This window comes from Campylobacter sp. CCS1377 (genome assembly GCF_040008265.1).
Lineage (GTDB): Bacteria > Campylobacterota > Campylobacteria > Campylobacterales > Campylobacteraceae > Campylobacter_D.
Genome location: NZ_CP155620.1, coordinates 749,726 through 980,411, shown reverse-complemented (window position 1 = coordinate 980,411; position 230,686 = coordinate 749,726). Strand labels below are relative to the sequence as shown.

The window sequence follows — 230,686 nt, the reverse complement described above, 5'->3', positions numbered from 1 at the left end:
ATCGCCATCTAGCTTTTTGCCGATTTTACTCTTTTCATATGTTTTAAACTTAGCATAATCAGATCTTGCCTTAGTTAAAATTTCATTTGCAAGTTTAGGGTTGTTTGAGTTTTTAACCATAGAATTTAAAAGTTCATCTTTTACACTGTTTAAAAACTCTTTGTAATTATAAGATTTTTCGCCTTTTAGTTTATCGTTAATTGCACTGATTTCATCGTTGATTTCTTTAGCACTTTTGCCATTAAGTTCGCCATTATTTGCCCTTTTAAAAAAGTCCTTAATAATAGTCGGAGTTGCTTCGCTATAAATTCCAGCGTTATCTGCAATTTCATTTAAAGCCATAGTATCTATTTTTATGCCGTTTGGATTTAGCTTATCTATCTTATCTAAGCTCGTTCCAAATTCATCATAAGCCCTTGTTTTTCTTGCATCATACATATCATAAAGATTTTGAGCTTTTATATCTTTTTCAAGGCTTAGTTCTTTCAAAATGGCTTCATCTTGTTTTGCAAGTTGATTAAACAAAGTATTTGCAAGTTCGGGTTTTTCTCTTAAAACTTGTCCTAAAGTTTTTGCTAAATCTTTATCCATCATTGCCATATTTAAAAGCTCTTGTTGGACTTGTGTGGCTTGTTTTGAGCCTGTGTTTTTGCTGATAAAGTCCAAAGTGTCTGATATTTTTTGTGCTGTATTTTTAACGACTTGATATTTTGAATTATCGCCGTATTTTCGCACCAAATCTGATGATTTTTTAAATATTGCATTTTCTTGAGAAACTTCTAATGGGTTTAAATAGCTATCTTTTAGTGCTTGTTCATAAGCATTAATATCTTTTGAATTAATAATTTCTTTTGCTCTTTGTCTAGCCGTATCCACTCCGCCTGATGCATAATCGTTTATTAAATTTGGCATTGCATTTCTAAATTTATCGCCTATATTTTCTTTTAAATTCTCACCCCCAACACGCACTCCATCGTAAATCTCACTTGCTTTGTTAGCGGTGTTGCTAATCCCCTTATAAGCTCCCTTAAAAGCATTTGCACCCTTAGCAACACCACCTAATACCGCATCGCCAACTAAAGAAAGTCCTGCATTTTCGCCCATCAACATTAAAGCTTCTTGTAAATTTCTATCTTGATTGGTTAGCTCTGTGTTTAAATAATAATCTCCGCCAGCTCCAATTCCAGCTCCTAAAGCTCCACCACCAACCATTCCAACAGGTCCGCCAATTAATCCCCCGCCAATAGCACCAAGCGTTCCTAATGCTACGCTTCCGGCATTATCTTTAATCCCTCTGCCGATTTTTTTAAAAAAGCCTTCATCGACTTTTGCATAGTTACCTAAATTATCTTGCACCCAATAACTTCCATCATCATCTTGTATTAAACGACCTTGATTTGAATTTTTTAAATGAAAACCAAGCTCTTGCATAAAAGCTTTATTTTTCAAAGCCACTTCGTTGTCATCAGCAAAAAAAGGTTTTGAGGCATTAAATCTTGATTGTTTATCTAAAATAAAAGCACTTAAATCATTAGCATTCATAGTTTTATCGCTATAAAGTTCATCAGAAAGTTCTGATTTTTCATAAACGGTTGTGGTAGGTTTTGCTTGTATTGCACTTTGTGTTTGATTTGATACCTGCATATTATTCGCGTATGGCGAGTTGGTATAATAATCTTCAAAGCCCTTATAAATTCTCATTTTACCGCTCCTTGTCTTGCTAATTCATCGATGGTTGTCTCAACCACATCGCCATTTCCTAAATCAACATATATTTTGCCGTATATATTTGGTCTAGTGTAATAAATCTCTCGCCCATTAAGCATAGCACTTTCATAAGCCGGCAATGACATTCTATTTTGTCCTGTTGATATCATTTTATTGCCTTGTGGATTTTGGCTTAGAATGGGATTTTGGCTTAGAACAGCGTTTGAGTTATTGATAAAATTAGTTTTATTTGTAGGGGCATAATAAGTATTAAATTCTCCATTAATCCATTTCTCATATTCTTTATACTCATTTTCAATACTCTCTATCGTTGTATGATATTTTTTTACTTCGTTTTCTCTTAGTTCTGCATTGTTCCAAATTGTAGGTTTTGATAAGTTTTCCTCAGCTTTTTTATAAGCTTTTTGCCTTTTAATGTCTGCCATTTCTCTTTTTAGTTTTAAATTTTTTTCTAACGGTATTCTATCTCTAAAAATAGAGCTTTCAGGAAGTCCGTATATTTTTTGAATATCTTCCATTTGTTTATTTGTTACTTGTGAGCCGTATTTTTCTCTTGCTAGCTCAGACATTAAGCGGTTATGATTGTTATAAAACTGTTCACTATAGGTATTTCTGTTTTCATACAAAGACGCAAAAGCATCGCTAAAGGTATCTCCAACCCCAATCTCTTTTTTAGGATCTTTAATATTTTTCATCATTTTTCTAGTGCTATTATCAATAAGATAAAAATTATTTCCCCCGCCATTTAAAAGCTTATTGATATCTGTTGCACTGCCTCCGCCTTTTACCTCATTCTCCAACTTTTTAAGCTCTAACAAATTCTTTTTGTTTTGTATATCTTTTGCGTATTTATTATTGGCTAGAGTTTGCATTTTATAGTATCTATCAAGCTCATTGCTTTGTTGCCATTGATAGTCTTTGATTAAATCTCTTTGTGCGTTGTAGTCAAATTCTCTTTCTTTTTGTAAAAGCTGATTATTTTGTATTGCCTTGTTAAATTCAAGCTCATTTTGTTTTTGTTCAAATTCTCTTTGTGCATTAAAACGCTTTTCTTGTGCTTCATTATAGTTTTTAAAAGCATTATAAATTGTTCCGCCTAATGCTCCTGCGTTTTGAATAACCATATTATCAGGGTCAAAAACTACTCTTTGTGGATTATAAAATGCCATTTGTTAAACTCCTTGTATCTGTCTTAGATAAAGGATTTAAAGAAGTTTAAATTAAGTTGTGTATAATTTCAAAGGGTGGAATGCCAAAGGGTTGCCGCCCTTTAGCGTTTAATCTTCTCCCAGAAAGGCGGTGATTCAATGCACTAAATTATCTTTATAATTATACTCCTAATGTTTTGCTATGTCAAGGCATTTTAGAGTATCCCCGCATTTTTGCGGGTTTAAGATAATTTCCCTTTGGCTCACTTCTTAAATCCTTTTTGGCTTATTTCTAAGCAACTATTTACCCCAAACTTCTTTTAAATTATTTTCTCTATTAGCTCTGCGTCTTAATTCTTCATTAGCTAAATATTTATTGAAGTTATACGCATCTTTTTGGAGTTCGAAATTTTTGTCTGCCATTTTTTGCTGATTATAACCACTCCAAATATTAGCACCAAGCCCTCCAATATCAATCACATTATTTAAATTCGTTCTGCCATTACCTAAGTCTTTTCCTAGCCAATCAGTGAAAGTCCCCCATAAGTTTTTATTTTTGCTTGCGTTATTAGCTACGCTTGTTCCTACATTGCCAATATCTTTTATAAAATCTGTTTTTGGTATTAAATTTTTTGTAAAATCAAGCCCAGCAGTTAAATTACCCATTTGCCCTAAGCCATTAATACCCGCATCAACGGTTGGCTTTATAGCTCCGGCAAAGCCATTATTTAAAAAACTTGCAAAATCAATCATTTTAAACCTTTGCATTAAAATTTTTAAATTTATACCTTAAATCTTTAGACAAAACTAGGGAATTTGTCTAAATTTGAAAAAAAATTGAGTTTTTTTTGAGATTTTTTAAAAAGTAGAGTTAATTTTTATTGATTATAATTTTAAAAGGTGTGGTGCTAAGGGTCGCCACCCTTAGCACTAATTTACCGCCTAGATCGGAGGTGAGTTAATTGCTATTTAATTTCATAGTTGTGGTAATTATACTACTTTGCTTGTTAGCTGTCAAGGCTTATTAGCAAACCCCTTTTTTAAAGGGGGACTATGATAACCCTTTGAAGTTTAAAGTTACATCAAACTTAAAAGCTCCTTGCCTAAATCAATATTATCAACATTTCCTTCTTTTGATTTTTTAGAAAAATCACTCGCAACTTCGCTTTTTGTGCTACTCATATACTCATCAGCCTTTTTGGCATTTGCTCCTTTATTGATAATAGTAATAAGAGTTTTCCAACTATCAATATTTGCCTCACTTAAACCACTAAGCTTGGCTGCAATTTCACTTAAAGCCTTTAAATCTACATCAGGATAAGCTTTTTTGAGTTCGCTTTCAACATTAGCGTATTTACTCATTAAAGCGTCTTGTTCTTCTCTTTGCTTTTGTTTGATTTCAAATTCATCAAGCCTTTTTAATTTCTCGTTAATATCACTAAGCCCTAATTCTTTTAAATAACTCTCTCTTTGAAGCTCTTTTTCGCTTGGCTCTTTTGGTGGATTTTTTAAAGCCTTAAGCTCATCTTCTAAGCTTTTATATTTTGCTTCGCTTTCTTTTTTTAAGCTCTCATACATTGCCTTATAATCATCAGTTTTTGTATCATTTTTTGTATCTTTTGAGCCTTCATCAACTCCATCATCATTTTGCCCTTCATCTTGTATTCCTTCATCATTTGTTAAGATATCCATTAAATCATTTATTGCGTTTCTTTCTTCCATTTTTAATCCTTTAAATTTGTTATGATTTCATCTAAAAAAGCCATTGCATCCAATGCTTTTAACCTTTCTTTATCTTCTTTTGCATTTTTTGCTTTATAAAAAAGCTCTTCGTATTTGTTTTTTAAATAATAAATCAACTCCTTTCCTTTTTTTGTGCTAAAAAATTCTTTATTAATATCTTCAAAATTCATTTAAAAACCTTGTATTGTCATTTGTTCCTGCATTAATGATGTATGATTTTCATTTTGCATACTTAGTAAAGAATTTGCGTTTTTAATACCTAAAATTGGCAGTAATTCTTTAACCAAATTTTCATTAGCTTTGATGATGTTATAAGCACTTTGTGTATCACCTATGCTCATATACATTTGATAAAGTTGTGAAAAGACTTGCATACTTGCTTGAAGTCCAGCACGACGCACTTCTTTATTCATAGCACCTGTTCCTGTTTGGATTTTAAATCTAAAGCTTGGTATATCTATCCTTTGAAAACCACCAAAGAATTCATCACTAGCGTATTTAAATACTAGCATTGCAAACCTATCAAATAAAGGCTCGATAAATGTTTCGTTGTATTGTCTGATATAATCAGCACTTCTTCTTCCACCTTCTTGGGCTTTAATGCTAATTTCTGTCGCGGTTTCATTGTTTGCTGTTTGTGCTCCGTTATTTTGTGGGCTAACGCCTGTAACTTCTGTAAGTTCGCTCTCAAGTAGAGTTAAATTTGCGCTTGAAGAATTAATATTAGCTTGTGGTAAGATATTAATTGCACTTGGTTCATTTAAATAAAGTGGTTTTCCTATTGTTTCTATATCTTCTCTTGAAACTCCAGAACTTTTTGGTAAAGTTAATTTTGGCATTAAGTGCGTTCGCATGGCATCGATTAAAAGATTTCTTGTGATATTGATTTCACTTTGTAAAGATAAAGCCGCTCCCATAACACTTTCACCATAAGCACAAATATAATTTTCATCATCAAAACTTTTCATTTGTGGCAACATACTTCCCCAAATAAACGGCTGACCGTCAATGAGTTCTATATCTTTTCTGAGCAATTCTTCTTCAAATAAAGTGCAAACAACCCATACCCCATCAATCTTTTCATAAATATCATAAAGTCTTACTTTTTTATATTTTTCCTTCTCGTCCAAAAAATACTCGCTTAAATCTTTTTTCTCATAAAAGCCTTTATCCATGCGATTTAAAATCTCATCGTAATTTAAGTAAATTTCATTGACTATATAATTAACATCTTCATCATTACTCGCATTTGGATCAAAGAAAATCTCATCTAAATTCACTTTTTCAATTCTAGGACTATCCTTGTGCCAAGTCACTTTCGCAACGCTTGTTCCTAGTATGATTGCGTCTAAGAAAAGGGGTTGAAAAGTCTTAAAAAGATTAAGTTTTTGAGTGTAAAAATCAATAGCATCTTGCCACATTTTAATGATTGTTTCATCAGAATTGATATAGTTTTCAATGTCTGCCATGCGCTCAGAATTAAAATAAACATCATTTAATGAAGTGATTAAATACTTTGCCTTTGCATTTAGTTTTGGGATATAAAGATTACTCCTATTAGTTTTATTAAACTTTTCTCTTGCCAATTCATCGCCTTTTAAAAGATAAGCATTGATTAAATTCTCAAAATCACTCCTATAATTTTCAAAACCATTTTTTGCCTTTATAATAAGCTCATCTAGATAAGCCACCAGCTCGTCGCCTTCAATTTTTCTTTTAACCTTAGTTTTTGGCTTTTCGTAAAGTCCCATTAAATCATTTATTTGCATTTTCTCATCCTTTCTAAAGTTTTCTTACTAAGCTTTGTTAGTTTTAAAATTTCATCATCTTTTGCTCCTTTTTCTTCTAAAAACTCTGCAAATTCTCTTTTGTATTGCTTTCTTGAAATATTAAAACCCGCAACCAAATCTAAAAACTCATTTGCTAAACTAGCTTTAATCGCTTCATCACTCATAGTTGATATTTTTCTTATTTTATTAGCGTTGATATTTTCATAAATCATTAAAAACTCACCAGCCATCATAGCTCCAATCTTCGCTAATATCTTTTCTGCTATGAAGTTTCTCAAAAAAGGTCAAAGCCAAAGCATCGCTAACATCAGGACTTTTTCCGTATTCTTTTTTAATTTGTTCTTTTGAAATGATTTTTAATAAGCCTTTGTCGTTATACTCATACTCAATCATTCTCATATCTTTTTTAAGCTCTTCATCTTTGATGATTTGCATATGTTTTAAATTTTTTGCAAAAGTGAAATACATTTGTGCTCTTTTGTTTAAGTATTCATTGCTAGTTGCTGAGTTGGCTGAATTTGCTTCAAATACAGGCAAACCATAATCACTTAAAACATCAAATACTCCCACACCAAGCCCACAAGTATCAACAAAAATGCCTTTTGGTTTTATCTCACTTTGATTAAATTCAAAAAGCACTCTATTTGCAAGTTCTATGGTGCTAAGCTGTGAGTATTTTTTAATCTCATCAACCACAAAGCCTTTTCTTTTAGCCAATACGCTTTTATCATCACCAAATCTAGCCACATCTAAGCCCCAAATATGCTCGCCTTGCATTTTTTCAACACTAAAAGAAATGCTACTCATAGCCTTTTCAATTTCACTTAAAGAAAATAGCTCAGCACTTGCATTATCGATAAACTCGCCGTATATCTCTTGCTTTACCACTTCGCTATCTTCGCCACCCACTTCAGCGATAAGCTCCTTAATTTGCTCTTCTTTTAAAAATGGATTATCGTAGCTTGAAAATTGATAATGTTTCCAATTACAATCGTTTAATTCTTTTTTACAAAGCTCATAAAAAAGATTTTTGCCTTTAGGCACTCCACCAATTATCGCTCTTGAATTTGGATTATCTAAAAGCATAGGACGGATAGCATTAAACCAAAGATACTCTCCTTTGCTTCCTTTTAGGATAATTCCAGCTTCGTTTAAAATCACCAAATCATAGCCAAAGCCTTCAATATTCTCGGGTCTTTCGGCACTTCTCATATGTAAAACCGCTCCATTGATGATAAGCTTTTTATCTTGCACGCTCCAAGTATAAAACTCTTTTGGCAGTTTTTTAAGTTCAGGTATAAAATAAAGTTCGAAATAATTTTGCAAATTGCTTTGCACCGTATCCACCCAAAGCACATTTAATCCCATTAAAAGACTTTCTATAACATACTTAGCACTGCCTCTTGTAAAGCCTAAGCGTCTACCTTTTGCCACAGTGATAAAACGCGGATTATTTTCATCAAAAACCTTAAGCTGTGCAGGTGTATAAGAAAAATCAAGCTTTAAAGTCATTGTGCTTTTGTCCTTGAAATTTCAATGCGTTGCACATTATCGCTAGTGATTTCTTGTTTATCTACATAGCCGTGCTGATTTTTAAGCAAAAACATACTCACACTTGGCGTATAAGTGCCAATTAAAGAATGATTTAAAATATCCATTTCGCACCTTTGTTTTGCTTGTTTTACAATCTCGCCAAAGTCTTTATCTTTCTCCCATTCGTTTAAGGTATTAAGTATAATGCCTAAATGCACCGCTAAGCCCACTTTGGTTTTTGGTGCAAATACAATGCTTTCTTTGGTTTCTTTTAAAACCTTTCTTTCATTAAAATACTCTTCTATTTTTTGTATTAGCTCTTCTTTTGTTAAGCTCTTGCCATTAACCATCATACTCATTATTAAAGCCTTTCATTAAAATTAAATTCGCAAATCTCAAGTTCTAAAAAAGCCTTTTTAAAGCTCATTACTTCATAAACGCCCCTTAAAACACCCTTATCGTTTTTAAATAAAGCATCTAATACACATTTTACGATATTATCCGCATCACCGTGTTTTTTGTTTTTAAAGCCTATTTTTAAGTTATACTCATAAGTTTTATTCTTATCAAATGCTTCAAAATACGCCACTTTGTTTTGTCTTAAAAACTCAATTTGCAAAAGCTTTCTAAATTCTAAATATTTCATATAATCACTGCACACAAATTTCGCTCTTTGAGTAGTTCTTTTGTAAGGCACTGGATTTTCTTTTAACTCGATTTTTAAACTATATTTTTTCATCACTTACTTTCTTAATATAAACTTAAATTTTATTCTTTAAAGCATGTTTGATGATGAGTATAAATTTGTCTTTATTCTCATTGCAAAGCTTGTTTTGCTCTCTTTTAAACTCATTATAGCGCTCTTCATAGCCCAAAGAGTTATTAAGACTAATTTGTGGTTTATAAGAAAGTGTTAGATCCTTGCCAATTCTATGCTGATTTTTAAAAATATACTCAATCAAAGCCTCTTTAAATTCGCAATTTTCTATTAACTCCCCATCTTTGTAGCAAAACTCGCCAAATTGATTTAAACTAACCAACATCTCATTACAAGCTTGTTCCATCTTAAATGCTTTCCCAAAACCATCATAAGCATAGTATTCATAAGTAAAATCATTTTCGTTGATTTTAAAAAATAAACGCCCTTTGTAATTTTTTTTAAGCCAGTTTATAAACTCTACTTTGTCTTCAAAGCGTTTTTTAAACTCAAGTTCTGCAAATTCAAAAGCACTAGATATCTTAAAAAGCACATCGCCATAAATGTTGTTTTGATTGCAAACCTTGACATAAAATTTATAAAAGTCTTTTATTCTTTGCTCGCTAAAATCTCTAAAATATTCTAAATAAACAAGCTGTGCTCTTCTTTCATTTAAACCAAATAAATCAGAAACTAAATTAATTGCACTTTCCATAAAAACTCCTTAGTTAAAAACTTCCACATCGATAAATTTTTCTTCTACATGGTTTGATTTTTTAAGCTTATTTACCGCTTCTTCGCCATAAAGTGCATAAAGATAGTCTTGATTTTTATTTGTCTTTTCATTCTTCGGCTTTTGCCACTCTTTAGCATTCTTCATCCAAGTGTATAAACTCCCTGCCACACTATCCATTCTTTTGCCATTTCTTTTCCATTCTCTTGCACTCCAATACTCTATAAAATCATTAGCCAAGCTTTCTGTAAAATCAGTGCCGTGTTTTTGATTAAATGCCTTAATTTGTGCCATTAAATCATTGGCACTTGGTTCTTTAAAAGTTTTCTTTGCCATAGTCTTTAAATCCTTTTCATCAAGTTTGTTAAAATCCACGATAAAAGATGGCGTTTTGCTAGAAACGCAATTTTCTTTCTTTTCTTTTTGTTCTTCTTTATTTTCTAAATTTTTATTATTTAAATTTATAAATTTATTATTATTTATATTATTATTTATAAATTTATTATCGCGTGTATGCGTGTGCGTATCCTTATATAGCGAATTTTGATTTTTGATTTCATCAGTGGTTAATTTTCTGTCGATTGATAAAGCATTATTTTTAAGTGCTTTGCTTAAGTTTTCATCGCTATTTTTAAGCAAAGTTAAAGCTTTGTTAAAATGTCTTTTAATTTCGCCTTTTTCATCTTTTAAGATCCACTCATAGAAATTTAAAGAGCCATTTCTTTTTTTATTGATTTCAAGCAAATTAAGCTGGGTTAATTCCCTTTTTGCAGTTCTTAAACGGTTTAAACTTATCCTTTTATCGTCTTTGACTTTTATAAACTCTCTTAAGTATATTTCGCTTATAATGGTTTTTTCGCTAAGTTTTGCTAATTGTATATACAAAGCTAAAGCATCCACACTTAATCCACCATAAACGATAGTGTTTGAAAGCTTTAAATAGCCCCTTCTTTCTCTTAGTCTTTTCTTTGTGTAATTAGCCACATCAAAATCAGCCTTAAAATTTGGTAACATCAGAGTAACCCCCTTAATCTTTCTAAATTCTCTTTCAATTCAAACAATTCATCGCTTTCATCATTCTCCAAAAGCGCGTCGATAAGCTCTAAGCTATCATCAATGCTTAGCTCTATTTCTGCTATTTTTTCCCTTGCTAAAACACATAATTCTTTCATACTCATTTTTTATCCCTTATGTTATAATGTAAATTAAAAAGGTTTTTTATGGATTTATTCAATTCTTTAATGCAAATACTAGGCAAAAAACAAGCTATATTTATATATGGACTTATCATAGGTTTTTTGCTTGGTCGTTTTTTTACAAAAGCGCAAAATAAAGCTAAAATAGACACATTCAAAAGCACCTGTAACGCTATTTTAAGAGTTAAAATTCCTATTACTTTAGTGTATAAAGATGGAGTGGAACAAGCCCCAAAATGCGATTTTTTAAGAAAAGACGGCATTTGTAATAAAACAAAAGTCACTTGCCTTTACCTCCGAACTTTTGATTTAAATAATGAAGTAAAGAGTAAATAAAAACTCCCAACAAAAACCCTATGCTAAGTCCTGAAAGTAATTCAAACATTAAACTAACTCCATTGTTTTGTTAAAATTCTTTTGCCAAGTTAAGAAATACTTCATAAAGGATTTAGCCATGACAAAAGATGAAATTGCTTTAGAATTAACTAAATTTATACTCGATGCTTTTCCGCTAAAAGATGACGAAGACTTAAATTCTCGCGAAAAAGCCGCAGATGATTTGGCTAATATGTATAAAAAAATATTAGAAATCATCAACATTAAAAACTAGTCCTAGACAAAACACTATTTACTAAAGTATTTACAAGTTCTAAAATCTTAACTTGGTCTTTGTAATGATATTTTTTAATCAAACTTAGTATATCCCTTGTCACTTGAAGCATTTCATCGCAACCTTTAAAGTCTTTCATTTTCTCTTTTTCCACACTCACTTCTCGCTCCTTTTCTTTGATTTTCGCCCACGCTTTGGGATATTGGTTAAATTACTTCTCACATCAACCCAAAACTCAAACGGTATGCCATAAAGCTTTTTAAACTCGATTTGTTTTGAGAAGCCAACCCTACGACTATTTTCTCTAATATTTTTAATCATTGACATAGAATAATGTTTGTTCATTAAATCCGTAAATTTGTAAAAGTCTATTTTTTTCATAAACAAAAGAATACATTATGAATACTTATAAAAACTTTAAATATTATAGAAATGGAACACATTTTGCATTCTTATTTTTTGATAGAATTTCATTTTCAGAAAGGTAATGTAATGGAAAAAAATGTAAACACTGAAATATTGCAAGATTTAATATATTCTAAATTTTCAAATTATCAAGATTTTATTAATGCTTGTGCTTTACGAGGTTTTAAACCTGCGATGCCTACTGTTAAGTCTTGGTTTGGTAAAAACAAAGATGGAGCTAGAAGTCCATCGGTTAAAAATCTACCAATTATTGCTGAGGTTTTAGATGTTGATATGGAAGTTTTATTAACACACTCCAATATATCAAAAACAAGAGAAAAAATTTACAAAATCCCCATCTTAGAAATGCCAACAGGTTGTGGTGCTATGGGAGAATTTGACCCAAGCTTTGCAGTGGTTAAAGAAGTGGATATACCAAAAGTTTTTATCGAGCAAAGGTATCCAAGTCATAAACACTTAAGGATTTTTAAATGCTTTGGGGATAGTATGCAACCAAAATACAATAGTGGCGATTTTGTAATTGTGGATATGGTAGATGGTAGGAGTTTTATTAAAATAGATGGTATTTATGTTTTTAGACTGGATAAAGCGGTTTATATTAAAAGACTTACTTTTATGCCAAATAAAATAATGGCAAGAAGTATTAACCCTGATTATGAAAGCTTTGAGATAAGCGAAAATGAAATTGAAAGCGGTTTATTTGAAGTTTTAGGTAAAACTTGCGGAAGAATTGCGTTTGAAGATGGGTTATTGCTAGACAATCAAGGCATATATTAAAATTTTATAGAAGTGGTGGGATGAGAGCAAATATGAAAAAAGATAATGAACTAGAAAAATTAGATCTTAAAGATTTCAATGGTATTTTATATGCAAAAGAATTAAAGTATAATAAAATAAACGAAACTTATCAAATAACAAATTGTGAAATATTCACAAAAAATAAAAATGTTAAAAGTTGTTTTAAGTTAGAAGCGGATCAAATAATGCTTGAAAGCGAAGGAATAAAAATCAAAGAAGTTGATATGAAAAAAATAGAATATGAATTTTTTGCCCATTTACAAACTATTTTAGAGAGAAAAGAAAGGATTATTTATGTTTTTAAAGAAAATAACAATATAATATATAGTCCGATAGAAAATGATAATTATTTTATAAAGGAAAAAATATAAAACAATGAAAAATATTCTTAAATTACTTAACAAGAGAGAACAAAAAATATTTTTAGAAAATAAAAATCTTGCCAATAAGCTTTGGAAAATTATCCCAGAGTCAAACAAGCGACCAATGGGAGCAATGGAAGTCATTGATGCGGTAAAGAAGGAAAATTCCTTATTAGATATTAATTCTATATGTAAAAAATTTAACATTGTTTTAAAAAAAAATATGAAATTAAAGAAATATAATTCAAAATCAAATTTTGACGGAAATAACATTACAATAGAATATAAAGATGAGAAAGACATTCCTGAACAATTAGGACATATATTTCAAAATTTTTTAAGTAGTATTTATTTTCAGTATCCGCCAAAATACAATTTAAAAACAATTGATTTACATGAAAAAAAAGCTAAAAATTTTGCAAATCGCTTAAACTTATTGATTGCAAGATATGAATTGGCGTTTAACTTAAAAAAGCATTTTGAAATAATAAACAACTTAAAAAAGCATTTTGAAATAATAAACAACTTAAAAAAGCATTTTGAAATAATAAACAACTTAAAAAAGCATTTTGAAATAATAAACAACTTAAAAGAATATACAAATAAAAGGAATAATTTAATCAAAAAACAATATTCAGAAATTAATAAAATACAACAGGAAAATGTGAAATATAATAATGATTTTTATCAGGCAGCTTAGATATAAGGAGTTACAATGAGCAAAATAAAACAAGGTGCATTTCAAATTTCATCAATAGAGATAAAAAAATTCAATTTCGAACAAAACCCAGAAATTAAAGAAAGTGATATTGATAAATTTGAGTTTAACAAGACTATGGGTGCTATTGCGCAAAAAAAAGATGATAAAGAAAAAGATAAATTTTTAATTCAGTTGGATTTAAATATTAAAGCAAATAGTAGTGATAAAAATATTTATAAAATATCAACATCAATACTATCATTAATCCAGTTTGAGGTTAAAGATGAGCAAAATAAATTTTTACTAAATAATGCTGTAGCAATAATGTTTTCATATTTGAGACCTATTATAGCACAAATCACAATGCTATCTGGCTTTTCTCCTTATCATTTACAACCTGTTAGTTTTGAAGAATTTGAAGTTAAAATCATAAATGATAAGTAAAATATATGAAAAAACTCACGATATTATCTTTACTATCCCTTTGGCTTTTTGCATTTGACGCTTACGATGATGATTTAAATAATTACAACATTGATATCGATAGCGGTGGCGATGTTAGTGTGTATGATTATAAAAGCAATGAATTTAAAGATTATGAGTTAGAAAAGATTAAGCCAAATGGCGAGATAGAATTATTTGATTATAAAAACGGCGAGTTTAAAACACTATATAAGGACTAAATTGAATAAAATAATAATGCTTATTTTTTTAACCTCATCTTTATTTGCTGAGTATCACGAATACAAACCAAGTGAAGAGTTTGCCAAGTATTTTACTAAGCAAAATTGCTCACAAGTTTTAGATAAATTCTATTATATAAATTGTTATGATTATGGCTATAAAGGCACTAAAGCAGTAGCTTATAAATTAGAAGCGGAAAATTTAAAAGGCGAACAAATCAAAAAACGCCCACGCTTTGAAGATGATACGAATATCCCTAAAAAATACCGCACTACATGGAGTGATTATAAAAATAGTGGCTATGATAGGGGGCATACTCTTTCTAATGCTTCAATGAGAAAAACCGCTCAAGCCCAAAGAAGCACTTTTTTAATGAGTAATATCACTCCACAAAATCCGCAAATTAATCAAAGGGTTTGGAATAAAATAGAAAAAAGAGAAAGACAAATTGCTTTAAAACTTGGAAGTTTAGAAGTTTTAAATCTAGTTAATTATGATAACAATCCTAAAAGAATTAAAAATCAAATAGCTGTACCAAGTAGTTATATTAAGATTTTAAAAGGCGACAATTTTGAAGAATGCTATCAAGTGCCAAATAACGATGTAGAAAATGAGAGTATAAGAAATTATAAGGTTGATTGTGATATTATTAAATAATATGGAATATTTTTTGCTTAATTTTGTAAACTTTGGTTGTGTTAGTGTCGATATAATAGAAAATTAGGAGATTAAAATGGATAATTCAAAACTAGAAAATAGAAAAATAATAGATGTGTGTGATTTATTTGTAACTTTTAAAAATAATATAGAAAGTTTATTTTCTCTAATTCAAATAGATAGTGCAAGTCCGAAAATAGAAAGACTGCCTACTTTTAATATTCCGCAAGAAATTAAAGATCTAGAACCGAATTTAAGACATCAGCCTACTTATAGACTTAAATTTGAAAATATAGACACTAATATTTTTTTAGGTGATAATATCATAGGCTTTGATTTATTTAAAAAAGATAATAGTTTTATTTTTAAAGTTTTAGAATCTATTGGAAATGAAATTGAATCTATATCTAGAATAGGAACAAAAAGAGTATTTAATGTAGACTCTATTAAAGATTTTTTAACCATAAAAATTAAAGATAAAGATTGTTTAGATTTTCTTTCGAATATCAAATTAAGAGAAGAACATGACGATAATGTATGTTTTGTTACAATAATCAATAAAACATTTAATAAAACATTTGATAAAATAACATTAGATAAAGAGAAACAAGGTTATATTATGGAAATTATTGCAGCTTGTGAAAAAATAAGCAGTAGTGGTTATGATGATTCAATTTGTGAAAAAATTAATGAATTATATAAGTTGCAAGATAATAAAATGGACGAGATGAATTTATGAATAATATGAACAATTTAATTGCCTTAACTTCTGTGGTTTTAATTTTAACATATTCTTCTACTAGTGCGTATTTGTCAGATAATTCTATTTTATCACAAAAAACAAATACAATGGAAAATTATATTTTATTACAAAAAACAAATACAATGGAAAATTATATTTTATTACAAAAAACAAATACAATGGAAAATTCTATTTTATTACAAAAAACAAATACAATGGATAGTGAAGAAGGAAATGAAATCGATGTTAAAAATTATGAAATTCAATATTTAAGTAATCTAATAATCAAAGCAACTGGATATAACATTATGTCCATTGGTAAATTTGAAGATGATATAGAAAATAAAATCGGTCTTGTTTTTAATATGGATTTGACAAACGATATAGATGTAGATGAGCTAGAAGAGATAAATAAAAAAGCATATGAAGTATTTTCACAAAAAAAATATTTGTATATTGATTCATTAATGGTCTTATGATGAATTTTAAACATGAAGACACCCTTGACTATAAGTATAACAATCATCTTGAAATTGCCAAAGATTTGTTTCAATTTGCTGAAAAATGCTTAGAAAAAAACGATAATATTTCTTTTAGAATGGGTATTGGAAGATTATATTATGCCTTTTATCATAAAATATTACATGAAAATGAAGAAAAACTTAAATCAAAAGAGTCAAAACAGATGCACTGGCATTTGTTTAATAACAATGGATTGCCTGAACACTATCGAAAGAGTTTATTACTTTTGCAAAAAATGAGAAAGTGGGCAGATTATCAAACTGAAAGCCACGAAAAAGAAGTAAATATCAGAAATTTGTTAGCCATTTGTCAAAGAATATTTGAAATATCTATAAAAATTAAATAAATGTACAAACTGCAACTTTTCAATACCCCATCATTCTTTTATATCCATCGCAACCGTATTGATAACCACCATCACAAGCTAAGCCATAGTATTTTTTTGCTTGTTTAAAATCAACTCTTACGCCTTGTCCGTTTTCATAAAAACCACCCACAGCTCCACAACTTACACTATCTTTATATTTGTCGCATAAAAGTTTTAAATTTAAAAAAGCTTGTCTTATATTATCAGGTTCTAATAGCAAATAAGCAGAATTTTTTTTGCATAAGCACGGCATCTTTATCGTATCACTCTCTAATTTGCCATTAGAGTATGCTGGGCAACCATTTCCGTTAAGAAATATTGAAATAGTATTTCGTTTTTTAAGCGCTTTTAATTCTTCTATGATTTTCTTATCATTAGTTTTACTAAGTACATAGTCTATTACCTCTAAAGAGTTTTTAAAACTATTAAATGAAATTAAAGAATTAAGTTCTTTATTACTACTTGGTTGAGCGATTTCTATGATAATACCTACATTATTTAATATTTCAATTAAATTAAATATATTTTCCTCAAATTTAAAATTACCATCTATAATAAAGTTATTATAAATATATAAACAAGCTTTTTCATCTCTAGCATTACAATCAGCAACAGCTTTTTTATATTTTTCTTCTTCTGAAAGATTTAAATTTTTATTTTTATAAATATCTGCATATTTTTCTACATATAAAAATATTTCAGCTTCTTTTTGTTCGCAAACATCAGTGCCAAAAGCATAAATACCTATAAGTAAGGCTAGTAATATTCTCATTTAAAACCTTACATTAGTAACCATAAGTTCCATAATTATAATTATATTTTGGCGGTTCTACTGGCTTTGGGTTGTAAAAACCATTATTATCATTTCTATATCTAATATAAGGTTGCACCACTTCTCCATTTTCTTTTACATATCCATCTACAATCTCGCTTGTGTATGCAAAAGCTACTGTATTGAAAATAAATAGACAGCATAAAAATACTTTTTTCATTAAATAAGCTCCTTAATTTTCGTTTCAAAAATTATACCACAAAATAAAAATACATTTTGTATTCTTTTTTAATATTATTTTAAGCTTACAATTTGTATACTTACATCAACAAAAATAAATAAAACAAAACAAAAGGAATTAAAAATGAATAAAATCACTCAAAACCTATCATCAAACGCACACACGCCTTTAAATGGAGTATGTGACAAAATGGGTTTTATAAATATTTACGATGGTTTAGAGTATTACGCTCACGCTTTGGCTGATATGGTAAGAGGTGACACAGATGAAGGCAGAGATAACGAAGATATCATCAACGGCGAAACGCTTGAAAAATCAGCCCTTATAGCAAATATGATTTATGATTTTTTAGAGCAAAACAACCCTTATGAAAAACTCAATTTTAAATACGAAAGGGTTTAAAGGTTTAACAAGTCCTTTAAAAAGGACTTTCTTAAGCTTTTGACCGCTTGGAAATTAAGCTTTATTGCTAATGTTCTTTTCTTTGCTTTTGCTTTACCCACAAAGTGGGACGGGGGCTTTAGTAAAGCGGTTTTATACGAATTTATTTCGGATAAAACAATAGCAATAATTATAGCGGAAGGGTTAGCGAGTTATCCACAAACTTGGCTTAGAATTATTGTTTATAGTGCTATTTTTAAAAGTTTTCTTGCACTTTAAAAACGACAGAAAACACAAATTTCTTAAATGAGGCAATAGCAAACGCCATGCACTAAACTTAGTCTTATCCTTGATTAACATTCCTTTTGTTTAAAAAACTCCTATTGCCTCTTTTAAGAAATTTTAAAAGGAGTATCAATGAAAGGTTTGATTTTAAATGATGAAGTAAATATTAGCTTATCAAAGCAAGATTATAAAAAATTCATCAGCGACTACAAAAAAGTAAAACAAGAACTCAACAAATACAAAATGCGTTGCGAACTTTTAGAGATTGAAAGGCTTGATTATGAGAAAAAGAATACTTAAGCTCATCTCAAAATGGCTTTTAGCTTTAATGCTATTTATCATTTTTTTAGCCCCTTACATTGTTTTAGCGGCTTTAAATTTAAACTAGAAAGGTTAAAAATGGTTACTTCACAAAGTCAAAAAAGAAGAGTTTTAAACATACTTTTAAGTAAGGGTTGCGTGGATAATTTTTATTGTATCGACGCAAGGATAACAACAAGGCTAGGTGCTTATATATGCGATTTTAGAAAAGCAGGTTTTATCATCGAAACAGTTAGAAATAAAGAAAGTAGGAATACTTGGTATTACTTAAAGAAAAAACCAAAAGATTTTAAAAAGGCGGTTTAAAATGAATTACAAAATCATAAATTTAGAACAAGGTAGTGATGAGTGGTTAGAGTTTAGAAAGGATAAAATTTCAGCAAGTATAGTGCCTTTTTTACTAAAAGCTAAAGGTGCTTACAATCCTTTTTTGGAAGCAAATGACTTTACAAAAGAAAAAATGAAAAATGGCTTAGAATTAGAAAACTCAATAAGAGCAATAGCTGAATTTAAGTATTTTACAGATATTAAGCCTATGGTTATACAAAGCATTGATGAGCCTTTATTTATGGCTTCACTTGATGGCATAGATGAAAGCGGTGTGATTTATGAGTTTAAGTATTCTAATAGCGAATATAATCAGATCTTAGAATTTCAAAAACCAAGTGAAAAATATTATTTTCAAGTCCAGTTTCAACTCTTTGTAAGCGGTGCAAAATACGCTATTTTTGGCGCGATGAATGAAAGTGGAGAGTATGTAGACTGCAAAGTGTTATTAGATGAAAGCTTTGCAAAACATCAAGTGCCAAAATTAAAAGAATTAGCACCAAATATTGAAAAGATAGCCGAAAGTGAAAGAAAAAAGGCTAAAAAAGATGATTATAAAGAGCTAGAGATTGAAAAAGCTAGAAATTTGGCATTAGAAATTATCCGCTTAGAAGAAACGATTAAGCCTATTAAAGAAAAGCTTGAACTTACCAAAAAAGAATTTATAGACTTAGCAAATGGTGAAAAAATATCTTGCTTAGGTGTCAAAGTTTATCCACAAACTAGAACTAGCATTGATTATAAAGGCTTTTTAGAATTTAAAAAGCTAGAAATTCCACAAGAATACAAAAAACAAAGCGTAAGCTGGTGCGTTAAAGGAGCATAAAATGAGTAAAGAAATTGTGAGTTTAGAAACAAATACAGAACTAAGTAAAAATGAAAGCAATGTTAATTTTTTGCTAGATGAAAAGCTTGAGAATGAGTTAAGATTAATAAATGAGAAATTTAACACGCCTGATAATAAGGTTATGCAAGTTTTAAGAGATAATCAAACCGTATCTTTTTTAAAGATTAAAAATCTAGTAAATGCAGGACTTAGCACACTTAATAATGATTTTTATATCTATCCTATGGGGAATGATATAAACATAGTGCCAAGTTATATGGGGCTTGTAAAAGTAGCTATCAATGAAGCTTTAAAGCGTGGCTATGAAGTTATAGTTAAAAGTGATACTTTACCACAAAATGCAAAAATAACGCTTTTAACCGAAAATGAAATCGATAGCTTAAGCATAAGCAAAAATCCGCTTGATAATTCTATTAATGGGGCTTATGCTTTAATTTCTATTATTAAAAATGGGAATTTGCTTTATAGAAAAGCTGAAATTTTAAACAAAGAACAGCTTGAAATTATTAAAGGAAAAACCTTTTCAAAAGGTGGAGTTTATAAAGAATTCCCCGAAGAAATGGCTAGAAAATCGGCAATAAGAAGAGCGATAAAGCATATTAATTATTTTATCAAAAGTGATGTTTTGGATAATTTAATCAGCCTTGATAATGAAAATTATGATTTTTCAAATAAAAATCTTAACGCACTTGAAAGCAAAAAAAACCAAATTCAAAACAAAGCTAATGAATTAAAGCAAGATAAAGAAAGCTTGATGATTAAGCTTGAAAATTTAGGGCTTAAAAAAGATGAAATGAGAGAGTTTGCATCTTTTACAAAGCTAGATGAGAACAGAATCAAAGATTTTTTAAATGATGATGAGCTTTTAGAAAATGCCTTAAAGGGTTTTTTAGAGAATAAAAGTGCTTAAAATTTAAAGCACTTTTTGATAAAATTCAAAAATTTAAAGAAAGGAGTAATATGGCAGAAGAGAAAGAAAGTAAAGGAAGTTATAATTTACAGATTAAAATTCCAAATGAGCTAAAAGACAAACTAGAAAAAAAAGCTGAAAAAGCTGGAGTGTCTTTAAACCAGTATATAATGTATCTTTTTATTGATGATATTAAAAACGAACGGATTTAAAATCCGAGCGTTAATCTAATTTCAATGCTATATCATTATTATTTTTATGAAAAATAATTAAATAGTATTGACAAATCATTCTTAATATAATATTATTTCAATAATTAAACATTGAAAAAGGATTATATTATGAATGATTTAGTTTATTCTTTAAATGGCGGTTTAGTTACAGACCAAAATAAAATTTCTACAATATCTAAAGTAGATATAAATTCCATACAAAGACTTATAAGAAATTACAAGCAAGATTTAGAATGTTTTGGGGAACTAGGCTTTGAACTTCAAAAAATAGCAAAGACTAACAAAAAGATTTATTTCTTAAACGAACAACAAGCAACGCTACTTTTAACTTATATGAAAAATAGCGAAAGTGTAAGAAACGCTAAAAAAGTTTTAGTTTTTGCTTTTTATCAAATGAAAGAAAAGCTTAGAAGTCTAGAACAAGAAAAAGAAAAAGCGAGATTTAAAGCCTTATCCAGTGAAAATCAAAGACTAAATTCTTTAAACCATCACCAAAAAATCGGTTACAAATCTCAATTGGCACAGCAAAAGGAAAAATATGAGAATAAAATCAAAGCCCTTAAATACGACTTAGAAAAGAAAAAGCAGTTAAGTTTTAAAAGAAAGCTTAGCGTAGATGAGCTTATAGAACTTAGAAAAATCTTAGCTAAGGATTATGATATTGTTTGCTTTAGAAAATGGGAATATATGTTATTTGCTGAAAGTGTTTCAGTGAAAAATTACAAATTAGAAAAAGCAAATGATTTTTTTATTTACAAAGATATAAAAGATAAATTTAATTCTAAATTAGACTATTGGCAAAACCGCGATGAATACGAAGAAAAATGGAAAAAAATATTAAGGAGATAAATAATGTTACCAGCATTTAAAGCAAGTTATGATGTGGCTAATTATGCCCCAAGTGTAGAGTATTTAAACGAAGGTGGGCTTTATAGCGGAGTTTTCCGCAAAGCCTTTTTATATGAAAAAATGGCAAATGATGGTGGAATGAATACCTTTATTTGTTTTGAGTTTTTAACAAGAAAAGAAAACAAATTAGCCACTTTTAATCTTTTTGTCGCAAAGAATAATAATAGCAGTTATATTAACAAAAACGGCGAAAATGAAAACTATTTAGGCTTTAGACAATTAAACGCTATGATGATACTTTTAGGCGTTGAAGAGTTTAATTATAGTGATAAAGGAAGCGAGAATGTTTTTAATGATAAGCTAGAAGTAACTTATCTTAATGAGCTTGTTAATAAGCCTTTGATTTTAGGTTTTAGCACTGAGGAATATACAAACAAAAACGGCGAAATTCAAAATAAAATCTTTTTAGATAGGATTTTTAATATCAAAATGCAAAGTCTAGAAGAATTCAAAGAAAATAAAGAAGCCTCAAGCATACATTATTTTAAGCCAAAACATAAAGCTTTAGCGAACAATCAAACGCAAAAAATCACCCCAAAAGAAAAACAAAGTTATGACCCTTATTCTATAGAAAAAAAGGAAAGTAAATATATCGAAGTGAGCGAAGATGATGAAGAGTTGCCTTTCTAAAACAAGACTTAGTGCAATCGTCCCTTTTAGCGAAAGAAGGGCTGCTTTGATTAATTTTGCAAAGAAAAATGGCTTTGTTTTAAAAAAGTATAAATACGAAAGAGGACTTTGCTATTTTGTGAGCAAAAAAGAGCTTAAAGCTTTGCTTAGAGAATTTGAAAATAGCAATAAAAACAATTTTTATTTTAGTGGCTCATACCCACTTCAAAAAGCATTTGAAGAAGTGAAAGAATTTTTAAAGGATTTAAAATGAAATTAAAAGACTTTGATTTAAGGAAATTAAAATGGAATTAGATTTAAAAGAAATTACTGAATATTTAGTAAGTAATATTGAGAAAAGTTGTAATCATTTATTAGTTATGAGTAAACCTAAGTTTAAATCTACTAATCATTATGACTTCATAGTAGAAAGCTATATTAGTCCTACTAAGAAAGGAACATATAAAATAGAATGTTATATTTTAGACCATAATAAAGATGATACAACTTTTGTTATTAATGTAGATGAAAGTAAATTCATAGGTGGAGACTTCGAAGAGAATGCTTACTTTAGTTATCAATTAAATGATAATACAACTAAAGAAGATATCTTTAAATTCATAGATGGCCTAATAACAAACTACCCTTTCTTTGAAAGTGATGGGTTTTTTAAAATACTAGAAAAAAGAAAAGAATATTTATTAAAAAGACTTAGTAATTCTTTTAAAGATTTAAGATGGTTAGATAAAGAAGATTATTATCCACTAATAGACTCATTAAGTCCATTTATAGATAATAAACAAATAAAATATCTAATGGAATATACTAGATTTGTTAAATCTAAAGAGGATTATATTATTTATTTAGAAAAACAATTAGTAGAAAAAGAAAATAACAATCTAAAAAAGGATTAAGAATGACAAAAAAACAATTTAATGAAATTAAAGAACAATTAAAAGTATGGAGAGAAGAGAGACATTTAACTTATAAAAACCAACGAAAAGGTTTTCTAGGTAATGTTTTTGAAGAAATAAGCGAGTATTTCAGAGCTAAAGACGATTTAGAAAGAATTGATGCTTTGTGTGATATAGCAGTATTTTGTTTTAATGTAAATAATATTAAGTATTCTAATTATGAATGCTTTGTTAGATCAAATAAAGTCGAATTTGATGATTCTGAAATAATTTTAAAAATAAATTCTATTATTATTGGTAGAGTAAAATTTAATACAGATTTTGTTAGAATAGCATTAGATACTTTAATAGCATTATTATATAAAAAATGTGAAGAATTAAAATTTGACTTTTACAAATGTATGGAAGAAACCATCAAAGAGATTTCATCACGCACAGGCAAATATGATGAGAGTATAGGAAAGTTTGTTAAAGATGAAGGAGCTTATAGCATAGATGAAGCTATAAAAGAAGCAGTTAAAAAATTTGAAGTGTTAAATAATACTACTAATTGTGCTTTATTAAAAGAAAATAATAATTTTTGGTATATAAAATGCGAAGATGGTTATAAAGGTAGATACGAAGAAATTGCTATTAAAAAATGGCATAAAGCAGATTATGAAAGTTGTAGGGTTGAAAAATGAGATTTTTCTTATAAATAATTTTTTTATTTTTAATATTGTTTGCAATTTATAGTGATAAAGCAAATCAATTTTTTTGGTTTTCTTTGCTCATTGTATTTTTGGCTTATTTCATATTATTTGAAGCGTTAGACTTTTTAGAAAAAAGAAAATCAAACATTGTTATTATTAATGTTGAAGGTGATTTGTATGAAATGATAAAAAATAATAGAAAAAATTCGCAAGATGAGATTAAAAATGAAAGCAGATAAACAAGTCATAGAAAAATCAAATGAAATTATTTCAAATCTAAGATTTAAAGATTTATATTCTTTAGAAGATAGATTGAAAGAAAATGAAATATTTGACTACTTACTAAGTTATCACTATGAAATGGATACTAAAAGCAATATTTTAGCTCTTGTGAAGGATATTAAAAATTGCAATGAGTTTTTAAATATTGTTTTAAAAGATTTAATAAAGAAAAATAGGAGTTTGCATAATGCAAGATGATTTAGTTAATAACCCTAAACATTACAAAAATTTTGGATTTGAGAGCATTGATTTAATCGTTTGTGTGATTGAGTTAATGCCGATTAAAAATATGGCTTTTCATATAGGAAACGCTATTAAATACACACTTAGGAGCAAATTTAAAGGCAACGAGATACAAGACTTGTCTAAGGCGAGTTGGTATATCACGCACTGCAAAACTTGGGTGCAAGATAAAGAATTTTCAATTTTCGAGCAAATAGAAGTGATGAAGTATTTAAGTCTTGTTTCTAGGAAAGATTTTAAGCTTTATATTTTACTTGTAAATATAGTAACTTTCGCATTAAACCCAAGCCAAAGGAACTTTAATGCATTAGAAAAGAATATTAAAAGATATATTAAAGAGAAAGTTTAAAAAAAGGAAAACAAAATGAAAATACAAGACATATCAGGCAAAGTGATTTATGAAAATGAAAATATTCAGTCTTTAGAAAAGCTTTTAATAGAATGTGCAGAAAAAAGGATAAGTTTGCAAAATGCAGATTTTCGCAAGCAAAGATTTAACGCAATTATTTTTGAAAATTTAGATTTAAAAGGGGCTGATTTTTCAAACTCAAGCTTTGAGTGTTGCGATTTTATAAATTGTAATTTATACGAAGCTGATTTTAGTAATTGTATCTTAAAATTTGATATTTTCAAAAACAATCTTTGCACTAAAACTATTTTTGATAATATTAAGCTTGAGATGATTGACCCTTTAGAATTTCACAACACTTTTTATCAGTGTAGCTTTAAAAAGGCTGATTTTAATGATTGTGATTTTAGGTATTGCTCTTTTGAAGAATGCGATTTAAATGAGGTGATAATTTGCAATGTTTTAGGCGATATGAAGCAAATTTGCTCTTTGCAAGTTGATAGCTTTAAAATCGCTTTTACTAAAGACATTATCGCCATTGGTTGTAAAAACGAAAGCTTAGATTGGTGGAAAAAGGCAAGTGATGATTTAATCAAAGATGAAAGAAACAACTACTCGCAAACTTGGAATGCTTATAAAGATATTTTATTTAAAATTATTGACATTAAATTTGGAGGTTTAAGATGATAAAATTACAAATAGGGGATTTTTATACGAGAAAAGAACTAGCAAATATATTACAAGTTAGTCAGCCAACAGTCCATAAATATGCCAAACAAGGTAAATTCAGAGAATTTAAACAGCATAGAAATTGCACGGGCTTATATCCAAAAAAAGATATTGAAGAGTTTATAAAAAAATATTTTTCACTTGCTGATTTAAATTTGCAATCTCATTTAGATAATCACCCCACCACTGCATAAGAATAGCTTTCTCTTTTAAATTTAAAGCGTGATTATAAGCTGATTTTATTTTATTCTTTTCTACATGAGCTAAACACAATTCTATAATATCGCTACTCATTTTATGCTTTTCTCTATTTTCATGGGCTAGGGTGCTAAACATTGCGCGAAAACCATGTGGAGTAAAATCATCATTTGAGTAGCCCATTCTTCTAAACATTGAACGAATGGTATTATCGCTTATAATCTCACTTTTACTTCTTAAGCTATAAAACAAATATCCAGTATTGATGCTCATTTGTTTATATCTTTCGAGCATATAGACACATTGGGAATTTAAAGGTATGGTGTGAGCTTTTTTCATTTTCATATCTTCTTCTGGTATATACCAAAGCCCTTTTTCTAAGTCAATATCACTCCATTTTGCACTTCTTATACTAAAACTTCTTTGTGCAGTTAACAAAGACATCAAAGACGCTACTTTTACACTAATATAGCCATTATAATTAACTATATTATCTATTAATATTTTAATTTCTTTCGTTTCTAAAATAGTAGCATGATTTTTACTTGCTTTATTGATAAGCAAATCTTTTCTATTTAAATTTAACATGGGGTTTGTTTTTATATATTCTTTCATAACTGCATGGCGAAAAATCTCATTTAAAAGAGTAAAAAATTTATCTGCACCTTCTTTTATCTTCTCTTTTCTAAATTTTTCAAAGCTTTTTAAAATATCTTTTATTTGTAATTTATCTAATACAATATCTCCATAAATCCCAAAAGCAAATCTTTGCAAATAACTCATATAGCTTTTATAAGTTTTTTCACTTAATTCTAGTTTTTTAAACTCCATTTTTTCTAAAGCTAAGTCTTTAAATGTAATATCGCTTTTTTGATGTATGCTATCATTTTCTACTAAATTTACTTTTAAATCATCTCTTTGCTTTCTAGCGTTGGCAAGACTTAGAGTAGGGTATTCCCCTAGAGTTAGTCTTTTGTATTTTAAAGTTTTAGGGCATTTATAATTAAACATAAAAGTTTTTTTACCACTTGGATAAACACAAAGAAGTAAATTATCAAAATCGGCAATATAATATTTTTTATCTTTGGCTTTCAAAGCCTTTATTTTAGTATCATTTAGCATTTTTATTCCTTTAGGTCAATAAGGTCAATAGTAAAATTTATTGAAGTCAATAAAAAAGTCAATAAAAAATATTTGTAAGTATAGTCAATTAAAATAAATTAAAAATAATCTAAAATAACATAGTATCTAACAAAGCCTTATTTTATAGGTAAGTAAAAAGAGTTAAAATAAATTTAAAAGAATTAAAAATAAAATAAATGGTGCGGTTAGCGAGATTTGAACTCGCACACGCTGAGCGCACCACCCCCTCAAGATGGCGTGTCTACCAATTCCACCATAACCGCATTAAAAAGTAGCCCAAAAAAAGGGCTAAGAAATATTAAGCAAATTTTATAAAAGGATTTGCATAAAGCGCTATAAGAGCAATTACAAGTGCGTAAATTACTTGTGCTTCAATCATCGCAAGTGCAATAAACATAGTAGTCATTAATTTACCACCTAAACCCGGATTTCTTGCAGTTCCTGCGATAGTAGCCGCTGCAGTGTGTCCCATACCTATAGCGCCACCAAGTGCTGCAACACCAAGCCCTAATCCAGCTGCTAAAACTGAAAACGCTTTGATCCATACATTCATAGACTCTAATTCAGTTGGCTGTACATTATCAGCACCAAATGCCATAGCTGCTAAAGCTAATGTTAGAAATACAATTTTTTTCATTGTAAAATTCCTTAAAAATATTTATTTTTTGGTTCTTGAGTAAAATTCAGTTCGGCTTGCGTATCCCTACTTAAGAATCCTTACTAAAAATCAAAGTTGTTATTATAATATTTCTTAGCTTTATTTTTTTTGAAACAAATAAAATGTTTCAAGTGGTAAATTTTGCTTGATTATTTAAAAACTTTTAATGGGCTTTTCAAGTTTTTTTAGCTTAAATTTATATTTTGATTAAAATTAAAGGTTTTAAATTGACTTCAAAATTCTCAAAAATAGGTTTTGTCTTAGCTGTTGCAGGTAGTGCAGTAGGGCTTGGTAATGCTTGGAAATTTCCTACACTAGTGGGACAAAACGGCGGTTCAGCTTTTGTTCTTTTGTATTTGCTTTTAACTTTAGGCGTTGGTTTTGTTATATTTTTGGCTGAACTTAGCATTGGAAAACTCAGCGAAAAAGATCCAGTAAATGCTTATTATACCCTTGCGCCAAAAAATAAAAAAGCTTGGTCTTTGGTTGGTTTTTCAATGATAGGCGCAATTTTAATTGTTTCATTTTATAGTGTAATTATTGGTTGGATAGTTAAATATGTTTATTTAAGCTTTTTTACCTTACCTAGCGATATTGCTGGAGCTGGAGCTTTATTTGATGGGCTTTTAACTCAAGATGTTTTATCTCAATTTATATGTTTTACTTTTGTCTTTGCTGTGGTTTTTTTCGTAGTATCAAAAGGAGTAAAAAGTGGTATTGAAAAATTAAATGTCTGGATGATGCCAAGTTTGTTTATTTTACTCATTTTAATGCTTGGTTATTCTTTTAGCATGGATGGTTTTTCTAAGGCAAGTGACTTTTTATTTGCTCCTGATTTTTCAAAGCTTAATACAAGCTCTATTTTAAGTGCGCTAGGGCTTGCGTGTTTTAGTTTGTCTATAGGTGTTGGTTCTATTATAACTTATTCTGCTAGTTTGCCAGATCGGACAAATTTTATTGCAAGCAGTATTAATATTATTATTATTAATATTATTATAGGCATTATGATGGGGCTTATTGTTTTTACTTTTATATTTGAATTTGGAGGTAATCCAGCACAGCAAGGGCCAGGACTTATCTTTGTTTCTTTGATGAGTTTATTTTCTCATATTGAGCCTATTGGTTTTTTACCTTTAGGTAATATCTTAGCCATTGCCTTTTTTATCGCTTTATTTTTTGCTGGCATTACTTCAGCAATCTCTATGATAGAGCCTTTTGCATTTTATTTAATCAATTCTTATCAAATTTCTAGAAAAAAAGCTTTGATTTTAATAGGCATTGTGGTTTATATTTTGGGTTCTTTATGTATTTTATCAGGTATTGAAGGAAGTAAAGAATTGTTGACATTTTTTGGAGCGGGATTTTTTGATATTTTAGATTATATTGCTTCAAATTTCATGATGCCTTTAGGCGGACTTTTTGGGGCTATTTTTGTTGGTTTTGTGCTTAAAAAGCAAGCTTTGCAAACTTTGTTTAATCCTTATCTTAAAGGAATTTGGTTTGAAATTTGGTATTTCTTTTTAAGATTTATTGCGCCTTTAGCAGTAATTATCATTATGATACAAAAAATCTTTTTTTAAGGCTAAATTATGAAAGAAAAATTTTCAAAAATAGGTTTTGTCTTAGCTGTTGCAGGTAGTGCAGTAGGGCTTGGTAATGCTTGGAAATTTCCTACGCTGGTGGGACAAAATGGTGGCTCGGCTTTCGTTGTAGTGTATTTGCTTTTAACCTTAGGCGTAGCTTTGGTTATATTTTTGGCTGAACTTAGCATCGGGAAACTCAGCGAAAAAGATCCAGTAAATGCTTATTATACCCTTGCGCCAAAAAATAAAAAAGCTTGGTCTTATGCGGGATTTTTTATGATAGGGGCTATTATTTTAGTTTCTTTTTATAGCGTTGTGATAGGCTGGATAGTTAAATATGTTCATTTAAGCTTTTTTGCTTTACCGCAAGATGCTGATTTGGCTGCAAATGTTTTTAACAATCTTTTAAGCAATGATATTTTATCTCAATTCATATGTTTTACCTTTGTATTTGCTGTAGTTTTTTATGTGGTATCAAAAGGAGTAAAAAGTGGTATTGAAAAATTAAATGTTTGGATGATGCCAAGTTTGTTTATTTTGCTCATTTTAATGCTCGGTTATTCTTTTAGCATGGATGGTTTTTCTAAGGCAAGTGACTTTTTATTTGCTCCTGATTTTTCAAAGCTTAGTGTTAATTCTATCCTTGATGCTTTAGGGCTTGCATTTTTTAGTATGTCTTTAGGGGTTTGTGTTATTTTAACCTATGCAGCTAGCCTACCAGATCGCACAAATTTTATAGCCAGTGCATTTAATATTATTATCATTAATACTGTTGTGGGTTTAATGATGGGGCTTATTGTTTTTACTTTTATTTTCGAATTTGGTGCCGATCCTTCTCAGCAAGGTCCAGGGCTTATATTTATTTCTCTAGCAACACTTTTTGCAAAACTTGATTTTTTAGGCAATATCCTAGCCATTGCCTTTTTTATCGCTTTATTTTTTGCTGGCATTACTTCAGCAATTTCTATGATTGAGCCTTTTACATTTTATTTAATCAATCGTTTTGAAATGTCACGCAAAAAAGCTTTGATTTTAATAGGCATTGTGGTGTATTTTATCGGTTCTTTATCTATTTTTTCTTTTTATGCGGATACTAAAGAATTATTGACATTTTTTGGGGTGGAATTTTTTTATATTTTGGATAAATTTATACAGAATTTATGGATGCCAATTTCTGCTCTTGTGACGGCTTTTTTTGTAGGTTTTGTGATAAAAAAAGAAGGTTTAAGAATTCTTTTTGCTCCTTATATGAATGTATTCTTTTTTGAGCTTTGGTATTTCTTTTTAAGATTTATTGCACCTTTAGCAGTTGTTATCATTATGATACAAAAAATATTTTTTTAAGGCAGTAAGTGAGGGAAAAATTTTCAAAAATAGGTTTTGTTTTAGCAGTTGCAGGTGGTGCCGTAGGACTTGGTAATGCTTGGAAATTTCCAACTTTGAGTGCTGAAAATGGTGGTTTTGTATTTGTGCTTTTATATTTGCTTTTTACTTTAAGTATAGGTTTTAGTATATTTTTAGCCGAAATTGCTATGGGAAGACTCAGTAAAAGCGACTTGGCAAATGCTTATTCTACTTTAGCACTTAAATATTCAAAACAATGGCGTTTTGCAGGTATTTTTATGTTGGGTGGAATTTTTGTTCTTTCGTTTTATTTAGTCATTATGGGCTGGGTGCTAAAATACATGAGCACAAGCTTATTTTATTTGCCACATAATATACAAGAGGCTGCTAGTAATTTTGACCATCTTATAAAATACGATTTAAGTAGCTCAGTTGTATTTTTTAGTATTTCTTTTATTTTGACACTTGCTGTGGTTTCAAGAGGGCTAATTAAAGGTATAGAAAAGCTAAATATTATCATTATGCCCAGTTTATTTTTAATGCTTGTTTTTATGTTGCTTTATTGTATGAGTTTTGAGAATGGATTATCAAAGGCTTTTTTTTATCTTTTTTATCCTGATTTTTCAAATTTTAATCTAAGTTGTATTTTAGAAGCTTTGGGTCTTGCATGCTTTACACTTTGCTTGGGGATAGGTTGTATTGTTACTTATTCGGCAGCTTTAGATAAAAAAACCAATTTTATTAAAAGTTCAGTTTTTATCGTGTTTGTCAATATTTTTATTGCTTTAATGATGGGGCTTATTGTTTTTACTTTTATATTTGAATTTGGTGAATTAGATCCAAATGTGAAACAAGCCGGCATTGTTTTTATTTCTTTGATGAGCTTATTTAATGAGCTTGGAATTTGGGGAAATTTTTTGGCTTTTTATTTTTTCTTAGCTTTATTTTTCGCAGGTATTACTTCGGCTGTTTCTATGATAGAACCTTTGGTTTTTTATTTGATTAATAATTATAAATTTTCAAGATTTAAAGCTTTGTTTTTTATAGGATTTTTTGTTTTTTGCCTAGGAATGCTTTGTATTTTATCTTCAAATGCAAATTTTTCTTCTTTTTTTAGTATTTTTGGTTTTGATTTTTTTACAATTTTAGATAAACTTAGTTCGAATTTTTTATTGCCTTTAGGAGCGATAGCAAGCTCAATTTTTGTAGGATTTTTTGTAAGTCAGACAAGAATTTATAAAGTGTTTTCTAAATTTATGAGTCGTAAATTGTTTACACTTTGGATTTTTTTCATACGCTTTATTTCTCCTGTGGCTATTATTATTGTGATGTGTTATTATTTTTTTGTATAATTTTGTTTTTGGTATTGATTTTTGGATACAAACTTTAGAAAAGGAACATTATGGCTAAAAAATTTATAGATGTGATGGACACCACTTTTAGAGATGGTTTTCAGTCTGTTTATGGTGCAAGGGTTTTAATGGAGGATTTCTTTCCTGCAGTTGAAGCGGCGAAAGAAGCTGGAATTACACATTTTGAATTTGGTGGTGGTGCGAGATTTCAAAGTCTTTATTTTTATTTAAACGAAGATGCTTTTTTGATGATGGATAAATTCCGTTCTATTGTTGGAAAAGAAGCAAATTTACAAACTTTAGCAAGAGGCGTAAATACTGTAACTTTAGATACTGGCAGCAAAGAGCTTATCGATTTGCATGCGAAATTATTTGCAAAACATGGTACAACTACAATAAGAAATTTTGATGCTTTAAATGATGTAAATAATTTAAAATTCAGTGCCGAGTGTATTAAAAAACATGGTTTAAATCATGAAGTGGTTATTACTTTGATGGACTTACCGCCACATTGTAAAGGTGCGCATGATGTCCCTTTCTATGAAAGAATTCTCAAAGAAATTTTAGAAGCCAATATACCTTTTGATAGTATATGTTTTAAAGATGCTAGCGGAACTTCAAATCCAAACAAAATTTATGAAACCATTAAAATGGCAAGAAAAATTTTACCACAAGATACACACATAAGACTTCATACTCACGAAACCGCAGGGGTTAGTATAGCTTGCTATCTAGCTGCTTTAGAAGCTGGAGCTGATGGCATTGATTTGGCTGCAAGTCCTGTAAGTGGCGGAACTTCTCAGCCTGATATTTTAACGATGATGCATGCTGTTAAGGGAAAGGATTACGATTTAGGCGGACTTGAAGAAGAAAAAATTCTAAAATATGAAGAAGTTTTAAAAGAATGTTTAAGTGATTATTTCTTACCGCCTGAAGCAACTATGGTTAGTCCTTTAATTCCTTTTTCTCCTATGCCAGGAGGAGCCTTAACTGCTAATACTCAAATGATGAGAGATAATAATATTCTAGATAAATTCCCAGAAGTGATTAAGGCTATGCGTGAAGTTGTAGAAAAAGGTGGTTTTGGAACTTCTGTAACTCCAGTTTCTCAGTTTTACTTTCAACAAGCTTTTAATAATGTGATGTTTGGAAAATGGGAAAAAATAGCTGATGGATATGGCAAAATGGTACTTGGATATTTTGGTAAAACTCCGGTTAAACCTGATGAAGAAATTGTTAAACTCGCCGCAAAACAGCTTAACTTAGAACCTACAAATGAATTAGCTGTTGATATTGCAGATAAAGACGAAACTAAAAGCATAGCCTATACCAAAGCCTTGCTTGAAAAAGAAGGCATAGAAACAAGTGAAGAAAATATTTTCATTGCTGCTGCATGTAAAGAAAAGGGCATAGCGTTTTTAAAAGGTGAGGCTAAAGTAAATGTAAGAAAAGTCAGTCAAATGCCAAAAGCAATTAATGCTGATGAGAATAAATTTACCGTTTCGGTTAATGGTAATAAATACCATGTTGAAGTCAGTGCCGGTTTTGATAAGGCGGTGAATATTAAAAATGTAAAAAAAGCTTCAGGAGAAGTTGCTCAAGAAGAGAAAAAAATTCCTAGTCAAGAAAATGCAGATTGTATTGAAGCAAGTATGTCTGGGAATGTATTTAAAATTCTTGTCAATGAAAATGATAGTGTAAAAGCAGGGCAAGTTGTTTTTGTGCTTGAAGCTATGAAAATGGAAATAGAAGTCAATGCGCCAAAAGATGGTATTATTAAAGAAATTTGCGTAAAAACAGGCGATAGTGTCAGTGAAGGGCAAGCTTTGGCTTTATATTAATAATATAAATTAACAAGGAAGAGAATATGAAAGATTTTGATAAATTAGGTTTAGAAAATCCCAAGAATATATTTCATAACTTAAGTTATGATGAGCTTTTAAAACATGAAATTGACAATAAAGAAGGCGCATTAAGTGATAATGGAACTTTTGCAGTAGATACGGGGATTTTTACAGGTAGAAGTCCTAAAGATAAGTATTTTGTTAAACAAGATCCATCGCAAAAATATATGGCTTGGGGAAAGGTAAATCAAGCTATTAATGAGGAATTATTTGAAAAATTATTAGCAAAGGCCAAAAAACAGCTTAGTAATAGCGATATCTATATACAAGATGCGTATTGTGGTGCTAGTTTAAAAAGCAGAAAAGCGGTGCGTTTTGTAACTCAAGTTGCTTGGCAAGCACATTTTGTTAAAAATATGTTTATTCGTCCAAAAGATAGCGAACTAGATAGTTTTACTCCTGACTTTGTAGTATATAATGCTTGTAAATGTGTAAATGAAGATTATAAAGATGATGGATTAAACTCAGAAGTTTTTGTAATCTTTAATATAGAAAAAAATATAGCAGTAATTGGTGGAACTTGGTATGGTGGCGAGATGAAAAAAGGAATTTTTTCTATGATGAATTATTGGTTGCCACTTGAAAACAAACTTTCTATGCATTGTAGTGCAAATGTAGGAGAAAAAGGAGATGTTGCACTTTTCTTTGGTTTAAGTGGCACGGGTAAAACTACACTTTCAACTGACCCTAAAAGAAAACTTATAGGTGATGACGAGCATGGCTGGGATGAAGAAGGTGTTTTTAATTTTGAAGGTGGATGTTATGCAAAAACCATTAATTTAGATCCAAAAAACGAGCCTGAAATCTATGGTGCGATAAAACAGAATGCACTTTTAGAGAATGTAGTTTTAAGAGATGATAAAAGTGTGGATTATAGCGATGCTTCAAAAACCGAAAATACGAGAGTTTCGTATCCTATTGAGCATATAGAAAATCACGAACCAAGTTTAAAAGCAGGACATCCAAAAAATATTATTTTTCTAAGTGCTGATGCTTTTGGGGTTTTGCCTCCTGTAAGCAAGTTAAGTAAAGAACAAGCAATGTATTATTTTTTAAGTGGTTATACGGCTAAAGTGGCTGGAACAGAACGCGGTATTACAGAGCCTCAAGCAACTTTTTCGGCTTGTTTTGGAGAGCCTTTTATGCCACTTCATCCAACTGTTTATGCAAGATTGCTTGGAGAAAAAATTGATAAGCATGAAGTAGATGTTTATCTTGTAAATACCGGTTGGAGCGGTGGTGCTTATGGTGTCGGCAAAAGAATGAGTATCAAAGCGACTAGAGCTTGCATTGATGCAATATTGGATGGAAGTATTAAAAATTGCGAATTTGAAAATTATGATGTGTTCAATTTGGCTATTCCTAAGGCTTTGGAAGGTGTGGAAACTACTCTTTTAAATCCTATGAATACTTGGTTAGATAAAAATGATTTTATTGCAACAAGAAATAAATTAGCAAAAATGTTTAATGAAAATTTCAAACGCTATGAAGATGTAAAAGAAGGCGTAGAATACAGTAAATTTGGACCTAAAATTTAAGGCAATTAGATGAAAAATGAAATGTGGTCAGGCCGTTTTAGTGAAGCAAGTGACGAGCTCTTAAAAGAATTTAATGCAAGTTTAAATATAGATAAAGCTTTATTTGAAGAAGATATTAAAGGCTCCATTGCTCATGCTAGTATGCTTGAAAGCTGTGCAATTTTAACAAGCGATGAATTAAAAGCTATCATAAAAGGCTTAGAGCAAGTTAAAAGCGAGATAGAGCAGGGTAGATTTGTTTTTGATATTAAAGATGAAGATATCCATATGGCAGTGGAAAAACGCCTAAGCGAGATCATAGGAAGTGAGATAGGTGGAAGACTTCATACTGCAAGAAGCAGAAATGATCAGGTTGCGACGGATTTTAAACTTTTTGTGAAAAAATCCCATAGTGAGCTTATTTTGTTTTTAAAAGAACTCATCGCAACCATTATTTCTCATGCAAAAGAGCATAAAAATACTATTATGCCAAGCTTTACACATTTACAACATGCACAGCCAATCAGCTTTTCTTTTTATATTTTAGCTTATGCTTTTATGTTTATGCGTGATATAAAGCGTTTGCAAAATAGTTTAGAACTTGCTGATTTTTCTCCACTTGGATCGTGTGCATGTGCAGGGACTAGTTATGCGACAAATCGTGAATTTAGTGCTAAAATGCTTGACTTTAAAGATATTATGCCAAATGCTATGGATGGGGTGAGTGATAGAGATTTTGCTCTTGATTTGCTATATGATATAGCAGTGATTTTTACCCACACTTCAAGGCTTTGCGAGGAAATGATTTTATTTTCTAGTTCTGAATTTGGTTTTTTAACCATAAGTGACAGTTTTTCAACTGGAAGCTCCATTATGCCGCAGAAAAAAAATCCTGATGTTTGTGAGCTTATACGCGGAAAAACAGGACGAGTTTATGGAAATTTGATTTCGCTTTTAACCACAATGAAAGCCTTACCATTAGCATACAATAAAGATATGCAAGAAGATAAAGAAGGGCTTTTTGATAGTGTCAAAACCGCAAAAGATAGTTTGATTATCTTAAATGCCATGTTAAAAGAAATTCAAATTAATAAAAATAATATGTTAAATGCTTGTAAAAAAGGGCATTTATTAGCTACCGATTTAGCAGATTATTTGGTACGCGAGAAAAATATTCCTTTTAGAAGGGCGCATTTTATTGTAGGAAATGTAGTTGCCCAAGCTGAAAAGCAAGGTATTGATATAAGTGAAATTAAAGATTTGTCTAAAATCGATCCTATTTTTGATGAAAAAGCAATGAGACTTTTAAATTTTGAAAATTCCTTAAATTCAAAACAAAGCGAAGGTTCAAGTTCTGTAAAAAGCGTAGAAAAACAAATTCAAATTTTAGAAGATTTCTTGAAAAAAATTAGCCAATAAAACAAAATATTAGATTTTAATATTTTGTTTTATTTTTTAAATTTATTATTTTTATTTGCTTAAAATATTTTTCTTTTTGTTATAATTTTTGCTTGCTTATTTTCACTTAGGAGTTAAAAATGTTGTATATTTACACAAAAACCCCAAATGCACTTGTAAGAAGAGATGAATTTAACATCAAAGATGAATTACCAAAAAATATTTTATGGATGGATTTATTTAATCCAAGCTATGATGAAATTAAATTTATTGAATCAAAATTTAATCTTGAAATTCCTAATGAAGAAGAAAGAGAAGAAATAGAGCAAAGTGCGAAATATTGGGAAGATAATACAACAATTACCATCAATGCTCCTTTTTTAATTAAAGAGCAAGAATTTAAACTAAGCAAAGAAATTGTTACTTTTATGACAACGCAAAATATTTTATTTACAATACGCTTTAATGAATTTAGCACTTTTAGAGAGATCGAAAATCGCATTCTTGCAAGTCCTAAGAATTTTGAAGATGGTTATGATATAGTGGATAAAATTTTTGAAGTTCGCGTCGAAAAGGATGCGGATATTTTAGAATGGATAGATAAAGAAGCAAGGCGTTTAAGAAGTAACGTTTTAGAACAAAAAGATGTTCCAAGTTATGATGAAATGCTAAAAGGAATCTCAAGTCTCCAAGAGCTTAATATGAGAGTAAGGGATTCTTTGTTTGACAAGCGTCGCGCTATGACCTCGCTTTTGAAAAGCGATAAAATTGATATGGATATCAAAAGAAATTTAACCATAGTTTTAAAGGATTTAAATTCTTTGGTAGAATTTAATGTTTCGCAGCTTAATATTTTAGATAATATACAAACCATTTTGGCAAGTCAAATCAATATAGAACAAAATAAAATCATCAAACTCTTCACAGTTGCAACCGTAGCAATGATGCCTCCGACGCTTATAGGAACAATTTATGGAATGAATTTTGAATTTATGCCTGAATTAAAATGGGAATATGGTTATCCTATTGTAGTAATCATTATGCTTTTATCTATCATTGCACCTGTAATTTTCTTTAAGAAAAAAGGTTGGTTATAATGTTTAATATAGTTTTAGTTTGCCCAAGAATTCCGCAAAATACAGGCAGTATAGGCAGAATGTGTTATAACACTGGGTTTAAATTGCATATTATTAAGCCTTTAGTTTTTGACATTAATGAAAAAGCTTTAAAAAGAGCCGGACTTGATTATTGGCCAAAATTAGAACCCATTATTTGGGAAAATTTGGATGAATTTTTAGAACAAAATAAGCAACATTTGCAACGATTTTTCTTTGCAACTACAAAAAGTAAAAAGCCTTATTTTGATGCTTGTTTTCAAGAAGGAGATTTTTTATTTTTTGGAAGCGAAAGCTTTGGTTTACCACAAGATTTAATGCGGCTTAATTGGGATAATGCTATCACCATTCCTATGAAACAATGTGGCAGAAGTCTTAATCTTGCCACGAGCGTAGGGATTATTTCTTATGAGGCTTTAAGGCAAAATTATATGAATTTTAAGGCTTAATGATTTAAGACTTTATTTAAAAATTCTTTCAATCTTTCATTAGGTGGGTTATTGAAAGCAATTTGTGGAGTAGTATCAAGAGCGATTTCTCCTTTATCCATGAAAAATACTCTATTAGCAACATTTCTTGCAAAACCCATTTCATGCGTTACGACAAGCATGGTTAAACCTTCCATAGCCACTTCTTTCATGATATTTAACACCTCTCCTATCATCTCAGGATCAAGTGCTGAAGTAGGCTCATCAAATAAAATCACATCAGGACTCATCATCAAACTTCTAGCAATAGCAATACGTTGTTTTTGTCCGCCCGATAAATTATGAGGCATAACATCTTTTTTACTCTCAAGACCTACTTTTTGCAGTAATTTTAAAGCATTATTTTTCGCTTGCTGAGGAGTAAGAATTTTTGCCTTAATAGGAGCGAGGCATAAATTTTCAAGCACAGTTTTATTAGTAAAAAGATTAAAGTGCTGAAAGACCATACTCACCTTTTGTCTGATTTTGTTAATATCGGTTTTCTCATCCAGTATATTTTGATTTTTGATGAAAATTTCGCCACTGCTTGCAATTTCTAATTTATTAATACAGCGTAAAAAAGTGCTTTTGCCGCTTCCGCTCGGTCCAATAATGGCAATGATATCACCTTGATTGATATGAGTATTGATATTTTTTAAAACTTCTAAATTGCCATATTTTTTACTTAAATTTTTAATTTCAATCATTACTGCTAAGCCTTTTTTCAAGAATTTTAACGCCAAAGCTAAAAATTTTTACACTAATATAATAAACAAGGCCCGTAAAAATCACAGCTTTTGGACTATAATAAATTGCTTGCAAACTCTTGCTTTGCATTGTAATATCAATCACGCTAATAAAACCCACAACAGAAGTTTCTTTAAAAAGCGAGATAAATTCATTAGCTAAAGCAGGAAGTATGTTTTTAATGGCTTGTGGAAAAATGATTTCTTTCATTGAAGTAAAATAATCAAGCCCCATAGCCCTAGCAGCCTCCATTTGTCCTTTATCAACGCTATTAATCCCACTTCTTACAATTTCTGCAATATAGGCAGAGCTATTTAAACCAAGGGCGATAATGGCTACATAAAAATTATCTTTCCAAGTTACAAAAATTACAAAAGCAAAAATCAGCAACTGTAAAAGAACTGGAGTTCCTCTGATAATATCAATGTATTCATCGATGATAAAATTTAGAACTTTTATATGTAAAAATCTTAAAAAAGCTAATAAAAAGCCAATGACTATACCCAAAATGATACTGCCAAAAGTCAAACCAAGAGTGACAAAATAACTATTTACATAAGCTTTTGCATTGTCGGTATAAGCGTAAGTTATATTTGCATTTGCGTCTTTAATTTGTAAAATTTCTACAGGAAACGAAAAGTATCCCCATAGAAAAATAATCATAAAAAATACAAAAATTCTCATCTTACTTTCATTCAAATTTTTCAACCTTAATTTAAAATCAAAAGTTTAATTGTATAGTATTAATCTTGATTTTACTTTAAAAATTTGATGTTAAAACAAGTCACTAGTGTTGCTTTGCTCGTCTTTTGATTTTGGAAGTTCAAAGCCACCCAACATATGAAAATGCAAGTGAAAAACCTCTTGTCCACTGTTTTTACCGCAGTTTGTAATAAGTCTATAGCCACTTTTGTCTAAACCCAAAAGTGTGGCAAGTTCTTGAATGAAACTTGTCATTTTTGACATAAGTTCGGGTTTAAATTCTTGAAAATCTTTAAAATGTTCTTTGGGGATAATTAAAATATGAATTGGCGCCTTAGGATTTATGTCGTGAAATGCTAAAAAGTCATTATTTTCTAAGACTTTATTGCACGGAAGTTTTCCTTCAATGATAAGTTCAAAAACTGTTTTTTCTCTCATTTGTTATCCTTTTTTAAATATATTCATAAAATTATACCTTAAAGTGCTGATTTTATGCTAAGTTTAAATTATTTTAGATTAGAATAATCGTTTAAAATTTTATTTTTAAGGTAAGAACTTGCAACAGCTCATTAATCAAATTCATTTATGTAAAAATTTATCAGATTTAGAAAATTTAAAAATAAGTATATTGGGAAAAAAGGGAAGCTTGACGAGCGAATTCTCCAAATTAAAAGATTTAAAAGATGAAGAAAAAAAGGAATTTGCGGCAAAACTCAACGAGCAAAAAGAGCAGCTAACTCACGCTTTTAATCTAAAATTTAAAGAATTAAATGAAAAATTCTTAGATGAAAAAATGAAACAAGATGCGATGAATTTTTATTATTTTGATGAAAATTCTAAAGCAGGAGCTTTGCATCCTGTGATGAGTACTATGGATAAAATTATAGATTATTTTGTATCTTTAAATTTTAGCATTGAAAAAGGACCTTTAATTGAAGATGATTTTCATAATTTTGAAGCTTTAAATTTGCCAAAATCACATCCTGCAAGAGATATGCAAGACACTTTTTATTTCGAAGATAAAAGACTTTTAAGGACTCATACATCGCCAGTGCAAATTCGCACAATGTTGACTCAAAAACCGCCTATTCGTATGATTACTCCAGGTGCGGTTTTTAGAAGGGATTTTGATCTTACTCATACCCCTATGTTTCATCAGGTTGAAGGGCTTGTAGTGGAAGAGGGGCAAAAAGTAAGTTTTGCAAATTTAAAAAGCATTTTAGAAGATTTTTTGCGTTATATGTTTGGCAATGTCAAAGTGCGTTTTCGTCCAAGTTTTTTTCCTTTTACGGAGCCTTCTGCTGAAGTGGATATTTCTTGTGTATTTTGCAAGGGCTGCGGATGTAGGGTTTGTAAGCAAACAGGTTGGCTTGAAGTACTAGGATGTGGTATAGTAGATCCTAATGTTTATAAATTTGTAGGTTATAGTAATGTAAGTGGATATGCTTTTGGTCTTGGGGTAGAAAGATTTGCAATGCTTTTGCATCAAATTCCCGATTTGCGTTCTTTATTTGAAGGAGATTTAAGATTATTGGAGCAATTTAGATGATAATTACAAAAAATTGGTTAAAAGATTGGCTAGATATCGGTGATAAAACTTTAGAAGACTTAGTTAAAACTCTAAATTCTATAGGTTTAGAAGTTGATAAAGCTTATAGAATTAAAGCCCCTGATAATATTGTTTTGGGTTATGTAAAAGAAAAAATAAAACATGAAAACTCTGATAAGTTAAGTATTTGTCAAGTGGATGTTGGGGATAAAATTTTACAAATTGTTTGCGGTGCCGCCAATGTCGATGCTGGACAATTCGTTGCCGTTGCGCTTGAGGGCGCTATCATGCCAAATGGTATGGAGATTAAGGCAACTAAACTTAGAGGCGCTGAATCTTTTGGTATGCTTTGTTCTAGCACAGAACTTGGTTTTCCAAAAATCAATGATGGTATTATGATTTTAGATGATAGTATTGGAAAATTGGAGCTTGGTAAAGCTTTAAATTCTTATGAATTGTTTAATGATTGTTTTATCGAAGTGGAATTAACACCAAATCGCGGAGATTGCTTAAGTGTTTATGGAGTAGCTAGGGATTTGGCTGTAGCTTATGGGTTAAATTTAAAAGATCAAAATACCTTTAAAGAGCCTGAAAATACTTTAGGTATAGGTAGAATTTTGCGTTTGCAAAGTAATCAAAATCTTAATAGTTTTTTTAATTATAGAGCTATAGAACTTAAGAATAAGGTTGCATTAAATTTATCTATAAAATTAAGATTAGCTTATATTGATACATTGAAAGATAATAGCATAGAAAATTTATTAAATTATGCTACGCATTCTACAGGAGTGCTTTTCACTGCTTATGATTTTGATAAATTAAAAAGTGCGAATAATGATGTTTTAATCAATATACAAAAGCAAGAAAATGGCGAAAGTGCTGTTTTTTGTCAAAATAAATTGTTATCAGTTGGTGGGATTTACCAAGAAGATGAATTTAGAATCAACGATCATACTAAAATTGTCATTATAGAAGCAAATTATACTCATCCTGAAATTATCGCTGAAGCAAAAGAAAATTATAAAAAAATTAATAATGAAATGTTTTATAAAAGCTTTAGGGGTAGTGAGCCAAAATTAAATATCGGAACGGATTTTTTGTTTAAACAAATGAGCGCAATTTCTAACATTACTCTTTATAGTGGTTCTCAGCAAATTGCAGAACACAAAGAATCAAAAGTCATCAATTTTACCAGCGAAGATATCAATCAAATGATAGGTAAGAACATAGAAAAAAATCTTATTTTAAAGATTCTTAAACACATAGGTTTTGATATCACGCTTGTTACAGAAGAATTGATTAATGCTAAAGTCCCTTTGCATAGACCTGATATTAAAAATATTTCAGATCTTTGCGAGGAAGTTGTTCGCATTATAGGTATTGACAATATAGAATCCAAAGCCTTGGAATTTTTTGAGAAAAACCGCATAAATCAAACCTATAATAATTATAAATTTCTAAAAGATCTTAGAGTTAGAGCTGTAAATAATGGGTATTTTGAAAGTTTGCATTATGTTTTGGATTTTAAAGAAGAATTGCATAATTTAGGCTTTAAAACTACAAATTTAAAACTTGTTAATCCCATTACTTCAGAGCTTGATACTTTAAGAAGCACTTTGATTAATCATTTATTAAATGCAGCAAGTTTTAATATAAAAAATTCTAAAAAAATTGTTAAGCTTTTTGAAAATGGTATGGTTTTTGATGAGCAAAATAATGAATTACATAAAATTGCATTTTTAAGCTGTGGCTACAAGGATGAAGCTAAAATTGCCAATAAAGCTAAGCCTGAATTAGTTAATTTTTATGATTTTCTACTTGAGCTTAAAAATATCATAGGGGACTTTAATTTAGCAAATTCAAGTTATGTTTTTTTAAGTCCTTACGAGCAAGCTGATATCATAAAAGAAGGTATTAAAATCGGCTATGTGGGTAGGGTTCATTTGAAAATAGAAAACGAAAGAGATCTGTTTAAAACCTATGTTTGTGAGCTTCATTTAGATCTTTTAAAACCTGAATTTAAGACAGCTAAAATTTATTCGAAATTTCCAGCGATTAATAGAGATTTAAGTTTGCTTATACCTAAAGATTATCCTTATGAAAAAATTAAAACCTGCATTAATACTTTAAATATAAAGATTTTAGAAGGTTTTAGGATAGTGGATTTATATCACGATGAGAATTTAAAAGAGCAATTTAGCTTGACTGTAAATTTTACTTTTAAAGATAGTGAAAAAACTCTGGAAGATAACGAAGTTGCCGTTTGTATGGAGCAAATTATCAATACCTTGGATAAAGAACTAGGATTAAAGCTAAGATGAAAATTTATCCTTTAGCTCATTTTAATCAAGAATTTACACAAATTGCAGCTGATAAAAGCATTTCTCATCGTTTTGCGATTTTTTCTCTTTTAACACAAGGAGAAAATAGGGCGCAAAATTATCTTTTAGCCCAAGATACGCTAAATACTTTAAAAATAGTCCAAAATTTAGGCGCTAAAGTAGAAAGAAAAGACTCTAGTGTTAGCATTAAAGCACCTAGTGAAATTCTTTCGCCAAATTGCATTTTAGATTGTGGAAATTCAGGCACTGCTATGCGTTTGATGATGGGATTTTTAGCAGGAATTTCAGGCTTTTTTGTATTAAGTGGAGATAGGTATTTAAATAATCGCCCAATGAAACGACTCAGCGAGCCTTTAAGAGAAATTGGAGCAAAAATTTATGGCAGAATGGATGCAAATTTGGCGCCACTTTGCATAGAAGGACAAAATTTAAAAGCTTTTAAATACGAAAGTAAAATTTCTTCAGCCCAAGTAAAAACCGCTATGATTTTAGCAGGTTTTAGTGCAGATGGAGTGAGTAAATTTAGCGAAGTTTCACTCAGTAGAGATCATAGTGAAAATATGCTAAAAGCGATGGATGCTCCTTTAAAAATTTCTCAAGATAAGTTAAGTATGGAAATTCTTCCTTTAAAAGAACCTTTAAAACCCTTGGATATCACGATACCAAATGATCCTTCTTCGGCTTTTTATTTTGTTTTAGCTGCTTTGATTTTGCCAAATTCTAAAATTACCCTTAAAAATGTTTTACTCAATCCTACACGCATTGAAGCTTATAAAGTTTTACAAAAAATGGGCGCTAAGCTCGAGTTTAAATTTTATGAGAATAGCTTTGAAAGCGTGGGAGAAATTTATGCACAAAGTAGTTCTTTGCAAGCCGTTGAAGTGAGTGAGAATATCGCTTGGTTAATTGATGAAGCACCAGCTCTTGCAATAGCTTTTGCCTGTGCTAAAGGAGAAAGTATTTTAAGAAATGCCAAAGAATTGCGTGTTAAAGAAAGCGATAGAATTCATGCTATGGTTGAGAATTTACAAAAATGCGGCATTGAGGCAGAAGAGCTAGATGATGGTTTTAAAATCACAGGCGCTAAGGCAAAAAGTGCTAAAATCAAAAGCTATGGAGATCACCGCATTGCTATGAGTTTTGCGATTTTAGGTTTGCTTTATGGAATGGAAATTGATGAAACAGAGTGTATTAAAACTTCTTTTCCAAATTTTGAAAAATTGCTTTTAGAATTGGGGGCAAAAATTGATTATTGAGTTAGCGAAAAATTATGGTTTTTGTTTTGGTGTTAAAAGGGCAATTAAAAAAGCAGAGCAAATTAAAGATGCAGCAACTATAGGACCGCTCATTCATAATAATGAAGAAATTTCGCGTTTGCAAAAAGATTTTAATGTTAAAACTTTGGAAAATATAAGAGCTTTAAGCAACGAAAAAAAGGCGATTATCCGTACTCATGGGATCACAAAACAAGATTTGGAAGAATTGAAAAAAAAGGATATTGAAATTTTTGATGCCACTTGTCCTTTTGTAACGAAGCCTCAACAAATTTGCGAGAAAATGAGCAATGAAGGCTATGAAGTGGTGATTTTTGGTGATGAAAATCATCCAGAAGTCAAAGGCGTGAAAAGCTATGTAAGCACAAAAGCTTATGTGGTTTTAGATAAAAAAGAGCTTGAAAATATCAAATTTCCTAGCAAGATTGCCGTTGTAAGCCAGACAACTAAAAAGATCGAGCATTTTATGGAGATAGTGAATTTTTTAATGCTTAGAGTAAAGGAAGTAAGGGTTTTTAATACGATTTGTGATGCGACTTTTAAAAATCAAGATGCCATTAAAGAACTTTCTTTAAGAAGCGATGTGGTAGTGGTTGTGGGTGGTAAAAATTCTGCCAATACCAAGCAACTTTTTTTAATCGCTAAGGCAAATTGCGAGGATAGTTATTTGATAGAAAATGAGAGTGAAATCCAAAAAGAATGGTTTTTGGGTAAAAAATATTGTGGTATTAGTGCGGGTGCTAGTACTCCTGATTGGATTATACAAAGAGTGATTGGTAAAATAGAAAGTTTTAAAATTTAGTTTAAATTTATGGGGGGGGGTATAATAAAAATTTTTAATATTTTTGAAAGGTTTTACAAATGAATAAAAATGTAGTTTTACTAGGCGGAAGTAATTCTGTAATGGTAAATGGCTTACAAAAAAGGCCTAAGAGAAGGTATAGACAAATATAATGAAAATGCTCCGCGGAGGAGGGGGTATTAGAATTTTATAATTTTGCTTTAAAGTTTATATGAAATTATTAGGCATAAAGAAATTTTTTAAAATGCTGAATTTATCATAACCGAAAATAATATCAATAAACAATATTATTTTCATCCCTATCAAAAACTTCCGTATTTTTTAATATATCGTAATTTAATGTGGCTTCATAAGGAGCTTTGTTTTTTAAATAAAAAAGTATTAATTTTGGTTTTACCTTATCCTTGTGATAACTACAAAGTTATTGATAATATCTATACGCAAATTTTGTTCTTATTTTGGTTTCAATATAAAAATATTATAATGAAAATTCTTTGGTGGAATTTAGAAAAAGAACTGATGCTCATTATTAGCAAACTAGAATTATGTGTGAATTTGGCAAGAATATCATTAAAAATATTGACAGTTTTAAAAAACGAAAATAACTTAATACAAAAAAACGATAATTCTAAATTTAAATTTGCACTCCAAAAGATATGGAACTAATCAATGGAAATTTGCGAGAAATTCCTATAAAAATTCAATATTTGATGAAAAAACTTACAGACTTGATAAAAATGTTAAGCTTAAATTTCTAAATAGTTTGAAAAATATTTTTTAATAGGTGTTCATAATTAGAACAATAAAGAATATCATATACCTAGTTTTTATTCTAGTGTATTGATTAAAAATGAAAAGACAAATATTTCAAAAGAATTTAGACACACAAATTTATTAGAAGCGCAATAGATGCTCAAACTCAAGCTATGTTAAATTTTAACAATGTAAATTTTGGCGAATTTTATATTGAAGTTCAAACTTGGAATACAAATCGGAAACGATTAGATTTTTGCAACCTTATTTCTTCTTTGCTTCTCCTAATGAAAATTATCATAATCAAACAATAGATTTTGAAGTCTTAGCTAATAAAATATAGAAATTTTAAAAGTTTATGATTTTAACCATCACGATAAATTTAATCAGTGCTAATTCTGCCAAAGCGAGAATTTACTCTCATCTTTCATACAAATGGCTATTGCTATAGTTATAAAAATTTAAAACTAACTAAAGATAAACTTCCACCTTCAGAAAGCTATCCTGACTATAAAGAAGCTTTAAAATAAAAGGAATGTTTTACTTGTAAGCTTGACGAAGCATTTATTAAAGCTAACAAAAACTAGCATAAAGTGGATATTTGAAATTTTATTTTGTGGATGTAAGAAAGCTTAAAAGGGAGTTTGGGAAATGAATAAATGAGCAAAAATGATGAAATATGCTAAAAATTTATAAATATTAACACTAATTAAAGAAAAAATGATATATAATCAAGCTTTATTTTATTTTTAAAGGACCGCGATGACTGAGGTGAACAAAAAAGTTCAAAAAAATATGGAAGAATTTCCTGAAGATGAGGATTTTGAACAGCTTTTAGAGGCTTTTGATAAATCCAGAGAAGAAGCTGCAACTGAAGGTGTGATCGTTGAGATCAGAGATGATGAAGTTTATATTGATATAGGCAAAAAATCAGAAGGTATTTTGGCATTAAATGAAATTACTGATGAAGATACTAATTTATTATTTAAGGTTGGAGATACTATCAAAGTAGCAGTGATCGGTTCTCGTGGAGGCAGATCTTTACTTTCTTATAAAAAAGCGTTAAGAAAACAAAAAGTTCAGGAATTTATTGAAAATTATGTTGAAAACGATGAAGCTTTTGATGTGAAAATTATAGGAAAAAATAAAGGCGGATTTATAGCTATAGATGATGAAGGTGTTGAATTTTTTATGCCAAGATCTCAGTATGGATTTAAAGATGCAAATAATCTTATCGGTAAAACTTTCAAAGTAAAAATTGTAAAAATTGATAAAGATGAGCAAAGTATCGTTATTTCGAGAAAGAAAATTCTCAATGATGATAGAAAAAAACGTAAAGAGCTTATTAGTGGTATTGTAGAAAATGATGCAATTTTAGAGGGTGTTGTTAAGAAAATCACAACCTATGGAATGTTTGTTGATGTGGGTGGAATTGACGGGCTTGTTCATTATAGTGAAATTTCTTATAAAGGACCTGTAAATCCTAATGCACTTTATAAAGAGGGTGATAAAGTTCCTGTTAAAGTTATAAAATACGATAAAGATAAAAAGCATCTTTCTTTGTCTGTTAAAGCAGCTATTCCTGATCCTTGGAATGAGATCAAAGATAGCTTAGAAATCGGTGATACTATCAAGGTTGTAGTGTCTAATATTGAGCCTTATGGAGCTTTTGTAGATTTGGGTAATGATATTGAAGGATTTTTGCATGTCAGCGAAATTTCTTGGGATAAAAACATAAAGAATCCTAAAAATCACATCACAAAAGGTCAAGAAATTGATGTTGAAGTGATTGAGATTAATATCCCAGAAAGAAGATTGAGAGTATCTTTGAAAAATTTACTTTCAAAGCCTTTTGATGAATTTTTACAACAATATCAAATTGGCGATGTGGTAGATGGCGTGATAACTTCTATTACTAATTTTGGTGCTTTTGTTAAAATTGGAAATATTGAAGGTTTATTACACAATGAAGATTCCTCATGGGATAGAAATATAAAATGCAAAGATTTATTTAAGGTTAATGATAAAATAAAAGTAAAAATCATCAAAATAGATCAAGAAAACCAAAAAGTATCTCTTAGTGTTAAAGAGCTTACACAAAGTCCAGTTCAAGTTTATGCTTTGAAACACAATGTTGGCGATATAGTAAAGGGTAAAATAAGAGATATTAAGGATTTTGGTATTTTTGTAGAACTTGAAAATGGCGTTGATGCTTTGATTCATAAAGAAGATATTAGTAGTGCTGATTTTGAAAATTTGCAAATTGATTCCGAGATTGAAGCGGTAATAGTTTTTGTTGATGAAAAAAGAAATAGAATTCGTTTAAGCGTAAAAAATCTTCACAGAATGAAAGAACGAGAAGTTTTAAACGAAATCAACAATAATGATAAAGTAACATTAGGTGATATTATAAAAGATCAACTTTCTTAAATGAATTAAGTCTATGAAAAAATATACCCTATATGGTGTTTTATTCACTTTATTTTTAATTCTTTTTGTCTGCATTGTAGTTTTATTTTTCAGGTATGGCGAAATAAACGCTATGCCTGAAATTATCAAGGAAGTGGCTTATAAAATTAATACTCCCAAACAAGAAAATTCAAAAGAAGAAACATGGCAAGATAAGCTTTCGCAGCTTCCTAAAAAAAACTATGTTCCTGCGGTGCAATACTTTTCAATGTATTTTGAAGTAGATACAAGTGCCTTTGAACCAAAGCAACGATATTATCAACTTTTAATCAGTAAAAATGATGTGTATTCTATGTTTTGTTTAAAGCAAACGCTGAATTTATTTAATGTGCAGTATAGTTTGGTAAGCACCAAGGATAATACTCAAATTATTTTAGATACGGATGATAAAAACATATTAGAAGGTATTATTAAAAAATTAAAAACCTATGATATAGATACTCAAATAAAGGAGATGTGGTTATGAAAAAAAAGATCATAGTATGTGATGCGATTTTAGATAAGGGTGTTGAAATTTTACGCAATGCTGAAGATATAGAGCTTATCGAGGCTGCAAAAGTTCCAAAAGATCAGCTTTTATCTATGCTTGAAGATGTTGATGTGGCGATTACAAGAAGTTCGACTGATGTGGATGAAAAATTTTTAAGTCATGCAAAGAAGCTTAAAGCTTTAATCCGCGCTGGAGTTGGCGTGGATAATGTGGATATTGCTAATTCATCAAAACGCGGTGTGATTGTGATGAATGTCCCAACGGCCAATACTATCGCCGCAGTAGAGCTTACAATGGCACATCTTTTAACTTCAGCAAGGAGTTTTGTTAATGCTCATAATTTCTTAAAACAAGAAAGAAAATGGGAAAGAGAAAAATGGTACGGCGTAGAGTTAATGAATAAGACTTTAGGTGTGATAGGCTTTGGAAATATCGGCTCTCGCGTAGCTATTCGTGCTAAGGCATTTGGAATGAAAATTTTAGCTTACGATCCTTATATACCTACTTCAAAAATCACCGATCTTGGTATGGAAGCAGTAACAAATTTGGAAGATATTTTAACCCAAAGTGATTTTATTACTATACATACTCCAAAAACCAAAGAAACAGAAGGTATGATAGGCTTAAATGAGCTTGCTAAAATGAAAGATGGTATTCGTTTGATTAACTGTGCAAGAGGGGGTTTATATACGGAAGAGGCATTATGCGAAGGATTAAGAACCGGTAAAATAGCATGGCTTGGCATCGATGTATTTGTTAAAGAGCCAGCAACAAATAATCCTATTTTGGAATTTAATAACATTTCAGTCACCTCTCATCTTGGTGCAAATACCTTTGAAAGTCAAGAAAACATATCCATACAAGCTTGCGAACAAGCCTTAAATGCAGCTAGAGGTATATCATATCCCAATGCCTTAAATTTACCAATTAAAACTGAAGATTTGCCACCATTTGTAGAGCCTTATATAGAGCTTGTATCTAAAATGGGATTTTTATGTGCTCAGCTTGATAAAAATCCAGTAAAAAGCATAAGACTTGAAGCAGAAGGAAATATTGGCGAGTTTGCAAATTCTATGCTTACTTTTGCTTGTGTCGGTGTTTTGGGTGGAATTTTAGGCGATACGATTAATTATGTTAATGCTGAATTTGTGGCTAGAGATAAAGGCATAGAGCTTGGAAGCGAGGTTTTACCTAATAGTGGTTATAATAATAAGCTTACCATTAAAATTGTTACAGAGCAATCTAGCGTTAGTGTATCAGGGACTATCTTTAATGAAAATGAACAAAGAGTTGTCATGCTAAATGGATTTGCAACAGATTTTAAACCTAAAGGAAAAATGATAATCTTTAAAAATAAGGATATTCCAGGAGTTATTGCAAAAATCACCTCTATACTTGCTGAAAATAAAATCAATATTGCCGATTTCCGTTTAGGACGCGATGGTTTTGGTCATGCTTTGGCTGTAGTGTTGGTTGATGATAAAATCAATAAAGCTTTACTTGATAAGCTCAATGCATTTGATGCTTGTATTTTTGCACAATATGTTGAAATTTAAAGGCTAAGATGGCGCTAATAGATTTAATCAAAGCTTCTAAGAAATTTAGCGAGAAAATTGTTTTAAATGAAGCGAATTTTAGTGCCAATGATGGTGAAAAAATTGCCATTATTGGCAAAAATGGAGAAGGAAAATCTACATTTTTAAAAGTCATTTTGGGTATCCTTACTTTAGATAGCGGTAGAATTATAAGACAAAATGGAAAAAGCATAGCCATGCTTTCTCAAAGTGTGGATTTTGATACCAATTTAAGCGTCAAAGAACTTATTAAAAAAGAACTTGCTGAAATTTATCAAATTTTAGAAGATTATGAAAATTTACAAAGCAAGCTCAGTACAAACCCTCATAATGAATCTTTATTAAGACAAATAGATGATTTGATTTCTCTTATTGATAGCAAAGATGCTTGGAATATTGATGATAAGATCACAAGGATTTTAAAAGAATTTCAGTTATTAGAATACGAAAATAGGGCGGTTTGCACTTTAAGTGGTGGCGAGATTCGCCGTGTGGGGCTTTGTGTGCTTTTGCTTAAAAATCCAGATATTTTGTTACTTGATGAACCTACAAACCATTTGGATGTCTACATGAGCAGCTTTTTGGAAAATATGCTAAAAAATTCTAAAATGTGTGTGATTTTCATCTCGCATGATAGGTATTTTATTGATGCAATTGCAGATAAATGCGTGGAAATTGATGCAGGAAATTTAAGTGTTTTTAAAGGTGGATATGTAAATTATTTAGAAAAGAAAACTCAAATTCTGCAAAGTCTTGCCAAAAGCCATGAAACTCTTTTAAAGCATCTTAAAAGTGAAGAGGAATGGCTAAGGCGCGGAGTTAAAGCGAGATTAAAACGCAATGAAGGACGAAAAGAGCGCATCTTAAAAATGCGAGAAGAGGCTAAGAAAAATCCTAGCGCAATTCAGCGTTTGAAGCTTGAAATTTCAAGAGCAGCTTTAAATTTTAACGGAGAAAAAATTATAAATCGCAAGAAAATGCTTTTTGAGCTTAAAAATATAAGCAAAAGTATAGGAAATAAAATTCTTTTCAAAGACTTTTCAAGTCGTATTTTGCAAGGCGAGCGTATAGCCATAGTGGGGAAGAATGGTTGTGGAAAATCAACTTTTTTAAAAGTGCTTTTAGGTCAGCTTCATCAAGATAGTGGAGAAATAAAAAGAGGCGAGCTTAAAATAGGGTATTTTGATCAGGCTAGAAGTCTTGTAAATTCAGATAAAAGCTTACTTGAAATTTTTTGCCCTAATGGCGGTGATAGAGTGGAAGTGCGTGGTAAAAATATGCATGTTTATGGGTATTTGAAAAATTTTTTATTTCCAAAAGAATTTTTAGATAAAAAAGTATCGGTTTTAAGCGGTGGAGAAAAAAATCGCGTGGCTTTGGCTTTACTATTTACTAAGGAATATGATGTTTTGGTTTTGGATGAGCCTACAAATGATCTTGATATTGCGACTATTAATATTTTAGAAGAGTATTTGCTTAGTTTTGAAGGAGCAATTTTGCTTGTTTCGCATGATAGGTATTTTGTAGATAAAATCGCTACTAAAATTTACGCCTTTGAAAAAGATGGTTTTATTAATATAGAACATATACCTTATACGCAGTATTTAGAAACAGAAAAAGAGCTAAAAGAATTTGATGAATATCTTGCAAATTTAGAGTCAAATCAAAACAAAGAAATTATTTCAAAGGAAAAAAGTGGCAAGAAATTAAGCTATAAAGAAAATGAAATTTTAAAGCTTTATCCTGAAAAAATTCAAAGCTTAGAAGATGAAATTCAAAAACTCAATCAGCAGCTTTCAGATCCTAAATTTTATCAAGAAATTGGAATTGCAAAATTATATGAACAATTAGAAAATTTACAGCAAGAATTAGAAAAATTGGAAAATGCGTATTTTGAAGTATTGGAAAAAAGTCAAAATTTAAATTAGTAAATTTTAAACTAAGGCAAAACCTTAGTTTATTTTTTTAGATGAGCAATAACTTTATCAATTTTTTTACTCGCTTCAGTGTAATTTCCATCTTTTAATTCCTCTAAAGCTTCGATAGCAAAATCAAAATCTTCAAATTCATTTAAATAAGTCTCAATTGCTTCTCTTATAATGATAGATTTTGGTTTAGATAAATTTTTACTGATTTGATCTAAACGATTTTTTAATTTTGTTGGTAATTTTAGAGAGTAACTTTTGAATTCTTCTTTGCTTTTCATTACTTTCTCCTTAATGTTTTTTATAAAATTTTATAGGTTGTTTGCAAACTTTGCAAGTAAAATTAGCGCCTGAATTTTGAATTTTGTTGTGAATTCCATAAGGCACATCATGAACTTTACCTTTGCAATTGCAAGAATATAAATAAGTGCAAATTTCTTCTTCGTGAACTATATCTCTAACCTCTTCAAAACTTGCATCATCTCCTTCATCAGTGCTTAAGGAAGATTTTCTCCATTTTTCAACCTTCATATCTTCGTATAAGATATGACCCAATAGCCATTGTTTGGCTATAACATAAAGCTTTTCTTTAAGATCGTTTGTAGATCTAATGTCTTTAATTAAATCTATCATCATTTGTATGATTTCTTTGTGAATTTTTTTATGCTCTTCATAGTTTGGATAACCTATCATTTGCATATATTTTTCTTCGTCATTAAAATGATTTTTCATATATGTAAAAAATTCAGCAAGTAAATTTTTAACATCACTTTTACATACCGGACGATCTGAAATTCTTTCAACTTCAGCAGCTAATTCAAAGAGTTTTTTGTGTTGATCATCAATTCTAGCATTATGAACACTATAACTATTGTCCCACTTAGGTAACATCTTTTCACCTTTTTTACGAAGTAATTTTATACTTAGCAAAGATTATATCATAAAAAACAAAAATACAAATGATAAATTAAAATTTTTAATGTAAAATTCTTATATTCTCAACCAAAAAAGGAAAGCAATGGCAACTAAAATTCTTTTACTTGAAGATGATATGAGCTTAAGTGAAATTATTGATGAGTATTTAAGTGATATGGGCTATGAAATTAAAGTAGTAGATAATGCAGCTGACGCTCTTGATTTGGCTTATGAGCAAAAATTTGATCTTTGGATTTTGGATGTGAAAGTTCCTTTGGGCGATGGTTTTTCTTTATTAAAAGAATTAAGAAGTGCAGGAAAAGATACGCCCGCTATTTTTATGACTTCTTTAAATACCGTGCAAGATTTACAAAAGGGCTTTGGCGTGGGTTGTGATGATTATATACGAAAACCTTTTGAACTTGTAGAACTTTGCGTGCGTATAGAGTCTTTGCTTAAGCGTTCTTTTTCACATAAAAACGATGATTATGAAGATTTAGGGAATGGCTATAAATTTGCTTTGCGTTCTCAAATTTTGTACCATAATTCAGAGGCTTTATCTTTACCTAGTAAGGAAATCAAGCTTTTAAGTTTATTATTGCAAAATAAAAATAATTTTTTAAGTTTGGAGCGTATTTTTGAAGAATTGTGGGATTATAATGAAGAACCTAGCGAAATGAGTTTAAGGGTTTATGTGAAAAATTTAAGAAAAATTTTAGGAAAAGATAAAATTATCAATCAACGCGGAAGGGGATATTGTTATGTCCGAAGCTAAAAGCGTTATCAGACAAATTTTACTTATTTATCTTACAACAACAGGAGTATTTTTAAGTATTTTCTTTGGAATTTGGTATGAAAAACTTTATGAGGAGTTAATTTCTGAAAAAAGTATAAATTTAAAAGAATATCATCGAAATATTGTTATAGGTATCACAAATTCAAGATTTGTACCTTTAGAACAAAGTGCTGCTGATATTGCTAAAGATTCTGAGCTTAAATTTGCGATTTTTGATCGTAAAAAGGTATTTTTTAGTAATTTAGATTATAGGGTGGATGAAATCACTTTAAAATACAGAGGACAAGGCGGTAGAGATATTTATAAAAATACAGTTTTTTTTATAGCACCGCTTAGTTCATCTCATTATTATCTAAGACATTTTAAGAATTTTAATCCAATAAATGAAGAAAAAATAAATAAAAATGGTTTAAAAATACTGATACAGGGATTTGAAGTTAGCAAAGAATTGTTTTTAATCCGCTTGCAAGTATTTTTATCTGCCTTACTATCATTTGTGTTAATAGGAATTATCTCTTATTTTTTGGTGAAAATTGCTTTAAGACCTTTGGAAAATAAAATTCATACTTTAAATCGCTTCATTAAAGATTCAACCCATGAAATCAACACCCCTTTAAGTGTAATTTTAATGAGTGTTGAGCAGCTTGAGAGACAAGATCAAAATAATTCGCCAAAATTCAAACGCATTAAACTTGCAGCAAAAACTTTAAATCAAATTTATTCCGATTTGGTTTTTTATAATTTTCCCAATACTATTGCCCAAGATAAGGTTCATATTGATATGAAAAATTTAATCTTAGAGCGTTTGGAATATTTTAAATTATTTTTTGAACAAAAAAAAATCGAACTTGTTTTAAATTTAAACGATAACAATACACTTTTTGCAAATAAAAATCGTATTGCTAAAATGCTTGATAATCTTTTAAGTAATGCTATTAAATATAATAAAAAAAGTGGCAAAATTTATATTTCACTCAGTGAAAATATTTTAGAAATTAAAGATACAGGTTGTGGTATAGATAAACAAAATTTAAAAAATATCTTTGAGCGTTACGCAAGATTCAATCAAGATCAAGGGGGATTTGGCATAGGACTTGCTTTAGTAAAAAACATTGCCAAAGAGTATGAGATTAGCGTAGAATGCCAATCTGTTCCAAACGAAGGTAGTAGCTTTATTTTAAAATGGTGATTATTTTTTGATAAACCAAGTTAAATATGCGCAAAGTAAAGACAAAAATAAAGAAAAAAGCGCATAAAGATTAAATTCAATCAAGCTTAAAAAGGTTGAACTTAATAAAAATCCACCCATAGCACTATAAATGGCAATTTTATATAAAATGCCATTTTGTGCCATTTTTCTACAAGGACAAAATTTTATAAAACTTTTTTGTAAATTTTCTTCAGTAGGATATTTAAAATTAATTAAAACGGCAATTAAAGTAATAAAATTTAAAACAAGAAGATAAGAGAGCAATACAAACATATTTATTCACCTATATATCTTAACCAGTAAGGTAAATGCTCTTGTTCTGTCTTTAAGCTCGTTTGTTCACCATGTCCTGGCAAAAGAATAAAGTCATTCTTATAAGCCATAGCTTTTTTTAGACTTTGCTTCATTAAAGTGGCATCGGAATAAGGAAAATCCCACCTTCCTATGCTTCTATTAAATAAAAAATCTCCACTAAACATTATTTTCTCTCCAATAAGCTCTATCATACAACAACCTGGAGTATGTCCTGGAAAAAAATGAAATTTAAGCTTAAAATCAGCTATATTAAATTCATCTTCATTGTCGATTAAAATATCAGCTTTACTTGACTCAAAACCTTTGCTAAAAGGATCTTGAAGCATAAATTCATCATTTTTGTGGATGTAAATAGGGATATTAAATTCTTTTTTAACCTTGGCATTATCCCAAACATGATCATAATGTCCGTGAGTGTTTAAAATCGCCAAAGGATTTTTAGTATTTTTTTTGATAAAATCAAGCGCATCAACTCCTGGATCGATAATTAACTCTGCATTTTGTGAGCTTACAATGTAACAATTTGTTTGATAATCCCCGCAAGCTTGTTTTAAAATTTGCATTTTCTACCCTTTTTATTTTTGTGTATTATATAATTTTTATCAATTCTTTTGGACTAAAATTTAAAATATCTACGCATTTTAAAAGAAAAGCTATTATAATTATGCTTTTAAAGTTAAGGTAGTAAAAATGGATTATAAGCAAATTTTGCAAAACATTGATAAATTTATAAAAAATAAAATTCAACTTTCTAATACAAAAGGCGTTATCTTAGGACTTAGTGGAGGGATTGATTCTGCTTTGGTTGCAATGCTCTGTAAAAAAGCTTTAAATGAAAATGTTTTTGCACTCTTAATGCCTACAAGATTTTCCAATCAAGAGAATTTAAACGATGCTTTAATGCTTTGCAAAGAACTCAAACTAGAATATAAAATCTTAGAAATTCAAAATATCTTAGATACTTTTTTAGATAAAAGTGAAAATACCAATAAAATTCGCACGGGTAATTTTGCTGCACGCATTAGAATGAGCTTGCTTTATGATTATTCTGCTTTAAAAAATGCTTTGGTTGTTGGTACTTCAAATAAAAGCGAGTTACTTTTAGGCTATGGGACAATTTATGGGGATCTAGCTTGTGCTTTTAATCCTATAGGCGATCTTTATAAAAGCGAAATTTACGAGCTTGCAAAACATTTAAATTTACACGAAAATTTCATCAAAAAAGCCCCAAGCGCAGATCTTTGGGAGGAGCAAAGCGATGAAAAAGATTTAGGCTTTTCTTATGAGCTCATAGATAAAGGTTTGAAAGCGCTTGAAAATAACGATAAAAAAGCACTTGAAAAACTTGATCAAAATTTATTAAATATGCTAAATTCAAGATTAAAAAATAATGCTTTTAAAAGAGTAATGCCTGAGATTTTAAGCTTAAGAGTCTTTTGTAAATGAAAGAAAAAAACTACGAACTTTGGCTGGATAATTATTTTTTTAAGCCTAGTTTCTTACAAAAATGTCTTGCAATTTCACTTTTGCCTTTAAGTTTTATTTATACTATTTGTGCGGTTTTAAATAGTTTTTTTCGCAAAAAAATTGATTTTAAAAAACCCATTATAAGTGTGGGGAATTTGAGTTTTGGCGGTAATGGAAAAACGCCTATGTGTAAAGCTATAGCAAAAGAATTTGATGGTGTTTTTGTTGTACTTAGAGGCTATAAGAGAAAGAGCAAAGGTTTAATTGTCGTTAAAAGTCAAAATGGAATTTTATGTGAAGTAAGCAAAAGTGGCGATGAGGCAATGGAATACGCCTTTTGCGAAGAAATTTCTGGCGTGATAGTGAGTGAAGATAGGGTTAAAGGCATAGAAAAGGCCTTTGAATTAGGTGCTAAAATTGTTTTGCTTGATGATGCTTTTTCTAAATTTCATATTAAAAAATTTGATATTTTGCTTGAAAGTAAGATTAAGCCTTTTTTTAATTTTACCCTGCCAAGCGGAGCTTATCGTTTGCCTAAATTTTATGAAAAAAAAGCTGATTTTATTGCACTTGAAGGAAGGGATTTTGTGCGTTATTCTTATGTCAGTGAAAATCCAAAAGCCGTGCTTGTTAGCGCCATTGCCAAGCCTTTTAGGCTATATGAGCATTTTATTAAGGCTAGAGCTTGTTATTTTTTTAAAGATCATTATGAATTTAAAAAAGAAGAGCTTGAAAATTTGCTAAAAAAACATAATTGCGATACACTAATGCTTACTTTTAAAGATTTTGTAAAAGTGAAAGATTTTGGTTTTAAGTGTCAAATCATAGAATTAAATGTTGAATTAAAAGAAAATTTTAAACAAATTTTGCACGAATATGTAAGGAGTTTTGATGTTATTAGTTGAAAGCAGAAATGCTAGCGAAAAAAAAGATTTTAAAGATGCTATTATAAATCCAAATGCCCCGCAAGGTGGGCTTTACTCGCCCTTAATTTTACCTAAATTTGATGGCGAAAAATACACTAATTTACCTTATAAAGAATTTGCATTAAAGTTAATAGAAAGCTTTGAATTTGGTTATGAAGATTTGTTTGAAAAAGCTTTAAAAAGCTATGAAAAATTTGATGATAAAAACTCACCAATAAAACTTCAAAAAATTGCCGATAAAACCTATATTAACGAGCTTTGGCATGGACCTACAAGGGCTTTTAAAGATATGGCTCTGCAACCTTTTGGTGTGCTTTTGAGTGAATTTTCCAAAGATAAAAAGATTTTAATCATTTGCGCTACAAGTGGCGATACAGGACCTGCAACGCTTAAAAGTTTTGAAAATTTAGAAAATATCAAAGTTATTTGTATGTATCCAAAAGGCGGAACAAGCGCTTTACAAGAACTTCAAATGCGATCAATGGATAAGAATAATTTAAAAGTTTTAGCTATAAAAGGCGATTTTGATGATGCGCAACGCACTTTAAAAACCTTGCTTGGAAAACAAGAATTTAAAGATGAATTGCATGATTTAGACTATGAGCTTTGTGCGGCAAATTCGGTGAATTTTGGCAGAATTTTATTTCAAATCATTTATCATTATTATGCAAGTTTAAGGCTTTTTAATGAATTTAAAGAAGAAGTTCAAATCATCGTGCCAAGTGGAAATTTTGGCAATGCTTTAGGGGCTTTTTATGCCAAGTTAATGGGCGCTAAAATTTCAAAGATTAAAATTGCTTCAAATTCTAACAATATCCTAAGTGATTTTTTTCACAAAGGTGAATACGATCTTAAAAATAGGGTGCTTAAAAAGACGATTTCTCCAGCTATGGATATACTTATTTCTTCCAATGTTGAAAGATTATTATTTGCTAAATTTAAAGATAAAAGAACAAAAGAGCTAATGGAGCTACTTAAAACGCAAAAATATTTTAAGCTTGAAAAAGAAGAGTTAAAAAGTTTGCAAGAAGATTTTGAGGCTGATTTTTGCAGTGATGAAGAGTGTATGAAATTTATCAAAAATAGTAAAACTTTAATCGATCCACACACAGCAACTTGTTTTAAAATGCTTGACATATCAAAACCAAGCATCATCACTTCAACTGCTGAATGGACTAAATTTACCCCAAGCATGATAAAAGCACTTTTTGATAGAGAGTGCGAAGATGAAAAAGCAGATTTTAAGCTTCTAGCAAAAGAATTTAAAGTGGATATCAAAAAAGAACTTTTAGAGCTTTTCGATCTTAAAAATACCGATGAAAAGGTTTATGAAATAAGAGACATTGAAAATATAATTTTAGAATGGATTAAAAAATGATTATCATACCTACAAGGCTGGCTTCTACGCGTTTTCCTGAAAAAATTCTTTGTGATATAGGCGGTGTTCCGATGTTTATTGCTACAGCCAAGCAAGTTTCGAGCGTGGATGAAGTTTGTATTGCACTTGATGATGAAAGAGTGCAAGAGATCGCTAAGAAATACGGCTTTAAAGCGGTTTTAACAAGTAAAAACCACGAAAGTGGCACAGATAGGATAAATGAAGCTTGCGAAAAACTAGGACTTAAAGATGATGAAATTATCATCAATGTGCAAGCCGATGAGCCTTTTATCGAGTATGAAAATTTGCTTAAATTTAAAGAATTTGCCAAAGATTGTCTTAAAAAAGATGCTTTCATGGCAAGTTGTTATAAAAAAATCAACAAAGACGAAGCCAGTGATCCAAATTTAGTTAAAGTGCTTTGCGATAAAGACGGCTTTGCTTTGTATTTTTCAAGAGCAAAAATCCCTTATGAAAGAGCAGAGTATGAAGAGAGTTTTAAGGGACATTTAGGCATTTATGCTTATAGCGTTAAGGCTTTGCGCGAATTTTGTGCTTTAAAAAATTCTGCCCTTGAAAAGGCTGAAAAATTAGAGCAATTAAGGGCCATAGAAAATGGTAAAAAAATCAAAATGCTTGAAATTATCACAAATAGCATGGGAATTGACACTAAAGAAGACTACGAAAGGGCTTTGAAATTCATAAAAAGCTAATTTAAATTAGCTTTTATTTTTACTTTATAGCAAACACACTGTTTATCATAAATCTTTTTTCTCTTCGCATGCAGCTTTGGGTATGAAAAATTGTAAGCACAACTATAATAAGGCGGCATTCTCTTTGGATTTTCCTTCGCATATTAACTTTACTTTTTCGAAATAGTTTTTTATCATAGCATAATCTATCGTTAGTAAAAATTTGAGTGCTTAAAATAAAACCACAAACACTATCTTCTTTATCATTTTTTTCTCCTTTATAAAACTACAATTAAACATTTTATCAGCAAGCTCGAAAAAATTTTTTGCAAAACGACAAAGCCGCATTAATATCTAAAAACACTATAGAGGTATCAGAACTTACTCTTATGGGGTTTTATTTAAGCAGATGACTATAGCTTTTAACTATGTATTATAAATTTTCAATCGTGTATTGGCTATATAGCAAGGCTAAAAACGACTTTTTTTATCGGTATAAATTTCTTTGATAAAATAAGTGTATTTGTATATCTATAAGCCAAAAAAGCTTAATGCTTAATTGGCTTATTTAAAAGTATTTAGTTTAATATCCCCCCTAACGCCTTTTGTTGTTGTCTTATGGATTCTTCCATTAAACAACCTTGCCATAAATTAAATTTCATATTAGCTTCTCGGCAAGCTCCAAACCTATCGCCATTCATACCACTGCACCTACTAGCTACAGATTCATAATCACTTTCTTCAGACTGACAAACCGCCATAGCAATATCATAATAAAATCAAATCCAAAGCTATTAAAAACATTTTTTCATATTAAACCTTTCATTTCATTTCTAAGTATCTCGCCAAATACATCCTCTTGTTCTAAGTCAATGTTCCAAGATCTTAAATCTTGTTTAAAGCCAGACAGCGCAAACATGCAGTTGAAATTTTCACAATTTTTAACATTCCATTTATCAAGATTTTGATTAAATTTACTTGCAAACATAAAAGCAAGGGACATATCCTTTACCTTTGAGACATTTCATGAATTTATGTCTTGATTGAAAGACTTAGCGCAAAGGAAAATCGAGTCCATATTTTCAAGCGAGCTTGTATCCCATTTATTTAAGGGTTGATTAAAAGAAGTGCCCTTAAACATAGAGCTCATATTGCTTACATTATGCACGCGCCAATCATTGATATTCTCATTAAATACTTTACATAAGCAAACATTTCGCGCATATTTTTAACGCTTGAAGTATCCCAAGTGCCTATGCCGCTGAAATTTTTTCGCTTGCTGCCTTTAAAGACTTCGCTTAAATCATCAAGCTTGCTAATATCTAAAGATGATAAATCCAAATTCTCATCTTTCAACAACTCAAGCAAATGCTACTTGTTCTCAACAATTATTTGTTTCATGTTCTCCTTTCATTATAAGATAAGCAATTATTATATATATAAGTTTTCTCTTAAATGCTTTGAAAACAAATTTTTAATTAAGCCAAATGCTTCCTAATGCCAAAATAAGATAAAATCAGTATAATTTTTAGCCAATCAAACATAAAGGAAAAATATGAAAAAAATATTTTATTTTTTAACTTTGCTTTTTGCTCTAAATTTAGTGGCAAAAGATTTAGTTGTGGGTATGGAGCTTGCTTATCCTCCTTTTGAAATGAGTGATAAAAGTGGCAAAGCAAGTGGGATTAGCGTGGATTTTTTAGAAGCTTTTGCTGAGAAAAATGGCTATAAGCTTGTAGTTAAAAATATCGCTTGGGATGGGCTAATACCTGCTTTAAAAACTGGTAAAATCGATCTTATTATGTCTTCTATGACTATCACAGATGAGCGCAAAAAAACCGTTAGCTTTAGCATACCTTATGCACAAGCAAATTTGGCAATTTTAACCCCTTTAAACTCAAACATTCAAAGCATTAAAGATCTAAATCAAAAGGGTAAAATTCTGGCTTTAAAACGCGGATCTACTGGACATCTATATGCGAGTAAAAATCTTAAAAATGCCACTATACATTTATTTGATAAAGAAAATGCGGCGATTTTAGAAGTGATACAAGGCAAAGCAGATGGCTTTTTTTACGATCAGCTTAGCATTTATAGAACTTGGCAAAAACACCAAGATACGACAAGAGCTATCTTAGATCCCTTTCAAGAAGAGGCTGAATTTTGGGGTATAGCTGTGCAAAAAGAAAATGTGGAGCTTAAAAAAGAGCTTGATGAATTTATCATACAAAGTAAAAATGATGGATTTTTTGATAGCTTAGGAGAAAAATACCTTAAAAGCGTAAAAGATACTTTTAAAGAGAAAAATTTACAGTTTTTCTTTTAATGAAAAAGCCCAAAATAGGGCTTTTTATCAAGAATAAGATTTGACAAATTTAGCAATTCTTTCAATTCCTTTGATAATATTTTCTTCACTTGTCGCATAGGAAAGTCTAAAATAACCATCCATTCCAAAACCAATGCCTGGGACAACTGCAACTTTTTGATCTTCAAGTAATTTTTTGCAAAATTTCATCGAGTCTTTTTCTAATTTGCTAATATTAACAAAAAGGTAAAAAGCACCTTGTGGTTTATAAACGCTGATATTTGGAATTTCATTTAGCATTTTAAGTGCTGTGTTGCGTCGCTTTTCAAAAGCTTGTCTCATATTTTCTATATCTTTGTCAATTTCTCCATTTAAAGCAGGTATGGCAGCGTATTGGGTAATTGAGCATATATTAGAAGTGCTTTGTCCTTGAAGTCTTTTAACGGCCGAAACCAACTCTTTATTTTTACTTGCCATATAGCCAAAACGCCAACCTGGCATTGCGCTGCATTTGCTTAAGCCATTGATAGTAACTGTTCTTTTTAACGCATCTTCACTAACTCCTGCAAAAGCACAAAATTCAACCCCATCATAACAAAGTTTTTCATACATTTCATCGCTTAAAACAGTGATATTTGTGCCTTCTAAAACTTTGGCTATGCTGGTAAGTTCTTCTTTTGTATACATTGCACCAACGGGATTTGATGGAGAATTTAGGATTAATACTTTTGTTTTTGGTGTAATAGCTTGTTTTAATTGTTCAGCTGTGATTTTAAAACCATTTTCTTCTATACCTTCTATAAAAATAGGCTTTCCTTCTGCAAATTTAACCATTTCAGGGTAACTTACCCAGTAAGGACTAGGGATAATCACTTCATCGCCTGCCTCAACAAGACACTCAATGCAGTTAAAAAGTGAGTGTTTTGCACCAACATTAGTGATAATTTCGCTAAGCTCGTAGTCTAAATTATTATCTTTTTTGAGTTTTGTTTGGATAGCTTTTAAGGTATCTTTGATACCTGCAACGGCTGTATATTTTCCACAGCCTTTCTCTATAGCTTTAATTGCAGCATCTTTGACAATTTTTGGAGTATCAAAATCAGGCTCTCCTGCTGAAAAACTGATGATATCTTCACCTTTTACTTTAAGCTCATTTGCAAGAGCAGTGATTGCTAAAGTGATGGACTCTTCTAAAACTTGAGATCTTTTACTTAACATTTATCTATCCTTCAAAAAAATTTTGTAAATTCTAGCAAAAATATTTACATAAAATTTTAAAATCATAATAATTTTCCATTTAAGTCCGTTAAATATAATAAAATTGTTAATTTTTGTTAATTTTCACTAAGTTCTTTTGCAACTTGTGCGGCAAGTTTCAATTTGTCATTATCAAAATGAGTATAAATTCTTGAAGTATTTAAACTTGCATGTCCCAAAGCTTCTTGCACCAAAACCAAATCTTTTTGTTTTTTGTAAAGCAAGGTGGCAAAAGTATGCCTTAGCATATGTGCGCCATTTTTTTGTTTGCGAATTCCTGCTTTAAAAAGCAATTGTTCTACAATGCGCGAAATGTAAGATTGGGTAAGTGGCATACCTTTTTTATTGACAAAAAGTAGGGCATCTTTGCTTAAATAATTAATTTTGACATTTTTTAATAAAGAGGCTATAAGTTCTTTTTTAATCATCACAATGCGGTATTTATTACCTTTGGCTCGAATTCTTATAGTGTAAAGATCGTTTTCTTCGCTAATATCTTTTAGCTTGATGTTAATGGCTTCACTGACGCGAATACCTGTAAAAATGATGATTTTAATGATAAGTTTATTGCGTATGGTATTGCTTTTAAAGTCTGCATTTTCCACAGCATCAAGGAATTTTTTCAACTCTTCTTCGCTCATAAATTCAGGTAATTTCACTCCTTTTGCCCCTACAATGCCTGCCCAATTTTTTAAAGTGATCTCAAAAAGATGTGCTTTTTTATCTTCTTCATTTTGTTTATCCAAAAAATCAAAGAAATTAATCACAGCAATGCGGTAATTTTTCTTACTCGCATCAGAAAGCGATCCTGTAATGCTTGCTAGAATTTCTATGATTAAAGATTCGTCAATTTGCTTTAAAGAATAGAGTTTATAAAAAAGTAAATATTCAAAAAGCTTTTTTAGGGGATTAAAATAAGTATTTACGCCTCCAAGTCCAGCATTACGGGCTTTTTTAGCTAAAGCATCCAATTCTTCGATATTTTTAACACCCTTTGTGAGTAAATAATTTACTTCAGCTAGGGCTGCGGGGTTTTTTAGTTCTTTGTTTGAAAGCGAACTGAGTTTAAATTTTACATATTTAGCAAGCCAAAATAAAAAAGACTTTTCAAAATTTTCTTCGCAATCTAAGGGATATTTCATAATTATGTATTTCCTAAAATTAAACTTTTTTTGAAATTTATATTTTAATATGCACTTTGTAAAAAAAAGCTTTTTTTGCTTTGATTAAATAAAAATTGCTTAAATTTATGATTTATTTTTTTAATAAAAAATTAAAATAAAAATAAACTTAATTGATATGTAAAAAGATATGATAAAAGGTAAAAATACATAAAATTTTTATTTTTGTATTGAAAACTATAATTTTCAAACTTTTTTATATATCTACTCTATTTCATATATAAATTGTTCTAAAGCTATATTTTTAGGTATTTTGATGATTTTATATTTTGGATGATTTTAATTTATCCATAGAATTTAGTGTATTATTTTTTGAAAACTGTTTTGTAATTTTATACAAGTAAGATTGAAGTTAAATTTTTAATATATATGATTAAGCTTATTTTAATAATATTATTTTTATCAAAATTTATATTATTTTGATAATTTAATAAAATAATTGGATTTTCTATTTTATGAATTTATAAATTTGTAAAATATTTTTAAAGCATTTTCTACCCCACCCCATCAAAATATTATTTAAAAGCTACAAAAGTTTCAAAATTCACCCATTTAAAAATACTCTCAACCTTTTTAAATCCTGCATTTTTAAGCATGGTGATATTTTCACTTTCTGTATAAGGGATAAGCACATTTTCTAGTGCTTCTCTTTTGGTTGAAATTTCTATTTTGCTATAACCTTGCTCCTCTTTATAATTTTCGTAAATTTCTATCATTTTTTTAGAAATTTTAGCATCTTCATATAGGATTTTTTCACTGATGATAAAAATGCCATTTTCGTTTAAATACTCATAAATTTTATTTACAAGTTCTTGTCTTTTTGGTGGGCGGATAAATTGCAAAGTATAATTTGCGATAAAAATATCATTTTTAAAAAACTCAAATTCATCTAAATTTGCATTAAAAAATTGAAGTTTTATACCAAAAGCATTGCTTTTATTTTTAGCGATTTCAAGCATAGCGTCTGCATTATCAACACCACTTAAAATAAAATCCTTTCTTTTTTCACCCAAAGCAAGTAATAAATTCGCCGTAGAACAACCAAGATCACAAATTTTAGCATTTTGCTTAGCAAAAAGCGAGATGAAATCAACAATGAGTTTTAAATTTTTATCATAAAAGGGAATGGATCTTAGCACCATATCATCAAACACACTAGCCACGCTTTTATCAAATTCAAACTGCTTTTCCAAAGGTTTTTTAAAAATATCATCTTTCATTTTTTATCCTAATAGTTTTTTAGCTTTTTCTATGTCTTTTGCGATTTGCTCTTTTAAAAGTTTAAGGTCGTCAAATCTTTGATTTTGCCTTAAAAAATCCACAAAAAAAAGCTCGATTGCATCATCTGTTTTTACTTTTTCATCAAAATTTTCTATGATATGACTTTCTATGGCAAAGCTCTCATCGGTGCTTCTAATGCCTATAAAACTCACGCTTTTATAGCTTTTATTTTTGTATTTTGCAAAAGTAGCATAAACTCCATTTTTGGGCAAAAAATACTCATCGCATTTTAAATTTAAAGTCGCAAAAAGTTCCTTTTTTCCAAGCCCCTGCCCTTTGATAACTTTGCCTTTAATGCTATAAGTTCTGCCTAAAAAAAGATTAGCATTTTTTATATCGCCTTGCTCTAAAAATTCTTTTATTTTACTTGAATGAACGCCGATTTTATCAATGCTAAACTCATCTACGATAATGGTTTTTATCCCACTTAATTTCTCAATATCAACCGCCTTAAAAGCCCTATTTTTTCCAAAAGAAAAATCATAGCCCACGACAATTTTTTCTAAATTTATAAATTCTTTTTTTAAAATTTGCAAAAATTCTCTACCATCTAAATTTTTAATACTCTCAAAGTCAAGCTCTATAAGATTTTTATTTGCCAAAAATACTTTTTGCTCATTATCGCAAAGCTTTTTACCCTTAAATTTATCGATGATTAAAAGAACTCCAAAATCATCTAAATGCGAAATCAGTTTTTTGTGCCCCAAATGCACTCCATCAAAACAACCTATCGCAATAGAAGTGATTTTATCCTTTTGTGTAGTGGTAGAAGTATTCCACATTGCCTTCTTTTCCTTTAATTTTTGATTCTTCACTTGAGACTAAAATCCAGCCTAATTTCATGCAGGCTTTTTCAAATTCTTTTCTTGCTCCTTGCACGGCCTTTTCATCTTTTAAAACGCCTTTTTTGTCCCTTTTTGCTCTAAGCCCTACTTCAAATTGAGGTTTAAAAAGTAAAATAATATCTTTTAATGCTAGGTTATTAATATAAAAAAGCAAAAGATGTAAAGAAATAAAACTCACATCACAAGTGATAATATCAAATTTCTCATCGCTTTTAAATTCTCTTAAATCCGTGTTTTCAAGCACTTTTATTTTTTCATTATTTCTTAAACTTTGATGAAGTTGATTATTTCCCACATCTAGGGCTGTGATTTTTAGGGCCTTATTTTCGAGTAAAATTTGCACAAAACCACCCGTGCTAGAACCGATATCAAGGCAGTTTTTATTTTGGATTGTAATATTTTTATCCTTTAGAAAATTTTTGAGTTTAAAAGCGGCACGAGAAACATAAATTTCATTCAAAAGCTTTAAATTCAACTCTTCACAATACAAAATTTCATCATCATTTAAATCATTTTTAAGCAAATTTTTCACATCAAAAGAAGCCTTAAAAAGCCTAGAATTTAACACTATTTCTTCATTTTCTATAAGCTCTAAGGCTTTGTTTCTACTGATATTTAATTTTTTAGCGATAAATAAATCATATCTCATTGTAAATTCTCATTAAGTGTTTTTTGCAAATCTTCTTTTTCCTTAGAAAACCACCAAATTCCAAGTTCAAAGGTATTTTTATTTAAAAGTTCTTGCACTTGTTTTAGGTTTTTTTCTAAATTTTCTTTATCTTGTTTTAAAGAACTTAAATTTTGTTCTTTTAAAAATTTCAAATTTTCTCCCATTAAAATGATTTCTTTTTGCAAAGGTTTTAAGTTTTGATTTTTTGATTCTCCTAAGAAAAATACCCCAAAACTCATAATGATAGAAAGTGTAAAAATATAGAATTTTTTTCCGCCCTTAAAAGCAAAATTATAAATATAAGCCAAAGCCGAACACAATATAAAAAAATTAAAAAAATCCATAAAAAAATTAAAAATTTTAAACCAAAATTCACCCAAAGAGAGTAAAAAATACATCTTTAAAGCACTTAAGATATTTAAAATTTGTGAAATAAAATCAAAAATAAAAAAAGTGGAATTTTTATAATGTATGATTAAATCATTAAAATCATTTAAACTAAAATCATCAAAATTTACAAAAAATAAGCCAAAAAAAGCATAAGTTAAAGCGATGAAAAAACTAGCAATGATGATGATTCTAAAATCATTATAAGCATTATCTACAAATTGTAAATGTAGTTTTTTCTTTAAAAAAAACAAAACTAAAGGTAAAAGTAAAAACAAAAAAATAAAATCTTGTTTATCAAAGCTAATTAAATTCAAAAATAAAGATACAAATACAAAAACACTTACAAAAAAACTAATAATATAAATATAAAAATCACTGCTTAAATGATAAATAAGACTATTTTTTACAATAGTTGCTTCTTTGATGATATTTTTTCTAAGCTTTAAAAAAGCAAAAATCTCCCTAAATAAAGCATAAAAAAGAAAAAATAAAAAAATAAAAGCATAATTAAAATTTTGCCAAGTCGCAATAAAAGCAAAAAGTGCAAGCAAAATAATCATCGCAAAAGCTCGTAAAATTCGTTTTCATCTATACATTTTACACCAAGTTCCTTAGCCTTCTCAAGTTTTGATCCCGTTTCCTCGCCAAAAAGCACAAAATCTGTTTTTTTAGAAACCGAAGAATTTACCCTTGCTCCATGCTCTTCTATCATTGTCTTAAATTCATCTCTAGGGCGTGAAAGTGTGCCTGTGATGACAAAGGTTTTGCCTAAAATCGCGCTATTTTCTTTAATTTGAATTTGTGGCTCTTTTAAATTTAAAAGCTTGTAAAACTCATCAATTCTTGTGCTATTTACACGCGAAAACTCACACAAAGAAAGTGCCATTTGCTCGCCAAAACCTTCTAAATTTGCATAAGCATCCAAGCTTTGTTTGTGCCACTCTTTACCAAAACTTAAAGCGAGTTTTTTAGCTGCCACTTCTCCAATATGCTCAATACCTAAAGCTGTGATAAAACGGAAAAGTTCGCAATTTCTTGCTTCTTTAATGGCATTTAAAATATTGTTAATCTTTTTTTCTTTAAAGCCCTCAAGACCTTCAAAATCACTAAATTTAAGATGAAAAATACTTTCAAGTGTGGTGATTTTTTTCTCTTTAAATAAAAGCTCAACTATACTTTCACCAAGTCCGTCGATATTTAAGCATTTTTTGGAAACAAAATGGATGATGGAATTTACAAGGCGATCTTTACAATCGATATTTTGGCATTTTATCAAAGTACCTTCATCTAAAAGTTCGCTTTTGCAAGTGGGACAAAATTTAGGTCTAGTAATGTTAAGTTCTAAACCATCTCTGCGATCTTTAAAAACTTTAGTGATTTTTGGTATCACATCGCCACTTCTTATCACACTTACAAAATCATTAATTCTTGCATCAAGTCTTGCGATTTCATCAAAATTATGAAGTGTTGCAGATTTTACAACAACCCCATCTAAATTTACAGGCTCTAAAACCGCCACAGGAGTGATAACTCCACTTCTCCCTACTTGTAAATTTACCCCTATTAAACGCGTGGTTTTTTCCAAGGCTGGAAATTTAAAAGCCGCCATAAATTTTGGAAATTTCACAGTATAACCAAGCTCTTTACAAAGCGATAAATCATCAACCCTTACAACCATTCCATCCATCATCATAGGCTTTTCATCTCTTAAAGATAAAAGCTCATCATAAGCTTTTAAAACCTCTTCTAAATTCGCACAAACTTTTACAAAATCATCTTTTAAAAAGCCAAGCTCTCTTATAAAGCTCATAATTTCACTATGTTTACTAAAATTAAGTGAGTTTTGCCCTACTCCCCAAGGATAAAATTTCAAATTCCTTTCTCTTGTGATACTCGTATCAAGCTGTCTTAAACTCCCGCTTGCTGCGTTGCGTGGGTTTGCAAATAAGCTTTGATTTAAACTGGCTCTTTTTTCATTAATTTTTTCAAAATCATCTTTTAAAATCACTACTTCGCCACGAATTTCTATCTTTTCTTTATAAGCGATATTTTTAGGGATATTGTCAATTTCTTGCACATTTAGCGTGATATCTTCGCCTATTTCGCCGTCTCCTCTTGTCGCACCGCTTATTAATTTACCATTTTCATAAAGCAAATTTAAACTCGCGCCATCAAATTTTGGCTCGATGAAAAAATTCTCTTCACATCTTGTGCGTTTTGCCCAAGCTCTTAGCTCACTTTCATCAAAAACATCTTCCATTGACCACATACGACTTAAATGAGAAAGTTTTTTAAACTCGCTTTGTATGGTAGGTGCTATCTTTTGCGTAGGAGAGTTAGGCGAAATTTCATTTTCATTTTGCTCTTCATACTCTCTTAGCTCCCTAATTAAAGCATCATATTCTGCATCACTTGCTAATGGCTCATCTTTTTCATAATACGCCCTCATCCAAGAAGCAGCCAAAGCAACTTTTTCTAAATATTCTTTTTTTGTCATATTTCACATCTCTCATTAAAAATTCTTTGATATATAGGTAGAAAAGACTGTCTAGGATCGCATTTTATTTCAAATTTGTTTAAAAAATCATCTGCTTTCATAGCATATTCAATTTCATTTCCTATCTGACGTTTTTTATATATTTGAGAATTATTGCCATCTTTTATAACAAGATATAGGTAAATAATATAATTTTTAAAAGCTATATTATTTTCTTTAAAAAGTTTTTTAAGCAAAATAATACTATCTTTAAATTTCTGTATTATTTCTTGTTTATCCACATTACTTTGTTTTTGATTTTTAAATTCAACTAAAAAAACATTATTTGTTTGACAAAATAGGGCATCTACTTTCTTTACACCTTTATTGGTTTCAAGGCTTAAACTTAAATTTTCAAAATTTATAACCCTATTTTCTTTTAAACATAGATATTTATCATTTTCTTTATCATAACTAGTATTTTTTAAAGTGTCTTCATATTGATTATATTTATTTTTAAAAACGCTAAAATCGGCCATTTTTAATATCCAATTCATCAAAAGTTTGAAAAGGCTTGTTAAGTTTTTCAAAAATTAATTCCATAGTTTTTTCATTATTTCTAACCTGCTCTATTTTAAAATCTAAACTTACATGAAAATTTACTCTTGCCTTATAATGCATACCATATTTATAAATAGCTTCCACAACATACGGACTATGGGTATTTATAAGTATAGGAATATGTTTAGTTGATAATTCAACAAGTATTTTAGCAAACAAAATTTGCCAAGTTGGATGTAAGTGATTTTCTGGCTCATCAAAAATTAAAAAACCTTGAGGAGTAATACGATTATTATTGATCAAAGTCTGCAAAATACCAAATTGTTTAATACCTGTCGCAACATTCTCTACAGAAATTTCCTTATTATTTCTATAAAATTTATAAGCTTCTTTATTGTTTTGTAAAAAATGGCCGTTGATAATGTCTACTATTTCTTCCTTAAGATCTTTAAAATCCAAAGACTTTTTTAATGGTCTTTGTAACCCTATTTTTTGATATAAATCCCAAAGCAAATATGGATAAGAAAGCTCATATCCTCCACCATAAATTCTAGCATTATCGTTCGCAAGACGCACTTTTGTAAAAAAATCAAATAAATCCCAAACCAAAGGGCTTTGTATAAAAGTACAATCGGCATACTCTTGACCCTCGCTTTTAAAACTAGTGCATCTATTTCTTTCAATGCAAGCCTCATAAATAATATTTTGATCTTTGCTTAATATTATCCCCCCATTATTTTTTAACTCGCCATTAAATATTAAATTTATAAGTTTATCAAAAGCTTTTTCTTTTACCCAAATTTTATTAGATTTTTTTGTTTTCCACTCACTCATATTGTGTGTTTTAATTAAGGCCATTAAAATTTTACCCACTGTACTTTTACCTGTATCATTTTCACCTGCTATAACACCTAAACCTTCTAAATTAATATTTGCCTCTTTTATAATTCCAATATTTTCTAAATATAATTTTTTATTCATTTTAAACTCCTATGCCTTGCATTGCTTTTTCTAACGCAAAAAGCTGTTTATGCTCGTATAAATCATGCACCCTTATGATGCTTGCTCCATTTTCAAAAGCTTTTAAATGTAGATACAAAGTCCCTGCTAAGCGATCTTTTACTTCGCTTTTATGATAGGCATTGATGACGCTTTTTCTGCTTGCGCCCACAAGCAAAGGCTTTTTAAATTTTAAAAAATGTTCTAAATGTTTGATTAAAATCATATTATGTTCTGCACTCTTGCCAAAACCAATTCCCACATCTAAAATGCTTTCTTTCACTCCTAAAGTATCTAAAATTTCAAGTTTTTCTTTAAAAAAACTACTCATTTCATCAAGTAAATCATCGTATTTTGGATCATCTTGCATGGTTAAAGGATCATTTTGCATATGCATAAGGCAGTATTTTGCATTGTATTTACTTGCAAGTTTAGCTAAATTTACATTTCTTAAACTACTGATATCATTAATAAATTTAAAGCCTTTATTTAAAGCGTATTCCAAACAATACTCATCAAAACTATCAAGGCTAAAAATGGCTTTTTCATAATAATTTTGACTATAAATTAAATCAAGCACACCTTTAAGTCTTCTAAATTCTTCTTCTTTGCCACAATACACGCTTTTTGGCCTAGAACTCACCGCTCCTATGTCGATGTATTCAGGCTCTAGCTCTAAAAACTCAATAAGTTTTTTTTCAAAATTTTTCTCATTTACTCTGCTTTGTTCATTAAAACTATCTTCATTTACATTAATGACTGCCATAAGCTCTGCGTTTTTTGGCTTAGTAAAATCATTTTCTAAAAAATTAGCTAAATTTTTAAGGCCAAAATCTTGAAGTTTTTCTTTAGCTATAAGCTTTTGAATTTGCTCTTTTGTCGCCATTAAAAGCGCATTTGAGTGCGTGATTTTAGCTGTGATGACTTCTTTATGTGTGACAAGTTCCGCCCCTACTCTTAAGGCATCTTGCTTTAAAATATTTGCCGCGCTTACGCTTAGATCTTTAATAAGTATGAAGTGAATTTGTGTTTTTTCACTCATAATCTTTTGTCCGAATTTATGCGGATTTATAAAAGAACAAAGCAAATTAAAATTGGTATTTGGGTTAATTTTAAAAAATTTCATTTTTTTACTTCATATAAATTAAGTAAGAGTGAGCTTAGTAAAATATTTGCTTTCGAATTTAACTTAGCTAACTCATAGGCTTTATAAAAAAGTTCTAATTCTTTTTCACTTAAATTAAATTCTTTTACACAATGCAAACTTAAATTTGCAATGAGTTCCATTAATTCTACCTTATCTAAGCTTTCATGGCTTTGTAAAAAACTAAAAATCTCTTTTAAGCCAAGTTGCTTAAGATTTAAATTTATATCTTGTCTTTGTTTTTTTTCATTGCGTTTTTCACAAATAAATCGCGACCTCACTGTAGGTAAAAGCAAATTTTTAGAAGGTGCTACGATAAGAAATTTGATATTTTTTGGTGGTTCTTCAAAAAGTTTTAATAAAAAATTTTGCGCCTCATTTCTGAAAGAATGTGCCATGATGATGATAATTTTTTGCGTTCTTTCGGCTATATAGCTTTCTTTTTCAACGGCTTTTGCATCTTCAATTAAAAACTCATTTACTGGAGTTTTTGGGATAAATCTTAAATCGTTAAGATTAAAATTTTCTAGCATTTCTTCTGTGATTTTTTCAAATTCGCTACTAATGATGATTTTGCTGATAAATTCCAAGAGCAACCTTTAAATACTAACTTTAGAAAATAAAATCGCATCTAAACTTTTATCCATAAGTTTAAAAAGCGTAATGAGTTTAACATCAAGATCGCTATCGTTAGAATTAAGATAAAAACTATTTTGCAATTGTTCGTCAAAAAGCCAAAGTAAGCTATCATTTTTTGACTTCGCAATTTGACATTTTTTATCTAAATTAGATCCTATATAAAAATACACATAGCCATTAGGAAAGGTAAATTCTAACAGATCATTGAGCAATTCTATATCTTCTTGGCTTTCTAATTTTTTTTTGCAAAAATTATTCAAAGAAAAAAAAGGAAGCATAGGACGCGAAGAGCGGATATTGATATTTTTTAAAAAATATTCCTCATACCAAGATCTTTGCTCATCACACATAAAAATAAAACTTTTGCCCTCAAGTAACAATCTAAGTCTTGCTGCAAGTAAAGGGGCCAACTCAAGCCTTCTTTCTTCCATCCAAGCCATAGAAGCACCACCATCGCGTATACACTCAAGGGTAAATTTTAAAAAATCTGTCATTATTTATCAAGTCCGTAAGTTTCGTGTAAAACTCTGACTGCCAATTCTCCGTATTTTTCATGCACTATCATAGAAATTTTAATTTCACTTGTTGAAATCATACCGATATTAATGCCCTCTTTTGCTAAAGCGCTAAATGCAGCCGAAGCAACCCCTGAATGAGATTTCATACCAACGCCCACTATAGAAACCTTAACTATTGCACTATCACTTTCTATAACAGCATTATCGCCAAGAACTTTTTTCATTGTTTCTTTTGCAAGATCTAATTCGTTTTGTGGCACTGTAAAACCTAAATTTGTAGCTCCATCTACTCCGACATTTTGGATAATCATATCCACATTGATATTTGCGTTTGCAAGGGCTGAAAAAATTTCAGCTGCAATTCCTGGTTTATCTTCGATTTTTCTTAAAGTAATTCTTGCTTGGTTTTTATCTAATGCTATACCACTTACTAAAGCCTGTTCCATTCCATCCTCTCTTGTTATAATTGTTCCTTCATTGTCATTAAAACTACTTCTAGTGACTAATTTTACATCTAATTTTTTTGCAAGCTCCACAGAGCGATTTTGTAAAACTTTAGCCCCTAAACTTGCAAGTTCAAGCATTTCTTCATAAGAAATTTTATCTAGTTTTTTTGCTTTTGGCTCAATTCTTGGATCTGTGGTATAAACTCCATCCACATCGGTATAAATTTCACATAAATCAGCCTTTAAAGCCCCAGCTAAAGCCACGGCACTTAAATCACTTCCGCCACGCCCTAAAGTCGTAACATTGCCTTTCTCATCAATACCTTGAAAACCTGCTACAACGACGATCTTATCTTGCTCTAATTGCTCTAAAATCGCCTTAGTATCAATACTTTGAATTCTAGCCTTAGTATGAATGCTATCTGTGATAATACCTGCATTTCTTCCAGAAAAGGAAATTGCAGGAAAGCCTTTTTCATTTAAAGCAATGGCTAAAAGTGCAGAAGTCACTCTTTCACCGCTGCTTAAAAGTACATCCATATCCCTACCGTTGGGTTGTTTACTAAAAAATTCAGCGTATTCAATAAGCTGATTTGTCACACCGCTCATTGCAGAAACTACAACTACAAGCCGATGTCCTTCTTTTTTATTTTTAATTACTCTTTGTGCTACTGCTTCAATGCGTTCTAAATCGCCAACGCTTGTGCCACCATATTTTTGAACTATAAGCATTAAATATAACCTTTCTCTTCAAAATATTTAATCACTTTGACATAAAGAGGTCTTTTGAAATGATTAATCATTTCAAAAACTTGCTTTATATTAACAAAATCATAAGCATCAAATTCAGGATGCTTAGTATTTAGATCAATTTTTGCCTTTGGCTTTAAGCGCACTAAAAAATACTTTTGACTTTGCCCATCATAAGGATACATTTTTTTAGCAACCTTGCTTGGAAAATCATATTGCAACCATTTTGGATATTCTGCTATTATTTCCACTTCATTAGTACCAATTTCTTCTTGTAATTCTCGTAATAGCGCACTTCTTGGACTTTCGCCTTTATCAATACCCCCTTGAGGAAATTGCCAAACATTATCCATATCATTTCTTTTTGCGACTAAAACTTTACATTCAAAAGGATAAGCACTTGAAAGAATTATCGCTGCGACATTAAGTCTATATTTTTTTTCTTGTTCCACCTTCATTCCTAAAAATTTGCAAAAATCCCCCTATTTTAACTTATTTTCAATCAATTTTTGATTAAAATAAATTAAAAATTTTAAGGTTTTTATGCATTTATACATTCACATTCCTTTTTGCGAAAGCAAATGTCATTATTGTTCTTTTACGAGTTTAAGGCTTAAAGATTTTCAAAATGCTTATTTTAAGGCTTTAAAAGAAGATCTTATCCTTCAAATTTCAAATTTTAATATAAATAAATCTAGCATCAATACTGTTTTTATAGGCGGTGGAACTCCAAGTATGATCGAGGCAAAGGCCTATGAGGATATTTTTGAATTTTTGCAACCATTTTTAGCAAAAAATGCTGAAATTTCTATCGAGGCAAATCCAAATTCTGCTGACTTTACTTGGCTTGAAGAGATAAAAAATTTTGGAGTCAATCGCATCTCTTTTGGCGCACAAAGTTTTAGCGAAAAAAAATTGCAATTTCTAGGGCGCATTCATAGTCAAAAAGAAATTTTTAAAGCCTTAAAAAATGCCAATAAAGCAGGATTTAAAAATGTAAATTTAGATCTGATTTATGATACAAAATTAGATGATAAAAAAATGCTTGAATTTGAGCTTTTAAATTTAGAAAAAATCAAACCCCTAATCACCCATCTAAGCGCTTATAATCTTACTATAGAGCCAAAAACGGCTTTTGCAAAAAAAGAGCATTTTAAAAAAAATGCACCGCATTTGATGAAATTTTTTATAGAAAAAATCAAAGAACTTGGCTTTTTACAATACGAAATTAGCAATTTTGCTAAAAATGAAAACTATATTTGTAAGCACAATCTTGCTTATTGGCAAGGTAAAAATTATATAGGTTGTGGTTTGAGTGGGGTTGGTTTTTATGAAAACAAGCGTTTTTATACGGCTAAAAATTTAAAGTCCTATATAGAAAATCCTTGTTTTAGAGAGCTTGAGTATTTGAGTGAAAAGGATTTAAATTTAGAGCATTTGTTTTTGGGTTTAAGAAGCATAGTGGGTATTGATGAAAAAAGTTTGCAAATTTCACAAAAAGAAAAAGCACAAATTTTACTAAAAGACAAAAAGTTGAAATTTGAAAATGCAAGATTTTATAATTTAAATTTTTTACTTGCTGATGAAATTGCCCTTTATCTTGCTTTATAAATGAAGGTTTTTAAATTTGATAATAGCCAGCAAGAGCCTAAAATAAACCTTTGCTTTCACAGTTTCATTCCATTTTATAAAAAAGAATTCAAATCAACAAAGCTTTATAACTTTTTAGAGCTTACTTATATTTAAAAAGGACTTAAAAAATTTGTAAACTCTAAAAAATCAAAAACTCTATTTTTTATCATTAAACCGTTGAACCACTTATGGTTTTTCATCATAGAGATCCTTCAGTCATTTCATTCCCTCAGGATGACAAATTTACTCCCTTAGTATGACAAAGTATCTCGTCATGTTGAGTGTAGCAAAACATCAAAACAATCTTTTATAGCGTTCGAACATAGAAGCATTACCATTTATGCCGCCTTGATGTATGTATAAAAGGGGTTTTGAGAAGTTATGGTTTAAAGCTATATTTAAACCTAGCATATCATAAAGCAGGTCAAATTCTATATTGCATTCTATTTTGATTTGTTTGTAAAGCTCATAAAATTCAAGATAGGGCTTTGCAAAATAGTATTTTTTTACACTGTTTAAAATATGTAAATTTTTAAAATCAAAATTGGGCAAAATATTTAAAATTTGTTTTTTTAAATACTCGCTATCTCCCACACAAGCACAAGTATAAATGTCAAAATTTGAATTTTTTGCCAAAAATGCCGCTGAAGTTCCTGTGCCAGAAGGTAAGAAAATATCAAAATCAATTTGAAGTTTTTTGCTTTGAATTTCAAGTTCCTTTGCAAGTTCTTTTAAGCCAAATTCCGCATTTAAATTTGCCACGCCTTGTTCAATGAAAACATCATTTTCTTTACAAAAACTTAGGGCAAATTCTTTTAAATTTTTTGCTTGTAAATTTTCTTTAAAAACAACGCCATTGTTTAAAGCTAAAGCATAGTTTCCACAAGGGTTTTGCTTTAAAAATTGGGGTATTTTTTCGCAAAAATAAATAAGCTTGTAGCCTTTAAGCTTTGTAAAAATACTTAGAGCTTCCAAAGCATTGCTTTGAAGTCCCCCAAAACTTATAAAGCGTTGATTTTTGGGATAATTTTGATGAAGATAAAAGGCTAATTTTCTGGCTTTGTTGCCATTAATTTGTCCTAATAAATCATCTCTTTTGATATAAAATTCAAAGCCCTTGAAGGTGATTTTTTGAATGGGGCTTTTAGTTAAAAATAAGTTTTTCAATATCTTGCACTATAGCTTTATTTGAAATTTGAATTTTAATTTCCATTCTACGGCTGGAAATTTTATCTTCTTTACCATTTTTAAAAATAGGTTCAGAGTATGATTTTCCAGTGGCTATGAGTAATTTTTGAAGCCTTGTATCTTTATAAAAAGAAAGTATAAAATTTAAAAGCTCGTGAGCCCTTTTTTGAGACAAGTCAAGATTATACATATAAGAACCATCACTATTGGTGTGAGATTCTATGATAATATTTTCGATTTTTGGGGCAAAAATTTTATTATTTAAAACGCTATCAAAATAAAGAGTTAATTGCTTTCTTAAATTTTCTTTGATTTCTGATTTTAAAATATAAGAATCTGTGTTAAACAAAATATCAGAATCTAAAATAATATTCGCCTCTTCGTTAATGATGGGATTTAAATTCGGATTTTTTTTAAGCTCGGCGCTTAATTCTTGTTTAGAATAATTTACATTATTAAGCCTTTGTCTGAATTCTGTAAATTTTTCCTTTAACTTTTCGTATTCCTCTTCCCTTTTTTCCAATAAACCAACCAATATCAATAAATCTTGGTCTTTTACATTGAGTTTTTCATAACTTGAATTTACATCAGCTAATCGTTTTGCAAGGGTGTAGATGATTTGTTCTTGTTTTTCAAAATCTTGTTTTTTTTGCTCTAAGGTTTGTTCTTGTTGACTAAGAGCGTTTTTGGTGCCTTCTAATTTGTCTTTGGTTAAGGCATATTTGATAACTATGGCCGCAATGATTAAAATAAAAATAAAAAATAAAGCACCCATTAAATTAGCATAAAGTATCCAAAAATTATTTTCTTTATTTTGCATTATTTGTGCTTTCTTCGAGTTTGCTTATCATTTCGCTTGCCTCGCTATTTAATTCAGTAATTTCATTTTTTAATTGAGACATGATTTCTAAATTACTGTCGAGACTTTTTTCTTCTTCATAAATCTCTCTAAATTCTTTCATACCTTCCAATAAGCTTGTTTTAAAGCCATTGAATATTTTCTCTTGATTTTCAAGCATAGATTTTTGATAATACTCGAAATTTCTTTGAAAAAGTTCTATTTTTTCATCTAATGAACTTAAAGTTTTATCCAAATGGTGAGTTTTTTCAGAACTTATATCAAGCAAGCGATTGTATTGCTCAGACATTCTAAGATTTACATCTTTGAGATTTTGGTTAAAAATACCAACAGCATTTAAAATTTCAGAATAAAGTTTGCCTATGTCTTTTTGCTCTTTTTGGCTTTTGTGTAAATCATTCATAGTTTGTTTGATATACTCGTTGCTAATTCTAATCGCTTTTTCTTCAACGCTAAACATATCTTGGAAAAGTTCAAATTTACGATTAATGGTTTGATCAAGTTCCGTAAAAAAGTCTTGATTGCTTACCTGTTCGACTATGAGTCCAATTTTATCAAAATGCTTTAGACTTTCGTACAAATAGCGGTGCTCCAATTCTTCTTTTGTCCAAAAGAAATTGCTTGTGGCATTTTTTTGGCGATTGATGAGTTTTTGAATTTTGTTTTTACCGTATTTTTCGAAAAATACCCACCAAAGTGCCAAAAATATACCATAAGCTGAAATATAAAAAGCAGATGAAACTCCTATCAAAAGATAAGAAATTTCACCTTCTAAATTTGCAATGTCGTTGGAGGTAAAATTTGGCATTGAAATAGCAAGGCTTATAAAAGTTCCTAAAACACCAAGCATTGGAAAAATAGAAGTTGCCACACTGGTAAATTGCTCATTTCTGATATTGGTCACAAAATCATAGGCAAAATTATCAAAAGAAGCATTGGCTTTTGTCTCTTTGCCTATAGTTAAAAAATGTTTAATGATATATTGTTTTAAATTTTGTTTAAATTCAAGTTTTTGCTGTTCAAAGATATTAGAATCGTATTCGGCATTGTATTTAGCAAGAATTAAAGCGATGAAAAATAAAATACTAATCATTGCAAAGCTATTCAAGTCAATTCTTAATGAAATAAAGTTAAAATACGCTAATGCAAAACACAAATACGCAAGAAATGGTGCGAGAATGATTTTAAAATAAACCAAAAAACCTTTTCTTTCTTTAACTTCTGGAAGGACTAATTCTATCATTTTGTCGGATTTTGTAGCCATAAGCAACCTTTAAAATTTAAAAATAAAAGAAAATATTATACCGCAAAAAACTTATTAAGGATTTTATTTTTACACACTTTAATTAAATATTTAAAACAAAAAAGATAAAAAATTTACGAAAAAATCATTTTTGCCGATTTATCTTGTAAATCTTATTTTTAAAAGGTGGCAAAGATGATTAATAGTATAAATTCTTATTCAAATTATAATTACACAACCACTTTAAACAATAATACTTCAAATATAAAATCATCTAATGTTGCAAATGATAACTCAAGCCTTGTAAGCGATAAATCACAAGCAGTAAGTAAAATGCTAGGCTATGGCGTAGATAAAGATGGCTTTTTTACAAGTGATTTTAACGAAGCTGCAGGATTGCCAAAAGATTATAAGATTTATGCTAAAGGTGCTGAAAATTTTGTTAATTATATCACTAACCTTAATTTTAAATCTTTTACCAATATAGATATTGCCAAAAGTTTAGGTAATGCTTATAAGGTTTTTTCACAGCTTATTGATGAACCGAGTGGAAATTTTACTACTGAAGATTTAAGCAAAATCCCTTTAGGATTTTCTTATGACAAAAAAAGCTTTCAGGTAGAAAATATCTATCAAACCCAAAAAGAGTTTGATAGTGCTTTAAGTGCAAACAATAATTTACAAATTTATCAAAATTCTAAACAATTGGCATTAAGTTTTCCAAGCTCACATATAGATATAAAAGAAATCCACAAAAATGATAATGGCTCTATAAATAAAGGTGGTGTTTTAATTGCATTTTTTGCTAATATGTCGGTCAAGAACCTCTTATAGAAGGTGAAACAACCATAGCTGAAAAACTTAATGGCTATGATAAAAATATGAGCCAAAGCCAAGCGGAAGATTTGAATGATTTTATAAAACAAAATCCTATCGAATGGAGTATAACAGGAGATGTATTTGCAGATAGTGTATATATAACCAAACTTAGAAATACAATAACTGATATAGATGAATTTAAAAAACAATGGCTAGAAATGAAAGCCAAAAGTGATGAAATGGGGGAAATATATAAAGCTGAAATAGCAAAACAAAATAGAGAAATTGCTCTAGCACAAAAAATTCAAACAAAGAAAAAGATAAACCCTTTGAACCTATACAAGCAGAAAGCAAAAGCGAAACCTATAAAGATGATAATAGAATGAATGAGCTTTTAAAAAAGCTACTAGAAACTAAATTTGGTACAAGCGATGAGCTAGAAATTCTTTTTGGTATGAAATTTAGCGATGATGATACAGGGGAATTTAACAAAATCCTTTCTTTAAATTCTACACCAAAAAGTATAGATATTAGGGCTTAGTATGATAAAAATCAGAAACACTACTTTTAGTAGCTTTAAGCTGGGTTAAATTTATCTATAAATCCCAATAAAAAATACAGATACTCTAAAGCAAAACCAATTTATGAGTTATGATGTGGATAAAGATGGGTATTTCACAAGTGAATTTAATAAAAAAGCAGGAATTCCTGAAGACATAAAAATTTATTCTAGCGCTATGGAAAATTTTATTAAGGCTCAGAATAATGGAATTTTGCAAAGCTATACAAATATCGATATTGCAAAAACCATAGGAAATGCTTATAAAATAGTTTCTCAACTTATAGAAAAAACTCCTGAATTAAAAGGAGAAAATAGCTTTTCAAAAGAAGATTTAGCAAATTATTTTCCGCAAAATTACTTAATAGATAAAAACACTTTAGAAGTAAAACAAACTTTTTCTTACGAAGAAATGAAAGACATTAACGCAAAAGGTGGATTTAAAAATATTAATGAGAATGAAAAATTAAGTCCTAGTTTTTTTTAATTTTGACAATACAGATGAAAAATCAGAACTTTTACTTTTTAATCCTGATATTTTACATAGTGCTAAAAACACCGCTTTATCTTGGGATACTAGTGCTGATAAATATACAAATAATGATGACTCTATTACTATGGGTGGTTTATTAATAGGTTTTTTATCTAACAATGTTAATGCTGGGGTAAGCATACAACCTTTAATTGCTGGCGAAACAACCATATGGGGAAAGTTACAAGGGTTTGATAATTCTTTAAGTGAAAATGAAATCAAAGAACTTAATAATAAACTTAGCAATGCTTATTTTTCGAATTTAAGCGATGCTTTTGCATTACTTAGTGACACAAGCGATGTTAAAGATTTTGAAAACAAATTAAATAGTTTAAATCAAAAAAATGAAATAAATTCAAGTAATTTTTTAGAATGGGTGCAACAAATCACCAAAGGAGCATCAAAAATCTTTATTTGAAATTCTAAAACAACCAAATAATATTAATAAAATATATTCTTTGATAAATATCGATATTAGGGCTTAAGAATTATTTTTATCAACAAGGGTTTTAATATCTCTTGCATTTTTTTAGAATTTTTAACTCTTATTTGGGATAAATTTTTAAAATAAAAATCTTTAGCTTGAATTTTTTAAAATATCACACTTTGTTTTATGATTTATAAAAATAAATAATTTTTAATAATAAATTATGTGAATTTTTAAAAATGGATAAAAATTTTAAAGATAAATGAAAATGCGTCAGAGATGACTATCTTGGGATAAAAACAATCAAAAAGCGATTGTTTTTATCAATTTTAATTTTTGTTAATGCAATTTAAATCTTCAAAAGCAATTTCCAAGCGTTTAATCATGCTTTCTTCACCTGCTCTTAACCACACGCGAGGATCATAGTATTTTTTATTTGGCTTGTCATCACCTTCTGGGTTGCCAATTTGTCCTTGTAAATAGGCTTTATTGCTGGCTTCATAAATACGAACACCATCCCAAAATGCCCATTGTGTATCTGTATCGATATTCATTTTAATAACGCCATAACTTACAGCGTTTTTAATATCGCTTAATTCACTACCACTACCACCATGAAACACAAAATTAATAGGCTTATCATTTTGAAGATTAAATTTATTTTTAACAAAATTTTGAGAATTCTTTAAAATTTCAGGTTGCAAGCTGACATTACCTGGTTTATATACACCATGAACATTACCAAAACTTGCTGCAATTGAAAATTTATCACTAATCTTACCAAGTCTTTCATAAGCAAGAGCGACATCTTCAGGCTGAGTATAGAGCTTTGCATTGTCAATGCCAGTATTATCCACCCCATCTTCTTCGCCACCAGTGCAGCCAAGTTCTATTTCTAAACTCACCCCTAAAGCATCTAATTTTTTAAGATAGGCTTCGCAAGTGCTAAGATTATCTTCCAAACTTTCTTCGCTAAGATCAAGCATATGCGAACTAAATAAAGCTACATCATTTTGTTTTTTAAATTCTTCATTTGCAAGAATCAAACCGTCTATCCAAGGTAAAAGTTTTCTAGCAGCATGATCGGTATGTAAAATCACAGGAATTCCATAAGCTTTTGCAAGTAAATGAACATGTTTAGCACCGCTGATAGCTCCCAAAACTTCCGCATTGGGACAATTTTTACCTGCAAAAAATTTAGCTCCACCATTTGAAAATTGTATGATTACAGGCGAATTAACTTTTTTAGCAGATTCTAAAACCGCATTGATAGAATTAGTCCCCACAACATTTACTGCAGGAATTGCAAAATTTTCGCTCTTAGCGTAAGCGTAGAGTTTATTCAACTCTTCGCCACTAACAACTCCTGCTTTTACTATATCTAAAACACCCATTATTTGTAAGTCACTTTAGCTTTATCAAGTAGTTCTTGAGCTTTTTTTGCAATTACTTGTTTAAATTCCTCTGCTCTTAAAGCTGCCTCAATACCTTGTTTTACTTGATCAAAAGTAAGTTGTGTTCTTGCCTCTGAATTTTCTTTAAGGATAATATGATAACCAAAATTAGTTTTTACAGGTGATTTGGAAATTTCACCTTTTTTAAGTGCAAAAGCAGCATCTGTAAATGGTTTTACCATAGTAGATTCATCAAACCAACCAAGCTCACCACCTTGTGCAGCGGAGCCGTTATCAATAGATTTTGCTCTTGCAATTTCAGAGAATTTTTTATCTAATGCATCGCCTTTTAAATTTTTCAATTCATCAATAATTTTTTCTGCATCTGTTTGATTTTGAACTAAAATATGTTTAGCTTGAACTCTAGCTGGTTTTACATATTTATCTTTGTTTTGATCGTAAATTGATTTCACTTTTGCGGAATCTATTTTAATATCTTGCATGATTTTGTCTTGATAAACTGCTACTAAAATAGCGTCTTTTGCACGATCCAATTCTTTTTTATAAGTCGCATCTTTTTCTAAACCATCTTTTTTAGCCTCATTTAAAATTAAATCTTGCACAATATATTGTTGAATAAAAGCCTTTTTTTGATCAGCTGGTAAATTATTAATGCTTTGTCCTCTAAGCATAGGAGCAAAAAATTCATCTACTTGAGTATCAGTAATATTTTTACCACCAGCAGTAGCCACAACAGCAGCATTTAAACTTAAAGCTGTTCCAGCAACTAAACTTGCAACGACGAGTGAAAATTTTTTCATATTTCTTTCCTTTTTAAATAAAAAATATATTTTTGTATTATAACTCAAGTTAATTTAAAAAAAATTAACTAAAATAAAAAAATGAAAAAAAGAGAATTAGAAATAAAAAATTTATTATTAAAACATTTTGATAAACCGGTTACTGAGTTGCAATTTAGAAATCTCTATGAGTTGATAGTTTGCGTAATGCTTTCAGCACAATGCACCGATAAAAGAGTAAATTTAATTACCCCTGCTCTTTTTGATGCTTATCCTAATATTAGATCTTTAGCCAATGCAAATTTAAATAGCTTAAAGCTATTGATCAATTCTTGTTCTTTTTTTAACAACAAAGCACAAAATTTAATTAAAATGGCAAAAGCGGTTTGCGAGGAATTTGGTGGAGAAATTCCATTAAACGAGAAAGATTTAAAATCTTTAGCAGGAGTGGGACAAAAAACCGCTCATGTAGTTTTGATTGAATGGTGCGGAGCAAATTGTATGGCTGTAGATACTCATGTTTTTAGAGTTTCACATAGATTAAATTTAAGCAAAGCAAAAACTCCTGAAGCAACCGAAGAAGATTTAACGCGTATTTTTAAAGATAATCTTAACTATCTTCATCAAGCTATGGTACTTTTTGGGCGTTATACTTGCAAAGCAAAAAATCCTTTATGTGAAAAGTGTTTTTTAAGTCACTTATGTACAAGTAAGGATAAAATCCTTTAAAAAATTTTAAATTTAAAATAAACAAAAAAATATAAAATTTGGTTTTATTATTTTTATATTATTAACTTTTGTGTAAAAATTTAAATTATATTTACAAATAAGTTTCAAGCTAGCTAAAAACTAGCTTGAGTAAATTAACTATAAAAATCCAACAAAAACTTGAATTACTATAGCATTGATAATATCAATAAAAAATGCACCACATAAAGGCACGATAATGAAAGCCACGTGGCTCATTCCATAGTGATTGGTAACGGTTTGCATATTCACCATAGCTGTTGGTGTCGCTCCTAGTCCAAAACCACAATGTCCTGCCGCAAGCACTGCTGCATCATAATCTTTTCCACAAAATCTAAAAGTAATAAAAATCGCATAAAGTACCATTGTTACAACTTGGAAGAATAAAATTGTAAGTATAGGAAGTGCAAGCGAAATAAGCTCGATTAGATTAACTGTCATTAAAGCAAAAGCCAAGAAAAGACTAAGGCTTACATTGCCAAGCACTGAAACTTCTCTGTCAAAAACTTGATGAATTCTTGTTAAAGAAAGAATATTTCTTAAAACAACTCCCGTAAATAAACAATACACAAAGGTTGGGAGATTAAATTTGAAAGTTTCACTAAGAGAGAAAGCATTTTTAAGTAAAATGGTGATTTTTGGATTTAAATAATCAGCAAGAAAAACGCCGATCAATAAACAAAAAGCAATCAAAGCCAAAGACTCTACAAAAGATGATTGAGTGATAAGTCTTTCTTGATGTGGTTTTTCAAAATTTAAAATCGCATCGTTTTCATCTTTAACTTCAGTTCCAGGGGTTTTAAGTTTATATTTTTTAATCAAATATCTAGCCACTGGTCCACCAATGATACCTCCTGCAATAAGTCCAAAAGTCGCACTAGCCATGGCTACTTCAGTTGCTGCAGCAAAATTATAATCTTTGATGAAAGTTTCAGCCCAAGCACCTCCTGTTCCATGTCCACCACTCATGGTTATAGAACCGCCTAAAAGTCCAATGAGAGGATTTTCCCCCATAGCAGTTGCAACGCCAATACCTATACCATTTTGCAAGAGCAATAAACCTGTAATGATGACTAAGAAAACCACAAGTTTTATCCCGCCTTTTTTTAAAGACGCAAAATCAGCCAATAAACCTATGCTAGAAAAAAATGCGAGCATTAAAGGGTCTTTGAGCGAGTTGTCAAATTTAATTTGCACGCCCCCCCAGCTATAAAGCATTAAAAGTAAAATTGCTGCTATAACACCTCCCACCACAGGCTCTGGGATATTGTATTCTTGCAAGAATTTACTTCTTTTGATGATAAAAACCCCAACCAATAGCACTATAACCATAGCAACCAAAGTGGAGTAAAAATCAAAATTATAAATGGTTAATTGTGAATTTTCCATTTTTTCTCCTTGTTTTGTAATTGTCTAAACAAGTTTTTATTATAACCGTATGTGAATTTAAAATTACTGAAAAGTGTTTTTATTGTCTTTTAAAATGCTACCAAAAGAAAAATTTATGCCAAATTTAGTAACATTTTAAAAATATAAAAAGGCGCAAGATGAATGATTTAGAAAAACAATTACAAAATCACCCTATTTTTAAAAAAATTCAAGAACTTCGTGAGTTAAATTTACACAGTGAATTTTTTATAAAAGATAGCATAGAATTAAAATGTAAAAAATTAAATGAAAATGATTTTTGCGATTTGGCTTTAAATTTAAAACCATGGCGTAAGGGGCCTTTTAAAATTAATGAACTTTTCATTGATACAGAGTGGCAAAGTTTTATTAAATTTAATATTTTAAAACCTTTTATGAATGAAATTGAAAATAAAATCGTTGCCGATGTGGGATGTAATAATGGGTATTATATGTTTAAAATGCTTGAATTTAATCCTAAAAAAATTATAGGTTTTGATCCTTCTATAAAATACTGTCTGCAGTTTGAACTCATCAATGCCTTAGCTAAAAAAAATATACAATACGAACTTTTAGGTGTTGAAGATTTGCCTACTTATGAGTGTAAATTTGATGTGATTTTTTGTTTGGGAGTGATTTATCATCGCAGCGATCCTATAAAAATGCTCAAACAACTCAAACAGAGCTTAAATAAAGATGGCGTGGTGTTTTTAGACACTATGTATATTGATGACGAAAGAGAGATTGCTTTAATTCCAAAAAAAACTTATTCAAAAATACCAAATATTTTTTTCATTCCGTCGATATTGGGTTTAAGAAATTGGTGCGAACGAGCTGGTTTCTCAAGTTTTGAAATTTTAGCTAAAAAAACAACGGATTTAACAGAGCAAAGGAAAACAGAGTGGATTGACTCATATTCTTTGGAAAATTTTTTAGATCCTAATAATGCTAAATTAACTTGCGAAGGCTATGAAGCACCAAAGCGTGTTTATGTTAAATTAAAGGTATAAAATGCTAAAAAATAACAATTTTGAAGAATATGCACAACTAGAAGAATATGTATCCCAAGAAGATGCAAGTCGTATCAAATCAGAGCTTTTTACTTGTCCTGAAATTAATAATTCTTTATCTGGCTTTATCTCAGAATTGTCAAAAAATCATGCCAAATCAGTGCTTATTACCACACCTGAAATGGTAGTAGATGATCATGGACTCATACACAGTGCTTTTGTATTTGCGGCAGCTAATTATGTAGCTCAAGCAGCTGTAAATAAAGAATTTTCTTTGCTTATAAGCTCGAAAACTTTTTTTTATGCCCCTTTAAAATTAGGTGATGTTTTAGAATTAGAAGCTCATGCTTTATTTGATGAGAGTTCTAAAAAAAGAGAAGTTAAGGTCCTAGGGCATGTTAAAGAAATTAAAATTTTTGAAGCAAATATGCAAGTTGTGGTTACTGAAGAACATATCTTTAAACTTAAAAGACCACCAACAAACAACAATGTTAAAAATGAAGAAAGCAATCCAAATGCAAATTTAAATCCATCTAGTAATACCGCAAATAATACTTTTAAAACTCCTTAGGAGTTAAAGGCAAATCCACCCAATTTTCCGGACACTCTTTATGATAAGTTCCACTTGCATCATAAAATTCCTTGCAATCGCTATAAAAACGATTTGAAATTCCTCTTTCATTAATATAACAACCGCTAAATATTAAAAATACCAACATTAGAAAATATTTTTGCATTTTAATCTCCGAATTTATTCATCTTTCGCCATTTATAAGGTTCTATTGGGTTTTTATCTTTCCAAAGTCCTAATTTTTTCGTTCTGGCATTTTTTTCATAAGGAAGATAAATTTCAGTATAATAATCATACGCCCAAGCATAACCGTTTTCAACCATAGCTTGATTAATATCTTTGTCATTTAACTTCACTATGGCTAAAATTCTATCATATTTATCGATATCTTTTTGGATTAAAGTTACATTTTTTCCCAATATCAAAGAAGCTAAAAAATCTCTCGAATTACTACCAAATTTTTGCTTGCTTTCTGGAGCATCAATACCATAAAATCTTACACGATAATTTTTATTATTTTTTACAACCTCAATTGTATCACCATCTACTACTTTTATAACCCTTGCTTCAAAACTTTGTTTGGGTAAGACAAAGGAATTTGCAAAAATTGCAAGTCCTATAAACAATAAAACCAATAATATTTTTTTTGGATCACTGGCAATTTGCCTTAAATTTAAAAATTTAGAATATTTATATCTCATTTATTTCCCTAAAATATAATAAAAATAATTTTAACAAAGGAATGATAATGCAAAATGTATTAAAAAATTTTAAAAATTTATCAGCAATTCCGCATTGTAGTTTTCAAACCCAACATTTAAAGAATTTTTTAAAAGAGTATGCTAGAGATAAAAAATTCATGGTTGATATCGACGAAGCTGGAAACATACACTGCATTAAAGGTGAACCAAAAATTTGCTTGCAAAGTCATTATGATATGGTTTGTATGGGTGAAGCACCCTATATCGAACTTTATGAAGAGCAAGGTTATTTGCGGGCTAAAAACTCATCTTTGGGCGCAGATAATGGCATTGGTGTGGCGATTATGATGAGTGCAATGGCAAATTTTGATCATCTTGAATGTTTATTTACCAATGATGAAGAAGTAGGTTTGCTAGGTGCTAATGCTTGTAAGTTTGAATTTAGAGCTAAAAAATTACTCAATTTAGATCACGAGAGTGAAAAAGATATCATCATAGGTTGCGCAGGTGGTGTGGACATAAAAGCGGTTTTAGATCTTAAATTTAAAGAGTATGAAGGTAATGTGTATGAGCTTGAAGCCTTTGGATTTAAGGGCGGACATTCAGGCATTGATATCATTAAAAATTCCAAAAGTTCCATTAAAGAAATGGCGAGTTTTATTACAAAAAATCAAGCAGAGCTAATCGAGTTTAATGGTGGAGAAAGGATAAATTCTATCCCAAAATACGCTAAGGCTTTGGTGTATTCTACAACAAAACTTGAAGATAATGAATGGATAAAATGTAAATTTTTAGGAAAACAAAAATTTAAAAAATGCCTGCAAACACAAGAAATTCTTTCTAGTATCAATGCTTTTTCTCAAGGTCTTAGGGCTTATAATGAGGAATTAAAAATTGCACAAACTAGCATCAATCTTTCTACTATAAAAATGCAAGAAAATCAAGTTATTATCGAGCTTTTCGCGCGTTCTAATGTTTTAGAGGAATTAAAGCAAATCGAATTTGAAACTTTGGAATTTTTTAAGGCTTTTGGCTATAAATGTGAGAGTTTTAATTTTTACCCACCTTGGGAAGGAATTAAAAATGAATTTAGCGATGAAGTTCATAAGGCTTTATCAAAAGAAGTTCCAGATGTTAAAATTTCAGCCATACATGCAGGATTAGAATGCGGAATTTTAGAAAATGGAAGAGATTTGCTTTGCTGTTCTATAGGTCCGAATATTTACAATCCTCATTCAACAGATGAAAGATGCGAAATAAAATCAGTTGAAAAAATAAGTAAAGTAGTTTTTGAAATTATAAAAAACAATCAATAATGCCACTTTAAAGTGGCATAAAATCAAAATTTTCCGCCTTCTATGACTATATCTTCAGCCTTAATATCATCGGAAAAATGAACTTTTAAAGTTTCTTCATAAGCTTTATGAAAAAATTGCTCCTCAGCTAATTTTATAATTAGTTCATCAATAAAAATTCTTAAATCATCATTACCTTTTTTAACAGCAGGCGCAATAACATCTTGATTTCCTAATTCTTTAATAGCTACTTTGAAATTAGGATTTTCTTTAACCCATGCAAAAAGCAAGGTATTATCATGACTTAAAGCTTCTCCTCTTCCATCTATTAAAGCCGCAAAAGTTTCGGTATTTTGATCAAATTTCAAAGTTTTAATGTCTGGATAATTTTCGTAAAAATAAATATCTGCCGTGGTTCCTTTATTAAGAATTAAGGTTTTATCTTTTAATTCTTCAACACTACTAAGATTAGAATCACTTGGTACAACTACTCCCAATGCAACTTTCATATAAGGTGCAGCAAAATCTACTTGTTCAGCTCTTTGCGGAGTTTTTGTGAAATTTGCTAAAATTACATCCACTTTGTCTGATTTTAAAAACTCAACCCTATTTGCAGCTTCAACCAATACAAATTCTACTTTATTTTCATCGCCAAAAAGTTCTTTTGCTATGCGTTTTGCAAAATACACATCATAGCCTTGATTTACACCTTTAGCATCTATGTAACCAAAAGGAGGCTTATCGCCAAAAACACCAATTCTAATGACTCCATTTTGTTTGATTTTTTCAAGAGTGCCACTACTTGAAGTAGTGGTATTTGAATCGGTTGCATTTGAATCTTCTTTTTTAACAGAATTTCCAGAGCAAGCAGCCAACATTACTGCAACAAAAATACCCAAAATAGATAAAACTATTTTTTTCATCGCTTTGCCTTTCTTTGGTTTTAAAAACCTAATTTTTATTTTTTTACAAAAACAAGTTTTGTAAAATAGGTATTATAATTTTTTAATATAAATATTTATTTTATTCCAAATATATTTTAAGTATATTTTTGTTTTTATGTTACAAAAAATAAATTTTTAACAAAAATTTATAAAATCACTGATGATAACTGAATAAATTTAAAAACTTCCTTGCTCTTTCGCTTTGGGGCTGAGTGAAGAAAACATCCGGAGTATTTTGTTCAACTATAACTCCATTATCCATAAAGACAATTCTATCAGCAACCGCTCTTGCAAAACCCATTTCATGAGTGACTATTAGCATAGTCATACCCTCTTTTGCTAAATTTAAAATTACATCCAAAACCTCACGGACAATTTCAGGATCAAGTGCTGCAGTAACTTCGTCAAAAAGCATGATTTCAGGATTCATACAAAGGCTTCTTACTATGGCAATTCTTTGCTTTTGCCCTCCGCTTAATTCTTTAGGATAGGCTTTGATTTTATGTAAAAGCCCCACTCTATCAAGCCAATATTTTGCTTCCTCTAAAACTTCTTCTTTTTTTCTTTTTTGTACCTTTAATGGACCTAAAAGTATATTATCTTCCACGCTTAAATGATCAAACAATTCATAAGATTGAAAAACCATTCCTACTTTTTGACGAATTTTTGTCCATTCTTTAAAATCTTTTGTGATTTTTTTATCGTCAATATAAATAGCTCCATCTGCGATTTCTTCTAAGCCATTAATGCATCTTAAAAGCGTAGATTTTCCACAACCACTAGGTCCTAAAATCACAACCACCTCTTTTTGCTTCACTTCTAAATTAATATCTTTTAAAACATGATTTTTATCGTAAAATTTATGTAAATGTTCGATTTTTAATATACTCATTTTAACTCCATTTTCTCTCTAAATATTTCGAATAAAGTGTAATAAAATAACAAATAATAAAATAAATAAAAAACACCAAACCAAAAACCAAAAAAGGTGCAACAATTTCATTACGGTGCAATTCTATGATTTGCTGTGCAACTTTAAAAAGCTCTATAACCCCTATAAAATAAGCAAAAGTGGTGCTTTTAATCATTCTTGTAAATAAATTCATGCTCATAGGTGTTAAGCGTCTTAAAATTTGCGGAATGATTACAAAGATAAAAACATTTGGCTTGCTAAGCCCTAGCGAACTAGCAGATTCGTATTGATGCTTAGGAATGCTTTGCAAGGCCGATCTTACCAAATCCATCATCTCAAACACACCCCAAATGCTAAAAACAATCACAGTTGCCATAAAAGCATTAATATCCATACCAAGCCATCTTGCCAAACCAAAATACACTACAAAAAGCCAAACAATCAAAGGCATCACGCGCACAAATTCGAGACAAAAGCGACATAAAAAATAAATATAGCGCTTTTTAAGACTCATTAAAATTCCAAAAAATAAACCGCCTAAAATAGAAATTGTAATGCTAATAAAAGAAATTTCTAAAGTCAGCCATAATCCACCCAAAAGTCTCATAATAGTGCTGTAATTAAAAATTTCTTGTATTAAATCAAGCATCAGTAAACCTTTTTTCCACAAAAGATAAAAATAAAGATAAAGGCAAAAGAATGATTAAATAGCTCATAAAAAGCATAAACAAAAGTTCATCGGTTTTATAATATTTACTATTTAAATCTGTCATTAAATACACCAAATCACTCAAAGCCACTATACTTACAACCGAAGTTTCTTTAAATAAAAAAATAATATTTGCGCTAATACTTGGCATAGCAATGCTTAATGCTTGCGGCAAGATAATAAAACGAAAATTTTGCAAAGGACTAAGTCCCAAAGAAAGTCCTGCTTCAAATTGCTGTTTTTTAACCGCTTCAATGCCTGCTCTTAGACTTTCGGCTATATAAGAACCCCCTAAGAAACTAAGTCCTACAACAGCACAAGTAAAGCTATCCATATAAATACCTATTTTAGGGAAAGCAAAATATAAAAAGAAAAGTTGGATAATCAAAGGTGTATTTCTTGAAAATTCTATATAAATTCTACAAATTGTATTTATAAGTTTAAGTTTAAAATATGAAACTAACACGCATAAAATTCCAATAAGAAAAGAAAATAGTATACCCAAACAAGCTAATTTTATGGTAATCCAAGCACAATTAGCAAAAACAGGGCTGAATTTTTCAATAAATAAATAATCCATAAGAATCCACAAATTTTTAAATTCCTAAATTGTAGCAAAATTGTCTTAAAAAAATGAATTAATTCCAAGCAAATTTTGCTATTTTTTCTTTATCAATAAGCTTAACTTTACCTTTTGAAGTTTGCAAAATTTCTAAATTTTTAAAATTTTTTAACAACCTTGATAGGGTTTCATTGCAAGTGTTTAAATCCGTAGCAATTTGGCGTTGTGTGATGAATGGAAGTTTGGTTTCATTTTCTATAAGATATCTTGCGAGTTTTATTTTAAGACTTAAGGAATTTGATAGAATTTGATTTTCAAGTATTTTGATTTTTTCAAATAAAGAAAGTATCATTATTAGGCTAAAATTTCCATCTTTAAGACATAAAGTTTTAAATTGTTCAAAATTAATTTTTAAAACCTCACTTTCCTCTTCGCAAATCGCACTGGCTGGATATTTTATCCCTTTATATGCTGGCATTTCGGCTATGAAACTAATGGGTGAAAAATAATGCAAAGTGATTTCTTTAAAATCCATTGTGCTTTTATAAACTCTAATTTTTCCTTTAAGCAAAACATAAAAATTCTTAGCCTCTTCGCCTTCAAAAAACAGCATATTGTGTTTTAAATATTTTTCTTTTTGAGAGATCGACTCTAAAATTTTTAAATAATCTTGCACAACATTCCTTTATTTAAGTAATTTGTAAAAATATTAGCAAAGAAATAAAAATATTAATTAAAATTATAAGAATTTTTCATTATAGTTTTAAAAATTTAAGTTAAAGAAAATTAATGTTATTGAGTATTTTGTATATTATAGGTATTGCTGCAGAAGGAATGAGTGGAGCATTAGCTGCAGGCAGACATAAGATGGATTTGTTTGGTGTGATTTTCATAGCACTTGTTACGGCTATTGGGGGTGGAAGTATCCGCGATGTACTTTTGGGGCATTATCCTCTTACTTGGGTAAAGCATCCTGAATATATTGTTTTGGTTTGTTTTTGTGCTTTACTCGCAACAAAAATCCCACGCATAGTTACTAGGCTTGAAAGTTTATTTTTGACTCTTGATGCCATAGGTCTTGTGGTGTTTAGTATTTTAGGAGCGCAAATTGCCATAGAAGAAAATTATGGTTTTATTATCGCAGTTAGTGCTGCTGTTATAACAGGTGTATTTGGTGGAATTTTAAGGGATATTTTATGTATGCGAATTCCTTTAGTGTTTCAAAAAGAAATTTATGCAGGTATTGCGATTATTGCAGGAGTAATTTATTATACTTTAATTGTATGGTTTGAAATTAATACTTTATTTTGCACCATTATTACTCTTATAATAGGAGTTACAGCAAGACTTTTGGCAATAAAATATCAATGGTCCTTGCCTGTATTTTCTTATGAGGAAAAAAAAGAATAAGCCAATAAATTTTAAGTATATTCATAGTAGAATATTACTTTTTATTTTAAAGGCTAAAAATGAGTATGGGCGAGATTATTATTATTTTAATTGTTGCTATTTTGGTTTTGGGTCCAGAAAAACTACCAAGCACCATAGCGCAATTTGTAAAAATTTTTAAAGCCATCAAAAAAAATATTGATGATGCTAAAAATGCTATAGAAAAAGAAATTCATATCAATGAATTAAAATCAGAAGCTCAAAAATATAAAGATGAATTCACTCAAACCAATGAAAATATAAGAAAAAAACTAAGTTTTGAAGAATTTGATGAATTAAAAAAAGAGATTTTAGATCATAATGCAAACTCAGCCAATAAGCCTGAAAAAAATGATACAAATGCCAAATCAACCTTAATGGAAAAAGAAAATGTTTGAAGAGTTAAAACCTCATTTAACCGAACTTAGAAAAAGACTTTTTATTAGTGTCTCTTGTATTTTTGTAATGTTTTTTGTTTGTTTTTATTTTAATCAACAAATTTTAGGCATTATGTATAAGCCCGTGATTGCCATTCTGCCAGATTCGGCTAAGCAGATTAATTTCATAGAAATACAAGAACCTTTATTTACCGCGATGAAAGTATCCTTTTTTGCAGCCTTTGTCTTTTCTTCACCTATAGTTTTTTGGCAATTTTGGAAATTTGTCGCACCAGGGCTTTATGATAGTGAAAAACGCCTAGTTATACCTTTTGTATTTTTTGCTACGCTAATGTTTTTGCTAGGAGCTTGTTTTTGTTATTTTATTGCCATTCCTATGGCTTTTAAATTTTTAGTAGATTTTGGTGTGCAAATGCAAAATTTTAAACCTGTTATCACTTCAGGGCCTTATATAGGGTTTTTTATTAAATTAGTTATTGCATTTGGCTTAGCTTTTGAAATGCCTGTGCTTACTTTTTTCTTTGCTAAATTAGGGCTAATTGATGATGCTTTTTTAACCAGACATTTTAGAGTGGCTGTTTTGATTATTTTTATTTTTTCTGCTTTGATGACTCCACCTGATATTATCTCTCAATTTTTAATGGCAGGACCCTTGTGTGCTTTATATGGTTTTTCGATTTTAATCGCCAAAAAAATTAATCCTGCCAAAAAAGATGAAAATGCCGATGAATGATCCAAAAGATTTGCTTTTATCGAGCTATGATTATGTGCTTGATAAAAAACATATTGCTACCTATCCTATAAATCCAAAAGAAAATGCCAAGCTTTTGGTGTATATAAAAAATGAAGATAAAATCATGCACACTCATTTTAAAGAATTATCAAGTTTATTACCTCCTTGCGCTATCGTTTTTAATGATACTAAAGTAATTAAAGCTAGAATTTTTGGATATAAAACAAGTGGAGCAAAAATAGAACTTTTTTTACATCAACCTAGCGTTAATTCCACCTTTTTAGCTCAAATTCGTGGCAAAGTAAAAATAGGTGAAGAATTGCATTTTGATTTAAATTTAAAAGCAAAAGTTTTAGAACTTTTTAATGATGGAGTAAGAAGGGTTGAATTTTGGCAAAATGATCACTTATTAAATACTTTAGAACTTTATCAAATTTTAGAAAACATAGGCCACATTCCCCTACCTCCTTATATTAAAAGATCAGATGAGAATAGCGATATAAGTGATTATCAAAGTATTTTTGCTAGAAATGAAGGCGCAGTAGCAGCTCCAACGGCAAGTTTGCATTTTTCTAAAGAAATGATAGAAAAACTAGCACAAAATCATAATTTGCATTATCTTACCTTGCATGTGGGTGCTGGAACTTTTAAAAGCGTGGAATGTGAAAATTTAGAGGATCATAAAATGCATTCTGAGTATTTTGATATTGGTGAAGAAACGGCTAAACTTATACAAAGCAATATTCCCTTACTCGGTGTAGGCACAACGGTTACAAGATGCGTAGAATACTTTGCTAGAACCCAAATTCAAAATGGTTTTTGTGATTTGTTTTTGCACCCTTATAATTTACCCATTAGACAAAATTATCTTCTAACAAATTTCCATTTACCAAAATCAACACTAATAATGCTTGTAGCCGCTTTTATAGGTAGAGAAAAAACCATGCAAATTTATCAAGAGGCGATTAAGAATAATTATAGATTTTATTCTTATGGTGATGCCATGTTGATTCTCTAGTATGAAATTTTGCTTAAATATAAGCCAGATGCTGGAGCTAGCATTCTTGAATGAATTTTTTTTGCATCAATTTGCTCTTTAAGCTCTAAAATACTCATTTTTCCTTCTAAAACTTTTAAAACCGCTGCTACGATTAGTCTGATTTGGGATCTTAAAAAACCATTGGCTTTAAAATGAAATATAGTATAGTTTTTATAAGCATAAGCTTTTGCATCAAATATTTCTCTAATGCTTGTTTTATTTGAACCACCAAGCTTTTGAAAAAAGGAAAAATCATGCACTCCTTCAAAAAGCATCAAAATTTTATTAACCTTTTTTATATCAATTTTGGGATAAAAATAACAATAAGAACTTTGCAAGGGGTTAAATTCGCTATGATTAAAAATATAACGATATTCTCTGGATTTAACATCAAAACGCACTTCAAAATCATCTTTTACCCTTTCAATATATCTAATATAAATAAAAGGTTTTGCGAATTTATTAATTTGCTTTTTTAAAAACAATAAATCTTTAAAATGTTCGCCACATTCTATACATGCCACTGCTCTGCTTGCATGAACCCCCTTATCTGTCCTAGAAGCAAATAAAGGCTTTTTAAAAATTCCAAGATGCTTTAGAGCATCATGAAGATTATCTTGAACGCTATTTTTATGACTTTGACTAGCAGAGCCATTAAAACGCGATCCATCGTAAGATAAAATAAGCTTTAATTTCATCAGTATTTATTGGCTATAATTTTTTTAAAATAGAGCCAAGAGCTTATAAAGAATAAAAGGAAAATACTACCAACTGCCAATATTGGAGGTTTGTAGAAAATACTCAATGCACCAAAATATAAACAAATTACAGCAAAAATTCCAAGATAAATATAACCTTTGTCATAACGATAAGTAACAATACCGAAAGAAAGAGCAAATAAGGTGCTTGCAAATGGAAATAAAGAAATTAAAGTATAAATTACAAATTCTTTTGCTCTTTTATCATTGTGATTTAAATCCAACCAATATTCATAAAAGCTTTTAATGTTTAAATTTGGAGTTTTAATAAGGGTATTAATGCTTAAATCTTTAAATTCTCCCAAATATAAAGTTTCATTTTTGTCAAAAATATAAGCTCTACCACTTAATAATTTCAAACTCATTGCATCATCTTTTCGTTCTAATCTTGCTTCTGTAGCCAAGATCAATCGTTCTTTTTCCAATTCATCTTTTTTAGGATAATACATTACAACATTTTTATAAAGATCATTTTCTTGTTTTTCAATAAAAATCATCCAATCTAAGAATTTTTGTCCAAATTCACCACTTTTATAATTGAAATTGACTTGAGTTTTTTTATAATCCACAAAATTATCTTGAAGCTCAAAGGCTATAGGTATAAAAATAAGCGCAACCGCTAGCATACATGTGCTGATTAAAAAGGCAATTTTTAAGAAAAATTTAGCAATTAAATTAGGTGCCATTCCTAGAGTAAAAATAACTATGCTTTCATTTTCTTTTGAAAGTCTATATAAAGACAAGGCTAATGCTATAAAAAAAGCTATAGGAAGTGTGAAAATCAAAATTCTAGGTATCATAAAAGAATAAAGCTTTAAAAGATCTAAAAAGCTAATTTCTATGCTTGAAGTAATCCTGGCAATTTGTATAAAAAATACCATAGAAATAATGGTAAAAAGTATAAAAAATAACGAAAGTTTAGTGCTTAAAAATTGATTAAAAAGATATTTATATACGATTTTCATTAAAAATTTCCTATCATTTTATAAGCAAACACCAAAATAAAAGCAATGTTTAAAAATGGAAACATTGCAAGGCTTTGATCTTTACATTTTTTAAATTTTAAAATTAAAAAAAATGGCAAACTTAATATACAAGCCAAAAAAATGCTTATTATACCAAATTTAAAACCCAAAATTCCGCCCATACTTGCAATAATAATTACATCTGCTTCACCCAAGCTTTCTAAAATTTCTCCTTGTTTTTTGTAATTTATCAAACAACTTACAAAACTTTTGAGGAAAAAAATCACTCCGCAAAACACAAGCGAACAAAGTAAAAAACCCTCTTTAAAATCTTCGAATAAAAATAAATTGATTATCTCTTCTTCTTTAAAAGCAAAAAACCCGGCACAAATAAACACAAACCATAATAAAATTTCAGGCACAGCTTTTAGTTTATAATCAATCAAAGAAAGCGCCAAAAAGCCTAATAAATAAAGTCCCAAAAACAAAAATTCATATAAATTCCCACTAAAAACATAAGCAAAAATCAATAAAAAAGCACTTAAAATTTCAACTAAAGGATACAAAAAACTTATTTTACTTTTACAATCAAGACAACGAGTGTGTAAAAATAGATATGAAAATAAAGGTATAAGCTCATAAAATTTAAGTTGTTTTTTGCAAGAAAAACAATAAGATCTTTTTGTAAAAAAATCCTTTTTCTTCACAAAACGATCTACGCTCGTCATTACAAAAGAACCCAAACAAAGCCCACATAAAAAAAGAAAAAAGAAAATCATTTACCAAAAGTTCTTTCTCTTTTTCTAAATTCTTTAATGATTTTTTTAAATTCTCTTTTCGTAAGTCCTGGAAACAAAGTCTCGCTAAAATAAATTTCTGCATAAGAGCTTTGCCAAAGCAAGAAATTTGAAAGCCTTTTAGCATTTCCCACTCGAAGCATTAAATCCACATCCAAAGGTAAGTCCAAATTTGCACTTAAATTTTCTTCATTTAATTCCAAACCTTTTTCCACTACTTTACGAGCCGCACGGATAATCTCATCTCTTGCCCCATAACTAATAGCCAAATTCACACAAAGCAAATCGCAATGCTTGGTTTTTTCTTCTACAAGGGCTATTTTTTGGCGAATTTTAGAATTTAAACGGGTTAAATCTCCAATTGCTCTTAAGCGCACATTATTTTTTTCAAATTTTTCCAAAGCTTCATCCAAACAACGATCTAAAAGTTCAAAAATAAAATCAATCTCATCTTGCGGTCTATTCCAATTTTCAGTACTAAAAGCAAAAAGGCTTAAATTTGAAATTCCTTCCTCTACGCAAGCTTCCATCAGCTTTTGCATAGTTTTAACTCCTTGAGAATATCCAAGCTTAGCTAAAAATCCCTTGGCCTTAGCCCAACGCCTATTACCATCCATTACGACCGCAAGGTGTTTTAACTCATTCATTTTTATCCTTTAAAATCTAATAATTTTTTAAATACAAATAAAGCATTAATTTTTTGTTCTTGTATAACTTCTTTTTCTAAATATTGACTTAAAAATATTTGCACTTTTGCAAAGGGCGAAAAAATTTGCATATTTTGCTCGTTAAATATAATTTTTAATGCACCAAATACACTAAAATATAAATAAAGTTCACATTTTTCTTCATTGAATTTGAGTTGAAATAAACATTTTTTATCCTCATAAATAAAAGGTATATGATAAATGCCTTCAAGACTTGCAAAAAGCATCTCTTTATAGACTAAAAAATCTTGCTTTTCGTTGCAATTTATCAGCTGCTCTAAAATATAATTTTTAAAATCCAAATCATATTCTAAAAGCCTTACAATCAAATCAAGCCCTTGTGCAAAATAAGAAATTTCTGGCTTTTTATATAAATTTTTAAACTGCAAAATCCCCTCTTTCGTGGTATAAAGCTCCGCTAAATACTCACTTTGCTCATCAAGATCTATTAAACTTTTTGTTTGAATTTTTTTATGATTTAAGAGTAAAGTATAGTTGTTGTATCCTGATTTTTCAAGTACTTTAATGTGTATGGGTAAAGTTGAATTTATAAGACCCATCAAAGTCCTTTTAAGCGCTTTGCTAAAACATATGCTAACTCTTCTTTGCTTTTTAAGCCACTTTTTTTATTTTCACCAGCAGTTATAAAATGAATTTCATTTAAATCGCTACCAAAATGATTTTTCTCATCTAAAATATTAAGACATACCATATCAAGCTTTTTTTCGCTTAAGGATTTTTTAGCATTTTCTAAGGCATTTTTAGGATCAAATTCCATTTTAAATCCTATTTTTTTACCTTTAAACTCAAGGTTTTTGAGTAAATCTTCATTTAAGCTTAAATGCAAAGTTAAGCCATCTAAATGCTCATTTTTTTTGATTTTACCTTTTTTAAACTCAGGCACAAAATCACTTACCGCAGCCGTCATAATCAAATAATCTTTTTCTAAATTTTGATTTAATAATTCTTTTAAATCAAAAGAACTTTCAAATTTTAAAATCTCATAAGGCGCATCAAAATCAACCGAGCTTAAAAACGTTACTTTAGCTCCTAAAAAATAAAAAGCATCTGCAATAGCCTTTGCCATTTTTCCACTAGAAAAATTACTCACACAACGCACATCATCGATTTTTTCTTTTGTGCCACCCCCTGTGATTAAAATGCTTTTTTCAAACCAAAATTCCTCTTTTAAAAGCTCTCTTTTAGTAATATTAAAAATATCTTTAATCTCTGCTAAAGCTCCTATACCTTCATCTTTACAAGCTAAAACTTTACAAATAGGTTCTATGATTAAAGCCTTGTTATTTTTTAGCAAATTTAGCGAATTTTGTGTGCTAAAATGATGATACATATTAGTATTTGCAGCTGGAGCAATGACGAGTGGTTTATTCGTGGCGATTAGCGTTTGAATGAAAAGATTATCCGCTATGCCTAAGGCTAGTTTGTTTATAGAATTTACACTTGCAGGTGCAAAAAGAATTAAATCCGCATCTTTACTAAAAGTAATGTGATTGTTAGAGTTTTTCCAGCTTTCATTTTCTTCACACAAAACTTCATCAGCCAAAGCTTCAAAACTCATTTTAGAAGCAAATTTTAAAAGTCCATTTGAAAGTAAAACTTTCACTCTAAAACCTTCTTTTTTAAACAAAGAAATAAGCTCATAAGTTTTATAAAAGGCTATGCTACCACTAATCGCCAAAAGTATAGTTTTTTTCATTTTTGAAATTTCTTATAATAATAATCTTTTATAATTCTTTTTTCGGCACGATTGATAAAAAGTGAACCGCTTTCAACATCACTTGTAACAGAGCTTCCAGCAGCGATTATCACATCATCTTCTATTTTTACAGGAGCGATAAATTGTGTATCAGAACCCACGAAAACATTTTTTCCTATGATGGTTTTGTGTTTTTTTACTCCATCATAATTGCAAGTTATAGTACCGCAACCTATATTAGTCCCACTATCTATCTCACAATCACCTAAATAACTTAAATGCCCTGCTTTTACCGCATTTAATTTAGCATTTTTGCATTCTACGAAATTTCCTATATGCGTATCTTTTATCTCACAATTTGGTCTTAAATGCGCCATTGGCCCTATATCTGAATTTTCCACTATACTATTTTCAATCACACTTGAGCTTTTAATGATAGAATTAATGATTTTACTTTTGCCTTCTATACGCACATTTTCATACACTTCACATTCGCCACTAAATTCCACATCTAAACCTATATAAGTGCTTTGTGGTAAATGAAAAATCACACCTTGCTTCATCCAGTGTTTTTTGATTTTTTCTTGCATTAAATTTTGTGCTATACTTAGCTCAAATTTGTCATTTATCCCCATAAATTCATCTTCATCCACAAAAACGGCTTTGATTTTTGCACCTCGTTTTTTTGCCAAAGAAATGGCATCGGTTAAATAATACTCTTTTGCGACATTTTTATTATCAATCAAAGGTAAAATTTCTTTTAAAAGTTGCGAGTTAAACACATACACACCAGCATTGCAAACATCTACTTTTTTCTCTTCTTCGTTTGCATCTTTAAATTCAACGATTTTTTCCACTTCCTCATTTTTTATAATCACTCTACCATAGCTTTTTGCATCTTTTGCTTTAAAAACGGCTAAATTTAAATCCCCATCACACTCAAGTAAATTTTGCAAACTCTCACTTTCAACCAAAGGCATATCCCCGCAAAGGATCAAAACCCTTTCATTTTTAGCATTGAAATTTTTTAAAGCCCCTGCTGTGCCAGGGAAATTTACTAAATCTTGCTCCAAAATCTTAGTCTTAGGAAAATGTTCTAAAATTTGCTTTTCTATGCGTTCTTTTTGGTGTGATAAAACCACACTTACATCATCACTTATATTAAATGCTTTCTCTAAAATATGCAAAATCATACTCTTTTGGCAAAGCTCTTGTAATACTTTTGGTTTTTCGGATTTCATTCTAGTGCCAAGCCCTGCTGCTAAAATCAAAATGGAAGTTTTCATTATAAAATACCTTTGTGGATAATTTTTGGGTTTAATTTTAGCATTTTAAAGTTAAATTTAAATCCAAAGTTAAACTATTTTTTAGTCAGCAAAAGTTAAAATTAAGCTTTATTTTTAAATTTAAGGTTTATTTTTGAAAAAATTTTTAATACTTTTGTTTTTTAGTGCATTTTTTAACATTCTCCTCGCTGCTGAAGCAACCATTCCAACAGTAAATTTAAGTCTTAGTGCGCCAAACACTCCAAATCAGCTTGTTACTACATTAAATATAATTATTGTTTTAACTATATTGGCTTTAGCACCTAGTATCATTTTTGTAATGACCTCATTTTTAAGACTTGTTGTAGTATTTTCATTTTTGCGTCAAGCTATGGGGACACAAACTATGCCGCCAAACACTATCTTGATAACCTTGGCTCTTGTTTTAACTTTTTTTATCATGGAGCCTGTAGCAACAAAATCTTACAATGAAGGAGTAAAACCTTATTTGGCAGAGCAAATTGGCTATGAAGAAGCTTTTGCAAAAGGAGTAAAACCTTTTAAAGATTTTATGCTAAATAATACAAGAGAAAAAGATCTGGCTTTATTTTACCGCATAAGGAATTTGCCTAATCCTCAAAATGTCGATGATGTTCCTTTAACCATCGTTGTTCCTGCTTTTATGATAAGTGAGCTAAAGACAGCTTTTGAAATAGGTTTTTTAATTTATCTGCCCTTTTTGGTTATTGATATGATAGTAAGCTCTGTTTTAATGTCTATGGGTATGATGATGCTACCTCCTGTAATGATATCCTTGCCTTTTAAACTTTTAATTTTTGTTTTGGTTGATGGATGGAATTTACTCATTCAAAAACTTGTGGAGAGTTATATATTTTAGTTTTACCAAAAATTAAAAACTTTATCCTATAATACCTTTTCCTAAATTATTTAACAAAAAAGAGAGGAAAATATTATGAGTAAAGTTCATTTTAAGGGAAATGAAGTTAGTTTGAAAGGAAATGAAGTTAAAGTTGGTGATAAAGCTCCTCAGCTTGTTTTAAAAGCAAAAGATTTAAGCGATGTAAAAATTGCAGATAGTGAAAAAACGCAAATCATCCTAAGTGTTCCAAGCCTTGATACTCCAGTTTGCGCAAATGAAGCTAGAGAATTTAATAAAAAAATTGCCTCTTATCCAAATGCTGAAGTTATTGTTGTAAGCATGGATTTACCTTTTGCAATGGGAAGATTTTGCAGCGTTGAAAATATAGAAAATATCATCACTGCTAGTGATTTTGTTTCTAAAGAATTTGGTGAAAAATATGGCGTTTTAATTAACGAAGGTCCTTTAACTGGTTTGCTTGCAAGAGCTATTTTCGTAGTAAAAAAAGGACAAGTTGTTTATAAAGAGCTTGTAGATGAAATCACTAATATGCCAAATATCGAAGCTTTAGATGAATTCTTTTCTTCTAAATCATCTTGTTGTTGCGGATCTTGCCACTAAATTGCAAAAACATCAGGTCTTAGTTTTAAAAGCATTATAAAAGCTTTTAAAACAGCCTGATCTCTTACAAAATTCCTATCTCCTTGTAATAAAATTTCTTCTTCTATAAATTTCCCTTCTTTATCCATGGCACCAATAAAAATTTTACCAGCTTTTATACCTTTATCATCTTGCTCTCCTGCTACTCCGCTGATTGCCAAAACAAAATCTGCTTGAGTAGTTTTTAAAGCCCCTTTTAGCATAAAAAATACGCAAGCTTTACTGTATTCTCCGCCATCTTTTAAAATTTCGCTATCCACCCCAAGCCATTTTTCTTTCAGGCGATTAGAATATACAACCAAAGAACCTTCAAAGATTTCACTTATCCCATTTATCCCAGCTAAAGTTGCGGAACAAAGTCCAGCGGTACAACTCTCCGCAAAAGAAATTTTTAATTTTTTTTCAAGCAATTTAGCAACTATAAATTCAATAGGATTTTTATAGGGAATAAATTTATTTTTAAATAATTGTCTTACACTATTAAAAAATGCTTCAAAATGTCCATAATTTTTACTTATGGCTTTAATTAAAATAAGATTATCTAAAATTGCACTTGTTTGAATGATGATATCATAAGTTTTTGTAAAAGTTTGAAGTAGAAGTTTCGCACTATCCTCATCAGTATCATTTAAACAAAAAAACTTAAAATCGCATTCAAATTCTCCCAAAAGCTCTGGTGGCTTTTCGTTTGTTTTGATTTTTAAAAGATTGATTTGACAATGATTTATCTTAGTTAAAAAGCTCCCAGAGACACTAATGGAATTTGTCGGTGCTAAAATTTCATCTTTGAATACCAAACTATCATCATTTAGCGTTGCAATGATTTTTGCACAAGTACTATAATACTGCGCTTCTGAGAAAATAGTAATATAATTATATTCTTTAGAGAATTTTTCAAGCAAAAAAGGTAGATTTTTGTCGTTTTTGTTTAAAAATTTAATTTCACTAAGTTCTTGAAATTTTTTTTCGTAAATTCTATAGAGATATTGCATATAATTTTTATTAATGAAAAGCTCATATCCAACAACAAAAAGTAAATGTTTCATTTTTTTCCTTTTTTCTTAAAATTATAATGAAAAAAAAGTTAAAATTAAAGCTATTTTAAGTAGAATTGGCTATTTATTTTTTTCTAAGGTTACTTCGATGGATTATAAAGACACTTTACTTTTACCAAATACTACTTTTGCTATGCGTGCAAATTTGGCAGAATTTGAACCCAAACGCTTTGAAAAATGGTTTGAAAACAACTATGCTTATGAAAAAATGAAAAGCAAAAATCAAAATGCTTTACACTCATTTACACTTCACGATGGTCCTCCTTATGCTAACGGACACATTCATATAGGTCATGCTTTAAATAAAATTTTAAAAGAAACGATTATTAAAACGCATTATTTTAACGGCGAAAAAATTCGATTCACTCCAGGTTGGGACTGTCATGGACTTCCTATAGAACAACAAGTAGAAGTAAAACTTGGAGAAAAAAAGAAAAATATGAGCAAAAAAGAAATTCGTCAAGAATGCAGAAAACACGCAGATGAATTTGTAAATATCCAAAGAAAAGAATTTAAAAATCTTGGCATTATAGCTGATTGGGATAAGCCTTATTTGACTATGAAATTTGAATTTGAAGCAGCTATTTACAGAACGCTTTGCAAAATCGCAAAAAAGGGACTTTTAAAAGAGAGATCTAAGCCTGTTTTTTGGAGCTGGGCAGCAAAATCAGCCCTAGCAGAAGCTGAAGTTGAATACGCAGATAAAGAGGATTATTCGATTTTCGTATCTTTTGCTTTGGATGAAAATTCTTGTGAAAAATTAGGTGTTGAAAAAGCTAGTGCTGTGATTTGGACAACTACACCTTGGACTTTGGTGGCAAATGTTGCTATTGCTTTAAACCCTAATGAAAACTATGTAATCACAAGCGAAGGACTCATCTTTGCTAAACCCCTACTTGAAAGCATGGTGAATAAAGGCTTAACAAAAGGAGAAATTCAAAAAGAATTCAATGCAAAAAAATTTGAAAAACTCCAAGCCATCAACCCGCTTAACTCACGCAGGTCTTTACTTATAATGGGCGAACATGTTTTAATGGACGGCGGAAGCGGACTTGTTCATACTGCTCCAGGGCATGGAGAAGATGATTATTATGCTAGTTTAAAATACAATCTTGAAGTTTTAATGCCTGTTGATGATGGTGGTTGTTATGATGAAACTTTAAGAAATAAAGGTCTTTTGCCACCAAATTTAGTGGATGAATTTATAGGTCTTCATATTTTTAAAGCCAATGAAAAAATTTTAGAACTTTTAGGAAAAAATTTACTACAAAGCTCTAAATTTATCCACTCTTACCCTTTTTGTTGGAGAACGCATAAACCTGTGATTTATAGGGCAACTAAACAATGGTTTATTCTTATGGACGAGCCAAAATTAAACAGTAAAACCTTAAGAGAATGTGCAAAAGAGCAAATTCTCAAAACTAAATTTTATCCACAAAATGGTATCAAAAGAATAGGCTCAATGGTTGAAAATCGCCCAGATTGGTGTATTTCAAGACAAAGAGATTGGGGAACGCCTATAGCCTTTTTTAGAGATAAAAATACCAAAGAAGTGCTTTTAGATAATGAAGTGCTAGAATTTGTGGCTCAAATTTTTGAAAAAAATGGCGCTGATGCTTGGTGGGAATTTGATATTAAAGATTTATTGCCACAAAATTTTAAGCATAAAGCACAAGATTTAGAAAAAGTTTATGATATTTTAGATGTTTGGTTTGACAGCGGAAGCACAGCCAATGCAGTTTTAAATAGCGGAAATTATGATGCAGGAGAAAAAAGAGCGAATATGTATCTAGAAGGAAGCGATCAGCATCGCGGTTGGTTTCAAAGCTCTTTGCTTGTAGGTACTGCTATTAACGAAATGGCTCCATATGAAAGCATTTTAACGCATGGTTTTACTACAGATGAAAAAGGGCAAAAAATGTCTAAATCTTTAGGTAATGTTGTCCCACCTGAGTATGTAGCAAAAACCTATGGAGTAGAAATTTTAAGACTGTGGATACTTTTAAGTGATTATTCTACTGATTTAAAAATTTCGGACAATATTTTAAAACAAGTCAGCGAGCAATACCGAAAGATCAGAAACACTATCAGATTTTTACTTGCCAATACCAATGATTTGCAAAGTCTTGAGATTAAAGAATTTTCTTTTATAGACAAATGGATCTTAAGTAAAGCGAGTATTGTATTTAAAAATGTTAAAAATTCTTTTGATAATTATGAATTTTCTAAAGGTTTTAATTTATTGCTGAATTTTTTAAGTGCTCATTTGAGTGGAATTTATCTTGATATCAGTAAAGACAGGCTTTATTGTGAAGATAAGCTTGATATTCGCAGACAAAGCGCACAAGTTGCAATGGCTTTAATTGCTAAACATTTATTGTTTTTGCTCGCTCCAAGTCTTAGCTATACGGTAGATGAGGCTTTAGAACATGCAAATATTTTAATCAAGGGCGATGCAAATGATGTTTTTGATTTAATTTATACCCAAGATTTTTCTTTTGATTTTAACATTGAAGATGAGTTTTTACTTAGCGCAAGGGAAAAATTTTTCGAGCAAATTGATGCGTTAAAAAAAGATAAAATTATCAAATCTACATTAGAATTAAATTTGCAATGCTCATCTAAAAAACTACTAGAGCTTGATTCTTTAGAAATAGCCGATTGGTTTATGGTAAGCGAAGTAAAAGATATAGACGATGATGAAAGTTTGTGCGAATTTAAACTAGATAATCATGTTTTTAAAATTACAAAATCTAAGGCTTGCAAATGCCCAAGATGTTGGAAATTTCAAAGTGTTGATGAGGAAAAACTTTGCAACAGATGTGCTAAGGTTTTAAATGTTTAGCACTCAAATTCCAAACAGTTTAATTTTGGGTACTATTATTGCGGTATTTTTTATGGTTGTTTTAGCAATTATTTTAATCAAAACAAAGGAAGATAAAAGATGATAACTCTCAAAGAAGCTTTAAAACTGTCTCAAAGCGAGCTTGAAAATTTAAAAAAAGAGCTCAATGAAAAAGCTAAAAAAGAGCAAAAAATCGGTGCTTATATAGAACAATTTTTAGCTAAAGATTTAAGTGATGGTGGTAAAGGTATTCCAATAGCAATAAAAGATAATATTAGCGTCAAAGGTTGGGAATTAACTTGTGCGAGTAAAATTTTACAAGGTTATGTCGCTCCTTATGACGCAAGTGCTATAGTAAATTTAAAAAACAACGGTTTTTCTCCTTATGGACGCACCAATATGGATGAATTTGCTATGGGAAGTTCAAGTGCGACTTCATTTTATGGTAAAACTCTAAACCCTACAAATTTTAATCGTGTTCCAGGTGGCTCAAGCGGTGGTAGTGCTGCTGCAGTTGCTGGTGGCTTAGCCTTGGCAAGTTTAGGTTCAGATACAGGTGGTTCCGTGCGTCAGCCTGCAGCTTTTTGTGGTTGTGTCGGTTTTAAACCTAGTTATGGAAGGATAAGTAGATATGGGCTCGCCTCTTATTCATCAAGTTTGGATCAGATTGGAGTTTTAACGCAAAATGTTGAAGATGCAGCAATTCTTTATGATGCTATTGCAGGATATGATCCAATGGATAGCACTAGTGCAAATATAGAATTTATTAAAACTGCTTCAAAACTAAATGCTGAAAAAAAATTAAGAATTACTGTGATTGAAAATTATATTAACAATGCAAGTGAAGAAGTTAAAAATACTCTTTTAAAAAGTATTGATATGCTAAAAGCAAATGGACATGAAATTATTTATAGACAAATGCCTGATTCTAAATTTGACATTGCAGCTTATTATATTATCGCCACAGCTGAAGCAAGTGCAAATTTAAGTCGCTATGATGGGGTAAGATATGGAAGAAGAAGTGAAGATTTTCATAATTTAAAAGATATGTATATTAATTCTCGTAGTGAAGGTTTTGGTGAAGAGGTTAAGAGAAGAATTTTACTTGGAACCTTTGTTTTAAGTAGTGGTTATTATGATGCTTATTATATTAAAGCACAAAAAACTAGAGCTTTAATTAAAGCAAAATATGAAGAAATTTTAAAAGATTGCGATTTAATTTTTATGCCAGTGACTCCTACAACAGCTTTTGAATTTAATGCCAAAAAAAGTCCTATTGAGGAATATTTAGAAGACATTTATACTATTTCTTTAAATTTGGCTGGACTTGGCGGTATTAGTATTCCTGTAGGCAAAAACAAAGAAGGACTTAATATTTCAGCTCAGCTTATCTGTAAAGCTTATGATGAACAAACCTTGCTTGATGGGGCTTTAAGCTTAGAAAAAATTATTAAAAATAACAAATAAGGATAAAAAATGAAAATACTCAAACGCGCTTTAACATTTGAAGATGTGCTTTTAGTACCTGCTTATTCAGAAGTTTTACCTAAACAAGTTGACATTAAGAGTAAATTAACAAAAAATATCACGCTAAATATTCCTCTGATTTCAGCTGCAATGGATACAGTAACCGAACACAGAGCTGCCATTATGATGGCTAGACTTGGAGGAATGGGTGTTATTCATAAAAATATGGACATTACTGCCCAAGTACGAGAGGTAAAAAGAGTAAAAAAAAGCGAAAGCGGAGTCATTATAGATCCTATTTTCATAGGGCCAAAAGCAAGTGTTTATGAAGCTTTGGAATTAATGGCAGAATACCGAATTTCTGGCGTTCCTGTAGTAGATGAAAATAGAAAATTAATAGGAATTTTAACCAATCGTGACTTAAGATTTGAAAGCGATTTTGAAACTTTGGTTGAAAATGTGATGACAAAGGCTCCTTTAATTACAGCTCCAAAAGGCTGCACTTTAGATGATGCGGAGAAAATTTTTAGCACTAATAAAGTAGAAAAACTCCCTATTGTTGATCATGAAGGACATTTAGAAGGTCTTATCACTATTAAAGATCTTAAAAAACGCAAAGAATATCCAAATGCCAATAAAGATAATTTTGGCAGACTCCGCGTTGCAGCAGCTATTGGAGTAGGACAGATGAATCGTGTTGATGCATTGGTGGAGGCTGGGGTTGATGCAGTGGTGCTTGACTCAGCACACGGACACTCTAAAGGAATTATTGACACAATAAAAGCCATAAAAGAAAAATATCCAAACTTAGATTTAATAGCTGGTAATGTTGCTACAGCTGCAGCCACAAAAGCACTTTGCGAGGCTGGGGTTGATGCGGTAAAAGTAGGCATTGGACCAGGAAGTATTTGCACCACTCGCATTGTCTCAGGTGTAGGTGTACCTCAAATTTCGGCTATTGATGAGTGTGCTATCGAGGCTCAAAAATACAATGTTCCAGTCATTGCTGATGGTGGAATTAAGTATTCAGGCGATATTGCAAAAGCTATTGCAGCCGGAGCAAGCTCAGTAATGATAGGCTCACTTTTAGCTGGAACTGATGAGAGTCCAGGAGAGCTTTTTACCTATCAAGGAAGACAATACAAATCTTACCGCGGTATGGGATCTCTTGGAGCTATGCAAAAAGGAAGCTCGGATCGTTATTTCCAAGAAGGTACAGCGCAAGATAAACTCGTCCCAGAAGGCATTGAAGGGCGTGTACCTTATGTGGGAAGTATAAAAAGCGTTATTCATCAACTTTTAGGCGGTCTAAGATCTTCTATGGGCTATGTGGGAGCTGCCAACATTGAAATTTTTAAAGAAAAAGCAGAATTTGTAGAAATCACAAGCGCAGGACTTAAAGAAAGCCATGTACACGATGTGACAATAACGCATGAGGCACCAAATTACAAGGTTAATAATCAATGAGCTTCGAAGAAAAATTGCAATTGGCCAATGAAATTTTAGAAAAATTAAATGATCAGAATTTAAGCCTTGAAGAAAGTGTCAAAATTTACAAAAAAGGACTTCAAAGCATTAATGAAGCTAGAAAAATGCTTGAAAAAGCTAAACTAGAAATCGAGCCGCAAAATGACTAAAATAGCTGCCTTACAATTACCCACTTTGGCTTTAAGTGAATCAAGACTTGAGTACTATCTTAAAGCTTGCAAAGACAATAATGCAAACCTTGTCGTGTTAGGTGAGTATGTTCTAAATAGCTTTTTTATCGAACTTTTGTCTATGCCAAAAAGCATGATTAAAGAACAAAGTGAAACCAAAAAAGAAAGTCTTTTACGCCTATCTCAAAAATATGAGCTTGAAATCATAGCTCCTTTTGTAAGCGTTGAAAGTAAAATTTACAAAAAACTTTGTTTAAAAGTATCGCCTAGTAGTGTAAAAAATTATGAACAGCAAATTTTAATGCCTTACTCTCATTGGAATGAAGAAAAATTTTTTGGCAATAAAACAAAAGAAATAAAACTTTTTAATTTTACGCATGATGGGCTTAAGTGCGCTTTAATGTTTGGTTTTGAAGCGCATTTTGATATATTTTGGCAACAAGCGATGGCAAAAAAAATTGATCTTGTTATAATCCCTACTGCAAGCACTTTTCAAAGCACACAAAGATGGCAAGAGCTTTTAAAAACAAGGGCTTTTTTAAATTCAACAAGTATTTTAAGAGTAAATCGAATAGGTAATTTAAAAAATAACGAGGAATGGAAATTTTACGGAGATACGATGTTTATTAATGCCTTTGGCGAAATTGAAGATCGTCTTGGAAATGAAGAAGCGATGTTAATCATCAATCCCCAAAAAGCCGATGAGGCAAGAAAACTTTGGGTTTTTGATAAAATTCTTAAAAAAATAGATGCTAATTAAATTGCTAGATATCTAGCAATTTAATTTATAAAATTTTAATGCTCTAAATTTAAAAGCACTACAGCACATAAAACAACTCCAATGCCTGTGATGCCAATTTTATTTAATTTTTCTTTATAAAAAATCCATCCACCCAAACAAGTTCCTATGATACCTACAGCACCCCAAGTCGAATAAGCCACACTTAAAGGTATATCAAATTTTAAAGAAAAAGAAAGCATAACAAAAGCTAAAATTGCCAAAACTATCGCCCCTATCCCCCAAATTTTATACCTAAAACCATCTGATTTTTTAAGTAATAAATTTGCAAAAATATCCAAAAAGGCCGATAAAATAATAAATGATAAATAAATAAGCATACTCATTCTTTAACCTCCCCTATATTAATCATTAAAATGCCTATAATGGATAATACAATACCTATAATTTGAGTTGTTGTTAAGCTTTCATTAAAAAACACAAAAGAAATTAAAAGTATCAGCACAACCCCCAAAAGCTCCCATACCGCATAGGCAATCCCTACTTGAATTTTTTTAATTGCAAGCCCCATAAGATAATACGATAAAGCGATAAAAAAAGCCATCGCACCATAAGCTATAAATTGATTTTCATTTTTTAAAAAACTTGTTCCTATAACTTCAGCTACAATAGCACCTAATAAAAATATCCAAGCAATCATTTTAGTTTTTAAAAGCATTTCAACTACTCCAAAAATTTCGCACCATTATAACACAAAATATTCTTTTGCTTTAACGCAAATTTAGGCTTTTTAGTCTATACTTTTATCTTTGATTATAAAAAAATAAAGGAAAATTTATGGGACGAGCGTTTGAGTACCGACGCGCTTCTAAAGAAGCTAGATGGGATAAGATGAGTAAGCTTTTTCCTAAACTTGCAAAGGCTATACAGGTGGCTGCTAAAGAAGGCGGAATTGATCCTGATATGAATCCAAAACTTCGCACAGCCATAGCTACTGCTAAGGCAAACAATATGCCAAAAGACAATATAGACGCAGCGATAAAAAGAGCTAGCGGCAAAGATAGTGCGGATATTAAAAACATTCATTATGAAGGAAAAGCCGCGCATGGAGCTTTGATAATAGTTGAGTGCATGACAGACAATCCTACACGCACCGTTGCAAATGTGAAGGCTATTTTTAGTAAAAATGGCGGAGAAGTTTTGCAAAATGGCTCACTTGGCTTTATGTTTGCTAGAAAAGCGGTTTTTCACCTCGAAAAATTTGATGGTGATTTAGAAGAATTGGAACTTGATTTAATCGATGCAGGGCTTGAGGAATTAGAACAAGATGAAGAATTGCTCGTTATAGGTGATTATACTGCTTTTGGAGATTTAAACGCAGCTATTGAAGCTAAAGGTTTGATTATCAAAAAAGCAGGACTTGAATATCTTCCAAATAATCCTATAAGCTTTAGCGAGGAGCAACTTGTAGATATTGAGAAATTAATCGACAAGTTAGATGATGATGATGATGTTCAAGCTGTTTATACAAATATAGATTAAAGGAAAAATTATGTTAAAAGAAATCGATACTCGTGATGTAAAAAAATACAAATTTGCTATCATAGAAACCGAAAAAGGTTCAATGAAGCTTAAACTTTTTGGTGATGAAGCTCCACAAACTGTGTGCAATTTTGCAAATTTAGCCAGTTCAGGTTTTTATAAAGATTTAAAATTTCACCGTGTAATCCCAAATTTTGTGATACAAGGCGGTTGCCCTTATGGTAATGGCATAGGCGGCCCTGGATATGAAATCATGTGCGAGTGCCATAATCAAACTCATAAACATCAAAGAGGTACTTTATCTATGGCACACGCGGGACGCGATACTGGAGGATCGCAGTTTTTTATTTGCCATAGTGCACAACCTCATTTAGATGGAATTCATACTATTTTTGGACAAATTGATGAAAAAGATACACAAAGTTTAGAAGTGTTAGATTCTATAAGACAAGAAGATAAAATCATCAATATTAAAATTCTTGAAAAAATCTAAATTTATTAGAAAATGAAAAGATTACAAGAAACAAAAACCTTGCAATCTTATTTTGATATAATCATTTAGTATTTAGTGAATAGGGTTTTATTTAACTTCAAGAGAATTTTTTAAAACCATATATTTTTGAATAAAATTATAAAAATTAAGGTTTAAAAATGCAAGAAACTATTAATTTTATTATCGATATAGCAAGCTCTTGGGGTTACATAGGTATTATTGTACTAATGACTTTAGAAAGCTGTTTTATTCCTTTTCCTAGCGAAGTGGTAATGATACCAGCAGGATATTTGGCTCATAAGGGAGAATTGAATTTAGCTCTTAGTATAATTTGCGGTATTTTTGGTTCGGTACTTGGGGCTTTAATTAATTACTATATTTGTTTTTTTTGGGGTAAAAATTTTGTTTTGAAATGGGGAAAATATTTTGGTATAACAGAAGCGAAATTTGCAAAATTTGAAGCTTTTTTTAATAAACATGGAGAATTTTCAACCTTCACTTGCCGTCTTTTGCCCGGAATTCGTCAATACATATCCATGCCAGCAGGCCTAGTTAAAATGAAACTCTTAAATTTTATTGTTTTTACAGCATTGGGGAGTGGAATTTGGGTAAGTATTTTGGCATTTTTGGGATATTTTATAGGAGAAAATGAAGAATTAATTAAAATTTATTTACACCAAATTCTTATTGCAATTGTTATTTTTATCATCATTGCAAGCATAATATACATAAAAATCAAAAAACCCTTCAGCAAAGAAAAACAATGACACAAAAGCCAGAAATTCAAGATTTAACCAATTTTATCATTGATTATACTAGTGCGATGATAGCCGCTGGAACTTACACTTCAAGAGTTGCAAGGTGTGCAAGCAGGATAGCTAAGGCTTATGGATACGAGCTTAATTTAAATTTTTTCTTTCATCATACTTCCATTAATATTTTTGATATAGAAGATAAAGCAAACATACGAACTTACATTATTCCCAATAAATACTCAGCAATTAATTTTAGCTTAATTTCAGATCTTAGTGCTTTAAGCTGGAACATTTTTGATCATTCTTATAAACTTGAAATTGCAAGGGAGTATTTTGAAAAATTATTGCATAAAAAAAGATATCATTTTATTTCTAGCTTATTTTTATCCTCTTTAGCCAATGCTGCTTTTTGTAGGCTTTTTGAAGGAGATATTTGGGCAATGATTTTTGTATTTTTTGCTACTTTTGTGGGTATTAATTTAAGATATTTTTTCACAAAAATACAAATTGACTTACGAATTCAATACATCATTTGTTCTTTTTTATCATCTTTACTTGTAGCTTTTGCTTTAGATTTAAATTTAACGCAAACTCCAGAAGCTGCTTTAGGATCTAGTATTTTATATCTTATACCTGGGGTGTTTTTTATTAACTCGGTCATAGATATTTTGAAAGATCATATTTTAATGGGTTTGAGCCGTTTCATTAGCGTTGCCATACTTATAACTTGCATAGGAGCCGGTATTTATATAACCTTAAGCATTTCAAAATTTGGAATTTTACAATGAGTGATTTAAGCCTTATTGCATTAGATATGTTTTTTGCGGCCGTCGCTGGATTTGGTTTTGCTTATGCTTGCAATCCACCTTTAAAAACTTTATTTTTATCTGCAATTTTAGCAGCCATAGGGCATGGATTTCGTTTTATGCTTTTAGAATTTTTCCACTTTCAAACACTTGCTATAGCCACATTTTTGGCATCTTTTGTTGTAGGATGTTTAGGTATGCTTTTGGCAAAAATCTTTAAAACTCCTGCTGAAATTATAGCCTTTCCCGCTTTACTTCCCATGATACCAGGAATTTATGCCTATCGAGCAATTTTATATTTAATTTCTTTTATTAGAAGTGAAGATATGGTGCTTCAAACAAGTTATTTGGTTAATTTTTTTAATTATTTTTTTCTCACTCTTTCGGTTACTTTAGCTCTAGCAGTAGGCGTTTCTATGACCTTATTAATCTTTTTTGAGCAAAGTTTTATGATGACTCGAAATGCTAAATTTTTAAAAAAATAATACCACATTTACCTTAAAAAAATAAAATATAAACTTTAATTAATTTTTAAAGGATTTAAAATGCTTTGCCCTGTATGTAATGTGGATTTAATGATGAGTGATAGAAATGGTGTTGAAATTGATTATTGCCCAAAATGTCGCGGTGTTTGGCTTGATCGTGGAGAACTTGATAAAATTATAGAAAGAAGTTCTAGTGCTAATTCTTATCAACAGCCTTCTCAAAATTACCAGCAAAATCTTTATCAAGGACGCGGTAATTATCACGATGATGGTTATTACAAAAAGAAGAAAAAAGAAAGCTGGATAAGCGAAATTTTTGACTTTTAATTTATATTTAGCAAAAGTCTAAACTTTTGCTAAAATTAATTTTCCATTTTATTCTTAGCTTCTATACCAAGGATGTTTAAAGCAGTTTTAATACTAAGTGCTACTATCGCAAAAAGCTTTAATAAATCATCTTCATTCTCGCTACCGATAACTTTATTTTCATTATAGAATTTATGAAATATTGAAGCTAAATTTTTCAAATAATCAGTAATTTTTTGCAAAGCTCTATTTTCAAAAGCATCACGCAGAACAGATTCTAAATTTAGACTTTCAAAAAGCAAATTTATTCCATCATCATTTAAGCTTGATAAATCTGCGTTAATAATCTGATTTATTTCTTTTTGAGCTTTGACAAAAACTTGATGAATTCTTGCATGAGCATAATTAATATAAAAAATTGGATTAGTGCTATCCTCTTTTTTTAAAGTATCCACATCAAATTCTAAATGGGTATCACATTTTTTGCTTACAAAAATAAATCTTAATGCATCACTACCTATCTCTTCTAAAATATCACTCATTAAAATGAAATTTCCAGCTCTTTTGCTCATTTTATAAGGCTCACCATTTTTGAGCAAAGAAACCATTTGCGCTAAGATGATTTCTAAATTCCTACCATCAAATCCCAAAAATTCCATTGCAGCTTTCATTCTAGCAATATAGCCATGATGATCAGCACCCCAGATATTAATACACTTATCATAAGCACGACTCATTTTATCTCTATGATAAACAATATCTGCGGCCAAATAAGTTCCTCGTCCATCCTCGCGTATGATAACCCTATCCTTTTCATCTCCCTTTTGTGAAGATGCAAGCCAAATTTTACCATCATTTTCATAGGTACCTTTATGTGCTTTTAAAGCTTCTAGGGTTTCTTGAAGTTTGTTATAATACGATTTTTCACTTGCATAGCTATCTATATAAATATTTGCCTTTGAAAGATTATCTTTTATAAGTGCTAACATTTCATCTTTTGCCCATGCGGCTAAATCTTCTATATGCTCTTCAGTAAAAAAGCTTTTATCAAATTTCTCAAAAGCATTTTTTGCTAAATCAACAATATATTCGCCTTTATAGTATTCTTGCGGATAAGTCACTTCCTCGTTTAAGCAATGCTCCTTGATAGCCAAAAAGATCGATAAGCCCAAAAGATAGATTTGATTTCCTGCATCATTAACATAATACTCTGTATCAAATTTATAACCCAAATGTCTAGCAAGTCTTGTTAAAACATCACCAAAAACAGCCCCCCTTGCGTGACCAATATGTAAAGGCCCTGTAGGATTGGCGCTGACATATTCAAGTAAAAAACTTGTATTTTTTTCTTTTCCTTTTGTAAAATTTTGTGGATCATTTAAGGCTTTGGTGCTAAGGTTATTTAAAAAAACTTTTGAAAGTCTAAAATTTAAATAACCATTTAGTGCTTCAACTTTTTCAAAACATGGATGATTTTTAAATTGAATAGCCAATTCTGAAGCAATTAAATGTGGCGACATTTTGCGTTCTTTTGCTAAAGAAAATGCAAGTGGAGTAGCAAAATGCGCTAAATTCTTATCTTTAGGATTTTCCAAAACAAAATCTTGATTCAATACTTTTTTAATTTCTTCAAAAACTAAATCTTTCAAGTTAAAAACCTTAAACTTTTTTATTTGAATTAGTTAAATCTGCATCCGAATTAACGCTATTTGCTTCTTGTTTTTCTTCAATTTTTTGTGTATTTTTTGCCACTTCTTCTTCTGAATTCATTTCACTCTTAAATGTTTTAATGCCCTTTCCAAGACCTTTAGCAAGTTCTGGAATTTTCTTTGCTCCAAAAAGTAAAACGATAATTAATAAAATAATCAGCCATTGTCCTGGCCCTATTGAACCTAAACCCATTTTATTCTCCTTTATTCCATTGAATTAAAATATTTTCTAAATCATTATTTTTTGTTTTGCACTTTTGAGACTCATAAATAGCCTTTAGACAATTATAACTCTCTTGCAAATCTTTATTGATAATGACATAATCATAACTTGGCAAATGCTGCATTTCATCTTTAGCGTTGCAAAGTCTCTTTTCAAGAATTTCTATTGTATCAGTATTTCGCTTAATAAGTCTTTGTTTTAATTCATTTTTATTTTGCGTTGTTATAAAAATTGATACTAATTTTTCTTTTAATTTATCTTTAATAAGATGAAAACCCTGCACATCAATATCAAGAATGACTATTTTACCTTGTTTTAAAGCCTCATTTGTATAACAAGATGAGGTTCCATAATAATAACCATGCACATTTGCCCATTCTAAAAATTCATTATTTTCAATACCTTGCTTAAATTCTTGCTCTGAAATAAAATAATAATGAACACCATTAATCTCTCCTGCTCTTGGAGATCTTGTGGTGCTTGAAACTGAAAAATAAATTTCATCTTTAAAATCTTGAAATAATTTTTTTAATAAAGTTGACTTGCCAGCTCCGCTTGGACCAGAAACTAATAAAATAAAAGGTTTCAATCTTTATCCTCAAAATTTATATTTATATTAATATTCATCTTCATTCCCTTTAAAGCTGCTTTCAAGGCATCATCTTTAATGCTTGAAGTAATTGCCCCTGCAATGCTTTGGGTTAATTCCCCTACAATCTCTTCACTTTGCTCCTTAGAAGTTTGTTTGTTTTCTATACTCTCACCTAAAGCAATTTGTATATCTTCTTCTTTTAATGAATCTAATTCATTTTGTTTTTCTTCAATTTTTATTTCTTGGAAATCTTTTTCATCCATAGCACTTAAAGCAGCTAATTCTTCTTTAATTTGATCTTGCGGACTTTTATCTTCATAATTTAAATTTTCATTATCGCTAATATTTTCTATTACAATAGGTTCAAATTCTTCTTCATCGTGTTTTGGTTCTTTATCCTCTTCACCAATAAACTGTGCGTCTTGTGATAATTTTTTATACATATCCTCTAAAGGTTTATTTTCCTCATTATTTTCCTCAAAGACTTCTGGAGTTTGCTCTTGCCCATCAAGCACTTCTTGCTCTTCTTGTAGATTTTCCAAAGCTTTATTTAATTCTTCTTCATCTAAAATTTTATCTTGCTCTAAAGGCAAGTCATTTTCTATTTTTTCATCCAAATTTACATCATCTAACTCATCAAATTCTAAATCTTCATCTAAAACGGAAGGTATATTTTCATTTTGATTTTCATCCTCTGCTAAAATAGGATCTAAATTTTTATTTCGCTCTTCTTTATTGTCTTCATCTAAATTTCGCTCTAATTCTTCATTTGCTTGCTCTTCGTTCAAAGAAAGTTCTTCTTCTAAAACTTTATCTTGATTTAAATTTTCTTCTTTTTCTAAATCACTTTGATTTAAATCGTCTTCTTTAACTTCATCTTGCTCTAAAGCTTCGTCTTGTTTTTCATCTAAAATTAAATCTTGTCCATTTAAAGTTTCATTTAAAACCTGACTTTGCCCTTGCTTTTCATCTAAATTTAACGCATCCAAATCATCTTCGCTGACTTGCAAATCCTGCACTGGCTCTTCATTTTCTTGTTCCACATCATCTTCTAAATGCAATTCGTCTAAATTTAACACTATATCATCATAAGGATTTTTATCATCGTTTTGTAGCAATTTTTCTATATCATCTTTTTGATTATCCTGCATTTCATTTACAAGCTTTATAAAATCTGTTGGCAAAAAAGGCTTTTTTAAAGTTTGAATACTAGAATCCAATACCTGATCGCGATTTGTTAAAACTATAAGTTTTTGATTTTTTTGCTTAAGCTCATTAAAATCAACCAACATATCGCCATCAATAACAACTATATCATAATCTTCAATTTGTTCACAATCTTCTTTCTCATCAAGTTCATACGACATTTTTTTTGCACTAAGTCCAATCAACCTAGATACAACAGGGCTGTTATTTAAAAGTAGCATTTTCATAAAATTAATCCTTCGGTAACAATTCCATAATTGTAGAATATTTTAAATTAGTGAATGCTTATACAAAAAATAGAGTTTGCATATTTGAAAAAACTTTTAAAATAAGTTCTTTAAAATATTGCATCATTACTGTTAAAATTGCAATTAATACAACAAAAGACAAAGTAATCTTAATAGGAAAACCTACAACCAGTAAATTAAACTGTGGCATAGTTTTCATCAATAAACCAAAAATAACATCTGCTAGCAAAGAAATGGCCAAAATAGGAAAGGCTATAGAAAAACCCAATGAAAATACACTGAGCATTCCCATATTAAGATAATGGAGTAAATTTTCATGGGGATAAAATCCACCAAGCACAATATAATCCAAAGAATAATTCATAAATAATAAAATCAGATGATGTCCATCAAATGCTACAAATACAAGTAAAGCAAGTAAATTTAAAATCTGAGAAGTTATAGGCATACTCATACCTGATGCTGGATCAATTACACTTGCCATAGTAAAACCCATAGTAAAGGAAATTTGCTCTCCTGCCATTTGAATAATAGCAAAAATAAGCTGAAGCATAAGTCCGGCTATCATACCAAAAATAAGCTCACTTAAAAGTTGCAACACAAAAAAAGAATTTAAATTAGCATTATCCAATCGGGCATTAGGAAACAAATACATGGTTAAAAATAAGACAAAAGTGGTTTTAATCACCAAAGGAATATTATTATGTGAAAAAAAAGGAAAAAAAACTATAATGCCACTAAGTCTTGCAAATAATAGCATAAAAGTTGCTACATTTTTATCGCCTAGGTAATTAACAAATTCCATTAGAATTTAAAATATAAGTTTTATCACAAAAATTTGCTAATTTGGTATCATGGGTAACAAAAAATAAAGCAGCATCGTTATTTTTAACATAGGAAATTAAAATTTCTAATACATTTTTAGCATTAGCAAAATCCAAATTCCCAGTTGCTTCATCCGCAAAAATAATCTTTGGCTTTTTGCATAAAACCCTTGCAATACTAACTCGTTGCTGTTGTCCTCCACTTAACTTACCAACTTTTTGATCCAATAATGAATCAATGCCAAGCTTTTTTAAAATTTCGTTATCTAACTCATTTTCGGATAAGACACTTGCAAGCTCTATATTTTCTAAAGTAGAAAAACCTCTGAAAAGATAATGTGTTTGAAAAATAATACCAAAATCATAACGGCGAATTTTTAGTCTTGAATTTTCATCTAAAGCATATAAGTCTTGTTCTTTGTAAAAAACTTTTCCAGAATTTGGTTGAAGTAAAGAAGATAAAATATGTAAAAGCGTAGATTTACCGCAACCACTACTACCTTGTATTGAAATACAATCTTTAGAATTTAAAGTTAAATTTAAAGAATTAAAAAGCGGATATTCAAACCCATGATTTAAATTCTCCGCTTTTAATAATTCCATCATTAAGCCATTTGCGCAGCAACTTCAGCAGCAAAATCTTCTGTTTTTTTCTCTAATCCTTCGCCTACTTCGAAACGGATAAATTCAACAATTTCTAATTTACCGCCAAATTCTTTTTCTTTTTCAGCAATAACTTGTTCAATGGTTTTTTTGTCATCCATTACATAAAATTGTCCCATTAAAGTGAGCCTGCTATCAAGTTGAGAATTATCAGCAATAAAGCTGTTTAATTTTCCTGGGATAATATTTTGCCAAATTTTCTCTGGCTTATTTTGTGCTTTCAATTCTGCCTTAATATCCTCTTCGGCTTGTTTTAAAATCTCATCAGTAAGTTGTTTACGACTTGCAAATTTAGGAATTTTATGTTCAGGTTTATTAGGATCTTTAAGTCTGCGTCTTTCTTCATTTTCTTTTTCAAGTTCTGCAACTAGAGCTTTATATTCGTTTTGAACAAAATCCATATCAAGTTCTTTGTAACTTAAATAACTTGGTTTCATCGCAGCTATATGCATACAAATTTGTTTTAAAAAATCAGCCGATTTTTCCACCATAGCTTGACTATCACAAGCCGCTGCAATAATAACACCTACACGCCCGTTAGTGTGAATATAGCCATTTACTACTCCATTATTTCCAGCTTTTAATGTAGCAAATCTTCTTACAACTAAATTTTCGCCGATAGTAGCAATTTGACTTTTAAGATATTCTTCAAATTTAACTCCATTAATTGTACTAGAATGGAGCTCTTCAATATTTTGTAGGCTATTGCTTTGAATATGTGCTGTTGTATCTTTTGTTAAAGCAATAAATTGTTCGTTTTTAGCAACAAAGTCAGTTTCTGAATTAATCTCACTCACTGTTGCACTTTTAAAATCATCGCTTACTTTTACACTCACTAAGCCTTCAGCAGCAAGTCTATCGGCCTTTTTAGCGGCTTTACCCAAACCTTTTTCTCTTAAAAGTTGAATTGCTTTTTCAAAATCTCCATTGGTTTCTTTTAAAGCATTTTTACAATCCATCATCCCTGCCCCTGTGTTTTCACGGAGCTCTTTTACCATTTGTGCAGAAATTTCAGCCATTATTCTTGTTCTCCTTCAAAATCCTCTTCGCTCATTGCCTCATCTAACACTTCTTGTTTTTCTTCATCAGTAATTTCTTTTTCATCGGCTAAAGCTTCTCCATCTTGATCCCTTAAAGCTTTCCCTTCATTGATGGCTTCAGCCATTTCTTGGCAAAAAAGTTGAACCGATCTAATTGCATCATCATTTCCAGGAATTGGATAAGTTACAAGATCAGGATCGCAATTTGTATCAAGTGGAGCTACCACAGGAATTTTAAGCCTGTTTGCTTCTTGAACTGCAATTTTTTCTTTCACTGTATCAATAACAAAAATCATATCTGGTTGGGTTTTCATATGACGAATTCCACCAAGATAAGCTAATAGTTTTTCTTTTTTTCTAGTAAGCATTAAAGCTTCTTTTTTAGTTAGAAGTTTAATACTTCCATCTTCTTCCATTTTTTCTATAACTTCTAATTTTCTAATTGACTGACGAATTGTTCCAAAATTTGTCATCATACCGCCTAACCATCTGTGATTTACATAAGGCATACCGCATTTTTCGGCATATTCTTTAATCGCCCCACCTGCTTGTTTTTTAGTTCCAACAAAAAGTATAGTTTTACCTTCTGCTGCAGCATCACGAACAATATTATATGTATATCTAAAATATCTTAAGGTTTTTTGCAAATCAATTACATAAATACCTTTTCTCTCACCAAAAATAAATTTTTTCATTTTTGGATTCCAGCGTCTTGTTTGGTGTCCAAAGTGCACACCACATTCCAATAAATCTCTCATACTAACCATGAGTTTCTCCTTATAAAATTAGCTTTATTCCTCCGCATCCCTTAATTTATACAAGCTAAAAAGGATTGATGCGTGTGAATTAAAGCCAAGATTATATCAAAAATTATTTTAGTTTTTTCTTAGGAAGAGAGCCATCTTTAAAAGATGGCTTAAAAATTTTTAATGAAGTTTAGACCAAACAGAGCGTTTCCAAGCAATAGCAAATATGCTTAAAATCACGAAAAATAGCATAATATATAAACCAGTGCTTTCTCTTTCTTCTTTTTTGCTATCACCTATTTTTTCCATATAAGCAAGAATTTCTTTTTGACTTGCTTCATTAAGCCCTACCCTAGGCATTGCAGTACCTGGAAGTAATTTTTGAGTATTGTTAAGGAAGTTATTCAAATATTCTTCTCCTCTTGATCTTATCATCATAGATAAATCTGGCGGAATAGAACCCAAATAACCTTTCAAATCGCTACTATTTGAAGTGGCAACAAGTCCATCGTATTTCATACTATGACAACGCCCACAAGCTTCAATAAAAGTATTCTTTTCCTTAGCAAACACCATATCCTTTTCTATCAATGCTGCTTTTTGCTCTTCGCTTATACCTTCAATTTTAGCATACCTTGCTTCAAGTTCTGCTTTTGTTTTTTGCTCTAAATCAGCCTTATGCTGCATAGCTACTTCTTTTAAATAGGCAATTACATTAATAATATTTGCATCAGTAACCTCTTCGCTTTCTCCTGAAACATCCACATTGTAAGCCGTCATAATGAAAGCATCACCAAATTTATGATCAACTTTTAACGCTAACGATGGATTCATAATTAAAGCTGCTAAGAATTTTTCATCATAAAGCAAACCTGCCCCACTTAAATCAGGAGGTAAAACTCCATAGATAGAAGAATCAGGAATAGTCGGTGCAATACCCGCAGCTTCTAAGCCATGACAAGCTATACAATTGCTTGAAAAAAATTCAGCACCTTTGCTTGCATCTGCTTTTGAAAAATCCATTTTAGAAACTTTATCCCATAAAGCTTGATTTTTTTGCAATTTTTCATTTGCAAGATCTAAGGCCTTTTGAGCCGCTTCGATTTTACTTTCATTGTTTTCAGCTTTTGCTAGTTCTAAGTCAGCTTGTTTTGTAGCTACTATAGAGTTAGCAAAACTAAGATCTTCTTGCTGAAAATCAAAATTTGCAGGAGCAACATGAGGTTTCATTACAGAATGCGCATAAGGCTCAACTCCCCAATAAACTAGGGCAGTAAAAACGACTACAACTAAAAATATTTTTAGCTCTCTCATGATTTAGCTCCTTTTCTTTCTAAAATTGTAATCACAGGCAATACCACAAGCAATAATAATAAAAATACTAACGAAGCGGCAAAACCTACCCAAGCATTAACTCCTGTTGGAGGTAATTTTCCATAAATAGTTAAAACGATCAAATCAATCAATAAAACCCAAAACCAAATAAAAAATAAAGGTCTTTCATGAGCTGGTTTTACCACATCACTTCTATCAAGCCAAGGCAACAAGAAGAAAATCACTTGAGCTATACCAAAAGCAGCCAAACCTATATCAAAAGCTTTAATGCCTCCAATATCAAAGAAAAATCCTCTTAATACTTCATAACTCCATAAGAAATACCATTCAGGATAAATGTGCGCTGGAGTTTTAAGTGCATCAGCTGGATCAAAATTAATTGGATCCATAGCAAAGTTAAATTTAAAACATACCAAATAGAAGAAGAAAATCATAAAAAGACTAATATACATAAAATCTTTTGCTAAAAATGCAGGCCAAAAAGGAATTACTTTTGAATTTTTTGTATCGCCTGACATATATTTTTCAGCTTCCAAATCAAAGTCTAATTCTTCTGCAATTTCATTATTTACATGTGGAATTCTTAAAGAATAAAAATGGAATGCAATAATACCTATAATTACGATAGGTAACAAGCATACATGGAGCATAAAAAATCTTGTTAAAGTTGGATCAGAAACTGCATAATCCCCTCTAATCCACACAACCAAGGCATCTCCAATAAATGGAATTCCACCAAAAAGATTAGTGATAACTTGAGCAGCCCAATAACTCATCTGTCCCCAAGGAAGCATATAACCACTGAAAGCTTCAGCTGAAAACACCACAAATAAAAGCATTCCGCTGATCCAAATCATCTCACGACCTTTTTTATAAGAACCGTAATAAATTCCTGTTAGCATATGGATATAGATGATTAAGAAAATCACAGAAGCAGCCACACCGTGCATATGACGCCAAAGCCAGCCATATTCAACCTCTTGCATAATGGTCTTATTGACACTATCAAAAGCAAGTGCAGTATCAGGCTTATAGTACATTACAAGTAAAAGTCCCGTAATAAAAAGCACTGTAAAAAGCGTAGTTAAAATAACCCCCATAGCCCATAGAAAATTAATTTGTTTTGGTATCCAATATTTTACCATTAGCACATCAAGTAATTTATGTACTGCCAGTCTTTGATCTAGCCAATCAACTATCCCTGTAGCTTTTCTAATTTGTGCCATATTATGCCTCCGCTATCATTTTTTGATATTCAGGACCCTCTTCACCTAAAACAAGTTTAGTTCCATCGATCTTAAACGGTGGAATATCAAGAGGTCTTGGAGGAGGTCCGAAAACATTTTTACCGCTTGTGTCAAATTCGCCACCATGACAGGCACATTTAAATAATTGCTCACTCGGTACATATGCAGGAATGCAACCTAAATGAGTACAAAGCCCTATAACAACAGTATAAGCAGAGTTATCTATCACAACATCACGCTTTTCATCTTTTGCCATATTAGCATCTTTTTTTAAGATAAAAATAGGCTTTTTACGCCATTCTATTGTTCTTAATTCTCCTTCTTGCATACTCGATAAATCTACCGTTGTAAATCCAGCGGCTTTAACACTTGGAAGCGGATCCCAAGTCTTTTTCATCGCAACAAGAGAAAAAACACCGCCAACAGCAGCTACGCCTCCAAAGGCAAGCCCCATAAAACTTCGTCTACTCTCAGATGTAGCCATTAATTTCCTTTCATTGATTTTATTTCTAACAAAGCTTAGCATTGTAGCGTGAAAAAAATAAATTTTTTCTTTTGCTAAATATTATGAATAATTTGCAAAATATTATTTTAATGAATTTAGCGAAAAAATAAAACCATTAAAATAAGATTTTATATCAATAAAAGCCCTAAAATAGCGGAAAACAAAACAGGAAGACTTAGAATGATGCTGAATTTAAAATAAGTTTTAATGCTAATTTTCACCCCTTGCTTAGATAAAACTCCCAACCAAAGCAAAGTAGCCAAAGAACCTATAGGGGTGAGTTTTGCACCTATGTTGCACCCCAAAAGATGAGCATAAATTAAGGTATAATTTATTTCATTATTAAAATATTCTTTTAAAGCTAAATCCCCTATCATTACCATGGGAAGATTATTAAAAATTGCTGAGCCAAAAGCGGAAATAAAGCCTAAAGCGAAAGTATTATAATTTTCATAATTTTGAAGCCATTTTAATAAAAAAACGAAATTTTCACTCAAACCTTCTTTATGCAAAGCATAAACAACCACATATAAACCAAAACTAAAAATTAAAACTCCCCAAGGGGCATTTCTTAACATAGAAAAATTTAAAATCTTTTCTCTAAAAATAAATAAAAAAACCAAAGCCCCACCTAAAGAAAATACACTAATGGGTAATTTTAAAAACTCTCCTACAAAAAAAGCCAAAACAAAAAAAGTTAAAAATATAAAACAAAAGATGAAAGTTTTTTGTGAAATATTTGGCATTTTTTTTACTTCAAATTCAAGCTCTTTAGGTAAAAAAATCTTAGCTATAATAAGACTTAAAACAACATAAACAATGCAAGCAAACACATTAGGCGTTAACATTGAAAAGGCGAAATTTAAAAAGCTAAGTTTAAAATAATTTGTAGTGATAATATTGGTAAGGTTTGAAATAACTAAGGTGTTGGATAAAAAATCACAAGCAAAAGACGCAATGAGTAAAAAAGTAATAAGTATAAATTTGTCCTTTTCATTTTTAAAATTAAAATTAGAAAAAAGGGCCAAAATAATAGGAGTAATAATCAAAATTGCTCCATCATTAGCAAAAAAAGTAGCCAAAAATCCAGTAAAAAGTATGATAAAAATCATAAATTTATAAGTAATAAGAGTGTATTTTTGTCCCACTTGATCTTTTTTAGAACTTTGCAAGATTGCAAAAGCAATTTTGTCAAAAAATCCTAATGCTTCAAGACTAAAAGATAAAATAATCAGCCCAATAAGTGATAAAGAGCTATCCCAAATCATATTAAATACAAAATACACATCATTAAAATTCACAATACCTAAAACAAAAGCCACAAAAGCGCCCAAAATGGAAATAGACCAAATAGGTAAATTCCACGGACGCCAAAAAAGCAAAATTAAAGTGCTTAAAAAAATTATCCAAGCAAGCATTTAAGCTTTTTTCTTTTGCATTTTGATATAAATTTGCAAAATATCTAAAGCTGCGGGAGTGATTCCGCTAATCTCACTAGCTGCAAAAAGTGTTAAAGGCTGATGTTTTTCAAGTTTTTCCACTACTTCATTACTCAGCCCACTCACACTCTTAAAATCAAAATCTTTTGGAATCTTTAAATTCATTAAATCCTTCATTTTTTCAACTTGAGCCTTTTGCATAGCAACATAATGATAATACTTCGCCTCATTTAAAATTTCTTTTAAAGAATATTCGTCCATATTTTCAAAAATTAAATCTAATTTTTTTAATTTTTCTATATCAAAGCTCGCTCTTGCAACGATTTTTTGCAAAGTGACTATGGAGGTGATTTTTTCTTCTCCTATATTTACTAAAAATGCGTTATTTTCGTTATTTGGCGTCAATTCTTTTTCAAGAAGCAATCTCAAACCTTTTTCAGTATTAAGGCGAATATTTTCTATAAAATTAGAAGAATTTTCATCCAAAAGCCCAAATTCTTTACCATATTTTCCAAGCCTAATGATGGCATTCTCTTCTCTTAAAAGCAGTCTAAATTCAGCTCTTGAAGTAAACATTCTATAAGGTTCTTTTGTACCTTTAATCACCAAATCATCAATCAAAACCCCAATATAAGCTTCATCTCTACGCAAAATAAAAGGCTCTTTATCCTCCAAAGCCAAAACCGCATTAACCCCTGCCATAAAACCTTGTACTGCAGCTTCTTCATAACCTGTGGTACCATTAATTTGCCCTGCACAATAAAGATTTTTTATCTTTTTAGTTTCTAAAGTGTGATAAAGCTCAGTTGGCTCTATATAATCATATTCTATCGCATAACCAAATCGTGTAATTTTAGCATTTTCAAAACCTCTTACCGAAGCAAGCATTTCTTTTTGCACCTCATAAGGCAAAGAAGTTGAAAAGCCATTGATATAATATTCTGTCGCATCAATGGTTTGAGGTTCAATAAAAAGATGATGGCTTTCTTTATCTCCAAAGCGATTAATTTTGTCTTCTATAGAAGGGCAATACCTTGGACCTACACCTTCAATCTGTCCTGTAAAAAGCGGGGCTCGATAAAAATTGTTTTTAATAATTTCATGAGTGTTTAAATTTGTTCTTGCGATATAACAAGGAAGTTGAGTGGGATTAAAATCTTTAGTTCTAAAGCTAAAAGGTTTTGGCTTTTCATCGCCATATTGAATTTCTAAAACGCTAAAATCAATACTTTTTGCATCTACTCTTGGGCAAGTTCCAGTTTTCAACCTTCCCATTTTTAAATTTGTGCCTAGCAAATTTTCGCCCAAATTTACAGAGGCAAGTTCACCTACACGACCTGCGGTGAGTTTATTTTCTCCTATATGAATAAGTCCGTTTAAAAAAGTGCCAGTGGTTAAAATAATTTTTTTTGCCAAATATTCATTTTTTAAATTTGTTCTAACGCCTATAACGCAATCTTTTTCAAAAATAAGCTCTAGTACTTGTTCTTGTGAAATTTCTAAATTTGGTAGTTTTAAAAGCTTGTTTCTAGCGACAATGCGATATTTATCCATATCAATTTGCGCCCTACTTCCACGCACCGCAACGCCTTTGCTTTCATTTAAAACGCGAAATTGTATGCCTGCTATATCGGTGATTTCACCCATCAAACCGCCCATAGCATCAATTTCTTTTACCAAATGCCCTTTTGCAAGTCCGCCTATAGCAGGATTACAACTTGCAGCACCGATTTGCTCTATAAGAGTAGTTAAAAGCAAAGTTTTTTTACCCATTCTTGCAGCAACTCCGCTTGCTTCAATCCCTGCGTGCCCACCACCTATAACAATAATATCAAACATCATTTTGCCTTTATTTTGCTTTAAAAAAAGGATAGAATTATATAATATTTTTTGAAATAAAGTACTTAAAATTATGCAAATTTCGAGTATAATTACAAATAAAAAGCTAGGAAAATTATGTTTAATGGATTAATCAGAGAAATCGCTAAAGTCAAATCTTATCAAAATAATATTCTTTCTTTAGAGGCCAAATATAAGCCTAATTTAGGTGATAGTATAGCGATAAATGGCGCTTGTTTAAGTGTAATTAAAATTTTTGCAAAAGGTTTTGATGTGGAGCTTTCTAAAGAGAGTAGAACTCATCTTGCTATAGAAAATTTAAAAGACTTTGTGCATATTGAACCGGCTCTAAAATACGGCGATAGAATTGATGGACATTTGATGCAAGGACATATTGATTTTATTGGAGAACTTGCAAAAATTTATAAAAATGAAAATGGGGTTGATTTTTTCATTAAGCTTCCTAAAAATGCTATGCGCTTAATGGCTCCAAAAGGCAGCATAGGTATTGATGGAGTAAGTCTTACTATCAATGAAATTTTTGAAGATTCAATTAGGCTTACTATCATTCCTATCACTTTTCAAGAAACGCTTTTTAAAGATTACGCCATAGGAAGAAAAATCAATATAGAAAGCGATTTACTTGCTCGCTATATTGCAAATATCTTAGATTACAAACAAAACAACAAGGAGCTCTCATGGCAGGAAGTGGAAAGAATTACCTACCTTTACTAGAAAATGAGCAAGTGAGTGTATTTTGCGCTTTTGGGGAGGATTTTAGTGTTTTTAAAGATAAAATTTTAGATGAAAATCTATTTAGTAAACACGCAGTATTTATAGAAAAATGTGTTTTTATGAACCAAATTCATTCCAATAAAGTTATGTTTTATCCTGATATAAATCATGCAAATTTTACTTGTGATGGGCTTATTAGCTCTCAAAAAAATACCGCACTATGTGTTTTAAGTGCTGATTGTTTGCCTTTATTATTATGGCATAAAAGTGGCATTATCGCAGCTTTGCATTCAGGGCGACAAGGTAGTTTTGATAATATTTTAAAAGTGGCTTTGCAAAGCATAAAAAAACAAAATAAAGATATTAATTCTGATGATTTTATTTTAATCATCGGTCCTGGAATTTGTGGAAAAAATTATGAAATTAATGGAGAAGTTTTACAATACGCCAAAAATCATTTTAAAAAATTTTTACAAGATAAAAAATTAGATTTAAAAAGTTTGGTTAAAAAGCAAGCTCAAAATTTAGGTATAAAAAATATAATAGACTGTAATATTTGCACCTTTAGCGATGAAAGATTTTTTTCTTACAGAAAAAATCAAACCCCAAAACGCTTTGTAAGTGTTATAGCATTAAAAGGATAGTTAATGTATGAAAAAAAAGATTTAAGGGTTTTACAAATCATACAAAAAGCAAGAGAATTTTCAGATCCTGATTTATTAAATGAAAATTTACTGGCCCAGCTTGTCAATACTCCATTAAAACCCATAAAAAACAAAAATAAGCAAAAAATCATCCAAAGTCTTAATGAGCTCATCAAGGCCAAAGAAAAGGCGTTGCTAAGCAATAAATAATTATTTTTTCTTTATAATATTTAGCCCACTTGTTTTTAAAAAACCATCCTCATCTTCATAAAATTTGGAATTTAGCTCTTCTTCATTACAAACAACAATATCAAAATTTTCCTCTAAAGGTAAATAATTTTCAAAAGAATTTAAACCTTGCGATACATTTACATATCTTTTAAAATTTGTATTTTTATTCATTTGATAATTTAACCCTTGTAGTGTATTTACCTTGTTTTCGTAATCTTTGATATCTTGATACAAGCTACCTTCATTAACATCAATATTAAGCTTTTTGCTTGTAATGCTATTTGCATTAATTAAAGCCTCTTGTGCTTTTAAATTTATTTCTCCATTTAAACCCGTATCAATAGAATTATTTTCATCTTTCAAATCAAGTTTTTTAGCTTCTAAATCGATTTTTTGTGCATTAATATTGGCATTAGAAATTTTTATTTCTCCTCCGCTTTGCATGCTTATCTTTCCAGCTTTTATAACCCCACCATTAATACTAATTTTACCCGCATTAATTTTAACTCCACTGGCTCTAATTTGAGCTTCATTGGAATTAAATTCTTCCCCTTTAGCTGAAAAATTCTGCACTTGTATATCATCTTCTTTGCTTAATTTAATTTGTTTGGATTTTAATTGTAAATCTTTCATTGTATTTGCCTTTAGTTTTGAAAATTATATTATAAATTTTTAATCTTTTTAAAAATTTAAGGAAAACTATGAATATTTATCAAACAAGACTCCAAATCCTGCGTCATATGATGCAAAAAGAAGATATTGATATTTATCTTATTTTAAGCACAGATCCACACTTGAATGAATATATACCTGATTTTTATAAAATTCGTGTTTTTATGAGTGGTTTTAACGGATCAGCGGGAATACTTGTAATTACTCAAAATCAAGCTTTCTTATGGACAGATGGAAGATACTTCCTTCAAGCTCAAAAAGAACTCGAAGGAAGCACAATTACCTTACAAAAACAAGATCAAAATAATCATTTCTTAAAATGGCTACAAACCTTAAATTTTAAACAAAAATTGACTCTAGCTACTGATTTTACGCTTTTACCTTTATCTTTAAAGCAAGAATTAAATTCTCAAAATAATATTTGTTTAAAACACAAAGACTTCATTTCCTCTTTTTGGCAAAATCGTCCTTTGCTTTCTAAAAATCCTATCTACGAACACGAAGAAAATTTTGCTTATCCTACGCGTTTAGAGAAAATCAATCTCGTACGCGAAAAAATGAAAAAAATTAAAGCACAAAATCATCTTATTTCTAGTCTTGATGATATAGCTTGGATTACGAATTTAAGAGGAAATGATATAGAATTTAATCCCGTATTTTATGCTTATTTATTTTTAAACCAAAATGAAATTTTATTATTTACTGATTTAGAAAAAATTGACTTTAATCTTAAAAATAAACTTGCTAAAGATTTCATTACACTTAAAAATTACGAAGAAATTCACACCCATTTAAAAACGCTTAAGAATACTAATTTATTAATAGATGAAACAAAAATGACTGCTTTGCTAATGCAAGATATTGATCAAAGTGTGGAAATTTTAAACCACACTCTGCCTAGCACTATACTTAAAGCTTGCAAAAATTCAAAAGAAATTGCAAACATAGAACAAGCAATGTTGCAAGATGGTATAGCATTGTGTTATTTTTTTGCATGGCTTGAAGAAAAATTAAACAAAAAAGAAAAACTAAGCGAATTAGATATCGATATAAAAATTACAGAATTCCGAGCAAGAAATCCTTTATATATTAGTAACAGTTTTGCTACTATTGCAGGGTTTAATGCCAATTCCGCCCTACCTCATTACAAGGCTACGCAATCAAATTTTTCCTATATTGAAGGAAATGGACTTTTACTTATAGACTCTGGAGCACAATATAAAAATGGCACTACCGATATCACTCGAGTTGTTCCAGTGGGAAAAGTCACGGCTGAACAAATCAAAGATTACACGCTTGTTTTAAAAGCACATATTAATATCGCAAGTGCTGTGTTTCCAAAAGACATAGCTATGCCTTTGCTTGATAGCATTACAAGATCTATATTATGGAAAGAACAATTAGATTTCGCACACGGTACAGGTCATGGGGTGGGTTATTTTTTAAATGTTCATGAAGGTCCGCAAAGTCTTTCTTATTCTGCTACTATCAATGATAAAAATAAAGCAAAAATTGGAATGATCACCTCTATAGAGCCTGGAATTTATAGAAATAACCAATGGGGCATAAGGCTTGAAAATTTGGTATTAAATTGCAAGATAGAAAATCCCAAAGAAACAAATTTTGGTGAATTTTTATATTTTAAAACACTTACACTTTGTCCATTTGAAAGAAATTGCATTGATGTAAATTTATTAGATGAAAAAGAAAAACAATGGCTTAATTCTTATCATCAAGAAGTATATCAAAAATTAAGCCCTTATTTAAATACTAAAGTTTCACGATGGCTAAAAAGAAAAACACAAGAAATTTAATTAGCTATTGCTTTGCTTTTATGGGCTAAATATGCAAAAATATTAAGCAAAATAGAAACTATGATGAGCAAAATAAGAGAAATTTGAAAATTCTCAAATTCATCATGAAAAAAGCCTATAATCCACTGTCCTAAAGCTGCAATTAAATACCCAAAACCTTGAGATAAAGCAGAAAGCTTGGCAGCAATTTTTGCATTAGCACTTTTTTGTGCAATAAATAAAAGAGAAATTCCAAAAACACCTCCCCAAGGAAAACCCATGATAAATGCGGCCAAAATAAGCATTTTTATATCATTAAAACAAAGCAAAATTCCAAAAGATAATACATACATCGCACATAAAATTGCTATATATAAACTATGAAATTTTGCTTTAATTTTACCTAAAAGCAAAGGTCCAAAAAGTGCTACTGGCAAAGCAATGAGTTGGCAAAATAGCATAATATTTGTCGCAAAGCTTTTTGAAATATCTTTTTCGATAAGAATTTGAATATACCAAAAAAATAAAGCATAAGCCAAAAAAGCTTGTAGACCAAAGAAAAAAGTGATTTTCCAAGTGGTTGAATTGGCAAAAAGATTGATTTTTTTAGCTTCTTTTTTCTTAACACGAAAAATTCTACCATTTTTAGCTTGTGGATAATAAATCATCAAAGCCAAAAACGCAAAAATCACCCAAAATAGCATCGATAATTTTAAATCTAAAACATTTAACAAAGGTATAGCCAAAGCAATACCAACAATAGAAGAAATACTTAAAACAAGACTATAAATTCCCATCATACTTGCCATTTTTTTAGGAAATTTTTCTTTGATAAAGCTAGGAAGTAAAACATTAGCAATTGCTATACCACAGCCAATTGCTAGCATCCCCACAAACAACCCATACACACCAAAATAAGAGCGGATAATTTCACCTATAAAGATCAAAAAAATCCCAAAAACAATTGCGCGAATAGGAGAAAAATAACCCACAATAAAAGAAATACTTCCAAAAGCTATCAAAGGAAGACTTGTGAGTACCCCTGCAAGAGTGGAGTTTAAATCATATGTGTTTTTAATATTATCAATGATAGGCCCCACTGCAGTAATGGGAGCCCTAAGATTAAAAGCTACAATGATAACAATAGCAACATTGATCCAAAAAATCTTTTTAAAGGAAGCCATAAAAGCCTTAGTTTTGAAGTTTTACTTTGAGTATTTTACCTTCTACCATCTTAGGAATCCATAAAATATCGCCTTCAATAAACATATCCGCAGAACCTTTCATAGAAGGAAGTTCAAGCTTTGTAGTTTTGCCATTTTCTAAACTATAAACAAGCCCATTTAAATTTTCACCCCAAGAGCTTACAAGCAAAGCATCATTATAAGGCACAATGCCATCATAAGATTCTTTTTCATTTTTAACTACACTAAGCTCTTTTTTGGCTAAATTATAGCTCATTACAACACCTCCACTCAAACCATTGGGATGATAACCTGCTATAAAAAGCTTATTATTTTTATTATCTAAATAAAGCCCATTTGGTCCGCCAAATTTGGCTAAATCAAGTTTTAAAAGTTCATCATATGATTTTTCTTTTAAATCAACTTTTAAAATAAGCCCTGTACCAGTATCACTCACTAAAAGCGTATTATCATCTAATTTTTCAATATCATTTAGAAAAATTGCACCTTTTATAGGGAGATTAAAAATTTCTTTTTTGCTTTTTAAATCAAAACCACGCAACACATCAATATCTACTACATAAAGGGTATTATTAAGCTCCATCATACCTTTTGGTGCATTTAAATTGCTTAAAAATTTATACTCAAGCACCTTGCCATTTTTATCAAGTTTTGAAATAAAACCATCATTATCTTTCGCCAAAGGTTCAAGTTTTTCACCCACATTTGACACATAAACAAAATTTTTATCCACAAAAATACTCTCAGGACTTTTAAAGCCGTCAAATTCTTGATATTTCAATTCACTTGCACCAAGCAAAGCTACACCAAGTGTTAAGCTTAAAATGTATTTTTTCATTTTCTTTCCTTTTATAATAAATTTTTGAAACATTATAAAAAGAAAAAAGAAAAAAGCGTATCAGTTTTTTGATAAAAAATACAAGTTTTTTGATTTTTGATATTGTTTTGGACTTTTTCCGTATCGCTCTTTAAATCTTTCAATAAACCAAGCCACTGAAGAAAAAGCACACTCATTTGCTACTTCATTCACATTTTTTTTAGAAAATTCAAGTAAAATTTTTGCTTTTTGTAATCTTTTTTCATCCAACCATTTTTTAGGATTTTGAGAAAAGCATTTTTTAAATTCCTTAGAAAAAGTAGCCAAATCTAATTTTGCAAAATCAGCCATTTCATTTACACTTAAAAATTCTCTACCACAATATTCAAAAAGCAAAGAAAGATCAAGACGAAATTCTTTTAAAATTCCTGCCAAAAAGCTGATAAAATAAGTATTTTTATTCAAAAGCAAATGTAAAAAAATCTCTTCAAATTTCAAACTCACAATAGGATCTAAAATTTGCGTATTTTCTTCAAAGTGCGGCGTGAAGCTTTCTAAAATTCCTTGTAAAATCTTATCGTTTTTTACCCAAAAAATTTCATAATCTTGCATCTTTTGCTCCAGCTTAAAAAAATCTTTGTATTTATAAATAAGTTCAATTAAAAACGCATTATCAAAGAAAAATAAATAAGCCTCATAAACTCCACTACTAAGCCCCACATTACTTAAAGTATAATTCCCTGCTTTTAAAAATAAAGTCTCATAAGAATCTATCCTATAATCTTTAGATGCGGTATGTAAAATTTTATACCCCTTGCGAACAAAGGTTAAAAGATGACTTTCTACATTGACAAAAGAGGAATGCGAAGTATTTATTTGTGTGTATTTTGCAAAAGTGCAAGACTTAAAATTTCTATAATTTACACCTTTTAGTTGCTTTAAATCTCGCGGCAAAGAAAGAATTTCGCTCATTGCAAGTTTTGTCTACACTCTAAAAGGTAATTTTTAAGATCAATTTCGCGCATTAAAATTTCACGCATACAAACACCTGCTACATTCAAATCTTTAAATTTTTCGATATTTTGCGCATTTATCCCACCTATAGCATAAAGGGGAATTTTGCTAAATTCTAGTAAAGACTTTAAAAAATCAAGCCCCTTGGGAGCTAAATTTACTTTACAAGAACTCTCAAAAATATGCCCCACAAAAGCGTAATTTACCCCATAATTCATTGCCTCTAAAAGCTCTTCTTTGCTATGCACTGAAGTGCCTATTACATGAAAATATTTGCTAAGCTTTGGATCTTTTCTTAAAAGATCTAGCGGCGCATGAAAAAAGCGGTGTCCAAGCTTTAAACACTCTCTATCAAAAAAATGCAAAAAACAAGTTGTTTTATGTTTTGCACAAATGGCCAAAACTTCTTTTGCTAAATCAAAATACTCAAATTCGCTCAAATCTTTTTCCCTTAAAACGATAGCATCTACTCTGGCCTTTGCAAGCTTTTCGATCTGTTTTAAAAAATCCTTTTGAACACATTTTCTATCGCTTATAGCAATAATTTTTTTATCCCACATAGATACTGTCACTCATTACAGCTTGTAAATTTGATCTTTTAAGCATAGTTAAAATTTCCTCTACGCTTCTATCATCTGAAATTTCAAATTGCTCATCGCCTTTTTTCTCGCCTTTATGCTCACCTATACCCACGCTCACTCCCGCGCTCATTTTAGTCGCTCCAAGCTTTATAACCTCATCTCTAAAGCCTATCCTTTCGCGACTTGAAATAGTAATACCAGCAAAAGGCAAAAAAAGCCTATAAGCACAAAGTACTTGTAAAAGGCGTTTTTCGCTCACATCTTTTGGGTTGATTTTAGCATTATTAATAATCGGTCTTAAACGAGGTACTGAAATTGAAATTTCAGCGTGCGCATAATTTTGTTGTAAAAAATATGCGTGAAGTGCGGTAGCAAGCGCATCTTTTCTAAAATCATCAATGCCTAAAAGTGCCCCAAATGCTACTCCACGCATCCCTGCTCTTAATGCTCTTTCTTGAGCGTTAAAACGATAAGGAAAAATGCGTTTTTCTCCACCTAAATGGATTTTAGAATATTTTAAAGGATTATAAGTTTCTTGAAAAATCGTCACATAATCACAACCATTTTTATGCAAAATCCTATACTCATCTTCATTCATAGGATAAATTTCAACGCCTACAACCTTAAAATATTCCCTAGCTATCTTGCAAGCTTTAGCGATATATTCCACACTTGCAAATTCCCTGCCTTCGCCCGTTAGCATTAAAATTTCTTGCAAACCACTTTTAGCGATTGCTTTCATTTCCTCATGAATTTCACTCTCATCAAGCTTTGCTCTTGCAATTTTATTTCCTTTTTGAAAACCACAATATACGCATTTAGAATTACAATAATTTGACAAATAAAGCGGAGTAAAAAGCGAAATGGAATTTCCAAAATATTTTCGCTTCATTTGGGCTGATTTAAAAGCTATTTCTTCAATAAATTCTTCTGCTGCACTTGAAAGCAAAGCTTTTAAATTTTCTATACTTAAATGCGCGGAATTTAAAGCATTTTTAACATCTTTAACATCAAACTTACTCTCATCATAATTTTGAGCTTCATTTAAAACTTTAGTCAAAATATCACTTTTTATCTCTTGCATATGGGGTAAATACTGCATATAATCTTGCATACTTAATCCCTTAAAAAGCCAGTAAGCGGAGAACTAGCCTTAGCTTCGCCAACACTTGCTAAACCCGCTAAATACCCTGCTCTGCCAGCCTTAATTGCCAAAGAAAATGCCTTAGCCATTAAAGCAATGTCTTTTGCTTCAGCTATAGCTGTATTTGCCATCACTGCACTTACTCCCATTTGCATAGCCTCGCAAGCTTGTGCAGGGTTTCCAATACCTGCATCTACAATGATAGGTAAATCAATCTCATTAAGCAAAATTTGTATAAACTCCTTAGCACACAAACCTTTATTGCTCCCAATGGGTGCTGCTAAAGGCATAATAGCTGCTGCTCCAGCATCACGCATAGCTCTAGCTGCATAAAGATCAGCATGCATATAAGGCAAAGGTGTAAATCCATCTTTTGCTAAAAGCTCGCAAGCCTTAATTGTCTCATAATTATCCGGTAGCAAATATTTGCTATCGCCTATAACTTCTATCTTTATAAGCTCACCACAACCAAGCTCCCTTGAAAGCCTAGCAATGCGTAAGGCTTCATCTGCATTTCTAGCTCCGGAAGTATTAGGCAAGAGGGTTATATTTTTAGGGATATAATCAAGTATATTAGCAATCTCACCCGTATTTGCACGGCGCAAAGCCAGCGTGATGATTTCTGCTTTGGCTTCTTCTATGGCTGATTTTATAAGCTCTAAAGAATACTTTCCTGATCCTAAAATAAATCTTGATTTAAATTCATATTTTCCTATTTTTAAGCTATCATTTTTTAAATTTTCTTGCATTTTTTACTCCTTATTTGCCAAAAGCTCTAAGACAAGATTGCTTTGATGTCCAGCGCAAATATTTACACGCGGTGCCATAAGTCCATTTCCCACTTTAGCACCATTTACCAAATCCCCACATACATAGAAATTTTTAGCGATTTTTCTTGTTTGTATGCTATTACTATCGCCATATCCTGCAAGCCCTGAAGCACAGATTAAAGTAGTATCTTTATAAAATCTATGAAAATTTTGCGCTATCATAGCCTTTGCAAGCGCACCATCAAAAGCCTCGCAAACTATATCCATATCTTTAAACAAATCGGGCAAATTCTCTTCATCGATTTTTAAAGTGCAAATTTCAGTTTTAATATAAGGATTTATTTCACTGATTTGCTCTTTTAAAGCCTCGGTTTTAAATTTTCCCAAATCACTTACGCGGTAAGCTTGGCGGTTAAGATTGCTAGGCTCAACCACATCAAAATCAATCAGCTTTAAATACCCCACACCACTTCTTGCTAAATTTATCGCTATATGTGAGCCAAGCCCACCCAAACCACAAACCGCCACACGCCCATTTTTAAGCTTATCATGAAGTTTTGGAGTGTGTCTTGCCCTCATCATCGCATCTAAAGCATCTTTTGGAGGCAAGGTATTTCTTTCTATGCAAAAAAGCTCATCATTTTCGCTTAATTCTATTTTTTCCTTTGTTGCAAAACCATTGACTATCCATACATCATTATCATTTTTACTTACACTTTTGAAAAAATCCAAACTAGTGCTAAATTCTGTATCTAGTTCTTTACCATTGAATTTAATTCTCATCAACCACCCCCTACAAAACTCACGATTTCTGCTTTATCGTTTTCTTTTAAAATCAAATTTTCAAATTCACTTTTAGGTATAATCTCTCCATTTAATTCTAAGGCGATAAGTTCGATTTTAAAACCCTTTTCTTTGATAAAATCCATAAATTTAAGCTCTTTGAGCTCAAATTTTTCTCCGTTAATAATCATACTTTTCCTTGTATTTGCTCTTCTACTTTAATTTTTGCATTATCTAACAATTGTTTAGATTTTTTCCTTAAATTAAAACTTTCTTGTATATATTTTGCAATTTTTTCTTGAGTTATAGGATCTATTTTAGGGATAAAAATTTTAGACAACTCTTCTTTGTTTATAGCGCAAAGTATTGTTCCGCTTGGAAATTTCTTTAAATATTCTTGAAATATTTGACTTTTAAACATTACAAGCAAAGTTTCACTATTTAATAATTTTGAATTTAATACAAAAAACCCTGTTGAGACTAAATGCTTGTCAAATTCTTGAGTAATCAAAGCACAGCTTGATAGGCTACCCTCGATACTTGAAATAATTACATCTCCATTGCTTACTATTCTTCTTGCTCTTGTAGGTAAATTTTTTCCTAAATCACTCATTGGCTCACTAATATTTCCATTATTACCTATATTTGCAAGTTCTATATATTTGTAATTTTCATTGCTTTTAGGGATAAAATTTGTATCTTTATTATTTATAATATTTGAAAAACTATCATATCCATTTGAATAAGATTTTATAAAATTCTCTATATCTTCATATTTTACTTGATAATATTCAGAATCTAGTCGCCCTGTTTTTAGAAAAGATTCTTTTAGAGTGCGTATGGAAACATTGAGAATGGATTCTTTAGTTAAATCTTGCGGACGATTAACGGAATTTAGCAAGCTTTGCAATGGATTTTTTGGATCAAGCCCTAGCTCAAGGTATAACATTTCCTCCGCTTTTTTATACAACTCTTTGCTTTCTTCCAATGCTTTATGAGAATCTTTAACCATTTTTTCAATTTCTTTTTGAAATTCCATAGGGAAAATGGGAATAAGTAATTTCTCATAAAACGATGTCGGCACTCTTTGTCTTCCGCTAGTGCCCACCATATTATCAGCAGCTATCCTCCTTATAGAATCTCTATTTAGATAACAAAAGACAAATTCTGTGAGAAATCTAGAATCTCGGATTCTAAAAACATTGAATTCTGTGCTACCAAAACCAATGCCATTGTATAAATCCGTAGCAATCGCACATTTTCCATGTTCCATGCAAGGTGTTATTTTGGCAATTAAAATATCATTTTCTACAAAATAAGTATATCCATTTTCAAATTCTACAATCAATCCTTGTTCTCTATGGTGTATAAAACCACTACCTAGATCTTGCATTGACAAAAAAGTAACAAATGTATTTTTTGAATAATTATTTATCTCAGATTTTGAAGGATTTATAAGTGCAATATTTGATAATTTTTCATATGAAAAATTAGTATTTATATACAAATTTGATTTTTTAAATGGTTCAGAATCGATTCTAAAGCTCTCATTATCTTTTTGCACTTCACTAAGCTTTAATATGCTAATTTCTAAATGTGGATATTTTTCCTGCAAAGTCTGGTTAAGCATTTTTGTAGCCTTTGTTAATAATATAGTATTCTATACTTTTTAGATATTTATGCAAAAATATAATAATACTGATATATCTTTTTTTTAAATCATCTACAGTTATATTGCTTCCAAAATCTTGAAAACTTTTTTCTCCATGAGCAAGTTTGTTTCTATCTTCGGTATTTTTCCTAATTATCTCTTGAATATTAATTCTAAAATATTTATTAAATTTATTGATATTGCTATCAATACTATCCGATGATATCAGCATCGCGAGAATGTCATCTTTGATATTCTTATAATTTAAAGAGCCAGCGTTAAATGGGTTTTCGTTATTGAAATCTTTTTTTAAATTAATTTCTACTATACCATTATTTAATTGTTTTATTACTTCAATTAAGTTATCTGCAACAATGGCATTGAAATGTCTCTCTTTATTTTTAATTTTTGCTTTGAAATAAATCTTTTTCATATTATCATTTAAATCATGAAAGCGAATTTTATTTTGTTTAATATAATCAAAAATATCTTGTAAACTTTGAACAACAACACTTTCTAGTATTGTATAGAGCATAATTACAAACTTTGATTTTATTGATTGTGCATATTTATTATAAAAAGCATTATTGTTTCTTTTATCCATCGTTTCCATATCTCTTAACAAATCTTTTAAAAAACTTTTTTGTTCTTTATATATTGTCCAAGATTCCATAGCTTTATTATCCTAAATTGCCTAAGATTAACTGAATGTTTCTATTAAGAGTTTTTAGGCTACCGTTGTTTGAATTGTCCATAAACTCTTGAGACCAAACATCGAAAGTTTTATTAACATAATTTGGATTATCCTTTATATAAATCGCAATTGCTAACATGATTGGCAAAAGCTTATCTTTTTTTCTTAATTTGTAAGAATCATTTTCTGTAATCTTACATTTTTCTATAATATTGATCACATTTTTAAATAATGTTAGAAGTTCATCTTTGTTTTTATCATCATCCCTAAAACTCTCATTTTTTTCTTTCATATAGTTTTCAAGTATGGTATTTATAGTTTCATTAAATTCTATTTTGTTGTTTTTAATATATAAATCATAATAAGCAAAAAACTTAATAATAAGCTCTTGTTGATACCCCCTTAAAGAAGCTGTTTTTCCGAGCTTAGCTAACTTTTCAAATTCTTCAGTAGAACATTCACTATAAACAAATTCAACAAATTTACCATAATTTGATCCTTTTCTTGCTTCCATAGCTGTAGCTTTTGTCCCGGCCGTATTAATGCGTTCAAATATTTCATTTGCAATATCCTTAGCATTTTCTTCTTCATTGGATTCTAATACAATAATTCTTAATGAACTATCTCTCATTTTTCGCTGAATTGAAGGTGGAAAATCCTCAAATTTCATACCATTAAAATCACTTAAAATTTCTAATCTATTTAATTTATGTTCATTGTTAAAAAATTTATCCAAAGCTCTTATTCTTTGTGATCCATCAATTACTTCAAGCAACCCATCATCTGTTTGTTCTAGAAAAATCAAAGGTAATGGCAATCCCAATAAAATTGTTTCAATCAGTTTAGATATCTGATCTAGTTTCCAAACAAATTCTCTTTGATAAAATGGTATATTAATTTCAGTTTGATTTTTTTCTGTCTGTTTGTGAAATTTGCTTAATACCAACTCTATAGACCAATCTTTTGTATCATATTTAATACTTTTTTGTTTTTCTTTTAATATAGTTGATATTTCATCTGGGCTTAATATTGATTTATTGCTTGCCATTATTACCTCCAAAAACTCAAATTTTCACTCTTTGCAAACTCTATAAAAGCTTCAGCTATACCATCTTTTTGCAAGTCTTTGTATTTTTCTATATTTAGCTTATATTCTTGCATTCTTTTGTCAAACTCTTCTTTTGTTTCGTCTTTTTGTTTTATAGGCTCATCACCTTCTAAATGCGGATGAAACAAATCATGCTTTACAACTAAATGATCATGAGAATCTAAAAGAGGGTAATAAATCTTTTCACCTGAATTATCCTTGCTAGGCTCATTCATCGTAGCAAAGAAGATATTATAATCCTCACACTTTGGACATAATTCACCACCTTTGCCATCATCTCCTCCCCATTTTTGCAAAAATAGCACACTTGTTTTTGTCCCAGTATGTGGCTTAAAAACATTTCCATGAAGTCCAACAACTGCTAAAATTCTAGCCTTTTGTGCGATAAATTCTCTTATATATTTATCACTTGAATTATTAAAACGCCCTTGTGGTAAAACAATAGCCATTCTGCCACCAGGACGCAACATATCTAAATTGCGTTCAATAAATAAAATATCCCTTCCTACTTTACTTTGGGCTTTGCCATTTTCCTTTTTACCTAGTTCATATCTCGCTAGAATCCTGCTTTCTTTTATATCACCTGCAAAAGGTGGATTTGCCATTAAAATATCAAAACTAAAATCTCTATTTTGATTTTTTTCTGCTCTTAGATTTTTTAATCGCTTAAATCCTTCAAAATACACATCTTGCCAGTCTTCATCATCTTTTACCCATTCATCCCATCTATCAAAGTCAATGGAATTTAAATACAAGACATTTGTATGTCCATCACCTGCAATTAGATTAAGCATTTTTGATACACGCACACTTTTTTCATCAAAATCTATACCAAAAACTTTTTCTTTTACATAATCTTGACACTCAGGAATCTTTTCTTCAGCCGTAAAAAGATGACTTGCTTCTATACCTCTTTCTTTATAAATTGAATGCCACACATAAAAACAAGTATGTATCGGGAATCCACAACTTCCACTTGCGGTATCTATCATGCTTTCATATTTTTTTGGATTTAACATTTTTACACACATATCAATCACATAACGCGGAGTAAAATATTGCCCTTTTTCACCTTTTGAGGATTTATTCACGAGATACTCAAAAGCATCATCAATCACTTCTAAATTTGAGTTAAATAACTTTACATTTTGCAATGATGATACACATACACTTAGATGTGAAGGAGAAAGTTTAATTTTTTCATCATTGTTAAAAACACCTTCCCATTTTTTCTTTGCTCTATCAAAGAGTTTTTCTATTTTTTGTTTAAGCTCAGAATCGGATTCTCCATAATTTCTAAATTCTAAGCTCTTTGCTCTATCTCTTGCACCCTCTAGCTCATCAAAAAGTTTTATAAATATAAGCTTAAAACATTCTTCAAAGACATCAACTCCAGCATTTGCCAAAACTTCATCTTCCATTTCTGTGACCAAATTCTTTAAACTTCGCTTTTGATTTTTTAAAATATCTTCTTTAATCAAATCATCAAAAGTAAATTTTACTTTCAAAACATCTGGTAATGTCTGGTTTGATATAGGAATATTTGGAATAGATTCAAAATAATTTGGATCTTTTCTATGATAATAGCTAATTTCTTTGCCATTGCACCACACAGCCATAGTTGCACCCGTAGCATTGCAATAACTTTTTAATTGCTCTTTGCCATCTTTTAACTTTGGTTTTTTTACTTCTATAATGATATATGGGGTTGTGATTTGGATTTTATCCATTATCGCAATATCAGCTCTTTTTATTTCGCGTCCAAAATGCACACCAAATTCAATTTTTATCATATCTTTTGGATAGTTATATTCATTTAAAAGCTTATCAATATAAAGCTGGCGCACGATTTCTTCTGGAGTTAGTTTAATTTCTTTGTCGCGGACAAGGCAATTAGTATAGTATATAATTTGGTTATTTTTGTTTGTTTTAGTTATAATTTTAGTTTCTAATTTAGCAATAGCTTTTTCACTAAATAAATCTAGCTTATAATCACTATCTTTTAAAATTTCCTCAATCATTTTGAACCTTTAAAAATTTTCTATCAAATCTTTAAAAACAAGATAAAGCTTTTCAAGCTCTTCTATGCTAACTCTTTCATCAATGGCATGAATTCTATCATTACAAACGCCAAATTCTACAACCTTTACGCCATACTGTGCAAAATATCTTGCATCGCTTGTACCACCTTTGGTATTTAACTCTGGGACTTCGCGAGTAATCTTTTGTATACTGTGATTAAGTTTTTGAACGATTTTGCTCTCTTTATCTGTTAAAAAAGCTTCTGAGCTTTGCTTTAATTCTAGTTCGTAATTTAAGCCTTCGCAAATTTTTTCCACATAATTTTTCACATCTTCTAAGCTTGTTTGCGGAGAATTTCTAACATTAAACATCAATCTTAAATCATTTGGTGTGACATTGCAAACTTCTATTCCACCTCTAATATCAGTGATTACTATCTTCGAAGGAGAAAAAAGCTCATCGCCTGGATCAAGATCAAAATCTGCTAAAAATTTCAAAGCAGAAGCAAAATCATGCACAGGATTGATGCATTTTTCAGGGTAAGCCACATGTCCTTGCTTTCCACGGATTAAAAGTTTGCCATTAATAGAGCCGCGACGCCCAATTTTTAAACTATCGCCAATTTTACTCACGCAAGTTGGCTCAGCCACCACAGCATAATCAGGCAAGATATTTTGCTCTTTCATCCACTCTAAAACCTCTTTTGTGCCGTATTTTGCTTCACCTTCTTCGTCGCTTGTTAAAATAAGGCTTAATCTCGCACCCGAAAAATTAACATTTTTTACCGCATCCACAAAAGCAGCCACGCCGCTTTTCATATCTTGCGCGCCTCTTGCATAAATATATCCATCTTTTTCTAAAGGGATAAAAGGATCACTACCCCAACCTTCTCCCGCAGGCACTACATCTACATGCCCACCAAATGCTAAATGCTCACCTTCATCTCTAAATTTCTTAGTCAGCAAAAGATTTTTAACACCTTCTTTATCAATAAAAAAAGCCTCAAAGTCATTTAATTCCAAAGCGATAAAATTTAAAGCTCCATCATCATTTGGAGTGATTGATTTAAATTTTAAAAGTTCTATTAAAAATTCCTTAGCATTCATTTTTCATCCTATAAAAGTTCTATATAATAAATTGAGTGCAAAATATTCTATAATTATAGCCGAAACCACATTGATTAGGAAAATAACTTTTGCACTAAATAAATAACTATACTTTCCTACAAAAAAAGATAACGAAAATACCCATATAAAAATGATAAATATCAAACCAAAAGCCATTGCTAAAGGATAAGCATTACTGGCAGATAAAGTTGCCACACTAAGCCAAAATCCTATAATATAAGGATTTGTGATATTTAACATCAAACCTTTGAAAAAACTTTTTCCTATATTTTCTTTAACACTTTTGCCACGCAATTCCAAATTTTTAGCTTTAGCTTTTAGGGTCAAAAAGGCTATATAGCTTAAAAAACAAAAACCAAATACGGCAAGAATTTTTAAAAAAAATTCATTATTTAAAAATTTCAAAATTCCAAAATTTAAAAGCAAAAGATAAATCACATCTGCTAACATAGCTCCAAGACCTACGCTAAAAGCATTTTTAAAAGAAGTTAAAGCATAAGTTAAGATTAAAATATTCACAGGTCCAAAAGGAACACATACACCAAGTCCTAAAATAATACCATTTAATAAAGACTCAAACATTTACACTTTCCATAAAATTTTCTATATCCTGCTCAATCTTATCGATCGCACTTACAACATCTTCTATATAAACTTTATCAAAATAAGAAGCCAAATTCGCATCTTTTTCATAAATATTTAAAATACTTTTTTCGCACATCGACGCATAATGTCCCACCGGCAAAACCGCTCCACTCGTGCCTATACTGATAAACATTGAAGTTTGATTGAGCAAAGAATAAAGCATAGCATAAGCAGGAGCTTGCTCTTCAAACATCACTATATTGTGCCTTAAATTCTCGCTTTTACATTTAGGGCATTTTTTATCTGCAATTTTTTCATAGCCTATATTAAAAATATTTTCACATTTTAAACAGCGAAGTTCAGGCAAAAAACCATGTAAATGCACTACATCCTTACATCCTGCACGCTCTAGTAAATCATCGACATTTTGTGTAACAACAAAGAGATTTTTACCTAGTTTTTCTTTAAGCTCGGCTATTTTAAAATGAGCGTGATTGGGCTTTACAGCTTTTAATTGCACTCTTCTTTCATCATAAAAATCAAGCACTTTTTTAGGATTTTTTCTAAAGCCTGTCGCAGAACAAACCTCCATTACATCGTATTCTTCCCAAAGTCCATCATTGTCTCTAAAAGTTTTAAGTCCGCTTGGAGCACTAAGCCCTGCTCCACTTAATATCATTATATTTTTCATTGTTAAGCCTTGAATTTTTCAAAGTTTAACATAAAATGCTTTAAGAAAATAAATGTTTTTATAAGATTTTCTAATTGCTTATATTATTTTTCTCCAAATATTTCTTAAGAATAATTTCTTTTTGTGCCTCCAAAAGTGCGAGTTTAGAATCTATAAAAGAAATTTGCTTTTCCACTGTTTCAATAGTTTGAACAATTTTTTCTTGAATTTCTAGCGGCGGGAGTGGGATTGTAAGTTTTTCATAAAAACTTATAGGAACTCTTTTGTGTCCACTTGCTCCAGTCATAGCAAGAGCTGCTTTTTCTCTTATATTTTGTTGATTTAGATTATGGAATAAGAAACTGCTATCAAGCCCTGTTTTTGCTCTAAAAATATGAAATTCTGTGCTGCCAAAACCTATGTTATTTGTTAGATTTTTTGCAATAGCACATTTGCCATTTTCCATACAAGGAGTAATTTTTGCAATCAAAATATCATTTTCTATAAAATATGCGTAGCCTTTTCTTACTTCGTTTAATGACCTATCTATCTTACTTTGAATATAACCCTTATCCGAAACACTAGCCATTTCTATAAATGAGACAAGCATATTTTCATCAAGTTTTGATATTTCTTTTTTGCTAGGATTAAGTTCTATATATTGTTCATTCTTTAAAGAAATTCTCTCCCAGCCGTTTTGTGGTGGGGTTGGAAGAGATTGTAAAAGCTTTTGTATGATTTTAGAAAAGTTTTTAAAAGCATTAAAATCTTGCTCTCTTTCTTTGTTTTGAGATTCTTCAACTAATACTTCAGAATGACTAATTTGTTCTTCAATCAGCGAAAGCAAAAGATTAAAATCAAATTTAGATTCTAATTTTTCCAAATTTTCTAAAACAGAATTTAGCTCATCCCCCCCCCCATTTTCATCTATAACGCCACTTTTTTGCAATACTGCTTTAATTAAGTTTTGATACTCTTCTATACTCATTCGTATTGTATTATACTGCTCTTCTATTTTTTCACACTCTGCCACGATTTGCTTTTGAATCTCAAAGTCTGCATTTGGTATTAAAATAGATTCTAAATTTGTTTTATTGATTCCACCTTGAGCCGAACCTGTAATTTTAGATTTTAAAGCTTGTTGTCCACTATAAGAATGTAATATATAAAATAAATATTTTTGTTTTGCTATATTATCACAACGCAATAAAAAAATATGCTCATTAATCATTGCAGATTTCCCAATAAATTCATTACGCACCATTGCAATTTTGCCAGTTAATGCACCATCTTTACATATTAAAATATCAAATTGTTTTACAATTCCTTTATCTTGCAACACAAAACTTTTATAAAATTCTATTGGCACATACTTAGGATTATCTAATTTGATATATCCACTTTTATTGTCTATATGTTCTCCACCAAGACTCAGTACACCGTTTTCATATTTGCCGACACCACCACTAGGACGCTTTGCGGTTTGAATATCTAATACAAAATCTTTAAGTCTTACTAACTCAAATTTAGAATTTGCAAAAGGATTAGTTTCTTCACTTTGTTGAGAGTTACGAGGATTTAAACTAATTGCTTTATTAAATTCCACTTTTTCAAAGTCTATCATATCAATAAGCTTTGCTTTTGTGGCATAAGGGCTTAGCTCTTCTGGGATAGAATCAAGCGTATTTAAAAAAGATTTGTAAATTAACACATTAAGTTTGGTCTCATTTTTTGGATTATCCCTTTCAAAAAGTGGGCTAAAATAAGGATTATATAACTCTTTTAGACCTTCATCGCCTTTGCGATTACTCCACTCATAACCTAAAAATTTCTTTTGCTCTTTTATATCACTTGGAGCTTTGATGATTAGTACTTCTTGATTAAGACTCAAAGAAAAATATAGCAATTTATCTTTTTCTATTTTTTGTGCGTAGTTCAAAAAGGCTTCTTTTTCTAATAAATCCTTCTCTTTGGAAACTTTATAAGTCTTAGATTCTTTTAGCCTTTTATAATCACTTGTTTGCTTAAAAGCATTGTGATAATCTTTAAAAATATCTAAATTGAAAAGATTAGAGTCTAAATCACCATTTAAAAAGTTCTCATATGTTTCCTTATCAAATCCTCTAAAATCACAATACACGCTTAGATAATTTTGATAAAAGTGCTCGTTGTCTTTTAGATTTTCGCCCTCTATGCGTTCTTTAATCAAACTATAATCTTGCGAGACAAAGCCATTTTCTTGTCTAAAAGTCTCTTTTTTGCGTAAAAATAAAATAATCGTATTTGTGCCTGTTGCACCAAATGTTTGATTTCCTAACTCAACAATAGCGATGAAATCAAAGTTTTGAAAAAGAATCTCTCTTGTAGCTTTGTAAATAGAATCCTTATTTAAAATAGAGCTTGGTAAAATAATAGCAGCTTTTGCATTATCTTTTAAAATCTGATTGGCTCGCTCTATAAAAAAGCATTCGATAGCATTATTTGTTTCTATATTTATATCATCATTAAAAAGTTTATAGGTATTTTTAGATTTATTACTTAAAGTTTCCAAAAATCCTTTTACAGAATAAGGTGGGTTTGCTATGAGTAAATCAAAGCTATGAGATTCAATTTGTGGTTTTGCCTTTTCACCTTCTAGATTGCTTATATTTGCCAGCTCAAAGGAAGAAAGAGCATCTGCATATAAAATATTAATTTCATTTTGTCCATACATAGCACTTGAGACTTTTGATACTTTAGAAAGCCTATATTCTTTCTCTATCCCATAGATATTCTTGTAATATTCTTTTAAATTTTCTTCTTTTACGTAGCGTTTAAGCTCATTGGCATAAGTATTTAGAAAATGTCCTGCACCACACGCATAATCAATGACTTTTAAGGGCTTAGCACTTTCCTTTAACATAGTTTCTAGCGGCAAAGAATACATAATAAATTCACAAATTTGTATAGGAGTAAAAAACTGCCCTTCATCTTGCTTCATACCTTTTTGTAAAAACAATTCAAAAAGATTGCCTAAAAATTGATTAGTGGAATTTTGTGTGAGTTTATAAGGGGCAAAAAGCTCTATAATTTCTGTTAATACAAGTGCATTTTTTAAAAATAATTCTTTATTATGCACTTCCAAAAAAGCAAAGTCGTTATTTGAGTAGAATTTTAATTCTTTAATATAATTTTGCATTACTTCTTTTAAGGCTTTTATTTTTAGCTTTTTAAAATCTTTTTCTATATCATCATTAGAGACAAAAGTAATTTTTTCACCTAAAAACTCTCTCATAGCCTCTTTATAAAGCAACATTAATCTATCTTGCATATTTGCATAAGTATCTGCCATAACCCCACGGTAACCAAATTTTAGATTATCTTTATTAAAGGTTTCATCATAAATTTTACAAAGAAAGATATTTACAAGCTTATCAAAGGCATTTTCTTTGCCTGAAATATTATGCTTGCGTAAAATCTTGGCAAATTCGTGATATTTTCCCTCTTCTTTAAGCTCTTTAAGATTTTCAAAAATTGGCGTTGTTTCTAAGATTTTATAGGCATTGATATTGCTCTCAAAAATACCTTGCTTAAAATAATGGCTTTCATAGCTTTCTTTCCAAACTACAAAAAGTTCGATATTATTATTTGCTTTTTGATAGGATTTTTCTAATTCTTTTTCTTTTAAATACTCTTCATTGTCAAAAGCTTGTATGATATAGCTTTCATAATCAAGCCTAGTGTCAAAATCACTCGTGTAAAGACAAAGATATTTTACACCCCGCTCTTGTTGCAGATAAGAAAAAAGCTGTCCGCCATTTTCTTGCATTCTGCTCCATTCTTTTACAAATTCGCTGTTTTTAGAATCTGTGGTTTTACACTCTATAATCAAGTAAGGATTATTTTCATTATCCCGCACCAAAATATCAGCCTTACCACCCTTTTTATCCCTACCAAGATTCCATTTTGGCTCTAGCTCTAAATGCTCTGCCTTATAACCCTTTTCTAAAAGTCTATGCACGCATTCAAAGACAACAAAATTTTCAGGGTGAGAGAAGTTAGAAGTAGTTGTATCATGGATTGTAACTTCTTTAGGATAGTGAAGAGTTTTATCTTTAAAATTAATCTTTAGTGTGTATTTATTTATAGTTTTACTATAAATTTCTTCTTTGTTTTCAAACCCTAAAGATTCTAAAACTTCTCTTAAATTTTCTTTATTTATCATCTACAACCTCACCACCTTAGCACCAAAACCGCCTTGATTTATAGGAGCGTCGCTAAAACTTTTCACACTTTTATGCGTTTTTAAAAACTCTCTTACCGCAAAGGCAAGTTTTCCTGTGCCTATGCCATGATAGACTAAAACCTCATCAAATCCAGCTATCAAAGCATCAGAAATAAATTTATCAAGCCTAGAAATGGCCTCATCGCTTCTAAGTCCGTGCAAATCCAAAGTTACACTTAAATTACTTGGCCTACTTACACTTATACTTGTTTTTGCTACTTTTTTTGGCATTGCACCACTTTTTTTAAGAAGTTTTAAAGGCACGCGAAGCCTTATCCCATCGCTTTCAACCATGGCGTCATTTTTTGAAATACCTACAATTTTGCCTTTAATTTTTTCATATTTTACAAAGTCTCCCACGCGTAATTCTTCATTTTGCTCCATACTTGGCAAAATGATCTCTTTTTTAAGCTCATTGGCTTTATTTAGACTTCTTTGCTTTTCTTTAGTGTCTTTTAAATTTATACCTTTTTTAGCCTCTTCTATGGCTTTGTGGAATTTAAGCTCTAAATTTCTTAAATTATTGCGGAATTCTTGCTCGTTTTTTTCTTTTTGATCTTTTAAAGAAAGTAAAATTTCATCGACTTTTTGTTCTTTTTTCTCTACGCTCTGAAGTTTGGCTTTAAGCTCTAATTCAAGATTGATATTTTTTCCGACAAGCTCTTCTAAATTTTCTTTATCTTCACCATAAAGTTTTTTGGCTTCACTAACTAAATTTGGCGGAATTTGATAACGCAAAGCCGTCTCAAAAGCATAGGATTTTCCTATAGTTCCTTTTAAAAACTCGTATTTTGGTCTTGAAAATTCTTCATCATATAAAGCAGCGATGAGTTCGACTTGCTCGTTTTTTGCCAAAAGCATGGCAAGGCGTTTATGGTGTGTTGTGATGATGATTTTAAGCTTGTTTTCAATAAGTTTTGAAATCATTACACTATACAAACAAGCTGCTTCTTCAAAATCTGTCCCAAGCTCTATTTCATCGATACCTAAAAGTAAATTTTTCCTAGAAAAAAGTTTAGAAAAATGTAGCATTCTTCCCGCAAAAGTAGAGATATCGTTTTTTACATTCTGCGGATCTTCAATGATAGCATCAAATTCCTTAAAAGCACCAATTTTACTTTCATCTGCTTTGATTTTCATCGGTAAAAGATGTTTGGCTAAAAAAGCTGCACTTAGCAAGGATTTTAAAAGCATGGATTTTCCGCCTGCATTTACGCCTGTGATGATTAAAACTTGTTTGCTAAAATCTAAACTTACACTTTTTGGATTTTTTAAAGCTGGATGAGCGAAATTTTTTAGCACGATTTTATCGCTATTTTCACACATGACAAATTCATAATCTTTTCTTTTAGCAAGCATTACTCTGGCACTATAATGATCAAATAAATCAAAAGCATTATTAATAAATTTCAAAAAAAGCAAATTTTTAGCCAAAAAAGCAGAAAAATTTTTAGCATATTCATAATAAATTTCTTCTTTTTGATTTTTTAATTTTTCTATTTCGCTTTGCAAATTTTCAACACTTAAAGGCACTATATAAAAGCCACCGCCGCTACTTCTGCCAATAATTTTTGCTTTTATAGCGTGATTAAATCCACCTCTTACAAGCAAGGCTTCAAGATTATTTATAAGATGAATTTGTGTATCAATTAAATAAGGCATTAAGGACTTTGTATAGCAATACTTTTTAAACTCTGCTACCACTGCTTCGTTTTTAAGCCTTAAAGCCGTGTTTATATTTATAAGTCTTTCATCTAGACTTTCTTTTAACTCACCTTTTTCATCAAATTTTTCACAAAGCTCTAAAATTCCATTTACAAATTCGATTTTTTCAAGCCATGAATTTAAATTGCTACCAAATTTTAGCTTTTTAAGTTTTTCAAAATAACGAAAAATTTTTACAAATTCAAAAATTTCATCTAAGTGCAAAATGCCCTGTTTGCTTAAATGCACCAAAGCCTTATCTAAATTTAAAAGCTCAGGTGGGTTTGGAAACTCCACCTCGCAAAGCTCGTTAATACGTTTAAAATGAAGATGAGAGTCACCTTGTAAAAATATATCTTTATCTCTTGCAAGAAGGGCTTTAAATTCATCTAAAAAGCCATTTAAATCAAGCTTTGAAATTAATTCTTCTCTCATTGATTATCTTTACTATTTTTTCATTCGCCATTTTGTCTTAATTTATTACTAATATCTCCTGCACCAAAGCCAATGATAAGCCCTTTATCAAAAACTTGTCCCTTTGAAGCAACTAAAAATTTTCCTTCTCTTTTAATATCATCTATAAATAAAGCTTTAGGAAAAACTGCTTTTAAATCAAGCTCGATTTTTTCTTCTCCTGCACTATATACAGGCAAAATTACAAGCTCATCGACTCCTTCAAAAGCCTTTGCAAATTCATTTAAATTTGCCACTAAACGCGTATAGCGATGAGGCTCAAAAATAGCTGTGATTTTAGAATACCCCGCTAATCTTGCATATTCTTTTGCAGCTTTTAAAGTAGCTTTTATCTCGGTTGGATGATGACCATAATCATCAATGAGAGCTAAAGTTTCATCAGCGTGCAAAATATCAAAACGCTTTTTAATGCCTTGATAATTTTTTAATCTTTTTCTGATATTTTCTATATTTTCATAATTAAGCGCTGCTAAAATCGCTAAAGCTGCGTCGATTGCTACATGCTCTCCCATACCAAAAACACTAAATCTGCCTAAATTTTTAAGCTCAAAACTTGTATATGGCTTGAAATTTTCTATACACATGGTGCAATTTTTAATGTCTTTGCTAGGATAAAGCCGAGTAGCTTCTTGCTTATATTCCCTTAAATACTCATCTTCTACGTTAATCACGCGAATTTTAGCTAAGTCCAAAAAATCATCATAAGCCTTGTGAAGTCTGCAAACTTCATTACCATAATGATCTAAATGCTCTGCTTCTGCGTTTGTAACAATAGCTAGATGTGGATTTGAATTTAAAAAAGAACTATCACTCTCATCGGCTTCAAAGATTAAATTTTTGCTTTCTTTATAGATCATATTAGACCCAAATTCTTTTAAAATCGCTCCAATAATCACCGACGCATCAGGGATTAAAGATGCTAAAATGCTTGAAGTCGTGCTTTTCCCATGTGCTCCAGCAACCGCAAAAACGCATTTATCTTCTAAGATGAGTGGCAAAGCCTCTTTTCTTGAAAGGCATTTTATACCAAGTTCTTTGGCATGTTTGAATTCGGGGTTTTCTTCTTTAATTGCTGCGGAATAAATCACTAAATCCTTACCTAAAATATTATCTTTATGATGCGGGATTTTTACTTCTACGCCTTCATTTTGCAAATCTTTGGTGATTTTACTTTCTTTTAGATCGCTTCCGCTTATTAAAAAACCTTTTTCTTTTAAAAATCTTGCTAGTGCGGAAATTCCTATACCACCTATGCCTATGAAATGAATTTTTTGCATTTTTGCCTCAAATATTATCAAAATTTAAAGGCTAAATTTTAGCATTTTTTTACTAAAACTAAAATATAAAAAAGCTCTTAAAGCTTTATAAATTTAGCATTATTTTTCCTAAACTCAGTGATACTTTCTCCATCTAAGTTGTAATTATATTATCATATTTACAAAAAGTATTTTTACTCCTTAATTTTATTTTTCTAGATAAAACCACCTAAAACTTAAAGTCCAAAACAACAAACCAATGAATGCTATAAAAGCAAGAAAAATATAAGCATAGAAAAAATTATAATTTTGAGCAATAAATCCAGCTATCATGGCACTTAAAGCTCCTCCTACGCCACCGCTTATAAGCACCAAAGAAAATCCTGCATTCACATGACCACTACCCAATAAAATTTTAGCCACCATAATAGGCAAAATCACTCCCGTAATACCCGCACCAATGCCATCTAAAATTTGCACAAAAACCATAGCCACAATATGAGTAAAATTAGCCGCTACAAAACCTCTTATAATAAGCTCAAGTAAAGATATAAAAATCAGATAAAAATAAATTTTAAAATCATGTTTTTTAAGGATAAATTTAGAACACATAAACACCACTATTATCATAGTGCCTTGCGCGATCATTATCGTTAAAGCTGCATAAGCACCGCTTGAATCTACGCCCATACTATGTGCTCTTTGACTAAGCAAAGGCAGCATATAAGCATTACTCAAATGAAAGCAAAACATTACAAAAGACAACAAAAGCACTCTTTTATCCATTAAAGACTTAAGCAAGCTTTCTTTTTTAATATGTTTTAACTCACCTCTTGCTATTTTATGGTTAATGGATTTTTCTTTAAGCAAAGACAGTAAAAACAAAGAAATTATACCCATTAAAGCTGTAATCATAAAAATAGAAGCAATGCCATAAAAATACGCACAAAAAAAGCTTAAAATCGCACCAAAAAGTGTTCCAAAATGTTTATAAATTTCATTTTTTGCTGTTTGTTTAGCATAATGATTTAAACCCACAACACCTAAGGTAATAGCACAAAATGCTGGACCTAAAAAAGCTCCACTTAAAGCAATACCAATTTGTGCTAATAAAGTAAAAGTAAAATTTGCAAAAAAATAATTTAAAGAAACGGCAATAATAATTAAAAAAATGCAAAAACCGACAATAAAGCGTTTTTTTAGCGTTTTATCTATCAAAATTCCAAAAGGCAAGCCAAATACCAAAGCACTAAAAGAAGCCAAAGAATTTATAAGTCCGATTTGACCTTCTAAAAAGCCGTGATTTTTTAAAAAAATCCCCAAAAATGGACCCAAACCATCTCTAACATCAGCAATGAAAAAATTCAGCCAAGAGAGAAGATTTACTGAATTCATTTGTTATTCTAAGGCGTCTAAATCGCTTTCATGGTAACGAATAAATTTTTCATTATTTTCCAAAGTATCCATAAAACGCCCTATTCTATCCCACCTTACTAGTTTTTGCTCATCCCAAGAAAAATACACAAACCAAGGTTTTCCAACAATAAATTTATAAGGCACTGCTCCCCAAAAACGACTATCATAAGAATGATCCCTATTATCGCCCACCATAAAATACTCATCCTCGCTTACTTCATAATAATAAGCATTTCCTCCGCTATAACCTACTTCACCAAAACCATCAATAATTACAGGTTTCATCGCCAAATCATTACCTATTAAGTGTTTTAAAAATGTAGCTTCAGTATTAACCCTATCATCATAATGAATTCCTTTTTGTGAATAAGGTTCTTTTACAAAAAGCTTATTCTCTATCCAAACAAGATTTTTGGCATAATTTTCTTTCATATACTCATCACCTTCACTCATTCTAATATATAAGGTTTTATTAGCAAACACAACTTCATCGCCACCTTTAGCTACACAACGCTTGACATAATGTTCTTTAGGATTTCTTGGATTTCTAAACACAACTATATCGCCTCTTTTTGGACCTTGAGCCTTAATTAAATGTCCATCTTCATCAAAATCTGGCAATATAGGAATTTCCAAAAAAGGAATATGCGGTGTTGGCACCCCATAGCTGAATTTTTTAACAAATAAAAAATCTCCAACTAAAAGTGTATTTTTCATCGAGCCTGTCGGAATAACAAAAGCTTGAATAAAAAAGAAAATAATGAGCAAAACAATAATAACAGTCCCCGTCCAAGACTGAGAAAATTTATAAATTTTTTTTATTTTTTCCATATAAAACTTTCCTTTATTAAAATCAAAAAACGCAATTATAGCTAATATTTTCTAATAAATTTATTTGAAATTATATTAAAATTTCTCTTTGTCCCTTAGCATCAGGCTCACTTAAAATACCGCCTTGAGTAAGCTGTTCTATGATATTTGCTGCCCTATTATAGCCTATCTTTAAACGGCGTTGCAAATAAGAAATACTTGTTTTACCATCCTCTAAAATCACGCGTTTAGCATCTTCGTATAATTCATCAATTTCATCTGAATTTAAAGCGGATAAATCAGCACCTATACCACTACTTTGCTCATCTTTTAAAAAACTCTCATCGTATTGCACTGTTTGTTGGGATTTTAAAAACTCAACAATTTTTTCTATTTCATTCTCGCTAGCAAATGGAGCATGTAAACGCACTATATTACTTGTTCCTGGTGGAGTAAAAAGACAATCCCCTCTTCCTAATAAACTCTCAGCTCCCATAGCGTCCAAGATGACTTTAGAATCAATTTTTTGTCCCACTTTATAAGAAATTCTACTTGGTAAATTTGCCTTAATAAGTCCTGTTACAACATCAACTGAAGGGCGTTGTGTAGCTACAATTAGATGAATTCCACTCGCCCTTGCCATTTGCGCCAAGCGACCTATATAAAATTCCACATCCTTGCCTGCGGTCATCATCAAATCCGCTAACTCATCGATAATGACAACAATAAAAGGCAATTCTTCGCCTCCTAATTCTCGTATTTTTTCATTGTAATTTTCTATGTTTTTAGTTTTTGCTTCAGCCATCAAGCGATAGCGTCTTTCCATTTCAGCGACCATATTTGAAAGTGCATTAACCGCTTTTTTAGGATCTGTGATAACAGGGATTAAAAGATGCGGGATTTCATTGTAAATGCTAAATTCAAGCATTTTTGGATCTATCATCATCAAACGCAAAGTTTTAGGAGAGTTGCGATATAAAAGACTTAAAAGCATAGAATTTATCCCCACGCTTTTTCCGCTTCCCGTTGTTCCTGCAATGAGTAAATGCGGAAGTTTTTTAAGATCGGTTACAAAAGCATTTCCCACTATATCCTTACCCAAAGCTATAGTCAAAGGGCTTTTAGCGTTTTTAAATACTTCACTTTCTAAAATTTCTCTTAAATATATAGTTTCAATTTTCGCATTTGGCACTTCAATGCCTACCACATCTTTACCTGGAATTGGTGCTTGTATGCGTATAGATTCTGCTTTTAAAGCCATAGCTAAGTCATCTTGCAAATTTAAAATTCTACTTACTTTTACATCCGCAGCAGGTCTAAATTCAAAAGTAGTCACAACAGGACCCGCATAAGTACTAATAACATCACCACCTATTTTAAAACGACGCAATTTTTCCAATAAATCATAAATTTTCTTATCAATTTCTTCTTCGTTTATCTCGGTAGTATTTTGCAAAGGAGAAGCCAAAAAATCCAAACTTGGTAACTCAAAATCCTTGGGTTTTTGCATTTGACCCTGCTCTAACTCATTTAATAAAGCTTTATTTCCACTTAATTCTTTTAAAATCACACTTTTAAATTTAGGTGCAATAGGTGCAACCTGTGTTGAATTTTCATTCGAAATGATTTCTTGCTCTAAAATTTCTTGCTCGTTTTCATTTAAAATAAGCTCTTGCATTTGAGTTTGATTTAAATTTTGTTCTTCTTTATCTTCTTGAATTTTTTCTTCTAATAATTCTTCAACTATAGGTAAATTTTGCTTAGGTTTATAAAATTCTATATCAATTTCCTTGTTTTTAATTTCTTGTTTTTCTTGATTATCTTTTTGGGTGATTGTATTTAAATTTGGAGTGTTTAAGTTTTGCACCATATAATTTGAAGCCAAAATCCTGACACTTGGCTGGGAATTTGCATTTAAATTTTGATTTTCAAGCTGTTTTTTAAAAAAACGAGGTTTATTATCTTGCAAAGGGTTTAAAAGAATATTTTTTCTTTTATAACTTGGTTCATCAAGATTGCTAATATCTGTTTCATTTAAACGCTTTTTGATATCTTCAATGCTTCTGTGTTTTAAAAATTTTTCCGGAATCACTGCTTCCTCCTCTTCTTCTGTAATATTTTCATAATAAATTTTATTTTTGCTTGCCTTATTTACAAAATCAGCAAATCCATCTTGAATCTGTTGCGAAGTATTTTTAATTTGCTCCACAATGCTTTTTGGCTCTTCGCTATCATTTTCTTGCATTTTTATTTCTTGCGCTTCTTCTTTGATATATTTTTCATCTTTGTCTTGAATCTGTTCTGTTTGAATTTCTATAGGCTCTTTATTTTCTTCTTTTTCTTTTAGCAAAGTTATATCATTTTGTATAAAATCTTTTTTAACAAAAGAAATATCAAAAAGTTCTTTTAAAAAATCTTTTGCCAAAAAAACAACACTCAAAACAATTACAAAAAAGGCCAAAAATGCACTCAAAGTGCGTCCTAGCACAAATGCAAAGCCTTTATAAACATAAGTGCTATATCCTAAATTTTGATCATACAAATTGATTAAAATCATACTGAAGAAAAAAATCAATCCCAACGCTAAATAGTAGTATTTTGAAATTTGCTTAAAATTATAATCGTTTTTATAAAAAAAATAATTTAAACCAAAAAAAGCCATATAATACAAAAAAGAAAATTTTTTAAAGAATAAAGATAAAAAGCCAAAAAATAATATTATTTTGTTAGCATCTTCAAAAAAAGCACAAATACTTGAAATAAAAATAACAAAACTTATTGCGATAAAAATAGCTTCTTTTTTGATTGGAAATCCTTTTTTTAAAAGAAGCTATTATAACAAAAAATTACATATAGTTTAATAAACTCATTTGAGCTATGGTTGTAGAAGCCTTCATGGTAGCTTGATAAGCCATTTGTGTTTGCATTAAATTCATCATAGTTTCAACATAATCTGCATCAATTACATTAGACTTTATAGTCTGTACATTTACGCTTAAAAAAGTGGCTCTTGTATTAGTTTGCTCTAAATGATTAGTATAAGCGCCCACTATAGTATGTTGTTTTCTTAAATGATCTAGCAAATGATCAAGCCTTTCGATTCCGCCTTGCATACCAGTATTTCTAGGATCTTCGCTATTACCATCTGCTCTCATATTTCCCGCTAAAACCGCATCAATCATATCATCAAGATCTTTAATCAAATCTACATTTGGCTCATCAATCACTAAAGAATTATTTGCATTAAAAACAAAACCAGAACCATTAGTACTTTGTCCTGCTGGTGGAAATCCCTTATTAGAATTTGCATCACTTAAAGCAATTTTAATATTAGTATTTGTAGAAAGCTTATCAGTGATAGTAATACGACCTTCATAATCTAAACCAACTTCTACCTGCCCCTTAGAATTATTAATACCATTTTGTAAAGTTTGATAATCCGCATCTGAAATACTTCCATCAGGAGCTACAGCAATGCTTGTTTTTGGCATATTATCTGTTGCAAACATTCCTATGATATCATTAAGTTGTCTATAAGTGATATCTTCTGATCCTGTAATCACTCCTTGGGTGGAATTTCCAACCGTTTTCGTGTGAGTAATAGGAAAACTTATAGTTTGTCCTGGATTATTAGGATCTGGATAACTTACCATTGAATTTTCCAGATCTATAGTAACATCATATTCATTACCACCTTTTGAAGTTACTTTAAGATTAAGCACTTGTCCTGTCATACTTTTGTCTGCATTGGCAAGAACTTCACTTAATTTCGTATCATCAGTAGCATACTCACTTGTACCATTTTTTATCTGCGAGACATTGCCAAAAACTTTATTTCCATCTTGCTCGAAATAAATATTATCATAATCTGCACCATCGGCAGGATTTCCATTATTATCCGTAGCCTTACTTTTTATAAAATCATTTTGATGCACATCAATTTCAAACTGCTGACCATTGATTGTAATAGTAACCGGACTTTGAATATCATTAAGATCAGCACCACCAGTTGCATTACCCCCACGCACTGCTTCAGTCATAACCATATTGGTTACATCTTCCATACTTAAGCCAGCAGCTTCTGCGGCTGCTCTAACTTCTTCAAGCTCCGCTTTATCATCAAACTGCGGGGTTAAAGCCACTGCATGAAAATCTAAAGAACTATTGCCCTCTTTTAAATTTTTAATCTCTATTTGCCCGCTATCATTTAAAGTAACTTCTACGACTTTATTATCCGCTGTATTGCCATAAAGTTGCCCTATGTTTTCTAACACAGAATTAATATCTGAATTTTTATCAATATTAATAGTAGCTTTAAAACTCGTTCCATCAGGTCTTACACCTTGTATAAACATTGAAGATGGTGGAAAATCAAGCTGAGTATCATCATAGACAAAATCCTTATCAGGATCAAGTCCACCATCTTTCACATAATCTTGTCCAATAAATTGATACCATTTGGATTCACCATTTAAAATACCTAGTTGTTCAGGATGATCCTTATCTCCCCAACGATTATCGGTTAAACCTATATTGGTAGTAATGTGTTTGCTATAGTCATTATCAGGCTTAAAAAATAAATCCCAACCAGGAATGTTATAAATTCCAGAAGTTCCAGAGCCAGTAACCACACTCATATTATTACCATTGCCATAATAATTTCCCCAAGGATCAAAAGGCTTAGTATTTGTCATACTTCCAGAAAATAAATATTGTCCATTAATGCTTGTATTCGCTAAATTTATGATACTTTCTTTAATTTTAGTAAGTTCTTTTGCAATAGCCTCCCTTGAAGTTTGAGAATTACCATCACTTGCAGCTTGGACTAATTTTACTTTAAATTGTTCAAGCAATTTAATCATATCAGATATAGCCTGATCGGTATTTTTTGCCATTTCCATAGCTGAATTAGTCGCTTCTCTGATCTGATCTAAAGTTGCAAGTTCATATTCAAGTCTGGAACTGTCTATATAAATACTTGCATCTTCATAAGAGTCTTGAATTTTGCTCCCCGAAGAAAGCTGTTGCATAATTTTATATAAAGAAGACTGACCACCTTGAGTGTTGGTAATAGTTTTGTTGAATGTAAATTGATCCGTAATGCGCATAAAAGCTCCTTATAAAATATTCATAGAAACAAGCAAAAAGAGTTCCTAAAAATTAATATTAAAAGAATTATCGTCTTTTTTAATTATTTTTTAACTTTTTAAAGCCTTTTTAATTTTAAAAAGTTATAATTTTGTTTTTGAATGCCCAAGTGGTGAAACTGGTAGACGCGCCAGACTCAAAATCTGGTAAGGGCAACCTTGTGTCGGTTCGAGTCCGACCTCGGGCACCATTACTTTTCAAAGTGTTTTCTAAAATTTTTAAAAAACTCAGGGAGCGGTTTTGGTAGCGGTTTTTTTCTCAAAAATTAATTTTTAACACTCCATATAAAATAATATAATTTATCATTATAATCTAAAAAAAGAAATTCATTTTTATAAAAATATTTAAAAAAGAATAAAATAAAAATACATTTTACTTTTTTATATTCAATTTGCTAATTCATTCTCTATTTCTTTTTTTATTAAAAGAAGACAGTATAAAACTAAATACATTAATTTATTTGTTTTATTCATAAGACTTAAAAATTAGTTAAACTATTAAAACATATGAAATTTTATAATTATTAGTATTGGTAAAATAATAGTTTCTCAGCTTTTTCGGTTTTTTACTTTTAGGGTTAAGCAAATATTATTTTGCATACATCTTAATCTTTTTATCAAAAATATAAAAAAATTATTTTAATTTAAAATTATTATAAAATTATATCACTTAGTATTTTTAAGCTAGCGATTAGCTGGAGCTGCGATCCTTTTTATATTTTATTAAATTATAAGGAGGTGATCATGATTGATATTAAAATAAAAATTAACCTGATTTTATCTTTTTTATTTTTTATAAAAATGAAATTTATTTTAGTTGGATCGCTAGCTTAAAAATACTCTCATTTTTTCTTAAAATATATCTTCATTTTATTAAAGTTATAAAAAAATATCCAAAAAAAATACAAGTTAATTTTTTCAAAAAATCTTACTTTTTTTGTTTTGATAAAAAGTTTAGTAAAATGGAAATTTTAAGCTGTATTTTAAAGCTTTCTTTTTGGAGTTTTATAGGTTAAAATTTATAAAAAATAGCCTATTTTAAGATAATCACTACTCTGTGCTAAGCAAATATGCCATTTTCGTTACCTTTAATATAAAAAAGTATATATTTCGTATATTTTGATAAATTTTTGGTATATTTTTTATAGATTTTTATAAAATTTGTCATTTTTGTAAAAAATAATCGTACACCTATACATTACTTCGTAAGTATATATTATATGTTTTCGTTACCTTTAGTGTTTTTTTTTGAGATTTGCTGTGTTTTTTTTAAAAAATGAAAATGTTATGATTTTGTAATTTTTGTATGATAAAATATTATAAATTTTTGTTAAAAAAGGCAAGTTATTCTGTGTTTAAAAATATATTTTTCAAAAAAACTGTATCTGCTGATAGTCCTAAAGATGAGATAAAACTAGATGAAACTCCTACGCAAAACAAAAGTGATAGATTAGAAAAAATAATTCACACTTGGGTAGTAAATTGCACTAAATATTCTTTAAAAAATCCTTATGATACAAGGCGCATTAACAGAAAAAATGGCTGTATCAAATTCATCTTAAGAGTCTTTAAAGAAACCAAAAATGAAGGTGCTTTAATTGGCATTAGCTCTTCACTTTATGATAAATATAAAAATCTCTATAAATCAAAACTTTCTAGAGTAAAGCAATCAAGCAAAATAAAAAGCTTACAAGAAAAATATCCTGATTTAGATATTATCAATGCTTATAAATACGCCATATTAAGCAATAAATATGCTTTATTAAATGAAGATGTTAAAGACTTTGAAAATATTATAAAGATTTTATTGCAATTAAATACCGCCAAATATAAACAAAAATAAGCTTAAAATCAAAAATCTACTATAAAGCAATATCAACCTAGCATTAAATAATTAAAATCGATTTATGAGCTTGTTTTGTGTTATAATTTATTTTGCATAGATTTTATTAATCAATAGTTTTATTTTTTATAGGTAAAAGAGTTTTAAATATAGATAGAATATTAGAAAATAATTTAACTAATGCACTTAACGAACTTCAACAAACATTATCTAATTCTTATTTAGAATTGTATTCTTGCACTACAAACAAACACCTTCAATTGGTTTTTTCATCTTTACATAATAACATCATAGAGTGTTTTAAAAAAATGAACGAACGTCTTCCATCTACCGAAAAAAGCAATAAACATTATTTGGCCGACTATAGTAAAAAGTTAAAAACCAATATAGAGTTAGCTTTGCACTTACAGAAAGAATTTAAAAACAGTGAGTTATCTTTTGAGATAGATAAATATTATTACAATATTTTTAAACAGTGCTTAGATTTTCTAGAAAATAGTGGAGGTAGTGAGATTCCTTTAGGAATGAAAAAAATAACTATTTATGAAAAAATATCTATTTTTATTTTGTCAAATAAAATAAATATTCCAAACATACTCAGAAGTTGCACTTTAACTCCTATTGGTAGTAGATATTATGCTAATGTGTATAAATATTACGATGATTTTTATCAATGTCATTTTGCACTAAAGAGACTAAATAAGGCTACCAACAATAAAGAATTTATTAGATTTATTAAAGAGTATGAAATAATGAGAAGTGTTAACAATCCTTATATTCTAAAAGTATATTCTATGGGTGAAAAAAGAAGGAATATATTATGGAGTATGCTGATTTCACTTTAGAAAATTATATAAAAAATTATAACCAAAAGCTTTCAAACAATGAAAGAATTTCCTTAGGTTGTCAAGTGCTCAGAGGAATTGAAATTCTATGGAATAATAATATATTACATAGAGACATTAGTTTTAATAATATCTTACTGAAGTTATATGATAATATTTATCCTGTGATAAAAATTTCTGATTTTGGATTAGCAAAAGAAATTAATAGCGATTCAATAAGTATTGATACGGAAATAAAAGGGAGTTTAAATGATTTTTCTACTTTGAAAATTAAAGGTTTTAATGAGTATAACATTGAAGATGAGCTTTATGCGTTAACTCAAGTCTTGTATTTTATAGCTACAGGTAAAGAGAATTAAAAAAAGCAAATTGTGATTTTTAAAAAAAAGGAATTGGTGAAGACAAGGAAAATAGATACAAAAAGCTAGAGGACTTAAAAGTGGATTTTATTTCTCTTTTAAAAGCAAGATAACTAGGTTAAACTAGTTATCTTGGATAGTATTAATTAATTCTTGTGTCATTTCAATAACATCTTGTGATTTATTGTGTTTTAAAATATAAACTCCATCTTCATCTTCTTTTTCTAAAACAAAATCACTATTTATATTTTCTATAATAAATTTATCATTCAATTTTAAAAGCCACCCATTTTTATTACATGATATTATTTCTATTTTATCAGCAATTTTAATATATTCAGATCTTTGTTCATCTTCTATCAAATGGATATTACTTATTTCAGATAATATTTTTACATAAGTATTTACATATTTACTACCCATTGTTTCACCATACATCTTATCTATATTAAAATTTTCTTCATCATACCAAACAAAATAATTTTTTTCCCTTTTTTCTGTATTGTTAAATATTTTATCTCCATATTTAATGAAATAATAAACCCAACTGGTATAGTTTATATTACTTTTGTTATTGAGATAATCCGAAACTAACTGCTCTAATATTTCATTTGAATCATAATCTAAAAACTCATCCTTAATAGATTTATATTTTTTAAAGAACTGATAAAATAAGTTAAGGTAGTCTATGCAATCTTCCATATCATTTTGATTATTCTTGGTTAATAAAATTTCCCATTTATCATCAACACCAAAGTAATATTTTAAACCAGAGCCAGCAAAACCAATATATTTTACATAGTCATCTATAGTTAGCAAAGACCTAATAATTAAATGAGTTTGACTATTAAAAATTTCATCAATATTATCACTTGTAAATTTTAACAATTCTTTATCTTCAAACAAAAAGAAAGATAGATCTCCACAAATATATTTATAATCTTCTAATTGTTGAATGGTGTATTTTAAATTATTGTCATTTTGTATATATTTTGCTTTATATACTTCTTGATCTAATGAATCTTTGCTTATATCTGTATTTGTTAATTTTACTTCATTATTGATTAGATAGGTATATATATTTTCTTTTGCATTAACTAAAGACATATTTAATATATAATGTAATTTTTCATAAGATAAAGTAGCAGTATAATCTATTTTACCTTGCTTTAAAGCTCTAATTCTCTGAATTAAATTTCTTACAATTCTAAGTTTATCTAATAAATTTACAACATTAATATTACTTTCATTTTCTACAAAATTACTAATAATGATGAATAATAATATTTTTTGCTGTAAATTAATCAGATTACCCTTATCATTATTAATTACTTTTATTAATAAATCTGGATATTTATCAAATAAAGCTAATTTATTTTTTTCAAAATTAACCGAAAGGTTTTCCTTGTTAAAATTAGCTATATTTTCTAAGTATTTAATAGCTTTAAAGAAGAAATCAATATTTTCATCATCAAAATACACATTTTCAATCAACTTACTAATGTTTTTTTTCATATTTTCAAAATCAATAACTGTTGTTTTTTCTTTATTTTTTACATGAAGCATTTCACTGATAAAATAAAAAAAATTCATAAAAGCGTCATCTATCAAATGGTGCTTATTTTTAAAGCCTAATCTCCAAAACAAATCTGTCCACTCGCCATCAATATTTTTTATAAAATATTCTTTGAAGAGATTTTTCTTATTGCTAATTAGAAATTTTTCAAATTCTGCTTTAAAAATTTCAAAATCTGTTAATTTTTTACCTCTAGCATTCATTTTTATATACAAATCATCATCTAAATTAAAATTCTCTAGTTTAATAAAATGAAATTTAAGTAATTCTAATTTATCAAAGAATTCTTCGTTGTTAAATTTTTTATGTATATCATCTATCATTGCTAGCATAGATTTAATAGTAGGATCATTATCCCAAAAATATAAAAACCAACTGCTGTTTTTAATTTTTTCAGATAATTTATCACCATCTTCAAAAGTATTAAATTCTTCTTGTATTAATTTTTGACAAAACTCTCTTGAACTAGCTCTAGTTTCATAAGTAAATTTTTTTAAAAAATCTATTTCTTTATCTTCCTTTTTTCCGAAGTACCAATAAAGTAAAAAAATAGTAGTCAGTCTTTGTTGCCCATCAAGCGGCAAAAAAACATCATTTTTAACACTTCCATAAATAAAATCTAAACGCATTTCTTTATTGTTGTTCAAGTGTGCAAGAATATTGTCTAAAAATTTATCCCTGATAACACTAGCCTCAATTCTTCCTTGCGCATAATCTCTCTGTATAATAGGAATTTTAATTTGACATTCTTCAATTAATTTTTTAAAATTGGTAATATTTTTAAGCATTGTTATTCTCCATTTTTTATAAAAACATTGATTTTTTCTTCAATAGCTTTTAAATACGAATCTTGATCACTACTAGTCCAAAAATAAATATTTTTTATATCATCAAATTTTTCACTATAATACTTCATAAACACATTTTTAGTGCATAAAGGGATGAATTTTCCATTTTTTTCATCTTCTTTTAATTTATTTCTTTTAATAGCAAATATATGATTGCTAAGCTTACTATTTGTATCAAGCGAAAGCAAAGTCAAATTAGCTATACTATGTTTATCTTCAGGACTAAAATATTCAAAAACATCATTAGTTATATCAGCAAATTTTTTATCATCAATGTTTTCATTTATATTATCAATAAGTTTTTTTAATAATGAAGTTGTTTGCTCATTCGAATTATCATCTTGAAGTAATTTTAAAATATCAATAATTTCTTTTATCCATCGTTTTCTATCATCTTTGTTTTTTATAGTAAACCCACTTTGAGGATTTATGTGTTCTAAGCTCCATTTTTCTGATATAAATTTATCAAATGAAAATCTTATATCACTCTCTAAATATGTAGCTATGTTAAATAGCAATAATATCTTCTTTATCTCATTTTTATTATCTTCATAGCTCATTTCCTTTATTTCACTTATATTTTTTACATTTACACGCTTACTAATTTGCTCCTCTATAAATAGCACAAAATCCTCTTTGCTCTTTTTTGAAGATTCTTTATAAAGACTAACTAGTGATTTTTCGCTTTCTTTGTTTTCTAAAACATTTAAATAGCCTATTAAATGATATAACTTATGATTTTCATACCAATATTTAAATGTTAAAAATATTTTTTTAACTTCTAACCAAATTTCATCTAAAACTTTAAGCTTATTATCGCCTTTAAGTTTATCAGCAAAAAATCTATAAATCACATAAGAATCTTCATATTTTTCATCTTTTTTTATTTTGTAGTAAGTTTTAAACAAAAGCTCTATTCTTGCTGGATAATCTTCATCGCTAGTTAAAAATCTCCAAAATTCATTGTTTTGTAAGGCATATTCCATTTCATCCCATTCTTTAGAAATTTCAATTTGTCTTAAATCAACTTCTTCTTTTTTAAAGTTATTACTATTTAAAAATAAGGCTTTGATTAATTCGGCATTAGTTAATGGAATTTTTCCACTATTTATTCTTGAGAATACTTCCCTTTCATCTTCATTATCTTCTATTTCATGCCATATAATTCTCACATTTTTTGCTATATTATTTTGTGATGTTAAAATTCTAAAAAATTCTTGCCTTCTGTTGTTATTTTCACTAAACCATTTTTCAATATATTCATAAGCCTTACTCATATAATAAAAATCAATATTTAATTCTTTTTCATTTGTTTTGTATCTTTCTTGTATATTTTCTAAAAAATCTTTACTATCTTCTCTAGTTTCATATTCTATTTTAAATGATTCATATCTACTATCATCCATATATAATTTAAAATGAGAAAGAATCATATATATAGTAGTAAGTCTTTGTTGCCCATCAACTAATTTATATTTTTTTCATCTTGTTCGTATTTTTTTACAATAATCGGCTGTAAGCAATAAAAACTATCTTTCTTATCATCTTCTTTTTCACAAAAATTCCATATATCTTCTAATAAATCTCTAACTTGTATTTCATCCCATCTATAACCCCTTTGATAAGATGGAATTACAAAATTCAACCCAAATAAATCATTTATTGATTTAATATCACTCATTATCTTCTCCAGATATTTTTTTTATTATTATATCATTTATTTTTTTGGCTAATTCAAAGAATTTTAGAATTAATTTCTCTTCACTCTTAACATAAATTCTATCCTCATGCTGATTACTAGAGATAAAAAATATTGTTTTCAGAAAAATAAAAATTTAAAAATATTTCGTTAACTTTTTGTATTTTATCTACCTCGTCTAATGGTGCAATATGGTTAAAAAATCGATTAGATTTTGAATCAGATAAATAAATAAGTTGTGCTAATAAAAATAAATTTTCACGTTGTTTATCATTCATATTTTTTAGAATTTTATAAATATCTTCAATTTCTGTATCTCTAATAAAGTTTAATTTTTGTCTAATTAAACCAACAATTACATCAGAAATTTGAAGATACAAATTATCTTTAGAATTTTCAAAGTTGATATATTTGCTTGGATTTTGATCTAATTGTAGTTCTTTTTTTACAAAACATTCTTCATCAAATATATATTTTGAATTTGGAAAAATAATTCTAGATAAATAAATATCTGAAAAGGTTAAAATAACATCTTTTTCATTGTTATCTTTTAAAGATTCTAGAAATAATAAATAATCCCTATCTTTAACAAGGCGTTGTAATTTAAAATCTAATATCTTTGCAATTTCTTTACAAAAATATTTATGTTTCTCCTTTTTTATATTTGGATATTCATATTTATAAGCTATCTCAATAAATTCTTCAATATTATCAACTATATTATTATATAACAAATTCTTTAATTCTAGATGATTACATTCAATTTCTTCTAGACTTTCTATTATATCAACTAAAATATAATATAACAAATTTAAATGAGTATAATGAATTAAAATATTATTATTTATTAGCATTTTTAAGATTTTGGTCAATTTTATTGACTTTAAAGATAAAAGAAAATTATCACCTAATATATATTTGCTTTTTATTTCTTTACTTGTTTTTTGCAATTGCAATATGTTGGGTAAAAAATCTAAATTTTTAATTCCATCAAAAACTATACCACCTAAAATAAAATTATTTCGCAAATTTTCTATTGTAATGTTAAAATGCTTATCATCCTTAAAACAAAGTTTTCTAATATTGTTTGTTTCGTCGTAATAAAAAGTAAATCCTTTATTACTATCATCTAGTATATTTGAATAATTTGCGATATTATACTCTATCACTTGATCGATTATTGATTTTTGTAAATTTATTTTGCTGATTTCATCTATCAAATCAACGCTTTTTATAGATAAATCAATGATTTTTAAAAGAAGTTCATAGATATATTTACCACCTTGATAATCATTTGGATTATTTTCTATCAAGCTTTTTTTATCAACACTTATTTGATAGCGATCGATAATCCAATCAATCGCACTTTTTCCATTGATTTTATATTCATAAGCAATATTTGGTATATTTTTTATAGTGATATTTTGATTATAAAAAATATCATTTCCTAGTTTTTTCATCTTAATGACTTTATAAAACTCATCATTGTCTGTATCAGCCAAAACTCCATCTTTAAATTCTACTTCTTTAAACATATCATTATTTTCATAGTTCAAATGTAAAGTGGCTAGCTTTTTACCCAAAACACTTAAGTTTTTAAAATCTTTACTTATAGGTATTCTTGGAGCTTCTTTTGAAAGTTCAAATTTGTATTTTTCCAAATAACTTTTATGATGAAATATCGCATAGATATAATAAAATATATCTTCTTTGTTTATAGTTTCATCTTGTAATTGTTTTTTAAATTCATCTAAAGCAAAATCACTTATAGCGTATTCTTTACTTCCATTTTCTTGGTAAAAATAAAGCGGAAAAGCTTGAGTATTGGCTAAAGTTTGTAAATCTGCTATGGAATTTACTATAAAAGATGAAAATTCTTTAGTCGCCATTAAACTTGTTAAAATTAACAAATTCTCATCTGTATTTTTAGGGAATAATTTTGGTAATTGATATTGTTCTTCATTCCAAGTTTTATTCCAGTAAAGATATTCTTTAGTAAAGGGACGATGAGAAATTTCTCTTATATTTTCTTGATTAAATTCTTTAATTTTTTCATTATTTATAAAATCTTTTTTTAAAGCTCTAGTCCAAGCTATTTTAGTATTATCTATTGTTATATCTTTATCACTTAGCTCTTTATAAAGTTCTGATTTTTTAACATTTTTATTTTTTTCTAAAAATGCTTGATGATCAAATTTAGCTAAGTCTTCATTATAAGTAGCTATACATTTTTGCATAGAATTTGCAAGCTTTTCTTTAGAAAAATTATAAACCCAGCTATCACGATTTGTTGCTACACCACAAGAATTTATAGTAAAAATTCCGTATTCGTTTTTATCGCTTTTTAAAGGTGTTAAATTATCAAAGTCTTCTCCTCTTTGATTAATCCAATCGCCTTTTTCATTTGGGATTATATTTACAAAAGGCACATTTAATACACTTTTAAAATTCTCTAATTTATCAAGCTTAGTTTGTCTATCAAGATAATCTCCTATATCATAATAATGAATTTTGTTTGTTTTAATACTTGTGTCTTTTACAAAAAATACTATAGCCACACTTGCTCTTGAGCCACTATCAAATATTTTTCCACCTTCTTTTCTTGAAGTTTCACCTGAAGTTCTTTGATTTCCTCTTAAATTTAAAATATAAATATCACTAAATTCTTTAGCAACGCATTTTCTAAAGCCATCAGCACTTGTTGCATCTATAAAGCCTCCATTTACTACAAAGCCTATGATGCCATTATCTTCTATTTTATCACTTGCCATACGCAAAGCTTGAATTAGTGTATCTCTAGTATTTTTAGCTAATTTTGCATTTGATTCTTTGCCATAAGTGTCTTTGACGCGTTTTTCTAAATTGGGATGAGAAATGTTTGCATTATTATCATTTTCACTACTTGCTCCAGCTGAATAAGGAGGATTGCCTATAATAACTTTGATTTTTTCATTGGCTATTAAGTCTTTGATTTTTTTATTTTCTTCTAAATCTTTAAATTCTAAAGCAAATAAACCATTATCTTGTATTTTTTTATCTAAATAATCAAGACTATCAGCTAAGGCTATATTTTTAAATTTATCTAAAGTATTTATCCTTTCACTACCAGTTTGAGTAATGTTAATAAGCGCTATATAATAAGCAAGTAAGATAATATCTTGAGCAAAAATTGCTTTTTCGTATTTGTTTTTGAAATTTTCATCGCTAATTAAATTATTTTCTTTACTTAATAATCTTGTGATAAAACTTCCAGTTCCAGTGAATGGATCAAAGATTTTTACATTTTCATCGTTAAAATCTGTCTTAAAATGTCTTTTTAAAAGCTCATTAACAGAATGAAGTATAAAATCAACCACTTGTATAGGAGTATAAACTATACCTAATTTTTCAGCTTGCTTTTTAAAAGCTGATCTAAAGAAAGTATCGTATAAATTTTTAATAAGTTCTTGTTTGCTTTTTTGACTTTTTGCTAATTTTACATTTTCTTCTACGCTTTTATATAAAGCTTTTAAAGATCTTGTTTCTTCATCATCCAAACCAAAGGTATTTAGCTTTTGGTTTACTTCATCAAGAGCTTTTCCTATGGGATTATCATCCATATTTTTATCAAATAAAACATCAAATATAGGTTTAGTGATAATGTGAGAGCATATCATATCTATGGCTTCATCTTCTTTGATATTTGGGTGAATGTTTTCTTTTAAGGAAGTTAAAAATTCTTCTAAAATTTCAGGGTGATCTTTAAAAATAGCATTTAATCTAATGTTTAATTTTTCTACTATTTTGGCTGTTTTTGCACTAAAGCTTTGCCAATAACCTTTATCGCCAAGTTTAGTTGGTATGGCATTATATAGAGTATTTGCAAGTTCGCTCAGAGTAAAGCTATCAAACAAGCTTGGCTCATAGCTTTTATCTGTATTATTTGATGAATTATCATCTCCTACATAATCAGCTACTGCTATTTTAATCTTTTCCTTAAATACAGCTTCATCCACCAAAGTATCATCGTGGCTTCTTAGAGCTTTTAATATATTCCATATATTTAAAAAATTGGTATTTTTTATAGCTTCATCTAAATTTGAAAGCTCGTTTTCGCTTAATGCTAAAGGCAGTATGATATAGCCTGTTTTTTTATTTGGAGCTTTTCTCATTACCCTACCTACTGACTGAATTATATCCACCATAGAATTTCTTCCATCAAAAAATACTACACTATCTAAAGCAGGCACATCCACACCTTCACTTAAGCATCTTGCATTACTTAGGATATTACAAGTGTTTTCTTCTGGTGAGTTAAGATTGTTTAGTTTGTTTAATCTTACATTGGAGTTCATTGTTCCATCAACATGATCTATGTTTATATTAAGATTTTTAAAAGAATCTTTTTTCAATGCTTCATCATAACATTGCATAATAATCTTAAAAGAATTGGTTATATTTTTTGAATCTCTTATGCTTTTGCAAAAATTTATAACTCTTCTTGAAAGATTACTATCCATTTCTTCTAAAAAATCATTATCTATTTTATTATTTTCATCAAGAGCAACTAAATCATTTCTTGCTAAACCTTTATGCGTACCTATAATTTTAGATACGAAATCAATATCTACATATTTTTCATCTACATTTTTCTCATCTTTTAATTTTGCTATGGCTGTATTTGCTATGTTTGCAATACTTTCTTGTTTGATAGCTAGAATAATAACTTTATAATCAGTAAGCAAGTCTTTTTCAACTGCTTCTCTAAAATTAATACTATAAATTTCATTTCCAAAAATTTCTTCATCATCCATGGAAAATACTTCATTATCATTTTCTAAAGCTTTATTTTTTTGAGAGCTAGAATAAATCTTTGGAGTAGCACTCATATAAATTCTTTTTTTAGCTTTAATATTTTCGTTACTATGGCATAAAGTAAAGGTATTTAGTTTATCTTTTTCTTTTCCTGAGTATAAATTTCCTACACTTCTGTGAGCTTCATCGCAAATAATTAGATCAATCTCATCTAAATCGTTTTGTTTTTGAGCTTGCATGATCTTTTCAACACTTTGATAAGTAGAAAAGATAATAAATCTTTTATTATCTTTTTTAGCTATATCATAAGCCTTTTTAATGCTTTGAGTATCAGTAGAAGCAGGAATAGGCAATTCTAAAATATCTATATCATCTTCAACGCTTTTACCTGATTTACTATCTGAACACACAATAGAAGCAACAAAATCATCTGTCTTTTCTTTACAATATTCTCTAAATGTTTGCCCTACTAAAGCTATACTAGGAGCTAAAAATAAAACAATAGAATTTTTAGGAGTAATTTCTTCTATAATTTTTAATGAGGTAAAAGTTTTACCTGTACCACATGCCATGATGAGCTTGCCTCTTGTGTTGTTTTTGTTTGCAAAATATTCTTTGGTGTTATTTATGGCTTGTATTTGATGTTCTCTTGGTTTTTTCTTTGCAATAATTGGCAATTCTAAAGAATTGTTTGGATCAAATTTATCCCAACTTATGTTTGAATTTAAAAAATCTTCTAGTGTGATTAATTCTATAGGTACATTTTTTGAAATTTGTTCTATCTCTTTTTTAGCGTTTTGAGTAAGATCACTAGTGTTTATGATAATACCTTTGCTAAATTTAATCTCCCCTACTCCACTTTGTAATTTGCTAAAATAAGTGCTTAAATCTTTTAAATCTACTTTTGAGCTTTCATAAAATTTACATTGTACTGCAATATAATCATCATCTTTTGTTTGAATGATTAGATCAATACCACAATCTTGCCCATCCTTTTTATCCCATTCATCCCAAAGATAAATATTTTCATAAATATTTGCTGTATCTTTTTCTTTTAAAAGATGTTTTGAAAGCTTTTCAAACATATATCCTTTTGCTCTATTGTTTAAATTTGCTTGTTTTAATTTCTCTAAAATAATTTCAAAAGTAATTTCATTTGCACCCATAGAAAACCTTTATTTAAAAATACATCATAAATATATCAAAAATAGACTTTATAGCTTATAAATGCATAAAAATTTTATGTTTTAATTTTATATAATTATAAATAGATATTATACCTACCAGAAAGCTTATAAAATCAGTAGTGTTTTCTTATAGGGAATATCTTCTTTTATAGTGTTTATACTTTAGTTTTCTTCGAAGCCATAATTATTATAATTAAATTCAAAGAACTTCTTAATAACTCATTTTATTCTTAATAGTATTTCAAAATATTTTTAATTAAATCATTTAAGAAGAAATATATTTTTGTGGATTTAGTTTTTTATATGCTCATGAAAGTAAAATACTGAAATTTGCTAAGTTATTCATTGTTTTACCTTGATTAAGAATGTATTTTTATTAATTCATTTTTATAGCTTTAATTCTTTAGTGAATATTATAAAAAATATCAAAACAGACTTTAAAACTATATATTTAAATATAAACATATTTTATGTTTATATTAACTATCAATGCTTTATAATAACATAAAAGGAAAATATTATGTTAAGAAAAATAGAAATATCTGGTTTGTATTCTTTTGGAATAGAAACACAAATTGTTGATTTTACAGCAAAACCAAAAAGTAAGTTGAAAAATACAAAATATGAGTATAATTTTAATTTATCGCAAGTTGGGAAACCTATGAAATCAGCAGTATTTTTCGGGAAAAATACTAGTGGAAAAACAAATTTTTTTATAGGTGTTAAAATTTTACTAAATATAATTAAGTATGGTTTTTCTCATACACTAAGAGAGCATTTAGTAGACAATGCTTTTAATAAAAATTCAAATTCTGTAAAATTAAATATTGAACTGTCTGATAATAGTAAAAATATTTTTGCCTATTCTATAGAATTTAATAAAGAATATGTTCTGAAAGAAACTTTTTTGAAAAATAATAAAATTATATACAAATTCGAAAATGAGAGGGCTACTTTTGATATTTATAGCAAAAAAGAAAATGAACAGCTAGGGATGTTCTTTTCAAGAAAGCTTAGTGAAAATATTTTTTATTTCTTAAAAGATTTTGAAATAGAGCAAAAAGAAATATTTATAAATCTTATAAACAATATTGAAGTTTATATGAATAGTAACTATTCAAAAAAATACAATTTTGAATTTGAAGAAAATAAAAAGCAATATTTTTTAGAACATAAAGAAAGCATTTTGGAGGTTTTTCAATTATTGGATAAAACCATAAAAGATTTTGAGTTTAAAAAGTATAAAAAAGATGAAAAAAATATATATGAAATCTTTTTTATACGCAATGGAAAGAAATTTAATTATCAAATAGAATCAGAAGGTATTAAAAAAATAGTATATTTTGCAGATAAAATAACCCAAATTATCAAGGAAGGAAAAATTATTTTTATTGACGAATTAGATTCTTCAATAAGTACCTTAGCTTTAATACTTATATTTAACAATCTTATCAATACAGAAGAAAATCATAATGGACAATTAATTGTTTCATCTCATAATGTTTTATTGTTTGATGTAAGTTTTTTAAATTCTCAACAAATATTTTTAATTCAAAAAGATCAACACCTAGAGAGCAAGATAAGAACTTACTATGATTATGATATTAGAAGCGAAAAGAAAAAAGCATATATTGATTATTTGAAAGGGCTTTATGATGAATAAAAAAACAAAGCCCAGTATACAGATTTGGTGCGAAGGTAAAACAGAAGAAGATTATTTTAATTCTCTTTTTAAATATCTAAATTATGATAATGTTAAAATTGATGTAAAAAATTTAAAAAATAATAATTCATATAAAAACATTCTTTATAAAATAGAAAAAGCACCTTATGTTGATAAGCTTATTATTGTAATGGATCTAGATAGAGCAAAAAGTGATACTAGCGAGTTGAAAATTTTAGAAAAACTTATAAAACATATAAAAAATTCAAAAGACAAGCATTTATTTCTTACTCTTGGTGATTTTGAAGATTGGCTTAGATTTCATTTTGTAGATAATAGTAAAAATAACAAAACAAATTTTTATAAAAAATTAGGATATAGCGATAGTAAGAATTTTAAATCATCTACTAACGATTTATATTCTCAAATATTAAACAAATGTGGATGTATAGAAAATGCTGAAAAGTATTTTTGCAATATCGCTGTTTTTTGCAATGATCAGTGTGAGATTGATAAAAATTCACTAAATAATCTAACTCAAAGTAATCTATATTATTTTAGAAAATTATTAGAACAATATAATGGTATTTAAAAAAACTCTGCTTCTTTTTTTATATTGTGATTATATACAGATTAATCAATAATATCTAAAATTGGTTTTTTTAGCTAAAACAATTTAAATATTTATGAGTAAGTTTGTTTTGTCTTATTTTTGCAATTTTGGTTTAATTTATATAATTGATCTTCCTCAAATCCATCATTTATTCCTGCTTCGGCAAACTCTAACTGTTCTTTGTGAAATTCTTCATCATCTTTAAAAGCCTCAAAACTTTTTATCCATAATGCTTTTCTCTGGTTTATATATTCTTCGTTTTTAAACATATCTATCCTTTTGTTTTATTATTTAATTTTGCTTATTTTAATTTTTCTAAGATAATTTCAAAAGTATTTTCGCTTACACCCATTAAAAATCCTAAGCTAATAATATAAAGAATATATCAAAAATAGACTTTATAACTTATAAACATTTTTCTGTAAATATATTATTTAAACTATTCTTAGTAGAAATTTGTAGATTTCGCAAATATCAAGAATATCAACAAAGTAACTATGGATATAATACAAAGTTGATAAAAGCTAGATCTTTGAAATATTATAATTAAAAAATAATATTGTATTTTTAAAGTTGATTAGATAATATATTAATTTAATAATTTTTATAACAAAAAAAGGAAATAAAATGGGACAATATATTGTATTAGCCTTTGCAATAGCAGTTGCCATATTTGTGACATTTTATGACTTTGATAAAGATAAAAAAACCGATAATAATAAAAAATAATTGATTTTGATATTTTATTATTAGAAGCATGTTTATATCTTTTAGCTTTTATTTTTTATTGCAAAATAACAATATAAATAAAAATTTTAAAAAGTATTATTTATAAAAAACCTGTAAAAGTAATCTTAAGATTCATAGAATCTATTGACGTAGGATTATTTGTAAATAGTCTTTATGGTTTGCAAATGGGCGATAGTTGCACTATCATCGATCTTTCTTAAAGATTGATCTTTTTTTGAAAGAAAATGAGAGAGAATGGATGGTTATAATATAGCTATTTTAATTGGTGCTATCACTCTTATTTTTGGCACATTGGTTTTAGTAGCTCATTATTTTAACGATAAATATACTAACGAAAGTAAAAGCTAATCTTTAGGTTTTAGCTTAACACACTCTATAAGTTGGGAGTAATAAAACAGAAATAAAATATTGTCTTAGTGTTGCAACTAAATATGGTCTAGATCCTTTCTTACGCCAAGTATTTTGTTTCTTTATCTTAAGTATTTAAGATATGATGAATTTTATGTTAGAAAACTTAAAATAAAAATTATTTAAAGTTTTTACTATATCTTTTGTTGATATATATTTTTATAGTTAGGATAACATAGTTATCCTATGAATTTAAGTAATGTTTTTCATATAATCATAAATTAAAGCTGTTCGACTAATAATAAAATTCTCAAAATCATCATTTAATAAATATTCAACCATATCTTTTGTTATAAAATGTGTTTCTAAATCTTTAAAAAATTGTTCTTGTTGATTATCTTGTATTTTTTTATTTAGCAACTCTTTTATATATGTGCTTGGATTTTTATTATTGATTTTATTATTAGATTCTTTTGTAATAAGTGCTATATTTGCTATATTATTAATTATATTATCATTAGATGAGATAAAATTTTTAGATATCTCTTTTCCTATATTAGAATTTATAGGAAAAATATGATGTTCTTCTAAAAATTCACTAAACTTCTTAAAAACTGTTTGCCTTTATTACTCTTAATCTTCTGGCTTAAAACCTATTATTTTTGCCATTATACCCCTATAGCTTTCAAAACTATTCATTGCTTGCATATTACTAACTCTAAGAAGTCTAACTTTGTAATCTTGTTTGTAAAAAACTTTAAAAACACAACCACTTTCTTTGTGTTTTACTATATCATCTAAACCACATTTTTCTATAAACTCATAATCTTTAGCAAAAACTTCATTTTCTACATCAAATAAATCTTGAGAATAGCCATTGGGATTAGCTGGATCATAAGTATAAGAACTTACTACACATTCTCTCATAGCTTTTTGTATTTCTTCTTGGGATAGTTTTTCCATAATGTTTTCCTTTTTTTATTTTTATAGTGATATAAATGACTTAATATGTAATTATGGATTTTTATTAACTTGATTAATTTAACTTCAATTATTTAAAACAACTCGCTATGAGAACCTATATTAATACAGGTTAAAATAAGCTTATCATCTTGTTTTTGATAAATTAAGAGTAAATCAGGTTTTACATGACACTCTCTAAGCTCTTTAAATTCACCTTTTAGTTTATGATCTTTGTATTTTCTTTCAAGAGTTTCATTGTTAGATAAGCGATAAACTATTTCATCTACCAAATCTTTTTCTTTTAGTGTTAGCTTCTTGTAATTTTTCTTGTATTCTTTTAAAACTCTAATTTCATATTTCACGCATAGCCTTTTTATACTCATCAAAGTTTTTAAAAGTTTCATACTCTCCATTTTTTATTTCTTCTAAAGCTTTTTTCATAGAACTTTGTTTTTTCTCATCTGGGATATCATACTCCAACAAACAATAAGTAGCTCTTAGGCTTTTAGCTAAACTCTCAAAAACAGGCAAAAAATCCTTATCAAATCCACTAATTTCAATTTTTATAGACATCTACATCCTTTCTTATATAATTTTATTTTTTATTATAGCATAAAGGATTTTGTTGTAAATTTGAAAAACTTTTTATTTATGTAAAATTACATAAATAAAACAATCAAAATATCATATTCTGTTGCAAAATTTTAGCTGGTAAATAACAACCAGCAAATATTATCTGTTTTAATCCTTAAAAATTAAATAATTAAACGAATTAAGCTCATTTATAATTATTTTTTCAACATCTTTTCTTAAATCAATAAATAAAGCATTTACATCGATCTCATCTAAGTTGTTTTCTACCCACTCTATAGTATTTATTTTGTCTTTTTCACTTAAAATTAAAGAGTATAATTTGATATTTTTTAAAGAAATTTTAAATTTCTTTAACATGTTTATAAAATCTTTTTTACTCATTGTTGTGTGGCTTAATTCTATCTTGTTTAAGTGTTTGATAAACAAAAGAAGAATTAAAAGCATTTTCTCTCCGTTTCCACTCCAGCTTTCACTTAATTTCTCTATAAATCCTACACCTTTGAGAGAACGAATATGTCTAGATATTTTTTGAAGTTGCATATTTACAATGTTTGATTTTAAAAAATCATTTAAGCCATTTTTTAGCTGTAATTCATGTGTAAGTCTATTGTAATTTCTAAGATTTCTATGTAGTTCCATATCCGCTAAATTATTTGCTAGTAGCTCATTTGGACTAATTTGAAAATGCTCACATATTTTTAGTATTGTAGGAAGTGTAATATTGTTATTTCCTTTTTCCCACATACTTACTGTTTTTTGTCCCACATTTAAAATTTCGCCCAACTCTTGTTGCGTTAATTTGCGTTGTTTTCTTAAAAACTTAATATTTTCTTTTATCATAATAGAATTATCCTATATAAAATTATTAAAATATTAAAATATTTTTGTTAAAAATAAAATAAAAATTTATATTATTTTAAATTAAAGAATTTATAATTCTAAAAAAGGATTATAATATGGAAAACATAAAAAAATTTTCATTGAAATTGGAAAATTTTCAATCTTGTCAAGAATCATGGCTCTTAAAAGACTTGATACCGAAAGAATCTTTGGGTTTGCTTTATGGTAGTAGTGGTAGTGGAAAGACAAGTGTTTGTTTGTATTTTTGCAAGGAAATTTTAAAGAAAGATAATGAAATTAGAGTGTTTTATATAAATGCAGATATGGGACTTTCGAGTTTAAAAAAATATGGCTTCGCAAATCTTCTTGAAAATTTTACCAACCGTTTTTTTGTAATAGATTTAACATGCTCTGATAAAAAATTCATATATTTTGAAAACATATGCGACGAAATAATAAAAATTCAAGAGAAATTCAATGTATTTATAATTGTTGATTCTTTAAATTGTGTCACTAGAAAAATAGGAAGATTTATTGATCCAAATTATTTATTTTCAAAAGAGAAAATAATTCGAAAAAAAGGTGGGACTGTGCTTTTTATTCACCATTTAAATAAAAGCGGGGTTTTTTCTGATAGTCATCAAATTGTTGATTATGCTGATTTTAGCTATAGATGTGAATACACTGAAGAGATGAATTCTATTTTGTTAAGACCAGAAAAACTTGGAAGATTTATACTTGAAAAAATAGCATTCAAAGTTTTAAATTTTAGCAATTTAGAAAGAATGGAATTTGATAGTGTTGAGATGAGTTCTTATGAGATAAAGTTTATAAAAACTGTTTTAGAGATTTTAAAGATGGGTCGTTTTAAGCAAAATGAATTAATCAACCTAGTCTTAAGAAATTGTAAAAGATATGTTGGTCGTGAAAAGGCAAGAAAACTTTTGCAAGAATATGCAAAAAAAGGAAAATGGTGCATGCACAAAGATCGTTTTGATAACAATTCGATTTATTATTACTTAAAAAATGAGGAAAAATAATGGATATGGATAATATAGTAATTTGCAAAGCTAGTGATCTTGAAGATATTTTTAAAAAGATTTTAAAAGAAAATGAATTAATCAAAAATAAAACTGATGAAAATTTAAATGTACAACAGGCTTCAAATTATTTAAAAATAAGCACTTCAAAACTTTACAAGGATTGTAATTTAGGAAAAGTTCCTTTTTATAAAATTGGTAAAAAACTTGTTTTTAAAAAAGATGATCTTGATGAATATTTAAAACTTAATAGCTCTAAAAATAGTTTAAAATTTTAATCACACTTAACTAAAAAACCGAAAAACCTAAAAAACCATTGTAAATTAGCGTTTTTCAGTTTTAAAATTACTAAAAATAGCATTTAAAGTATTATTAATAGTTTCATTTTTAATATTTGCATATCTTTTTGTAACTCCTATGCTTGAATGTCCTAATGTTTCTCCAATAGCTTCTAAAGATATACCCATATTAATACCTATATATCCTATTAAATGTCTTAAGTCATGCAATCTAATAGGAGTTTTTAATTTTTGATTTATTTTATCCCAATGCCATCTTATATCTTTATAAGGGTTTCCATCTTCTTTAATAAAAACATATCCTTTATTTTTTACTCCAATGCTTTTTAAAGCTTCTATTTGTAAAGAACTTAACGGAAATTGTAAGTTTTTCCTTGATTTGTTTTGGCTTGAAGGTAAAAAATAAATTTTATTAGCAAAGTCAATATTGTCCCATTTTAATGTAAGAACTTCACTTTTTCTTCTTCCATGTAAAAGAAATATAAACATAGCTCGTATCATTAAATTTTCATAATTTATAATAGCTTTATAAAGAGCATTTCTATCCTCATCATCAATAGTAAAATATCTTTTGTTGTCAAATTTTTGTATCTCTATTTCTCTTGCCATATTTTTTTCTATATAATCATTTTTAATAGCAAATTCAAATACTGGAGAAAGTATGTCTTTTATTGTTTTTGTTGTTCTTGGAGATTTGCCTTGATCAATCATTTTATTGACAATATTTTGCATATCTTTTAATTTGACTTGTTTTATTTTGATGTTTCCTATAACATCTTTTATATGTGCATTATATGAAAATATGGTTACCTCGTAATGTTTTTTAGAAATAGTATTTTTTCGCATACTAATCCATTCTTCAAACACTTCATTTAGTTTAGGTTCTTTAATTTTAAATTTCTTTGCAAATTTTCCATTAATTCTTTGCAAGGCAATTAACTCACAATTCTTTTTAAGGGTCTGGGTGTTATTTAAAATAGGAAATATCTCATAACTTGATTTTTTTCCTTCATAATATCTTATAGCTAATTCGTATGGGATAGTTAATCTTCTTTGTAATTCTACTAAGCTAATTTCTTTTATATCCTCTAATTTCTTATCTTTGTCTATAAAATATATACCCTTATATTCTTTTATTTTTACTAGATTTTTCAATATATTCCTTTTTTGCTTTTAATTTACGCAGAAAATTTTATTATTTTTTACATAATATAAAATTAAAAATATACTAAAAATAGTATCTCAAATGGATTTTAGTGGTAGCGGTTTTGGTAGCGGTTTTTTTCTCAAAATGGTATAAAATAATACTATTTTTAAGATAAATTTAAACAATAAAACGCCTATTTTTCAATACTTTGATAAAATATGATAACAAAACGCATTAGACTCAAAATCTGGTAAGGGCAACCTTGTGTCGGTTCGAGTCCGACCTTGGGCACCATTTCAATTACTATTCTTAAACAAGGGCTATTTAAAGACTACTGATAAAATATACAATAATTTTATTTATCTGCTTTAATCTCGCAGGCAATAAAAAAATAATAGTAAAAAAAAGCTATGGTTTTGTTTAGAATTTTAGCTATTTAGACATAAAAAGACAAACCATTAGAATTAATTCTGTAACTAATCTATAATGCTTAATCTTTAATATCCCTCTCATCCCAAAGATTGATTTATAAATCAATCTCTAATACCCCTATCTTCACCAAATTTTAAAATTTTAGCTCTAAGTTCTTTCGGGAAATTATATCTATGTATAGCAGGGATTCTTGGATCAAGAAGCCTATCTAAATTATGATTTTTATAAATCCATTCTAATCTTTCAGGAGAGTAATAATAAGGTGCACTAGGATAGCCTTGAGGGGGAGTTAGGGCTTTAATTTTAGCTTCTAAAAGCATTGTTTCTAGCCAAATATTAGCAGATGTTTCAGGAGTATCATTGCTTATTTCCAAAGTATAGCGCTCCCTCATTCCATTCCCATAACGCTCGAAGTTATCAATGAATTCTTCCCTACTCTCTGGAGTAGAATCTACATCTCTTGGATCTTTGAGTGTTCCTTTTTCAACATCATCTTTTAGAGCATCATTAACTCTTCCTTTTGCTCCATCATAAACAAAATAATAATCATTTGGATCTATCACCCAATCCACCCCTATAAGTTCATCTAGAAAAGGTAGCATACCAAATTCATCATAAGGAGGATTTTTAGAAAAGTCTTTTAGCATTTGAGCTTTAAGAGGGTTTTTGTGTATGCCATCTGTTAAATCTCTATATGCATAAGAATCATAAAGACTTTTAAAGCCTTGTTCATGTCCTAGTTGTATGAGTAAAAAATTTATTGCTTGAGTTCTTGCTTTAAATCCTGTCATGGAAAGTTGTAAGGCTCCTACAAATCCTTTTATATCTCCTAGTATTCCTGCTGCTAATTCCCATTCAGCCATAAAAAGCCAACCTTTATGCATATTAGCCATACCTCTATTGGCTTCTACTTCTTTATAGAGTTCTTTATAGTCTTTATTGATTAAATTTCCTTTTTCATCTACATTACAATAAGCATCATAAGGTATATCTATAACAGTACTTCTAAGTCCACTTCTTATAATTAAATATTTATATCTTTCTCTTTTAGTTTTTAAAGATTTATAATAAGCTTTTTCTGCTTTAGTCCAAGGAGCTATAGCTCCTTTTATAGGATCTTTTAAATATATGCTTTGCCAATCTTTAAATTCAAGTAAAGTGGATTTTTGCCCTGTATAAAAGTTAGGATCTAGATACTTGGGTTTATAGTCTTTGTAGGGGGAGTTTTCTTCTATTTCAACAGCCTTGAGCAAAACTTCAGCATGCTTTTTGTTATATCTACCTCCTTTTTTTGTTCCTTTATAAAGAATAACCTCATTTGTTTCTTGATTAAATTTTGCTCCTTTTCCATTAGGGGCATATATATAAGTTTCACTCATCTTTTGTCCTTTTATCTTTAATTTATCCTATATGTAAGCCATTTTTCATAATGATAGTAGTGGCTAGCCTGCCTATGAAATTACTTTAATCTTTAATGCCATTTTCTTCACCAAATTTTAGTATCTTAGCTCTAAGTTCTCTTGGGAAATTATATCTATAAATAGCAGGGATTCTTGGATCAAGGAGTTTATCAAGCTTATGTTTTTTGTAAACATATTCTAAATGTTCTGGAACCCAATAATAAGGTGCATTAGGATAGCCTTGTGGAGGAGTTAAGACTGCTAGTTTAGATTCTAAAATAAGAGAATCTATATATAGTTTCGCTTCTTGATTAGTCCAATCATTGGGAATATCCGTATTGTAAAATGCAACAGAACCTCTACGATATGCCCACATTTCACGATTAAACTCTCTTCTACTCTCTGGAGTAGAGTCTATATCTCTTGGATCTTTTAATTTACCTTTTAAAACATCATCATCTAAAGATCTAATAGCTTTACCATCAGCATCATCTGCAAATTCATATTCTGTTAAATCAATCACCCAATCCACTCCTATAAGTTCATCTAAGAAAGGAAGCATTCCAAATTCATCATAAGGAGGATTTTTAGAAAAGTCTTTTAGCATTTTCTCTCTTAAAGGATTTTTATGTCCTCCACCTGCTAAGGCTACAGAAGATGAGTAAGTAGTGAGTTGGTGTTCTAAAGAAGGTTGATGTCCTAGTTGTGCTGCTAAAAATAATGCTTGATAAGCCCTAGTAGTAAATCCTGTTTTCCATAATCCTCCTCCACCTTTTGCAAAGCCTAATTTATCTCCTAAAATTCCTGCTGCTAATTCCCATTCACCCATAAATAAATATCCATCACTTAAATGAGCTAAGCCTCTATTGGCTTCTACTTCTTTGTAAAGTTCTTTATAGTCTTTATTGATTAAATTTCCTTTTTCATCTACATTACAATAAGCATCATAAGGTATATCTATAACAGTACTTCTAAGTCCACTTCTTATAATTAAATATTTATATCTTTCTCTTTTAGTTTTTAAAGATTTATAATAAGCTTTTTCTGCTTTAGTCCAAGGAGCTATGCTTCCTTTGATAGGATCTTTTAAATATATGCTTTGCCATTCTTTAAATTCTACTAGAGTGGATTTTTGCCCTGTATAAAAGTTAGGATCTAGATACTTGGGTTTATAGTCTTTGTAGGGGGAGTTTCTTAATATGCGATCACCCTCGAAGAGAGCTTGAGAATGTTGTTTAGTGTATGTACCATTGCTTTTTGCCGTAAATAATATTTTATTTGTATCTTTTTCTACATTTAATATTGAGCCATCTGGTGTATAAATCTCATAAGTATCACTCATCTTTTATCCTTTCTTTATTTAACCTATATGCAAGCCATTTTTCATAATGATAGTAGTGGCTAGTCTGCCTATGAATTACTCTTTTATATTATGCTCTTTAGCATAAGCTTGTATCTTCTCTCTTAGGCTTTCTGGAAAGTTATAACGATAAATTGCAGGGATTCTTGGATCAAGAAGCCTATCTAAATTATGATTTTTGTAAATAAACTCCAATCTTTCAGGAGAGTAATAATAAGGTGCATTAGTATAGCCTTGAGGAGGAGTTAGGGCTGCGAGTTTGGCACATAAAATCAAAGTATCATTAAATCTCTCTACTTGCTCTTTACTCCAATGATTTGGATTATCTCCATCAAATCTAGTTTTCATTCCATTTCTATAAGCATCTAATTCATATTCAAATTCCAATCTACTCTCTGGAGTGGAATCTATATCTCTTGGATCTTTGAGTGTTCCTTTTTCAACATCATCTTTTAGAGCATCATTAACTCTTCCTTTTTCGTCTTCTGCAAATCGATACCTATTTGGATCTATCACCCAATCCACCCCTATAAGTTCATCTAGAAAAGGTAGCATACCAAATTCATCATAAGGAGGATTTTTAGAAAAGTCTTTTAGCATTTGAGCTTTAAGAGGGTTTTTGTGTATGCCATCTGTTAAATCTCTATATGCATAAGAATCATAAAGACTTTTAAAGCCTTGTTCATGTCCTAGTTGTATGAGTAAAAAATTTATTGCTTGAGTTCTTGCTTTAAATCCTGTCATGGAAAGTTGTAAGGCTCCTACAAATCCTTTTATATCTCCTAGTATTCCTGCTGCTAATTCCCATTCAGCCATAAAAAGCCAACCTTTATGCATATTAGCCATACCTCTATTGGCTTCTACTTCTTTATAGAGTTCTTTATAGTCTTTATTGATTAAATTTCCTTTTTCATCTACATTACAATAAGCATCATAAGGTATATCTATAACAGTACTTCTAAGTCCACTTCTTATAATTAAATATTTATATCTTTCTCTTTTAGTTTTTAAAGATTTATAATAAGCTTTTTCTGCTTTAGTCCAAGGAGCTATAGCTCCTTTTATAGGATCTTTTAAATATATGCTTTGCCAATCTTTAAATTCTAAAAGAGTGGATCTCTCTCCTGTATAAAAGTTAGGATCTAGATACTTGGGTTTATAGTCTTTGTAGGGGGAGTTTTGTTTAATTTCCCAAGCTTTAAAAAAAACCTTGGTATATTCTTTAGTATATTTGCCTACAGGATCAGCACTTTGTGCAAAATATATTTCATTAGTTTTTTTATCTACCTCTACTCCTAATCCATTAGGAGCGTATATCATATAAGTATCACTCATCTTTTATCCTTTCTTAATTTATCCTATATGTAAGCCATTTTTCATAATGATAGTAGTGGCTAGTCTGCCTACAAATTTAGGGCATTTTTCTTTTTCCTCTTTATTGTTGGCAACCTTAATCATATATTCTTTGTTTTCCTCACTTTCTTTTTTTTGTGAGATATTTTTATCACCATTTATCCCCACATACAAAGCCTTAATATTATTTTGCCCTATAGTGTCTAAAGCTTTTAAGAATTCTCTGTGTTTTGAAGGATCAGAAGCGTTATTTGTCGCTTTAGTATTAAAAATATCGTTATCTATATCCTCTAAATAATCCATGCATTTATGATAAGCATCTATGGCTGCTAAACCTTTTGCTTCTCTATTTTTATACTCTTTATATAAAGCTTTTTTTGCTTCATCTTTATTGATAGCTTGTAATTTTTTGTTATAAGTTTCAATGCTTCTTCTTTGCTCTTCGTTGGCATTTTTAGGGATTAAAAAATCTTCTTCATGTTTTAGTTTTAAAAGTCTTGGTTTTGTAGGCAAATCATGTAAATAAGAATAAGTATTAAAAAAATCTATATCTTCTATGATTTTTAAATCTCCGGTTTTTGATCTTAACTCATCTAAACACAAATATGCAAAAAGTTTGTTTAAAAGATAATTTCTTACCTTTTTTGTGCCGCTTAGATCTTTATGATAGACAAATAAGGATTCTTTTTCCCCCAAACCTCCTGTTTGTAGTTTCCCTCCTGTAAACATAGAAGTGAAATTAAAAGAAATAAAAGTATTGTTGATAAACATAGGATAAGAAATTAATCCTTCTTGTGCGTCTGTAGGTTTTTTCATTAACACATAGGGAGGACTGTATTTATCACTAAAATTTAAAAATTTCAATTTTTCGTATTCTTTTTTGCTTTTTTCATAGTGGGTTATCCATAATTGATTAACTAAATCTGTGATGATGACTTGAGGCAAGAATATAAAAGATTCTTTAGCAATATTGCGAATGGTTTTTAAAGTAAAATTAAATTTATATCTGAAAATTTGTTTTTTACTAATATTTGTCAAGTCTTTAAAACCTTTGCGATTTTTTAATTCTTTAAAAGTCATACCATCTACTAACATGATAGCTTCATATTTGTTTTTATTTTTTTGCATATAGCAAAGCTCTAATAGGGCCATTTTGCTTAGCTTTTTAAATCTTTTGTCAAATTCTTTTTGGTTGTGTATTGTAACTTTTTTCATATGAATATTTGATTTAGTCATCAAAAACAACAAATAACTCGCACCTATATTTTCATAAAGGGCTTTTTGTGCTTCAAGGGTTAAAAAATTAAGGACAGTTTTGCTAAGTTGCTTGGCAAATTTAAAATCATCTCCTCTTAAAAAATCCGCAAAAGGAAAGAATTTGTCTATAAAAGCATCCATCATAGCTACTATAGTTTTTTGTGGATTATAAGAAATTTTATCTATATCATTTTTTTCTATATATTCTGTTAAAGTGTCGAGTTCATCGCTGATATTGTTGCTTGATTTTTTTTCATCTTTAATTAATGCATCTAATTGCTCTAAATTGTGTTTTAATGCTTCATCTTGAGTTTGGGTATCTTGACTGTCTTGTTTTAAATAAATCTCAAGTTCTTTTTCATCGTTTTCATCGATTTCGCAGTCTTTTGATTGCTCTAAATAATCTACAAATTCTTCTATGCAAAAAATTTTTTTCTCAGTAAGTTTTGCTTTTTGTTGTTTTGAAAAGCATAAGGGGATTTTTTCTTCATTTATATTTAAAAGGACATCTTGAGGAAGTATATCAATACTTTCTTCCTCTTCTATTTGTATGCTTTCATAATTTGCAAATAATTTCCACCAAGCTTGATAATCGGTTTTAATAGACGAATAAAAATGCTTTATTACATAATAAGTTAAGGCAAGTAAAAGAACTTCTGTGATGGTAATATTTTTCTTATCGACAAATTTTTCCGAATAAGTTACACCTGTGTAAGTACCAATGTTTTGTTGTTTGGTTTGAATAATACTATTTATATAAGCTCTTAAGCAATCAATGCCTTCTTGAAAATATTGTTTTTGTTTTTCTAAAAAAGTTTTTTTATTATTTGCTTGATAAAAAACAGATTGTAAATAATAATAATTGTGTATTTTATCAGCATTACTAGGATTTTTTATAAAATTTAGATATTGAAATACATTTTCAGGATTGTCATCTGTGATACTATTTAATAACTTTTCTTTTTCTTTTACCACATCCTCAAAGCTTTGATAAGTTTGATAATTTAATTTAACAAAAGGACTTAAAGAAAGCACAAAAGCATTAGTTTCATTATCGATAATATTTATTTTATATTTACTATAATCTATCGTTACATCATAGTCTTTTGGAGCTTTGACTAAAATATCATTTTGTTTTTCATCTTTTATGGTATCTGGATAAATGATAGTATTTTCAAAAATTTCTTCTGTAAGTTTTTGATGAAGTCCAGCATTATATTTTTGCGGAGCATTAGTGATGATGAGAAAATTTTTTGCATGGTAAGATTCGCTTTTTTTATCCTTTAAATCCTTTATGATTTGAGCTAGCGCAATAGAGTTAAAATACGGACTTTCTATATAACTTAGTCTATTTTGATCTAAAGGTATTTGCCTTTTAAGTGCCTCTTTAATGGAGTATTGTTTATAAAGAATAAATTCTTCTTTGGGATTTTCAGTGAAAAAATTTGAAGAATTTGCACTCCAAAAATCTTTAAAAATTTCTTCATTTGATTTAAGACATATTGCTAAATCTTGTTTATGATATACTGATGATTGAAAATTTACCGCTCCAAAGCCTGAAAAATCAAAAAGAATTTTATCATCTATAATCAAAGTATAGTGATGAATTTTGTTTTCAAAAACAGTAAAAATATAGCCAATATCACTTATAAGTAGTTTTATAATAGCATTATAAAAGACATAAGAGTATTTATTCTCACTCCACTCTGAAATATCTTGAAAAACCCTCCATGATTCAAAAGCAATATCACTAGCAATTAATAATGGATGCGTTTTTGTCAAAAAGCTTTTTAGCTTAAAGATATTAACAATATTAAGAAAAGCATTAATTATTGTTTTGTATGCAAACTCATAACCTTCTGCGTAAATATCTTTAATATTTTGTATCAATTCACCAAATATCAGTTCTATTTGTTCATTTAGTTTATATTCGTTTAATTTTTGATATTCATCAAATGATTTTAGTTTTTGAAGTATAGGAGTTTTTAATTTCTCATTAATACAAGTAATTAAAAAATCAATTCCTTTGTTTTCTTTTTTTGAAATTTGCGTCATAGCTTCTGAAGTAGTTTCATCTTCGGATTTTTCTAAGGCTTTTATAAAATCATCAAAAATGCTTGCCATATCACAAGATAAAGAAGTTATGATAAAGTTTGGAAGATTATTATCAGAATTATTAGAATCAATGAAATTTTTATAAGAATAATCATAAATTTGAACTTTTTTACCTTTAGAAGCAAATGTTTTAAGAGTGTCATATAAGTATTGATCTAAACCATAATAACAGTCCTTGGCAATTTCGTAATCTGATATTGCTAGATTAAGTACATTTTTTCTTGAAAAATTATTACAATATAAAACTATATTTTTAGCTTGTTTGCAATATTTATCTATCAAGTTTCTAAGTTCATATAGATTATAAATATATTGACAAGTAAATTCTTTATTTTTCATAATCTACCTTTAAATAAATATTATCTTAACATTTTTTATTTAAATAAAATTTAAGCAAAATCATCTATTAATCTCTCCAATCCATCTAAGTATATTACCCTTATCATCAATCTCTATTTCTAAATCTTTGTATTTGTTATAAACTCTAGGTTCTAAAATCTCACGGAGATATTTTGTGCCTTTTTGAGTTCTTGTTACCCATATATTATACCCACTCCAATATCTTGGCATATCCCAAGAAGCAGCACTATGCATTGTACTATGGATCGTTTCTCCTTTTTTAAGTTTGGGTAGAGTATTTGCTGTATATTCTTTGCCTTTATAGATTAAAATATCGTCATAATATCCTTTTAAAAATGCATTAGTATAAAAGAAATTATCTCTAAAATATATCCAAGCTTGATATTTATCTTCTTTATAATAAGATAAATTAGTAGGATAGTCTGTTCTTGTATATTTATCTTCCGATCTTGGAGTAATCCCAAAGTCTATATATCCTGCTAAAAATAGTTGCCCTATAATACTTACATACTCACTATTGTAATTTGGTTTTATGGAATTTTTTAAGTTTTCATCTTCTGTGTAAAACAAAGGACAATCCAAGTCATTAAATTCGCATGCATCCTCAAAAATTGATCCTAAAAAATGATCTTCAAAATATTCTAAAATATCTGTTTTCTTAAGGTTTGGAATTTGTAGAAAAAGCTTTATATCTGATTTTTCATCAAAACAAATACCATCATAACCTAAATTGTAAAATATCTCATCAAAATCAGGAAAGAACGAACCGTATTTATGAATTACTTTACCAATCGCCATTTTTATCTTTCATCTATTAATCTCTCCAATCCACCTAAGCACATTGCCTTTACTATCAATCTCTACTTCTAAATCTTTGTATTTGTTATAAAATTTAGGAGCTAAGATTTCATTAAAGTATTTTGTGCCTTTGGGGGTTGTTGCTACCCAGATATTGTATTGTGACCAATATTGTGGTGTATCCCAAGAAACATCACCTAAAATAAGACTATATCCATCCTCGTCCAATGTTTCAGGATCGTCCAAATCTCTAATAAATTTGTCTTGATAAAAGAAATTATCTCTAAAATATATCCAAGCTTGGTATTTATCTTCTTTATAATAAGATAAGTTTGAGGGATAGTCTATTTTATTTCTATCTTCTTCATCGCAATAAGAACCAAAGTCTATATATCCTGCTAAGAATAGTTGTCCTAAGATGTTTATATATTCACTTATATAGGTAGGTTTGGGTGCATTTAAAGAGAAAGGATTGCTAAGATTGTCAATGTTACAAGTATCCAATAAAATTAAATTATTACACTCCCATCTTGATGTGCCCATGCTTTTTCCGCAAATAAATAAAATATAATACTCAAATAACTCTAAAATATCCATTTTTGTTATCAGGCAAGAAGATATAATTAAAGAGGGATTATTGTAGACATTTTCTTTTAATTGTGTTTTCTTCCATAAGCTATAATCTATATCAGGAAAAAATATAGCACATTTTTCTTCTTTATTCCATTTGATATATTTATACTTCATTTTTCACCCCATTTTCTATATGTATTGTTCTAAGATTTCCTCTTGGTTTGTTAGAATTTATCTCTATGGTCTCGCCTCCAACTTTTAGAAGCTTTTTTATATTGTATAATAGTTTGATCATCTAATTTTCTCATGTAAATTGGTTGTCCGTATTTTTTATCTACTTTATTTTCTAACTCTTTAGAATTTTTAGTTAACTTTTTTCCATCATTTGTCTAATTCTTCTTTGTTTTCAACTATTCTTCTGCGTTTATCTCGGACATTTTTTGGCAGTTTATCCACTATCTGCAACACTTCATCCTTTGTCAATGATTTTTTCTTAATAATATTTTTTGCATTTTTGGGATTTTTCACTGTACCAAGCATTGCTAAGGCATCACCGATAATGCTGACATTTTCAAGTGATTCTAAAGCCTCATCTACAATACCTCCCAAAGGAGAAAATAAAGGCTTTATGGCTCCACTTGATTTATTTCTCCATTCCTCCAAATCATCAAATACTATCTCAATAAATTCTCCACTACCATCTTGTGTTTCTATTCTTATAACATTATCAGGGATGATTTCTTGAGTATTGTTTTCATTAAAATTTGCATTATTGCTTTTTATGACATTTGTATTATCTTTTATATTATCACTCGTAGACATATCTTTATCATCTGCATTAAAATAATCCTTAGTATAAACATTAAAGCAACACACATTTTCATTATCAAGCCACTCATCTAAGCCCTTAGCAATCTCAAAATCAATCTTTTGCATTTTAGCAGGAGCTAAAAAAACTCTATGGTGGATGATATTTTCATTTTCCCTATAATCTTTATTGTATTCATGTAACTCTGTAAAATATCCTGCTCCTAGATCTTTGTTTTCAAATTCTTTATAAGCACTTTTATAAACTTTAGCAATGTTTTTGGGGATAACAAAGATTAATTTTAGCAAATGCACACCAAGTTTAATTTTGCACTCTTTAAATTCATAATCTTTACTAAAGTCTTGTTTAAGAGTATTTAGTACATTAATATCATTTAAATTGAATAAATCATTTTTAGATAATTCTAATTTATCTAAACCTTGTTCGTTTTGATATAGGGTATCGTTTAGATATAAATTAGTGATTAAAAGATTGTCTTTTTGATATTTGTGTTCTTTATAATACATTCTTAATCTAGCTTCTTTTAACTCTATTTGATTTTTACTTTGTTCTCCTAACCCCTCCTTAGGATCAAAACTATGATCAAATTTAAACTTAGTAGGTACAAAGCTTACTTTCAAAGGAAAGCCTTTGTCTGTAATACAAGCTGAGATGAGTTCTTGTAATATAGCGTATTCTCTATTTACTTTCTTTTGAGATAAAGAACCTTTAACATTAACAACTTTAGTGCAAGGAACACTTACATTAGCTATAGTGTGAGGACAACCTGTTATACTAGAGTTTAATAAATCACTTTCTAGCATAATAGGCACACCACCATCTTTAAAAGTTTTTCCTTTGCTTGATTTAAGTATGACTTTACCTCCATGGATACATTCTAGGTTTTGATTTTCTAAAAGGGCGTGAAGTTTAGCTATGCTTTGTTTTTTATTTATTTGTATGGTTTTTTGTTCTTTTAGAGTGTTTGAAATTAAATCTTTGTATTCTAAGCTTTGCTTGCTTAAGCATTCTAATTTGATATTTAAAGATTTTTCCAATATAGAATAATTAAGCAAGCAAAGTTCATTATTTTTATAAAAGATACTAAGTCTTCCTAAACCACTGCTTTCATCTTTAGGAGAAAAATAATAGCTGGGTATATCTTGTTTTATAATATTATCTTTATCTAATTCTCCAAAGTAAAAAGGATTATTAGGGAGTTCGGTGGAGCCTGTAAGGAGGGTGGAGTTTAGGAAGATTTTTGTATCTAAACTTTTAAAATCTATCTGATATTTTTCTTCTATAAATTTTATATCTAAAACACTTCTATCTTTTGTAAAGATATCACAATGATTATCATAAATATGGATTAAATTTGACATAGAGATAAAAGAAGTGTTGTTGGTATTAGATTGTAAATCTTGCAAATTTACTTTATCTAAGAATATGATTTTTATATTATTTGTTTTTAATGCTATAGTATTTGTGTTTTTATCATAAAATTGCTCTATACTGAATATTTTTTCCAAAGCCAAATTAATATCATTTTCTTGTGTATTAAATTGATTATTTAAATTATCTTGTAAGGAATTTTCTTTATTTAAATAATCTTGGATATTTTTTATTTTTTCATTTCTTTCTTCTTTTAAATTATTGATAGATTTATAAAGCTTTTTTCTAGCATCTAGATAGGTATCATTTAGACTTTCTTTATCTAGAATGAAGATTTTGGTAAAATCATTGCTATAGCCTAGATTGTTTATAGCAGTAGTTTGAGTGAAATAAGTATTTTTATCTTCTCTTGATACTATTAAATTTATACATACATAAAGGCAATAAAAATAACCCAATTTATTATTTAAATCATTTAAAATTAAATCTTGGATTTCATTTAAATCTATGTATTTATAATAAGCCTTATTTTCTTTTAAAAATTCTATCACAGAATACAAATTAAAATATGCTATATCTTTTTGATTAATTTGTTGTATTATTGCATTTAATATAATTTTCTCTTGTGTTATTTTATAAGAATAGAGTCTATTTTGATAAGAGGTTATTCCTAAAAAATACTCTTCAAATTTCTGATTAAAAGCTTGTTTTTCTTTTTCATATTTTATCTTATGAAATTCATATTCTCTTAAATCTTCATCATATTTAACTTTTTTTGTTTTATATTCCTCCAAAGCTTGTAATTGCGTAGATGAGAAACCTTGAATACTTGATGCAAATAAAGGTTTTTTAGGTTCTTTTGGCAAATAATGAACCTGCAAATATTCCAACGAATTTAAAAAATCACTAGATGGCTTAGGAATGCTAGAATATGACAAAATATAATCATCATAACGAGTTCTTGCAGTAGCCAAAATATGATTATGATATTTGATAAAAGTCCATAGCTCTTCTTTATCCTTATTTATATTATATTCTAAAAGGTTATCAATTTCTTTATTTTTCATAAGATTTAAAATATGATTTAATTCTATGATAGTAGGCTCTAAAAAATGAGAATCCCAAAATTGATCCCCTAAATTAACAATATAATGCTTACCATCTATATCCACTCCTAAACCTTGTATCGCCTCTTTTGCATTAGAAGTATCAGCATCAGAATCAGTATCTGTTTCAATATGATAAGTATTATCACTTGTAGCTAAAATATTTTTGGCATTAAGATTGGCAAGGAGTTTATTAACACAATTTATAAATACTTCATCAACTTCAAAAATATCATAAAAATAATTCGTTGATTTACTATAAATTATATTTGTTTTTATAAAGATATAATGTTCTTTTAAGTTTGTTTTATTATGAAAATATGATTTTATATTTTGAAATAAATTAGAATCATACCCTATTAAGTTTATTTCTATACTTTTTTGATATTTATAAGTTCTTATTTGATAAAACAATGCTTGCTCTTTATTATCAGAATTGATAATTTTTTCATCTATCTTGTAAATTTGATTTAAATTTAAAGCTTTTAGTTCTTTTGCACCAGGCGAATTAAAAGTATAGACTTCTTTAACATTAGCACTAGAATTAACACTCGCTAATGAAAGAGTAAGTAGTTGTGCCAAAGCTCCACCTAAAGAATGACCTACAATTACCAAGCCTTTGTCTTTTATAATATTTGGAAATTCTTTAACACACTCAGAATAAAATTTAATCATATCAAGATATTGATTATAGGGAACTTTGCCTAAAGCTAAATCAACATCAGCATCTAAAATATCTATCCCAAAATTACTCGTAGGCTCTGTTCCTCGTATAATTATAATCTTTTGATTATTATCTTTGGTATCTTCAAACAAAGTAGCACTAAAGCCACTTGAAGTATTAGGCTGATGTTTTAGGAGTCTAAATCTATTTACAAAGTCAATGGTTCTTTTACTAAGCGTATCGTTTAATCCTACTTTACTAATATCATTATCCAATGTTATTTCTTTACTGTCAAAACAAGTATTTACAAGAGAAATACAATATTTAGGCTCTATTTTAATTATTTTACTTTGTTCAAAACGAGCTTGAATGGCACAAGCATAAGCTGTATTTGTGTTTTTAGGTTTTATACCATGTTCTCCTTTGTTATTTTTAGTAGCAACATCTTGCTTTAATTTATCGCCAAAAGTAAGTTTATCTGCTTTATTAATATTATTCTTTTCATCTTGCTCTATATTTTCCCAAACATATTGCAACATCGCATAACTAGCATCGGCACAATTAGCATAGTCTAAGAATTTAGTGATTAAGTCTAATTTAGCTTCTTGCGTTTTAATATTTTTACTCATTTATTATTCCAAAATTTCAACTTGTCAATCATCTTTCTTAATTTTTTTTGTCAATATTCTTACAACTTAATACTTCCATATATCTAAAATATAATCCAGCACCCTCATCACCTTTCAAGAATATACCATAATTATCATAAAAATATGTATTAATACGATAATATACTATTTTGTTTTCATTTTTTCTTTCAAATCTAGTTTCCACTATTCTATCTTTTATTTGCTTGCTTTCAGGGGTCACTATTATACTCGTTTCATTTTTTATAGATTCAATCAACTCCCTTCCCGCATTAAGATCATAATGCTTAGGGATCACTATTATACTCGTTTCATTTTTTACTGATTCATCTTTAATAAACACCTTTCCCGCATTAAGATAACACAAACTCTCAAACTCATAATATTGTGGATCCATATATTTATAAGAACAGCCTCCTGCTAAGAATAATAAAAGATATACAGGCGAAAGAAACAAAGTAAATTTTTTAAATATTGTTTTAAAATTTATAGTTTTTGTTTTATTTTTTAATTTATAAAAGATTTTAGTGCTAAAATATAAAATGATAGAAAATATAAAAACAAAAAAGAAAAATATAAGAATAAATATTAAAAGATTAATAAAGAATTCCAGCATTATTATCCTTTTAAAAAACCTCGATCACTAAATGATTGATTTGATAGCTGATTGCTTGAATTTTTTTATGCATTACTCCTCCCCTATCCACAAATTCACACTTAAATTATTCTTGTGTATGGCTTATCTTAATTTATAAGATCACTTATCCACGCTCTTAAGCTGTTGCACAAGCTTGCTTACATTGTTTTCTATTCTTTTGTTATTGGTTTCAAGATTAAAAATAGAATAGGAAAATATTGTGAGTATAAAAATCAAAGGCAAGATTATAATAAGTTTATTAAAATACAATCTCATAAATTTTTGCCAAGCATTTTCTTTAAAGCTAATCTCGTAAGCTTTATTAAAAGCTAATTGTTCTTCTAAGGTATATAAGGATGCTAAGGAAGTAGCAATATTATTACAAAGATGAATTATCCTTTCTTCACAGTCTTTATTATCGCTATATTTTCCTTTATAACCTAAAATCAAACAAGTATATATGAATTCTAAAAAGTCTTTGTTTTTTGCAGGATTATTAAGCCAAGATAGTGCTATATCATAAAAATTATTTCCCCCTAAGGTTTCATCAAATAATCTCACGGTTAAAGTATTATTAGCCCAAAAATCAATAAAATTCTCATTTTTCATTAAGCTTTCATCTATAAAAACACAAAGACAATATCTGAATTTTATAATGTCTTTTTCTTCATATTCCTTACAAGCACTTAACTTAGCACTTATGGCTAAAATACTATTAATCAGAGTTTCTCTTAAATTTGCAACAAAATGTGTCTCCAAAGAAGTAATTTTTGAAAGTCTATAAGAAAGCAAAAGAAGCTCTAAAGAATAATCTATTATTTTATTATTTTTAAGTCCTTCTAGTTTTGAGTTAAGAATTAGACTTAATTCTTCTTTATTTTTGCTTATGTTTTCTTGCATTAAAATACCGCCCACATTTTAATATCAGGATTATTAATATTATTAGTTAAATAAAAACTTATAACATTTTCTCCTTTAAAATCTTTAAATAATTCATCTTTTTTGTCAATTTTGTAATAAATATAACCATTTAAATAAGGAATGCTAGATGGAACATTAGGCACTTGATCAACATTAATTCCTTTAAGCTGGGTTGCAACTATATTTTTAATCTTGCTTTGAGTGTGAATTTTGCTTTGGGTTTTAAAATGACTTAGCAAATACTCTGTACTGACTTCAGCCTTAATCGCAAAATAAATTTCTGCATCTTCTAAAATTCCTGAATTATCAAATATAAAATCATAAAATCCATTCTGATTATTAATAATCTTAGCCATTGTGTATTTTGGGCTAGTTATTTTTGAAAATAATAATCTTAAGTTATTTATTAAACTTAAAAAAGTTTCATTTAAATTGTCATGTTTATAAGGAATAAATTCTAAAAAAGTCTCATCATTGCTAAAAGCTGATAGTTCTCCTTGAAATTCTAAGAATTTTTCATATAAAATTTCAGGGTGGATTTTATCTTTATTTGCCAAATGTGAGAAGATTAAGTACCATTTTTTTAAAAGATTTAAAGATAAAAATGTACTAAAATCTAAAGTATTTTTGGTTTGATCTATGCCTTTAAATACATTATTTAAAACACTTTTATGTTGTTTGATTGCATGAATATTTTCCTCTAAAAAAGATCTGATGATGGGAATTTTACTTATGTTAAGACAAGTAGGTATAAAATCATTTTCTAATTCAATTTTTTTGTTAGCATCAATATTTTTAATTTTTGCAATAGGTAGTTCAAGTTCATCGGGGGTTGAATTACCCAAAATACCAAGTTTTAATCTCAAACTCGCCAAAAGCAAAGCTCTTTTTTCTTGGGTAAAAGCTGTATTTTCAAGCTCATCTTCATTTTCAAGATGGTGTAAAATATCCGTTTGAGAATCATCGTAATTTCTTAGAGCAATATTGCTCCTAAGGCAAATATATTTAGAATTTGAAAGACTGTTGCGTAAAGATAAATCAGCTATAGTGCTAAGTCCTAATGGAATTTTTAAAACAATGACTGAATTGATTAAGGATTCGTAGTTAATCTCAAGCGGCTTAGGAAGCAAGTCTTGTTCAGGCGCATTAAAAATACTGCCATCTTGTGCAATGCCTGAAATTTTCGAAAGTGCGATTTTACCTTGCATTAACATTTCTTGTGAGAACTCCAAATCTATAATTCCATATAGATTGCTATAGATATGAATTGTTTTTAAGTCTATATTTCTATTTAAAAATCTTTCTTGCTGCTCAAAATGAGTTTGTCCTATATTTAAGCCATCAAACCAAGCAACTTTTAATTTATCTGCCATATTAAGTCCTATTTACTTTTCTTGATGCCTTCTTTGCTGATTTCAAATTTTAAAATTTTATTACTACCAAATCCACTAGCCTCTTCTGTTTTTACTCCTATTTTTGTGGTTTTTTTTGTATGATTTGCAAAAAGAGCTAAAACCCCTATATAAGGAACTTCTTCATCATTAACTTTTACAGCTATTACTTTATCTTTTGGGGCAATTTGTAATTTAATAGAATCTATTTTATCTTTACCTAAAACCCCATCTTCTCTGGTTGCTAAATCTAAATCACTTGCTTCTTCAAATTTCTTTATGTCTTTTAATTGATAAACAATTACAGTAATGGGTACATCATCAAATCTATTATTGAGATTGGAATTTTCTAAATTATTAATTTGAACACTTACATTGCTAGAACATGCACTTAAGAATAATGACAATAGTATAAAAATAAAAAATTTTACATTAAACATAAAATATCCTTTATAGAGTATAAAATATTTTTTTATAAAATTAACATAATAATTTTTAAAATTCAATTATAATATTTTTTAAAGGAAAGAATAATGCTTTTTAGTAGTGATTTAAAAAATGATTTAGCTAAATTAGAAGAATTTCATTTGCTTGAAGATGAAATGTCAAAATACAAAACCTTAAATCATGAAAATATTAATTGGGATAAAGTTTATGAGTATTCAGAAATAATATTAAAAAATCATTCGCTTAATTTAAAAATTTGCAATTATCTTCTCTTATCTTGTTTTTATTCTAATAAAGAAAAATATTTCCATCAGCTTTTATTGCTTTTAAAACATTTAGAGCAATTGCTTAATCAAGATAATGATTTTTTACATACTCAAAAGAAAAAAATTAAAAATCTTATTGATAATTTCTTAAATGAATACAACAAAACACAACCTTCTTTAGCTTTTGATATTACAAAAGATTTTAATGAAATTTTTGCTAAATTAGAACAAATTTTACATTGTCAGTTTTTAAAACTTAAACTCAGTGATAAAACTCCTGTGATTTTAGAGCCAGTAAAACAAGAATTAAAAACACAAAATCAAAGCACACATTCTTTAAATGAAAGAGAATATAAAGCCTTTTATCAAAACTTAGCTTTTGAACTTTTAGATGAAGATGAAAATAATCTCAATGCCTATGCAATTTTTACGCAAGCCATGTGGGGAAAAATTAAAAATTTACCTCAAAACAGCAATAATATTACAAGATTAAGATATCCTGATCTTAATTTAATTCTAGCTTTGCAAGAAGAAAAAGAAAACAAAAAAGAACATATAAAATATTTTATGAGTAATCTTATTTTAAATCCCTTTTGGCTAGAAGGAATGAAGCTTTTTTGTGAATTTTTAGACAAAAACAAAAAAACAGCAGCATCAAAAATACTCATAAGTCTTACTCATGATTTTATTAACAAATTTGAAGGTATTAACAAGCTTTGTTTTGAAACAGGGCAAATGCTTTGTAAAGAAGAAATTATCAATTATTTTACAAGATTAAACATCAAAGAAAAAAAACCTATTTGGCAAGATAATCAAATACAAAAAGTACAAAAGGATTTGGAGCAAATCTTGATAGATATTGATAATGCAAATATCAATAATTCTTTAATGAATAATATTCACTCCTTGCTTGAAATAGCAAAAGTCTTTGAAAATAAAGGTATGAAAAAAAATGCCAAAATTTTTTATTTATATTTAGTGGAATTAATGGAAAAAACCTTGTTAAAAGATTATTTGCTAGAAGAATATGAAAATGCAAAAGAAAAAGTTAAATAACACCTTATATAAAATTTAGTTTAGTTTAACTATAATAAAATGAATATAAATACTTTTTAATCTTGAAAATAAAGGAATAAGAATGTCAGATGGCTCTCGCGCACCAAAAGAACGCATCAATATAACATATAAAGCTAAAACTAATGGGCAAAATGCTGAAATAGAATTGCCGTTAAAATTAATGGTAATGGCAAATTTAAAAGGAAAAAACGAAACTCCTTTAGAAGAAAGAGAAATTTTGCAAATCAATAAAAATAATTTTGATCAAGTAATGCAAAAATTAGATATAAATACAAGTTTTAGTGTTAAAAATACTTTAGGAACGCCAGCGGAAGAACTTGATGTTAATCTTCATATTTCCAGCATGAAAGATTTTTCACCTGATTATTTAGTTTACCAAATTCCTGAGTTAAGAAAGCTAATGCAATTAAGAGAAGCTTTGATGGCTCTAAAGGGTCCTTTGGGAAATATACCTGATTTTAGAAAAGCTGTTTTAGAAGCATTAAAAGATGAAAAAACAAAAGAAAAGTTACTTGTAGAAATCAAAAAAGAAGAAGAATAGGAAATAAAAATGACAAATAAAACAACCCAAACTCCAATCATTGAAAGCATTATGGAAAAAAGCAAATATGCCAAAAATGATGAAAGTTATAGCATAGCAAAAAGAGGCGTTGCAGAATTTATTTCAGAAATTGTTAAAAGTGATAATGTTGAGGATAAAATCAATAAATTTGCACTCGATGAAATGATTGCACATATTGATGATTTATTATCAAAACAAATGGATGAAATTTTACACAATGAAGAATTTCAAAAGCTTGAATCCACTTGGCGCGGTCTTAGATTTTTGGTTGAAAGGACTGATTTTAATGAAAATATAAAAATCAATCTGTTTGATATTACAAAGGAAGAGGCTTTAGAAGATTTTGAAAATAATCCTGATATTACACAAAGTGTTATTTATAAAAACATTTATTCTTCAGAATACGGACAATTTGGTGGCGAGCCAGTAGGTGCTATTATTGGAGATTATCAGCTTAGCTCAGCAAGTCCTGATATGACTTTTTTAAATAAGATGTCAAGTATTGCAGCCATGAGTCACTCTCCTTTCTTAACCTCTTTTGGACCAAAATTTTTTGGACTTGAAGATTATTCTGAACTTGCCAATATCCAAGATTTAAAATCTTTATTAGAGGGTCCTCAATATACAAGATGGAGAACTTTTAGAGAAAATGAAGATTCTAAATATACAGGAGTGATGGTTACGAGATTTTTAACAAGAAGTCCTTATGATGTGGAAGAAAATCCTATTAAAAGTTTTAATTATAAAGAAAATGTTCATGCCTCTCATAATCATTTATTATGGGGCAATTCAGCTTATGCTTTTGCCACAAGATTAACAGAAAGTTTTGCAAAATATAGATGGTGTGGAAATATTATAGGACCAAAAAGCGGTGGGGCGGTTAAAGATTTACCTACTTATCTTTATGAAAGTTATGGAACTATGCAATCAAAAATCCCAACAGAAGTTTTAATTAGCGATAGGAGAGAATATGAACTTTCAGAAGAAGGTTTTATTACCTTAACTTTGCGTAGAGATACTAATAATGCGGCTTTCTTTTCTGCCAATAGTGTTTTAAAACCAAAAACATTTGCCAATACCCCAGAAGGCAAAGAAGCTGAAATGAATTATCGTTTAGGTACTCAACTTCCTTATATATTTTTAATTTCAAGACTGGCTCATTATTTAAAAGTTCTTCAAAGAGAAGAAATTGGCAGTTGGAAAGAAAGAAACGATATTGAAGAAGGATTAAATTCTTGGGTAAGACAATATGTTTCAGATCAAGAAAATCCTCCTGCTGAAGTAAGAAGTAGAAGGCCATTTAGAGGGGTAAAAGTCAAAGTAGATGATATAGCTGGCGAAGTAGGATGGTATAAAATAGGACTTAGTGTAAGACCTCATTTTAAATATATGGGTGGTAATTTTGAGCTTTCTTTAGTAGGAAAATTAGATAAAGAATAATGTCTTTACTCGATAAACTCATACACGAATTAGACGAGCAAAACACGCATGTTCCTTTTTATCAAAACGATTATGAGGATATTAAAAATAGTATAAAAGTTTTGCTCAATGCTAAACTTGATGATTGTTATACCATAAAAGATTTAGGTATGCCAAATTTAATTGATAGCAACCTTAATTCTAATGAATTATGTGTTTCTATGGCAAAAGAAATACAAAAACTCATTGTTTTATATGAACAAAGAATAAGAATAATTTCCATTACTTATGATAATAGCTTGAGTCCCTGTCAGCTTTCTTTCTTTTTAAAATGCACCTTTTGTGATGATAATTTTAAGGAATTTAATATAGAAATCATTTTTAAAAATAATAGGTATTGTGAGGTTGTATGAAAAATAATGTTTTTTACTATCAAAGAGAACTTAATTATTTGCATGAAACAAGAGAATATTTTATAAAATATTTTCCAAAACTCGCACCTTTTTTAGCTTATAATAGCAAAGATCCTGATGTTGAGAGAATCATTGAAAATCTAGCTATTTTAACTTCAAAAATTCATCAAGAACTTGATGAAAATATTCCTCATATAGCAGAATCTTTAATTAATATTATAGCTCCAAATTATACAAATTCTTTACCCTCGCTTTGTATGCAAGAATTTAACTTTGATAAGAAAAACAAGGAAAACAAATTAATCATTCCCAAAGGCACTATAGTTAAATCCAAAGCTATAGATAAATGTATTTGCGAATTTCAAACAATTTATGATGTTTATTTATATCCTTTATCTATTAAAGAGGTTTTTTTAGGAAGTAAAAACCAAGATTATACTTTGAATTTAAAAATGCAAATCGATAAAACAGATACTAGAATATGCGATTTAAACTTGGATAAAATGGTTTTATATCTAGGTAATGAAATTTATAGTTCCACAACTTTACTTTTATATGTGCATTCTTATTTAAAAGAGCTTAAAATTCAATGTTTGGATACCAATGAAGAGTTTAAACTTGGTATTTATGATATAGAAAAAATAGGACTTGAAAATGAAGAGAGTGCTTTATTTTATAATGACTTAGGGTTTGAAAGTTTTTCATTATTAAGAGAATATTTCTTCTTGCCGCAAAAATTTAATTTTTTTAAAATAAAAGGGTTGGATATTTTAAGAGAATGCCAAGGAAGAGAAATCAATATAGAATTTAAATTTTCCAAGCCTTTTCCTAAAAATTGTTTATTTAGAAAAGAATTGTTTTCACTAAGTATGACACCTATTATTAATATTTTTAAAAAGAGTGCTGAACCTTTTATTAACGATAACAAAAGAGATGGTTATAGAATTTTTATAGATAGAACACAGCCTAATGCTTATGAAATTATCCAAATACTTCAGGTTAAAGCACACAACAGCAATGGGGGAAGAAGGGTATTAAAAAATTACAAAAGTTTTGAGCGTTTTGAATTTTTAAAAGAAAATAAGAGTGATTTTTATGCTTTAAATACTAAAAAGAATTCTAAAGGAGAAGTATTTAAAGAAATTTCTTTTTTTTCTTCTAATTTTATAGATGAAACTGTAAGTATAGAAACTCTATGTTCAAATAAAAACTTGCCTTCAAGACTACAAATAGCTGATATTAATATTTGCGATTTAAAGGATGTTTTAACTAAAAATATACAAGTTCCAAGTAAAACAAGAGAATGCAATATTGATGGAAATTTGCTGTGGAAATTTGTATCCATGCTTTCTTTTTCTTATCAAACTATGTTAAATAAAAACGCTTTTTTTGGAGTATTAGAGAGCTATAGTTTTTTAGAGGATAAAGAAAATGAAGAAAGCTATAGGCTTTTAAAAGAAGCTATTGTTAATATCAACAGCAAAAGCGTTTATCTGATTGATGAGCACATTACCAAAAAAGGAACAAGTGCAATATTTGAATTAAAAGACTCTTGTTTTTATTCCTTAGGAGAAGTATATAGATTGGGACTTATTTTATCAAAATTTTTATCATCTTTTGCCAGTATTAATTCGTTTTGTGAGCTTACAATAAAATGTGTTGATTCTAAAGAAATTTTACATTACCCTGCGATTTTTGGAAAAAAAGATCTAATATGAAAGATTTTGATTCTTATAGTTTTTACAAATTACTTAACACTCTATTAAAGCAATATGATAAGAAAGATATTTTTTTAAGAACCAATAAAAGTTTAAAACATCCTCATAAAGAAATAGAAAAACTTCATTTTTCAAAAGATAAAATACCTATTGAATTGATAATTAATTTTATGGGTTTACATGGAGTTTCATCGCAACTTCCTTCTTATATGTTGGATAAACTCTCTAGAAATGAAGATGGCAATGAAGGATGGAGTTTATTTTTTGATTTTTTCAATCATTATTTGCTTTGGGTTTTTTTTGAAAGCATAGGTTTAAAAAGTTATCCTAGATCTTTTAATAAAGATTTTAGTGATGTTATTTCAAAAATTTTATTTAATATCTTAGGTATTAAAGAGCAATCTATCGCAATAAAATATTTACCATTTGCTCCTTTGCTTTTAAGTTTGAGACGTCCAAAGACATACATTGAAAGAGTTTTGCAAAGTAATTTTAATTTAAAAAATAAATTAAGTATTATAGAAAATTTACCCCACCAAATTTTAATTGCAAAATCCCAAAAAAATAATCTAGGCATAAAAAATCATATTTTAGGAAAAAACTTTATTTTGGGTGATACATTTTTATCTCATCAAAATAAAATTGCTATTTTTATAAAAGATATTGAATACCAAGATGCTATAGAATATTTACCTCATGGCAGTAAATATCAAGACTTAAAAGATAGTATTATATTTTTAACCAATAATGAGTTTTGTGTTGATTTGTATTTAAAAATTAATTATTCAAAAAGAATGAATTTTATATTAGGAGATGAAAGTACTGCTAAACTTGGATGGGCTAAAATTTTAGGAAAGACAAAAAAAAATTATGCAATTATGCATATTAAATTATATGAATAAATTTTTATCTATGGTTTGGTTTAATTGCTTTACCTTTAAGGTAAAGCAATTAATATTACGCAAGCGTAGAAAGGGTCCATATCTTTTCGCTGTTGTTTTTGGTTGTTATTTATGAAAATTAGCATCGGCTCTGTGATTGTGGATAATCGTGCAAATAAACTAATATTTTGGGCTAGAAATTCCATAGATATCACCCACGATGGCACTCAGCATGGAGAAGTTAGGCTCATCACAAATCTTTTAAACTATAAAGGCTTTAACAAATACCTTAAAGACTACACTTTATATACAAAGCCTAGAACCGTGCATTATGTACGCCGGAATGCTTTCAGTGCAAATTCTAAGATTATTTATGTGCAAAAAGATTTAGATTATGACGACACCCAAGAGATGATAAAGACCACTAAATATCCAAGATATTATCAAGTTTATTCTGTGAATAATATTTATAAGCAAAATTTTAAAAAGGAGTTTGAAAAGTGTAAAAATAGCGCCAGACCTATCTTTTGGTAGATGAGGCGAAGAAAATTTATGAAGATATGAGTAAAGAATTGCAAAATTATCAAGTGAAATTTGAAGAAAATCAAGAAGTGCTTAAGTCTGCAAAAGAGTTTTCGAAAAACAAAATCAAAACAAAAAAACAACCAAAATGTGTTGCAGTGTCCTAATTTATAATATTAATTGCTTTACCTTAAAGGTAAAGCAATTAAACCAAACCATAGATAAAAATTTATTCATATAATTTAATATGCATAATTGCATAATTTTTTTTTGTCTTTCCTAAAATTTTAGCCCATCCAAGTTTAGCAGTACTTTCATCTCCTAATATAAAATTCATTCTTTTTGAATAATTAATTTTTAAATACAAATCAACACAAAACTCATTATTGGTTAAAAATATAATACTATCTTTTAAGTCTTGATATTTACTGCCATGAGGTAAATATTCTATAGCATCTTGGTATTCAATATCTTTTATAAAAATAGCAATTTTATTTTGATGAGATAAAAATGTATCACCCAAAATAAAGTTTTTTCCTAAAATATGATTTTTTATGCCTAGATTATTTTTTTGGGATTTTGCAATTAAAATTTGGTGGGGTAAATTTTCTATAATACTTAATTTATTTTTTAAATTAAAATTACTTTGCAAAACTCTTTCAATGTATGTCTTTGGACGTCTCAAACTTAAAAGCAAAGGAGCAAATGGTAAATATTTTATTGCGATAGATTGCTCTTTAATACCTAAGATATTAAATAAAATTTTTGAAATAACATCACTAAAATCTTTATTAAAAGATCTAGGATAACTTTTTAAACCTATGCTTTCAAAAAAAACCCAAAGCAAATAATGATTGAAAAAATCAAAAAATAAACTCCATCCTTCATTGCCATCTTCATTTCTAGAGAGTTTATCCAACATATAAGAAGGAAGTTGCGATGAAACTCCATGTAAACCCATAAAATTAATTATCAATTCAATAGGTATTTTATCTTTTGAAAAATGAAGTTTTTCTATTTCTTTATGAGGATGTTTTAAACTTTTATTGGTTCTTAAAAAAATATCTTTCTTATCATATTGCTTTAATAGAGTGTTAAGTAATTTGTAAAAACTATAAGAATCAAAATCTTTCATATTAGATCTTTTTTTCCAAAAATCGCAGGGTAATGTAAAATTTCTTTAGAATCAACACATTTTATTGTAAGCTCACAAAACGAATTAATACTGGCAAAAGATGATAAAAATTTTGATAAAATAAGTCCCAATCTATATACTTCTCCTAAGGAATAAAAACAAGAGTCTTTTAATTCAAATATTGCACTTGTTCCTTTTTTGGTAATGTGCTCATCAATCAGATAAACGCTTTTGCTGTTGATATTAACAATAGCTTCTTTTAAAAGCCTATAGCTTTCTTCATTTTCTTTATCCTCTAAAAAACTATAGCTCTCTAATACTCCAAAAAAAGCGTTTTTATTTAACATAGTTTGATAAGAAAAAGAAAGCATGGATACAAATTTCCACAGCAAATTTCCATCAATATTGCATTCTCTTGTTTTACTTGGAACTTGTATATTTTTAGTTAAAACATCCTTTAAATCGCAAATATTAATATCAGCTATTTGTAGTCTTGAAGGCAAGTTTTTATTTGAACATAGAGTTTCTATACTTACAGTTTCATCTATAAAATTAGAAGAAAAAAAAGAAATTTCTTTAAATACTTCTCCTTTAGAATTCTTTTTAGTATTTAAAGCATAAAAATCACTCTTATTTTCTTTTAAAAATTCAAAACGCTCAAAACTTTTGTAATTTTTTAATACCCTTCTTCCCCCATTGCTGTTGTGTGCTTTAACCTGAAGTATTTGGATAATTTCATAAGCATTAGGCTGTGTTCTATCTATAAAAATTCTATAACCATCTCTTTTGTTATCGTTAATAAAAGGTTCAGCACTCTTTTTAAAAATATTAATAATAGGTGTCATACTTAGTGAAAACAATTCTTTTCTAAATAAACAATTTTTAGGAAAAGGCTTGGAAAATTTAAATTCTATATTGATTTCTCTTCCTTGGCATTCTCTTAAAATATCCAACCCTTTTATTTTAAAAAAATTAAATTTTTGCGGCAAGAAGAAATATTCTCTTAATAATGAAAAACTTTCAAACCCTAAGTCATTATAAAATAAAGCACTCTCTTCATTTTCAAGTCCTATTTTTTCTATATCATAAATACCAAGTTTAAACTCTTCATTGGTATCCAAACATTGAATTTTAAGCTCTTTTAAATAAGAATGCACATATAAAAGTAAAGTTGTGGAACTATAAATTTCATTACCTAGATATAAAACCATTTTATCCAAGTTTAAATCGCATATTCTAGTATCTGTTTTATCGATTTGCATTTTTAAATTCAAAGTATAATCTTGGTTTTTACTTCCTAAAAAAACCTCTTTAATAGATAAAGGATATAAATAAACATCATAAATTGTTTGAAATTCGCAAATACATTTATCTATAGCTTTGGATTTAACTATAGTGCCTTTGGGAATGATTAATTTGTTTTCCTTGTTTTTCTTATCAAAGTTAAATTCTTGCATACAAAGCGAGGGTAAAGAATTTGTATAATTTGGAGCTATAATATTAATTAAAGATTCTGCTATATGAGGAATATTTTCATCAAGTTCTTGATGAATTTTTGAAGTTAAAATAGCTAGATTTTCAATGATTCTCTCAACATCAGGATCTTTGCTATTATAAGCTAAAAAAGGTGCGAGTTTTGGAAAATATTTTATAAAATATTCTCTTGTTTCATGCAAATAATTAAGTTCTCTTTGATAGTAAAAAACATTATTTTTCATACAACCTCACAATACCTATTATTTTTAAAAATGATTTCTATATTAAATTCCTTAAAATTATCATCACAAAAGGTGCATTTTAAAAAGAAAGAAAGCTGACAGGGACTCAAGCTATTATCATAAGTAATGGAAATTATTCTTATTCTTTGTTCATATAAAACAATGAGTTTTTGTATTTCTTTTGCCATAGAAACACATAATTCATTAGAATTAAGGTTGCTATCAATTAAATTTGGCATACCTAAATCTTTTATGGTATAACAATCATCAAGTTTAGCATTGAGCAAAACTTTTATACTATTTTTAATATCCTCATAATCGTTTTGATAAAAAGGAACATGCGTGTTTTGCTCGTCTAATTCGTGTATGAGTTTATCGAGTAAAGACATTATTCTTTATCTAATTTTCCTACTAAAGAAAGCTCAAAATTACCACCCATATATTTAAAATGAGGTCTTACACTAAGTCCTATTTTATACCATCCTACTTCGCCAGCTATATCATCTACTTTGACTTTTACCCCTCTAAATGGCCTTCTACTTCTTACTTCAGCAGGAGGATTTTCTTGATCTGAAACATATTGTCTTACCCAAGAATTTAATCCTTCTTCAATATCGTTTCTTTCTTTCCAACTGCCAATTTCTTCTCTTTGAAGAACTTTTAAATAATGAGCCAGTCTTGAAATTAAAAATATATAAGGAAGTTGAGTACCTAAACGATAATTCATTTCAGCTTCTTTGCCTTCTGGGGTATTGGCAAATGTTTTTGGTTTTAAAACACTATTGGCAGAAAAGAAAGCCGCATTATTAGTATCTCTACGCAAAGTTAAGGTAATAAAACCTTCTTCTGAAAGTTCATATTCTCTCCTATCGCTAATTAAAACTTCTGTTGGGATTTTTGATTGCATAGTTCCATAACTTTCATAAAGATAAGTAGGTAAATCTTTAACCGCCCCACCGCTTTTTGGTCCTATAATATTTCCACACCATCTATATTTTGCAAAACTTTCTGTTAATCTTGTGGCAAAAGCATAAGCTGAATTGCCCCATAATAAATGATTATGAGAGGCATGAACATTTTCTTTATAATTAAAACTTTTAATAGGATTTTCTTCCACATCATAAGGACTTCTTGTTAAAAATCTCGTAACCATCACTCCTGTATATTTAGAATCTTCATTTTCTCTAAAAGTTCTCCATCTTGTATATTGAGGACCCTCTAATAAAGATTTTAAATCTTGGATATTGGCAAGTTCAGAATAATCTTCAAGTCCAAAAAATTTTGGTCCAAAAGAGGTTAAGAAAGGAGAGTGACTCATGGCTGCAATACTTGACATCTTATTTAAAAAAGTCATATCAGGACTTGCTGAGCTAAGCTGATAATCTCCAATAATAGCACCTACTGGCTCGCCACCAAATTGTCCGTATTCTGAAGAATAAATGTTTTTATAAATAACACTTTGTGTAATATCAGGATTATTTTCAAAATCTTCTAAAGCCTCTTCCTTTGTAATATCAAACAGATTGATTTTTATATTTTCATTAAAATCAGTCCTTTCAACCAAAAATCTAAGACCGCGCCAAGTGGATTCAAGCTTTTGAAATTCTTCATTGTGTAAAATTTCATCCATTTGTTTTGATAATAAATCATCAATATGTGCAATCATTTCATCGAGTGCAAATTTATTGATTTTATCCTCAACATTATCACTTTTAACAATTTCTGAAATAAATTCTGCAACGCCTCTTTTTGCTATGCTATAACTTTCATCATTTTTGGCATATTTGCTTTTTTCCATAATGCTTTCAATGATTGGAGTTTGGGTTGTTTTATTTGTCATTTTTATTTCCTATTCTTCTTCTTTTTTGATTTCTACAAGTAACTTTTCTTTTGTTTTTTCATCTTTTAATGCTTCTAAAACAGCTTTTCTAAAATCAGGTATATTTCCCAAAGGACCCTTTAGAGCCATCAAAGCTTCTCTTAATTGCATTAGCTTTCTTAACTCAGGAATTTGGTAAACTAAATAATCAGGTGAAAAATCTTTCATGCTGGAAATATGAAGATTAACATCAAGTTCTTCCGCTGGCGTTCCTAAAGTATTTTTAACACTAAAACTTGTATTTATATCTAATTTTTGCATTACTTGATCAAAATTATTTTTATTGATTTGCAAAATTTCTCTTTCTTCTAAAGGAGTTTCGTTTTTTCCTTTTAAATTTGCCATTACCATTAATTTTAACGGCAATTCTATTTCAGCATTTTGCCCATTAGTTTTAGCTTTATATGTTATATTGATGCGTTCTTTTGGTGCGCGAGAGCCATCTGACATTCTTATTCCTTTATTTTCAAGATTAAAAAGTATTTATATTCATTTTATTATAGTTAAACTAAACTAAATTTTATATAAGGTGTTATTTAACTTTTTCTTTTGCATTTTCATATTCTTCTAGCAAATAATCTTTTAACAAGGTTTTTTCCATTAATTCCACTAAATATAAATAAAAAATTTTGGCATTTTTTTTCATACCTTTATTTTCAAAGACTTTTGCTATTTCAAGCAAGGAGTGAATATTATTCATTAAAGAATTATTGATATTTGCATTATCAATATCTATCAAGATTTGCTCCAAATCCTTTTGTACTTTTTGTATTTGATTATCTTGCCAAATAGGTTTTTTTTCTTTGATGTTTAATCTTGTAAAATAATTGATAATTTCTTCTTTACAAAGCATTTGCCCTGTTTCAAAACAAAGCTTGTTAATACCTTCAAATTTGTTAATAAAATCATGAGTAAGACTTATGAGTATTTTTGATGCTGCTGTTTTTTTGTTTTTGTCTAAAAATTCACAAAAAAGCTTCATTCCTTCTAGCCAAAAGGGATTTAAAATAAGATTACTCATAAAATATTTTATATGTTCTTTTTTGTTTTCTTTTTCTTCTTGCAAAGCTAGAATTAAATTAAGATCAGGATATCTTAATCTTGTAATATTATTGCTGTTTTGAGGTAAATTTTTAATTTTTCCCCACATGGCTTGCGTAAAAATTGCATAGGCATTGAGATTATTTTCATCTTCATCTAAAAGTTCAAAAGCTAAGTTTTGATAAAAGGCTTTATATTCTCTTTCATTTAAAGAATGTGTGCTTTGATTTTGTGTTTTTAATTCTTGTTTTACTGGCTCTAAAATCACAGGAGTTTTATCACTGAGTTTAAGTTTTAAAAACTGACAATGTAAAATTTGTTCTAATTTAGCAAAAATTTCATTAAAATCTTTTGTAATATCAAAAGCTAAAGAAGGTTGTGTTTTGTTGTATTCATTTAAGAAATTATCAATAAGATTTTTAATTTTTTTCTTTTGAGTATGTAAAAAATCATTATCTTGATTAAGCAATTGCTCTAAATGTTTTAAAAGCAATAAAAGCTGATGGAAATATTTTTCTTTATTAGAATAAAAACAAGATAAGAGAAGATAATTGCAAATTTTTAAATTAAGCGAATGATTTTTTAATATTATTTCTGAATACTCATAAACTTTATCCCAATTAATATTTTCATGATTTAAGGTTTTGTATTTTGACATTTCATCTTCAAGCAAATGAAATTCTTCTAATTTAGCTAAATCATTTTTTAAATCACTACTAAAAAGCATTATTCTTTCCTTTAAAAAATATTATAATTGAATTTTAAAAATTATTATGTTAATTTTATAAAAAAATATTTTATACTCTATAAAGGATATTTTATGTTTAATGTAAAATTTTTTATTTTTATACTATTGTCATTATTCTTAAGTGCATGTTCTAGCAATGTAAGTGTTCAAATTAATAATTTAGAAAATTCCAATCTCAATAATAGATTTGATGATGTACCCATTACTGTAATTGTTTATCAATTAAAAGACATAAAGAAATTTGAAGAAGCAAGTGATTTAGATTTAGCAACCAGAGAAGATGGGGTTTTAGGTAAAGATAAAATAGATTCTATTAAATTACAAATTGCCCCAAAAGATAAAGTAATAGCTGTAAAAGTTAATGATGAAGAAGTTCCTTATATAGGGGTTTTAGCTCTTTTTGCAAATCATACAAAAAAAACCACAAAAATAGGAGTAAAAACAGAAGAGGCTAGTGGATTTGGTAGTAATAAAATTTTAAAATTTGAAATCAGCAAAGAAGGCATCAAGAAAAGTAAATAGGACTTAATATGGCAGATAAATTAAAAGTTGCTTGGTTTGATGGCTTAAATATAGGACAAACTCATTTTGAGCAGCAAGAAAGATTTTTAAATAGAAATATAGACTTAAAAACAATTCATATCTATAGCAATCTATATGGAATTATAGATTTGGAGTTCTCACAAGAAATGTTAATGCAAGGTAAAATCGCACTTTCGAAAATTTCAGGCATTGCACAAGATGGCAGTATTTTTAATGCGCCTGAACAAGACTTGCTTCCTAAGCCGCTTGAGATTAACTACGAATCCTTAATCAATTCAGTCATTGTTTTAAAAATTCCATTAGGACTTAGCACTATAGCTGATTTATCTTTACGCAACAGTCTTTCAAATTCTAAATATATTTGCCTTAGGAGCAATATTGCTCTAAGAAATTACGATGATTCTCAAACGGATATTTTACACCATCTTGAAAATGAAGATGAGCTTGAAAATACAGCTTTTACCCAAGAAAAAAGAGCTTTGCTTTTGGCGAGTTTGAGATTAAAACTTGGTATTTTGGGTAATTCAACCCCCGATGAACTTGAACTACCTATTGCAAAAATTAAAAATATTGATGCTAACAAAAAAATTGAATTAGAAAATGATTTTATACCTACTTGTCTTAACATAAGTAAAATTCCCATCATCAGATCTTTTTTAGAGGAAAATATTCATGCAATCAAACAACATAAAAGTGTTTTAAATAATGTATTTAAAGGCATAGATCAAACCAAAAATACTTTAGATTTTAGTACATTTTTATCTTTAAATCTTTTAAAAAAATGGTACTTAATCTTCTCACATTTGGCAAATAAAGATAAAATCCACCCTGAAATTTTATATGAAAAATTCTTAGAATTTCAAGGAGAACTATCAGCTTTTAGCAATGATGAGACTTTTTTAGAATTTATTCCTTATAAACATGACAATTTAAATGAAACTTTTTTAAGTTTAATAAATAACTTAAGATTATTATTTTCAAAAATAACTAGCCCAAAATACACAATGGCTAAGATTATTAATAATCAGAATGGATTTTATGATTTTATATTTGATAATTCAGGAATTTTAGAAGATGCAGAAATTTATTTTGCGATTAAGGCTGAAGTCAGTACAGAGTATTTGCTAAGTCATTTTAAAACCCAAAGCAAAATTCACACTCAAAGCAAGATTAAAAATATAGTTGCAACCCAGCTTAAAGGAATTAATGTTGATCAAGTGCCTAATGTTCCATCTAGCATTCCTTATTTAAATGGTTATATTTATTACAAAATTGACAAAAAAGATGAATTATTTAAAGATTTTAAAGGAGAAAATGTTATAAGTTTTTATTTAACTAATAATATTAATAATCCTGATATTAAAATGTGGGCGGTATTTTAATGCAAGAAAACATAAGCAAAAATAAAGAAGAATTAAGTCTAATTCTTAACTCAAAACTAGAAGGACTTAAAAATAATAAAATAATAGATTATTCTTTAGAGCTTCTTTTGCTTTCTTATAGACTTTCAAAAATTACTTCTTTGGAGACACATTTTGTTGCAAATTTAAGAGAAACTCTGATTAATAGTATTTTAGCCATAAGTGCTAAGTTAAGTGCTTGTAAGGAATATGAAGAAAAAGACATTATAAAATTCAGATATTGTCTTTGTGTTTTTATAGATGAAAGCTTAATGAAAAATGAGAATTTTATTGATTTTTGGGCTAATAATACTTTAACCGTGAGATTATTTGATGAAACCTTAGGGGGAAATAATTTTTATGATATAGCACTATCTTGGCTTAATAATCCTGCAAAAAACAAAGACTTTTTAGAATTCATATATACTTGTTTGATTTTAGGTTATAAAGGAAAATATAGCGATAATAAAGACTGTGAAGAAAGGATAATTCATCTTTGTAATAATATTGCTACTTCCTTAGCATCCTTATATACCTTAGAAGAACAATTAGCTTTTAATAAAGCTTACGAGATTAGCTTTAAAGAAAATGCTTGGCAAAAATTTATGAGATTGTATTTTAATAAACTTATTATAATCTTGCCTTTGATTTTTATACTCACAATATTTTCCTATTCTATTTTTAATCTTGAAACCAATAACAAAAGAATAGAAAACAATGTAAGCAAGCTTGTGCAACAGCTTAAGAGCGTGGATAAGTGATCTTATAAATTAAGATAAGCCATACACAAGAATAATTTAAGTGTGAATTTGTGGATAGGGGAGGAGTAATGCATAAAAAAATTCAAGCAATCAGCTATCAAATCAATCATTTAGTGATCGAGGTTTTTTAAAAGGATAATAATGCTGGAATTCTTTATTAATCTTTTAATATTTATTCTTATATTTTTCTTTTTTGTTTTTATATTTTCTATCATTTTATATTTTAGCACTAAAATCTTTTATAAATTAAAAAATAAAACAAAAACTATAAATTTTAAAACAATATTTAAAAAATTTACTTTGTTTCTTTCGCCTGTATATCTTTTATTATTCTTAGCAGGAGGCTGTTCTTATAAATATATGGATCCACAATATTATGAATTTAAGAAGTTGTGTAAAGATATAGACAATAAAGTAGTAATTTATGATAAAGCTTATTGGGAAATATTTAGCAATAGAGAAAAAGGAAATACAAAACATGATGAAAAAGGAGAATTCTTTTTTAATCAAAAAATAAATAAAAAAATATATTTTGATTTTAAAAAATCAAAAAGCATTAATGTATTGCAAAAGGATAAATTTACTTTAACAGAAGTTACATTTGAAGATTATTATGATGGCATTCATTATTCAACACATTTATCCTATATTTATAATGATTATGGTATATTCTTAGGAGGCGATGAGGGCGCTGGATTCTATTTTAGATATCATAGAAGGTTATATTGTGAAGATGTTAGATAAAAAATTTAAAAGCATAATGAGCTTAAGATAGGAATATAAAATAAGCAAAAACATTAAAACACAGGAAGCTAAATTAGACTTAATTGCTAAATTCTTAGACTATGCTAATGTAGCTGATGCAAGTTATGCGATGTTGCATTTAATCAATGAGAATGATAAGAATTCAACCCTTGCACCCTTTATGGCTTTATGCAGATAGGATAACTAATCTAAAAACATAGTAAAAGGCAATAAAGTATGAAATATATTACATTGCCTTTTATTGCAGGTTTAATTGTATTTGTTTCGGTAAAAGGTTGTTTTTATCCTACAAGCTATCGTGCTTTTATACCAAAAGTTTAGATTTGAGTATAAAGAATTTGAAAGATTATGCAAAGAGGAAGTAGGAAAGGTAGTGTATGCAAGACCTATAAAACATGGTATAAAGTTAGAAGATTTGTTTAACTTACCTTCTACGAGTGCTAGGCGTGTTGTTTTAAGCAGACATATGTATATGTTGATAGAAAATGTTACAACAAGAGAAGACGAAATTTTTTACTTACATATAGCTGGTTTTGAATATTATACAGGTTGGACAAGAAAAAGTTTTTCTATGCATGATGATTCTAAAAAATATATAAGATGCGAGCCTTTGCTTTATGGTAAAACTTGGAAAGAAAATGCTAAGATAATGGAACAAAAGGCATTTGATAATAAAGAATATATAGGCACAGAAAAATATTTACGATATTCACCTTATCATTATGAGTATAATACACTTTATCGCCAAATAGTTAATTTCAAACAAAAGAAAGAGAATTAATGATATATAATTACAAATACTCTCTTGGAATCTATGTTAATGATTGGGGCTTTATGATGGGCAGTGAGGGAAACCCTCATGTGTTCTTAGGACTTAGCAAAGGCAAAAGTCTTGATGAGCTTGATAAAATAGGGAGGTAAAAATTTTTTAAGAGAATTTAGAATAGAGATTTCATGTTAAAATAAAGTTATTACAAATTTAAAAATCAAGGAATTGAAATGGCATTTACTCAAAAATGTGAAGAATGTGGCGAAGAGATAGATAAAATGAAAGTTTGTCGATATTTCAGTCTTTTTTAGTAAGGTGGGGTTGTTGAGTGTAAAAAATACAAAATGCGTTATAAGTCTAAATACAAAACTGCAGTTTTGGATGGAATGATACCTATATTCGCCGTTGTTGTTATTATGATTGTGGTGGTAGATCTTTTACTTTTTTTGTTGGGGTTACATTAGGGAGTATGATAATACCGACTTTGGTACTTTTAGTGCTTTATAAGATTTTGGGGACTTATTTTATGCCATTAAAGAAAATTGATAAAAAAGACGAGCAGTTTTTTGACATTAAAGATAAATTTTAGCATTTTGATAATTTATAATCAGATTTTTTATATGTTTTAGAGCGATAGACATTTTACTATATTTATAGTCACTTATGGTTATGGTTTTTAGGTGGAAAAATATTATAAATTTAAATTTTATAAAGTAAAGATTTTTGTGAAATACTATGTAAGAATTTATATCTATCTAGTGGATTGGAAAGTATCTTTGGATTTTCTTAGAATTTATTAAAAATAAAAGTCCTGATGAATTAGACAAAATAGATGAAGAATCAAAACAAGAATATCTTAAAAACAAAAATTTAAATGAATTAAAAATATTAAGCAAATCAGTTATAATAAAACAATTTATCTGTATTAGGAGTAAATTTGCAAATTCCTATTTATTCTAAACTCAAAACAAAGCTAGAAAGTAAAGGAGTAGATAGTATATCAAGTGGGCAAATTGCTTGGTTTGTGTGTAGTGTAGGGATTTTTATCATTCCTATGATATATCTCTATATTAGTAACAATTACAATCAATTTATTATTTTGTTTTTTATGCTATTTATTTTTATATTGAATATGCTTTATGCTAAAAATTTTTTTGCATTATTGTTGCTTGTGATATTAATATTTATATATATGAAATATCATGAGTTTATCTATAATTTTAAAATTTTATTTTTTATTTTTGCACCTATAATTTTTATCTTTTTAAGAGCTTGGAGAATTTTAATAACTTTTTTATGTGGATATATTTTTTTAGTGGCTATGGTATATATATTTGAGTTATTAGGAGGATTTTATAAATGAAATATTATGTAACAATTTATATTTGATTTTAAGATTCCTATCTATTAAACAGTTTTACTACAAAAAATTCAATTTTAATTTAAGAAGTGGCGCAGCGGACGGGGCTCGAACCCGCGACCTCCGCCGTGACAGGGCGGCATTCTAACCAGCTGAACTACCGCTGCATCCAAAGAAAGATTAAAAATGGTGGTCGCTATAAGACTCGAACTTATGACATCCACCTTGTAAGGGTGGCGCTCTACCAACTGAGCTAAGCGACCAAGTTTTGGCGACCCCTAGAGGATTTGAACCTCTGTTTCCACACAGAGAGAGTGTTGTCCTGGGCCACTAGACGAAAGGGTCTTTACCCTATAATAATATACGAAAAAATGGTGTCCCGTGTTGGATTCGAACCAACGGCCCCCTCCTTAAAAGGGAGATGCTCTACCGGCTGAGCTAACGAGACAAAGTGGCGCAGCGGACGGGGCTCGAACCCGCGACCTCCGCCGTGACAGGGCGGCATTCTAACCAGCTGAACTACCGCTGCATCCAAAGAAAGATTAAAAATGGTGGTCGCTATAAGACTCGAACTTATGACATCCACCTTGTAAGGGTGGCGCTCTACCAACTGAGCTAAGCGACCAATGGTGTCCCGTGTTGGATTCGAACCAACGGCCCCCTCCTTAAAAGGGAGATGCTCTACCGGCTGAGCTAACGAGACAATTTTTAAAATAAAAATGTGATTATGCCAAAATACCACCGCTTTGTCAAGAGTTAAAAGTTATTTTTGACAAAAAGATTCTAAATATCTAGAAAAAATAGCAATTGGTAAAGTTAAAAGCAAATAACAAAAAGCCAAAGGAATATAAGCCTCTAAAGTCGAAAAGGTATATGAGTTAATCTCTTGCGCGCTTTGCGTAAGCTCATTTAGGGCAATAATGCTTAGTAAAGAACTATCTTTGATCAAATTTGCAAACTGCCCACTTAAAGGCGGCAAAACATTTTTAAAGGCTTGAGGAAAGATAACATATAAATAAATTTGGTATTCTTTTAAGCCCAAAGCCTTAGCATTTTCATAAGCCACATTACTTACACTTAAAATTCCAGCTCTAAAAATTTCACTAATATAGGCACAAGAAAACAAAGATAAAATCACAACCCCAGCTATATAGCGATTCTCAAGCCCCAAACTATCTGCAATGATATAATAAAAAATCAAAATTTGAACCAAAAAAGGTGTTCCACGAATAAGCTCAGTATAAAACTTTGCAAACATCCTTAAGATAATAATCTGACTAAAACTAAAACTTGCCAAAATCAAAGAAAAAATAATGCTTAAAATCAAAGAAAAAAAACTGATTAAAATAGTATTTAAAAAACCTTTAAAAAATTTTTCCCTATACTCATAAACCGCAGTAAAATCAAAATTATAAGCACTAAAATTTAAAAAACACAAAACAAAAGTTACAAAAGTCACAAATAAAATAGAAGTATTAAATACCAAGGCACTAAAACTTAAATTTTTGTGTTTTTTACTCCTTTGCAATTTGTCGATAAATAAATTCAATTTTTACCCTTTTAAAAATATTTTATTCTAAAATTTTGATTGATTTTAACGCAATATTTTTAAAATTTGATAAAAAACATTATCAAAATCAAAAATTACACTGTGCCTTCTTTTTGCACTCTTTGTAAATTTTTCTCACAAGAGGTAAAAGCAAGATTAAAGCCAAAGCATTAGGAATAACCATTAAGGTATTAAAAAAGTCTGATAATTCCCAAACCAAGTCTATTTGCAAAATTGCCCCTAAAATAATAAAAAATAATACTAAAATTTTAAAAATTGCTAATATTTTTTCATTAAATAAAAATAAAACATTAATTCTTGCAAAATAATACCAAGCTATTATCGTTGTAAAAGCAAAGAAAAATATACAAAGTGCTAAAATTATACTTCCAAAATTTCCAAAAACCACGATAAATGCATTTTGCATCATTATATCTGAATTTAAATTCTGTGTATTGGTAAGTAAAATAATCAAAGCCGTTGCAGTGCAAATTAACATGGTAGTGATAAAAACTGAAAGCATAGCACTAAAGGCTAAATTTAGTGGATTACTGTCTTTGGAATTTACATAAGCATGAGGGATAGAACCCATACCTGCTTCATTAGCAATAAGTCCTCTAGATATTCCATAATGCAAAGCTTCTTTTACACCAATACCCAGCAAACCTCCCATCACAGCCTCAGGATTAAAAGCAGAAATAAAAATAAATTCTAAGCAAAATAAAATTTTATCTGAAAATTTAAACAAAACATAAGCCGTACAAAGTAAATACAACACTGCCATAAATGGTGCTAAAAATTCCGAAAATAAAACAATGCGCTTGACTCCACCAAAAATCACAAAAGCACCAAGTAAGGCTACAAATAAACCACTTATAATTTCATTTATACCAAAAGCATCTTTAAAAGATATAGCTATGGCATTGCTTTGAGTCATCTGTCCTATAAAGCCCAAAGCTATGATCAAGGACAAGGCAAAAGTATAAGATAAAATTTTAGCAAACCTTGTACCTAAAATTCCTTTCAAGCCTTCTAGTATATAAAAGGCTGGACCGCCTAAGTATTGGTTATTTTTAAAAATTCTAAATTTTTGCGCCAAAAGAACTTCTGCCATAATACTAGCCATACCCAAAAACGCACCTACCCACATCCAAAAGACCGCACCAGCACCACCAGCTTTAATCGCAGTAGCTACACCTACAACACTTCCTACACCAACTTGCGCACAAATACTAATAGCTAAAGATCTCAATGAAGCAAGTTTATCTGATTGGTTGTTTTTAAAAAAATAAGCAATGCTGTGTTTGAATTTAAAAATTTGTGCGAAATTGAATACAAAGCTATAAACAACACCTAGCAAAAGCAAAGCACCCACTAAAATATAAGTCACAAAAAAATCATTGATATTTAAAAGCAAATCATACATTTTTAAATTCCAAACAATAAATTAAAAACGCAATTATATATATTTATTTTATGAAGTGCAAATATTTAAACAAAATAGTTAAAATAACGAAAAATTTATCTATAAAGGAAAAACCATGAAAAAAATACTCCTAATTTTAGTTGCGGTTTTTGGATTTTTATTTACCGCTTGCTCAAATGCAGATAGCAACGAAGCCATAAGAATTGGTATTGCACCAAATTACAAACCTTTTGATTATAAGGAAAATGCTAAACTCACAGGCTTTGATGTGGATTTAGTTGAAGAGATCGCAAAAAGAGAAAATGTGAAAATCGAATGGGTTGAAATGAGCTTTGATGGTTTAATTTCTGCTTTAAAAACAGGAAAAATCGATATGATTGCCTCAGCTATGAGTCTTACACCTGAAAGAAGTGCAAATATGGATTTTACAGATACTTACTACAACACTAAAAGCTTATATCTTAAAAGAAAAGCCGATGCTAGTTTAAATACCAAAGAAGATCTTATAGGAAAAAGTATCGGGGTGCAACTTGGAACCCTTCAAGAGCCTACAGCAAAAGCCATTCAAGATGCTAAAGTAGAAGCCAATGAAGCTATTGCGGTGGCTATCATTGCTTTAAAAGCTGGAAAAATCGATGCTGTTATTGCCGATAAAGATGTTTCTAAAGGATTTTTGGCAGAAAATGATGATTTAGAAGGATTCTTTGAAGAAAATGATGGAAGTAGCGGATTTAGTTTTGCTTTTGATAAAGGTAAAAATTCTCAAATTTTAGCTAAATTCAATAAAGGCATTAAAGATCTTCAAAATGATGGGACTTATCAAAAACTTCTTGAAAAATACAATTTGCAATAATTTTAAAATTTTCCAAAGCCAATTTGGCTTTGGAAAATTAAGATAATTCTTTTATACTTTTCTTCAAAGCTTCAAAAAAATAATCAATATCCTCTTTTTGATGAGTATAGTGTAAACCAACTCTTAGCCAACCAGGTTTATAAGAAAGCTTTTCATTATCTTTAAGTTTTAGCAAATCATGTCCATAAGGTCCAGCACAAGCACAACCTGCCCTTGTTTCGATATGAAATTTTTTACTCAAATGAAAGGCTAAATCAAAAGGCGAAATTCCTTTGATATTAAAAGAAAAAATTGGAAGTCTGTTTTTTAAATTCCTTGCATAAAGCTCCAAATTTGAAATTTCTTGCATTTTTTTAAAAAAATAATCTCTAAGTTCATTGTCTAATTTTTCAATTTTACTAAGCCCAATTTCATCACGAATTTTAAAAGCCATTGCAGCACGGATAAGTTGCAAAATTCCTGGTGTTCCACCCTCTTCCAAAGCTTCTTCATTGCATAAATAATTTTGTGAATTCCTTGAAACATAAGCTACGGTTCCTCCAGCTGCAAAACTAGGTTTTTTACCACAAAATTGCTTTTTAATCACCAAAATCCCACAACCCCCTACCCCACCTAAAAACTTATGCGAACTGATAAATAAAGCATCATAAAATTCACAAGAAATATTTTTATAAGGCGCAAAAGACGAAGCATCGAAAGCCACAATAGCATTAAAACGGCGTGCCAACAATGAAATACGCTTATAATCGCTTAAAATTCCTGTTACATTTGAAGCTAAAGAAAAACTAACTATGATTTGACGCTGATAATTTTTTTGCAAGAGTTTTTCAAAAACCACAAAATCAATCTCTCCTTTATCATCCAAAGGAACTCTCACACACTCACACAAACCCTCTCTAAAAGACAATTCATTGGAATGATGCTCATAAGGTCCAACGATAACTAAGGGTAATTTTTCCTTAGTTGTATCTTTAAAATATCTTTCTTTAAGCACCGGTGGAATATAAATACCCAAAAGTTCTTGAAATTTTTTTATAGCAGCGCTTGAACCTGTTCCACAAGCAATAAGAGCAAAATTTTCATCTAAAGAAAGGCTTTTTTTAATATCCCTTCTAGCCTCATCAAAATATTTTTGAGTGATAAAAGAATTTAAAGAACTATCAGAATGAGTATTTGCATAGGTTAAAAGAATTTTCTGAATTTTTTTTTCTACACTTTTTAAAGCCAAAGCACTTGCAGTAAAATCAAAATAATAAGTATTTTTTTTTAAAATAATATCTTTTCTTAAGTCGCAAATTTCCAAAATCAAACCTTATAAAATTTGATAGAATTATACTATAAAATTATATTTTATATAAAAGGAAAAAAAATTAAATTTAGTGAATTTGCTAGAGCGTATCCTTGTTTATCAATAGAAAAGCTCATAGATTTATATAGCGTTTTTGATGGTTTTTCTCCTTTAGAAAACACAGATGATAATATTTTTACCCTCATAGAAAGAGAAATTTTAAATAATTATCAAGAAATTCAAACTTGGTTTAAATTTGACCACAAAACAAACCAAGCTTTAAATTTAATCGCTAAAAATAACAGAAAACGCTACTCAATCAACAAAAAAATCAATCATTTCAAAGCAAATTCCATTATTAATGAGCTTTTGCTTTCTCAAATTTTATATCTTGAAAAAAGCAAAGAAAAAAAAATCATCCGCAATAAAAGACAAAAATTAAAAAAACACCTAAGACATTATGTGATCCAAGACAAACTACTTTTCAAAAACCACTTCACACGCTTCTTTTTTTATTTTTTAAAACCCAATGAAAAACTCATTTTAAATAATGATTTTCAAAGTATTTTAGAGCTAATAAAAAAAGACTTTGAGCATTATCAAAGTTTTTGTTTTGAATGCTTAAGTAAAGAATGCCTAGAAAAAACATTTCAAATCACAAATGTAAGTAGCTTTTGGAATAAAGATATCGAGCTTGATTTATTTTATCAAGACGAAAAAAGATGCATTGTAGGAGAAGTTAAATTTAAAAATAAAAAAATTTGCAAAAATATCTTAAATTTACTTAAACACAAGGCTGAAAGCTTGCAACTTAAAATAGACTATTATGTTATTTTTTCAAAAAATGGATTTTCTAGGGAACTTTTAAAAAATCAAGAACAAAATTTGCTTTTATTTGATTTAAAGGACTTTAAAATTTTATTACAAGGATAATAATGGACGAAAATATACTTAAAAGTTTAGATTCCAATGAAAAAGAAATTTTACAACAAGGCTTAAAATCTTTAATTGAGCAAAGTTATGTGATAGAAAACGAATACAAACAACTCAATGAAAGTTATATGTCCTTAATGCAAACATTTAATGAAATCATCGAAGTTTTACCTAGTGCACTTTGGGTGCTTGATCAAAACCGAAATATTCTCTTACAAAATCAAGCCGCATTAAAAAATACTCAACTTTTAAAAACCATTGATTTAACAAAAGATCAAGAACTTGAATTTGGGGGAAGTTTTTATACAGTAAAAATTATTTCTCAAGATAAAAAAACCATTGTTTTAGCCACGGATATTAGCAATGAAAAACGCAAAGAACGTCTTGTAAGTATGGGTAGCGTTGCGGCACATTTAGCTCATGAAATTAGAAATCCCATAGGTTCTATTTCCTTGCTTAGCTCTACTTTGTTTGCAAGAACTGAGCTTAAAAACAAACACATTGTTTTAGAAATGCAAAAAGCCATAGCAAGAGTGGAACGCATTGTAAATTCAACCTTACTTTTTACTAAAGGTGTACATATTAATACCGCGACTTTCAATCTCTTAGAACTCAAAGAAGAATGTGAACAAGCTATTAATACTTATAATTTTTCAAGCGATATTGACTTTGAATTTACTTTCTTAGATTTACAGATTAATGCAGATAAAAATTTACTTAGCCTTGTTTTGCAAAATTTAATTTATAATGCCATTGACGCTATAGAAGAAATTGAAATTAAAGATCCAAAAATACATATTACCACCTCTTTAAAAGAAGATAATTTATATATGCAAATTTATGATAATGGTTGCGAAATTAAAGATGAAAAAATAGTTTTTGAAGCCTTTAAAACAACTAAATTAAAGGGAAATGGCTTAGGACTTTCATTATCTAAAGAAATCATCAAAGCACACAAGGGTAAACTTGGTTTTGAAAAAAATCCTAAAAATTTTTATTTTATCTTGCCTTTAGAGTCTTGATATTTGTGAATTTAAGCTAGAATTGCCAAAAATATTTAAAAAGGAAAAAGATGACTTTAATTGCGATTTTATGTATTTATGCAGCCTTAAATGCCTTTGTTTCCTACGCTCAAATTCGCTTTTTAGAAAAAGAAAGAAAACAAAAGGCACAAATTTTAAGTGAAGAAGAATATCAAAAGGCCGCTAATATTGGTATTGAAAATGAAAAATTTAAAATATTTTCAAATTTTTATAGTCTTATTATAAATATTTCTTGGTTTAGCTTTGGATTTTTATATCTGAAAGAACTTTTCATTAATGAGAATTCAAGGCTAGAAAATACTCTATTTTTGCTGGCTTTTTTACTCATTACTAGTATTTTAAATTTGCCTTTAAGCATCTATGAAAGTTTTATTAAAGATAAGGCTCACGGTTTTTCTAATATGAGTGTGGCGCTTTTCATTAAAGATACCTTAAAATCTCTTATCCTAATGGTAATTTTTGGTTTTTTAATCATTTATGCTTTATTGTTTTGTTATGATTTTTTTGGTGAATTTTGGTGGATTGGGGCTTTTGCATTCTCTTTTTGTGTTATTTTAATTATCAATCTCATCTACCCTACTTTAATCGCTCCTATATTTAATAAAATGGAAAAATTAAACGATGAAATTCTACTTGATAAAATCACTCATTTAATGCAAAAATGTGGCTTTAGCACCAATGGAATTTATGTGATGGATGCAAGCAAAAGAGATAAACGCTTAAATGCTTATTTTGGCGGACTTTTTAAGAGCAAAAGAGTAGTGCTTTTTGATACGCTTTTAAAGGCTTTAAACGAAAGGGAACTTTTGGCAGTTTTAGGGCATGAGTTAGGACATTTTGTGCATAAAGACATTATCA

The 230,686-nt window shown here is 29.1% G+C and carries 239 protein-coding genes, 9 tRNA genes and 2 pseudogenes (2 of these 250 cut by a window edge); 107 read left to right on the top strand and 143 right to left on the bottom strand.

The genetic code is table 11. The annotated features are described in order from the left end of the window. The 13 genes from AAH949_RS05070 to AAH949_RS05010 all read right to left on the bottom strand — a co-directional run. A protein-coding gene (locus AAH949_RS05070; protein ID WP_348518108.1) for a PBECR2 nuclease fold domain-containing protein crosses the window boundary here: on the bottom strand, positions 1-1,701 show its 5' end (the start). The gene continues 1,857 nt to the left of window position 1, outside the view; 1,701 of the gene's 3,558 nt are visible here — the first part of the coding sequence; the start codon lies at positions 1,699-1,701; its stop codon lies off the left edge, out of view. Then, positions 1,698-2,897: a hypothetical protein gene (locus AAH949_RS05065; RefSeq protein WP_348518107.1), complete on the bottom strand. Its 1,200-nt coding sequence runs from the start codon at positions 2,895-2,897 to the stop codon at positions 1,698-1,700. Before AAH949_RS05065 ends, AAH949_RS05070 begins: the two co-directional genes overlap by 4 nt. A 279-nt stretch (positions 2,898-3,176) precedes the next feature. Continuing rightward, positions 3,177-3,629: a hypothetical protein gene (locus tag AAH949_RS05060; RefSeq protein WP_348518106.1), complete on the bottom strand. Its 453-nt coding sequence runs from the start codon at positions 3,627-3,629 to the stop codon at positions 3,177-3,179. A 324-nt stretch (positions 3,630-3,953) separates the two neighbouring features. Beyond that, positions 3,954-4,598 (bottom strand): hypothetical protein, encoded by a 645-nt coding sequence (locus AAH949_RS05055; RefSeq protein WP_348518105.1) that lies wholly within the window; start codon positions 4,596-4,598, stop codon positions 3,954-3,956. Between the two features lie 2 nt (positions 4,599-4,600). Continuing rightward, a complete protein-coding gene (locus tag AAH949_RS05050) occupies positions 4,601-4,789 on the bottom strand; it encodes a hypothetical protein (protein WP_348518104.1) in 189 nt (62 codons plus the stop codon). Next, positions 4,790-6,370 (bottom strand): hypothetical protein, encoded by a 1,581-nt coding sequence (locus AAH949_RS05045; protein ID WP_348519135.1) that lies wholly within the window; start codon positions 6,368-6,370, stop codon positions 4,790-4,792. It abuts the gene before it with no gap. A gap of 8 nt (positions 6,371-6,378) precedes the next feature. After that, complete coding sequence (locus AAH949_RS05040; protein ID WP_348518103.1) at positions 6,379-6,639, bottom strand: hypothetical protein; 261 nt, start codon at positions 6,637-6,639, stop codon at positions 6,379-6,381. Further along, a complete protein-coding gene (locus tag AAH949_RS05035) occupies positions 6,629-7,921 on the bottom strand; it encodes a terminase family protein (protein WP_348518102.1) in 1,293 nt (430 codons plus the stop codon). The genes AAH949_RS05040 and AAH949_RS05035 overlap by 11 nt, the downstream gene beginning before the upstream one ends. After that, a complete protein-coding gene (locus AAH949_RS05030) occupies positions 7,918-8,304 on the bottom strand; it encodes a terminase small subunit (protein WP_348519134.1) in 387 nt (128 codons plus the stop codon). Before AAH949_RS05030 ends, AAH949_RS05035 begins: the two co-directional genes overlap by 4 nt. Then, positions 8,304-8,681, bottom strand: coding sequence for a hypothetical protein (locus tag AAH949_RS05025; RefSeq protein ID WP_348518101.1), 378 nt, complete (start codon positions 8,679-8,681; stop codon positions 8,304-8,306). Before AAH949_RS05025 ends, AAH949_RS05030 begins: the two co-directional genes overlap by 1 nt. 22 nt (positions 8,682-8,703) lie before the next feature. After that, positions 8,704-9,354: a hypothetical protein gene (locus tag AAH949_RS05020; RefSeq protein ID WP_348518100.1), complete on the bottom strand. Its 651-nt coding sequence runs from the start codon at positions 9,352-9,354 to the stop codon at positions 8,704-8,706. 9 nt (positions 9,355-9,363) lie between these two features. Further along, the gene (locus AAH949_RS05015; RefSeq protein ID WP_348518099.1) at positions 9,364-10,386 is read right to left on the bottom strand and encodes a hypothetical protein; all 1,023 of its coding nucleotides are present in this window, start codon (positions 10,384-10,386) and stop codon (positions 9,364-9,366) included. Next, positions 10,386-10,550 carry a hypothetical protein gene (locus AAH949_RS05010; protein ID WP_348518098.1) on the bottom strand — a complete coding sequence of 55 codons (165 nt, stop codon included), beginning with the start codon at positions 10,548-10,550 and terminating at the stop codon, positions 10,386-10,388. The genes AAH949_RS05015 and AAH949_RS05010 overlap by 1 nt, the downstream gene beginning before the upstream one ends. 42 nt (positions 10,551-10,592) lie before the next feature. Between AAH949_RS05010 and AAH949_RS05005 the strand changes: the two genes are divergently transcribed. Together AAH949_RS05005 and AAH949_RS05000 are read left to right on the top strand one after the other, a co-directional pair. After that, positions 10,593-10,904: a hypothetical protein gene (locus AAH949_RS05005; protein ID WP_348518097.1), complete on the top strand. Its 312-nt coding sequence runs from the start codon at positions 10,593-10,595 to the stop codon at positions 10,902-10,904. A 118-nt stretch (positions 10,905-11,022) separates the two neighbouring features. Then, positions 11,023-11,178 carry a hypothetical protein gene (locus AAH949_RS05000; protein WP_348518096.1) on the top strand — a complete coding sequence of 52 codons (156 nt, stop codon included), beginning with the start codon at positions 11,023-11,025 and terminating at the stop codon, positions 11,176-11,178. On the opposite strand, the gene AAH949_RS04995 is transcribed toward AAH949_RS05000, so the two are convergent. Both AAH949_RS04995 and AAH949_RS04990 read right to left on the bottom strand, forming a co-directional pair. Continuing rightward, the gene (locus AAH949_RS04995) at positions 11,168-11,338 is read right to left on the bottom strand and encodes a hypothetical protein (RefSeq protein WP_348518095.1); all 171 of its coding nucleotides are present in this window, start codon (positions 11,336-11,338) and stop codon (positions 11,168-11,170) included. The two genes, AAH949_RS05000 and AAH949_RS04995, sit on opposite strands and share 11 nt — an antisense overlap. After that, positions 11,335-11,559 (bottom strand): hypothetical protein, encoded by a 225-nt coding sequence (locus AAH949_RS04990; protein WP_348518094.1) that lies wholly within the window; start codon positions 11,557-11,559, stop codon positions 11,335-11,337. Before AAH949_RS04990 ends, AAH949_RS04995 begins: the two co-directional genes overlap by 4 nt. 111 nt (positions 11,560-11,670) lie before the next feature. Between AAH949_RS04990 and AAH949_RS04985 the strand changes: the two genes are divergently transcribed. From AAH949_RS04985 to AAH949_RS04945, 9 genes are all read left to right on the top strand, one after another. After that, positions 11,671-12,381, top strand: a complete 711-nt coding sequence (locus AAH949_RS04985; protein WP_348518093.1) for a S24 family peptidase — start codon at positions 11,671-11,673, stop codon at positions 12,379-12,381. 32 nt (positions 12,382-12,413) lie between these two features. Next, positions 12,414-12,773, top strand: a complete 360-nt coding sequence (locus AAH949_RS04980) for a hypothetical protein (RefSeq protein ID WP_348518092.1) — start codon at positions 12,414-12,416, stop codon at positions 12,771-12,773. Positions 12,774-12,777: 4 nt separating this feature from the next. Then, positions 12,778-13,464, top strand: coding sequence for a hypothetical protein (locus AAH949_RS04975; protein WP_348518091.1), 687 nt, complete (start codon positions 12,778-12,780; stop codon positions 13,462-13,464). Positions 13,465-13,479: 15 nt separating this feature from the next. After that, entirely contained in the window at positions 13,480-13,908 is a 429-nt protein-coding gene (locus tag AAH949_RS04970) for a protein-export chaperone SecB (protein ID WP_348518090.1), read from the top strand. Positions 13,909-13,913: 5 nt separating this feature from the next. Continuing rightward, a complete protein-coding gene (locus tag AAH949_RS04965; RefSeq protein WP_348518089.1) occupies positions 13,914-14,147 on the top strand; it encodes a hypothetical protein in 234 nt (77 codons plus the stop codon). Position 14,148: 1 nt separating this feature from the next. Then, positions 14,149-14,805, top strand: coding sequence for a DNA/RNA non-specific endonuclease (locus AAH949_RS04960; protein WP_348518088.1), 657 nt, complete (start codon positions 14,149-14,151; stop codon positions 14,803-14,805). Between the two features lie 76 nt (positions 14,806-14,881). After that, positions 14,882-15,544 carry a hypothetical protein gene (locus AAH949_RS04955; protein ID WP_348518087.1) on the top strand — a complete coding sequence of 221 codons (663 nt, stop codon included), beginning with the start codon at positions 14,882-14,884 and terminating at the stop codon, positions 15,542-15,544. Continuing rightward, positions 15,541-16,026 (top strand): hypothetical protein, encoded by a 486-nt coding sequence (locus AAH949_RS04950; protein WP_348518086.1) that lies wholly within the window; start codon positions 15,541-15,543, stop codon positions 16,024-16,026. The genes AAH949_RS04955 and AAH949_RS04950 overlap by 4 nt, the downstream gene beginning before the upstream one ends. Continuing rightward, positions 16,026-16,415, top strand: a complete 390-nt coding sequence (locus tag AAH949_RS04945; protein ID WP_348518085.1) for a hypothetical protein — start codon at positions 16,026-16,028, stop codon at positions 16,413-16,415. The genes AAH949_RS04950 and AAH949_RS04945 overlap by 1 nt, the downstream gene beginning before the upstream one ends. Positions 16,416-16,434: 19 nt before the next feature. Here the strand turns inward: AAH949_RS04945 and AAH949_RS04940 are convergent, their stop codons facing one another. Then, positions 16,435-17,208: a sel1 repeat family protein gene (locus AAH949_RS04940; protein WP_348518084.1), complete on the bottom strand. Its 774-nt coding sequence runs from the start codon at positions 17,206-17,208 to the stop codon at positions 16,435-16,437. Positions 17,209-17,221: 13 nt separating this feature from the next. Beyond that, the gene (locus AAH949_RS04935) at positions 17,222-17,428 is read right to left on the bottom strand and encodes a hypothetical protein (RefSeq protein WP_348518083.1); all 207 of its coding nucleotides are present in this window, start codon (positions 17,426-17,428) and stop codon (positions 17,222-17,224) included. 144 nt (positions 17,429-17,572) lie between these two features. On the opposite strand from AAH949_RS04935, the gene AAH949_RS04930 reads away from it, so the two are divergent. From AAH949_RS04930 to AAH949_RS04855, 16 genes are all read left to right on the top strand, one after another. Then, positions 17,573-17,851, top strand: coding sequence for a hypothetical protein (locus AAH949_RS04930; RefSeq protein ID WP_348518082.1), 279 nt, complete (start codon positions 17,573-17,575; stop codon positions 17,849-17,851). 396 nt (positions 17,852-18,247) lie between these two features. Further along, on the top strand, positions 18,248-18,415 hold the full coding sequence (locus AAH949_RS04925; RefSeq protein WP_348518081.1) for a hypothetical protein: 168 nt from the start codon (positions 18,248-18,250) through the stop codon (positions 18,413-18,415). A gap of 99 nt (positions 18,416-18,514) precedes the next feature. Next, a complete protein-coding gene (locus AAH949_RS04920) occupies positions 18,515-18,742 on the top strand; it encodes a helix-turn-helix domain-containing protein (RefSeq protein ID WP_348518080.1) in 228 nt (75 codons plus the stop codon). 1 nt (position 18,743) lies between these two features. Further along, positions 18,744-19,589 (top strand): YqaJ viral recombinase family protein, encoded by an 846-nt coding sequence (locus AAH949_RS04915; protein WP_348518079.1) that lies wholly within the window; start codon positions 18,744-18,746, stop codon positions 19,587-19,589. A 1-nt stretch (position 19,590) separates the two neighbouring features. After that, complete coding sequence (locus AAH949_RS04910; protein WP_348518078.1) at positions 19,591-20,520, top strand: recombinase RecT; 930 nt, start codon at positions 19,591-19,593, stop codon at positions 20,518-20,520. 50 nt (positions 20,521-20,570) lie between these two features. Next, positions 20,571-20,732 (top strand): YlcI/YnfO family protein, encoded by a 162-nt coding sequence (locus tag AAH949_RS04905; protein ID WP_002810092.1) that lies wholly within the window; start codon positions 20,571-20,573, stop codon positions 20,730-20,732. A 129-nt stretch (positions 20,733-20,861) separates the two neighbouring features. Beyond that, positions 20,862-21,602, top strand: coding sequence for a Rha family transcriptional regulator (locus AAH949_RS04900; RefSeq protein WP_348518077.1), 741 nt, complete (start codon positions 20,862-20,864; stop codon positions 21,600-21,602). Positions 21,603-21,605: 3 nt separating this feature from the next. Beyond that, positions 21,606-22,292: a hypothetical protein gene (locus AAH949_RS04895; RefSeq protein WP_348518076.1), complete on the top strand. Its 687-nt coding sequence runs from the start codon at positions 21,606-21,608 to the stop codon at positions 22,290-22,292. Beyond that, positions 22,270-22,545 carry a hypothetical protein gene (locus tag AAH949_RS04890; RefSeq protein WP_348518075.1) on the top strand — a complete coding sequence of 92 codons (276 nt, stop codon included), beginning with the start codon at positions 22,270-22,272 and terminating at the stop codon, positions 22,543-22,545. The genes AAH949_RS04895 and AAH949_RS04890 overlap by 23 nt, the downstream gene beginning before the upstream one ends. A gap of 31 nt (positions 22,546-22,576) precedes the next feature. After that, positions 22,577-23,185: a hypothetical protein gene (locus AAH949_RS04885; RefSeq protein WP_348518074.1), complete on the top strand. Its 609-nt coding sequence runs from the start codon at positions 22,577-22,579 to the stop codon at positions 23,183-23,185. Positions 23,186-23,187: 2 nt separating this feature from the next. After that, a complete protein-coding gene (locus AAH949_RS04880; protein WP_348518073.1) occupies positions 23,188-23,868 on the top strand; it encodes a hypothetical protein in 681 nt (226 codons plus the stop codon). Between the two features lie 35 nt (positions 23,869-23,903). Beyond that, a complete protein-coding gene (locus AAH949_RS04875) occupies positions 23,904-24,116 on the top strand; it encodes a hypothetical protein (protein ID WP_348518072.1) in 213 nt (70 codons plus the stop codon). Continuing rightward, positions 24,103-24,357, top strand: a complete 255-nt coding sequence (locus AAH949_RS04870; RefSeq protein WP_348518071.1) for a hypothetical protein — start codon at positions 24,103-24,105, stop codon at positions 24,355-24,357. Before AAH949_RS04875 ends, AAH949_RS04870 begins: the two co-directional genes overlap by 14 nt. Then, on the top strand, positions 24,347-24,751 hold the full coding sequence (locus tag AAH949_RS04865) for a DUF3310 domain-containing protein (RefSeq protein WP_348518070.1): 405 nt from the start codon (positions 24,347-24,349) through the stop codon (positions 24,749-24,751). Before AAH949_RS04870 ends, AAH949_RS04865 begins: the two co-directional genes overlap by 11 nt. A 15-nt stretch (positions 24,752-24,766) precedes the next feature. After that, complete coding sequence (locus AAH949_RS04860; protein WP_348518069.1) at positions 24,767-25,438, top strand: pentapeptide repeat-containing protein; 672 nt, start codon at positions 24,767-24,769, stop codon at positions 25,436-25,438. Next, a complete protein-coding gene (locus tag AAH949_RS04855) occupies positions 25,435-25,674 on the top strand; it encodes a helix-turn-helix domain-containing protein (protein ID WP_348518068.1) in 240 nt (79 codons plus the stop codon). The genes AAH949_RS04860 and AAH949_RS04855 overlap by 4 nt, the downstream gene beginning before the upstream one ends. Here AAH949_RS04855 and AAH949_RS04850 read toward each other — a convergent pair. The 3 genes from AAH949_RS04850 to AAH949_RS04840 form a co-directional block, all read right to left on the bottom strand. Beyond that, on the bottom strand, positions 25,601-26,800 hold the full coding sequence (locus AAH949_RS04850; RefSeq protein ID WP_348518067.1) for a tyrosine-type recombinase/integrase: 1,200 nt from the start codon (positions 26,798-26,800) through the stop codon (positions 25,601-25,603). The two genes, AAH949_RS04855 and AAH949_RS04850, sit on opposite strands and share 74 nt — an antisense overlap. 198 nt (positions 26,801-26,998) lie before the next feature. After that, positions 26,999-27,084: transfer RNA gene (locus AAH949_RS04845), tRNA-Leu, on the bottom strand. Positions 27,085-27,119: 35 nt separating this feature from the next. Beyond that, the gene (locus AAH949_RS04840) at positions 27,120-27,458 is read right to left on the bottom strand and encodes a F0F1 ATP synthase subunit C (protein ID WP_134238692.1); all 339 of its coding nucleotides are present in this window, start codon (positions 27,456-27,458) and stop codon (positions 27,120-27,122) included. Positions 27,459-27,706: 248 nt separating this feature from the next. Between AAH949_RS04840 and AAH949_RS04835 the strand changes: the two genes are divergently transcribed. From AAH949_RS04835 to AAH949_RS04800, 8 genes are all read left to right on the top strand, one after another. Continuing rightward, the gene (locus tag AAH949_RS04835; RefSeq protein ID WP_134238691.1) at positions 27,707-29,059 is read left to right on the top strand and encodes a sodium-dependent transporter; all 1,353 of its coding nucleotides are present in this window, start codon (positions 27,707-27,709) and stop codon (positions 29,057-29,059) included. 9 nt (positions 29,060-29,068) lie between these two features. Further along, a complete protein-coding gene (locus AAH949_RS04830) occupies positions 29,069-30,406 on the top strand; it encodes a sodium-dependent transporter (protein ID WP_134238690.1) in 1,338 nt (445 codons plus the stop codon). An 8-nt stretch (positions 30,407-30,414) separates the two neighbouring features. Continuing rightward, positions 30,415-31,758 (top strand): sodium-dependent transporter, encoded by a 1,344-nt coding sequence (locus tag AAH949_RS04825; protein WP_348518066.1) that lies wholly within the window; start codon positions 30,415-30,417, stop codon positions 31,756-31,758. Positions 31,759-31,808: 50 nt separating this feature from the next. Next, positions 31,809-33,599 (top strand): biotin/lipoyl-containing protein, encoded by a 1,791-nt coding sequence (locus AAH949_RS04820; RefSeq protein ID WP_348518065.1) that lies wholly within the window; start codon positions 31,809-31,811, stop codon positions 33,597-33,599. Positions 33,600-33,625: 26 nt separating this feature from the next. Continuing rightward, positions 33,626-35,200: a phosphoenolpyruvate carboxykinase (ATP) gene (gene pckA, locus AAH949_RS04815; RefSeq protein WP_134238687.1), complete on the top strand. Its 1,575-nt coding sequence runs from the start codon at positions 33,626-33,628 to the stop codon at positions 35,198-35,200. A gap of 9 nt (positions 35,201-35,209) precedes the next feature. Next, positions 35,210-36,598 (top strand): argininosuccinate lyase, encoded by a 1,389-nt coding sequence (argH, locus tag AAH949_RS04810; RefSeq protein ID WP_348518064.1) that lies wholly within the window; start codon positions 35,210-35,212, stop codon positions 36,596-36,598. 119 nt (positions 36,599-36,717) lie between these two features. Continuing rightward, the gene (gene corA, locus AAH949_RS04805; protein ID WP_134238685.1) at positions 36,718-37,674 is read left to right on the top strand and encodes a magnesium/cobalt transporter CorA; all 957 of its coding nucleotides are present in this window, start codon (positions 36,718-36,720) and stop codon (positions 37,672-37,674) included. Continuing rightward, positions 37,674-38,141: a tRNA (cytidine(34)-2'-O)-methyltransferase gene (locus AAH949_RS04800; protein ID WP_348518063.1), complete on the top strand. Its 468-nt coding sequence runs from the start codon at positions 37,674-37,676 to the stop codon at positions 38,139-38,141. The genes corA and AAH949_RS04800 overlap by 1 nt, the downstream gene beginning before the upstream one ends. Here the strand turns inward: AAH949_RS04800 and AAH949_RS04795 are convergent. From AAH949_RS04795 to AAH949_RS04785, 3 genes are all read right to left on the bottom strand, one after another. Further along, complete coding sequence (locus AAH949_RS04795; RefSeq protein WP_134238683.1) at positions 38,138-38,866, bottom strand: amino acid ABC transporter ATP-binding protein; 729 nt, start codon at positions 38,864-38,866, stop codon at positions 38,138-38,140. The two genes, AAH949_RS04800 and AAH949_RS04795, sit on opposite strands and share 4 nt — an antisense overlap. Beyond that, on the bottom strand, positions 38,859-39,605 hold the full coding sequence (locus AAH949_RS04790; RefSeq protein WP_348518062.1) for an amino acid ABC transporter permease: 747 nt from the start codon (positions 39,603-39,605) through the stop codon (positions 38,859-38,861). Before AAH949_RS04790 ends, AAH949_RS04795 begins: the two co-directional genes overlap by 8 nt. 75 nt (positions 39,606-39,680) lie before the next feature. Further along, positions 39,681-40,046, bottom strand: coding sequence for a histidine triad nucleotide-binding protein (locus AAH949_RS04785; RefSeq protein WP_134238681.1), 366 nt, complete (start codon positions 40,044-40,046; stop codon positions 39,681-39,683). A gap of 118 nt (positions 40,047-40,164) precedes the next feature. Between AAH949_RS04785 and pheS the strand changes: the two genes are divergently transcribed. The 8 genes from pheS (at position 40,165) to abc-f (ending at position 52,789) form a co-directional block, all read left to right on the top strand. After that, a complete protein-coding gene (pheS, locus tag AAH949_RS04780) occupies positions 40,165-41,157 on the top strand; it encodes a phenylalanine--tRNA ligase subunit alpha (RefSeq protein WP_348518061.1) in 993 nt (330 codons plus the stop codon). Continuing rightward, entirely contained in the window at positions 41,154-43,478 is a 2,325-nt protein-coding gene (gene pheT, locus AAH949_RS04775) for a phenylalanine--tRNA ligase subunit beta (protein WP_348518060.1), read from the top strand. Before pheS ends, pheT begins: the two co-directional genes overlap by 4 nt. Further along, positions 43,475-44,755 carry a 3-phosphoshikimate 1-carboxyvinyltransferase gene (gene aroA, locus AAH949_RS04770; RefSeq protein WP_348518059.1) on the top strand — a complete coding sequence of 427 codons (1,281 nt, stop codon included), beginning with the start codon at positions 43,475-43,477 and terminating at the stop codon, positions 44,753-44,755. The genes pheT and aroA overlap by 4 nt, the downstream gene beginning before the upstream one ends. Continuing rightward, a complete protein-coding gene (locus AAH949_RS04765; RefSeq protein WP_134238677.1) occupies positions 44,745-45,575 on the top strand; it encodes a 4-hydroxy-3-methylbut-2-enyl diphosphate reductase in 831 nt (276 codons plus the stop codon). Before aroA ends, AAH949_RS04765 begins: the two co-directional genes overlap by 11 nt. A gap of 1,515 nt (positions 45,576-47,090) precedes the next feature. Then, positions 47,091-48,758, top strand: coding sequence for a 30S ribosomal protein S1 (locus AAH949_RS04760; protein WP_134238676.1), 1,668 nt, complete (start codon positions 47,091-47,093; stop codon positions 48,756-48,758). A gap of 13 nt (positions 48,759-48,771) precedes the next feature. After that, the gene (locus tag AAH949_RS04755; protein ID WP_134238675.1) at positions 48,772-49,263 is read left to right on the top strand and encodes a hypothetical protein; all 492 of its coding nucleotides are present in this window, start codon (positions 48,772-48,774) and stop codon (positions 49,261-49,263) included. Further along, entirely contained in the window at positions 49,260-50,843 is a 1,584-nt protein-coding gene (serA, locus tag AAH949_RS04750; protein WP_134238674.1) for a phosphoglycerate dehydrogenase, read from the top strand. The genes AAH949_RS04755 and serA overlap by 4 nt, the downstream gene beginning before the upstream one ends. A gap of 8 nt (positions 50,844-50,851) precedes the next feature. Then, complete coding sequence (gene abc-f, locus AAH949_RS04745; protein WP_134238673.1) at positions 50,852-52,789, top strand: ribosomal protection-like ABC-F family protein; 1,938 nt, start codon at positions 50,852-50,854, stop codon at positions 52,787-52,789. 29 nt (positions 52,790-52,818) lie between these two features. Here abc-f and AAH949_RS04740 read toward each other — a convergent pair whose 3' ends face one another. Together AAH949_RS04740 and AAH949_RS04735 are read right to left on the bottom strand one after the other, a co-directional pair. Continuing rightward, positions 52,819-53,067 (bottom strand): ribbon-helix-helix domain-containing protein, encoded by a 249-nt coding sequence (locus AAH949_RS04740; RefSeq protein ID WP_134238672.1) that lies wholly within the window; start codon positions 53,065-53,067, stop codon positions 52,819-52,821. A 10-nt stretch (positions 53,068-53,077) separates the two neighbouring features. Continuing rightward, positions 53,078-53,677: a bacteriohemerythrin gene (locus AAH949_RS04735; protein WP_134238671.1), complete on the bottom strand. Its 600-nt coding sequence runs from the start codon at positions 53,675-53,677 to the stop codon at positions 53,078-53,080. Between the two features lie 127 nt (positions 53,678-53,804). Between AAH949_RS04735 and AAH949_RS04730 the strand changes: the two genes are divergently transcribed. Together AAH949_RS04730 and AAH949_RS04725 are read left to right on the top strand one after the other, a co-directional pair. Beyond that, complete coding sequence (locus AAH949_RS04730) at positions 53,805-54,476, top strand: response regulator transcription factor (protein ID WP_134238670.1); 672 nt, start codon at positions 53,805-53,807, stop codon at positions 54,474-54,476. Next, entirely contained in the window at positions 54,463-55,686 is a 1,224-nt protein-coding gene (locus AAH949_RS04725) for a HAMP domain-containing sensor histidine kinase (RefSeq protein WP_134238669.1), read from the top strand. Before AAH949_RS04730 ends, AAH949_RS04725 begins: the two co-directional genes overlap by 14 nt. Here AAH949_RS04725 and AAH949_RS04720 read toward each other — a convergent pair whose 3' ends face one another. Beyond that, positions 55,687-55,980 carry a hypothetical protein gene (locus AAH949_RS04720; protein ID WP_134238668.1) on the bottom strand — a complete coding sequence of 98 codons (294 nt, stop codon included), beginning with the start codon at positions 55,978-55,980 and terminating at the stop codon, positions 55,687-55,689. 2 nt (positions 55,981-55,982) lie between these two features. Continuing rightward, entirely contained in the window at positions 55,983-56,585 is a 603-nt protein-coding gene (locus tag AAH949_RS04715; RefSeq protein ID WP_134238667.1) for an MBL fold metallo-hydrolase, read from the bottom strand. Between the two features lie 127 nt (positions 56,586-56,712). Between AAH949_RS04715 and AAH949_RS04710 the strand changes: the two genes are divergently transcribed. The 4 genes from AAH949_RS04710 to kdsB are packed head-to-tail and all read left to right on the top strand — an operon-like array spanning position 56,713 to position 60,506. Further along, on the top strand, positions 56,713-57,468 hold the full coding sequence (locus tag AAH949_RS04710) for an NAD+ synthase (protein WP_134238666.1): 756 nt from the start codon (positions 56,713-56,715) through the stop codon (positions 57,466-57,468). Next, positions 57,465-58,394 (top strand): tetraacyldisaccharide 4'-kinase, encoded by a 930-nt coding sequence (locus tag AAH949_RS04705; RefSeq protein WP_134238665.1) that lies wholly within the window; start codon positions 57,465-57,467, stop codon positions 58,392-58,394. The genes AAH949_RS04710 and AAH949_RS04705 overlap by 4 nt, the downstream gene beginning before the upstream one ends. Further along, positions 58,381-59,793 carry a threonine synthase gene (gene thrC, locus AAH949_RS04700; protein WP_134238664.1) on the top strand — a complete coding sequence of 471 codons (1,413 nt, stop codon included), beginning with the start codon at positions 58,381-58,383 and terminating at the stop codon, positions 59,791-59,793. The genes AAH949_RS04705 and thrC overlap by 14 nt, the downstream gene beginning before the upstream one ends. Further along, positions 59,790-60,506 (top strand): 3-deoxy-manno-octulosonate cytidylyltransferase, encoded by a 717-nt coding sequence (kdsB, locus tag AAH949_RS04695; RefSeq protein ID WP_134238663.1) that lies wholly within the window; start codon positions 59,790-59,792, stop codon positions 60,504-60,506. The genes thrC and kdsB overlap by 4 nt, the downstream gene beginning before the upstream one ends. A 557-nt stretch (positions 60,507-61,063) precedes the next feature. Here the strand turns inward: kdsB and AAH949_RS04690 are convergent. Genes AAH949_RS04690 through AAH949_RS04675 form a run of 4 tightly spaced genes read right to left on the bottom strand, consistent with a single transcriptional unit; the run spans position 61,064 to position 61,853 of the window. Next, a complete protein-coding gene (locus AAH949_RS04690) occupies positions 61,064-61,246 on the bottom strand; it encodes a hypothetical protein (protein ID WP_348519127.1) in 183 nt (60 codons plus the stop codon). A 47-nt stretch (positions 61,247-61,293) separates the two neighbouring features. Beyond that, a complete protein-coding gene (locus AAH949_RS04685; protein ID WP_348519126.1) occupies positions 61,294-61,488 on the bottom strand; it encodes a BspA family leucine-rich repeat surface protein in 195 nt (64 codons plus the stop codon). Between the two features lie 21 nt (positions 61,489-61,509). Beyond that, positions 61,510-61,635: a BspA family leucine-rich repeat surface protein gene (locus AAH949_RS04680; protein ID WP_348519125.1), complete on the bottom strand. Its 126-nt coding sequence runs from the start codon at positions 61,633-61,635 to the stop codon at positions 61,510-61,512. Positions 61,636-61,640: 5 nt separating this feature from the next. Next, a complete protein-coding gene (locus AAH949_RS04675; protein WP_348519124.1) occupies positions 61,641-61,853 on the bottom strand; it encodes a BspA family leucine-rich repeat surface protein in 213 nt (70 codons plus the stop codon). 187 nt (positions 61,854-62,040) lie between these two features. Between AAH949_RS04675 and AAH949_RS04670 the strand changes: the two genes are divergently transcribed. Continuing rightward, on the top strand, positions 62,041-62,811 hold the full coding sequence (locus AAH949_RS04670) for a transporter substrate-binding domain-containing protein (protein WP_348519123.1): 771 nt from the start codon (positions 62,041-62,043) through the stop codon (positions 62,809-62,811). Positions 62,812-62,838: 27 nt separating this feature from the next. Here the strand turns inward: AAH949_RS04670 and AAH949_RS04665 are convergent, their stop codons facing one another. The 14 genes from AAH949_RS04665 to AAH949_RS04600 all read right to left on the bottom strand — a co-directional run bounded on the left by AAH949_RS04665 (position 62,839) and on the right by AAH949_RS04600 (position 76,399). Next, positions 62,839-64,008 (bottom strand): pyridoxal phosphate-dependent aminotransferase, encoded by a 1,170-nt coding sequence (locus tag AAH949_RS04665; protein ID WP_348519122.1) that lies wholly within the window; start codon positions 64,006-64,008, stop codon positions 62,839-62,841. 116 nt (positions 64,009-64,124) lie between these two features. Further along, entirely contained in the window at positions 64,125-65,189 is a 1,065-nt protein-coding gene (locus AAH949_RS04660; RefSeq protein ID WP_134238657.1) for a tyrosine-type recombinase/integrase, read from the bottom strand. A 554-nt stretch (positions 65,190-65,743) separates the two neighbouring features. Further along, complete coding sequence (cmoA, locus tag AAH949_RS04655) at positions 65,744-66,448, bottom strand: carboxy-S-adenosyl-L-methionine synthase CmoA (protein ID WP_348519121.1); 705 nt, start codon at positions 66,446-66,448, stop codon at positions 65,744-65,746. A gap of 3 nt (positions 66,449-66,451) precedes the next feature. Further along, complete coding sequence (locus tag AAH949_RS04650) at positions 66,452-67,291, bottom strand: bifunctional riboflavin kinase/FAD synthetase (protein ID WP_348519120.1); 840 nt, start codon at positions 67,289-67,291, stop codon at positions 66,452-66,454. Beyond that, complete coding sequence (locus tag AAH949_RS04645; protein ID WP_348519119.1) at positions 67,257-68,003, bottom strand: TlyA family RNA methyltransferase; 747 nt, start codon at positions 68,001-68,003, stop codon at positions 67,257-67,259. The genes AAH949_RS04650 and AAH949_RS04645 overlap by 35 nt, the downstream gene beginning before the upstream one ends. After that, on the bottom strand, positions 68,000-68,974 hold the full coding sequence (locus tag AAH949_RS04640; RefSeq protein ID WP_348519118.1) for a hypothetical protein: 975 nt from the start codon (positions 68,972-68,974) through the stop codon (positions 68,000-68,002). The genes AAH949_RS04645 and AAH949_RS04640 overlap by 4 nt, the downstream gene beginning before the upstream one ends. Beyond that, entirely contained in the window at positions 68,971-70,911 is a 1,941-nt protein-coding gene (ligA, locus tag AAH949_RS04635) for an NAD-dependent DNA ligase LigA (RefSeq protein ID WP_348519117.1), read from the bottom strand. The genes AAH949_RS04640 and ligA overlap by 4 nt, the downstream gene beginning before the upstream one ends. Then, positions 70,908-71,429 carry a hypothetical protein gene (locus AAH949_RS04630; protein WP_348519116.1) on the bottom strand — a complete coding sequence of 174 codons (522 nt, stop codon included), beginning with the start codon at positions 71,427-71,429 and terminating at the stop codon, positions 70,908-70,910. The genes ligA and AAH949_RS04630 overlap by 4 nt, the downstream gene beginning before the upstream one ends. Beyond that, the gene (locus tag AAH949_RS04625; protein ID WP_348519115.1) at positions 71,416-72,432 is read right to left on the bottom strand and encodes an AAA family ATPase; all 1,017 of its coding nucleotides are present in this window, start codon (positions 72,430-72,432) and stop codon (positions 71,416-71,418) included. The genes AAH949_RS04630 and AAH949_RS04625 overlap by 14 nt, the downstream gene beginning before the upstream one ends. A 1-nt stretch (position 72,433) precedes the next feature. Further along, complete coding sequence (gene folP / locus AAH949_RS04620; RefSeq protein ID WP_348519114.1) at positions 72,434-73,576, bottom strand: dihydropteroate synthase; 1,143 nt, start codon at positions 73,574-73,576, stop codon at positions 72,434-72,436. Next, a complete protein-coding gene (locus AAH949_RS04615; protein ID WP_243832601.1) occupies positions 73,573-74,127 on the bottom strand; it encodes a DNA polymerase III subunit delta' in 555 nt (184 codons plus the stop codon). Before AAH949_RS04615 ends, folP begins: the two co-directional genes overlap by 4 nt. Positions 74,128-74,193: 66 nt before the next feature. Next, positions 74,194-74,727, bottom strand: a complete 534-nt coding sequence (locus AAH949_RS04610; protein WP_134238649.1) for a HobA family DNA replication regulator — start codon at positions 74,725-74,727, stop codon at positions 74,194-74,196. After that, complete coding sequence (locus tag AAH949_RS04605; RefSeq protein ID WP_134238648.1) at positions 74,727-75,929, bottom strand: aspartate kinase; 1,203 nt, start codon at positions 75,927-75,929, stop codon at positions 74,727-74,729. The genes AAH949_RS04610 and AAH949_RS04605 overlap by 1 nt, the downstream gene beginning before the upstream one ends. Continuing rightward, positions 75,929-76,399, bottom strand: a complete 471-nt coding sequence (locus AAH949_RS04600; RefSeq protein ID WP_134238647.1) for an RNA pyrophosphohydrolase — start codon at positions 76,397-76,399, stop codon at positions 75,929-75,931. The genes AAH949_RS04605 and AAH949_RS04600 overlap by 1 nt, the downstream gene beginning before the upstream one ends. A 91-nt stretch (positions 76,400-76,490) precedes the next feature. On the opposite strand from AAH949_RS04600, the gene hemW reads away from it, so the two are divergent. Next, complete coding sequence (hemW, locus tag AAH949_RS04595) at positions 76,491-77,558, top strand: radical SAM family heme chaperone HemW (protein ID WP_348519113.1); 1,068 nt, start codon at positions 76,491-76,493, stop codon at positions 77,556-77,558. 315 nt (positions 77,559-77,873) lie between these two features. Here hemW and AAH949_RS04590 read toward each other — a convergent pair whose 3' ends face one another. The 3 genes from AAH949_RS04590 to AAH949_RS04580 are packed head-to-tail and all read right to left on the bottom strand — an operon-like array spanning position 77,874 to position 80,890. After that, on the bottom strand, positions 77,874-78,746 hold the full coding sequence (locus AAH949_RS04590; protein ID WP_348519112.1) for a 1-aminocyclopropane-1-carboxylate deaminase/D-cysteine desulfhydrase: 873 nt from the start codon (positions 78,744-78,746) through the stop codon (positions 77,874-77,876). Further along, positions 78,724-79,587, bottom strand: a complete 864-nt coding sequence (locus tag AAH949_RS04585) for an OmpA family protein (RefSeq protein WP_348519111.1) — start codon at positions 79,585-79,587, stop codon at positions 78,724-78,726. The genes AAH949_RS04590 and AAH949_RS04585 overlap by 23 nt, the downstream gene beginning before the upstream one ends. Next, positions 79,577-80,890, bottom strand: coding sequence for a MotA/TolQ/ExbB proton channel family protein (locus tag AAH949_RS04580; RefSeq protein WP_348519110.1), 1,314 nt, complete (start codon positions 80,888-80,890; stop codon positions 79,577-79,579). Before AAH949_RS04580 ends, AAH949_RS04585 begins: the two co-directional genes overlap by 11 nt. A 174-nt stretch (positions 80,891-81,064) precedes the next feature. Between AAH949_RS04580 and AAH949_RS04575 the strand changes: the two genes are divergently transcribed. The 5 genes from AAH949_RS04575 (at position 81,065) to AAH949_RS04555 (ending at position 83,197) form a co-directional block, all read left to right on the top strand. After that, positions 81,065-81,703 carry a hypothetical protein gene (locus AAH949_RS04575; RefSeq protein ID WP_348519109.1) on the top strand — a complete coding sequence of 213 codons (639 nt, stop codon included), beginning with the start codon at positions 81,065-81,067 and terminating at the stop codon, positions 81,701-81,703. Positions 81,704-81,750: 47 nt separating this feature from the next. Beyond that, the gene (locus tag AAH949_RS04570; RefSeq protein WP_348519108.1) at positions 81,751-82,074 is read left to right on the top strand and encodes a hypothetical protein; all 324 of its coding nucleotides are present in this window, start codon (positions 81,751-81,753) and stop codon (positions 82,072-82,074) included. Further along, positions 82,071-82,229: a hypothetical protein gene (locus tag AAH949_RS04565; protein WP_348519107.1), complete on the top strand. Its 159-nt coding sequence runs from the start codon at positions 82,071-82,073 to the stop codon at positions 82,227-82,229. Before AAH949_RS04570 ends, AAH949_RS04565 begins: the two co-directional genes overlap by 4 nt. A 103-nt stretch (positions 82,230-82,332) precedes the next feature. Beyond that, a complete protein-coding gene (locus AAH949_RS04560) occupies positions 82,333-82,734 on the top strand; it encodes a hypothetical protein (RefSeq protein WP_348519106.1) in 402 nt (133 codons plus the stop codon). 130 nt (positions 82,735-82,864) lie between these two features. Next, complete coding sequence (locus AAH949_RS04555) at positions 82,865-83,197, top strand: hypothetical protein (protein WP_348519105.1); 333 nt, start codon at positions 82,865-82,867, stop codon at positions 83,195-83,197. 338 nt (positions 83,198-83,535) lie between these two features. Here AAH949_RS04555 and fbaA read toward each other — a convergent pair whose 3' ends face one another. Both fbaA and AAH949_RS04545 read right to left on the bottom strand, forming a co-directional pair. Further along, on the bottom strand, positions 83,536-84,600 hold the full coding sequence (fbaA, locus tag AAH949_RS04550) for a class II fructose-bisphosphate aldolase (RefSeq protein WP_134238642.1): 1,065 nt from the start codon (positions 84,598-84,600) through the stop codon (positions 83,536-83,538). Next, positions 84,600-85,421 (bottom strand): peptidylprolyl isomerase, encoded by an 822-nt coding sequence (locus AAH949_RS04545; RefSeq protein ID WP_134238641.1) that lies wholly within the window; start codon positions 85,419-85,421, stop codon positions 84,600-84,602. The genes fbaA and AAH949_RS04545 overlap by 1 nt, the downstream gene beginning before the upstream one ends. 81 nt (positions 85,422-85,502) lie before the next feature. On the opposite strand from AAH949_RS04545, the gene nth reads away from it, so the two are divergent. Further along, positions 85,503-86,129, top strand: a complete 627-nt coding sequence (nth, locus tag AAH949_RS04540; protein WP_348519104.1) for an endonuclease III — start codon at positions 85,503-85,505, stop codon at positions 86,127-86,129. 138 nt (positions 86,130-86,267) lie between these two features. Here nth and gltS read toward each other — a convergent pair whose 3' ends face one another. Continuing rightward, positions 86,268-87,536: a sodium/glutamate symporter gene (gltS, locus tag AAH949_RS04535; protein ID WP_134238639.1), complete on the bottom strand. Its 1,269-nt coding sequence runs from the start codon at positions 87,534-87,536 to the stop codon at positions 86,268-86,270. Between the two features lie 158 nt (positions 87,537-87,694). Between gltS and cmoB the strand changes: the two genes are divergently transcribed. Further along, positions 87,695-88,564 carry a tRNA 5-methoxyuridine(34)/uridine 5-oxyacetic acid(34) synthase CmoB gene (cmoB, locus tag AAH949_RS04530; protein WP_348519103.1) on the top strand — a complete coding sequence of 290 codons (870 nt, stop codon included), beginning with the start codon at positions 87,695-87,697 and terminating at the stop codon, positions 88,562-88,564. 1 nt (position 88,565) lies between these two features. Then, positions 88,566-89,135, top strand: coding sequence for a hypothetical protein (locus tag AAH949_RS04525; protein WP_348519102.1), 570 nt, complete (start codon positions 88,566-88,568; stop codon positions 89,133-89,135). On the opposite strand, the gene AAH949_RS04520 is transcribed toward AAH949_RS04525, so the two are convergent. Both AAH949_RS04520 and AAH949_RS04515 read right to left on the bottom strand, forming a co-directional pair. Beyond that, the gene (locus tag AAH949_RS04520; protein ID WP_134238636.1) at positions 89,122-89,301 is read right to left on the bottom strand and encodes a hypothetical protein; all 180 of its coding nucleotides are present in this window, start codon (positions 89,299-89,301) and stop codon (positions 89,122-89,124) included. The two genes, AAH949_RS04525 and AAH949_RS04520, sit on opposite strands and share 14 nt — an antisense overlap. A gap of 1 nt (position 89,302) precedes the next feature. Beyond that, positions 89,303-89,836 carry a thermonuclease family protein gene (locus AAH949_RS04515; protein ID WP_134238635.1) on the bottom strand — a complete coding sequence of 178 codons (534 nt, stop codon included), beginning with the start codon at positions 89,834-89,836 and terminating at the stop codon, positions 89,303-89,305. Positions 89,837-89,883: 47 nt separating this feature from the next. Here AAH949_RS04515 and AAH949_RS04510 point away from each other — a divergent pair, with 47 nt between their 5' ends. Then, positions 89,884-91,152 carry a M20/M25/M40 family metallo-hydrolase gene (locus AAH949_RS04510; protein ID WP_134238634.1) on the top strand — a complete coding sequence of 423 codons (1,269 nt, stop codon included), beginning with the start codon at positions 89,884-89,886 and terminating at the stop codon, positions 91,150-91,152. Between the two features lie 23 nt (positions 91,153-91,175). Here the strand turns inward: AAH949_RS04510 and AAH949_RS04505 are convergent, their stop codons facing one another. The 5 genes from AAH949_RS04505 to AAH949_RS04485 form a co-directional block, all read right to left on the bottom strand. Further along, positions 91,176-92,054: a cysteine ABC transporter substrate-binding protein gene (locus AAH949_RS04505; protein ID WP_348519101.1), complete on the bottom strand. Its 879-nt coding sequence runs from the start codon at positions 92,052-92,054 to the stop codon at positions 91,176-91,178. Between the two features lie 175 nt (positions 92,055-92,229). Continuing rightward, positions 92,230-92,967 (bottom strand): amino acid ABC transporter ATP-binding protein, encoded by a 738-nt coding sequence (locus AAH949_RS04500; RefSeq protein WP_134238632.1) that lies wholly within the window; start codon positions 92,965-92,967, stop codon positions 92,230-92,232. A 1-nt stretch (position 92,968) separates the two neighbouring features. Next, entirely contained in the window at positions 92,969-93,637 is a 669-nt protein-coding gene (locus AAH949_RS04495; RefSeq protein ID WP_348519100.1) for an amino acid ABC transporter permease, read from the bottom strand. Next, positions 93,630-94,277, bottom strand: a complete 648-nt coding sequence (locus AAH949_RS04490) for an amino acid ABC transporter permease (RefSeq protein WP_134238630.1) — start codon at positions 94,275-94,277, stop codon at positions 93,630-93,632. The genes AAH949_RS04495 and AAH949_RS04490 overlap by 8 nt, the downstream gene beginning before the upstream one ends. A 58-nt stretch (positions 94,278-94,335) precedes the next feature. Further along, positions 94,336-94,935 carry a Crp/Fnr family transcriptional regulator gene (locus tag AAH949_RS04485; protein ID WP_348519099.1) on the bottom strand — a complete coding sequence of 200 codons (600 nt, stop codon included), beginning with the start codon at positions 94,933-94,935 and terminating at the stop codon, positions 94,336-94,338. A gap of 113 nt (positions 94,936-95,048) precedes the next feature. Here AAH949_RS04485 and AAH949_RS04480 point away from each other — a divergent pair, with 113 nt between their 5' ends. Genes AAH949_RS04480 through queA form a run of 4 tightly spaced genes read left to right on the top strand, consistent with a single transcriptional unit; the run spans position 95,049 to position 97,836 of the window. After that, positions 95,049-95,669: a trimeric intracellular cation channel family protein gene (locus AAH949_RS04480; protein ID WP_134238628.1), complete on the top strand. Its 621-nt coding sequence runs from the start codon at positions 95,049-95,051 to the stop codon at positions 95,667-95,669. 59 nt (positions 95,670-95,728) lie between these two features. Continuing rightward, positions 95,729-96,085: a Sec-independent protein translocase protein TatB gene (tatB, locus tag AAH949_RS04475; protein ID WP_134238627.1), complete on the top strand. Its 357-nt coding sequence runs from the start codon at positions 95,729-95,731 to the stop codon at positions 96,083-96,085. Then, on the top strand, positions 96,078-96,818 hold the full coding sequence (gene tatC / locus AAH949_RS04470) for a twin-arginine translocase subunit TatC (protein ID WP_134238626.1): 741 nt from the start codon (positions 96,078-96,080) through the stop codon (positions 96,816-96,818). Before tatB ends, tatC begins: the two co-directional genes overlap by 8 nt. Next, positions 96,811-97,836, top strand: coding sequence for a tRNA preQ1(34) S-adenosylmethionine ribosyltransferase-isomerase QueA (gene queA, locus AAH949_RS04465; RefSeq protein WP_348519133.1), 1,026 nt, complete (start codon positions 96,811-96,813; stop codon positions 97,834-97,836). The genes tatC and queA overlap by 8 nt, the downstream gene beginning before the upstream one ends. Here the strand turns inward: queA and truA are convergent. From truA to glmU, 7 genes are read right to left on the bottom strand one after another with little or no spacing between them, the layout of a single operon-like run. Further along, positions 97,833-98,555 (bottom strand): tRNA pseudouridine(38-40) synthase TruA, encoded by a 723-nt coding sequence (gene truA, locus AAH949_RS04460; protein WP_348519098.1) that lies wholly within the window; start codon positions 98,553-98,555, stop codon positions 97,833-97,835. The two genes, queA and truA, sit on opposite strands and share 4 nt — an antisense overlap. Next, positions 98,555-99,580, bottom strand: a complete 1,026-nt coding sequence (locus AAH949_RS04455) for an LptF/LptG family permease (protein WP_348519097.1) — start codon at positions 99,578-99,580, stop codon at positions 98,555-98,557. Before AAH949_RS04455 ends, truA begins: the two co-directional genes overlap by 1 nt. Beyond that, positions 99,580-100,356: a prepilin peptidase gene (locus AAH949_RS04450; RefSeq protein WP_348519132.1), complete on the bottom strand. Its 777-nt coding sequence runs from the start codon at positions 100,354-100,356 to the stop codon at positions 99,580-99,582. The genes AAH949_RS04455 and AAH949_RS04450 overlap by 1 nt, the downstream gene beginning before the upstream one ends. Beyond that, positions 100,356-101,024, bottom strand: coding sequence for a polyprenyl diphosphate synthase (gene uppS, locus AAH949_RS04445; protein WP_134238623.1), 669 nt, complete (start codon positions 101,022-101,024; stop codon positions 100,356-100,358). Before uppS ends, AAH949_RS04450 begins: the two co-directional genes overlap by 1 nt. Positions 101,025-101,026: 2 nt before the next feature. After that, positions 101,027-101,644: a hypothetical protein gene (locus tag AAH949_RS04440; RefSeq protein WP_348519096.1), complete on the bottom strand. Its 618-nt coding sequence runs from the start codon at positions 101,642-101,644 to the stop codon at positions 101,027-101,029. Then, the gene (gene coaBC / locus AAH949_RS04435) at positions 101,644-102,801 is read right to left on the bottom strand and encodes a bifunctional phosphopantothenoylcysteine decarboxylase/phosphopantothenate--cysteine ligase CoaBC (protein ID WP_348519095.1); all 1,158 of its coding nucleotides are present in this window, start codon (positions 102,799-102,801) and stop codon (positions 101,644-101,646) included. Before coaBC ends, AAH949_RS04440 begins: the two co-directional genes overlap by 1 nt. Beyond that, complete coding sequence (gene glmU / locus AAH949_RS04430) at positions 102,798-104,087, bottom strand: bifunctional UDP-N-acetylglucosamine diphosphorylase/glucosamine-1-phosphate N-acetyltransferase GlmU (protein WP_134238620.1); 1,290 nt, start codon at positions 104,085-104,087, stop codon at positions 102,798-102,800. The genes coaBC and glmU overlap by 4 nt, the downstream gene beginning before the upstream one ends. A gap of 148 nt (positions 104,088-104,235) precedes the next feature. Between glmU and fliP the strand changes: the two genes are divergently transcribed. Both fliP and tpx read left to right on the top strand, forming a co-directional pair. Next, entirely contained in the window at positions 104,236-104,964 is a 729-nt protein-coding gene (gene fliP, locus AAH949_RS04425; protein WP_243832600.1) for a flagellar type III secretion system pore protein FliP, read from the top strand. Between the two features lie 75 nt (positions 104,965-105,039). Further along, positions 105,040-105,567: a thiol peroxidase gene (tpx, locus tag AAH949_RS04420; protein ID WP_134238618.1), complete on the top strand. Its 528-nt coding sequence runs from the start codon at positions 105,040-105,042 to the stop codon at positions 105,565-105,567. Here tpx and AAH949_RS04415 read toward each other — a convergent pair. Beyond that, positions 105,564-106,652, bottom strand: a complete 1,089-nt coding sequence (locus AAH949_RS04415; RefSeq protein WP_348519094.1) for a CinA family protein — start codon at positions 106,650-106,652, stop codon at positions 105,564-105,566. The two genes, tpx and AAH949_RS04415, sit on opposite strands and share 4 nt — an antisense overlap. Positions 106,653-106,749: 97 nt before the next feature. On the opposite strand from AAH949_RS04415, the gene ileS reads away from it, so the two are divergent. The 5 genes from ileS to AAH949_RS04390 all read left to right on the top strand — a co-directional run bounded on the left by ileS (position 106,750) and on the right by AAH949_RS04390 (position 113,391). Continuing rightward, positions 106,750-109,506 (top strand): isoleucine--tRNA ligase, encoded by a 2,757-nt coding sequence (gene ileS, locus AAH949_RS04410; protein WP_348519093.1) that lies wholly within the window; start codon positions 106,750-106,752, stop codon positions 109,504-109,506. A gap of 99 nt (positions 109,507-109,605) precedes the next feature. Continuing rightward, positions 109,606-110,973: an Asp-tRNA(Asn)/Glu-tRNA(Gln) amidotransferase subunit GatA gene (gatA, locus tag AAH949_RS04405; protein WP_348519092.1), complete on the top strand. Its 1,368-nt coding sequence runs from the start codon at positions 109,606-109,608 to the stop codon at positions 110,971-110,973. 9 nt (positions 110,974-110,982) lie between these two features. Beyond that, entirely contained in the window at positions 110,983-112,440 is a 1,458-nt protein-coding gene (gene guaB, locus AAH949_RS04400) for an IMP dehydrogenase (protein ID WP_348519091.1), read from the top strand. Further along, positions 112,437-112,610: an exodeoxyribonuclease VII small subunit gene (gene xseB, locus AAH949_RS04395; protein WP_134238613.1), complete on the top strand. Its 174-nt coding sequence runs from the start codon at positions 112,437-112,439 to the stop codon at positions 112,608-112,610. Before guaB ends, xseB begins: the two co-directional genes overlap by 4 nt. Then, on the top strand, positions 112,603-113,391 hold the full coding sequence (locus tag AAH949_RS04390; RefSeq protein WP_348519090.1) for a carbon-nitrogen hydrolase family protein: 789 nt from the start codon (positions 112,603-112,605) through the stop codon (positions 113,389-113,391). The genes xseB and AAH949_RS04390 overlap by 8 nt, the downstream gene beginning before the upstream one ends. Before the next feature lie 35 nt (positions 113,392-113,426). Here the strand turns inward: AAH949_RS04390 and AAH949_RS04385 are convergent, their stop codons facing one another. Together AAH949_RS04385 and AAH949_RS04380 are read right to left on the bottom strand one after the other, a co-directional pair. Next, positions 113,427-113,744 carry an SMR family transporter gene (locus AAH949_RS04385; RefSeq protein WP_348519131.1) on the bottom strand — a complete coding sequence of 106 codons (318 nt, stop codon included), beginning with the start codon at positions 113,742-113,744 and terminating at the stop codon, positions 113,427-113,429. Between the two features lie 8 nt (positions 113,745-113,752). Then, positions 113,753-114,088, bottom strand: coding sequence for a multidrug efflux SMR transporter (locus AAH949_RS04380; protein ID WP_134238611.1), 336 nt, complete (start codon positions 114,086-114,088; stop codon positions 113,753-113,755). Between the two features lie 119 nt (positions 114,089-114,207). On the opposite strand from AAH949_RS04380, the gene AAH949_RS04375 reads away from it, so the two are divergent. From AAH949_RS04375 to AAH949_RS04350, 6 genes are all read left to right on the top strand, one after another. Continuing rightward, the gene (locus AAH949_RS04375) at positions 114,208-114,912 is read left to right on the top strand and encodes a YebC/PmpR family DNA-binding transcriptional regulator (RefSeq protein WP_134238610.1); all 705 of its coding nucleotides are present in this window, start codon (positions 114,208-114,210) and stop codon (positions 114,910-114,912) included. Positions 114,913-114,922: 10 nt separating this feature from the next. Next, positions 114,923-115,405: a peptidylprolyl isomerase gene (locus AAH949_RS04370; protein ID WP_348519089.1), complete on the top strand. Its 483-nt coding sequence runs from the start codon at positions 114,923-114,925 to the stop codon at positions 115,403-115,405. Positions 115,406-115,563: 158 nt separating this feature from the next. Further along, positions 115,564-116,172 (top strand): DedA family protein, encoded by a 609-nt coding sequence (locus AAH949_RS04365; RefSeq protein WP_348519088.1) that lies wholly within the window; start codon positions 115,564-115,566, stop codon positions 116,170-116,172. Then, a complete protein-coding gene (locus tag AAH949_RS04360) occupies positions 116,169-116,948 on the top strand; it encodes a threonine/serine exporter family protein (RefSeq protein ID WP_348519087.1) in 780 nt (259 codons plus the stop codon). The genes AAH949_RS04365 and AAH949_RS04360 overlap by 4 nt, the downstream gene beginning before the upstream one ends. Beyond that, positions 116,945-117,451, top strand: coding sequence for a threonine/serine exporter family protein (locus tag AAH949_RS04355; protein ID WP_134238606.1), 507 nt, complete (start codon positions 116,945-116,947; stop codon positions 117,449-117,451). Before AAH949_RS04360 ends, AAH949_RS04355 begins: the two co-directional genes overlap by 4 nt. A gap of 60 nt (positions 117,452-117,511) precedes the next feature. After that, the gene (locus AAH949_RS04350) at positions 117,512-117,778 is read left to right on the top strand and encodes a zf-TFIIB domain-containing protein (RefSeq protein ID WP_134238605.1); all 267 of its coding nucleotides are present in this window, start codon (positions 117,512-117,514) and stop codon (positions 117,776-117,778) included. A 35-nt stretch (positions 117,779-117,813) separates the two neighbouring features. Here AAH949_RS04350 and argS read toward each other — a convergent pair whose 3' ends face one another. From argS to mnmG, 13 genes are all read right to left on the bottom strand, one after another. After that, on the bottom strand, positions 117,814-119,406 hold the full coding sequence (gene argS, locus AAH949_RS04345) for an arginine--tRNA ligase (protein ID WP_348519086.1): 1,593 nt from the start codon (positions 119,404-119,406) through the stop codon (positions 117,814-117,816). Positions 119,407-119,416: 10 nt separating this feature from the next. Continuing rightward, positions 119,417-119,659 (bottom strand): twin-arginine translocase TatA/TatE family subunit, encoded by a 243-nt coding sequence (locus tag AAH949_RS04340; protein ID WP_134238603.1) that lies wholly within the window; start codon positions 119,657-119,659, stop codon positions 119,417-119,419. Position 119,660: 1 nt separating this feature from the next. Beyond that, positions 119,661-120,278 carry a guanylate kinase gene (gmk, locus tag AAH949_RS04335; RefSeq protein ID WP_348519085.1) on the bottom strand — a complete coding sequence of 206 codons (618 nt, stop codon included), beginning with the start codon at positions 120,276-120,278 and terminating at the stop codon, positions 119,661-119,663. Beyond that, positions 120,275-121,714 carry a hypothetical protein gene (locus AAH949_RS04330; protein ID WP_348519084.1) on the bottom strand — a complete coding sequence of 480 codons (1,440 nt, stop codon included), beginning with the start codon at positions 121,712-121,714 and terminating at the stop codon, positions 120,275-120,277. The genes gmk and AAH949_RS04330 overlap by 4 nt, the downstream gene beginning before the upstream one ends. 58 nt (positions 121,715-121,772) lie before the next feature. Continuing rightward, positions 121,773-122,540, bottom strand: coding sequence for a flagellar biosynthetic protein FliR (fliR, locus tag AAH949_RS04325; RefSeq protein ID WP_134238600.1), 768 nt, complete (start codon positions 122,538-122,540; stop codon positions 121,773-121,775). Then, on the bottom strand, positions 122,527-123,162 hold the full coding sequence (locus AAH949_RS04320; RefSeq protein ID WP_348519083.1) for an ABC transporter ATP-binding protein: 636 nt from the start codon (positions 123,160-123,162) through the stop codon (positions 122,527-122,529). Before AAH949_RS04320 ends, fliR begins: the two co-directional genes overlap by 14 nt. Positions 123,163-123,164: 2 nt before the next feature. Next, entirely contained in the window at positions 123,165-124,241 is a 1,077-nt protein-coding gene (tsf, locus tag AAH949_RS04315; RefSeq protein WP_348519082.1) for a translation elongation factor Ts, read from the bottom strand. Next, positions 124,241-125,029, bottom strand: a complete 789-nt coding sequence (gene rpsB, locus AAH949_RS04310) for a 30S ribosomal protein S2 (protein ID WP_134238597.1) — start codon at positions 125,027-125,029, stop codon at positions 124,241-124,243. Before rpsB ends, tsf begins: the two co-directional genes overlap by 1 nt. Positions 125,030-125,188: 159 nt before the next feature. Continuing rightward, the gene (locus tag AAH949_RS04305) at positions 125,189-126,322 is read right to left on the bottom strand and encodes a c-type cytochrome (RefSeq protein WP_348519081.1); all 1,134 of its coding nucleotides are present in this window, start codon (positions 126,320-126,322) and stop codon (positions 125,189-125,191) included. Next, positions 126,319-127,569, bottom strand: a complete 1,251-nt coding sequence (locus tag AAH949_RS04300; RefSeq protein ID WP_348519080.1) for a cytochrome bc complex cytochrome b subunit — start codon at positions 127,567-127,569, stop codon at positions 126,319-126,321. Before AAH949_RS04300 ends, AAH949_RS04305 begins: the two co-directional genes overlap by 4 nt. A 1-nt stretch (position 127,570) precedes the next feature. Next, positions 127,571-128,074, bottom strand: coding sequence for a ubiquinol-cytochrome c reductase iron-sulfur subunit (petA, locus tag AAH949_RS04295; protein ID WP_134238594.1), 504 nt, complete (start codon positions 128,072-128,074; stop codon positions 127,571-127,573). 149 nt (positions 128,075-128,223) lie between these two features. After that, on the bottom strand, positions 128,224-129,513 hold the full coding sequence (locus AAH949_RS04290; RefSeq protein ID WP_348519079.1) for an arsenic transporter: 1,290 nt from the start codon (positions 129,511-129,513) through the stop codon (positions 128,224-128,226). Beyond that, positions 129,514-131,373, bottom strand: coding sequence for a tRNA uridine-5-carboxymethylaminomethyl(34) synthesis enzyme MnmG (gene mnmG, locus AAH949_RS04285; protein WP_134238592.1), 1,860 nt, complete (start codon positions 131,371-131,373; stop codon positions 129,514-129,516). A 117-nt stretch (positions 131,374-131,490) separates the two neighbouring features. Here mnmG and ribE point away from each other — a divergent pair, with 117 nt between their 5' ends. From ribE to AAH949_RS04270, 3 genes are read left to right on the top strand one after another with little or no spacing between them, the layout of a single operon-like run. Further along, the gene (gene ribE / locus AAH949_RS04280) at positions 131,491-132,108 is read left to right on the top strand and encodes a riboflavin synthase (protein WP_134238591.1); all 618 of its coding nucleotides are present in this window, start codon (positions 131,491-131,493) and stop codon (positions 132,106-132,108) included. After that, on the top strand, positions 132,072-132,752 hold the full coding sequence (locus AAH949_RS04275; protein WP_348519078.1) for a laccase domain-containing protein: 681 nt from the start codon (positions 132,072-132,074) through the stop codon (positions 132,750-132,752). Before ribE ends, AAH949_RS04275 begins: the two co-directional genes overlap by 37 nt. A 3-nt stretch (positions 132,753-132,755) precedes the next feature. Further along, positions 132,756-132,962, top strand: coding sequence for a hypothetical protein (locus tag AAH949_RS04270; RefSeq protein WP_134238589.1), 207 nt, complete (start codon positions 132,756-132,758; stop codon positions 132,960-132,962). On the opposite strand, the gene AAH949_RS04265 is transcribed toward AAH949_RS04270, so the two are convergent. Next, positions 132,963-133,616: a hypothetical protein gene (locus AAH949_RS04265; RefSeq protein ID WP_348519077.1), complete on the bottom strand. Its 654-nt coding sequence runs from the start codon at positions 133,614-133,616 to the stop codon at positions 132,963-132,965. Between the two features lie 68 nt (positions 133,617-133,684). Here AAH949_RS04265 and AAH949_RS04260 point away from each other — a divergent pair, with 68 nt between their 5' ends. Then, on the top strand, positions 133,685-135,469 hold the full coding sequence (locus tag AAH949_RS04260) for an aminopeptidase P family protein (protein ID WP_348519076.1): 1,785 nt from the start codon (positions 133,685-133,687) through the stop codon (positions 135,467-135,469). On the opposite strand, the gene AAH949_RS04255 is transcribed toward AAH949_RS04260, so the two are convergent. From AAH949_RS04255 to flgL, 22 genes are all read right to left on the bottom strand, one after another. Further along, a complete protein-coding gene (locus tag AAH949_RS04255) occupies positions 135,466-136,632 on the bottom strand; it encodes a CynX/NimT family MFS transporter (RefSeq protein ID WP_348519075.1) in 1,167 nt (388 codons plus the stop codon). The genes AAH949_RS04260 and AAH949_RS04255 overlap by 4 nt on opposite strands. A gap of 7 nt (positions 136,633-136,639) precedes the next feature. Next, positions 136,640-137,491: an ATP-binding protein gene (locus tag AAH949_RS04250; RefSeq protein WP_348519074.1), complete on the bottom strand. Its 852-nt coding sequence runs from the start codon at positions 137,489-137,491 to the stop codon at positions 136,640-136,642. A gap of 60 nt (positions 137,492-137,551) precedes the next feature. Further along, the gene (locus AAH949_RS04245; RefSeq protein WP_348519073.1) at positions 137,552-138,442 is read right to left on the bottom strand and encodes an AraC family transcriptional regulator; all 891 of its coding nucleotides are present in this window, start codon (positions 138,440-138,442) and stop codon (positions 137,552-137,554) included. After that, on the bottom strand, positions 138,439-139,044 hold the full coding sequence (locus tag AAH949_RS04240; protein WP_134238697.1) for a thiamine phosphate synthase: 606 nt from the start codon (positions 139,042-139,044) through the stop codon (positions 138,439-138,441). Before AAH949_RS04240 ends, AAH949_RS04245 begins: the two co-directional genes overlap by 4 nt. Beyond that, a complete protein-coding gene (gene thiH / locus AAH949_RS04235) occupies positions 139,034-140,179 on the bottom strand; it encodes a 2-iminoacetate synthase ThiH (RefSeq protein WP_348519072.1) in 1,146 nt (381 codons plus the stop codon). The genes AAH949_RS04240 and thiH overlap by 11 nt, the downstream gene beginning before the upstream one ends. A gap of 2 nt (positions 140,180-140,181) precedes the next feature. Continuing rightward, positions 140,182-140,958 (bottom strand): thiazole synthase, encoded by a 777-nt coding sequence (locus AAH949_RS04230; protein ID WP_348519071.1) that lies wholly within the window; start codon positions 140,956-140,958, stop codon positions 140,182-140,184. Between the two features lie 3 nt (positions 140,959-140,961). Next, entirely contained in the window at positions 140,962-141,765 is an 804-nt protein-coding gene (gene thiF, locus AAH949_RS04225) for a thiamine biosynthesis protein ThiF (RefSeq protein ID WP_348519070.1), read from the bottom strand. Next, positions 141,762-141,953, bottom strand: coding sequence for a sulfur carrier protein ThiS (gene thiS, locus AAH949_RS04220; RefSeq protein WP_002780297.1), 192 nt, complete (start codon positions 141,951-141,953; stop codon positions 141,762-141,764). Before thiS ends, thiF begins: the two co-directional genes overlap by 4 nt. Beyond that, complete coding sequence (locus tag AAH949_RS04215; RefSeq protein WP_348519069.1) at positions 141,950-143,392, bottom strand: restriction endonuclease subunit S; 1,443 nt, start codon at positions 143,390-143,392, stop codon at positions 141,950-141,952. Before AAH949_RS04215 ends, thiS begins: the two co-directional genes overlap by 4 nt. After that, positions 143,385-144,086: an MAE_28990/MAE_18760 family HEPN-like nuclease gene (locus AAH949_RS04210; protein WP_348519068.1), complete on the bottom strand. Its 702-nt coding sequence runs from the start codon at positions 144,084-144,086 to the stop codon at positions 143,385-143,387. The genes AAH949_RS04215 and AAH949_RS04210 overlap by 8 nt, the downstream gene beginning before the upstream one ends. A gap of 7 nt (positions 144,087-144,093) precedes the next feature. Beyond that, entirely contained in the window at positions 144,094-145,155 is a 1,062-nt protein-coding gene (locus tag AAH949_RS04205; RefSeq protein WP_348519067.1) for a DUF262 domain-containing protein, read from the bottom strand. 2 nt (positions 145,156-145,157) lie between these two features. Next, on the bottom strand, positions 145,158-147,236 hold the full coding sequence (locus AAH949_RS04200) for an N-6 DNA methylase (RefSeq protein ID WP_348519066.1): 2,079 nt from the start codon (positions 147,234-147,236) through the stop codon (positions 145,158-145,160). 9 nt (positions 147,237-147,245) lie between these two features. Continuing rightward, complete coding sequence (gene dapE / locus AAH949_RS04195; RefSeq protein ID WP_348519065.1) at positions 147,246-148,343, bottom strand: succinyl-diaminopimelate desuccinylase; 1,098 nt, start codon at positions 148,341-148,343, stop codon at positions 147,246-147,248. Between the two features lie 3 nt (positions 148,344-148,346). Beyond that, positions 148,347-148,946, bottom strand: coding sequence for a LysE family transporter (locus AAH949_RS04190; protein WP_134238578.1), 600 nt, complete (start codon positions 148,944-148,946; stop codon positions 148,347-148,349). Next, a complete protein-coding gene (locus AAH949_RS04185) occupies positions 148,939-149,640 on the bottom strand; it encodes an NAD-dependent deacetylase (protein ID WP_134238577.1) in 702 nt (233 codons plus the stop codon). The genes AAH949_RS04190 and AAH949_RS04185 overlap by 8 nt, the downstream gene beginning before the upstream one ends. Positions 149,641-149,710: 70 nt before the next feature. Continuing rightward, the gene (locus AAH949_RS04180) at positions 149,711-153,823 is read right to left on the bottom strand and encodes an N-6 DNA methylase (protein ID WP_348519064.1); all 4,113 of its coding nucleotides are present in this window, start codon (positions 153,821-153,823) and stop codon (positions 149,711-149,713) included. Beyond that, a complete protein-coding gene (locus AAH949_RS04175; RefSeq protein ID WP_348519063.1) occupies positions 153,824-156,022 on the bottom strand; it encodes an endonuclease MutS2 in 2,199 nt (732 codons plus the stop codon). It lies immediately after the preceding gene. A gap of 20 nt (positions 156,023-156,042) precedes the next feature. Beyond that, complete coding sequence (gene murC, locus AAH949_RS04170) at positions 156,043-157,338, bottom strand: UDP-N-acetylmuramate--L-alanine ligase (protein WP_348519062.1); 1,296 nt, start codon at positions 157,336-157,338, stop codon at positions 156,043-156,045. A 186-nt stretch (positions 157,339-157,524) separates the two neighbouring features. After that, positions 157,525-158,712 carry an MFS transporter gene (locus tag AAH949_RS04165; protein ID WP_348519061.1) on the bottom strand — a complete coding sequence of 396 codons (1,188 nt, stop codon included), beginning with the start codon at positions 158,710-158,712 and terminating at the stop codon, positions 157,525-157,527. A gap of 3 nt (positions 158,713-158,715) precedes the next feature. Then, a complete protein-coding gene (gene lepB / locus AAH949_RS04160; protein ID WP_348519060.1) occupies positions 158,716-159,564 on the bottom strand; it encodes a signal peptidase I in 849 nt (282 codons plus the stop codon). Between the two features lie 70 nt (positions 159,565-159,634). Next, entirely contained in the window at positions 159,635-162,205 is a 2,571-nt protein-coding gene (locus AAH949_RS04155; RefSeq protein WP_348519059.1) for a DNA translocase FtsK, read from the bottom strand. A 184-nt stretch (positions 162,206-162,389) separates the two neighbouring features. Next, positions 162,390-164,651, bottom strand: coding sequence for a flagellar hook-associated protein FlgL (gene flgL, locus AAH949_RS04150; protein ID WP_134238569.1), 2,262 nt, complete (start codon positions 164,649-164,651; stop codon positions 162,390-162,392). Positions 164,652-164,794: 143 nt separating this feature from the next. On the opposite strand from flgL, the gene AAH949_RS04145 reads away from it, so the two are divergent. The 4 genes from AAH949_RS04145 (at position 164,795) to AAH949_RS04130 (ending at position 167,737) form a co-directional block, all read left to right on the top strand. Then, positions 164,795-164,881 (top strand) — tRNA-Leu (locus tag AAH949_RS04145). 1,160 nt (positions 164,882-166,041) lie between these two features. Next, positions 166,042-166,533 (top strand): hypothetical protein, encoded by a 492-nt coding sequence (locus AAH949_RS04140; protein ID WP_348519058.1) that lies wholly within the window; start codon positions 166,042-166,044, stop codon positions 166,531-166,533. Between the two features lie 308 nt (positions 166,534-166,841). Continuing rightward, positions 166,842-167,378 (top strand): hypothetical protein, encoded by a 537-nt coding sequence (locus AAH949_RS04135; RefSeq protein ID WP_348519057.1) that lies wholly within the window; start codon positions 166,842-166,844, stop codon positions 167,376-167,378. Continuing rightward, positions 167,354-167,737: a protein kinase gene (locus tag AAH949_RS04130; RefSeq protein WP_348519056.1), complete on the top strand. Its 384-nt coding sequence runs from the start codon at positions 167,354-167,356 to the stop codon at positions 167,735-167,737. The genes AAH949_RS04135 and AAH949_RS04130 overlap by 25 nt, the downstream gene beginning before the upstream one ends. A 123-nt stretch (positions 167,738-167,860) precedes the next feature. Here AAH949_RS04130 and AAH949_RS04125 read toward each other — a convergent pair whose 3' ends face one another. The 5 genes and pseudogenes from AAH949_RS04125 to AAH949_RS04105 form a co-directional block, all read right to left on the bottom strand. Beyond that, entirely contained in the window at positions 167,861-170,101 is a 2,241-nt protein-coding gene (locus AAH949_RS04125) for a DUF262 domain-containing protein (protein WP_348519055.1), read from the bottom strand. Positions 170,102-170,103: 2 nt separating this feature from the next. Next, entirely contained in the window at positions 170,104-171,594 is a 1,491-nt protein-coding gene (locus tag AAH949_RS04120; RefSeq protein ID WP_348519054.1) for a DUF262 domain-containing protein, read from the bottom strand. Positions 171,595-171,626: 32 nt separating this feature from the next. Beyond that, entirely contained in the window at positions 171,627-171,842 is a 216-nt protein-coding gene (locus AAH949_RS04115) for a DUF262 domain-containing protein (protein ID WP_167333025.1), read from the bottom strand. 116 nt (positions 171,843-171,958) lie between these two features. Next, positions 171,959-172,906 (bottom strand): annotated as a pseudogene (locus AAH949_RS04110) (DUF3800 domain-containing protein); the annotation flags it as partial. Positions 172,907-173,047: 141 nt separating this feature from the next. After that, positions 173,048-177,820: pseudogene (locus AAH949_RS04105) on the bottom strand (type ISP restriction/modification enzyme); the annotation flags it as partial. A gap of 541 nt (positions 177,821-178,361) precedes the next feature. Between AAH949_RS04105 and AAH949_RS04100 the strand changes: the two are divergent. Further along, positions 178,362-179,504, top strand: coding sequence for an AAA family ATPase (locus AAH949_RS04100; RefSeq protein WP_002807240.1), 1,143 nt, complete (start codon positions 178,362-178,364; stop codon positions 179,502-179,504). Further along, positions 179,497-180,096, top strand: coding sequence for an RloB domain-containing protein (locus AAH949_RS04095; protein ID WP_348519053.1), 600 nt, complete (start codon positions 179,497-179,499; stop codon positions 180,094-180,096). Before AAH949_RS04100 ends, AAH949_RS04095 begins: the two co-directional genes overlap by 8 nt. A gap of 92 nt (positions 180,097-180,188) precedes the next feature. On the opposite strand, the gene AAH949_RS04090 is transcribed toward AAH949_RS04095, so the two are convergent. The 6 genes from AAH949_RS04090 to AAH949_RS04065 all read right to left on the bottom strand — a co-directional run bounded on the left by AAH949_RS04090 (position 180,189) and on the right by AAH949_RS04065 (position 183,612). Next, positions 180,189-180,386, bottom strand: coding sequence for a hypothetical protein (locus tag AAH949_RS04090; protein ID WP_348519052.1), 198 nt, complete (start codon positions 180,384-180,386; stop codon positions 180,189-180,191). A gap of 1,081 nt (positions 180,387-181,467) precedes the next feature. Beyond that, positions 181,468-181,635, bottom strand: a complete 168-nt coding sequence (locus tag AAH949_RS04085; protein ID WP_263666049.1) for a hypothetical protein — start codon at positions 181,633-181,635, stop codon at positions 181,468-181,470. 213 nt (positions 181,636-181,848) lie between these two features. After that, complete coding sequence (locus tag AAH949_RS04080; protein WP_348519051.1) at positions 181,849-182,178, bottom strand: hypothetical protein; 330 nt, start codon at positions 182,176-182,178, stop codon at positions 181,849-181,851. 92 nt (positions 182,179-182,270) lie between these two features. After that, complete coding sequence (locus AAH949_RS04075; RefSeq protein WP_002789000.1) at positions 182,271-182,540, bottom strand: type II toxin-antitoxin system YafQ family toxin; 270 nt, start codon at positions 182,538-182,540, stop codon at positions 182,271-182,273. After that, positions 182,530-182,751: a hypothetical protein gene (locus AAH949_RS04070; protein ID WP_348519050.1), complete on the bottom strand. Its 222-nt coding sequence runs from the start codon at positions 182,749-182,751 to the stop codon at positions 182,530-182,532. The genes AAH949_RS04075 and AAH949_RS04070 overlap by 11 nt, the downstream gene beginning before the upstream one ends. Before the next feature lie 168 nt (positions 182,752-182,919). Further along, a complete protein-coding gene (locus tag AAH949_RS04065) occupies positions 182,920-183,612 on the bottom strand; it encodes a helix-turn-helix transcriptional regulator (RefSeq protein WP_348519049.1) in 693 nt (230 codons plus the stop codon). A 116-nt stretch (positions 183,613-183,728) separates the two neighbouring features. Between AAH949_RS04065 and AAH949_RS04060 the strand changes: the two genes are divergently transcribed. Both AAH949_RS04060 and AAH949_RS04055 read left to right on the top strand, forming a co-directional pair. Then, positions 183,729-184,652, top strand: coding sequence for an AAA family ATPase (locus AAH949_RS04060; protein WP_348519048.1), 924 nt, complete (start codon positions 183,729-183,731; stop codon positions 184,650-184,652). Beyond that, a complete protein-coding gene (locus AAH949_RS04055) occupies positions 184,652-184,930 on the top strand; it encodes a helix-turn-helix domain-containing protein (RefSeq protein ID WP_348519047.1) in 279 nt (92 codons plus the stop codon). The genes AAH949_RS04060 and AAH949_RS04055 overlap by 1 nt, the downstream gene beginning before the upstream one ends. Positions 184,931-184,975: 45 nt before the next feature. Here the strand turns inward: AAH949_RS04055 and AAH949_RS04050 are convergent, their stop codons facing one another. From AAH949_RS04050 to tssJ (AAH949_RS03995), 12 genes are all read right to left on the bottom strand, one after another. Continuing rightward, positions 184,976-186,106, bottom strand: coding sequence for a tyrosine-type recombinase/integrase (locus AAH949_RS04050; protein ID WP_348519046.1), 1,131 nt, complete (start codon positions 186,104-186,106; stop codon positions 184,976-184,978). A 525-nt stretch (positions 186,107-186,631) separates the two neighbouring features. Beyond that, positions 186,632-187,909, bottom strand: coding sequence for a hypothetical protein (locus tag AAH949_RS04045; RefSeq protein ID WP_348519045.1), 1,278 nt, complete (start codon positions 187,907-187,909; stop codon positions 186,632-186,634). Between the two features lie 85 nt (positions 187,910-187,994). Continuing rightward, a complete protein-coding gene (locus tag AAH949_RS04040) occupies positions 187,995-189,272 on the bottom strand; it encodes a hypothetical protein (RefSeq protein ID WP_348519044.1) in 1,278 nt (425 codons plus the stop codon). A gap of 75 nt (positions 189,273-189,347) precedes the next feature. After that, positions 189,348-190,625 (bottom strand): hypothetical protein, encoded by a 1,278-nt coding sequence (locus AAH949_RS04035; RefSeq protein WP_348519043.1) that lies wholly within the window; start codon positions 190,623-190,625, stop codon positions 189,348-189,350. An 18-nt stretch (positions 190,626-190,643) separates the two neighbouring features. Next, positions 190,644-194,354 (bottom strand): hypothetical protein, encoded by a 3,711-nt coding sequence (locus AAH949_RS04030; RefSeq protein WP_348519042.1) that lies wholly within the window; start codon positions 194,352-194,354, stop codon positions 190,644-190,646. Between the two features lie 60 nt (positions 194,355-194,414). After that, complete coding sequence (locus tag AAH949_RS04025; RefSeq protein ID WP_348519041.1) at positions 194,415-195,173, bottom strand: hypothetical protein; 759 nt, start codon at positions 195,171-195,173, stop codon at positions 194,415-194,417. A 9-nt stretch (positions 195,174-195,182) separates the two neighbouring features. Beyond that, entirely contained in the window at positions 195,183-195,920 is a 738-nt protein-coding gene (locus AAH949_RS04020; RefSeq protein ID WP_348519040.1) for a hypothetical protein, read from the bottom strand. Between the two features lie 207 nt (positions 195,921-196,127). Beyond that, positions 196,128-200,345, bottom strand: coding sequence for a hypothetical protein (locus tag AAH949_RS04015; RefSeq protein ID WP_348519039.1), 4,218 nt, complete (start codon positions 200,343-200,345; stop codon positions 196,128-196,130). Positions 200,346-200,382: 37 nt separating this feature from the next. Next, the gene (locus tag AAH949_RS04010) at positions 200,383-200,760 is read right to left on the bottom strand and encodes a hypothetical protein (protein ID WP_348519038.1); all 378 of its coding nucleotides are present in this window, start codon (positions 200,758-200,760) and stop codon (positions 200,383-200,385) included. 360 nt (positions 200,761-201,120) lie between these two features. After that, a complete protein-coding gene (gene icmH, locus AAH949_RS04005; RefSeq protein WP_134239383.1) occupies positions 201,121-201,900 on the bottom strand; it encodes a type IVB secretion system protein IcmH/DotU in 780 nt (259 codons plus the stop codon). Next, positions 201,900-203,294, bottom strand: a complete 1,395-nt coding sequence (gene tssK / locus AAH949_RS04000) for a type VI secretion system baseplate subunit TssK (RefSeq protein ID WP_134239385.1) — start codon at positions 203,292-203,294, stop codon at positions 201,900-201,902. The genes icmH (AAH949_RS04005) and tssK (AAH949_RS04000) overlap by 1 nt, the downstream gene beginning before the upstream one ends. 8 nt (positions 203,295-203,302) lie before the next feature. Next, a complete protein-coding gene (gene tssJ / locus AAH949_RS03995; RefSeq protein WP_134239387.1) occupies positions 203,303-203,752 on the bottom strand; it encodes a type VI secretion system lipoprotein TssJ in 450 nt (149 codons plus the stop codon). A 93-nt stretch (positions 203,753-203,845) separates the two neighbouring features. On the opposite strand from tssJ (AAH949_RS03995), the gene AAH949_RS03990 reads away from it, so the two are divergent. The 8 genes from AAH949_RS03990 (at position 203,846) to AAH949_RS03955 (ending at position 210,784) form a co-directional block, all read left to right on the top strand. Beyond that, the gene (locus AAH949_RS03990; RefSeq protein WP_134239389.1) at positions 203,846-205,081 is read left to right on the top strand and encodes a type VI secretion system domain-containing protein; all 1,236 of its coding nucleotides are present in this window, start codon (positions 203,846-203,848) and stop codon (positions 205,079-205,081) included. An 82-nt stretch (positions 205,082-205,163) separates the two neighbouring features. Next, positions 205,164-205,643, top strand: coding sequence for a type VI secretion system contractile sheath small subunit (gene tssB, locus AAH949_RS03985; RefSeq protein WP_348519034.1), 480 nt, complete (start codon positions 205,164-205,166; stop codon positions 205,641-205,643). 9 nt (positions 205,644-205,652) lie between these two features. Further along, positions 205,653-207,104: a type VI secretion system contractile sheath large subunit gene (tssC, locus tag AAH949_RS03980; protein WP_134239393.1), complete on the top strand. Its 1,452-nt coding sequence runs from the start codon at positions 205,653-205,655 to the stop codon at positions 207,102-207,104. Next, positions 207,104-207,496 carry a GPW/gp25 family protein gene (locus AAH949_RS03975; protein WP_134239395.1) on the top strand — a complete coding sequence of 131 codons (393 nt, stop codon included), beginning with the start codon at positions 207,104-207,106 and terminating at the stop codon, positions 207,494-207,496. The genes tssC (AAH949_RS03980) and AAH949_RS03975 overlap by 1 nt, the downstream gene beginning before the upstream one ends. Next, positions 207,493-209,214, top strand: coding sequence for a type VI secretion system baseplate subunit TssF (gene tssF / locus AAH949_RS03970; protein ID WP_348519035.1), 1,722 nt, complete (start codon positions 207,493-207,495; stop codon positions 209,212-209,214). Before AAH949_RS03975 ends, tssF (AAH949_RS03970) begins: the two co-directional genes overlap by 4 nt. Next, entirely contained in the window at positions 209,211-210,116 is a 906-nt protein-coding gene (locus tag AAH949_RS03965) for a type VI secretion system baseplate subunit TssG (protein ID WP_348519036.1), read from the top strand. The genes tssF (AAH949_RS03970) and AAH949_RS03965 overlap by 4 nt, the downstream gene beginning before the upstream one ends. 111 nt (positions 210,117-210,227) lie before the next feature. Then, positions 210,228-210,629, top strand: coding sequence for a hypothetical protein (locus AAH949_RS03960; RefSeq protein WP_348519037.1), 402 nt, complete (start codon positions 210,228-210,230; stop codon positions 210,627-210,629). 26 nt (positions 210,630-210,655) lie between these two features. Next, the gene (locus AAH949_RS03955; protein WP_279586270.1) at positions 210,656-210,784 is read left to right on the top strand and encodes a hypothetical protein; all 129 of its coding nucleotides are present in this window, start codon (positions 210,656-210,658) and stop codon (positions 210,782-210,784) included. 62 nt (positions 210,785-210,846) lie between these two features. On the opposite strand, the gene AAH949_RS03950 is transcribed toward AAH949_RS03955, so the two are convergent. The 6 genes from AAH949_RS03950 to AAH949_RS03925 form a co-directional block, all read right to left on the bottom strand. Then, a complete protein-coding gene (locus AAH949_RS03950) occupies positions 210,847-211,752 on the bottom strand; it encodes a type VI secretion system baseplate subunit TssG (RefSeq protein ID WP_348519036.1) in 906 nt (301 codons plus the stop codon). Continuing rightward, positions 211,749-213,470 carry a type VI secretion system baseplate subunit TssF gene (gene tssF, locus AAH949_RS03945; RefSeq protein ID WP_348519035.1) on the bottom strand — a complete coding sequence of 574 codons (1,722 nt, stop codon included), beginning with the start codon at positions 213,468-213,470 and terminating at the stop codon, positions 211,749-211,751. The genes AAH949_RS03950 and tssF (AAH949_RS03945) overlap by 4 nt, the downstream gene beginning before the upstream one ends. Continuing rightward, a complete protein-coding gene (locus tag AAH949_RS03940; RefSeq protein WP_134239395.1) occupies positions 213,467-213,859 on the bottom strand; it encodes a GPW/gp25 family protein in 393 nt (130 codons plus the stop codon). Before AAH949_RS03940 ends, tssF (AAH949_RS03945) begins: the two co-directional genes overlap by 4 nt. Continuing rightward, positions 213,859-215,310, bottom strand: a complete 1,452-nt coding sequence (gene tssC, locus AAH949_RS03935; RefSeq protein WP_134239393.1) for a type VI secretion system contractile sheath large subunit — start codon at positions 215,308-215,310, stop codon at positions 213,859-213,861. Before tssC (AAH949_RS03935) ends, AAH949_RS03940 begins: the two co-directional genes overlap by 1 nt. Positions 215,311-215,319: 9 nt before the next feature. Then, entirely contained in the window at positions 215,320-215,799 is a 480-nt protein-coding gene (tssB, locus tag AAH949_RS03930) for a type VI secretion system contractile sheath small subunit (RefSeq protein WP_348519034.1), read from the bottom strand. Between the two features lie 82 nt (positions 215,800-215,881). Beyond that, the gene (locus AAH949_RS03925) at positions 215,882-217,117 is read right to left on the bottom strand and encodes a type VI secretion system domain-containing protein (protein ID WP_134239389.1); all 1,236 of its coding nucleotides are present in this window, start codon (positions 217,115-217,117) and stop codon (positions 215,882-215,884) included. A gap of 93 nt (positions 217,118-217,210) precedes the next feature. Here AAH949_RS03925 and tssJ (AAH949_RS03920) point away from each other — a divergent pair, with 93 nt between their 5' ends. The 6 genes from tssJ (AAH949_RS03920) to AAH949_RS03895 all read left to right on the top strand — a co-directional run bounded on the left by tssJ (AAH949_RS03920) (position 217,211) and on the right by AAH949_RS03895 (position 221,528). Beyond that, positions 217,211-217,660, top strand: coding sequence for a type VI secretion system lipoprotein TssJ (gene tssJ, locus AAH949_RS03920; protein ID WP_134239387.1), 450 nt, complete (start codon positions 217,211-217,213; stop codon positions 217,658-217,660). Positions 217,661-217,668: 8 nt separating this feature from the next. Next, a complete protein-coding gene (gene tssK / locus AAH949_RS03915) occupies positions 217,669-219,063 on the top strand; it encodes a type VI secretion system baseplate subunit TssK (protein WP_134239385.1) in 1,395 nt (464 codons plus the stop codon). Next, complete coding sequence (gene icmH, locus AAH949_RS03910; protein ID WP_134239383.1) at positions 219,063-219,842, top strand: type IVB secretion system protein IcmH/DotU; 780 nt, start codon at positions 219,063-219,065, stop codon at positions 219,840-219,842. The genes tssK (AAH949_RS03915) and icmH (AAH949_RS03910) overlap by 1 nt, the downstream gene beginning before the upstream one ends. Before the next feature lie 360 nt (positions 219,843-220,202). Next, complete coding sequence (locus tag AAH949_RS03905; RefSeq protein WP_348519033.1) at positions 220,203-220,586, top strand: hypothetical protein; 384 nt, start codon at positions 220,203-220,205, stop codon at positions 220,584-220,586. Between the two features lie 394 nt (positions 220,587-220,980). Then, entirely contained in the window at positions 220,981-221,388 is a 408-nt protein-coding gene (locus tag AAH949_RS03900) for a hypothetical protein (RefSeq protein ID WP_348519032.1), read from the top strand. Continuing rightward, positions 221,388-221,528: a hypothetical protein gene (locus tag AAH949_RS03895; RefSeq protein ID WP_166739676.1), complete on the top strand. Its 141-nt coding sequence runs from the start codon at positions 221,388-221,390 to the stop codon at positions 221,526-221,528. The genes AAH949_RS03900 and AAH949_RS03895 overlap by 1 nt, the downstream gene beginning before the upstream one ends. A 1,298-nt stretch (positions 221,529-222,826) precedes the next feature. On the opposite strand, the gene AAH949_RS03890 is transcribed toward AAH949_RS03895, so the two are convergent. The 9 genes from AAH949_RS03890 to AAH949_RS03850 all read right to left on the bottom strand — a co-directional run bounded on the left by AAH949_RS03890 (position 222,827) and on the right by AAH949_RS03850 (position 225,711). After that, a tRNA-Asp gene (locus AAH949_RS03890) sits at positions 222,827-222,903 on the bottom strand. Between the two features lie 20 nt (positions 222,904-222,923). Further along, positions 222,924-222,999 (bottom strand) — tRNA-Val (locus AAH949_RS03885). Positions 223,000-223,005: 6 nt separating this feature from the next. Continuing rightward, positions 223,006-223,081, bottom strand: a tRNA-Arg gene (locus AAH949_RS03880). A 27-nt stretch (positions 223,082-223,108) separates the two neighbouring features. Further along, a tRNA-Lys gene (locus tag AAH949_RS03875) sits at positions 223,109-223,184 on the bottom strand. Between the two features lie 4 nt (positions 223,185-223,188). Continuing rightward, positions 223,189-223,265, bottom strand: a tRNA-Asp gene (locus tag AAH949_RS03870). Between the two features lie 20 nt (positions 223,266-223,285). Continuing rightward, positions 223,286-223,361, bottom strand: a tRNA-Val gene (locus AAH949_RS03865). 2 nt (positions 223,362-223,363) lie between these two features. After that, positions 223,364-223,439, bottom strand: a tRNA-Lys gene (locus tag AAH949_RS03860). Between the two features lie 60 nt (positions 223,440-223,499). Further along, positions 223,500-224,285 carry an amino acid ABC transporter permease gene (locus tag AAH949_RS03855; protein WP_134239094.1) on the bottom strand — a complete coding sequence of 262 codons (786 nt, stop codon included), beginning with the start codon at positions 224,283-224,285 and terminating at the stop codon, positions 223,500-223,502. An 88-nt stretch (positions 224,286-224,373) separates the two neighbouring features. Continuing rightward, entirely contained in the window at positions 224,374-225,711 is a 1,338-nt protein-coding gene (locus tag AAH949_RS03850; protein ID WP_348519031.1) for an amino acid carrier protein, read from the bottom strand. A gap of 115 nt (positions 225,712-225,826) precedes the next feature. Here AAH949_RS03850 and AAH949_RS03845 point away from each other — a divergent pair, with 115 nt between their 5' ends. Then, complete coding sequence (locus AAH949_RS03845) at positions 225,827-226,564, top strand: transporter substrate-binding domain-containing protein (RefSeq protein WP_134239096.1); 738 nt, start codon at positions 225,827-225,829, stop codon at positions 226,562-226,564. Positions 226,565-226,601: 37 nt separating this feature from the next. Here the strand turns inward: AAH949_RS03845 and AAH949_RS03840 are convergent, their stop codons facing one another. Further along, positions 226,602-227,873, bottom strand: a complete 1,272-nt coding sequence (locus AAH949_RS03840) for an aminotransferase class V-fold PLP-dependent enzyme (protein WP_134239097.1) — start codon at positions 227,871-227,873, stop codon at positions 226,602-226,604. A 114-nt stretch (positions 227,874-227,987) separates the two neighbouring features. On the opposite strand from AAH949_RS03840, the gene AAH949_RS03835 reads away from it, so the two are divergent. The 3 genes in view from AAH949_RS03835 to AAH949_RS03825 are tightly spaced (at most 50 nt apart) and all read left to right on the top strand, a layout consistent with a single transcriptional unit that may run on beyond the window. After that, entirely contained in the window at positions 227,988-228,785 is a 798-nt protein-coding gene (locus AAH949_RS03835) for a DUF234 domain-containing protein (protein ID WP_243832620.1), read from the top strand. Positions 228,786-228,787: 2 nt separating this feature from the next. Then, a complete protein-coding gene (locus tag AAH949_RS03830; RefSeq protein WP_134239098.1) occupies positions 228,788-229,807 on the top strand; it encodes a HAMP domain-containing sensor histidine kinase in 1,020 nt (339 codons plus the stop codon). A gap of 50 nt (positions 229,808-229,857) precedes the next feature. After that, positions 229,858-230,686 carry the 5' portion of a M48 family metallopeptidase gene (locus AAH949_RS03825; protein WP_348519030.1) on the top strand. The gene runs 359 nt beyond the window's last position, so only the first 829 of its 1,188 coding nucleotides appear in the window; the start codon lies at positions 229,858-229,860; its stop codon lies off the right edge, out of view.

Bases quoted from the DNA above. Each gene is read 5' to 3' on its own strand.
- AAH949_RS04045 (WP_348519045.1), bottom strand. From the start codon at position 187,909: ATGAGTGAAACTTATATATATGCCCCTAATGGAAAAGGAGCAAAATTT.
- AAH949_RS04885 (WP_348518074.1), top strand. From the start codon at position 22,577: ATGGAATTAGATTTAAAAGAAATTACTGAATATTTAGTAAGTAATATT.
- AAH949_RS04840 (WP_134238692.1), bottom strand. From the start codon at position 27,458: ATGAAAAAAATTGTATTTCTAACATTAGCTTTAGCAGCTATGGCATTT.
- AAH949_RS05000 (WP_348518096.1), top strand. From the start codon at position 11,023: ATGACAAAAGATGAAATTGCTTTAGAATTAACTAAATTTATACTCGAT.
- queA (WP_348519133.1), top strand. From the start codon at position 96,811: ATGAATGATCCAAAAGATTTGCTTTTATCGAGCTATGATTATGTGCTT.
- AAH949_RS04605 (WP_134238648.1), bottom strand. From the start codon at position 75,929: ATGCTTATAGTTCAAAAATATGGTGGCACAAGCGTTGGCGATTTAGAA.
- AAH949_RS04990 (WP_348518094.1), bottom strand. From the start codon at position 11,559: ATGAAAAAAATAGACTTTTACAAATTTACGGATTTAATGAACAAACAT.
- AAH949_RS04865 (WP_348518070.1), top strand. From the start codon at position 24,347: ATGCAAGATGATTTAGTTAATAACCCTAAACATTACAAAAATTTTGGA.
- AAH949_RS04935 (WP_348518083.1), bottom strand. From the start codon at position 17,428: ATGAAAAAAGTATTTTTATGCTGTCTATTTATTTTCAATACAGTAGCT.
- AAH949_RS04715 (WP_134238667.1), bottom strand. From the start codon at position 56,585: ATGCAAATTTTAAAACAAGCTTGCGGGGATTATCAAACAAATTGTTAC.
- AAH949_RS04580 (WP_348519110.1), bottom strand. From the start codon at position 80,890: ATGGCTACAAAATCCGACAAAATGATAGAATTAGTCCTTCCAGAAGTT.
- AAH949_RS04940 (WP_348518084.1), bottom strand. From the start codon at position 17,208: ATGAGAATATTACTAGCCTTACTTATAGGTATTTATGCTTTTGGCACT.
- AAH949_RS04350 (WP_134238605.1), top strand. From the start codon at position 117,512: ATGCTTTGCCCTGTATGTAATGTGGATTTAATGATGAGTGATAGAAAT.
- AAH949_RS04585 (WP_348519111.1), bottom strand. From the start codon at position 79,587: ATGCAAAATAAAGAAAATAATTTTTGGATACTTTATGCTAATTTAATG.
- cmoA (WP_348519121.1), bottom strand. From the start codon at position 66,448: ATGAAAGATGATATTTTTAAAAAACCTTTGGAAAAGCAGTTTGAATTT.
- AAH949_RS04965 (WP_348518089.1), top strand. From the start codon at position 13,914: ATGAAAAAACTCACGATATTATCTTTACTATCCCTTTGGCTTTTTGCA.
- AAH949_RS04795 (WP_134238683.1), bottom strand. From the start codon at position 38,866: ATGATTGAAATTAAAAATTTAAGTAAAAAATATGGCAATTTAGAAGTT.
- pheT (WP_348518060.1), top strand. From the start codon at position 41,154: ATGATAATTACAAAAAATTGGTTAAAAGATTGGCTAGATATCGGTGAT.
- AAH949_RS04610 (WP_134238649.1), bottom strand. From the start codon at position 74,727: ATGACAGATTTTTTAAAATTTACCCTTGAGTGTATACGCGATGGTGGT.
- AAH949_RS05040 (WP_348518103.1), bottom strand. From the start codon at position 6,639: ATGGCTGGTGAGTTTTTAATGATTTATGAAAATATCAACGCTAATAAA.
- AAH949_RS03940 (WP_134239395.1), bottom strand. From the start codon at position 213,859: ATGTCTTTACTCGATAAACTCATACACGAATTAGACGAGCAAAACACG.
- AAH949_RS05060 (WP_348518106.1), bottom strand. From the start codon at position 3,629: ATGATTGATTTTGCAAGTTTTTTAAATAATGGCTTTGCCGGAGCTATA.
- AAH949_RS04100 (WP_002807240.1), top strand. From the start codon at position 178,362: ATGTTAAGAAAAATAGAAATATCTGGTTTGTATTCTTTTGGAATAGAA.
- dapE (WP_348519065.1), bottom strand. From the start codon at position 148,343: ATGAATGCTAAGGAATTTTTAATAGAACTTTTAAAATTTAAATCAATC.
- tssJ (WP_134239387.1), bottom strand. From the start codon at position 203,752: ATGTTTAATGTAAAATTTTTTATTTTTATACTATTGTCATTATTCTTA.
- AAH949_RS04685 (WP_348519126.1), bottom strand. From the start codon at position 61,488: ATGTCCCTTGCTTTTATGTTTGCAAGTAAATTTAATCAAAATCTTGAT.
- AAH949_RS04920 (WP_348518080.1), top strand. From the start codon at position 18,515: ATGGTTACTTCACAAAGTCAAAAAAGAAGAGTTTTAAACATACTTTTA.
- ribE (WP_134238591.1), top strand. From the start codon at position 131,491: ATGTTTAATGGATTAATCAGAGAAATCGCTAAAGTCAAATCTTATCAA.
- AAH949_RS05045 (WP_348519135.1), bottom strand. From the start codon at position 6,370: ATGGGACTTTACGAAAAGCCAAAAACTAAGGTTAAAAGAAAAATTGAA.
- AAH949_RS03895 (WP_166739676.1), top strand. From the start codon at position 221,388: ATGATATATAATTACAAATACTCTCTTGGAATCTATGTTAATGATTGG.
- tatB (WP_134238627.1), top strand. From the start codon at position 95,729: ATGAGTATGGGCGAGATTATTATTATTTTAATTGTTGCTATTTTGGTT.
- AAH949_RS04015 (WP_348519039.1), bottom strand. From the start codon at position 200,345: ATGAGTAAAAATATTAAAACGCAAGAAGCTAAATTAGACTTAATCACT.
- AAH949_RS04645 (WP_348519119.1), bottom strand. From the start codon at position 68,003: ATGAGATATGATTTATTTATCGCTAAAAAATTAAATATCAGTAGAAAC.
- AAH949_RS04260 (WP_348519076.1), top strand. From the start codon at position 133,685: ATGAATATTTATCAAACAAGACTCCAAATCCTGCGTCATATGATGCAA.
- AAH949_RS04955 (WP_348518087.1), top strand. From the start codon at position 14,882: ATGGATAATTCAAAACTAGAAAATAGAAAAATAATAGATGTGTGTGAT.
- tpx (WP_134238618.1), top strand. From the start codon at position 105,040: ATGAGTAAAGTTCATTTTAAGGGAAATGAAGTTAGTTTGAAAGGAAAT.
- AAH949_RS04975 (WP_348518091.1), top strand. From the start codon at position 12,778: ATGAAAAATATTCTTAAATTACTTAACAAGAGAGAACAAAAAATATTT.
- AAH949_RS04740 (WP_134238672.1), bottom strand. From the start codon at position 53,067: ATGAAAAGCAAAGAAGAATTCAAAAGTTACTCTCTAAAATTACCAACA.
- AAH949_RS04055 (WP_348519047.1), top strand. From the start codon at position 184,652: ATGGATATGGATAATATAGTAATTTGCAAAGCTAGTGATCTTGAAGAT.
- AAH949_RS03905 (WP_348519033.1), top strand. From the start codon at position 220,203: ATGGATCCACAATATTATGAATTTAAGAAGTTGTGTAAAGATATAGAC.
- tssK (WP_134239385.1), top strand. From the start codon at position 217,669: ATGGCAGATAAATTAAAAGTTGCTTGGTTTGATGGCTTAAATATAGGA.
- AAH949_RS04185 (WP_134238577.1), bottom strand. From the start codon at position 149,640: ATGAAAAATATAATGATATTAAGTGGAGCAGGGCTTAGTGCTCCAAGC.
- gatA (WP_348519092.1), top strand. From the start codon at position 109,606: ATGATAACTCTCAAAGAAGCTTTAAAACTGTCTCAAAGCGAGCTTGAA.
- AAH949_RS04130 (WP_348519056.1), top strand. From the start codon at position 167,354: ATGGAGTATGCTGATTTCACTTTAGAAAATTATATAAAAAATTATAAC.
- AAH949_RS04120 (WP_348519054.1), bottom strand. From the start codon at position 171,594: ATGATTCTTTCTCATTTTAAATTATATATGGATGATAGTAGATATGAA.
- AAH949_RS04930 (WP_348518082.1), top strand. From the start codon at position 17,573: ATGAATAAAATCACTCAAAACCTATCATCAAACGCACACACGCCTTTA.
- AAH949_RS04660 (WP_134238657.1), bottom strand. From the start codon at position 65,189: ATGAAATATCCCTTAGATTGCGAAGAAAATTTTGAAAAGTCTTTTTTA.
- AAH949_RS03975 (WP_134239395.1), top strand. From the start codon at position 207,104: ATGTCTTTACTCGATAAACTCATACACGAATTAGACGAGCAAAACACG.
- AAH949_RS03850 (WP_348519031.1), bottom strand. From the start codon at position 225,711: ATGTATGATTTGCTTTTAAATATCAATGATTTTTTTGTGACTTATATT.
- AAH949_RS04340 (WP_134238603.1), bottom strand. From the start codon at position 119,659: ATGGGTTTAGGTTCAATAGGGCCAGGACAATGGCTGATTATTTTATTA.
- AAH949_RS04180 (WP_348519064.1), bottom strand. From the start codon at position 153,823: ATGATAAATAAAGAAAATTTAAGAGAAGTTTTAGAATCTTTAGGGTTT.
- AAH949_RS04910 (WP_348518078.1), top strand. From the start codon at position 19,591: ATGAGTAAAGAAATTGTGAGTTTAGAAACAAATACAGAACTAAGTAAA.
- AAH949_RS04320 (WP_348519083.1), bottom strand. From the start codon at position 123,162: ATGGAATTATTAAAAGCGGAGAATTTAAATCATGGGTTTGAATATCCG.
- AAH949_RS04030 (WP_348519042.1), bottom strand. From the start codon at position 194,354: ATGAAAAATAAAGAATTTACTTGTCAATATATTTATAATCTATATGAA.
- icmH (WP_134239383.1), bottom strand. From the start codon at position 201,900: ATGCAAGAAAACATAAGCAAAAATAAAGAAGAATTAAGTCTAATTCTT.
- AAH949_RS05035 (WP_348518102.1), bottom strand. From the start codon at position 7,921: ATGACTTTAAAGCTTGATTTTTCTTATACACCTGCACAGCTTAAGGTT.
- ligA (WP_348519117.1), bottom strand. From the start codon at position 70,911: ATGACAAAAAAAGAATATTTAGAAAAAGTTGCTTTGGCTGCTTCTTGG.
- AAH949_RS04855 (WP_348518068.1), top strand. From the start codon at position 25,435: ATGATAAAATTACAAATAGGGGATTTTTATACGAGAAAAGAACTAGCA.
- AAH949_RS04095 (WP_348519053.1), top strand. From the start codon at position 179,497: ATGAATAAAAAAACAAAGCCCAGTATACAGATTTGGTGCGAAGGTAAA.
- AAH949_RS04065 (WP_348519049.1), bottom strand. From the start codon at position 183,612: ATGATAAAAGAAAATATTAAGTTTTTAAGAAAACAACGCAAATTAACG.
- AAH949_RS03955 (WP_279586270.1), top strand. From the start codon at position 210,656: ATGAGTAAAGAATTGCAAAATTATCAAGTGAAATTTGAAGAAAATCAA.
- AAH949_RS04090 (WP_348519052.1), bottom strand. From the start codon at position 180,386: ATGTTTAAAAACGAAGAATATATAAACCAGAGAAAAGCATTATGGATA.
- gltS (WP_134238639.1), bottom strand. From the start codon at position 87,536: ATGGAAAATTCACAATTAACCATTTATAATTTTGATTTTTACTCCACT.
- AAH949_RS04555 (WP_348519105.1), top strand. From the start codon at position 82,865: ATGGGTGGTTTATTAATAGGTTTTTTATCTAACAATGTTAATGCTGGG.
- fbaA (WP_134238642.1), bottom strand. From the start codon at position 84,600: ATGGGTGTTTTAGATATAGTAAAAGCAGGAGTTGTTAGTGGCGAAGAG.
- AAH949_RS04525 (WP_348519102.1), top strand. From the start codon at position 88,566: ATGCTAAAAAATAACAATTTTGAAGAATATGCACAACTAGAAGAATAT.
- AAH949_RS04205 (WP_348519067.1), bottom strand. From the start codon at position 145,155: ATGGCAAGCAATAAATCAATATTAAGCCCAGATGAAATATCAACTATA.
- AAH949_RS05010 (WP_348518098.1), bottom strand. From the start codon at position 10,550: ATGAGTATGAAAGAATTATGTGTTTTAGCAAGGGAAAAAATAGCAGAA.
- AAH949_RS03925 (WP_134239389.1), bottom strand. From the start codon at position 217,117: ATGCTTTTTAGTAGTGATTTAAAAAATGATTTAGCTAAATTAGAAGAA.
- argH (WP_348518064.1), top strand. From the start codon at position 35,210: ATGAAAAATGAAATGTGGTCAGGCCGTTTTAGTGAAGCAAGTGACGAG.
- xseB (WP_134238613.1), top strand. From the start codon at position 112,437: ATGAGCTTCGAAGAAAAATTGCAATTGGCCAATGAAATTTTAGAAAAA.
- AAH949_RS04200 (WP_348519066.1), bottom strand. From the start codon at position 147,236: ATGATTGAGGAAATTTTAAAAGATAGTGATTATAAGCTAGATTTATTT.
- AAH949_RS04735 (WP_134238671.1), bottom strand. From the start codon at position 53,677: ATGTTACCTAAGTGGGACAATAGTTATAGTGTTCATAATGCTAGAATT.
- AAH949_RS04830 (WP_134238690.1), top strand. From the start codon at position 29,069: ATGAAAGAAAAATTTTCAAAAATAGGTTTTGTCTTAGCTGTTGCAGGT.
- AAH949_RS04070 (WP_348519050.1), bottom strand. From the start codon at position 182,751: ATGTCTATAAAAATTGAAATTAGTGGATTTGATAAGGATTTTTTGCCT.
- AAH949_RS03965 (WP_348519036.1), top strand. From the start codon at position 209,211: ATGAAAGATTTTGATTCTTATAGTTTTTACAAATTACTTAACACTCTA.
- AAH949_RS04570 (WP_348519108.1), top strand. From the start codon at position 81,751: ATGAGCCAAAGCCAAGCGGAAGATTTGAATGATTTTATAAAACAAAAT.
- AAH949_RS04970 (WP_348518090.1), top strand. From the start codon at position 13,480: ATGAGCAAAATAAAACAAGGTGCATTTCAAATTTCATCAATAGAGATA.
- AAH949_RS04290 (WP_348519079.1), bottom strand. From the start codon at position 129,513: ATGCTTGCTTGGATAATTTTTTTAAGCACTTTAATTTTGCTTTTTTGG.
- AAH949_RS04025 (WP_348519041.1), bottom strand. From the start codon at position 195,173: ATGGCGATTGGTAAAGTAATTCATAAATACGGTTCGTTCTTTCCTGAT.
- AAH949_RS04785 (WP_134238681.1), bottom strand. From the start codon at position 40,046: ATGAGAGAAAAAACAGTTTTTGAACTTATCATTGAAGGAAAACTTCCG.
- AAH949_RS04370 (WP_348519089.1), top strand. From the start codon at position 114,923: ATGTTAAAAGAAATCGATACTCGTGATGTAAAAAAATACAAATTTGCT.
- AAH949_RS05055 (WP_348518105.1), bottom strand. From the start codon at position 4,598: ATGGAAGAAAGAAACGCAATAAATGATTTAATGGATATCTTAACAAAT.
- AAH949_RS04330 (WP_348519084.1), bottom strand. From the start codon at position 121,714: ATGAAAATGCTACTTTTAAATAACAGCCCTGTTGTATCTAGGTTGATT.
- icmH (WP_134239383.1), top strand. From the start codon at position 219,063: ATGCAAGAAAACATAAGCAAAAATAAAGAAGAATTAAGTCTAATTCTT.
- AAH949_RS04560 (WP_348519106.1), top strand. From the start codon at position 82,333: ATGAGTTATGATGTGGATAAAGATGGGTATTTCACAAGTGAATTTAAT.
- hemW (WP_348519113.1), top strand. From the start codon at position 76,491: ATGCATTTATACATTCACATTCCTTTTTGCGAAAGCAAATGTCATTAT.
- AAH949_RS04615 (WP_243832601.1), bottom strand. From the start codon at position 74,127: ATGCTAGAAAATTTTAATCTTAACGATTTAAGATTTATCCCAAAAACT.
- AAH949_RS04985 (WP_348518093.1), top strand. From the start codon at position 11,671: ATGGAAAAAAATGTAAACACTGAAATATTGCAAGATTTAATATATTCT.
- AAH949_RS04710 (WP_134238666.1), top strand. From the start codon at position 56,713: ATGGATTATAAGCAAATTTTGCAAAACATTGATAAATTTATAAAAAAT.
- tssJ (WP_134239387.1), top strand. From the start codon at position 217,211: ATGTTTAATGTAAAATTTTTTATTTTTATACTATTGTCATTATTCTTA.
- AAH949_RS04080 (WP_348519051.1), bottom strand. From the start codon at position 182,178: ATGGAAAAACTATCCCAAGAAGAAATACAAAAAGCTATGAGAGAATGT.
- AAH949_RS04915 (WP_348518079.1), top strand. From the start codon at position 18,744: ATGAATTACAAAATCATAAATTTAGAACAAGGTAGTGATGAGTGGTTA.
- mnmG (WP_134238592.1), bottom strand. From the start codon at position 131,373: ATGTTTGATATTATTGTTATAGGTGGTGGGCACGCAGGGATTGAAGCA.
- tatC (WP_134238626.1), top strand. From the start codon at position 96,078: ATGTTTGAAGAGTTAAAACCTCATTTAACCGAACTTAGAAAAAGACTT.
- AAH949_RS04010 (WP_348519038.1), bottom strand. From the start codon at position 200,760: ATGGATCCACAATATTATGAGTTTGAGAGTTTGTGTTATCTTAATGCG.
- AAH949_RS04665 (WP_348519122.1), bottom strand. From the start codon at position 64,008: ATGTTAAGTAAAAGATCTCAAGTTTTAGAAGAGTCCATCACTTTAGCA.
- tssB (WP_348519034.1), bottom strand. From the start codon at position 215,799: ATGTCAGATGGCTCTCGCGCACCAAAAGAACGCATCAATATAACATAT.
- AAH949_RS05065 (WP_348518107.1), bottom strand. From the start codon at position 2,897: ATGGCATTTTATAATCCACAAAGAGTAGTTTTTGACCCTGATAATATG.
- AAH949_RS05025 (WP_348518101.1), bottom strand. From the start codon at position 8,681: ATGAAAAAATATAGTTTAAAAATCGAGTTAAAAGAAAATCCAGTGCCT.
- folP (WP_348519114.1), bottom strand. From the start codon at position 73,576: ATGAAATTTTTTAAAATTAACCCAAATACCAATTTTAATTTGCTTTGT.
- guaB (WP_348519091.1), top strand. From the start codon at position 110,983: ATGAAAATACTCAAACGCGCTTTAACATTTGAAGATGTGCTTTTAGTA.
- AAH949_RS04725 (WP_134238669.1), top strand. From the start codon at position 54,463: ATGTCCGAAGCTAAAAGCGTTATCAGACAAATTTTACTTATTTATCTT.
- AAH949_RS04905 (WP_002810092.1), top strand. From the start codon at position 20,571: ATGGCAGAAGAGAAAGAAAGTAAAGGAAGTTATAATTTACAGATTAAA.
- AAH949_RS04545 (WP_134238641.1), bottom strand. From the start codon at position 85,421: ATGAAAAAATTTTCACTCGTCGTTGCAAGTTTAGTTGCTGGAACAGCT.
- AAH949_RS04255 (WP_348519075.1), bottom strand. From the start codon at position 136,632: ATGGCTTCCTTTAAAAAGATTTTTTGGATCAATGTTGCTATTGTTATC.
- corA (WP_134238685.1), top strand. From the start codon at position 36,718: ATGTTGTATATTTACACAAAAACCCCAAATGCACTTGTAAGAAGAGAT.
- AAH949_RS04950 (WP_348518086.1), top strand. From the start codon at position 15,541: ATGAATAATATGAACAATTTAATTGCCTTAACTTCTGTGGTTTTAATT.
- AAH949_RS04510 (WP_134238634.1), top strand. From the start codon at position 89,884: ATGCAAAATGTATTAAAAAATTTTAAAAATTTATCAGCAATTCCGCAT.
- AAH949_RS05020 (WP_348518100.1), bottom strand. From the start codon at position 9,354: ATGGAAAGTGCAATTAATTTAGTTTCTGATTTATTTGGTTTAAATGAA.
- AAH949_RS04270 (WP_134238589.1), top strand. From the start codon at position 132,756: ATGTATGAAAAAAAAGATTTAAGGGTTTTACAAATCATACAAAAAGCA.
- AAH949_RS04240 (WP_134238697.1), bottom strand. From the start codon at position 139,044: ATGTGGGATAAAAAAATTATTGCTATAAGCGATAGAAAATGTGTTCAA.
- AAH949_RS04630 (WP_348519116.1), bottom strand. From the start codon at position 71,429: ATGGCCGATTTTAGCGTTTTTAAAAATAAATATAATCAATATGAAGAC.
- nth (WP_348519104.1), top strand. From the start codon at position 85,503: ATGAAAAAAAGAGAATTAGAAATAAAAAATTTATTATTAAAACATTTT.
- lepB (WP_348519060.1), bottom strand. From the start codon at position 159,564: ATGGAAAAAATAAAAAAAATTTATAAATTTTCTCAGTCTTGGACGGGG.
- petA (WP_134238594.1), bottom strand. From the start codon at position 128,074: ATGGCTACATCTGAGAGTAGACGAAGTTTTATGGGGCTTGCCTTTGGA.
- AAH949_RS04850 (WP_348518067.1), bottom strand. From the start codon at position 26,800: ATGCTAAATGATACTAAAATAAAGGCTTTGAAAGCCAAAGATAAAAAA.
- AAH949_RS04730 (WP_134238670.1), top strand. From the start codon at position 53,805: ATGGCAACTAAAATTCTTTTACTTGAAGATGATATGAGCTTAAGTGAA.
- kdsB (WP_134238663.1), top strand. From the start codon at position 59,790: ATGATTATCATACCTACAAGGCTGGCTTCTACGCGTTTTCCTGAAAAA.
- AAH949_RS03990 (WP_134239389.1), top strand. From the start codon at position 203,846: ATGCTTTTTAGTAGTGATTTAAAAAATGATTTAGCTAAATTAGAAGAA.
- AAH949_RS04390 (WP_348519090.1), top strand. From the start codon at position 112,603: ATGACTAAAATAGCTGCCTTACAATTACCCACTTTGGCTTTAAGTGAA.
- tssC (WP_134239393.1), bottom strand. From the start codon at position 215,310: ATGACAAATAAAACAACCCAAACTCCAATCATTGAAAGCATTATGGAA.
- AAH949_RS04440 (WP_348519096.1), bottom strand. From the start codon at position 101,644: ATGGGTCTTATAAATTCAACTTTACCCATACACATTAAAGTACTTGAA.
- AAH949_RS04135 (WP_348519057.1), top strand. From the start codon at position 166,842: ATGAACGAACGTCTTCCATCTACCGAAAAAAGCAATAAACATTATTTG.
- AAH949_RS04490 (WP_134238630.1), bottom strand. From the start codon at position 94,277: ATGGATTATTTATTTATTGAAAAATTCAGCCCTGTTTTTGCTAATTGT.
- AAH949_RS04245 (WP_348519073.1), bottom strand. From the start codon at position 138,442: ATGAGCGAAATTCTTTCTTTGCCGCGAGATTTAAAGCAACTAAAAGGT.
- AAH949_RS04365 (WP_348519088.1), top strand. From the start codon at position 115,564: ATGCAAGAAACTATTAATTTTATTATCGATATAGCAAGCTCTTGGGGT.
- AAH949_RS04190 (WP_134238578.1), bottom strand. From the start codon at position 148,946: ATGTTTGAGTCTTTATTAAATGGTATTATTTTAGGACTTGGTGTATGT.
- AAH949_RS04125 (WP_348519055.1), bottom strand. From the start codon at position 170,101: ATGCTTAAAAATATTACCAATTTTAAAAAATTAATTGAAGAATGTCAA.
- thiS (WP_002780297.1), bottom strand. From the start codon at position 141,953: ATGATTATTAACGGAGAAAAATTTGAGCTCAAAGAGCTTAAATTTATG.
- tsf (WP_348519082.1), bottom strand. From the start codon at position 124,241: ATGGCTGAAATTTCTGCACAAATGGTAAAAGAGCTCCGTGAAAACACA.
- AAH949_RS04035 (WP_348519043.1), bottom strand. From the start codon at position 190,625: ATGAGTGATACTTATATGATATACGCTCCTAATGGATTAGGAGTAGAG.
- murC (WP_348519062.1), bottom strand. From the start codon at position 157,338: ATGCAAAAAATTCATTTCATAGGCATAGGTGGTATAGGAATTTCCGCA.
- AAH949_RS04760 (WP_134238676.1), top strand. From the start codon at position 47,091: ATGACTGAGGTGAACAAAAAAGTTCAAAAAAATATGGAAGAATTTCCT.
- AAH949_RS04375 (WP_134238610.1), top strand. From the start codon at position 114,208: ATGGGACGAGCGTTTGAGTACCGACGCGCTTCTAAAGAAGCTAGATGG.
- ileS (WP_348519093.1), top strand. From the start codon at position 106,750: ATGGATTATAAAGACACTTTACTTTTACCAAATACTACTTTTGCTATG.
- AAH949_RS04495 (WP_348519100.1), bottom strand. From the start codon at position 93,637: ATGCTTGATTTAATACAAGAAATTTTTAATTACAGCACTATTATGAGA.
- AAH949_RS03845 (WP_134239096.1), top strand. From the start codon at position 225,827: ATGAAAAAAATACTCCTAATTTTAGTTGCGGTTTTTGGATTTTTATTT.
- AAH949_RS04305 (WP_348519081.1), bottom strand. From the start codon at position 126,322: ATGAGAGAGCTAAAAATATTTTTAGTTGTAGTCGTTTTTACTGCCCTA.
- rpsB (WP_134238597.1), bottom strand. From the start codon at position 125,029: ATGGTTAGTATGAGAGATTTATTGGAATGTGGTGTGCACTTTGGACAC.
- AAH949_RS04380 (WP_134238611.1), bottom strand. From the start codon at position 114,088: ATGCTTTTAAAAACTAAAATGATTGCTTGGATATTTTTATTAGGTGCT.
- AAH949_RS04900 (WP_348518077.1), top strand. From the start codon at position 20,862: ATGAATGATTTAGTTTATTCTTTAAATGGCGGTTTAGTTACAGACCAA.
- serA (WP_134238674.1), top strand. From the start codon at position 49,260: ATGAAAAAAAAGATCATAGTATGTGATGCGATTTTAGATAAGGGTGTT.
- coaBC (WP_348519095.1), bottom strand. From the start codon at position 102,801: ATGAAAAAAACTATACTTTTGGCGATTAGTGGTAGCATAGCCTTTTAT.
- AAH949_RS04215 (WP_348519069.1), bottom strand. From the start codon at position 143,392: ATGCTTAACCAGACTTTGCAGGAAAAATATCCACATTTAGAAATTAGC.
- tssF (WP_348519035.1), bottom strand. From the start codon at position 213,470: ATGAAAAATAATGTTTTTTACTATCAAAGAGAACTTAATTATTTGCAT.
- AAH949_RS04515 (WP_134238635.1), bottom strand. From the start codon at position 89,836: ATGAGATATAAATATTCTAAATTTTTAAATTTAAGGCAAATTGCCAGT.
- AAH949_RS04575 (WP_348519109.1), top strand. From the start codon at position 81,065: ATGATTAATAGTATAAATTCTTATTCAAATTATAATTACACAACCACT.
- AAH949_RS04705 (WP_134238665.1), top strand. From the start codon at position 57,465: ATGAAAGAAAAAAACTACGAACTTTGGCTGGATAATTATTTTTTTAAG.
- AAH949_RS04670 (WP_348519123.1), top strand. From the start codon at position 62,041: ATGAAAAAAATATTTTATTTTTTAACTTTGCTTTTTGCTCTAAATTTA.
- AAH949_RS04945 (WP_348518085.1), top strand. From the start codon at position 16,026: ATGAATTTTAAACATGAAGACACCCTTGACTATAAGTATAACAATCAT.
- flgL (WP_134238569.1), bottom strand. From the start codon at position 164,651: ATGCGCATTACGGATCAATTTACATTCAACAAAACTATTACCAACACT.
- AAH949_RS04360 (WP_348519087.1), top strand. From the start codon at position 116,169: ATGACACAAAAGCCAGAAATTCAAGATTTAACCAATTTTATCATTGAT.
- AAH949_RS04755 (WP_134238675.1), top strand. From the start codon at position 48,772: ATGAAAAAATATACCCTATATGGTGTTTTATTCACTTTATTTTTAATT.
- thiH (WP_348519072.1), bottom strand. From the start codon at position 140,179: ATGCAAGATTATATGCAGTATTTACCCCATATGCAAGAGATAAAAAGT.
- pckA (WP_134238687.1), top strand. From the start codon at position 33,626: ATGAAAGATTTTGATAAATTAGGTTTAGAAAATCCCAAGAATATATTT.
- AAH949_RS04480 (WP_134238628.1), top strand. From the start codon at position 95,049: ATGTTATTGAGTATTTTGTATATTATAGGTATTGCTGCAGAAGGAATG.
- uppS (WP_134238623.1), bottom strand. From the start codon at position 101,024: ATGAATGAGTTAAAACACCTTGCGGTCGTAATGGATGGTAATAGGCGT.
- tssF (WP_348519035.1), top strand. From the start codon at position 207,493: ATGAAAAATAATGTTTTTTACTATCAAAGAGAACTTAATTATTTGCAT.
- AAH949_RS04040 (WP_348519044.1), bottom strand. From the start codon at position 189,272: ATGAGTGATACTTATGAGATTTATACACCAGATGGCTCAATATTAAAT.
- AAH949_RS04230 (WP_348519071.1), bottom strand. From the start codon at position 140,958: ATGCAAGAAAATTTAAAAAATGATAGCTTAAAAATAGGAAAATATGAA.
- AAH949_RS04650 (WP_348519120.1), bottom strand. From the start codon at position 67,291: ATGTGGAATACTTCTACCACTACACAAAAGGATAAAATCACTTCTATT.
- AAH949_RS04800 (WP_348518063.1), top strand. From the start codon at position 37,674: ATGTTTAATATAGTTTTAGTTTGCCCAAGAATTCCGCAAAATACAGGC.
- AAH949_RS04020 (WP_348519040.1), bottom strand. From the start codon at position 195,920: ATGAAGTATAAATATATCAAATGGAATAAAGAAGAAAAATGTGCTATA.
- AAH949_RS04500 (WP_134238632.1), bottom strand. From the start codon at position 92,967: ATGAGTATATTAAAAATCGAACATTTACATAAATTTTACGATAAAAAT.
- AAH949_RS04890 (WP_348518075.1), top strand. From the start codon at position 22,270: ATGATGAAGAGTTGCCTTTCTAAAACAAGACTTAGTGCAATCGTCCCT.
- AAH949_RS04640 (WP_348519118.1), bottom strand. From the start codon at position 68,974: ATGATTATTTTGCTTGCACTTTTTGCTTTTATTGCGACTTGGCAAAAT.
- AAH949_RS04860 (WP_348518069.1), top strand. From the start codon at position 24,767: ATGAAAATACAAGACATATCAGGCAAAGTGATTTATGAAAATGAAAAT.
- AAH949_RS04455 (WP_348519097.1), bottom strand. From the start codon at position 99,580: ATGAAAATCGTATATAAATATCTTTTTAATCAATTTTTAAGCACTAAA.
- AAH949_RS03960 (WP_348519037.1), top strand. From the start codon at position 210,228: ATGAAAATTAGCATCGGCTCTGTGATTGTGGATAATCGTGCAAATAAA.
- AAH949_RS04925 (WP_348518081.1), top strand. From the start codon at position 18,248: ATGAAAGGTTTGATTTTAAATGATGAAGTAAATATTAGCTTATCAAAG.
- AAH949_RS04720 (WP_134238668.1), bottom strand. From the start codon at position 55,980: ATGTTTGTATTGCTCTCTTATCTTCTTGTTTTAAATTTTATTACTTTA.
- AAH949_RS04115 (WP_167333025.1), bottom strand. From the start codon at position 171,842: ATGAGTGATATTAAATCAATAAATGATTTATTTGGGTTGAATTTTGTA.
- thrC (WP_134238664.1), top strand. From the start codon at position 58,381: ATGTTATTAGTTGAAAGCAGAAATGCTAGCGAAAAAAAAGATTTTAAA.
- glmU (WP_134238620.1), bottom strand. From the start codon at position 104,087: ATGAAAACTTCCATTTTGATTTTAGCAGCAGGGCTTGGCACTAGAATG.
- AAH949_RS04165 (WP_348519061.1), bottom strand. From the start codon at position 158,712: ATGAATTCAGTAAATCTTCTCTCTTGGCTGAATTTTTTCATTGCTGAT.
- AAH949_RS04175 (WP_348519063.1), bottom strand. From the start codon at position 156,022: ATGAGAGAAGAATTAATTTCAAAGCTTGATTTAAATGGCTTTTTAGAT.
- AAH949_RS04265 (WP_348519077.1), bottom strand. From the start codon at position 133,616: ATGAAAGATTTACAATTAAAATCCAAACAAATTAAATTAAGCAAAGAA.
- AAH949_RS03830 (WP_134239098.1), top strand. From the start codon at position 228,788: ATGGACGAAAATATACTTAAAAGTTTAGATTCCAATGAAAAAGAAATT.
- AAH949_RS04355 (WP_134238606.1), top strand. From the start codon at position 116,945: ATGAGTGATTTAAGCCTTATTGCATTAGATATGTTTTTTGCGGCCGTC.
- AAH949_RS04980 (WP_348518092.1), top strand. From the start codon at position 12,414: ATGAAAAAAGATAATGAACTAGAAAAATTAGATCTTAAAGATTTCAAT.
- AAH949_RS04680 (WP_348519125.1), bottom strand. From the start codon at position 61,635: ATGAGCTCTATGTTTAAGGGCACTTCTTTTAATCAACCCTTAAATAAA.
- tssC (WP_134239393.1), top strand. From the start codon at position 205,653: ATGACAAATAAAACAACCCAAACTCCAATCATTGAAAGCATTATGGAA.
- AAH949_RS04625 (WP_348519115.1), bottom strand. From the start codon at position 72,432: ATGAATAAAAAATTATATTTAGAAAATATTGGAATTATAAAAGAGGCA.
- AAH949_RS04275 (WP_348519078.1), top strand. From the start codon at position 132,072: ATGGCAGGAAGTGGAAAGAATTACCTACCTTTACTAGAAAATGAGCAA.
- AAH949_RS04505 (WP_348519101.1), bottom strand. From the start codon at position 92,054: ATGAAAAAAATAGTTTTATCTATTTTGGGTATTTTTGTTGCAGTAATG.
- AAH949_RS04690 (WP_348519127.1), bottom strand. From the start codon at position 61,246: ATGGCGGTTTGTCAGTCTGAAGAAAGTGATTATGAATCTGTAGCTAGT.
- tssB (WP_348519034.1), top strand. From the start codon at position 205,164: ATGTCAGATGGCTCTCGCGCACCAAAAGAACGCATCAATATAACATAT.
- AAH949_RS04415 (WP_348519094.1), bottom strand. From the start codon at position 106,652: ATGAAACATTTACTTTTTGTTGTTGGATATGAGCTTTTCATTAATAAA.
- cmoB (WP_348519103.1), top strand. From the start codon at position 87,695: ATGAATGATTTAGAAAAACAATTACAAAATCACCCTATTTTTAAAAAA.
- tssK (WP_134239385.1), bottom strand. From the start codon at position 203,294: ATGGCAGATAAATTAAAAGTTGCTTGGTTTGATGGCTTAAATATAGGA.
- AAH949_RS03950 (WP_348519036.1), bottom strand. From the start codon at position 211,752: ATGAAAGATTTTGATTCTTATAGTTTTTACAAATTACTTAACACTCTA.
- AAH949_RS04520 (WP_134238636.1), bottom strand. From the start codon at position 89,301: ATGCAAAAATATTTTCTAATGTTGGTATTTTTAATATTTAGCGGTTGT.
- AAH949_RS04870 (WP_348518071.1), top strand. From the start codon at position 24,103: ATGAAAGCAGATAAACAAGTCATAGAAAAATCAAATGAAATTATTTCA.
- AAH949_RS05005 (WP_348518097.1), top strand. From the start codon at position 10,593: ATGGATTTATTCAATTCTTTAATGCAAATACTAGGCAAAAAACAAGCT.
- AAH949_RS04895 (WP_348518076.1), top strand. From the start codon at position 21,606: ATGTTACCAGCATTTAAAGCAAGTTATGATGTGGCTAATTATGCCCCA.
- AAH949_RS05050 (WP_348518104.1), bottom strand. From the start codon at position 4,789: ATGAATTTTGAAGATATTAATAAAGAATTTTTTAGCACAAAAAAAGGA.
- aroA (WP_348518059.1), top strand. From the start codon at position 43,475: ATGAAAATTTATCCTTTAGCTCATTTTAATCAAGAATTTACACAAATT.
- AAH949_RS04300 (WP_348519080.1), bottom strand. From the start codon at position 127,569: ATGGCACAAATTAGAAAAGCTACAGGGATAGTTGATTGGCTAGATCAA.
- AAH949_RS04210 (WP_348519068.1), bottom strand. From the start codon at position 144,086: ATGGAATCTTGGACAATATATAAAGAACAAAAAAGTTTTTTAAAAGAT.
- fliR (WP_134238600.1), bottom strand. From the start codon at position 122,540: ATGGAATTTGTTAATTACCTAGGCGATAAAAATGTAGCAACTTTTATG.
- AAH949_RS04820 (WP_348518065.1), top strand. From the start codon at position 31,809: ATGGCTAAAAAATTTATAGATGTGATGGACACCACTTTTAGAGATGGT.
- AAH949_RS04880 (WP_348518073.1), top strand. From the start codon at position 23,188: ATGACAAAAAAACAATTTAATGAAATTAAAGAACAATTAAAAGTATGG.
- AAH949_RS04155 (WP_348519059.1), bottom strand. From the start codon at position 162,205: ATGGCTTTTTTTGGTTTAAATTATTTTTTTTATAAAAACGATTATAAT.
- AAH949_RS04060 (WP_348519048.1), top strand. From the start codon at position 183,729: ATGGAAAACATAAAAAAATTTTCATTGAAATTGGAAAATTTTCAATCT.
- AAH949_RS05015 (WP_348518099.1), bottom strand. From the start codon at position 10,386: ATGTTACCAAATTTTAAGGCTGATTTTGATGTGGCTAATTACACAAAG.
- AAH949_RS04250 (WP_348519074.1), bottom strand. From the start codon at position 137,491: ATGAAAAAATACATTTTAAGCTTAACACTTGGTGTAGCTTTGCTTGGT.
- AAH949_RS04565 (WP_348519107.1), top strand. From the start codon at position 82,071: ATGAATGAGCTTTTAAAAAAGCTACTAGAAACTAAATTTGGTACAAGC.
- truA (WP_348519098.1), bottom strand. From the start codon at position 98,555: ATGAAATTAAAGCTTATTTTATCTTACGATGGATCGCGTTTTAATGGC.
- abc-f (WP_134238673.1), top strand. From the start codon at position 50,852: ATGGCGCTAATAGATTTAATCAAAGCTTCTAAGAAATTTAGCGAGAAA.